A 230,686-nucleotide genomic window follows, 5' to 3' on the forward strand; every position below is an offset into this window, starting at 1 on the left:
GGCAGTGGCTGCGCGGCGTGCATGCGCACCGTGCACGCGCACCGCCGACGACGCACTAGGCCTTGCTGGTTGCCAGGCGCGGTGCGCCCTCTGCCGGCGCGCTGGTGACTGCCACGGCAGCGGCGCGCAGTTTGGGCAGCAGCCGCAGGGTCAGTGCCAGCTGGTCGCGCACCAGGCGCTGCTTGGGCGGCAGTTGCACGGCATGCTGCTCCAGCGCTTCGGCAGTGGCGATTTCCTGGCTTTCGTCGTGCGCCGGCAGCGGCTGGCGTTCGCGCAAGGCGGTGGCGATTTCGCCCAGCGCGCGCTGCAGGTAGTCGCCGGCCTGCGCGATGGCGGGATCGTGTTCGCCATCGAGTGCGGCGCGGTGCGCGCCGAGCGCAGACAGATAGCCGAGCAAGGTGTTGGACAGCGCCAGGAAGCGGAAGCCCGCATCCAGGTTGCGCCGATAGCGGCCGGGTTCGCGCAGCATGTTGGACAAGGCCACCGACAACGCGGCATCGGCGTTGTGCATGTCGCGGCGCGCGATGCGGTAGGGCAGGTCGTCGCGCATGCCGCTGGCGTATTGCTCCAGCACCTGGGCCAGATAGCGCGCGCAGCTGGCCAGCACCGTGGCCATCACCTGGTTGAGGCGGCGGCCCTGCCAGTCCGGCAGGATCAGGAACGAAGCGGCCGCGGCGATTGCGCAACCGATCAGCGTGTCGATCAGGCGTGGCCAGATCAGCACGAAACCATCGCCGAGCAGGTTGAAGCAGAACAGCGCCATCACGGTGATGCCGGCGGTGGCCAGCATGTAGCGATCGGTGCGGGTGATGAAGAAGATCAGCGCGGCGGCCAGCGCCAGCAGCAGCTGCACTTCGGTGCCGGGGAACAGCTGCATCAGCGCCCAGGTGGCGACCAGGCCGATCAGGGTGCCGGCGATGCGCTGCACCAGCCGCAGGCGGGTGGCGCCGTAATTGGGCCGGCACACGAAGGCGGTGGTGAGCAGGATCCAGTAGCCGTTGTCGGCATGAATGGACTGCATGATGGCGTAGCCGACCACCAGCGCGATGGCCATGCGCAGGCCGTGGCGGAACAGCACCGAGCCGGGAGTGAGTTGCTGCATCAGACGCGCGGCCATTTCGCGCAGGGTGTGCGGCGAGGAGTCGCGCAGGCGGGTGTCGAGGTTGTCGCTGGTGGAATCGGATTGCGCCGCTTCTGACAGCTTGCGCTCGATGCTCTGCAGGTTGGTCACCAGCAATTCCAGCGCGCCGAGCAGACGCGCCAGTGCGGGGTCGGCACGCGCGTGCAGATAGTCCAGCGATTGCCGCAGGTCTTCGGTGGCCAGGCGGCTGTTGTCGCCGTAATCGAACGGATGGCGCAGGCGGATCGCCTCGCCCAACGCGGCGCAGGCCTTGCCCTGCAGCGCGAGCAGGCGCTGGCAGCGGTACAGCACGTCGCTGTGGAAGAACGCGTCGGTCAGCGCTTCGTAGGGATAGTGCGAGGAGCTGGCGCGCTCGTGGAATTCCTGCGCCATGTAGTACAGGCGGAAATACAGGCCCGATTGCACGCCCGGCCGCCCCGAGCGGCCGAAGCGGCTCATGATCGCGGTCTTGGCGGCGTTGAGCGCGCCGACCACCTTGGCGTTCTGTTCGGCGAGCGCGAGCCGACGTGCGTGCAGGTCGCTCTGCCGCACCGGTTCGAACAGGTCGGCCTTGAGCTTGAGATACCGGCCCAGCTCGAAGAACAGCCGCGACAGCCGCTCGCGCACCGGGCGATTGGCGAACAGCAGGGTCCACAGGATCGACAGCACGCCGTACCAGGTGGCGCCGATCAGCAGCAGTGCGGCGCCATGCCAGGCGATCGACGGATCGTGGCTGCCGTGCTGGTCCATGCCGATCATGGCGTAGATCGACAAGGCCACGGTGGCCTGCGCGATCGAGGCGTAGCGCTCGCCCAGCGCGCCGAGCAGGGTCAACGAGAAGGTCGCAACCGCCATGCCGGTCACGAACGCCAGCGGATACGGAAACAGCAGCACCACCGACGCGGCAGCAGCGGCAAAACACAGCAGCGACAGTAGCACCGACTTGATGCGGCCCAGCCAGTTGTCGTCGGTCTCGGCGATGGCGCTGGCGATCGCGCCCAGGAACAGCGCCGGCACCGCGGTGAGCTGCTGCCAGTGCCAGCACACGCCCATTGCCACCGCCAGCGCGATGAACACACGCAGGCCATAGCTGGCCTTTTCATGGGCCCACAGGCGGCTCAGGCGGGTTTCGAAGGAAGAAGTGGCCACAGTCTCTGCAAGGCAAGGTGCCCGGGCATTATTGCCGCAGGCACGCGCCATCGGGGTGGAGGGCGGCTAGTTCTTTGTCAGTAGCCGCGTTGTCGCAAGTGCCTTAGGCAGGCCGCTCAGGCCTGTGCGCCCTGCTCGCGGGCGATCGCACGCCAGCCGATGTCGCTGCGCTGGAAGGCGCTGGCCCAGTGGATCGGCTGCAGGCCGGCATAGGCGTTGCGCTGCGCCTCCAGCACGCTGTCGCCCAATGCGGCCACGCAGAGCACGCGGCCACCGGCACTAACCACCTCACCGTTTGCATTCAACGCGGTGCCGGCATGGAAGACCTTGGCGGTGGCCGGCACCGCGTCCAGCCCGCTGATGACCTCGCCGGTGATCGGGGCTTCGGGATACGGCCTGGCGGCGATGACCACGCCCAGCGATGGGCGCGGGTCCCACTGCGCCTGCGCGGTGTCGAGCTTGCCGTCGATGGCGGCGTCCAGCAGATCCACCAGGTCCGACTGCAGGCGCAGCATCACCGGCTGGGTCTCCGGGTCGCCGAAGCGCACGTTGAACTCGATCACCTTGGGCGCGCCATGCGCATCGATCATCAGCCCGGCGTACAGGAAGCCGGTGAACGGCACGCCGTCGGCGATCATGCCTTGCACGGTCGGCTCGACCACCTCGCGCATCACCCGCGCGTGCACCTCGGGCGTGACCACCGGAGCCGGCGAGTACGCACCCATACCGCCGGTATTGGGGCCGGTGTCGCCATCGCCGACACGCTTGTGGTCCTGGCTGGTGGCCATCGGCAAGGCGTGGGTGCCGTCGACCATCGAGATGAAGCTGGCTTCTTCGCCATCGAGGAATTCCTCGATCACCACGCGCGCGCCGGCATCGCCGAACGCATTGCCCGAGAGCATGTCGCGCACCGCGTCTTCGGCCTCGCTCAGCGTCATCGCCACGATCACGCCCTTGCCGGCGGCCAGGCCGTCGGCCTTGACCACGATCGGCGCGCCTTTCTCACGCACGTAGGCCAGCGCGGCGTCTACCTCGGTGTGCACCGCGTAGTACGCGGTGGGGATTCCATGGCGCGCCAGAAAATCCTTGGCGAAGGCCTTGCTGCCCTCCAGCTGCGCGGCCTTGGCGGTGGGCCCGAAGATGCGCAGGCCCAGCGCGTGGAAACGGTCGACCACGCCCAGCACCAGCGGCACTTCCGGGCCGACCACCGTGAGCGCCACGGCTTCGCGCTGCGCCAGCGCGAGCAGGCCATCCAGGTCGTCGACCTTGATCGCGACATTGCGGCACTTGGCTTCGGTCGCAGTGCCGGCATTGCCGGGTGCCACCAGCACCTCGCTCACGCGCGCGGACTGCGCGATCTTCCAGGCCAGGGCGTGTTCACGGCCGCCGGAGCCGATGACGAGGATTTTCATTTGAGTGCCGAGATTGGGGAGTCGTGATTGGGGATTGGTTGAAGCAAGGCAGAGACCGGAAACAGGAGAGACCAGAGCGACGTTGCCACTCCCGAATCCCCACTCCCGAATCCCGGCACGTCAGTGCCTGAAATGCCGCACGCCGGTGAACACCATCGCGATGCCGTGTTCGTCGGCGGCGGCGATCACTTCGCCATCGCGCATCGAGCCGCCGGGCTGGATCACCGCCTTGATGCCGGCCGCAGCGGCGGCATCGATGCCGTCGCGGAACGGGAAGAACGCATCCGATGCCATCACCGAGCCGGCCACCGTGAGCTTGGCTTCTTCGGCCTTGAGCGCGGCGATCTTGGCGCTGACCACGCGGCTCATCTGCCCAGCGCCCACACCGATGGTGCGGTGGTCCTTGGCGTAGACAATCGCGTTGGATTTGACGTACTTGGCCACGCGCCAGGCGAACAGCAGGTCGCCCAGTTCGGCCTCGCTGGGCGCGCGCTGGGTGACCACGCTCAGTTCACCCAGCGACATGCCGCGGTTGTCGGACGACTGCATCAGCAGGCCCGAGCCGATCCGCTTGGTGTCGTAGTTGTTGAGGCCGTTACCGTGCGGGATCTTGAGCACGCGCACGTTGGCTTTCTTGGTCGCATAGTCGAGCGCGCCCGGCTCGTAGTCCGGTGCGATCAGCACCTCGACGAACTGGCGATCCAGGATGGCCTTGGCGGTCGCCGCGTCGAGGGTCTTGTTGAAGGCCAGGATGCCGCCGAAGGCGCTGGTCGGGTCGGTCGCATAGGCCAGCTCGTAGGCATCGCCGCAGGCCACGCCCACCGCCACACCGCAGGGGTTGGCGTGCTTGACGATCACGCAGGCCGGCGCATCGAACTGGCGCACGCATTCCCACGCCGCGTCGGCATCGGCCAGGTTGTTGTAGCTCAGTTCCTTGCCCTGCAATTGCTGGAAGGTGGCCAGCGTGCCCGGCACCGGATACAGGTCGCGGTAGAACGCGCCGGCCTGGTGCGGGTTCTCGCCGTAGCGCAGGTCCATCACCTTGACGAAGTTGGAATTGATCTGCGCCGGGAACGGGCTGCGCGTGGGTACGTTTTCAGTGCTGTCGGCCACCGCCGACAGATAATTGCTGATCGCCGCGTCGTACTGCGCCACGCGGTTGAACGCGGCCACCGACAGCGCAAAGCGCCTGGCCGCCGACAGCTGGCCGTCGTTGGCGTCGAGTTCGGCCAGCAGCTCGGCGTACTGCGCCGGGTCGGTGGCCACCGCCACGCGGGCGAAGTTCTTCGCCGCACTGCGCAGCATCGCCGGGCCGCCGATATCGATGTTTTCCACCGCATCGGCCAGCGTGCAGTCGGCCTTGGCGGTCACCGATTCGAACGGATACAGGTTCAGCACCAGCAGGTCGATCGGCACGATGCCGTGTTCGGCCATCACCGCTTCGTCTATGCCGGCGCGGCCGAGCAGGCCGCCGTGCACCAGCGGGTGCAGGGTCTTGACGCGGCCGTCCATCATCTCCGGGAAACCGGTCAGCTCGGCGACGTCGGTGACCGGCAGGCCCGCCTCGCGGATCGCCTTGGCGGTGCCGCCGGTGGACAGCAGCGCGACATTGCGCGCTGCCAGCGCGCGGGCCAGATCGATCAGGCCGGTCTTGTCGGAAACGGAGAGCAGGGCCCGGCGCACGGGCAGGAGATCAGAGGCCATCGGTGGGGGATATCAAAGCGGAGCAGCCCATATTGTAGGCCGCGCCGGCGCTTGAATGGACCCGAGCGCCCGCAATGGCGTCGATCCATGCGCCGAAAAGGCGCTGCCAGGCACTGCTGCGGCCGATGGCGCGCGCGCGGTCACGCGGCGGCACCAGCGCCGACCGGGCGTTCGCAGCAGCGGTGGCGTTGCTGGTGGCCGCCGCGGCACCCGCTGTGGCCGGGCATGTACGTGTGACCCACCTCGGCGCAAGACTTGCAGCGGCGCCGAGCACCGGGATGGCGAGGACGCCGCGGTGCGGGCAGAGGGTGACAGGGCTTTGATCGTGATGTCATGCGTCGCAACGCTCGATGCGTTCGATGCTGCGGCGGCGATTGCATCTGCCAGGCCGCCAATCGCAAAAGTTGCTGATGCCTGCGCGTTGCTGCGCGTGTTGCCTGACTGCAGTTATCGCTTCGGGCAATCCTCCGCAGGATGAAACTGCCAACGGTGCAGCGTCTGAACGCGACGATGGATCACTTGCAAGTAATAACGCAGTTCTCATTTAAAGCCCCGCACGGCATTGCCACGGTGCGTGGCTGCATGCCCGCGCGTGGCGATGGCATTCCATTGTCAGTCCGGAAATCTTTCGCGACGGGATTCGATGGCTGCGCAAAACTCTTTTTGGTTCCGGTCGTGCACTGACGAACACAATCCGGAGCCGGTCGCAGATTGATCAAAAAGACCTGTCTTCGGGCGTGGAATGCATGCCTGTTCTTCGGTCATGCGCACCTGTCTTCTGCTACGGCGACAGTTGCCAGCGACGGGCTGACCGACGATCTGTGCTCGCTGATTGATTCACTCAACCGGTTCACCAGCAACGACGCTTTCGGCGAGGCGTCCCGTCGCTACTTGCTGCAACGGCTGTCGCGCAGGAGCCAGCCTTGCCATCACTCCCCGCTGCGTCTTGCCGTCACGGCCGTCCATGACCCTGCGATTCAAGCAAGACACCGCAGCGCGCGTGCGCCTTGTGGCGTTCGTCGATGACCAACCGTCGCAGTGCCGGTACTGCCCTTGCCAATGGGCCGATCCGTCTCGCCCTCACGGCGGGACGCTCCGCACCCGTTCGTCGGCCAGGGCATGCATGCCGGTTTGCGCAGCTGCTCGGAACATTCCTATGAGATCACCCTTATGAATCGCGAAAAAGTCCTGGCATTACGCACCTGCACCAACAATATGTCCGATCACTGCGGGCTGATCTGGCCGCAGTCAGGCAGTGTCGAATGCCGGCATTGGCAACCCAGCATCAAGCAGGAAAACGGCCTGACCGGCCTGTTGTGGGGACAGGGAACCAATGCGCATCTGAACATGCATGCTGATGCGCACTGGGTGGTCTGCATGGTCGATACCGCCGACATCATCTGGCTGGGCGAGGAGGGCATGATCAAGTTTCCCCGGGCCGAGGTGGTCTACGCCGGCAGCCGTGCCGGTGCCATGCAGTGCATTGCCGCGGGCATTGCGCAGCACGCGCCGCCCCAGCCGGAGCCGCCGGTAACGCCGGTCATTGCCGCGGATTTCATTCCCAAGGCAGCGCAGGCGCAATTCACCGCACCGCTCGTCGAAAGCGCTGCGCATTCCACCGCGCCAATGCCGGTTGCGACCCACGGCATCGATCCGCAGGCCGCACAGGCTTCAGCTGCGATCCTGCGCACACGCGAAATCGCCACCTACGGCAGCACGCTCACCGGCGCCGATCAGAGCCAGCTGATCGCAGGCTATGGAAGTACCGAAACCGCGGGTAACGGCAGCGAGTTGATCGCCGGCTATGGCAGCACCGGCGTGGCCGGATCCGACAGCACCATCGTCGCCGGCTACGGCAGTTCCCAGACCGCAGGCGGCGGCAGCACACTGACGGCCGGCTATGGCAGCACCCAGACCGCGCGCCATGGCAGCGATCTGACTGCAGGTTACGGCAGCACGGAAACCGCGGGTGCAGACAGCTCGCTGATCGCCGGCTATGGCAGCACGCAAACCTCCGGCGGCGACAGCTCGTTGACTGCCGGTTACGGCAGCACCCAGACCGCACAGAACGGCAGCGACCTCACCGCAGGCTACGGCAGCACCAGCACTGCGGGCACCGACAGCTCGTTGATTGCCGGCTACGGCAGCACCCAGACTTCGGGCGGGGAAAGCTCGCTGACCGCCGGCTATGGCAGCACGCAGACCGCGCAAGACGGCAGTGACCTCACCGCCGGCTACGGCAGCACCGGCACCGCAGGTGCAGACAGCTCCCTGATTGCCGGTTATGGCAGCACGCAGACTTCGGGCAACGACAGCTCGCTGACGGCGGGCTACGGCAGCACGCAAACCGCCCGCACCGGCAGCGACCTCACCGCCGGTTATGGCAGTACCTCCACCGCCGGTGCGGACAGCACGCTGATCGCCGGTTATGGCAGTACCCAGACCTCCGGCGGCGACAGCTCGCTCACGGCCGGCTATGGCAGCACGCAGACCGCGCGCAAAGGCAGCGATCTGACCGCCGGCTACGGCAGCACCGCAACCGCCGGTGCAGACAGCACGCTGATCGCCGGCTATGGCAGTACGCAGACCTCTGGCGGCGAAAGCTCACTCACTGCCGGCTACGGCAGTACGCAGACCGCGCGCAAAGGCAGCGACCTGACCGCCGGCTATGGCAGCACCTCGACGGCCGGTGGCGACAGCACCTTGATTGCAGGGTACGGCAGCACGCAAACCTCTGGCGGTGACAGCTCACTCACCGCTGGCTATGGCAGTACGCAGACCGCGCGCAGCGGCAGCGACCTGACCACCGGTTACGGCAGTACCTCCACCGCCGGCGCCGACAGCACGCTGGTCGCCGGCTACGGCAGCACGCAAACCTCTGGCGGTGACAGCTCACTTACCGCTGGCTATGGCAGTACGCAGACCGCGCGCAGCGGCAGCGACCTGACCACCGGCTATGGCAGCACCTCCACCGCCGGCGCCGACAGCACGCTGATCGCCGGCTATGGCAGTACGCAGACATCGGGCGGCGACAGCTCGCTGACCGCCGGCTACGGCAGCACGCAAACGGCGCGCAAGGGCAGCGACCTGACCACCGGCTACGGCAGTACCTCCACCGCCGGCGCCGACAGCACGCTGATCGCCGGCTATGGCAGTACGCAGACCTCGGGCGGTGACAGTTCGCTCACTGCGGGCTACGGCAGCACGCAAACCGCGCGCAGCGGCAGCGACCTGACCACCGGCTACGGCAGTACGTCCACGGCCGGTGCCGACAGCACCTTGATTGCCGGTTACGGCAGCACCCAGACCTCGGGCGGGGAAAGCTCGCTCACCGCCGGCTATGGCAGCACGCAGACCGCGCGCAAGGGCAGCGACCTCACCACCGGTTACGGCAGCACGTCGACAGCTGGTGCCGACAGCACGCTGATTGCCGGTTATGGCAGTACGCAAACCTCCGGTGGCGACAGTTCCCTGACGGCGGGATACGGCAGCACGCAGACTGCCCGGAAAGGCAGTGACCTCACTGCCGGCTACGGCAGCACCTCCACCGCCGGTTCGGACAGTTCATTGATCGCCGGCTATGGCAGCACGCAGACGGCCGGCTTCAAGAGCATCCTGACCACCGGCTATGGCAGCACCCAGACCGCGCAAGAGGGCAGCATGCTCACTGCCGGCTATGGCAGTTCTTCCACCGCAGGCTCGGACAGCTCGCTGATCGCCGGCTACGGCAGCACCCAGACGGCCGGCTTCAAGAGCATCCTCACCGCCGGCTACGGCAGCACGCAGACCGCGCAGGAGCGCAGCACGCTCACCACCGGTTACGGCAGCACCTCGACGGCAGGGCATGACAGTACGCTGATTGCCGGCTACGGCAGTACGCAGACCGCCGGTTACAAGAGCATTCTCACCACCGGCTATGGCAGTACCCAGACCGCGCAGGAAGGCAGCTCGCTGATCGCCGGCTACGGCAGTTCCTCCATGGCCGGCCCGGACAGCTCGCTGATCGCAGGGTATGGCAGTACCCAGACCGCCGGTTACGACAGCACCCTGACTGCCGGTTACGGCAGCACCCAGACCGCGCAGAGCAGCAGCTGGCTGATCACCGGTTATGGCAGTACCTCCACCGCCAGCTTCCAGAGCTCGTTGATTGCCGGCTATGGCAGCACGCAGACGGCCGGTTACGAAAGCACGCTGACCGCCGGATACGGCAGCACCCAGACCGCGCAGGAAATCAGCTGGCTCACCACCGGTTACGGCAGTACGCAAACCGCCGGCCATGGCAGCATCCTGACTGCCGGTTACGGCAGCAATTCCACCGCCGGCTACGAAAGTACCCTGATTTCCGGCTATGGCAGCACGCAGACCGCCGGTTACGAAAGCACCCTGACGGCCGGTTACGGCAGCACGCTGACCGCGCTGGAAAACAGCTCGCTCACCGCCGGCTATGGCAGTACCGAAATCGCCGGGTTTTCCAGCACCCTGATCGCCGGTTACGGCAGCAGCCAGACCGCCGGTGGCGACAGCACGCTGACTGCCGGCTATGGCAGCACCCTGACCGCGCAGGACAACAGCTCGTTGACCGCAGGCTACGGCAGCACCGAAATCGCCGGGCAGGACAGCTCGCTGATTGCCGGTTATGGCAGCAGCTTGACCAGTGGCGTGCGCAGCTATCTGACCGCCGGCTACGGCAGCAACCAGATCGCCAGCTATGGCAGCTCGCTGATCGCAGGACACGAAAGTACCCAGATTGCCGGTCACCGCAGCATGCTGATTGCCGGCAAGCTGAGTTCGCAGACGGCCGGCTCGCGCAGCACATTGATCGCCGGCATGGGCAGCGTGCAGACCGCGGGTGACCGCAGCAAGCTGATCGCCGGCGCCGACAGCACCCAGATCGCTGGCGATCGCAGCAAGTTGCTGGCCGGCAGCAATAGCTTCCTCACCGCCGGGGACCGCAGCAGGCTCACCGCCGGCGATGACTGCACGCTGATGGCGGGCGACCGCAGCAAGTTGACCGCCGGCAAGAACAGCATCCTGACGGCGGGCGCCAACAGCAGATTGATTGGCAGCCTGGGCTCCACCCTGACCGGTGGCGAAGACTCGGTGCTGATCTTCCGCTGCTGGGACGGCAAGCGCTACACCAACATCATCGCCAAGACCGGGGAAGAGGGCGTCGAGGCCGACACCGCCTATCAGATCGATGACGACAAGAACGTGGTGGAGAAGTTCGACGATCCGTTCGACACGCTCGCCACCATCGTGCCGGACCATGGCAGCGGCCCGGCCCCGGCAGCGGATCAAGCAGCGGTGACGCAATTGCCGAACTGAGCAGGCAACTCGCCCAGGCAATCGGCATCGCCGATTGAGCACTGCAGCCAACCGCCGGATCCCCGGCGGTTGACCCGATCAGATGAAGAGCGCGCGCGAGCAGGGCACGCTGGGCGCGACGGAAGTCCTGCGCCAAGGCGTGGGATCAAGAGCGAACACTTTGGGCAGCCCGACCGGGCATCAACACGCAGAACATTCCACAACGTGCAACGAGATCGGCCATCGGCCGCGTCATCACCAAGCGTGCCAGCGCAGCGCACTGCCAGCCCGCAGCACACCCCAACGCTCTAACGATTCCCCAATCCCGATTCCCGATTCCCGTCCTACGTCAGCCCGTACTCTTTCAGCTTCTTGCGCAGCGTGGCGCGGTGAATGCCCAGCATCGCCGCCGCGCGGCTCTGGTTGCCTTCGCAGTGGTTGAGCACTTCCACGAACAACGGGATCTCCATCTCGCGCAGCACGATTTCGTACACGTCGTCGGCGTCGCTGCCGTCCAGGTCGCGCAGGTAACGGCGGACGGACTGGGCCACGTGTTCGCGCAGCGGCGACTTCGGGGCGCCACGACTGGTGTCAGGACGAGAGGGGGCTGCGTTCAAAGGAGGTTTCCCAGTGTCACGAAGCCGGGACGCGTGGCCGGCGAGGGGGAGTGAGTCTAGCGCGTGACCTCCCCGCTCGCCACGCCCGTGTGGCGGTGGGCGCAGGTCGGGTCCGCTCAGCGGAAGTCGAAACTGAAGGCGGCCGTGCTCGCGGCCGGTTCGCGCACGCGAAACGCCACCTGCACCGCCTGGCCCGGCGCGAGCGTGTCCTGCGCGGCCGGCGGCTGGCCCAGATACTCCTGCGGCGCCAGCACGCGCGTGCCGATCACCCGCCCGTCGGCGTCGGACAGCGACAGCTGCAGCCACGGCCAGGCCTGCGCCCAGCGCGCCTCGTTGCGGAAGCTGGCCTGGATCTGCAGCACGCCCGGCACCCCGGGCAGCGGGCGCACCTCGCGATTGAGCAAGGTCAGCGCGCCCGGCTCGCGCCAGGCCGGCAGGGTGCAGCGCGCTACTGCACAGGCGGCGCTGACCAGCGGGCGCCAGCGCGCATCGGCGGCCAGCTGCGCACGGTCGGCGATGACGATCTGCAAGGCCAGCAGGCCGACCAGCCCGACCAGCAACGCCCATTGGCGGCCGCTGGCGCGCAGCCGTGGCCGGCTCAGCCCGCGCCGTGCGAATGCAGGCGCGGCCTGGGCTGGCAGTGGATGGAACTGGGCGGGCGCCGCTGCGCCGGCAGCGTCCGCGTCGTTGTCGCTGGGCTCGGCGTCCGTGTCCGGAGCGGTGCCGGGTGCCGGCGGGGCGGCCAGGTCGGAGGCGGGAGCAGACGCGTTGCCGTGCTCACGCTGCCGGTCTGTGCCTGCCACGCCGGCGGCCGCCACGCTGCGCGGATGCGTGGTGGTCGGCTGTGCAGCGGCAGTGCCGGCGAGCGCGCTGGGGATGTCGCCGGGACCGGCCGCTGTGTCTTCGGCAGGATCGTCGGGCAGCTGGCGCGTGGTCGCCGTGGTCCACGCCAGCCGGTCCGGCTCGGCGGCATCTGCCGCGGCCTGGCCGGCATCGCCGGGTGGCAGCACGACGTCCACTGGCATCGAGTCGCTATGCGGCGTCGTCGCCGGTGGCGCAGACGGCGGCGGAACGAGCGGCGCCGCCGGGGCGGCCACCGGCTCGGCCAATGGTGCCGGCACCAGTGCGCCGGCCGGCACCGGCGGCGCGTGCAGCGGCGCGTCGGCGGCAGGCACCACCGGGGTCGGGATCAGCGACGGGGCAGCCGGCGTCGCACGCAGGAACGTGGCCAGGGGGCGGCGCGGTGGCGGAGTCTCGGACATCGGCAGGCGTGCAGCGGGAAGAACCCTATTCAACCACGCGCACGCCAATGGGCGAACCCGGGCGCGTCATGCGTGCGGCACGCAGCCGCAAGCGCAGATGCCGCTTCCATCGACTGCGGGGTACGCATCCCGTTGGTTGGCCAACCGCCGCAACGCTGTGACCACCCTGCCGCAGCCCAAGGCCGCATTCCAGCGCAGGCCGCACTTCAGCCAACGAGCAAACGCAACGACCGGCGCACGTCATCCACATCCGACTGAGCCAGCTACCAACAGCGAGCTTGCCTCACAAACGAAGCGCCCAGCAGCCTGCCCCCGATTCCCGATTCCCGATTCCCGATTCCCGAACTCAACGCCGACGCCGCGTCTTGCTCTCGGCCAGCAACAGATCGAGCAGGCCGCTGCGCTGACGCGGCGCCAACGTGTCGAAGCGGTTCAGCAGCACGCGTTGCTGCTCGTCCAGATGGCGGTACTGCGCGGGTTCTTCGGCGATCGTCGGCACCGGTGGGCCGAAGGTGCGCTCGCCGCGGCCGGTGGCCAGGTATTCGAACGCCATGCCGCTGCGCCTGGCCAAGCCGATCAGGTTGTCCACCGAGGGCGCGGTGCCTTCGGCCATCTCCCACTGCGCCACCGCGCTACGGGTTACGCCCAGCTCGCCGGCCAGGCCTTCCTGGGTCAGCTTGGTCAGGGCGCGGGCTTCGCGGACGCGTTCGTACAACTTGCTCACACGGCACCGTGAGTGGGGAACGGGCCGTGAGATATAGCCCTAGCAGCAATCAGGGATAGTTCGTATACCTTTCATATGCAGATATGTTTGCGATACTGTCCGGGCGTCAATGATGACGGGATCACAGCGAACTCAAGGAGGACATCCATGGTCGAGCCAGCCGCTCCCAAATCCGCTCGTTCCACCACGCCTTCAACGCCGCCCGCCGCGCCACCACCCGCGGCATGGCCGGCACATTCGCCGCTGGATCCGGCGATCACCCGCTTTCGGGGCGCGCCGTGTTACCAGGTCTGGCAGCGCCAGGACGCGTGGACCGCGGTGGCCGACGGCCCGCAGTGGTCGGCCGGGCTGGCGCCGCGGTGGTGGGCGCTGCGCCAGCGGCACTGGCGGCTGCTGGCGCTCAGTGTGGGTTTGCTGGCGCTGGCCGGCGGCCTGGCTAGCCTGGGCCCGCGCACGTGGTCGCTGCCGGCCTGGGTGGTGTTGCTGCTGGCCGAGCTGGGCCTGCGCGTGCAGCTGGCCCGGCAGGCCGGGCCGTGGCGCAACGCGGCGCTGCGGCGTGCCGGCTGGCAGGCGGTGACCCGCCTGCGCGCCATCAGCGTGGCCGATGCGGTGACCACCGCGCAGATCCGCGCCGGCCGGCCACACCGCTGACCCGAGGCGGCGTCAGTGGCGGCGCACGCCGTCGATGCGCATCCAGTCTTCGTCGCGTTCGCAGCGCAGTTGCTCGAACCAGGGCGCGTAGCGCTGCAGCAGTTCCTCTTCCTGACCATGCAGGATGCCCGACAGCGCAATCCGCCCGCCCGGTGCCACGCGTGCGGACAAGGTGTCGGCCAGCGCATCCAGCGCCGAGGCCAGGATGTTGGCGACCACCACCGGATAGGTCTGCACCGGCTCATCCTGCGGCAGGTACACCGCCAGCTGCGCCTGCAAGGCATTGCGCTCGGCATTGTCGGCAGTGGCCAGCAGCGCCTGCGGATCGTTGTCCACGCCCACCGCGCTGGCGGCGCCCAGCTTCAGCGCGGCGACGGCGAGAATGCCCGAGCCGCAGCCGAAATCCAGCACGCTGCGGCCCTGCAGCTCGCCACTGCCGGCCAGGCTGTCCAGCCAGCGCAGGCACAGCGCGGTGGTCTGGTGCGTGCCCGAGCCGAACGCCAGGCCCGGATCCAGACGGATCACTGCGGCGTCGGGCGCTTGCGCGGCCTCGGGCAGCGCGTGATTCCACGGCACGATGAAGGTGCGCGCGCCGAACTGCATCGGCTTGAACTGATCCATCCAGGCGCGTTCCCAGTCGCTGTCGTCGACCGTGCGGAACGCCACCTGGCTCCAGTCCAGCCCGGGGTCGAACGCTTCCAGCGCGGCGAGCAGCACCAGCGCATCGCTGTCGCCGTCGAACAGGGCGTTCAGCACCATGGTGTTCCACAGCGGCGTTTCGCCGACGCCGGGCTCGAGAATGGCGCGCTCGTTGCTGGTGTCGGCATTGGCGTCGAGCAACGTCACCGCCAGCGCGCCGATGTCGTCCAGCGCATTCTGGTAACGGGGCTGGGTGGCGTCGGAGCAGGGCAGGGTCAGTTCAAGAAACGGCATCGTGGCGGTCGGGCAATTCGAAAGCGTGCATCGTAGACCATTCATGCAGGCGGACTCCTGCGCGACGGGGGCCGGATAGGCAGGCGCACCGCGTGCGTGATACAGCGGATGCCGTCGCCTGATCGGTGCAATCCGCACATGCGGCGCGGTGGCGCCGGCCGCTGCCGGCGCAGCACGCGGGCGCGCCGGCAACCAGACGCCCGCTGCGCACCACGCACGCCACACCTGCGCAGATCACCGTCCTCATGCAATGCACCGTCCGCCGTTCGCATCGGCAGCGTCCGCTTGCGCGCCAGCGTGCGCGTGCGCGGGTGCTAGACTCCGCGCCGTCGCTGCGGGGCTTTCCGCAGCAGGGTCGCCGCTGTCCATGCCGCTTGCTCGTGCCCGCCATCTCTGGCTGTTGCTGGCTCCCGTCGCGCTCGCGGCGGCGGCCTGGTGGCATGTGCGCGCGCAACCGGGCGATTCGCCCACCGCCGCGCTGCCGGCGGTTGCCAGCAATGCCCGTACCGGCGCGCCGGCAGCGGGAGCGCACGCGCCCGCCGAACGCGGCACTGCCCTGCAACTGCCCTACCGCGATGCGGTGGACGCGCAGCCGGACCTGTACCGCTATGCGCAGCAATTGCAGCAGCAGGTGCGCGCCGGCAATGCGCAGGCGGGGTGGCGCCTGAGCCGCGTCTACGATTACTGCGCGCCGTATGCGTCCAGCCCGGCCGGTTACGCCGCCGACAGCGCCTGGATCGCCGCGCAACACACGCCCGGCGTGGCGGCGATGCACGCGGCGCGCACGCGCGTGGCGCAACGCTGCGCCGGCTTTGCGCCCGGCGATGGCCTAAGCCCACTACTAGTGGCGCAGCAACGGCAGGCAGCTGCGCGTGCAGGCAACCTGGCTGCCGAGGCGGCGTTGCTGGCGCTGGGCGAGCCGCTGCAGCGCTCGCCCAGCTACAAGCGCGCGCTGGTGCAACGCGTGCTGGCCTCGCGCGACCCGGAGGCCTACCTGGCGCTGGCGCCGGCAATGGGGGCGCGCGCCAGTGGCGATGACAGCCTCGACGGCTACGTGGCCGGCGATCAGTTCGCCGAGCTGGCCTGGCAGGTAGCTGCATGCCGGCTGGGGCTGGATTGCAGCGCAGACAGCACCCTGGTCACCAGTTATTGCGCCAATGCGGGCATCTGCTCGCGCAACAGCGCACAGGATTTCGTGTCGTTCGTATTCGATGCCGCGGTGCCGCGGCAGGGAGCAGACAGAGTGGATGAGATGGTCGATAGCTTGGTCTCCGAGCCGGGAGCGCAGTCATGAATTACCGTCGCCTGGCGCATGGCGCCAAGTTCTGGTTCTGGGTTGCACTGTTCGTGGCGTATTCGGCCGCGGCCGTGGGCATCGTGATGATCGACACCGCCGATCACCGCTACCAGCCGCTGTCGGTCAAGTCGACCACGGTCGCCGCCGACGAACAGCAGCGACGGCATGGCGCCAGCCAGGTGGCCGCGGTGTACCGCGCCAGCAGCGCGATGCCGTTTTCGACATTGCCGGCCGGCTCCACCTTCCAGGTGGTGTGGCCGGATGGCTCTACCGAAACCATGACCGTGGTCGACCCGGCCTCCTCCAGCGGCATCGTGCCGGTGCCGGGCAGCCAGCAGCCGGCACCGCGGATCCGCTAGCACCCAGGATCCCGTAGGAGCGCACCTGGGCGCGACGAGGTTCCACCGATAAAGCGCGGTCGCGCCCGGGTGCGCTCCTACGCATAGGTCGGCTGGCCTGCGCAATGCACCGGGCAACAACGCAACAAGCCCGGTTTCCCGGGCTTGTTGTGCGTTGCACTGACCAGTGCGATCAGACCAGCGCGATCGACTTGTTCTTGCGCTCGGCCAGGCGCTTTTCCAGATAGTGGATGTTCTGCCCACCGGCCTGGAAGCCCTTGTCGCGCATGATGCGCTGCTGCAGCGGGATGTTGGTCTTGATGCCGTCCACCACCATCTCGCTCAGCGCCACGCGCATGCGCGCGATCGCGGTCTCGCGATCGGGGCCATGCACGATCAGCTTGCCGATCATCGAGTCGTAGTTCGGCGGCACCTTGTAGCCGGCGTAGATGTGCGTATCCACACGCACGCCCGGGCCACCGGGCGGATGGAACGCGGTGATCAGGCCCGGATTGGGCATGAAGGTTTCCGGGTCCTCGGCATTGATGCGGCACTCGATCGCATGCCCGCGCAGCACGATGTCGCTCTGCTTGATGGTCAGCTTGCGGCCGGCGGCGATGCGCAACTGCTCGCAGACCAGGTCGATGCCGGTGATGCGCTCGGTGACCGGATGCTCCACCTGGATGCGCGTGTTCATTTCGATGAAGTAGAAACGCCCGTCTTCGAACAGGAACTCGAAGGTACCCGCGCCGCGATAGCCGATGCGGATACAGGCATCCACGCAGACCTTGCCGATCTCGTTGCGCAGTTCTTCGGTGATGCCCGGGGCCGGCGCTTCTTCCACCACCTTCTGGTGGCGGCGCTGCATCGAGCAATCGCGTTCGCCCAGATGGATCGCGCCGCCCTGGCCGTCGGCCAGCACCTGGATTTCCACGTGGCGCGGATTTTCCAGGAACTTCTCCATGTAGACCTGATCGTTGCTGAAGGCGGCCTTGGCTTCGGACTTGGTGGTTTCGATGGCGGCCTTCAACGCGGCCTCCGAATGCACCACGCGCATGCCGCGCCCGCCGCCGCCGCCGGCGGCCTTGATGATCACCGGGTAGCCGATCTCGCGCGCCACCTTGGTGTTGGCGACGATGTCGTCGCCCAGCGGGCCGCCCGAACCCGGCACGCACGGCACGCCGGCGGCCTTCATCGCGCGGATCGCCTCCACCTTGTCGCCCATCAGACGGATGGTGTCGGCCTTGGGGCCGATGAAGATGAAGCCGGACTCTTCCACGCGCTCGGCAAAGTCGGCGTTTTCCGACAGGAAGCCGTAGCCGGGATGGATGGCCTGCGCATCGGTCACCTCGGCCGCGGCGATCAACGCCGGGATGTTGAGGTAACTGTCGCTGGAGGCGGCCGGGCCGATACACACCGACTCGTCGGCCATGGCCACGTGCTTGAGGTTGCGGTCGACCGTGGAATGCACCGCGACCGTGCGGATGCCGAGCGTGTGGCACGCGCGCAGGATGCGCAGCGCGATTTCACCTCGGTTGGCGATGACGACTTTATCTAGCATGGGATTGGGGATTCGAGAGTGGTGATTCGTAGAGGGCGCCGGGCTCGCGCAGATGGCGCGATTCGTCCAGCGTGCGGATCAATGCATTGAGCCTGGCAAACGTGCGATTCAAAAGATCCAGGGTTGCCGTATCGGGCGAACCGAACTGCAGTCGTGCGGCAATCTGCAGTTGCGTATCCAGTTCCGCCAGCGAACCCCGCGCCATCGACAGATAACGCAGGTACTCGGCAGTGGAACGCCGCGCGGCGCCTTCGGCAATGTTGGAGGGCACGCTGATCGCAGCGCGCCGCATCTGTGCCGTCAGTCCGAAACGTTTGGAATCAGGAAAGTCGTGGCTCAGGCGGTAGATCGCTTCGACAAGCGACATCGCATCGCGCCAGACCATCAGGCGCTCATGCGGTCGCTCTTGCGAATCCCGAATCACGACTCTCCCATCCCCGCCGCTCAGCCAATCACAAACAACGGCTGATCGAATTCCACTGGCTGGCCGGTTTCGCCGAGGATGGCCACGATGGTGCCGGAGACGTCGGCTTCGATCGGGTTGAACATCTTCATCGCCTCGATGATCGCCAGCGTTTCGCCGGCCTTGACCTGCTGGCCGACGGTGACGAAGGCCGGCTTGTCCGGCGAGGGCGAGGTATAGAACGTGCCGACCATCGGCGCGCGCAGCACGTGGCCTTCCGGCAGGGCGGCAGCCTGCTTGGCGCCGCCGGTGGAGGCCTCGGTGGGCGACTGCATCGGCATGCTAGGGGCGGCCGGGGCCTGCGCGGGCGGGGCAGGTGCGTACTGCTGCACCGGCGCGCTCATCACGGTGGTGCCCTTGGGCACGCGTGCCAGGCGCACGCTTTCTTCGCCTTCCTTGATCTCGATTTCGGCGAGATTGGATTCTTCGAGCAGGTCGATCAGTTTCTTGATTTTGCGGAGATCCATACGGGCCTCATGAGGTGAATCGGTGGAGGTTGCCGGCGGCTGCCGGCGGAAGGGGGTCAGGCCGTCGGCGCGGACGCCGGCGTGGGTGAGCGGGATGTCATGCGTCGCGTTCCAGCCGCGCGATCACCGCTTCCAGCGCCAGCCGGTAGCTGTCGGCGCCAAAGCCGCAGATCACGCCGTCGGCCTTGTCGCTGAGATAGCTGTGGTGACGGAACGGCTCGCGCGCATGCGGGTTGGACAGATGGATTTCCACGAACGGCAAGCCCACGCCCAGCAGCGCGTCGCGCAGCGCCACCGAGGTATGGGTGAAGGCGGCCGGGTTGATCAGGATGTAGGCGGTGCCGTCCTCGCGCGCGGCGTGGATGCGCTCCACCAGCACGTGCTCGGCATTGGACTGCAGGCAGGCCAGGGTATGCCCGGCGGCCTGCGCACGATCCACCAGGGCCGCATCGATCTGCGCCAGCGTGGTGCGCCCGTAGACATCCGGCTCGCGGGTGCCGAGCAGGTTGAGGTTGGGGCCGTGCAACAGCAGCAGGTGGGCCATGACATCCGGGAGAGCGGAAAGGCCGGAAGTCTGCGCGATGTCGCCGATGCTGTCCAGATAGGCGAAGTTAGGTCTGTTTTAAACGGTTGTTTTAATTTCGTGGTGGCACGCTGCTGCGTTGGTGTGCCAGGCCCTGTGGGGCTGCGGTTTCGCGGCAGGCGCCCAGCCTTGCCGGTCTGTCGATCGCATGCCGACCATCTGCTGAATCGCCATGGTGCGTAGTGCAGCGCGTCCATTCGCGGAAGCGGTGCGTTCGCTGCCGTGCGTCCCGGCCCCTGCTATCTGTCGTGCTGTCGAGCGGCGTGCTCGGCAACGCCGGCTGGTGTTCGCCGGCATCCAGCCACTTCAGCGCCGATCGGCGCTCGCTCCCTTCATCATCGACCCATGCCGTCCATGCATCGGGCCGCCGTTCGAGCCGGCGTGCCGGCCCGCGGGTCTGACCGACCGGCTCACCTAGCCGCGCGCAGCAACGCATCCTCGGTGATCGCGTTGGTCAGCACGGTCGGCAGCACCGCCGGCGGCGCGCCGGGGCCGTAGACCACGTACAGCGGCACGCCGACGGCCTGGTGCTGGTCGAGGAAGGCGCTGATCCTGGGGTCGACATTGGTCCAGTCGCCTTTCATGTAGACCGCGTCGACGCGGCGCAGTGCGTCGCGGAAGTCGGCGCTGCTCAGCACGTTCTTCTCGTTGGCCTTGCAGGTCACGCACCAGTCGGCGGTCATGTTGACGAACACCACGCGGTTGTCGGCGCGCAGGCGGTCCAGCAACTGCGGCGAGAACGCCACCACGCCTTCGGCGGCAGTGGCGGCCGGCAGGCGCAGGCGGGTGACCCCGACCACCGGCACGACCGCCAGCACCAGCATCACCGCGGCCAGGCCCATGCCGATGCGATGGCTCTTCCAGCGGCTGCGCTCGAAGCAGAACAGGCCCAGTGCCAGCAGGGTGGCGCCAACCAGCATCAGCGCCAGCGCGTCCACGCCGCGCTGCTTGCCCAGCACCCACAGCAGCCAGATCGCAGTGAGATACATCGGGAACGCCAGCACCTGCTTGAGCGTTTCCATCCACGCGCCGGGCGTGGGCAGGCGCCGCGCCAGCGAGGGGATGAAACCGATCAGCAGGAACGGCAGCGCCAGGCCCAGGCCCAGCGCCAGGAACACCAGCATCGCCAGCAGCGCCGGGGCGGTGAAGGCATACGCCAGTGCGGTGCCCATGAACGGGGCGATGCAGGGGCTGGCCACCACGCAGGCCAGCACGCCGGTGAAGAAATCGCCCAGTGGGCCATTGCGCGCTGCCAGCGACTGGCCGATGCCGCCCAGATTGCTGCCCAGCGTGAACACGCCCGACAGGCTCAGGCCCACCGCAAACATCAGATAGGCCAGCGCCGCGACGAACCACGGCTGCTGCAGCTGGAAGCCCCAGCCGGCCGCCTGCCCGGCCGCGCGCAGGCCGATCACCAGCGCGCCGATCGCCGCAAACGACACCAGCACACCCAGCGAATACCAGATCGCATGGCTGCGCGCGTGGCTGCGGCTCTCGCCGCTGTGGGCCAGGCCCAGCACCTTCAGCGACAGGATCGGCAGCACGCAGGGCATCAGGTTCAGCACCAGCCCGCCGAGCAGGGCCAGCACCAGCATCGCCAGCAAGCCCTTGTCGGCGTGCGGCGGTTGGGTGCGCTGCGGATTGTCGGCCGAGGCATCTGCGGCCGGCGCTGCAGTCGCTGCGGGCGTCGGTGCCGGCGCCGGTTCCGCAGGCAGCTGCCCGGCCGGCAGCGGCGAGATCATCAGCGGCGCCGCCTGCGCCTGGTTCTGCGGCGACACCGTGCCGGCGGGCAACTCCAGCGCCACCCGACGGGTCATCGGCGGGTAGCAGATGCCATCGGTCTGGCAGCCCTGGAAGGTCGCCACCAGGGTCGCCTTGACCGGTTCGGCATGCTCGCGCAGCAGCGGCAAGGTGACTTCGGCCTGGTCGAAATACACCACCACATCGCCGAAGTGCTCATCGCGGTGCGCCTTGCCCTGCGGCCAGCGCGGCAGCCCGGGACGCACGCCGCCGGCGCCTTCCAGCGCCAGCGAGGTGCGGTCGCGGTAGATGTAATAGCCGGGCGCGGGGGTGAAGCGCAGCAGCAGGCTGTTGCCGTCGCCGACGATGGCTTCGAAGGTGAAGGCCTGCTCGGCCGGCAGCGGCAGTGCGTCCACGCCGGCGGCCTGGCCGGTGCTGCCGAACAGCCGCGGGCCTGCCGGTGCGCGCGGCACCAGTGCGCCCAGGTTTTCGCGTGGGGTGGCGGGCGTCGCGGCGGGAGCCGAGGCATCGGGCAGGCGCACGCGCAGCTCGCGGCGTTGCGGCGGGTAGCACACGCCGGCGTCGGCACAGCCCTGGTATTGCACCTGCAGCACGGCGGTCTGCAACCCGGCATCGGCCTTGCCGGCCAGTCTTGCCTGCAGCTGCTTGCGGTAGGTCTGCACCTGGCCAAAGAACTCGTCGTGCTTGCTCTCGCCTTCCGGCAGCGCCAGCTCGCCGGCGGCAAAGCCTTGCCCGGATTTGACGCTGATGCGGTGGCGGTACAGGTAATAGCCCGGCGCGATCTTCCAGCGCAGCGCGATGCTGTCACGGCTGTCGGCGGTGGCGCTCAGGGTGAAGGCCTGATCCACCGGCAGCAGGTCGGCCTCGGTGACCGCGGCCTGCGCGGGCAGGGGCGCCACCAGCGCCAGCGGCGCGGCGAGCAAGGGTACGGCCAGCAATGCGCAGCGGGCGATCCAGCGGGACAGAGACTTCATGGACGTCAGGATTCCTTGCGGGTTTCGGCCCGGACCCAATCGAGATACGCCGGCAGCCCGGCGCTGGCTTGGACCGCGATCGCCTCCGGCAGTTCATACGGATGCAGCGCCTGCAGCCGCGCGATGGCGTCCGGCAGGCGGTCCTCCCAGGTCTTGATCAACAGCTGCACTTCCTGGCTGCGCTCGATCGCCCCGTTCCAGCGATACAGCGACTGCACGCCGGGCAACTGGGTGACGCAGGCGGCCAGGCGCTCGTCCAGCAGCACGCGCGCAATGCGCTCGGCGCTGTCGGCATCCGGGCAGGTGCTGAACAACAGATGGAGGGAAGAGGCGCTCATGTGACCGCGCAGTGTAATCCCCTGTCTGCGGGGGATCGACCGCAGATTCCGGAACAGGGCGTCAAGTTCGCTGAGCCTGGCGGCTGGCCGGCGATACCGGTCCTGCGCCTGCCCGCTGATGTTGAATGACGCAGGCCGACGGCTCGCGCGCCTGCTGCGCGGTCGGGCACGTGGATTGCCGCTGCAGGCCGTCTCCCGGCCCGGCGCCTGGGGCACCGGGCCGGGCCGGATCAATTGGCCAGCTGGCAGCTGGCCGGCTTGGCCGAGGTGAACAGGCTCGAGGTCGCCCATTCGGGGTGATCCACGAACGGGTTGCGGTTGCCCTGGAAGCTGAAGATCACCTGGTTGCGCGCCCGCTCGGCATCGTCCGGCGGGTCGGCCTGGTGCCAGGCCAGCAGCGTGGACAACAGGCCCATATAGGCCGGCGAGGCCGAGGTCTGCACGATCTTGCTGCGGTCGTCGGTGAGTTCCAGGTCCGGCTCGGACTGCCCGGTGGCCGCGTCGGTGCCGCCTTCGTAGCGGATCGCCATGTACATCACCGCACGCGCCATGTCGCCCTTGCGCTTGCCCCACACCTCGAAGGTACCGCCGTTGCCGTCCGGGGTGCGCACCCAGTTGGAATTGCCCGGATAGCGCCCGCTGCCGCCGCCACTGCCGTCATTGACCTCGGTGACCCGCTCGCCGCAGCTGCTGGTGCAGGCCGCGTAGGGCTTGTTGCCGCGGTCGGCGTTGAAGGCGGTGTCGGTGAGATACAGCATGTGGGTGTCGGTATAGGGCGCATACGGCAGCCCCTTGTCGCCGCTGGCGCTGCCGAAGCCCAGCGAGTTGGGCCAGGTGTGCTCGCGGTTGTAGGTCAGCCCGCTCCCGGTGCCGGCACGGTCGCTGCCCTTGGCGTAGCTGCGGTTGCGGTAGGCGTCCAGGATCCGGCCGCTGTTGTTGGGATCCTCGTCGGCCATCTCCAGGATCGTCCAGGTGCTGGTGCCCGAGCCGCTGTACGGATAGACCGTGTGGCCCTTGATCACGGTGTGCAGCGAACAGCGCAACTGGCTGGCATTGGCGGTGTTGACCCGCGAGTAGTAACCGGTGCCACCGCCGCTGGCGGTGGCCACGGTGAAGGCGATCGACTGGTTGGCGGCCGGGCTCAGCCCGCTGGCATCGCGGATGGCGCTGGCGGTGATCGCCAGGGTGCAGCGCTCGCCACCGACCAAGGCGGTGTTGGTGGACAGGCTGAAGCGGGTGCCGCTGGTCGGGTAGCTCAGCGCCACCGTGCCGGAGCTGGCGCAGCTCAGTGCGAAGGCGCCGCTGCTCAGCGTCACCGCCTCGCTGAAGCCCACGCTCAGGTCGCCGGCGGCGGGAAAGCCGGTCGCGCCCTGGGTCGGGGTGGTGCTGGTGATCGTCGGTGCCGCGCCGGTCTCGCCGCCACCGCCGCTGCCGTTGAAGCTCTGGCCGCGGTTGCACGCGCCAAAGGTCTGCGCCGACGAGCCGGCCCAGCTGAAGTTGGCCGCGCTGCTGCCGGTGCCGGTCAGTTGCAGCGAACTGCCGACCGCGCTGCTGTTGCTCTCGCTGACCGGCAGGTTCTGGCTGGTGATGCCGGCGGCAGGGCCGCCGCTGGCGGTGATGGCGCCTTCGTAACTGAGGAACTGCACCAGCTGGCCGTTGGGGTCGACCAGCGCCACGCCGTCGTTGGGCCCGTTCTGCACGCCGTTGCTGGCGTAGCCGACCGTGGCCACGCGCACCTGGCTGCCGCAGCTGACCAGGCTGCCTGCCGGCACCGCCGTGTTGGCGTAGACCGTCGCCGCGCCCGGCGTGCTGCCGTTGTACAGATAGATGCGGTAGCCGCTCAGCGATTCGCCGGCGGTGGCCACCACTTCCACCCCTTCGCCGCTGTCGCCGGAGGCGCCTGCGTCGTCGTAATGCAGTTCGTTGATGAACACCGCCGCGTGGGCGGTGGGGACGGCCAGCGCAAGCGCACAGGCCAGCGGAAGCGTGCAACTGGGGGCCCAGCGCAAGGGGAAAGCACGGGCAGGGGACGGCAACCTCATCGACAGCTCCTTGTGATCGGGGAATGCGTGGCCGACTGTAAAACGTGTGCATGACAATCGGTGGAACCTGGTTCCATTTTTAGAGCGGCTGCTCCGGCGACTGCTCGGTGCGCACTGTCCGGCGTGCCAGTGGCTCGGTAGCCGGTCTCAGGCGCAGCTGGCGATCGCGCAGCCCGGTTCCCACCCGGCTGACCGTTGCCAGCGGGGCAATGCGCGCCAGGTCGTGTCGGCCGCGCCGTGGCCCTGGCACGGAACTGCCCGGCGAAAATTTTTTGCCCCCAGCCCTTGAAAGCTGGCCACACAGCACAATCTCTGGCCCGCACCCGCTCTGTCGGGTTTTTTCCGCGCGCTGTGCTGGCAGTCGTCACATACGAGTGCTAACATCGCCGATAATTTCCAGACCAATCAATCACTTAAGAGGGTCTTTCTCTATGAGCATCAAGCCGCTTCACGACCGCGTTGTAGTCAAGCCGATCGAAGCCGACGAAGTTTCCGCCGGCGGCATCGTGATCCCGGACTCCGCCAAGGAAAAGTCCACCAAGGGTGAAGTCGTCGCCATCGGCGCCGGCAAGCCCCTGGACAACGGCAGCCTGCGCGCGCCGGTGGTCAAGGTCGGCGACAAGGTCATCTACGGCCAGTACGCCGGCAGCAGCTACAAGTCCGAAGGCGTCGAGTACAAGGTGCTGCGCGAAGACGACATCCTGGCCGTCATCGGCTGATAGCCGTTGCCGGCGGGATTCGGGAGTGGGGATTCGGGATTGGCCACTGCGCTTGGCGCAGCTGATCCCGCATCTCCCCTGAACCCCGCTTTAGCCAATCCCCAATCCCCAATCTCAAATTCCGGAGTTACAACAAATGGCTGCTAAAGACATTCGTTTCGGTGAAGACGCACGTACCCGTATGGTTCGTGGCGTCAACGTGCTTGCCAATGCCGTCAAGGCCACCCTGGGCCCGAAGGGCCGCAACGTCGTGCTCGAGAAGAGCTTCGGCGCGCCGACCATCACCAAGGACGGCGTCTCCGTCGCCAAGGAAATCGAACTGGCTGACAAGTTCGAGAACATGGGCGCGCAGATGGTCAAGGAAGTCGCTTCCAAGACCAACGACAACGCCGGCGACGGCACCACCACCGCCACCGTGCTGGCCCAGGCCCTGATCCGCGAAGGCGCCAAGGCCGTGGCCGCCGGCATGAACCCGATGGACCTCAAGCGCGGTATCGACCAGGCCGTCAAGGCCGCCGTCGTCGAGCTGAAGAACATCTCCAAGCCCACCACCGACGACAAGGCGATTGCCCAGGTCGGCACCATCTCGGCCAACTCGGACGAATCGATCGGCAACATCATTGCCGAAGCGATGCAGAAGGTCGGCAAGGAAGGCGTGATCACCGTTGAAGAAGGCTCGGGCCTGGAAAACGAGCTGGACGTGGTCGAGGGCATGCAGTTCGATCGCGGCTACCTCTCCCCGTACTTCATCAACAACCAGCAGAGCCAGTCGGCCGACCTGGACGACCCGTTCATCCTGCTGCACGACAAGAAGATCTCCAACGTGCGCGACCTGCTGCCCGTGCTGGAAGGCGTGGCCAAGGCCGGCAAGCCGTTGCTGATCGTCGCTGAAGAAGTCGAAGGCGAAGCGCTGGCCACCCTGGTGGTCAACACCATCCGTGGCATCGTCAAGGTCGTGGCCGTCAAGGCACCGGGCTTCGGCGACCGTCGCAAGGCGATGCTGGAAGACATGGCCGTGCTGACCGGCGGCACCGTGATCTCCGAGGAAGTGGGTCTGGCGCTGGAGAAGGCCACGATCAAGGACCTGGGCCGCGCCAAGAAGGTGCAGGTCTCCAAGGAGAACACCACCATCATCGACGGCGCCGGCGACTCGGCCACGATCGAAGCCCGCGTTGGCCAGATCAAGACCCAGATCGAAGACACCTCGTCCGATTACGACCGCGAGAAGCTGCAGGAGCGCGTGGCCAAGCTGGCCGGTGGCGTTGCAGTGATCAAGGTCGGCGCGTCGACCGAAATCGAAATGAAGGAAAAGAAGGCCCGCGTCGAAGACGCCCTGCACGCCACCCGTGCAGCCGTCGAAGAAGGCGTGGTCCCGGGCGGCGGTGTGGCCCTGGTGCGTGCGCTGGTGGCCGTCGGTAACCTGACCGGTGCCAACGAAGACCAGACCCACGGCATCCAGATCGCCCTGCGCGCGATGGAAGCCCCGCTGCGCGAAATCGTGGCCAATGCCGGCGAAGAGCCGTCCGTGATCCTGAACAAGGTCAAGGAAGGCACCGGCAACTACGGTTACAACGCGGCCAACGGCGAGTTCGGCGACATGGTCGAGTTCGGCATCCTGGATCCGACCAAGGTCACCCGCTCGGCGCTGCAGAACGCAGCCTCGATCGCCGGCCTGATGATCACCACCGAAGCGATGGTGGCCGATGCACCGAAGAAGGACGAGCCGGCGATGCCGGCCGGCGGTGGCATGGGCGGCATGGGCGGCATGGATTTCTGATCCACGCCACTCGGCTGTTGCAGCAAAAAAGGACCCCGCCGAAAGGCGGGGTTTTTTGTGGGCGGTCGTGGATGCCGCAAGAGGTCGTGCGTGGCCACGCAGACCCCATCATGACCCGTAGGAGCGCCCCTGGGCGCGAAGAGGCTTTATCGGGAACGCCCCAATCGCGCCCGGGTGCGCTCCTACGCGGGGCCGATGCCATTGGCTTGCGCAATCGGTTCGCGGCCTCGACCTTGTCGAACTCGGCGCTTGCATGGCCACGCAAACCCCATGACCCCGTAGGAGCGCCCCAGGGCGCGAATGGGCTTCACCGGGAATGCCCCAATCGCGCCCGGGTGCGCTCCTACGCGGCGCAGATGCCACGGTTCGCGCAATCGGTTAGCGGCCTCGACCTTGTCGAACTCGGCGCTTGCATGGCCACGCAAACCCCATGACCCCGTAGGAGCGCCCCGGGGCGCGAAGGGGCTTCACCGGGAATGCCCCAATCGCGCCCGGGTGCGCTCCTACGCGGCGCAGATGCCACGGTTCGCGCAATCGGTTCGCGGCCCCAACCGTGTCGACGTGCGTGCCATCGCGTGGATCGCGAACCCCATCACACTTGCATGACAGTGTGTTGACATCGATGTCAGCGCCAACCTAGCGTCGCTGGGCAGGCGCTTGCGCCGAACGGTCGGGGGGCCATCGGACAGGGGGCGGCGATGCGGTGCATCGCTCGCAGGCGTCGTTGCAGTGGAACGCCACGCCGGCCATGCCGGCCTCTCCCGGGGATCTTATGAACTGCCGCAGTCATCGCCTTGCCTTGTCGATTTCCTTGTCCCTCGCCCTGACCGCTGCGGTCGCACCGTCGGCGGCTGCCCAGCAGGCCGAGCCGGAGCAACCGCGCACCACCTCCACCCTGGACGCGGTCAGCGTCACCGGCTCGCGCATCAAGCGCGCGCAGGTCGAGGGCGCGCAACCGGTGGTCACCATCTCTGCGCAGCAGATCCAGCAGGAGGGCTTTGCCACCGTCTACGACGTGCTCAACAGCATGAACCAGCAGGGCTCGGTGGAGGCCGATACGCAATGGGGCTCGCATACGCCCAACGCCTCGCCGATCAACCTGCGCGACCTGGGCCCGGGCCGCACCCTGCTGCTGGTCAACGGCCACCGCGTGGCCGACTACCCGCTGCCGTACGGCGGCGAGAGCAACTTTTCCAACTACAGCAACATCCCGTCCGCGGCAGTGGAGCGCATCGACATCCTGACCGGCGGCGCCTCGGCGATCTACGGCTCGGACGCGGTGGCCGGCGTGGTCAACGTGATCCTCAAGCGCGATTACCAGGGCGACCAGGTGCGGCTGCGCGGCGGCACTGCCACCGAAGGCGGCCGCGACAGCTTCGACGTGTCCTGGGCCGGCGGGCGCACCGGCGAGAACTGGAGCCTGACCTACGCGCTGCAGGCCACCCGGCGCGATCCGTTGAGCGGGCGCGATCGCCCCGAGATGGACGATTCCGACGACATGGCCTATTCCAACTGGACCGGGCAGAACCGCCGCTACGGCTTCAACCCGTTCACCGGCCTGAGCCTGGTCGATGCCAACACCAACGAACGCCTCGCACCGCCCGCCGGCACCTGCGCGCGCTTCGGCGGCGAGTTCATCGACGGGCAGCGGCTGAGCTACAACCAGAACACCGGGGTGGTCACCAACGCCGGCGACTACTGCGGCGTGGCCCGCGACTACGGCGACTGGGGGCTGGTCACCGGCAGCGAGGACTATTCGGCGTATCTCTACGGCACCTGGAAGTTCGGCGAGCACACCGAAGCCTGGGCCACGCTGTCGGCCAACCGCAGTATCGGCCGCTGGACCTACGACCCGCCGTACGTGTATCTGGGCCCGTTCCAGGACGCCGACACCGGCCGCTCGCTGTATGCGATCCGCCAGCTCACCCGGCGCGAGGCCGGTGGTTGGGACCGGCTGGCCAACTACAACAAGGAGCAGTCCTGGGACCTGAGCGCCGGCTTGCGTGGCGTGTGGGCCGACCGCTTCGACTGGGAGCTGAGCGTGGGCCGCTCGCGCTACACGGTGGACGAATACGTACGCACCGTGGACACCGCCCGCGCCACCGATTATTTCCTCGGCAGCCCCACCGGCACCGCCGCCGACGGCACGCCGATCTATGCGATCAACCAGGCGCGCCTGTATGCGCCGCTGTCCTCGAGCGAATACGACGAGCTGGTCGCCAAATCGCATAACTCGGCGTATTCGTGGGTGAACCAGGCCAGCTTCAGCCTGAGCGGCGATCTGGTGCAGGGCTGGGCCGGGCCGATCCGCTTCGCCACCGTGGCCGAAGTCGCCAAGCAGGGCTACCAGCTGTCGCCCGACCCCTGCGCCAACGAGTGCTATCCGGTCGATGTGGTGGACAGTGGCGGCGGCGAGCGCATGCGCAGTTCGGCCGGGCTGGAATTCCAGATTCCGCTGCTGTCGACGCTGAGCGCCAATGTCGCCGGCCGCTACGATCGCTACGGCAGTTACCGTTCTTCTGCGGCGATTCCGACCGATGTCGGCACCCAAAGCGACACCACCTGGAGCGCGGGTCTGGAATGGCGCCCGGTCGAGAGCCTGTTGTTGCGCAGCACGCTGGCCACCAGCTTCCGCGCGCCGGACATGCATTACGTGCTCGGCGAACCCAGCTCCACCAACCAGACCGTGATCGACCAGTACCGCTGCATCGCCACCGGTGCGTATCTCACTGGCGGCTGCAACGACGAAAACAGCAACATCTACTACACCGTGGACGTGAACCGTCGCGGCACGCCGGACCTGCGCTCGGAAACCGGCCGCTCGTTCACCGGCGGGGTGGTGTGGGACATCGTGCAGGGTCTGTCGCTGAGCGTGGATTACTACCGCATCGAGCTGGAGGAAATGATCAAGGATCTGGACCGCGACGAGATCCTCTCGGCCGAAGCCGGCTGCCGCACCGGCACCACCATCAGCGGCGGCGCCTGGAACAATCCCGGCGGCGCCGGCTATTGCGACACCATCACCTCGCGCGTGTTGCGCAATGCCGACGGCACCATTGCCAGCATCGAGCGCGGCCCGATCAACCTGGCGCAGATGGAAACCTCCGGCATCGATGCCTCGCTGAAATACCGGCTTGCCACGGCGGGTTGGGGCAACTTCCAGTTGTCGCTGGACTACAACAATCTGCTGGCCTATCGCGAGCAGATCTACCGCACCGACAGCGACGAAAACCGTCGCGACGAACGCGTGCGCAGCCGTGTGCGGGGCAGCGTGCATTGGGACAACGGCGGTGCCTGGGACTGGACGGTGTACTTCCGCCGGCTCGGCTCCATGCGCGCGGTCAACTGGGGCACCTGCGAGCGCTTCGACGACGGCTACCAACCCAGTGCCTCGGACGCATGCGTGGTCACCGACACCGCTAACGTGCATCTGGGCGAGAGCAGCAAGCGTTACTTCGGCCGCGTCGGCCCGGCGATCTACTGGAACCTCAGCACCGGCTACAGGATCACCGACCACGCCAAGGTCAACTTCTACGTCAACAACGTGTTCAACGAAGTGGGCTACGAGAACAAGGAGCGCTTCTACGGTTACGGCTTCTACAACACCACCTTGTTCAACCCGATCGGCCGCGAAGTGGCGGCGGAATATGTGTTTACGTTCTGATTGAAGGTGCTGGCCGCATCGCACGTCACGGCACAGCGCTGTGGCGTGCGATGCATGGTCGATGCCACCTGCGCAGGCAATCCGTACGCGATCCCGGCCTGCCAACGCGCGCGTGGTAATGCCGCGCATCGGTTCGCCCAGCTTGTCGTGCGGCGCGGTGGTCGGCGCGACACATGCGGCCTGCAGGCCCCCCGCATTGGCAGCGCTGCAACGTTCCGTTGCCGATGAAACAGTGGCAACGGCCAAACGTGCGTGGTATCAATGCACCCAATGAACGCACCCCGCAGCCAGTTTTACTTTTGGTACTACGGTTTTCCGATGCCGCTGGCGGAGGACGGATTGCGCTCACCCTGAAGAAATCTTCAGCAGCATTCCCGAAAAGCCGCCAGCGCACACTGGCGGCTTTTTTGTTGCCGCCGCGCCTGGCTCCCTGATGCAACACCGCCCACCGAGACACTGTTATGCCGCCTGTGACCGATGACCTGCGTATCCGCAAGATCGAAGCCCTTGCCCCGCCCTCGCAGCTGCTGTCGCTGCTGCCCTGCGACGAGCGCGCCTCCGAGACCGTGACCAATTCGCGTGCCGCGCTGCACGAGATCCTGCATGGCCGTGACGACCGCCTGGCGGTGGTGATCGGGCCCTGCTCGATCCACGATCCGGTCGCGGCGATGGACTACGCGCACCGCCTGCGCCCGCTGCGCGAGCAATTCGGCGACGCGCTGGAGATCGTGATGCGGGTGTACTTCGAAAAGCCGCGCACCACCATCGGCTGGAAGGGCCTGATCAACGATCCGGATCTGGATGGCAGCTTCCAGATCAACAAGGGCCTGCGGGTGGCGCGCGGTCTGCTGCGCGACATCAACAACCTCGGCCTGCCGGCCGGTGTGGAATTCCTCGACATCATCTCGCCGCAGTACATCGCTGACCTGGTGGCCTGGGGCGCGATTGGCGCGCGCACCACCGAAAGCCAGGTGCATCGCGAAATGGCCTCGGGCCTGTCGTGCCCGGTGGGCTTCAAGAACGGCACCGGCGGCGACGTCAAGATTGCGGTGGACGCGGTGGGTGCGGCCTCGCACCCGCATCATTTCTTGGCCGTGACCAAGGACGGCCACACTGCGGTGGCCGCGACCGCAGGCAACCCGGATTGCCACGTGATCCTGCGCGGCGGCAAGCAGCCCAACTTCGACGCGGCCAATGTGGAAGCGGCCAGCCAGGTGCTCACCACGTCCGGCTTGCCGGCGCGGCTGATGATCGACGCCAGCCACGCCAACAGCGGCAAGAATCCCGAGAACCAGCCCAAGGTCATCGACGATATCGCCACGCAACTGGAAGGCGGCGAGACCCGCATCGTCGGCGTCATGGTGGAAAGCCACCTGGTCGGCGGACGCCAGGAGCTGGTGCCGGGTTGCGCACTGACCTACGGCCAGAGCATCACCGACGGCTGCCTGGGGTGGGACGCCTCGGTGCAGGTGCTCGAGCGCCTGGCGACGGCCGTACGCGCACGTCGCGCAAGGCGGGTTGCCGAAGCTGCGTGATCGGCGAGGCGGTGGGGTGAGAGCACGAGGCTTCGCGCGGACCCTCATCCTGCGCTACGCGCCACCTTCTCCCGCCGGGAGAAGGGAGAAGCCCCTCTCGAGCAGCCTGGCAATGAGCACAAGCGCACGCGTGCTGATGGCCGCTCCAAAACGAGAACGCCGGGCCGGCGCAGGGAGCCGGCCCGACGGATTGGACACCACCCAGTGGTGACCCGTCGCGCCCAGCGGCAGGAGGGGGAGAGAGCCGTCCTGCCGCCGAATGCGAGCGGGCAGGAACGTTATCCGCCACATCCGTGACATCGCGATGTCGCAGCATGTCGATGCCAGCAATGAAGTTCGCGAAGCGTTAAACACCAGCACGACGACCGTGCTCCGATCTCTCTAGCAACACCGTCACGCTGCGCTAAACCGCCGATTCCCGATTCCCGATCCCGCTCACCCCAACATATCCCCCGTCTCCAACCAGCGCTGATGCCACGATAACGCCTCGGTCAGCAGATGCGGGGTGTGCTTGCCATAGCTGTCGCGATTGGCGCGCGCCACATAATCTTCCAGCGCATCGCGGTAGCGCGGGTGTACGCAGTGATCGAGCAACTGGCGTGCGCGTTGCTTGGGTGTGAGGCCGCGCAGATCGGCCAGGCCTTGTTCGGTGACGATCACCGAGACATCGTGTTCGGTGTGATCGACATGGCTGACCATCGGCACGATCGACGAGATGCTGCCGGCCTTGGCGATGCTGGGGCTCAGGAAGATCGACAGGAAGCCGTTGCGCGCAAAGTCGCCGGAGCCGCCGATGCCGTTCATGATGCGGCTGCCCATCACGTGGGTGGAATTGACGTTGCCGTACAGGTCGGCCTCGATCATGCCGTTCATGCCGATGCAGCCGAGCCGGCGCACCAGCTCCGGATGATTGGAAATCTCCTGCGTGCGCATGATGATGCGTTGCCGGTAGAAATCGATATTGCGCTTGAACTCCTCGTTGCCCTCCGGGCTGAGCGCAAAACCGGTGCACGAGGCATAGCGCAGCACGCCATCGCGCAGCAGCGCGAGCATGCCGTCCTGGATCACTTCGGTGAACGCTTCCAGGTCGCGGAAGCCGCTGCGTGCAAGCCCCGCCAGCACCGCATTGGGGATATTGCCCACGCCCGATTGCAGCGGCAGCAGGCTGGCCGGCAACCGGCCCTTGTCCACTTCGTGGCGCAGGAACGCGATCAGGTGCTCGGCGATGCGTTCGCTGCTGTCGTCGGCGGCAGCGAACGGGCTGTTGCGATCCGGGCCATGCGTGCGCACCACTGCCACGATCTTGTCCGGGTCGCAGCGCAGGCTGGGCTCGCCGATGCGGTCGTCGCCATGCACCAACGGGATCGGCTTGCGCTGCGGCGGCAGCGCAGTGCCGTAGTACACGTCGTGCATGCCATCCAGGCCGGCCGGCTGCCAATCGTTGACTTCGATGATCACCTTGCTGGCCAGGTCAAGCCAGGTCTTGTTGTTGCCGATCGAGGTGGACGGCACCAGGCTGCCGTCGGCGCGGATCGCCGAGACTTCCACCACGGCGGTGTCGATCTGGCCGTAGAAGCCGAACCACACGTGCTGGGCGACGTGGCTGAGATGGATGTCGATATAGTCCAGCGTGCCGGCGTTGATGCGTTGGCGCGCGTCCGGGTCGGACTGGAACGGCATGCGCATGGCGATGCCGTCGGCCTTGGCCAGCGCGCCGTCCAGTTCCGGCGCGGTGGATGCGCCGGTCATCAGCTTGATCTGGAATGGCTGGCCCTGCAGATGCGCCGCTTCGATACGCTGTGCCAACGCCATCGGCACCGCCTTGGGGTAACCGGAGCCGGTGAAGCCGCTCATCGCCACGGTCTCGCCGGGCTGGATCAATGCGGCAGCGGCCTCGGCAGAAACCAGGCGCTCGCGCAGCGGCGCGTACAGGATGCGTTCGTCGGACATGGCGGCACAGCGGGACAGGGGACTGCCATTATCGCCGCTGCATGCGCTGGCGGCGCTGCGACCATGGTGCAATGCACCGGTGCAGATGGCCGCAACTGCGTGCGAAGCGGACTGTTGCGTGCCAGGTCGGTTGGGGCAACACATTGACGCTGCGTCTGCTTTCGTTGCCGCATCTGCAGCCTGGCGTCGGCGTTGCCGCTGGCAGGCCGGCGGTCCTCTGGCGAGCGCGTACCGGTACGCCCTGTCACACTCCTGCACTGCAGCGCCAACCGTCAACGCATCCCGGCTGCCGTACAGCGCGGGTGGTGATGCGCTACCGGCCATGTTCACGCCTCGCCGCCAGCGCAACCGCGATAGTGGCGGCAGACTCGACTTCTGCCTGCGCCCATGTCCTCTCTTCGCGACCGCTTCCAGCGCTGGCCCCGGCCAGGGCGCATCGCAGTGGTCGTGCTGGTGGCGCTGTATGCGCTGTATCTGCTGGCCGGCAACCTGTTCCTCAACACGCCGCTGTTCGATGCCGTCACCAACCGGCAGCCGCATAAATTCACCATGCAGACCGGCCCGGCACTGACCGTGTTTCCGGGGCAGGTGATGGCCTGGAACGTGCGCATGCGCGGGCAGGCCAACCGCACCGTGTACGTGTTTCACGCCGACCGCGCCAATGCGCGTGTGGCCTTGCTTGCACTGTTGCGGCGCGAGGTGCGGCTGCCGTGGCTGCATGCCACCGGCCTGGAAGCGGAAGTGGAAACCTCCGACACGCCCATTCCGCCACCGCCGCGCGGCGATCAGGGCTGGACGCTGCGCTTCGATGCGATCACCAGCAACAGCATCCGCAGTGCGCGCCTGGGCAAGCTGCTGATCGCCGGGCAGGGCCACGGCAGCGTCGGCTTCCTCAAGCAGCTCAAGGGCGGGCCGTCGGAGCTGTTTCCCTCCGAAGCGGGCTTTCGCGATGCGGTGGTCAGCTATGACGGGGTGCAGGTGTTCAATGGCGCGCAGCTGGATGCGCAATTCCAGTTTCCGCGCCATTACCGCGACCAGGCCCCGGGCCTGCGCAAGCTCGGCATTACCCATGCGCGCCTGCAGCTGAAGGCGGCGACCGTGGCGTTGAAGATCGACACCGGCGCGCCGCATGTTGACATCCGCAGCGGGCCGTCCGCGGCGCGGGTGGAGGCCGACATCACGCTGGATCGCGGCACCCTGCAGGAGGGCAGCCATGCGGTCTGGCGTCTGCCGTTGATGGCCGGCGTCGGCGCGACCGACCGCGGCATGCTGGCGCTGCAGCTGGACGTGGCGCGCGACATCCGTGTGCAGGCACGCCTGCCGCGCGACGAGAAGACGGGCAGCGAACTGCAGGCCGATCTGCGCATCGCCGGGCGCAGCATTCCCTTCCAGGATCCTGCGCAGGTGCTGCCGCGCCTGTCAGGGCAGGTGCGTGGGCGCTGGCAGTTCGAATCGCTGAACTGGATTGCCGAGCTGTTCGTACGCAAGCCCTGGTTCCAGCTCGCAGGCGGCGGCCTGGTCGAGGCCGATCTGCGCTTGGCGCAAGGGCGGCTCGCCAGCGGCAGCAGCCTGGAGATTCCACGTGTGGAGGCGGTGGCGCAGGTGTTCGATACGCGGCTGGCCGGTATCGCCAAGGCGCATGGACGCATCGACGATGCCGCCACGCCGCAGGCGCATCTGGAGGTGAGCATCCCCACCTTCAAGGCCGCACCGCGCGATGCGCCCAGGCAGGTCCTGCTGGACGGCCGCGATCTGCAGCTGGCCATGCATGGCGATGCCGAACTGGCGCGCCTGCGCGACACGCTCAAGGCGCAGCTGCGTTTCAGCGATGCGCGCGTTCCCGATCTCACCGTCTACAACCGTTACCTGCCCGGCAAGAACGTGCGCCTGCTCGGCGGCAGCGGCAGCCTGACCGGCGATGTGGCGCTCAATGCCACCGGCGATGTGGGCAGCGGCCACGCCAACCTGCGCGGGCAGGGCGCGCACCTGGCGCTGGCCGGCGTGCAGATGCGTGGCGATGCCGAATTGCAGGCGCAGCTGCAGCGTGCCGATTTCAAGAACAAGTTCTTCGACCTCAGCGGCACGCGCGTGCGCCTGCGCAATATGCGTGTGGGCGACGACAGCAGCGACGCCAACTGGTGGGGGCAGATGCAGGTCGGTGCCGGCACCATCCAGGCCAGCGCACCGTTCCAGGTGGATGCCGATGCGGCGATCCGCATGCGCGATGTCGCGCCGCTGCTGGCGGTGTTTGCGCAACGTGCCGACTATCCGCGCTGGGTACTGGGCTTGCTGGATTCGGGCGAGCTCGACGCCACCGGCAGGGTACGTTGGCGCAAGCAGCAGTTGCTGATCGACGACCTGCATGCGGAGAATGCGCGGCTGTCGCTGCGTGCAAGGCTGGCCTTGAACGATGAGCAGCGGCGCGGCGATCTGTATCTGCGCTGGGGCGTGCTGGGCGCCGGGATCGAACTCGATGGCAAGCAGCGCCAGTGGCATCTGGCCGGCGCGCGCGAGTGGTACGACGCGCAGCCGGGGTTGTTGCCGGCGGTATCGAAGGCGAAGTAAGCGGCTCGTGGTTTGAGGCTTGCGTAATGCGGCCAGCTTTGCCGTCTTCGACGAGGCGTGCGCACACTGCCGGGCGTGTAGGACATCCACTGCACACCGGGCAGCCTGCCGGTGCCCAGCCGCAATCGCCGCTGCGCACCGCGCTCACGGTTTCCTTGGCACACTGCGCCACGCCGCGTGCGCGGTCTTCAGGAGCCTGCCGTCATGACGATGCCTGTTCGCGCCCGCTGGCAGACCTTGCCCCGCCCGGTGCGTTGGCCGTTGCTGGCGTTACTGGTGGTGTACGCAAGCTATCTGCTGCTCGGCAACCTGTTGCTCAACACGCCACTCGGGCCGGCCGCGCTCAATCGCAAGCCGGACCGGTTCACCATGCACTGGGGCCCGGCAGTGACCTGGTGGCCGGGCCGGCTGACGCTGTGGAAGGTGGAGTTGCAAGGGCGCTCGGCACGCACCCGCTGGAACGTCAGCGCGCAGCGCATGAGCGGGCAGGTGCGGCTGTTGCCGTTGCTGCATCGGCAGTTGCTGGTGCCGGAGCTGCATGCGCACGGGGTGCGCGGCGGCATGCAGGCGGCTGTACCCACAGCCGGTACCGTGGCGACGCCAGCACCGGCGACAGCGCCGAACACGCAGGCCGCTGCCGCAACGCCGGCTGACGCAGCCGGTATGCCGCCGCCAACGACCGCGCAGGACAAGCTACCCACACGCACCCCGGACGTCGCGGCGAGCACGCCGCCGCCCGCACGGACGACCGGCGCAGCCGCCCGCATGCCGCAATCCGCCGGGGGCGCCAATACCGCTGGCGCACCCGCAGGTCCCGCATCGACCGCTCCGGCCTGGACCCTGCAGTTCGACCGCATCGTCGCCGATCAGGTGCAGGCAGTGACGCTGCGTCAGCTGCGGATCGAAGGCGATGGTCAGCTGCAGCTCGGCCTGTTCAAGCAGTTGCGTGGCGGGCCGATGGAAGTGTTTCCCTCGCAGGCGCGCTTCGACAACGCACGCATGCGCTGGGGTGACAGCGAAGTGCTGCGCAACGGCCAGCTGCGCATCGAAGCCAGCATCGCGCGGCATGCGCCAGAGCAGGCACGTGGGCTGGCCATGCTGCAGCTTGCCGATGCACAGGTGAGCGTGCATGGCGACACCGCGGCACTGGATGTCGTACGTAATGCCCAGGGGCGCCATACGCTCGCCACACGCGCCGGCACGGGGCGTGCGGATGGGCAGTTGCGCTGGATACGTGGCGCCTTGCAGCCCGGCAGCCAGCTGCAATGGCGCGCACCCCTGCACGACAGCACGCGCACGCCGGCCGCCCTGCTGGGCGAGCTTGCAGCGCAACTGCAGGTGGAGCAGGACATGCGCCTGCAGGTGAGCATGCCCGAGCCGGCCGATGCCGGGCTGACCCTGGATGCGGATCTGCGCGTGCAGGGCCGGCAGCTGCCGCTGCAATCGATGCGCAGCCTGCTGCCGCGCACCTCCGGGCATGCGCGCCTGCACTGGCAGCTGTCTTCGCTGAGCTGGATTCCGGCGCTGTTCCCGGACGTGGACTGGCTGACGCTGGACGGCGACGGACTGGTGGATGCGGATCTGCGCATCGATCGCGGCCAGCTCGGTGCCGGCAGTCGTCTGCAGGTGCCGCACGTGCGTGCGCATGTCGGCGTGATGGGGCATGCGATCGATGGGCAGGCCAGCGCCGACCTGCGGGTGAGCGCCGATGCGAACGGGCAGCTGCTGCCGGCACTTGCCTTGCAGATGCAGCAGTTCTCCATTGCGCACAGCGATGCGCCCACGCGCCCGTTCGTGCAGGGCCGCGACCTGCGTCTGGACCTGCAGACGCGCGCCGATGCGCGCAACCTGGCCACGCTGCGCGACGCCACGCGTGCGCATCTGGTGTTCGCCAATGCGCGCGTGCCGGATCTGCGTGCCTACAACCGCTATCTGCCGCAGCAGCAACTGCGTTTCGATGGCGGCAACGGTGTGCTCAGTGGCGATCTGCAGATCGAACCCGGTGGGCGTATCGGCAAGGGCGGCCTGCGTATCGGTGCGCGTGCGGCGCGGCTGCAGTTTGCCGGCCTGGCACTGCGTGGCGATGTGGATGCCGATCTGCGCTTGCAGCGCGGCGATCTGCGTGCGGAAAACTTTCGCCTCGACGCCAGCACCATCCAGCTGCGCAATATCGGATTCACCGGGCCGGATGGTCAGCGCCGCGATGGCTGTTGGGCGCGCATCGTGCTGGAAGACACCCGCATGCAATGGCGCCAGCCGGTCGGTGTGGATGGACGCGTGCGCATCCAGGTGCGCGATCTGGCGTTCCTGATGGCGCTGTACGCGCGCGACCGTTCGATCCCGAACTGGATGCTGCGGCTGGTGGATGCAGGCCAGGCGCAGGTGACCGGGCGCGTGCATTGGCAGGGCGACACCGTCATCGTCGATCGCTTGCAGGCGCGCAACCAACGCTTCCAGGTGGATGCGCGCTTGCGTTTGCAGGGCAGCCAACGCAGCGGCAGTCTGCTCGCGCGCTGGGGCTTGTTGAGCGCAGCGGTGGGGTTGCGCGGCCAGACCCCGGAATGGCATCTGCTGCGTGCACCGGAGTGGTACCAGGCCCAGCCCGATCTGCTGCGCTGAGGCTGCCGCGCGCCAGTGCGGTGTGAAGGAAAAAGCGCCAGTTCTGTACTGCCTGGTGTTGTTTTGCAGTGCAGCGTGCAAGTGGCGTTCGGGGCGCGCACTATGATCCTGCATCCCGACGTGGGGGAGGGAGCAAAGCCCGCTGGCAGTTCGCTGCAAGCGGGCTTTTTTATTGCCTGAAACTTGGCCAGTCAAGCCACTTGGCCTCCGCTCAGCGCGCGAAACGCCTAGATGTTGAAGGCTTGCCCAGGCCACTGCCGGGTCGCTTTGAGCGTCAACCGCCTACATGTTCTCGATCCGCGTGATGGGGGGCCAGCGGCCGCGCCTGCATACGTCGCCGGCTTCCGATAGAATGAGATCAATTCTCATTTATCGCCGGGCGCCTTGCCGCCTGGGTCCAGCCGTCCAGGAGGTCATCGTGTCGGTCACGCAAGGCGCGCTTCATCAGCAGGTGGAGCGCCTGTACACCGACCACCATGGCTGGCTGCAGGGCTGGCTGCGGCGCAAGCTGGGCGATGCGTTCGTGGCTGCCGACCTGGCGCAGGACACCTTCATCAGCGTGATCAGCGCGGGCGCCGCCGACGAGATCCGCGAGCCGCGCCCGTTCCTGGCCACCATCGCGCGCCGGCTGATGGCGCACCGGCAGCGGCGCAAGTTGCTGGAAACCAGCTACCTGGAACTGCTGGCTGCGCTTCCAGAGGAATTGGCGCCGTCGCCGGAGCTGCAAGTGCTGGCGCTGGAAGCGGTGCAGCAGGTGGACCAGGCGCTGGATGGCCTGCCGCCCAAGGTGAAGGAAGCCTTTTTGCTGGCGCATCTGCAGGAGCTGAGCTACGCGCAGATCGCGCAGCGGCTGGGCGTGTCCAGCAGCTCGGTCAAGCAATACCTCACGCGTGCCAACCGGCATTGCCTGTTCGCCCTGTCGGCGTGAGCTGCACGGATGGCTGATGCCGCCTCACCTCGTGCGCGCACCGCTGCCGGCCAGCGCGCGCCGCTGGCCGGCGGGCAACCGATCAGCGCCGAGGTCGCCGACCAGGCCGCGCAGTGGCTGACGGTGCTGATGTCCGGCACTGCGAGCGAGGTGCAGCTGCAGTGCTGGCAACAGTGGCGCGATGCGCATCCGGACCACGCGCGGGCGTGGGCGCATATCGAGGCGGTGACCGGGCGGCTGAAGACGCTGACCCCGCAGGCGGCCTATCGCAGCCTGTCGCCGTATGCGGGCAGCAACGGCCAGGCATCGCCTGGCCGGCGTAAGGCGCTGAACCTGCTGCTGTGGGGCGGGGTGGCCGGGGCCACCGGCGTGCTGGCCTCGCGCACCGAACGCTGGCAGCGCGCCACCGCCGATTACGCCACCGCGACCGGCCAGCGCCGCGAGGTGCAGTTGCAGGACGGCAGCCGCATCACCCTCAACACGCGCAGCGCCATCGATGTGCGGTTCGATGCGCAGCAGCGGCTGCTGCAGTTGCTGGCCGGCGAGATCATGGTGACCACCGCGCACGCGCTGGGCGCGGGTCACGACGCGCGGCCGTTGCTGGTGCGCACCGCGCAGGGCGATATCCATGCATTGGGCACGCGCTTTTGCGTGCGCCAGGACGAACACGCCACCCGGCTGAGCGTGCTGGAAAGCGCGGTGGAGGTGCGGCCACATGCGGCCACGCAGGCCGTCGGGCGCGTGCAGGCAGGGGAGCAGTGTCGGTTTACCGCCGACGCGCTCGGTGCCATCGCGCCGGTCGATGCACAGGCCGCGGCCTGGGTACGCGGGCAGCTGATCGCCGACGAGTGGCGCCTGGATGCCTTCATCGCCGAACTCGACCGTTATCGCGCCGGGCTGCTGCGCTGCGACCCGCAGGTGGGCAGCCTGCGCGTCTCCGGCGTGTTCCCGCTGGACGACACCGACCGCATCCTGGCAATGCTGCCCAGCGTGCTGCCGGTGCGGGTGAGCCGGCGCAGCCGTTACTGGGTGACGGTGCAGGCGGCCGGGCAGGGCTGAGGCGCCGCCAGCCGGCACCTCGCCGAAAAAAGTTTGCATCCGGGCTGCCCGATCGCCGCAGTTGTGGCACCTCCCCAATGACGGTGTCAGTGCGACACCAAACCTTTGTGGGAACAGCATGTCGATCACTGCCCGCCGCCGCGGCCAACTTTCCTCTTCGTCGTTGCAGCGCAACGCCCTGGTGCAGGCCGTGCAGCGGCCGCTGGGCACGGCCGTGGCGGTTGCGCTCTGCAGCCTGGGCGTGTGTGCGGGCATGCCCGATGCCATCGCCCAGACCGCGCCTGCCACGCAGGATGCACGCCAGGCCTACCGCATCCCCGCCGGCCCGTTGGCGCCGGCGCTGCGTGAACTGGCCGGTTCGGCCAACCTGTTGCTGAGCTTCACCGCCGCGCAGACCGACGGCAAGACCACCGCCGGGCTGGATGGCAGCTACACCGCACCGGCGGCCCTGGCTGCGCTGCTGGCGGGCAGCGGCTTGCAGGCCGTGCCGTTGCAGACCGGCGGCTACGTGCTGCGCGCCGCGCCGCAGCTGAGTACGAGCAATAGCGAAGTGGACGCGTGGCTGCTGCCCACCGTCAAGGTCACCGCGCAGGCCAACCGCAGTGCGACCACTAGCGGCACCGGCAGCTACACCGCGCGCGCGGTCAGCATCGGCCGCGGCGAGCAGGCGCTCAAGGACATCCCGCAGTCGATCAGCGTGGTCACCCGTCAGTTGATGGACGAGCAGAACATCACCTCGGTCTACGACGCGCTGGCCAGCACCACCGGAATCACCATCGTGCAGAGCCCGCAGGGCGGCAAGTACATCTATTCGCGCGGGTTCGACATCACCACGGTGCAGTACGACGGCGTGCCGCTCAATCGCGGCATGTATGGCCGTGCGAGCAACTACAGCGCCAATATGGGCATCTACGATCGCGCCGAAGTGCTCCGCGGTGCGGCCGGCCTGCTGCAGGGGGCGGGCAATCCCGGTGGCGCGGTGAACCTGGTGCGCAAGCGCCCGCTGGATGTGCCGGGCGTCAGCGTGATGGTCCAGGGCGGCAGCTGGGATCGCTACGGCGCCTTGATCGATGGCAGCGCCAACCTCAGCGCCGATGGCGCATTGCGCGCGCGCGGAGTGATCGACTACCAGGAGCAGCGCTCGTTCGTCGATGGGGTCACGCGCCGCACGCCCACCTATTACGGCACGCTCGACTACACGTTCTCGCCGCAGACCCAGCTCAGCCTGGGCGTGAGCTACGAACAGGTGGAAGGCCGGCCGTTCTTCGGCGGTCTGCCCAGTTTCAGCGATGGCCGCGACATCGTCCTGCCACGGCAGACCAATCTGGGTGCGGCATGGAACCGGCAGTCCTCGTCCAATCGCGGGCTGTATCTGGACCTGGACCATCGCTTCAATGCCGACTGGGTGTTCAAGCTCAGCGCGGTGCAGGTGCGCGAGCTGCACGATCTGAAATATGCCAGCTCCAGCCGCGCGATCAATCCGGCCAACGGCACCGGCGCGCTGCTGGCCGCGCGCACCATTTCCGATGCGGACGCCTTCGGCTTCGACGCCAATGTGATCGGGCAGTTCAATGCACTGGGGCGCAGGCACGAGTTGGTGATCGGCAGCAACTTCGCCGAGACCACCGTGGATACGGTCTACGGCAACAAGAACAACTTCCAGACCTTCAATGTGTTCAATCTGCAGCGCAATGTGCGGGCGATCAGCGATGCGGAAATCTTCGCCAATGCACGCGAGGCCCGGCATGGCACCTCGCGCGAATTCGGCTTGTACGGCGCACTGCGCTGGCAGCTGACGGATCCGTTGAGGGCCATCGTCGGCACCCGCGTGAGCTGGCACGACACCCTGTGGAACACCACCACCACCGGGCTGTCACCGTCGCAATCGATCGAGCACACCCGCGAGACCGGGCAGGTCACGCCGTATGCCGGCCTGTTGTACGCCTTGAGCCCGACCTGGTCGGCCTACGCCAGTTATGCGGACATCTTCCAGCCGCAGAACGCGCAGACCGAAGCCGGCGAGATGCTCAAGCCGATGACCGGCGCCAACTACGAGCTGGGCATCAAGGGGGAGTGGCTGGACGGGCGCATCAACAGCGCGTTTGCGCTGTTCCAGATCGAGCAGAAAAACCGCGCCCAGGCCGACCTGACCACCAGCCCCACCTGCCGCAACAACGATTTCTGCTACATCGACAGCGGCAAGGTGCGCAGCCGCGGGTTCGATGCCGAAGTCAGCGGCGAGGTGCTGCGCGACTGGAACGTGTTTGCCGGTTACACCTTCAACCGCACCACCTACCTGCAGGATGTCAGCAGCCAGGGTCAGACCTTCAACAGCTACACGCCCAAGCATTTGCTGCGGGTATGGACCACCTACCGTCTGCCGGGCGTGCTGCAGGACGTCACCGTCGGTGGCGGTGTCAGCGCGCAGAGCGCGGCGTATCGGCAGATCGGCACTGCCACCGCGCCGATCCAGGGGCGTGCGGTCTGGAATGCATTGGCGCGGTACCAGCTCAACCGGCAATGGTCGGTGGCGGTCAATCTCAACAACGTGTTCGACAAGCACTACTACAACACCTTGTCGAGCTTCGTTAACGGGCGCTATTACGGCGAGCCACGCAATGTGATGGTGACCCTGCGCGGCGCGCTGTGATGCGGGCACCAGCGCTGCGGTGGCGCATGGCGCGTGCCGGATGAAAGAAGGCTTTCGCCAAAGCATGGCCTGGCTGCACACCTGGTGCGGCCTGAGCTGTGGCTGGTTGCTGTGCGCGATCTTCCTGACCGGCACGCTCAGCGTGTTTCGCGATCCGATCACCAGCTGGATGCAGGGCACACCGGCCTTGCCGAGTGCGAGCACGCAGACGGTCCTGTCGGAAGCAGCGCTGGTGCCGCGTGCACTGGCGCAGTTGCATCAGCTTGCGCCACAGGCACGCCTGTGGCGGATCACCTTGCCCGCGCAGCTGGGTGAGGCGCTCACGCTGTCCTGGCGGACACCAGACGGCCAGGATCAGGCAGCGCTGGACCCCGGGAGCGGCGAGCTGCTGCCGTCTCCGTGGGGCCGGCAGACCGAAGGCGGCCGGCATTTCATGAGCTTCCACTACACCTTGCATGGCGGCATTCCCGGCTATTGGCTGGTGGGCTGGGTGTCGCTGTGCGGGCTGATCGCGCTGGTATCCGGGGTGATCGTGCACAAGCGGATCTTTCTGGATTTCTTCACCTTCCGCCCGGGCAAGGGACAGCGCTCGTGGCTGGACGCGCACAACGCCACGGCGGTGCTGACGCTGCCCTTCCTGCTGATGATCGTCTACACCGGCCTGGCGTATTTCTACACCAGCTACATGCCCGCGCCATTGCACGCACTGTATGGCAGCGACAAGGACGCCTACACGCGTTACGCCGATGCTCTGTCGCCGGCAGTGCCTGCGGCCAGCACAGACGAAGCAGCAGTCAACAACGTGCCTGCCTATCTGCCGGAGCTGGTGCAGCGAGCAGACTCGCTCAACGCTGCGCCTGCGCAAACGCTGGTGATCGAGCGGCCCGATCAACCCGGCAGCAAGCTGCGCGTGATCGCGCGCGTGGCCGCGACCGGCAGCTCGCGGCGCCTGCTCAACCCAGCCAACAGCGTGGTATTCGACGCGAACAGTGGCGCGCTGCTGGAGCGGCACGCGGATGCCGCACGCACGGACCTGCACGCGCAGGATGTGGAAGAGGTCATCAAGACCTTGCACGTGGCCGGGTTCGGCGGCTGGACCAGCAAATGGCTGTATTTCATCTGCGGCCTGGCCGGCACCTTGATGATGGCCACCGGCACCTTGCTGTTTTCGATCAAGCGGCGTCGGCGTAGCGAGCAGGAGTTCGGCGCGGCCACCGCCGGCATCTATCGGGTAGTGGAAGCGCTCAATGCCGCCGCGCTTGCGGGAACCGCCTTGGCGAGCATTGCGTATTTTTACGCCAACCGCCTGGTGCCGATCGCGCAGGCCGGCCGCAGCCAGATCGAGATCCACGCATTCCTGTGGGTCTGGGCGGCCACGCTGCTGCATGCGCTGCTGCGCCCGCCCGCGCGCGCATGGGTGGAGCAACTGGCGATGACGGCGCTGCTATGTGTCGGCTTGCCGCTGCTCAATGCGGTCACCACCGGGCAGCATCTGGGCGTGTACCTGACTGCCGGCGACCTGCAGCGCGCCGGGGTCGAGTTGGTTTCGCTCGTCTTCGGCATTGCATTTGCTTACGCGGCATATCGGGCCCATCGCAGCGCGGTGCGACCGGTGCCGACACGCGCCAGGCGCGGCGCCGCTGCCGGGATGGATGTGTTGTGAAGCCTGCTTCGAGCACCGCATCGGTGACGCGCTACCGCTGGTCGGTTGCCGGTCGCGTGCTTGCTGCCAGTATCGGCGGCTATGCGCTGACCTCCACCGGCTGCAGCGTGCTGGCGCAGCTGCTGTCGCGGTTTGCCGGCGTGTCGCCTGCGGTCTCGGTGCTGAGCATGACCTTGCTGAGTTTCGCCAGCTACACCGTCGTCGTGCTGTGGATGTTTCGTGCGCGCAGTGCATTGCGCATGTGGGGCTGGATGAGTGTGGGCATCGCCGCGCTGGGCGGTGCGAGCTGGTTGCTGGGACATCCGCCATGGACGGGCTGATCACCGCGCTGCTGGGCACCGCGCTCTGCCATGCCGCAATGATGGCCCTGGCCGTGGCGATGCATCGCCATTATGAGCAGCTCACCGGCCGCCGCACTGCGCCGGTCATGCAGCGATGGTTGCTGCGTGCGATGGCTGTCTGTCTGTTGATCGCCGCGCTGGTGCTGTGCGTGCTCGCTTGGGGCGGAGCGGTGGGCACCTTGTTGTGGCTAGGGTTTGCCAGCGTGGCCGCGCTGTGGGTGGCGCTGGGCCTGGCGTACGCGCCGCGCTGGAGTGCGTGGCTGGCAGTGCTGCTGGGCTGCGTCGCATGCGGGGTGGTGGGCTGGCGTGTGCTGTAGCTGGCACGGCGTTCTTGTCAACGAGTGCCTGATGTCGGGGATGGCGGTGACATTGCCCGCATCGAAAGAGCTGATCGGATCGCAGCTCATCTGATCTCGTAGAGGGGTCTGGATGTGGTCGACAGCACCGCACCAGGGATTTTGTCGGTTGCTTGCTTAAAAGCTTGTCCATCGATCGTCTTGCATTGGGAACATGCCTGGACGCGCCGTGATCCGAGTAGCGGACGGTGTGCCTGCTCGCACCACACACACCGACCATCTTGACTGGCTCTTGCCCGCCCACCGTCGCGGGACCTTACGCGGCATGGATGCCGCGTAAGAGCCTACACGGACGTACTTGCGGCGTGTCCTGCGATGGTGGGCGGGCAAGGGCCTTGCAGCCAGGCTGCAGATCCGCCGCTCTACAAGTGATCCATCTGCACTTCCCAAGCCCCAGTACACAAGGCACAAGGCACTCGAGACCGGGAACGGTGGGCTTGTTCAGTCGCGATCGGATGCTTGAATCAAAAGCTCGGCGAGTCGAGTGCGCGGCGTCCTCACCGCTTGCGGGACACGCCGTGAACCCATCCCTGGCGGCTCGGTGGCGGCATCCATGCCGCCACACGGTCCCGCAACCGGCGAGGCCACCGCACCAGACAGTTGGTCGGCTGCTTTCCTGAAAGCGTGTGACTCGGACTGCGTCGCAGACGTGGCATTTTCAGGTTGCGTGTTGGAGGCTTGCCTGCCTCTCGGCTTGCGATGGAGAAATGATGAAAGTTAGGCGAATGCCGAGTGATCCAACCAGCGCACGTCGTGAACCGCATGCACCGCTTGCAACCATGCACACCGACCATCTCGCCAGGTCCTTGCCCGTTCACCGTCGCGGGACCTTACGCGGCATGGATGCCGCGTAAGAGCCTACATGGACGTACTTGCGGCGTGTCCTGCGATGGTGGGCGGACAAGGGCCCTGCAAGGAAGCCTCAGATCACATGCTTCGCCTCTGCTTGCCCGCCTCATCCGGCCTGAGCGCAAACAGCCGGCTTTCGAACTCTGACGCTGTTTCAACACGCGATACCTTCACCACTTCCGGGACACGTCGTAAATCATCCGTGGAGTTCCATGGCTGCATCCATACGGCCAAGGAGCCCGCAACCAGTGAGGACATCACGCCCGCCGACATGGCCGCGTGCCGATGGGGCCACACGCAGCGCGGCGGTAAACCCGGTAGTTGCATTGCTGACCCTAGACACCGCTGGATCAACCGTAGACACGTGCCGCCATCGCGCAGGGATGCCAGAATCGGCGCATGTCGCTGCCTATCTCATCCGTGTCTCCTGCGCTCACCGCCCTGATCGAGCGGGCTGTGGCGCGTGTCCGTCATGCCGTGCCGGCCGACCAGCCCTGGCCGGGCGATGACTTCGCTCGGCAGCTCGAACAGGTTGCGCTCGCCAGCGAGTTTGCGCTCGATACCTTGGCACGTCAGCCGGCATTGCTGCAGCACCTGGCGCAGCCGGGTCCACCGCCGTTGCCACTGCCGGTGCTCGACCCCGCACAGCCCCAGGCCTGGCCGGCGCAGTTGCGGCGCTACCGCAGTGCCGAATCCACGCGCCTGGTCTGGCGCGATGTGCTCGATCTGGACAGCGTCGATGCCACCCTGGCCGGTGCCACCCGCCTGGCCGAAACCTGCCTGCAATGTGGGCTGCAGGCGTTGGAGCAGCAATTCCGCGACCGCCACGGCCAGGTGATTGCCGAAGACGGCAGCGTGCAGCGGCTGGCGGTGTTCGGGCTGGGCAAGCTCGGTGGTGGCGAGCTGAATTTTTCCTCGGATGTGGATCTGGTTTATGCGTATCCGCAGGGCGGCCAGTCCGATGGTGCCCGCCCGTTGGCAGCGGAGGAATATTTTGCGCGGCTTGGCCAGCAGTTGGCCAAGCTGCTCGACGAGACCACCGCCGATGGATTCAGCCATCGCGTGGATCTGCGTCTGCGCCCGTTCGGCACGGCCGGGCGCGTGGCCTTGTCGTTCACCGGCATGGATCAGTACTTCCAGCGCGAAGGACGCGACTGGGAGCGCTATGCCTGGCTCAAGGCGCGCGCGGTGGCCGGCGATATCGACGCCGGCGAAGCCTGGCTGGAGACACTGCGCCCCTTCGTCTACCGGCGCTATCTGGACTTCACCGCACTGGACGGCCTGCGCGAGATGAAGGCGGCGATCACTGCCGAAGTCGCCCGGCACGATCGTCTGGACGACATCAAGCGCGGGCCTGGCGGCATCCGCGAGATCGAGTTCCTGGCGCAATCGCTGCAGCTGATTCGCGGTGGGCGCGAGCCGAGCCTGCGCGAGCGTCGCCTGTTGCCTGCCCTGCAGGCACTGGTGGAGGCCGGCCAGATCGATGCGGACAACGGGCATGCATTGACCGAGGCGTATCGCTTCTTGCGCCGGCTCGAAAATCGTCTGCAGATGTTGCGCGATGCACAGACCCATGCCTTGCCGCAGGCGCCGCTGGATCGCGAACGCATCGCGCTGGGCCTGGGTTATGCGGATTGGCCGGCACTGCTGCAGGCACTCACTCCGCAACGCGCGCGCGTTGCCGCCGAATTTGCCGAGCTGCTGGCACCGCGCGTGCGCGCCACCGCGCCCGACGCACTTGCCGATTACTGGCGCGCCTTGCCGGAGGGCGATGCCGCGCCGCTGGCCGGCATCGGATTGCACGATCCAGCCGGCGCGCATCAGGTGCTGGCCGATTTTGCGCAGTCCTCCGGCGTGCGTGCGCTCTCCGATACCGCAAGCGCGCGGCTGGACCGCGTCATGCCGGCGCTGCTGCATGCTGCCACCCGTGCCAGCCAGCCGGATGCCGCCGTGCGCCGCATGCTCGGCCTGCTGCAATCCACCTTGCGCCGCACCAGTTACCTGGCCTTGCTGGACGAACAACCCAGCGCGCTCGCACGCCTGGTCGATGTGCTCTCGCGCAGTGCCTTGCTGGCCGAGCGCCTGGCTGCGCATCCGCTGTTGCTGGACGAATTGCTCGACACCCGCATCAGCGGTCCGTTGCCCGACCGCGACGCGTTGCACGCTGCATGCCTGGACACCTTGCAGATCGAGGACACCGAAGCGGCGCTGCGCGAACTCAACGAGCGCCGGCTCGCCTTGAGCTTCCGCATCGCACTGGCTACGCTCGATGGCCGCCAGCAGGCCGTGGACAGCACCCAGCAACTGGCCTGGCTGGCCGAAGCGGTGGTGCAGACGGTGCTGCAGCTGGCGCGCCGCGAACTGATCGCCGCGCACGGGCAGGTGCCGGGCGGGGCGTTCGCCATCATCGGCTACGGCAGCCTGGGCGGCCTGGAGCTGGGCTTCGGCTCGGACCTGGATCTGGTGTTCCTCTACGACCATCCACGCGAGGTGGAAGCCTCCGATGGCAAGCGAGCGCTGGAAGCCGGGCGCTGGTTTGCGCGGCTGGCGCAGAAGGTGATGACACTGCTGGCCGCCGAAACCGGCGCCGGCCGTCTCTACGAGATCGATGTGCGGCTGCGCCCGGATGGTGGCAAGGGCGCGTTGGTGTCATCGCTGGCCAGTTACCGCGACTACCAGCGCGAGCGCGCCTGGACCTGGGAGCATCAGGCGCTGGTGCGTGCACGTGCGGTGGCCGGCGATGCGGCGCTGTGCGCGGCCTTCGCGCAGGTGCGTGCCGACACGCTGACACGCGTACGCGATACCGCCGTGCTGCACGAGGACGTGCGCAAGATGCGCGCGCGCATGCGCAGCGAACTGGATCGCAGCGATGCGGGGCGGCTGGATCTCAAGCAGGGCGCCGGCGGCCTGGTCGATCTGGAATTCGTCCTGCAGGCCGGCGTACTCGGCCAGGCCGCACAGCACCCTGAGTTGCTGCTGGCCTGCGCCACGCCCGCCTTGATCGATGCCTTGGTGCAGGCGCAGTGGCTGCCGGCCGAGCGTGCCGCACCGCTGCACCAGGCGCATGCCACCTTGGTGGAAGCGGGCCTGAGTTGCACCCTGGATCGCCGGCCGCGGCTGATCCCGCCAACGCCTGCCGTCGAGCAGGCACGGCACAGCATCTTCACTACCGCGCACGCGCAAGGGCTGGAGTTTCCGCTCGGCAAGGACGTGGCAACGCTACCGCCTTGAGTGGCCGGTAGCTGGCGTTGCAAGGTGAGACGAGTGCAGCGCGCAGGGTCGGCAGAAACGCGGGTGCGTTGCAGTGGCATCCCTCCACCGCGCCTGCTGTTGGCCTGATTGCCGGTGCGCAGGCGAGCCGGTCAGCCGTGCGGGCGCGGCGCACTGCGCCACAGCAGTGCGCGGAACGGGCCGAGCAGGAACACGCCCATGCCCAGCTTCACCGCCAGGTCGCCGGCCGCCCAGCTGATCCATGGCAGTCCAGCGCCGGCAAAGGCGATGCTCCAGAAGATCGTCGTATCCAGCGTGGCGCTGCAGGTGGTGGCCACGATCGGCGCACGCCACCAGTTGCCACTGCGCAGCCGGTCGAACACGCTGATATCCAGCAACTGCGCAGCGATGAAGGCGGTGCACGAGGCCGCCGCGATGCGCGGGGTGGCCAGCCAGAGCGACAACACCACCGCCAGCGCAAAGCCGCACCAGGCGACCTTGCGCGCCGCGCGCGGGCCGAAGCGGCGATTGATCAGGTTGCTCACCAGAAACGCCAACGGATACGAGAACGCGCCCCAGGTCAGCCAATCGTTGATCGGGTACTGCACCAGGATGTTGGACAACAGCACCACCGCGCCCATGGCCAGCACTGCCCACGCCAATGCGCGCGCGGTGAGTGGGGTGAACGGCGTCGGCGCGGTGCTGGACATGACGGTGCTGCAGTGACAGGGCAATGCGGATTATCCGCGCGTTGGCGCATGCGGGCCAGTGCGCCAATGCGCCAATGCGCATGCACGACACGGCCGCGAGCTGCTGGTTCAACCAGTGTGCCGGTCAACGCATGGCCGCCAGCATTGTTGAGTGACGCGGTGCGGATCGCTCGTGCTCGCGCAACCGCGTGATGCGTGAGCACTCCGGCGTGGCGCTGCGCTACCGTTTGAGCGCATGCCGGCGCGTCACCAGGTCAATCTGCGCCTACAGCGTTACCGATTACGGCGCGATCAGCACGCTGGCAATTACCTGCGTGCGTATATGCGTGCCACGCATCGGCGCGCCAAGGTTCTGCAACGGCACGTGGCCGTACGCGTCGGTGATCAACAAGCCATCGCGCAGGCAGTTCGGCAGACAGTGGAAAATGCCTCTGCGCGCACGGCACATAGCGCCGTATCCGCAACGGTGCGTCAGTGACGCGCCATCCTGGCCGACAGCGTCGGCAAGCGGCTTCCCTGCATCACCAGGTGGTGCTGCTGTTCTGCGCGGCGGATTCTGCGGTCGGCACGAATGCCAGCGCCTGGCCTTGGGGCGATTGCACCGTCCAGCCTGCACCAGCCGGGCTCGGCTGGAAGGTCACCGTCTCGCCAACGCGAAAGCCCGCAGTCGGATCGTCCTGGCGGGCCGGCCAGCGCAGCAGCGCGGTGTTCTCGGCGTTTGCCGGATCCTGCAACTGCACCTGGCAGCCGCCGTCAGTCTTTTTTTCCACCGACTTCACCCGCATTGGCGGCAATGGCCCGGCCGAGGCCTTGTGCGATGCGTCGCTCAAGGCTTCCGAGCCTGCTATCGCACTATGGCCCAGCGCCAACGACACGAAGTACGGTGCGGAGATCACCAGGATCGCCGACATCGCCGAGGCATCGCCACGGGTGATCGTGGTCAGGCCCGCATGGGCCTGCATCGGCTGGCCGAACGAGATGGCCAGCAGCAGCCCAAGGCCGGCAGATCGAAGAAGGATGTTCATGGAGATGCTCCGTGCGTGGCAACGCTGTGTGGAATGGATTGGTCCTGCTGCAGCATCTGTTGCTGCTGCAGGAAATCGAACACCGACTCGACCGTGATCACCGAATAATTGCCGGAGATGCGCTCGCCGGCGGGATGGTCGGTCACTGCGGCATTGGCGACGAAGAAACGTGCGCCGATGCGCTTGCTCAGATCCAGATGCAGGCGCGTAGGTTGGTAGCCATTGCGTTTGAGCCAGGCTTGCGCGCTGCGTCGATCGCTCACCGGTGCAGCTGTCGCATCTGCTGTGTGGGTCGCCGCCAGTGCCGCCGCCAGCACTTCGAGCACCCACTGGTTGGAATTCTGATAATCGGTGGAGAACGGGTAGGCGATCATGCTGTAGCGCGCCTCGTGCAGCGCATGTGCCAGCGTGGCCGGATCCTGCAGCAACGTGCGCAGCTGCTGCTGCAGCGCCGGTGCCGGCACGCCAACGCGCAGATCGGCAGTGAGGGCACTTTCGCCGATGAAGTTGCTCAGACCTTCGTGATACAGCGCGGAGTTGTCCGACTTGCAGTGATTGAGCAGGTGCTTCACCCGCCAGGTGCCGTCGTCCTCGCGCAGCGCGAAGGCCAGATGGCTGTGTTTCAAGCCATAGCGGCTCAGATCCTGACCGCCGCGTGCCAGCAGCACGACCTGCGCACCGTCCACTGCGTCCAGCGCCTGCTGGGTGGACCTGGCCATGTCGAACATCGCCGCCAGCGTGGCGGGCGTTGGATAGTGCGGAGTGCACACCGGCGCGGCGAAGGCGGGGAGTGCGCAGGTCAGGGAGACGAGCAACAGCGCCGTTGCAGGCCAACCGCGCCGTTTGTGTGCAAGTTGCATGGGGAGTACAGCGTCCTTGTGTCTGCCCGGTGGCATCGGCGGCGTCACCATCATACGTGCAGGCGCGCACGCACCAGTGCGGCGATGCGCTGGGTTTCGCGCAATGGATGCAGTTGCGGCGGCGTTGCGAAAACATCGCCGGCATCGCACAGACGGCCACGCGCCTGCAGTGCCCGCACATACGTCGCCACTCGTCCCTGCGCCTGTTCGGCAAACGCCGCTGCCACCGGGACCCGCGTGGCGCAGGCTTCGGAGAGTAGGTTGACCGAGTCGGCACTGGCCACGATCGCATCGGCCCAGCCCAGCAGGCCGGCGTACGGGTTGGGCCCGTCGCGCTCGTCGCACCACAGCAGGCCTGGCAGGCCTGCATGCATCTTGCGCAGCGTTGCGATCGCCTCGTGCGGCGTACGCCGGGAGGTGGTGACCAGCAGGCTGCCGCCGGCGGCGAGCACCTGCGCGCGCAGGTGCGTGCACAGTGCCGCAAGCGCTTCGGTGGTCCAGGGCAGTTGCGCGGTGGGGCCGCCGATCAACAGCGCCACGCGCGGGCCGGGCAGCGCGCCGAGCGCGGCGAAGGCGGCGCGCCCGGCGGCCAGCCAGGCATCGTCCACCGGGTGCAGGCTGCCGAGCAGGGTGAGCACGTTGGCGCCACGCAGCGCATCGTGCTCGGGCACGACCAGCAGATCCCAGTGGCGCGGGTCCAGGCGGGGGTCCAGCAGTTGCACCACCTGGCTGCCGCGCGTGCGCAGCAACCGGGTGGCCAGCGCGGCCTGGCGGCCGCAGCCGATCGCCAGCGCCGGCGGCTGCTGCAATTGCCGGGCGAAGCCGGATCCAAACGCCGCCTGCGCGCCCGGCAACAGGCGCGGTGCGGCCCAACGCCATGGCGCGCGGGCCTGCAGATGCAGCGCCGTGACCGGCGTGGAGTGCAGCGCCTGCGCCAAGGCCTCGGCCTGACGTGCATTGCCGGCGCGGCCGTCGCTGACCGCCCAGGTCAGCGCCATCGTTTCAGATCCGACATAGATTTGTTTCAGATTGAGCGTGTGTTGCCGCAATCGCGTCACTCTACACTGCGGGTCTTCACGCTGGCGCCGGTGCTGCACCCTACTGTCGCCCATTCCCTTGCTTCCCGGAGTCTCCATGTCCGACTTGCTCGACGCTGCCGCGCTGGATCAGCTGTTTCGCACCGCCCGCACGCAAAACGCCTTTCTAGACAAGCCGGTGAGCGAGGCGCAGCTGCGCGAGCTCTACGATCTGCTGAAGTGGGGCCCGACCGCCGCCAACGGGTCGCCGGCGCGTTTCGTGTTCGTGACCACGCCGGAGGGCAAGCAGAAGCTCAAGCCGGCACTGTCCGAGGCCAATGCCACCAAGACGCTGGCCGCGCCGGTCACGGTGATCATCGGCTCCGATGAAGAGTTCCACGAAAAGCTGCCGTATTTGTTCCCGCATGCCGACGCCAAGAGCTGGTTCGAAGGCTCGCGCGAGATGCGCGTGTCCGGCGCGTTCCGTAACAGCTCGCTGCAGGGCGCCTACCTGATCCTGGCCGCACGTGCGCTGGGTCTGGATGCCGGCCCGATGTCCGGCTTCGACAATGACAAGGTGGATGCGGCGTTCTTTGCCGGCACGCCGATCAAGTCCAACTTCCTGGTCAATCTGGGCTATGGCGATCCGGCCGGGCTGTTCCCGCGGCTGCCGCGGCTGAGCTTCGACGAAGCCGCACGCATCGAGTAACAGCGGCGGGCACCGCAGCTGCGCGCACCGTCGGGCGGGCGCAGCCGGCGCTCCGGCAGGCAGGAGCCACGTACACTCCGGCTTCGGGGCGCGCCACCCGCACCACCTGACGACCGCGCCTTGTGCAATCCGCCCCGGGCGCCCGTTTCGATTTTCCTGCAGTCCTCGTCCGTCTGCGTCTGTTCCATCCGCGTTGATCCAATGCGGTCCCTCATCTCAAGGAGTTTCAATGAAGACCACCCACAAACTGTTGCTGCCGCTCGCCCTGACCCTGGCCATCGCCGCCTGCTCCAAGCCGGCCGACAACGCCGCCGCGCCGGCCGCTGAAACCCCGGCCGCTACCGCACCGGCCGATGCCGCTGCCACCACCCCGGCCCCGGCCCCGGCTGCTGCGCCGGCCGCCTCGACCGCGCCGGCCGTGGAAGTGGCCTCCGGTACCTACACGCTGGATCCGAGCCATACCGACGTGATCGCGCAGTGGAGCCACTTCGGCTTCTCCAACCCGAGCGCGCATTTCGGCAATGTCGACGGCACCCTGGTGTACGACGCGGCCGACGTGACCAAGTCCACCGTGCAGGTCACCCTGCCGCTGTCGGGCCTGAACAGCTTCACCGCCAAGTTCGACGAGCACCTGAAGAGCGGTGACTTCTTCGACGCGGCCAAGTTCCCGACCGCCACCTTCAAGAGCACCAAGGTCGAAGCGGCCGGCCCCAACAAGCTGACCGTCACCGGCGATCTGACCATCAAGGATCAGACCAAGCCGGTCGTGCTGGACGTCACCCTCAACGGTGCCGGCGAGCACCCGATGAAGAAGGTGCCGGCTGCCGGTTTCGACGCCACCACCACCATCAAGCGCACCGACTTCGGCGTGGGCCAGTACGCCCCGAACGTCAGCGACGAAGTGAAGATCCGCATCACCACCGAAGCCCTGCAGGCCAAGGCCGGTGACGCTGCTGCTGCCAAGTAAGGCGCAGCGCAGTCGATGCATCGGTGCGAGCGATCGCACCGATGTGCGGAACGCAAAAGCCCGCCAATCGGCGGGCTTTTGCTTGAGCGTAACCGCCCGGCTTTTGTAGGAGCGGCCCAGGCCGCGACAGCTCCACCCTCCGCCCCGCCACGATGCGCACGCCAACGCCTCACTCCGCAGCAGGGTTCGCCTTCCAGTAGCCCTTCGCGCGCACCGAGTCCTTGTCCACGCCCATGTGCTCTTCGAGAAACTTGCGCATCGCACGCGCGCGCATGGATTCGGTACCGATCCAGTAGAACGTATCGCCGTCGTGCGGCTCGTAATCGCGCAGGCTGTCTTCCAGCAACGTGCTGCTGGCGGCATCGAAGCCGTTGCGTTCCAGCCAGTACACGTCCACCTCGGCGGCGCTGAGCAGTTCCTGGCGCTCGGCCGCATCGGCGATTTCGATAAAGACCTCTGCATGCATGTCGGCGGGCATCGCTTCCAGCCAGCGGCCGATCGCGGGCAGCGCGGTTTCATCGCCGATCAGTACGTAGTGGTCGTAGTCGTCGGCAACCAGGAACGAGCCGCGCGGGCCGCCGATCTTCAGCGTATCGCCGGGCTGTGCCTGCGCCGCCCAGCTGGAGGCCACGCCGTCGCCGTGCAGCACGAAGTCGATGCTCAGCTCGCCGCTTTGCGGATCGAATGCACGCGGGGTGTAATCGCGGCCGGGCGAGGGCAGCGCGCCTTCGGCGTAGCGCGGGCCTTCCGGCGTCATCGTCGGCAGCACGAAGGCGCCATCGGCATTGGGGAAGAACAGCTTGACGTGATCGTCCGGTGCCTCGCTCTGAAAGCCGGCAAGCTCGCTGCCGCCAAACACGATGCGGCGCATCTGCGGCGTCAGCGATTCGCAGCGCACCACCTGCACGGAGCGCAGGCGCGGATCGCGGCGGAGTTGGGTGTGGGTGTGGATGGCCATGTAGTGCGATTCCTGGATGTGACGCGCAGATGCGCGGCTGGGGAGTGACTGCAAACGGTGATGCGACGATCTGGCCAGCGAGCTGGCAAAGAACAGCGGGTGTTGCTCAGCCTTCTCCCATCGGGAGAAGATGCCCCGCAGGCGCGGATGCGGTTGTAGGCGAAGCTGCGTGCATCTGCCAACCAAGCAAGGTCGATGTCGTGCAGCGACACGCTGATCAAATCGCAGAACAGCGCAGGGACAGCAATGCATGCATGCCACATGCATGCCACTGAGGCCGCGCAACGCAACCACCGCGATGACGCGTCACTGCCGCAAGTCGCATTCAAACCGGTATCGGTTGGCTTCGGATCACGGCGATAGACGTACTCAGCCGTCGTCGCGCTCCATGCCGTCAGCGGCGGCGTTGAGTAGCGCGGCAATGCGTGTGGTTTCTGCATCCGTCCATTGCCCGTGCCGCGCAAACAGACCGTGCTTGATGCGGTGGATGGCCTCGCGAATCGGCGCCGGGGTCTGTGCCTTGATCAGCTCGCGCGCGCGGCGGTGGGTGCGGGCCAGTGCCGCATCCAGCGCGTCACGGTGCTGCGCCGCATACGTACGGCCAGAGGCGGTGACCTGATAGCGCTTGCGCCCTTCGTCCAGCGCGGTCTGCACCCAGCCATCGGCTTCGAGCTGCGCCAGTGCCGGATAGATGGCGCCCGCACTGGGCGTGTACAGGCCTTTGAACAGCGCAGTGATCTGCCGCATCAGCTCATAACCATGGCGTGGCTGTTGCTCGATCAGCGCCAGCAGCAGCAAGCGCAGGTCGCCATGTTCCAGCGGCCGTGCGCGCCCGGCGCCGCCGCGGCGCGTCGCACTGGGCGCTGCGGATGGATCGAGCTCGCTCGGCAGGTCGTCGTGGTGGGAGCGCATCGTCATTCGATATATCGAAGTATGGCTAAAAGATATATCGAAGTGTGCTGGTCCGCAAGCGCCTGCCTGTCGCCCGGCTGACCGGCCTGGCTATCCCTGCCGCCCATGCTGCGACGCGGCTAGACACAGCTGGCTTCCATAATTACGATGTAATTACTTCGACATTACGGGCCCGGCCCGGTGAGGCAGACGCATGAGTCGACAGTGGGACACCCAGGCCGAAAGCCGGCGCCAGCGCCTGCAGCGCGCCGCAGCCCTGGCGCCGCAGGGGCGCGTGGTGGCCGCCGACGACGTGGTGGCGCTGCTGGAGGCGGTGATCGAACCCGGCGACCGCGTCTGCCTGGAAGGCAACAACCAGAAGCAGGCCGACTTCCTGGCGCGCTGCCTCACCGAGGTGGATCCGGCGCGCGTGCACGACCTGCACATGGTGCAATCGGTGTTGTCGCTGCCCGCGCATCTGGACGTGTTCGAGCGCGGCATCGCCAAGCGGCTGGACTTCTCGTTCTCCGGCCCGCAGGCCGCGCGCCTGGCCGGGCTGGTCGGCGAGGGCCGCATCGAGATCGGCGCCATCCACACCTACCTGGAATTGTTCGGCCGTTACTTCATCGACCTGACCCCGCGCATCGCGCTGGTCACCGCGCAGGCCGCCGACCGCCACGGCAATCTCTACACCGGCCCGAACACCGAAGACACCCCGGTGATCGTGGAGGCCACCGCGTTCAAGGGCGGCATCGTGATTGCGCAGGTCAACGAGATCGTCGACACGCTGCCGCGCGTGGACATCCCGGCCGACTGGGTGGACTTCGTCACCCAGGCGCCCAGGCCCAACTACATCGAACCGCTGTTCACCCGCGACCCGGCGCAGATCTCCGAGATCCAGGTGCTGATGGCGATGATGGCGATCAAGGGCATCTACGCCGAATACGGCGTGGACCGGCTCAACCACGGCATCGGCTTCGACACCGCCGCGATCGAATTGCTGCTGCCCACCTATGCCGAATCGCTGGGGCTGAAGGGCAAGATCTGCCGGCACTGGGCGCTCAATCCGCATCCGGCGCTGATCCCGGCGATCGAATCGGGCTTCGTGCACTCGGTGCATTCGTTCGGTTCGGAACTGGGCATGGAGGCCTACATCGCCGCACGCCCGGACATCTTCTTTACCGGTGCCGACGGCAGCATGCGCTCCAATCGTGCGTTGTCGCAGACCGCCGGCTTGTATGCCTGCGACATGTTCATCGGCTCCACCCTGCAGATCGATCTGCAGGGCAACAGCTCCACCGCCACGCGCGACCGCATCGCCGGTTTCGGCGGCGCGCCCAACATGGGCTCGGACGCGCGCGGCCGCCGGCACGCCAGCGACGCCTGGCTCAAGGCCGGGCGCGAGGCGGCGCGCCCCGGCGAGATGCCGCGCGGACGCAAGCTGGTGGTGCAGATGGTGGAAACCTTCCGCGAACACATGGCGCCGGCCTTCGTCGACAGGCTCGATGCCTGGGAGCTGGCCGAGCGCGCCAACATGCCGCTGCCGCCGGTGATGATCTACGGCGACGACGTCAGCCACGTGCTGACCGAAGAAGGCATCGCCAACCTGTTGCTGTGCCGCAGCGCCGAAGAGCGCGAGCAGGCCATCCGTGGCGTGTCCGGTTACACCGCTGTCGGCCTGGGCCGCGACAAGCGCGCGGTGGAAAACCTGCGCGATCGCGGCGTCATCAAGCGGCCGGAAGACTTAGGGATTCGTCCACGCGATGCCACGCGCGACCTGCTCGCCGCGCGCACGGTCAAGGACCTGGTGCGCTGGTCCGGTGGGTTGTACGACCCGCCGAAACGTTTTCGCAACTGGTAGGGGCACAGCATGGAAACCCTGCGGTATCGCTTCGATGGTCAGCATGGCGCACGCGCCGGGCTGGACCATGCGCTGGTCGGCGTGGTCGCCTCCGGCAACCTGGAAGTGCTGGTCGAGCGCGTGCCGCTGGACGGCGCGATGGAGATCGAGATCCTCACCGCCGCGCGCGGGTTCGGCACCATCTGGCAGGCGGTGCTGGACGATTTCGCCGCGCGCCATCCGCTGCGCGATGTGCGCATCAGCATCAACGATGTCGGCGCCACGCCAGCGGTGGTGAGCCTGCGCCTGGAGCAGGCGCTGGACGTCCTGCAGGGAGCCGCCGCATGAGCCACCCCTCTCACCCCGTAGGAGCGCACCCGGGCGCGACGGGCTTTTCCGGTAACGCTGCAGTCGCGCCCGGGTGCGCTCCTACGCATGTCGTTGGGAGATACGTATGAGCACCACCATTCCCATGGCCGAGCGCAGCTATTACGAGGCCGATGCGCGCGAGCGCATCGATGGCGTGCTGGATGCCGGCAGCTTCCGCGAATTCGTCGGTCCGCGCCGTCGTCTGATCAGCCCGCATCTGGCCCAGCTGGACACGCCCGGCGCCTTCGATGACGGCATCGTCGTCGGTGAAGGCACGCTGCGTGGGCGCAACGTGCTGATCGCCGCGCAGCAAGGCGCCTTCATGGGCGGCGGCGTCGGCGAGGTGCACGGCGCCAAGCTCACCGGCCTGCTCGAGCGCGCCGCCGCCACGCAGCCGGCGGCGGTGCTGTTGCTGCTCGACACCGGCGGCGTGCGCCTGCATGAAGCCAACGCCGGCCTGATCGCCATCTCCGAAATCATGCGCGCCACCTTGAACACGCGCGCCGCCGGCGTGCCGGTGCTGGCCTTGATCGGCAGCGGCAACGGCGCCTTCGGTGGCATGGGCATCGTGGCGCGCTGCTGCAGCGCGGTGATCATGTCCGAAGAAGGCCGCCTGTCGCTGTCCGGCCCGGACGTGATCGAAACCGTGCGTGGTGTGGAGGAGTTCGACGCGCGCGATCGCGCCCTGGTGTGGCGCGTCACCGGCGGCAAGCACCGCTATCTGCTGGGCGAGGCGCAGACGCTGGTGGCCGACCGCATCGCCGCATTCGCCGATGCCGCCGTGCAGGCGCTGGACACGCTGGCAGAGCCGGAAGGCGAGGCCGCATTGCAGGCGCTGGAACTTGCACAGCAGCAGTTGGCCACGCGCATCGCCGCCTATGGCGATTGCCGCGACGGCCTGGAAATCTGGCAGCGGCAGGGCATTGTCGAGGCGCAGCGCCTGCCGCTGCTGGACACCGACGCCTTCCTCGCCGCCACCGCCGACCGGAGCACGCCATGGAACTGAGCCAACTGCTGGACCAGCTGTTTCCGCTCGGCCACGCGATCGCCCGCAACGACGATGTGCTTACCGGTAGTGCCACCACGGCCGCAGGCGAGGTCACCGTGATCGGCACCGCCAACAAGCTGGAAGTCGGCGTGGACCACGCGCTGGCACTGGCGGCGACCGTGTTGGCGAGCACGCGCGCGCATCCGCAGCGGCCGATCGTGATGCTGGCCGATACCGCCGGGCAACGGCTGGCGCGCCGCGACGAACTGCTCGGCATCAATGGCTATTTCGCGCATCTGGCACGCACGCTGGATCTGGCCCGCAAGCGCGGCGCGCGGCTGGTCACGCTGGTGTATGGCGAATCGGTCAGTGGCGGCTTTCTGTCGTTCGGTCTGATGGCCGACCATATCCACGCATTGCCGGATGCGCAGATCCGCGTGATGGATCTGCGCGCGATGGCGCGCGTCACCAAGCAGAGCGTGGACACCTTGCAGGCACTGAGCAAGAGCTCGCCGGTGTTTGCGCCCGGCGTGGAGAACTACGTGCGCATGGGCGCGGTGGAGTCGCTCTGGGACGGCGATCTGGCGCAGGCGCTGCTCGATGCCCTGGCCGCGCCCAGCGATGGCGATCAACGCCGGGCACGTGGCGCGCAGCGTGGCGGGCGCACCCTGGCGCGCGATGTCGCTGCGGCCGTGGCCGCGGGCGAGGCCTGAGCATGCCCGGCCGCCACGCACTGGTGTGGTTGCATCCCGGCGCGCGCTGGCAAGCGCTGACGCCGGGTGCGCAGCCACGGCTGCAGCAGTGGTTTGCTGCAGGTCTGCCGGCAGTGGTGGCGCGTGGCGATGGCAGCGAGGCGCCTGGCAGCCTGCGGCTGGGCGTGCCACTGCCGCCAGACGAAGGCAAGCAACGCCTGGCATTGAGCGCCGGCCTGGACGAGGTCGCGCGCAGCACCGCGCCATTGGCGCTGGACGCGGTGATCGCAGCCGCACCCGCCGCAACGCAGCCTGCACTGCAGGCCTTGTTGACCCAGTGCAATGCCAACGCCCTGCAGCCGCGCGTCTTCGGCAGCTTTGCATGGCAGGCCCTGACCGGGCTTGCGTATGTGCATGCGCAATCGGATCTGGACCTGTTGTGGTCCATCGCCACACCCGAGCAGGCGCAGGCCGTGGTGACAGTGCTGCAGCGCTGGGAACAGCGCCACGGGCTGCGCGCAGACGGCGAACTGCTGCTGCCCGACGACACCGCGGTGAACTGGCGCGAGTACGCCGGCAGCGCGCAACAGGTCTTGGTGAAGTCCACCAACGGCTGCCGCTTGCTGCCGCGCAGCGCGCTGTTTCCGGTATGGAGCGCGGCATGAGCACGCTGGTTGAACGCACTGCCGATGCCAGGCGCTCCGTGACGCCTGGCAACGTGGTGGAGCGGCAGCGGCCATTGACAAGATCGAAAGAGGCGGGCATCGCACCATCCCTGGTTGATGCGGCCAGCCAATCGACGCGCCAGGTGTGTGCCGATCACGAACCGACGCTCGCACCGACACCGGCAGCAACGCACGACGTACCGCCGCAGCCGCTACTGCACCTTGCCCCCGCAGGCGCTGGTTCGAACCGCGTGCATGCGCCATCGCGCGTTGCATGCACGCATGGCGAGCTGCAAGACAGTGCAGCCCGGCAACACGCATTGCATCCCGACGCCGGCACTGCCAGCGCGCTAGCGCACCGGCTGGGGCGGCTGGCGGTCGCCGCCCTGCATGCAGAACTCGGCTGCGCGCCCAAACCCGGCCTGGTCACGCCGTTCGACAGCGGCAGCCATGCCGATATGGACGCGTCGACATTCCTGCGCAGCCTGTTCGCCCTGCGCGGCTATTTCGTCGCGATTGCACAGGCCGGTATCGACAACGCGCCGTTCGAGCAATTGCGCCAGCTCGGCATCGCGGCCGAAGCGGCGATGCTGCGCGCCACCGGCGGCATCAACACCCATCGCGGTGCGATCTTCAGCCTGGGCTTGCTCACTGCGCAGGCGGCGCGCTTGCGTGCCGTGCACGGGCATGCCCCTAGCGGCGAAGCAGTCTGCAGCGCGGTAAAAGAGTGGCGCGATGCGTTGCGGGCCGCGCCGCTGGATCCATGCAGCAATGGCCAGCGCGTGCGCGCGGCGTTCCGGATCAGTGGCGTGCGCGAACAGGCCGCAGCCGGGTATCCATTGCTGCGCGAGCTCGCATTGCCGTCACTACGCAATGCATTGCGCAGCGGCGCCACGCGCGAGGCCGCACTGGCGCAGACCTTGATGCACCTGATTGCCGAGGTTGATGATCTCAACCTGCTGCATCGCGGCGGGCAGGAAGGGCTGGCTTACGCAAAGGCGCAGGCGCACGCGTTTCTGGCCGATGGCGGCATCGCGCATCCGCAGTGGCGCGCATGCCTGCACACCATCGGCAGGCAATTCGTCGCACGTCGCCTGAGCCCGGGCGGCAGCGCCGATCTGTTGGCCTGCGCCTGGTTCCTGCACTGTCAGGAGACGGCATGAGCCTGTGTCGAGCACTGGCAGCTGCCAGGGCGACGTCCATGCAGGCGTGTGGCGGCGCGGCCCTTCGCACTGTTTCAGTGAACGGCGTGCTTGTCCTGGTCACGGAACAAAATGCCCGCAGCGCGAATGAGGGCCACGCTCGCACAAGGCACAGCATTTTCTGCAAGCAGGCCACCGCATGAGCCTGGCCGTGCTCTGTCCCGGCCAGGGTGGGCAGCACGCCGCGATGTTCACGCGGGTTGCCGATGCGCCTGCCGCGGCCGAGGTAATCGCTGCTGCGAGCAAGGTGCTTGGCGCCTCGGCGCAAACGCTGGCCGCTGACAGCTCCCGCTACACCAATGCCATTGCACAGCCGCTGGTCTGCGCCGGCACGCTGGCGCACTGGCAGGTGCTGCGTGCGCAGCTGCCCAGGCCGGTGTTGGTGCTGGGCTACAGCGTCGGCGAGCTGGCCGCGCATGCGGTTGCCGGCAGCATGGAGATCGCCACCTGCTTGCAACTGGCTGCCACCCGCGCGCGCCTGATGGATGCGGCCAGCCCGCAACATGCCGGCTTGATGGCGGTGCTCGGCCTGCCGCTGCGTACGCTCGAGGTGCTGTGCCGGACGCATGGCGCGGCCATCGCCATCGTCAATGGCGACGACCACGCCGTGCTCGGTGGGCCGCAGGCGGCGCTGCAGGCACTGGGCGATGCAGCGCAGGCGCAGGGGGCACGCGTCACGCCGTTGCCGGTGAGCGTGCCGGCGCATACGCCGTGGTTGCGGGCGGCCGCCGACGCCTTCGCCGTCGAATTGAACAATGCGGCCGTGCAGGCGCCCAGGCTGCGTGTGCTGGCCGGCATCGATGCGCGTGCCGTCACCACGCAGGCCCTGGTGGTGGACACGCTGGCCGCACAGATCGCGCAGACCGTGCGCTGGTCCGAGGTGCTGGTGCAGGCCGCCGAGCGCGGCGCGCGGGTGTTTCTCGAACTGGGGCCCGGTAGCGCACTGGCGCGCATGGCGCGCGAGCGCGTGCCGGGCTGCGAAGCGCGATCGGTCGACGAATTTCAGAGCATCCACGGTGTGGTCGAGTGGGTCAACGCCGCATGCGAGCGCGCGGCATGACGGTCGAGGTGGTGCACACGGCGTAACCCTTGGGTGGCGGGTGGCCATCCGTGCTGTACGCGTATCAGGTGTCTGGGAGGGCGCATGACCCCGCAAATTGCAACGATTCTTGGCTTGGTGATCATGTTCATCGTCGCCACCGCATTGCCCATCAACATGGGCGCGGTGGCCTTCGCGCTGGCCTTCATCATCGGCGGCGTGTGGGTGGGGCTGGACGGCAAGGAGGTGCTGGCCGGCTTTCCGGGCGACCTGTTCCTGACCCTGGTCGGCATCACCTATCTGTTCGCCATCGCGCAGAAGAACGGCACCATCGATCTGCTGGTGCACTGGGCGGTGCGCGCGGTGCGCGGGCGCATCGTCGCCATTCCCTGGGTGATGTTCGTCATCACCGGCCTGCTCACCGCCTTCGGTGCGCTCGGGCCGGCGGCGGTGGCCATCATCGGCCCGGTGGCGCTGCGCTTTGCCAAGCAGTACCGCATCAATCCCTTGATGATGGGCCTGCTGGTGATCCATGGCGCGCAGGGCGGCGGCTTTTCGCCGATCAGCGTGTATGGCGGCATCACCAACAAGGTGGTGGAAAAGGCCGGGCTGGACGTCACCGAAATGGCGGTGTTCCTCACCAGCCTGGGCTTCAACCTGATGATGGCGATCATCTGCTTCTGCGCCTTCGGCGGGCTCAAGCTGATGCGTCGGCAGGAGGTGTCGCTGGCCGATGCGCAGTATGTGGCGGTGGCCGACGACCAGGCCTCCAAGCGCCCGTTCGCGATCGAAGGGCATGGTTCGCTGGTGGCTGCCGGTGGCGGCACCTTGTCGACCAATCCGCTGGCGCTGGAAGCGGTCGCCATCACGCGCGATCGGGTGATCACGCTGGTCGGCCTGCTCGGTCTGGGCATCGCCGCGCTGGTCTACAACCTCAACGTCGGCTTGGTCTCGATCACCGTGGCGGTGGCGCTGGCGCTGATCTCGCCCAGCGCGCAGAAGGGCGCGGTGGACGGCATCAGCTGGTCAACGGTGTTGTTGATCAGCGGCGTGGTCACCTATGTGGCGGTGCTTGAAAAGGCCGGCGCGGTGGACTACATCGGCACCGGCGTATCGCATATCGGCATGCCGCTGCTGGGGGCGCTGCTGGTCTGCTATGTCGGCGGCATCGTTTCCGCATTCGCCTCGTCGGCGGCGGTGCTGGGCGCCACCATCCCGCTGGCGGTGCCGTTCCTGATGCAGGGCCAGCTCGGCGCGGCCGGGGTGATCTGCGCGCTGGCGGTGTCGTCCACCATCGTCGATGTCAGCCCGTTCTCCACCAACGGTGCGTTGGTGGTGGCCTCGGCCGCCAAGGAAGAGCGCGACGCGCTGTTCCGCCGCTTCCTGGTCTACAGCGGGCTGGTGGTGTTGCTGGGGCCGCTGGTGGCCTGGCTGCTGTTCGTGGTGCCGGGCTGGCTGTGATCCGGCCCGCGTCCGGCAGGGCATTGGGGCGCCCCGGTAGAATGGGCGCCCCCACGCCAGCATCGACGACCCGCCTGCCATGACCCTCGCCCCTGATTCGCGCAACGCCAAGAAGCGCGTACCGCTGTACGAGGAAGTGGCCGAGCGCCTGCGCCAGAAGATCTATGACTACGCGCTGCCGCCGGGCGAATGGATCGACGAGCCGGCGCTGGCCGAGGAACTCGGCATCAGCCGCACCCCGCTGCGCGAGAGCCTCAAGCTGCTCGCCGCCGAAGGCCTGGTGCAGCTGGACGCCGGCCGCGGCAGCCGGGTCACGCGGCTGACGCTGGAAGACCTCAATCAGTTGTTCCCGGTGATGGCGATGCTGGAAGGCCGCTGCGCCCACGATGCGGTCAAGCGCATCGACGTGGCCGGCGTGCAACGCCTGGAAGAGCTGCACGCGGCAATGGAAGCCGCCGCCACCGCTGGCGACCTGGCCGAGTACTACCGCAACAATTACCTGATTCACGAGACCGTGCAGCAGTACGCCGGCAATCCGTGGTTGATCCGCGTCACCCACGATCTGCACCGCATCCTCAAGATGCACCGCGGCCGGCAGCTGTTGACGCCCGGGCGCATGGCGCAGTCGCTGGCCGAGCACCGCGAGCTGATGGCGTGCGTACGCCGCGGCGACGCCGAAGGCGCAGAGCGCACGATGCACGGCCATCTGTTGAGCCAGGGCCAGGCCTTGGCGGCGTATGTGGCAGCGGGTGGCATGTTGAACGTGCCGGCGCCATTACCGAGGGTGGGTGGGGTCTAGCAGTCGGCCCTGTCCGGGCGCATCCCCCCGCGCACCGAGATCGCACCTTCCTTCTCCCGTCGGGAGAAGGTGCCCGAAGGGCGGATGAGGGTACGTGCGCACGCAGCACCGGGAAGCTTCTCGCTCCTGCGAATCCCCAATCCCCAATCCCCGCCGCCTACTCCCCGCCCAACGCAAGCAAGTCATCCACGCGTTCGATCAACAGCGCCCCCGCCAAGCCGGCAAACACGTCCGGATGCGCATAGCCCCAGGCCACCGCGGCAAACGGCAGACCCACCGCTTGCGCCGCCTCCCAGTCGGCGACCTGGTCGCCCACGTACACCGCCTGCGCTGCGGTATGCCCGGTGCTGCGCAACACGCGACGCAAGGCGCGCTGCTTGCCCAGCAGATGCGCACCGCCGTCGATCACTGCGAACTTCGCGCCCAGCTCCTCGCCCAGCGCGCGCTGCACATTCTCCACCGAGTTGGACGACACCAGGGCCAGGCGGGTGCCACGGGCGTGCAGGGCCTGCAGCACCCCGGCAATGCCGTCGAACAAGGCCATCGGCGGGGCGGCGCGCATCAGGCGGATGAAGTCGGCGGCCACCAGCGGGATGCGCCAGCTGCTCAGCCCCGATTGCTTGAGCAGTTGGCGGGTGCTCAGGCGGCGTGCGGCGTCCACTTCATGCGCTTGCGCGGCGCGGAAGCCGTGCCGCGCGGCCAGTACGCGCTGCGTGCTCAGAAAGAAACCGAACGAGTCGGCCAGGGTGCCGTCGAAATCGAAGATGATCAGCTTGGGCATTGCAACGCAGGGATCAGGGCGTCATAGCCTAACCATTGCTGCACACGCGCCGTACGCAGACACGCCACCGATGTGCGCGCAGGCGAGGTGGCGCCGCAACGCGATCGGCACAACCACTGCAATCATCGCCAGACGGTGCGCGTCCGATGCCGGGGTCGGCATGTACCTCTCATGTCCTTCTGCCGAGCGCGCCGTCTACATCCAGCCGGCGCCGGTTCGCGGTGCGGCGCTGGCCGCGCTCAGGCCTCGGCAAAATGCGGCACGATCGGCGTATCGCCTTGCGCATGCTGTTCGATGACCTTGCGCTGCATCGCCGCCAGGTAGGCATCCAGCTCTTCGGTGGAGGCGAAGACATCGCTCAGCGGCACGGCCTTGACCATGTCGAAGACCTTGCGGATCTGCGGCTGCGGGTTGGTCACCAGCACCTTGCCCTGGCGCGTGGCCAGGGCCTTGCGCGCCTTGAAGATGCAGCGGATGCCGGCGCTGGAGATGTATTCCAGCGCGGTCAGGTCCAGCACCAGCGTGGTGATCAGGGTGCCCAGCAGCGGCGACAGCGCCGCGTCCAGATCCTGATAGGTGTGGGTGTCCAGGCGCCCGGTCAGGATGACGCGTTGACGGGTGTCCTGCGGCGGGTCGATCTGAATGGCGAGCGTGGTCATGACAGTGCCTCGGGGACGGGGGCGTACGGGTGGAGCAGGGTGACGCGCACCACGTTGTATGCACCATCGCGGCGGTAGTCGATGTGATCGGCGAACTGATGCACCAGGAACAGCCCCAGCCCGCCAATCGCGCGCTCGTCGAGCTCGGCACTCAGGTCCGGCATCGCGGCGGTGCTGGGGTCGAACGCACTGCCGGGGTCGTGCATTTCCAGCACCAGCGCCTGCGGGTCCAGCTGCAGCTGCAGGCGCAGCGGCTGCTCGGCGCACTGGCCGTGGGTGAGCGCATTGCAGCCGAGCTCTTCCACGATCAGCCGCACCTGGCCGATGCGCTCGGTGTGCAGGCCTTCCAGCGTGAGCGAGTGTTCCAGCACGTCGTTGGCGCCGGCCAGCTGGGCCAGCGAGGGCGCGATGGCCAGGTCGAGCTTCATCAGGTCGTTGCCTTTCCGGGTGCGTCCCGGCCAGCGTCTGCGACCCGCCCAGCATGCTCCTGGCGCAGCCGGATCGCCAGCAGGGTGATGTCGTCGTACGGGTCGGCCTGGCCGGTGAAGTGGGCGATGTTGGCGATCACCGCCTTGCACTGCGCCGCCGCGCTGCGGCGTGGCCGCAAGGCGCCGAGCAGGCGCTCCAGCCCATAGCTGGCCCCTTGCTCGTCCATCGCCTCGGTCACCCCGTCGGTATAGCCCAGCAGCGTCTGCCCGGCGCTCATGCGGCCCTGCAGCACCGGGTAGGCCACCTGCGGCTCGATCCCCAGCGGCGCGCCGGTGTCCAGCGGCAACGGCCGCGCGCTGCCGTCGATGTCGATCAGCACCGGCGGCTCGTGGCCGGCACTGGCCAGCCAGTAGTCGCCGCTCACCACGTTGATCACCCCGCACAGCACCGTGGCGAACATGCAGGTGTCGTTGTTTTCGGCCAGCCGCGTGGAGGCGGCGATCAGGATGCTGTCCGGGCGCGTATGCCGGCGCGCGGCGATTTCCAGCACGCTCACCGCGCGCGCCATGAACAAGGCGGCCGGCACGCCCTTGTCGGACACATCGCCCACCACGAACCACAGCAGCCCCGGCTCGGTCTCGACGAAGTGGTAGAAGTCGCCGCCCACCGCCTTGGCCGGCTCCAGCCAGGCGCAGGTTTCCAGATGCGAACTGGCGCGGTCGAAGGTGCGCCCGGAGGGCAGCATCGCCTGCTGGATCTCGCGCGCAATCTGCAGCTCGCTGTGCATGCGCTCGCGCGCGGCGGTCATCTCGCCGATCTGCGCGATGTGGTCGCGGATCGCATCGCGCGCGCTGTCGAACGCACGCGCCATCACGCCCACCTCGTCGCGGCGTTCGATGTGCTGCAGCGGGTATGCGAACTCGCCACGGCGAAAGTGCTCGGCGGTATCGGTCAATTCCTCGATCGGGCGCGTCAGCTTGCGGGTGATCCGCCCCATCAGCCACCACCACACCACCGCGCCCAGCAACGCCGCCAGCGCCACCCAAGCGGCCAGCCAGTTCAGGCCCGCCAGCACATAGCCTTCCGAGGCGGACAGCACAAAGGTCCAGCCGCTGCGCCCCACCGCTGCGCTATGGGTCAAAAAGCGCTCGCCATCGGGCGCGGTGTGCGCGAACGAGATCGGCTGGCCCGCCGCCACCGCGCGCTGCAACGGCAGCAGGTCGGGTCGCGAATGCGCCACGTAGCGCTCCAGGGTGTAACGCAGGTTGAGCGCCGGGTCGGGGCTGAACACCAGCATGCCTTCGGGCGACAGCAGCATCGGCTGGATGCCGATGTCGCGCGGCAGCTGGTCGATGATCTCGCGCAGGTGCTGCAGCGGCAGGTCCACGCTGACCATGCCCACCGGCGCGGCATCCACCGCATCGCCCGGCCGGCGCAACGGCAGGTTGTAGCTGGTGTACAGCGCGTTGCCGCCATTGGCGTTGATATACGGCTCGGACCACCACGCACGCCCTTCGCGCTGGGTGCGCAGATACCACGGCATCGCGCGGTAGTCGTAGCCCAGGTCCTGCACCGATTTCTCCAGCACGCGCGTGCCGTCGCGATGCACGTACCAGACAAACCCAGTGTCGCGCGCCTTCTGCGTGCGCGGCTCGATGATCAATCGCGCCGCACCGATATCCGGGTCGCCGCTGAGCGTGGCCAGCAGCAGCGCGCGCAGGTTGAACGGCTGCAGCCCCACCGCGCTGCTGCTGGCCGCCAGCGTGCGGCCGCTCACCTGCACCGAGTCCAGCATCGCCGCCAGGCTGCGTGCGGTCTGCTCGGTCAGGCCATCCACCTCGGTGCGCGCCGCCTCCACCAGCTCGGCGCGTGCGCCCAGGTAGAACACCGTGCCCAGCAACACCAGCAACACCACCAGCACCGCGGTGGCGGCCAGCAACACGCGCATGCGCAGGCTGTGCCGCCAGTGCACCCGCGGGGTGACGGCCACGCTGTCGGCTGGCGATGTGGGACCCGTGGCGATGGCGCGCTTCCGTGGTGGCGGATGGCCCGATCATGGCAGTTTTGCGGCCGCCGGCAACCGGCTCACGGCCGCCTCATCCTCAGCTGCCGTAAATTGACCCCAGCGGGTCAAGCAAACTAGATTGACTCCCCCTATCGCCATGGAGGCCGGCCTTGCGCCAGATTCTGACCCCGAGCCTGCTGGCCCTTTTGCTTACGGCCTGTAACGCCCCGGAGACCAGCATGACCCAGACCCAATCCCCCGCAACCGAGGCCGCCGCAGAAGCCGACGTCGAGGCCGGTGGCCGCGGCCTTGCCAAGTTGAATCCCAACCCGCGCAAGGCCTACGAGGTCACGCTGACGCTGGACAAGGCGCCCGGCGCCTTCGGCCTGGTGCAGGGCGCGGCGCAGTACGACGTCAGCAACGAAGCCGAATGCGGCAAGATCCAGCCCGAAACCGGCACCGCCGGGCGCATCACCAGCCAGGAAGACTTCGCACTCAAGAAGATTTCCGACACCGAGTACCGCGGCACCGTCTATCTGGACCTGATGCAGGACGAGGACTATTACGGTCGCGGCGTCTGCCATTGGGAATTCAGCGGTGCCAGCGTGCTGCTGAAGGCCACCGGTGCAGAGGAAGAGACCCGCTTCCTGTCGTTTATCGAAGGCAAGACGGTGACTGCGCAGCAGCCACAGACGAAGTACTACTGGAAGGAAGGGTATCCGCGCTCGGAGTCCAAGAGCTTTCCGGACACCGGTGAGCTGAGCCCGGACAAATTCAAGCCGGAAATCCGCGACAATCTCTTCACCATCACATTGGCTGCCAAGGAAGTTGCGCCATGAGCATCCCATCGCCGCACTATGCGGGCTTGTCGGAAGATGTCTACAAGGATCGCGCCGTCGGCCGACGCGCGCCAGGTCAGGAAGAAATCGTCGTGGTCGAGGGGCAGCGTTATGCGGTTCTCGACCACGTCAACAACAAGGCCACCGGCTATCAAGGCACCATCTACCGGCGTGAAGGCAGCGGCGACATCGTGGTCGCCCATCGCGGCACCGAGGGCGCGGTCAAGGACATTCTCACCGATGCGACCATGGTCACCTCGCGGACCAATCCGCAGGCAGCCGACGCGCTCGCGCTGACCAAAAACGCGATGGACATTGCCAAGGACGTCGGCAAGCGAACCGGGCACCAACCCGAAGTCACCGTCACCGGCCACTCCCTGGGCGGTGCGCTTGCGCAGGTTTCCGCGCACCATTACGACCTCAAGGGCGAAACCTTCAACGCCTACGGTGCAGCCAGCTTGAGTTACCGCATTCCCGAAGGCGGCAACAGCGTGATCAACCACGTGATGGCGTCGGACCCGGTCAGCGCGGCCTCGCCGCATTTCGGGCAGGTGCGCATCTACGCCAAGCCAGATGAAATCGCCACGTTGAGCGGCGCCGGCTACAGCAACAGCAAGGCCAATTTCCTGATTCCCGACTACCCGCTGGTGGCGGTCGGCGGTTCGCTGGGCGCGCACAAGCTGGGCAACTTCCTGGGCGAACATTCGGCGCTCACCGACCCCAACGCGCGTCCGCTTGCCGAAAAGAACGCGCGCATGATCGACGAATACCGCAGCGATGTGGACGGGCTGCGCACCGGCACCACTATCCTGACGCGCAGCGCGCGCGGCCTCGGCCAGGACGCCATCGACGCCATCCGCGGCCCGCTCGCGCCAGGCGAGCCTGCCAAGCGCGACGCACACGAGCACGGTAACGAGCACACCTCGCTGCGTATCGACCAACCGGGGCATGTGGGCAACGCCTTGTTCCAGGACGCGCAGCGTGGCGTGCACGCACAGGACGCACGTGCAGGGCGCGCGCCCGACCAGCAGAGCGCCCAGTTGTCCGGCTCGCTCGCCTCGGAAATGCACGCCGCCGGTGGCCAGCGCATCGACGCAGTGATGATGAGCCCCGATGCCGCACGCACCTTTGCCGTGCAGGGCCGCGTGGACGACCCCGCGCAGCTGCGCGTCAGCGTGGAAACCATGACCGCGATGAACACCCCGCTGGAGCAGAGCAGCCAGCGCGTGGCCGACAATGCCGCACGCCAAGCGGTGGCGCTGGAGCAGCAGCAAACCCAGACCCAGCAACAACAGCAGGGTGCACGCGCGCTGGGCTGAGTGCGCTCATGCATGCGTGGCGTTGGGCAGCCGACAAAACGGCTGCGCAGCCGTCAGGTGGGCGCGGCCGTCGCCCGGAATCGGCATTGACCAATGGTTCACTGCAGTGCCGGGCGCGCCATCCGCACCATCTGACGGCCGCTCACTACGCGCTGGTAGTCGCGCTTGATGCGGTGACTGCGCCCGACCCGCAGGCCTGACGCGGCGACGCTTCGATCTGCCAACTGCCGCCATCGCGTGGTGCACAGAAAAAACGCCGGCTTGCCCGGCGTTTTTCGTTTCGGTCGCTGCCCATCCATGGACGCGAGCGTATCGAGCCCAGGTCTGCTTGTGCTGCCCTGACAGTCGCGCCTGTCACCTCAGCGACCGATGTCCAATCGCAGACCCGCTGCGCACTATCGCGCCGGTTTTCTGTTGCACCCGCACAACAATGCGCTGGCGAAAATATCGCCAGTTCGCTGGCGCAAGGTGTTTGCCGCCGCGAGATATGTCGCAACCACGCAGCAGCTATAGCGAGCGCGACCGCATTGCGCCGCCGTGCTGCAATCGCCACCGTTTCGCGGCGTGTCTGGCCGCTGCGGGCAGCGCCGCATCGCCACAGGCACGCGGCGAGTTCAGGGGGGATCAGGCAGGGCGCCACGTGGCGCGACATCCATCGATCAAGGGAGAGGGTTCATGCACGTTTTTCGCAAGGGGTACCACCGTTTGCTGCTGGTGCTGTTACTGGGTGGCCTCAGCGCCGGCGCCGGCGCGCAGGGCATCGCCAAGGGCGCCGATGTCAGCTGGCTCAACCAGCAGGCCGCGGCCAACCCGCCGCAGGTGTTTCGCGATGCGGCCGGCAACACCACCGACTTCATCAAGCTGTTCAAGGATGTGGGCGGCAACGCCATCCGCCTGCGCGTGTGGGTCAACCCGTCCGGCGGCTGGAACGATGGCCGCGACACCCTGGACAAGGCCAAGCGCGCCGCCGCGCAGGGCATGCGCATCATGATCGACTTCCACTACAGCGACAGCTGGGCCGACCCCGGCAAGCAGACCAAGCCAGCCGCCTGGGCGGGCCACTCCGTCGCCCAGCTCAATACCGATGTCTACAGCCACACCCAGGGCATCCTCAAATACCTCAAGGACAACGGCATCACCGTCAGCTGGGTGCAGGTGGGCAACGAGATCAACAGCGGCATGCTGTGGAACGAGGGCAAGACGCCCAACTTCGCCACGCTGGGCCAGTTCATCAACAGCGGCTACAACGCCACCAAGGCGGTGTACCCCAACGCCAAGGTCATCGTGCACCTGGCCAACGGCTACGACAACGCCAACTTCCGCTGGTTCTTCGACAACCTGCGCTCGGCCGGCGGCAAGTGGGACGTCATCGGCATGTCGCATTACCCGCCGGTCGGCAGCTGGCAGGACTACAACAGCCGCCTGGACACCAACATGCGCGACATGATCTCCCGCTACGGCAGCGACGTGATCGTGGCCGAGGTCGGTATGGACTGGCAGCAGGCCGCCACTACCCGCGCCATGCTCACCAACCTGCTCAGCCGCAGCAGCGCCATCGGATCGCGCGTGCTCGGCATCTTCTACTGGGAGCCCAACGCCTACCCCGGCTGGCAGGGCTACACCATGGGCGCGGTCAACAACAACGGCCAGCTGACCGAAGCGCTACAAGCGTTCTGACCACCCCACCGCCGTAGGAGCGCACCCGGGCGCGACGGGCTTCACCGGTAACGCCCCTCGCGCCCAGGTGCGCTCCTACAGGGCGCCAGGCGCACCCCCTAGGCGTAGGAGCGCACCCGGGCGCGACCGGGCTTTGCCGGTAACGTCCCGTCGCGCCCAGGTGCGCTCCTACGGGTATGCGTGCCGGTCCATTCCGGCCGGTGGCCCTTATCCTTTGGTCGTATACCGGCAGCGCCCGCTGCACCGGATCGTCGTCCCAGCCGGCATCAGTACCCCACCCACGCACGACACCGTCCCATTCCATACGCACCCGTAGCGAGGAATGGCAACAGGTGCGTGCGGTACACTTGGGGGTTCACGAATTCACGATGTCGACACACCCGCGGGGTGTGTCCCCCCGGGAGCGCTAATGAACTGGTTGAACGAAGTGCTGCACAACGATCCGAACCCGCTTGAGACGCAGGAGTGGCTCGAATCGATCAAGGCCGTCATCGACGTCGAAGGCCCGGAGCGCGCCCATCAGCTGCTGGAAGGCATGGTCGAACAGACCCGCCGCGCCGGCGCTTACCTGCCGTTCTCGCCCACCACCGAGTACGTCAACACCATCGCACCGGCCAACGAGGCCAAGAACCCTGGCGACTCCGCGTTGGAGTGGAAGATCCGCTCGATCATCCGCTGGAACGCCATGGCCACCGTCGTGCGGGCCAACCGCAAGCCGGGCGACCTGGGCGGCCACATCGCCTCGTTCGCCTCCAGCGCCACGCTGTACGACGTGGGTTTCAACCACTTCTGGCGCGCGCCCAGCGACCAGCACCCGGGCGATCTGCTGTTCATCCAGGGCCATAGCGCCCCGGGCGTCTACGCCCGCGCCTTCCTGGAAGGCCGCATCAGCGAAGCCCAGCTGGACAACTTCCGTATGGAAGTGGACGGCCAGGGCATCTCCTCCTACCCGCACCCGTGGCTGATGCCCGAGTTCTGGCAGACCCCCACCGTGTCGATGGGCCTGGGCCCGCTGGCCGCCATCTACCAGGCGCAGTTCATGCGCTACCTGGAAAACCGCGGCCTGATCGAGAAGTCCGACCGCAAGGTGTGGTGCTTCATCGGCGACGGCGAGTCCGACGAGCCGGAAACCCTCGGCGCCATCGCGCTGGCCGGCCGCGAAGGCCTGGACAACCTGATCTTCGTGGTCAACTGCAACCTGCAGCGCCTGGACGGCCCGGTGCGCGGCAACGGCAAGATCATCCAGGAGCTGGAAGGCGTGTTCCGTGGCGGCGGCTGGAACGTCATCAAGCTGCTCTGGGGCGGCTACTGGGATGCCCTGCTGGCCAAGGACACCGACGGTGTGCTGCGCAAGCTGATGATGGAAACCGTCGACGGCGAATACCAGAACTGCAAGGCCTTCGGCGGCGCCTACACGCGCGCCAACTTCTTCGGCAAGTACCCGGAGACCGCGGCCATGGTCGCCGGCCTGTCCGACGACGACATCTGGCGCCTGAACCGTGGCGGCCACGATCCGCACAAGGTGTACGCCGCCTATCACCAGGCCGTGAACACCAAGGGCATGCCCACCGTGATCCTGGCCAAGACGGTCAAGGGCTACGGCATGGGCTCGGCCGGTGAGGCGCTCAACCCCACCCACCAGACCAAGAAGCTGGACGACGCGGCGGTCAAGCACTTCCGCGACCGCTTCAACATCCCGGTGACCGACGCCCAGCTGGAAGACGGCCAGGTGCCGTTCTACCACCCCGGCGAAGATTCCCCGGAAGTGCAGTACCTCAAAGAACGCCGCAACGTGCTGGGCGGCTTCCTGCCCTCGCGCCGTCCCAAGGCCAGCAAGTCGTTCGTGGCGCCCACGCTCGACAAGTTCGAGCGCCTGCTCAAGGACAGCGGCGAGCGCAGCTATTCCACCACCATGTCCTTCGTGCAGAGCCTCAACATCGCCCTGCGCGACAAGGAGCTGGGCCCGCGCATCGTGCCGATCGTGGCCGACGAGGCGCGCACCTTCGGTATGGAAGGCATGTTCCGCCAGATCGGCATCTATGCCCCGTTCGGCCAGAAGTACAAGCCGGTCGATGCCGACCAGCTGATGTACTACCGCGAAGACCAGACCGGCCAGGTGCTGCAGCAGGGCATCAGCGAGCCGGGCGCCATCGCCTCGTGGATGGCCGCCGGCACCAGCTACTCGGTGTCCGACGTGCCGATGCTGCCGTTCTACATCTACTACTCCATGTTCGGCTTCCAGCGCGTGGGCGACATCGCCTGGCAGGCAGCGGACATGCGCACGCGTGGCTTTCTGCTCGGTGGTACCGCCGGCCGCACCACGCTCAATGGCGAAGGCCTGCAGCACGAAGACGGCTTCAGCCAGGTCATTGCCGGCTCCATCCCGAACGTGCGTAGCTACGACCCGACCTTCGGCTTCGAAGTCACCGTCATCATGCAGCACGGCATGAAGGCGATGATGGAAGACCAGATCGACGAGTACTACTACATCACCCTGATGAACGAGAACTACGCCCACCCCGGCATGCCGGACGGCGCAGCCGAGGGCATCATCAAGGGCATGTACCTGCTCAAGGACGCCGGCAAGCCCAAGAAGGGCGAGCTGCGTGTGCAGCTGCTGGGCAGCGGCACCATCCTGCGCGAGGCCATTGCCGCCGCCGAGCTGCTGGACAAGGACTTCGGCGTCACCGCCGACATCTGGTCCTGCCCCAGCCTCAACGAAGTGCGCCGCGACGGCTACGCCGTGGAACGCTGGAACCGCCTGCACCCGGAGGCCGAACAGCGCAAGCCCTACGTCACCCAGCTGCTGGAAGGCCGCCAGGGCCCGGCCATCGCCGCAACCGACTACGTGCGCGCCTTCGCCGACCAGATCCGCGCCTTCGTCCCGATGACCTACACCGTCCTCGGCACGGATGGGTTCGGTCGCTCGGATACGCGTGCCAACCTGCGCCGGTTCTTCGAAGTGGACCGTTACTACATCGCACACGCGGCGATTGCCGCGCTGGCGAAGGATGGCAAGATGACCGGCAAGGATGTGGCCCGGGCGATCAAGCAGTACAAGATTGATCCTGAGAAGGCGAATCCGGTTGGGGTTTGATCTTCCCAGAGGTGAGTCAATCAAAAGGGCGGCCGCAAGGTCGCCCTTTTTTGTTATTGTCAGAAAGGATAGAACGAGAAGGGGGGGGGTATGGATTTAACTAGAAACCAGACTTGGCTAATTTCAGGCGATGTATCCACGTTGCATCCGGAGGGCGATCTCAGAGGCTCGCTTGAGTTTTTAGATGGAAATTTATGCCATATTCTCACTGAGCTAAATCGGCTGAGCTCGAGGGGGGCGATGGATATGCTAACTTACGGTCCCTTCTTGGCTAGGTCGTTGCTGGAAGTTTCCTTGACTGCATTAACTGGGCGGTTAGATCCTTTTCGTTTACTTTCTATACGGAGGATACAGAAATCACGCGACTACGATCGGCAGGTGCCATGGAAAGCTGCTATGCGCTGGAAGGGGGATGTGGTAGCAGACAAGCTAGCTAACGCATGGACAGAAAAAATGGACCCTAAAGAGATGTCGCGGGCAGCACTTGGGGATTTCTATGACATCTTGCTTTGGCAGCCTGCTCTGAAAAGGCTATCAGATCATTGCGAAAATGGGGTCAACGGAAGGTGGATTCCCGAGATTCTAGCTAAATCCGCTAATGGATTTTGTAGCGAAAAAAGGGGGTCATTAAATTCGCTGTACTCTGAGCTTTCAAAAGCTGTCCATTACGAGGCGGTAATCCCATTGGCCGTTTTGGATCGAGTTACCATCGTTGAGCGTATAAATAAGTGCGTTCGTGAGATATCAGAGCTTGCTCTAGTAATGGCTTTTATGGAGCACCCGGTTGGTAAATTGGATGTTGACAGGGCGCTTAGCGCGTTTAGCGATTTTGAAAATACTGAGGTAATTGCATGAGTGGCCAGGTGTTGCAAGAAGCTAGCTTAATTCTCGCGGCTGAAGACTGTGAGCCAAGTGCTTTTGATAGCCTGCATAAATTTCCATCTCAAAATGATCAAAGAATCATAAGAACACTCCTAGCTCATGGCCCGGTGCTTCTTCGAGGTGGGCGGGGCTCTGGAAAAAGCGCATTCATGATTGCTGCTGCAAAGAGGCTTTCATTGGGAGCTACTGACGCGCCGGCCATCGGTATATATATGAGTTTAAGGCATGCGCCACTTCTTAAAAGTAGTGGCGATGCATACGAAAAAATATTGTGTGAAATAATTATCAGATCTGTCAAAGATGCACTTGGTACGGCTGTAGGTGACTTTTCACCATCAAAGGATGTGGGTTCCTTACAGTATGAGCTTTCAAACTTGGCCGAACGCCTTGGCAAACGCCTAGTATTGTTCTTTGATGACGCTGCTCATCTTGGTCGTGAAGCATCTTTAGAAGATTTTTTTGATATATATAGAACGTTGTCTGGGAGCGCCGTTTCTTGCAAGGCTGCTATCTATCCAGGTGTTACTAAATTCGGTGTCAGGTTTGACGTTTATAATGATGCCACCGTCATTGATCTTCTGAGAAGCGAAGAGTTCCCGGAGTTCAATGAGACTTTTTTGGGTGTTATGGATGCTCGCTATCCCAGCGATTTTGATGGTGTATTTAGCGGTGGATTAGACAAAAAGTTGGTTGCTGGATTTCTCGCGCAGTCAGTGCTTGGTAACATGCGGGGTTTTGTTTTTGCATGCAATAAGTTAAAAGAAAGAGCCGCCGGTTCCTCTAAAGTAGGTCTTTCTGAGCTTAATGAGACGCTAATTGACTTGGCTGCTAACTACTATTGGCCGCTACTTCAAGAGATTAAGCCGAAGCTTGGTATGTACGAGCCAATGGTCTCTGTTGCGCAAGATGTTGCAGAGATATTGTTCTCCGAGGTCGGAGAAAAAACAGCAAATCCTAGAGACATGATTGTTCATAGAGACATAGATGAACGCTTGGCTAAGCCTCTGCAAATACTCGAGTACGCAGGATTTTTATCCAAGAGAGAGGCGTCTCGCGCAATGAAGTCAGGAGGGCGGGGTGCACGCTATGCACTCAATTTATGTTCGTTACTAGAGCAAACCTCAGGCTCACGATTAACACGAGAGCTTTTCGATAAATGGTGTCAGCGTTCTCGTGAGGAGGCGGTTCAGTTCGGGAGGTCCAGTCTTCTTGGGAATATAAAGGTTCCAGCAACACCTGATACGGAAGATTTGGCGATACTAAATGAACCGTTGGAAACCCTTCTCAAATCTAAGCTTTACCCTTATGGATTAAGCCAGCAGCGAATTGATGCTCTCAAGGATAGCGGATTTATCAGTGTAGGGGATTTGGCTATGGCTACTGATGACGAGTTGGATTCCATCCCATATTTTGGAGAGGTTTCTATTACACGGGTTAGAAATGTGGTGGGTCAAGCAATTTGGATGTAATTCCGTAACCGCGAACAAAAAAGCGCAGAAGGCGAAAAAATCGGGTCGGGCCCACTCATCGATCTTCGGTACTTGGCTTGTGTGGCCGATGAGCGGCCTGGCCCCCGCAAAGCGGCGGGTCTTGGCTTTGACAAGTGCGGGGAACGTGTGGTCGCCGAGCGCTCGCTGCTGTCGTAGATGAAGGCAGATGCTGACGAGCAGTTAGGGCAAAAGGAACCGAGGTAATTAAGCGAACCGGTCGTACAGGCCCGCGCGGCGATGCCATAGCGGGCCTGTGTCGCCGCCGTCAGGCTGAGGTCTTCTTCTTGAGCAGGAGACCAGGCCATGCCGCGTCAGCCGCGTCTGAAACTGCCCGGTATTCCGATGCATGCCATGCAGAGATACGTGAACTTCATATGGGTCATGACGAACATGCAATCTGCTTCCACCTCATGCAAGAGCGCCCGAGGGTGACTTGCGCTTCCAAGCAATGGTGAGGCGTTGTTGGGCAGACCAGCGACGTGCCGCTCGGGTGGCCGTCCTGCGGGAAGATTCAGTAGGTTTAATTGCCTCCGGTCCTTTAAGCTAAGCCTGACTCTATAAATCCTTGCACCATGCATATGGTGGATGGCATTGCGAAGAGGAAGGCCAAGGAGGCCTTCCTTGTTCGATCGGGGGGTACGTCATTTATCCAAGTCAACGTTTACAGACTCGACAACAACTTCAATCTCACGTATGCCGTTCTTCTTCGGTCCAATAGATACTTCGACAGTTGCGGTGACAAGGACGTCAGCAACCTCCTTCCGCTCCTCCTCATCCTCGATGCTGAAGATCGTGCCGTCACCCTTGGCCTTCACCACATAGCGGTCATTTCCCAAGTCCACATCATCAAGGTCGAACTCAGACTCGGTGATGTCAATGTCAATCAGTGCGCCCTCGCCGCTTTCGATCTTGACCCCATTCCATTCGCCGCTGCGAACTTCCTCTTCGATAGCTTCTTTGATTGCGTCCAGCAACGTTCCCATGACAAGACCTCATGTGTGGCGGAATTGATGAGGCTACTCACTTTCAAGTCAGTAGCTCAGAGAGCATATCGCTTCTTCGCCGCGCACATCGGACACTTTTAACAAAATGAAGGGAGGCGCTGAGTCTCAATGCGGCGGCGGTCAAACCGCCCGAACCCCGAGCCGGGCCCGGCCGACAAGGCAGGGCACAAGGGGACGGCGGAATAACGGGGTCAGGTTGAGCCACCCCTGATAACTCGGACACCTGAAAGCGAGGACAATCCTCGCACGGAGGTGTTCGATGCAGAAGCGGCAGCGGTTCACGGCGGAGTTCAAGCGGGAAGCAGTGCGGTTGCTCAAGGCGGGAGATCGGCCAGCGGCTGTGATCGCGCGGGAGTTAGGCATCCCGCGCAACCGTCTCTACAAGTGGGCCACAGATCTCGATGCGAAGGGCGCTGGCGCCTTTGGCGGCGGTGGCCGGGCCAAGGCCAACCCGGATGAACTGGCCAAGCTGCAGCGCGAGAACGAGCGGCTGCGCCAAGATAACGAGATCCTAAAAAAAAGCGGCGGCGTACTTTGCGCAGGAGCTACCGTGAAGTACGCCTGGATCCGAGACCAGCGGGGTTACCGGGTGCGCTGGCTCTGCCAATAAACGGGGTCAGGTTCACTTCTGGTTGTAGTGAACCTTTCCTCCGTTTTCTTGAGACTGAACGGAGGAGGTCGAGCTGAACCACAAGCGGGGACTCTCCAAGGCGCGCCGAGCGGGGTGCCTGTGTGTAAGCCCAGCAAACTTGGGCAGGGCATGAATATGAGGTCGGACACTATGAGCAGCGGGTCAGGCTTTTATTAGCGGGTTATTAGTTAACACAGTTGGTATATTGCGCGTGAAGTTGGGATAACTTGCTCTGTGTCTGTTCAGACCTTCTCAGCAATTCGTCGCGTTCAAGTTTTTGTTGTGGATAAATTCGAGTGCCATTAGCGTCGGTGATCCAAGCAAATGCCCTCATGTTAGCTTCTATCTGTGACGCAATTTGTTCTTCAGTCAATTTTGTAGCTTGGATTTGATTCCATATATTTGAGCATGCGGCAGAACGCTCTGTACTTTTGCTCTCAGCCAACATTCTCTGCTGGCGTTCATCTGAAAGAGTGCTGGTGAGAAGATTGTGATTTTTTAGAAGTTCATTGTTTTCTTCTTGGATTTTAGATATTTTTAAATTTAATTCATCGAAACTATCTTTTGAGACATACTTTGCAAGTAAATCGTTCCGGTCAATGTAATTGGTTGCCACATCTTCTCTGTCAATGAAATTTTCCTTTATTTCGCTGGTTGTGAAGGTTTGATTTCCAGTGATTTTATTGTATGTTGGGGCTGCGCAAATGCCGAGATAAAATACACCGATCGCAGCGCTGCCAACACTGACTAGGGGATGGTTTTTTGCTGCATTTATAATATCGCTTAAAAAGCTAAGCTGTGTCATTTTGACCTGCAAAATTTTGATTTTTATTTCGACCGACAGGTTGGATTGACTTATTAGTCTGCTGTGTTCGGTTTGTGCGATCGATGAGTATGCCTGAAGAATCCGATCGTTTGATCTCGTCTGCGAAGAGTGGGGCTAAAATCTCGTTTGCCCGGTACACAGCAGCATATGGCACGCGCGACTCGTCAAGCAACGCAGCGATCCGTTCCCCAATAGCACCTTTTCCTTGGTCGCCTCTTTAGTGAGTGCAATAACGGGGTTGCAATAACGGGGGTCAGGTTGAATTATCAGTCGGCGGTGTTCGGTTTGCGTGGCCGATGCGCGGGCCTGACGCCTGCAAAGCGGTTGGTCTTGGCTTCGACCATTGCGCGGAAGGCGTCGTGGCCCAGGGCTCGCTGCTGCTGTAGATGAAGATAAATGTTGGCGAGCAGTTCGTCGGAGAGGGCTTCACCGAGCAGGGCACGGTAGGCGTCGGATCGCTCGATCGGGTCGCTGCCAAGCGCAAGCGAACAGGGATGTGGTGTCAGTGCGGAGTGCTTGCGCTGGCCTAGATTGGCTGGGCAGCTGGACCAACGATACGCTGCCGGGTCGTCGGTCAGGCGAGCACGTACCGGGTTGAGTTCAATATAGCGATAGCCGCGAAGGACGTAGTCCGCGCTGTCCAAAAGGCAGGCTTTGTAGCGGCCTTCCCATGGTGTGCCGGTGCGCCCGTGGCCGCCACTGAACAGCGCCACGTACGTTGTGCCCAAGCCGCTGCATCAGTTGCCCGATCCATCCCGTTGCTGGAGGCGTGGCAAGCAAGTGCACATGGTTGTCCATCAACACATAGACATGCAGCTGGCAGCCTATGGCGTATAGGGCATCACGCAATAGATGCAGGTAGCGCAATCGGTCGCCATCATCCAGAAAGCACGGCAAGCGGTTGTTCCCGCGCTGCATGATGTGCTGCGGGATACCGGGAAGGTCGATATGCGGAAGTCTGGCCACCTAGCAAGACTCGCAGCAAGGTATTGGTTCTGACAGCGAGGGACACCCTCCCAAAGAGTAAGGCCGCAGCCTGAAATTTGCGTAGGAAGTGACCTTGCCGCTGTCAGCGGTGTATAAATAAGCAGAGCCATAGACGCGCGGCTCGCTAGTCTTGCTTAAAGTGAAGGGATACACATGCAACGATACGGGCAGCTTCTGCTGTGTGTTCTGGTCTGCTCAGGCATCTCGCTGCTGACAGGTTGCCAGGCACAGACAACCCAGACGCAGGACGTGCCAACGCGCGTTGCGGCTGATGGGCAGGTCCCCATCGTACGACCGCTGCAGTTGGCGGCGATGACCAGTCCGATGGTGGTCGAATTCAACGTGCAGCCTCCTGGCAAGAGCGCGACTAGCACACTGTTCCTGGGTATCCGCGTTGGCGACGAGGATGCTCTGAAGTCACTTGAAGCTGCCCAAGCGCTCCGCAGATCCGGCCTTCACGCTGAGCTTGTTCTGAAACGGCTTGAATCAAGCGGTGCAATCAACATGCCATTGGTGCGTGTTGAATCGCAGGCAGGCGTTCCCGCTCGGACCATCGCTGTGAGTACAGACGGGCGTGTTCCAGGCGTGTGGCTGGATGATGTGGATGACGCGTCCCTTCAATCTGCGGGTCTGGAATCTCCAGGACGTCGCTACACGCAGCTTGCCTTCGCCTGGGCGCAAGGAATTCAGCCTGGCAAGTATCAGTTGAGCATCAGGCTGCTTGGCCAGCCGCCGCAGTTGGCATCGATCCAATCCGAGTTGCTGGTCGCTTACCGACACAAATCAAAGTAGGAAAACCTCATGGACGATAAATACGCTGTCACCCTCTACGTTGCCGCGCCGGGGACACCGCTTCTTGACGGTGGAACATCGGCAGCAGGGCACATGTACTACACAGTCACGCACGGGAAGGAACAAGCCAGCTTCGGGTTTGCGCCCATCGAACACGGCGTGATGTCAGGGCCTGGAAAGGTCTACAACAATGACGCCGATCAATACCAAAAGCCTTTCTATCAACGCACGATGGAGATCAGCAAGGATCAGTACGAAAAATTGATGGAGTTTGGTGCAAAGCCCGGCGAACACGACTTCAACACGCAGTATCACGGCGCAATGAACAGTTGCATCGATTACACATGGGGCGCTGTCAATTACGCCGGCCTGCATCGTACCGACCTGAAGTTCATACAGGATAAGGACTTCGAGGGTGGCCTGAAACCGCTCAGCAACGTTGAGTACATCCGTAGTATCAAAGCCCCTGTTCCCGACAGCGAATTGAACACTGAGCAATACAACCCGATGCCGGAGCGGACACTCCTGCAGCGCGTGATCAGTGATGCGCAGTTGCCAGGCAAGGATCGTGAGATGCTCAACACGATTCGGGAACAGGTTGCAGGCATCGATCAGCAACATGGCAGGGCCTACGATGCCACTAGCGAGAAGATTTCCGTTAGTTTGCTGGTAACCGCGAAGGAGGGCGGACTGAGCCGCGTAGACCACGTGGTTCTCGGAAACACTCCCGGTGATGGAGCAGGCCAGCGCCTATTTGTAGTGCAAGGCGAGTTGGATAACCCTGCTCACCTCAGAGCATCGATAAAGGCCGAAGAAGCAGCAAAGACACCTGTCGAGCAGTCATTCGCAAAGGTCGAGCAAATCTCTAACACCCAACAAGAACGTGCGTTGGCAGCACAGCAGGAACCCGCACTTGAGCAAAGTCGGGCGTCGATGCAGATGGGTTGACCGCCGTTAATTTGGCTGGGAAAGGGAGCCGGTTGGTGAGGAAATGGCTGGGTCAATGTGCTTAGCCGATAAGTGAGCTTGACGCCGGCGAAGCAGCCGGTCCTTGCTTTGAGTATCAGGAAGAAGACGTCGTGGTTGCGCTGCTTCCATGGCTAATTGCGAGTTACGAGGCTGGACTATGGGGCGCATTGTCAAGGCAGTGTTGGTTTTGGGGCTTGTGCTTGTGGCCGCGCCTACGGGTTGGGGGTCTTTATTCTCTACCAACTGCCGCGGTGACGGCTGCCTTGGTGTTCTGGTGCTGTGGGCGGTAGGGTTACTTTTCGCGCTGTTAATGGTGCTTGGGTTGATTACTCGCGGCTTAGTAATCCGTTGGAAAGGTGGCAAGTTCCCTCAACAAACATGGCAATTGTGTGGGATCGCATTGGCCTTTTGGGGCGGGATCGTGGCTTTGGGATACTTCTTCGCCACCACGCGGTCCTAGGTCGGCAGGAGCATGACACTTGACATGAGCGATCTCGCAGAAGCCTTTCTATCACCCGACCAAAACTAGTCGCCGCTTCGTAAGTAGGTTGCTTAAAGTGCTGTCACCTGCTGGATAAAATTTTGTGCAATGTCTCAACTGCTTAGATCATGTGAGAATGCGCTTTCGGCAATAGCTTGAATTCAAGGAGTAGCAATGATGCGGTTATGCGGGGTCGCGTTGACCAGCTGCTTCTCATAGGCAAAAGCACCTGGTCTTTAATGTCTTGCTGAAAAATTCAGTGAGTAGAGTCTGCTGCGACCGTCGAAGCTCGCGTCTACTAGGATCTATCCGGCGCAGTTGATGATTGAGGTATGACAGGCGACTCTACGGGTCTGCTGGGATCTGTTAGGCCTGCACGCAGAGCTTGAGTGTCCTTGACCGCCTTCTCCTTGGCTTTTGCATAGGTTTCTCTAGCTTCGGAAACCAAGACGTCGAGGCGCGCCCGCTCGGTGTCTAGCTCCGTTGTATCGATACCCATTGAAGCAACCTCTTGCGAAGTCATATCCAGCGAACGCTTGGTCGCGATGAGCGCGTAGAGCATGTCTTCCGCGGAATCAGCTAGTGCTTGGGTTGCCGCGATCTGCGCGAGCACTTCGTGTCGCTTCATGTCGACCAGGTTGCCGAGCACCAGAGCTGGATCATAGGGTGTGGTAGATGGCACGGTGAAGGCTCCTGATGGTTGAGGTGTCTATGTGTCCGAGATTAGCTGGCTTCAACTAACGGGGCACTGGGGGCGGTTTCACAAGCAGTCAGGTCATTCGTAGCGTGGGGCAACCTGAGAGAGTCGTTGATGCGTTTGATCCAAATCTCGCCAACATTGGCCGCCGTTTTCTCTGCGTCGCAGTGCCACAGGTTGATGAATGCGCAAATTCCTAGCACTGCTGCCGCGACTGCATAGAGCCATTGCGAGAGTCCGCTAGCGTGGGCGGCGGCATAGGTTGCGCCCATTGCCATGGATGCAAGCAGGAAATAGCGCACCAACGACCAGCGGTGATTCAGCCATCTGCGAACTGCGCGCTTGTGCCGAGTGTGAGCCCAGCGCACCATTTGGGTGTCTGAGTCGTACTGGTAGAACTCCCAGATCTCCGAAAGGTCCATCAGTGCCTGGCTGCAGTGTGGGTGGCTCAGGGCGGTGCGGATGACATGAGCAGGTAGCGGTTGTCCATAGAGATGGCGAACGGTGACCTCAAGCCAGAGATCGTCATCTGCGCGCTTGGGGTCCCAGTGCTCAAGGAATTCGCGTCGATGTTGACTTCGCCTGCCATGAAGATCGAAGAGACCGCGCGTTGCATAAATGATGAGCGCGAACAACACGATTGGGATGAGTAGGCCAGGGCCACCGGCCGCGATCATATCCTTGAACATTCACCCGTCCTCAATGAGCGTGAAGACCACGATAGTCGGCGGAAGTGCGGACGCAAGATCGGAGGCTGACGTCGCGTCTGCAGATGCCGACTCCGCGTTCAGTTCGTGACCGGAAGGGCCGCGATCCTGGAGACACCGGGCAGCCGCTGTGTATAGAGCTTGGCCATGTCATCGGGGTTGACCACATGTGCAAAGTGCTCAAGGCCGATGGTCAGGAAATCACCATGGCGGCCATCGCGCTTGATTCCCACTTCAACGGCCTTGAGCGCGCTGATCCAATACCAGGAGACGTTGTCATTGTCCTCGCCTCTGTAGGCGTACCAGAGCGGGATACGGAACATGCGCTCGAACGCGACGGCTTTCAGCAGCTCTTTCTGCAGGCTTAGCGTGAAGCAGGGCGAGCCATCCCATTCCTTCAAGTCGAAGTTTTTGGCATCTACGGCAATCAGTCCGATGGAGTCGAGCAGGACCATGAAATCCGGTCGCTTGATCTCACCTGTGAAGAGTGGGGCGAAGCTTTCCCTTGCCTGGCAGACCGCAACGTAAGACAGGCCAGAGTCGCCAAGCCACTTGCAGAGATCCGTCTCCCCAATATCGCCTTTCTCCTTGATTGCCTCCTTGGTACCTACGATTGACTCAGAAATTCTTCGCAAGATTGACATGTCGTTCCTTCAAGTGGAGCGGAGCGCGGTATACCGAAAGCAGCAAACCATTGCATCGGTCGCAGTGCACAACTCCTTGAGAACGGATCTCCGGTTTTGCGATACGGATCACTGGCTGGGCGGTCGATGCCAAGCATTTGCGGCGGGCTTGCCCTATGGGCGCGGAGTCAGGCAAAGGCCTTATGTGGCTATTGACACGCCACACCTTGCACTTGCAATCTAAGTTCAAGGAGCGTCGAAACTCCTCACAGAGCGGTACCCACCTCCGTCAAACCGGTGGGTTTTTTGTGCCTGCATCCCGCAGGTACAAGCCGACGCAATGCCTGCGTCGGGAGGGCGGCTAATACAACACCCGCAAGGGGAATACGCCCGCCGGCTCTGTGCGGTTTCGAACCTCCCGACATCCCGTCGCCATTGGTGGCGGTTCTTGGGTTGTTCCAGGAGGGCGTTGCCATGTCTATCGCACCATCCATGCCGGCATTTGTGCCGGTTGATCTGTTGCCAACCTTCGCTCACCGCCTGCGGTGGGATGTGCGTGAGGTGCTGCGCCGGCTCGCCGCACGCGCAGCTCTTAAGCAGGTGAGCGAGCATCTCGCGCATCCGCTGAGTTGGCAGCCCGCTGTGTTGCCGCACACTTTGCGCCGCCGGTTCGTACGCAAGGCCGTGGCGTTGCAGCAGCGCGTTGCCGCATCCACCAACCACCACCCGGAGGCGCCATGACACGCCGCCGCCCACCCACGGCATCTGCCAGCGCACGGCCCACCCGCACGCGTGCGCGCCCCGCGCCACCCAAGCGGGTGCAGTGGGTTGTTGTGGAACCCGACCGCACCAAGCTGCCACCGATGCTGCCACCCGACCCGGACGCCCCCCCGCAAGGCCCTGGCACGCTGCGCGCACCCCGCCGCGCCCGCCGCCCGCGCCAATGCACCGTCAGCTACACCCATTACCCGGGCGCCCACGACCACGCGGGCGACCAGCACGTGCCCCACGTCCGCCTCAGCGGCCTATGGCTGGAACAACTGGGCTTTGCCATCGGCACCAAACTGCGCATCACCGCCAGCGCGGGGCAACTGCTGATGGAGGTGTTGCCGCCGGTGGAGGCGCCGGCCAGTGCGCGTAGCGTGCGGCGATGATGCTGCGGCTGCCAGACCCCTTGCGATTGACCTCGGTGCCGGATGCCACTAGCGTCGCAGCCACACCAGCGCACAACGGACGCTTCATGATCGCGCGCCCCCTCTACGCCTTGCTCGCCACCCTCGCTCTGGGCGCATGCGCCCACACGGCGGCCACCCCAACCCCGGCAACCGTCACGGAGACATCTGCCATGAGTTCCTCAGCCGATCACGTACCTGCAGATCCTTCCAAAGGTGGACCACGTACCGCGCAGGAAGCATTGGAGCGGGTACTGGAGCTGATTCGCACAAGCACCAGTATTGAATCGTTTACTGCCGACCATGTGTCTCGAGCAATGGGCCAGTCGGTACAGCATCGCGGTGATGGTTCCGGGCGGTTCGGTGCCAGTGGAGTGCTGACCCGAGACTGGAACTACGGGTTTGGTGTCAACAAAACCGAAATAAAAGGTGCATGGTTCGAGTTCCTGTTCCTGCCTAATCCGCCAGAAGCGTCTCCGTCTATGTCGGATATCTGCCAGATCGATTTCGAGGCATTTGCGGCGCACCTCGAAAAAATGGGTTTCTCGCGGCAGCGCAATCTTGTCGAGGATGGACGATGGATGAGCGATATTTTTCAACGTCCAGGGATGCGCGTAGAGCTCTTCCCGCGTGGCGAGGCTGACGAACCTTTAGCGCGCACCACGCATCAGTGCGTCGAGTGGGTTCAAATTCGCTAGTCCAAGGAGCGGACATGTTGAGCCAAGAAGCAAGTGCCGTGGTGGCGTCATTCGGTCAGCAACCAGGTGTCACACGTGAGCATCTGGACAACTTCAACCGGGTCCTGAACGATTCGCCCGAGTTGACCCGCCAGATCAACGAGGCGGTGCAGAAAAAAGTACTGAAAGGCTTCGCGCCGTTAAACGATCCGCATGCGGGAGGCACCTATGATCCACGCGGTCAGGAAATTCACCTGCCGCTTGCAGCGCTGGTGAATGATGCCAGCGGCAAGCATGCAGCAGCAGGCGATTTGACTTTCGTCTTGGGACATGAAATTCAGCATAGCCTTTACAGTCCCACTGCTGCGCTTGCGCGGGAACAGTTCAAAACAGAGGCAATAAAAATTGCCCGTAGCACGCACGATTACACTGCTGCTGGCGAGAAGGTGCTGGCCAGTAACCGTGCGGACGAAGCAACGGCCGAAATAGCCGGATGGAACGCTATCGTGAGCGCGGTCAAGAGTCGTAACCCTAACCCTACGCTTGAAGATGTGTACCTGTTTGCGGATGGTCGGGCCAGAGATTTCGTCACGCGCAGCGGTTATCCAAGCGTCTATACGCCCAAGGCAAACCTGGCGTTCAATAGCGACCTGACGTTGTCGCCCACGGCGGGTAATGTCGAGGCAATGGGAGTGAATTACTTCGACAAGTCGGTCAAGGACACCCGTATCGGTCATGCGGGCCAGTCCGACTACGTCAACCATTACGGTCCGTGGGTGGTCGGCACAGCCGCCATCTACGAGCGACACTACAACAAGCCAAAGCCCGGCGAGCCAGAGCAGCCAATGATCCTGGACATGCAGCGCCTGGGATTCAATGAAGAAATTTTGGAGCACAACGGCATTGACCTGGGTAGCGACACCCGTCCCATGCCATACCTGGACAGTAGTACGCAGCCGCCAACCCCTGGGCTCTTCCAGCACAGCAAGGACACTCACCTGCACGTCTCGCCGATTTCTGCCCAGGCGCTGGAGCAGGAGCTGCGAGAGCGCGACCCACAATCGCCACGTCCCCCGTCGCAGACGCCTTCACAGCCAGGCCACCCAGACCACGCGCTGTATCAGCAGATCAAAAGTGGTGTGATGCAGCTCGACGCCCAGCACGGCAAAGAGTGGGACGGGGCAAGCCAGCGCATGACTGCCAGCCTGCTTGCGCTGGCCAAAGAGGAAGGGTTGTCGCGGGTGGATCATGTGGTGCTCAACAACCCAACGGCTCAGCTGGCTGGCGGCGAGAAGGTCTTTGTCGTCCAGGGCGCCCTCAACGACCCGGCACACCAGCGCGCACACATGCCGACGGTGGACGCCGTGCAGGCACCAGAGAACCAGTCGTTCGATCGCGTGCAGGCAATCAACCAGACTCAGGCCCAGGCGCGTGAACAGCAGCAGGCGCTGGAGCAGTCGCAGCAAGCTGTTACTCAGGCCGGACCGTCAATGGTGCGCTGAGAAATTCCATGCTGTCGGTACCGGCTGTCACTGGGTGCGACGAAGGCTGAGAGGTGCCTGTGCAAAATTCGCTGATCTACGTCGTGTTCTGGTTGCTCGTTACAACGGGTTGCACCTGGAGATTTGCTCAATTTGGGATGGATAAGCCCTCCGGCCCGTCACTCTGTGCAGAGGTTCTGGACTGGGAGAGCGCAAGCGCGTCTCAGGCGCTGCGAATGACGCCGCAGATCGTGGAGGACGAGAACGGCCGGTCTTATCATTTTGATCTCGGTGGACGAAAGGGGCTGCGCTATCTGGCTGCGAGTTGTGGAATCGGTGTTTATGCTGAATGCAGCTTTGACGCAATTTATTCGAATGGGCATGTCCTTCGATTTTCTGAGCTGTCGACATTTAGCCTCTGGAAAAGTCGAGAGGAGTTCTATCTCGTCTATCATGTCGTCGCCCCTGAGGGGGAGTTGGAGAAGGGATTGCGAAGAGTCGTCAAGGTGGATGATCCGCCCTCAGAGATCTGCAATCAGATCGGTGACTACTCAAATTTGATGTAGTTGCCCGATCAGGATGTCAACGACTTGCTTAGTTGCCTGGGTCCGGAATTTATCAGGAGGGAAAGTCGCTACTCCTGCCAAGATGCGCGTGCATTGCGCTTCTGGTTAAACATCGCTCTACCTCAGGAAGGGGCCGCGCCGTATGTCATTCGCTATCTTCCGTTCTTACGTTTCGACATCGGTCGCAGTGGTCGTTGCCACCTTTGCAGGATGCGCCATGACCGAGCCACCGATCTCAAAAGAACAGTTCTCTGAGCATGTTGTGGCGCTGCTGGCCGGCAAGGACTCGGCGGTGGTCGAAGCCGGCAAGCTGACCGATTTCCCTTGGAAGACGCTGTGCTTCGAGCGCGATGACAGTCTGTTGCTGAAGTTCGATCGCGACGGAGAGACATCCGTGCTGCCGTTGCCCTATGAAGAGTTCTTCGTGGATGAGGCACATGTGAGCAATTCCCTTGAGGACAGCTGTGTCACGCCATCCGATCGCATCCTGATCAAGAAGAAGTCTCCGGGCTATCAAGGGCCTGTCGAGTTTCAGCGGGTGGCGCGCGCAGTTGGGTTGAGCCGCGGTCGAATCTGGGGGTCTGTGCAAGCCAGGTATGCGGTTGCGCAGGAGTATGTGGGCATCGGGACAAGCTGAGCCGCGCACCACGTGTGGCTGGTCGAATTTGATAGTGAATGCTCTAGTTCTTTTGCCTGGCCAGCGCTTTCCTGCATAACGCAAGATTGGTTCGCGCTGCGCGTACGATCGCCAGATAGCGATCCGCAAGGACCGGTGGCCAGTTCTCCATCACTGCGTCGTCGTCTGCCGCCGCGTCTTCGGCGTAGGCATTCAAGGTTTCCAGACACTGCGCATAAAGCGCGTTCTTGTACTGGGTGATCGCCAGATCATTGCGGATCTCTCCCTCTTCTTCCCATTCCAGTGTAGGCCCGCATTGCGCCAGGACCGGGGACAGGGTGGTCAATGCCATCTTGTAGTCCTTGCGGTCGTAGTGCTGCTGAAATGCCGCGCGCGTGCGCGCAAGGGCGTTGCGGCTGCAACCATCCTTGGCCCGCAGGTAGGGTGCTTCGAAACTGCTGTTGTAGCCGCACAAGGACTTGCACTCGACCGGCGTGGTGGTGGTCACGTCGATACCTTCGGCGGTGTCTGCGAACTGCACTTGACACTCAGTGGGGCCGGTCTCGCTTGTGGCAATGCCTTGTCTTCCGTCAATCACACCTTCCAGGAAGCACATGGCTTGGCCAGTGGTGCTTTCCAAAGAGAATCGTAGCGATTGCTTGTGCCTGGTCAGTAGTAGATGCCCCCATCCCTTTTCGGTGATGTATTCGCCGGGCACCAGGGCGACGCTTGCTGCGGGGTCGTCCAAGGTTGGTGCGAATTCGGGCGAGCCGGCAGGCGGCTGCGCGAGGCATAGCGTGGTGGCAAGTGCCATAGATGTCAGGCAGGCCAGCGTCAGAACGGGGATTTTGTGTTTCCTGTCCATGCGTCTGCTGTGGTGTCCCGGAGATGATGGAGCGATGGACATCGACATCACCCTTGATGCGCATCACCGCAATGCCGCCCGCACCGTCTGCAACGAGGCGGCAAACAGGTCGACGGCGCGCTTGCCATCGTTGTCCTTGATGGTTTTGTCGGCACCCCGGGCCAGGACGAGGGCGTAGTTGGGCGCGCTCTCATCGTTGCTTTCCTGTTCGGCGGCGTAGTGCAGCAGGGTGCGGCCCCTGGCGTCGCGCGCGTTGATGTCGATCCCCAGGCTCAGCAGAAAATCGAGAAAGGCCACTTCCTTCGGGAACGTGTGGCGCGGGAGCCAGTGACGGGCGGTGAGGTTATGCAGCAGGGTTTGCTGGCCCGGTTGCAGGGCCAGCGAGTCCAGCCCCTTGCTCATGATCAGGCGCACCAGGTCCGGCTGGAAGCAATAGGCCAGCGACGAACGGCCATCGGCGTCGGTGCGGGTGGCGTCCGCGCCCAGGTCCAGCAGCGCGGTGATGGGGCTGTCGCCATCGAGCGTGTGGGAGAGCAGCGCCGACTGCAGCGGTGTGTAGTGCTGCGAGTCGTCGGCGTTCTGTGCGATGGCCTGCGCGTTGATGTCGGCGCCGCCGGCGACCAGCACGCGCACCTTTTCGCCGGTGCTGGCGGTGTGCAGCGGCGTGGTGCCGTGGATGTCGCGTGCGTTGGGATCGGCGCCGTGTGCCAGCAGCACGCGTGCGGTGGCCACGCCGCCCCAGCCGAGCATGGTGGTGCCGTTGTCCCAGCGTGCGTCCGGGTCGGCGCCGGCGTCCAGCAGCGCTTCCAGCATGTCCAGATAGTCCTGCAGGCTGAGGTGGTTGCGCAGCTTGCTGTCGACGTCTTTCACCGCCTCCTCGCTGGCCTGCTGCAGGGCGCGCTTGGCAGCGCGATAGCGCGCGCGGGTCTGTGCGTCCTTGGCTTGGGCGATCATGTCATCCAGTGAGTCGAGGCTGCCGATGCTGATGCTGTCGATCAGGTGCTGGCGGTAGTGCGCGCGCGTCATTGCGGCGATCGGCCCGCGGGTGACCACCAGGTCGTGCAGCGGCCAGTACCGCTGATTGGCCCAGCCGTTGACGCGTGCGCCGTGCGCGATGAGCCAGCGCACGGTGGCCAGCGTGCCGTGTTTGACCGCGGTATTGAGCGGCAGCAGCCGTGTATTGAGCGTTGCGCCGGCCTTGAGCAGGCGCTCGATCATCGCCGTGTTGTCGTGCCGGGTGGCGTAATGGATGGCGGTGGAAAACTCCTGGTCGGATGCGGTGTGTTCCATCAGCCAGTCGCTGTCCGGCGTGCAGTCGGGGACGGCGCCTGCCAGCAATGCGGCCTCGACGCCGACGAGTGAATTGGCGCGTGCGGCGTCCAGCAATGCGCGATCGGCAGCGCTGCGCTCCACGATCGGCAGCGGCGGCGTATCGGGGCCGGGTTGCGCCGGGTCGCGTTGCAGCCAGGCCAGCCACGCCTTTGAGCCCTGGTTGCCGGCATCCAGGTAGAAGGTGTCGTCTTTCTGGCCGTTGCCGAAGCGCATCCACGAGGCCCATTCGGTGCCGGCCATGCCTAGCGCCGACATCTGGGTGATGAAGCTGAAGAAGTCCGGCGCCAGCGCTAGGCCGTGCAGCATCTCCAGTTCGTTCGAGAAATAGCGTACCGGTTGCCTGGCCGGATCCGCATGCGTGGTGTCGATGGTCAGCCAGTCGCCGTTGATGAGGTTGTAGAAAGCGAACTGGTGTTCCCACAGTGCAGGACTGTTGGGTGCCTCGGACAGATCGCGCGTGGCCAGCTCCTGCTTCCAGTCCAGGAAGACGGGCAGGGCCATCGTATCGATGTGCGTCAGGCTCCACACCGTGTCGCGATTGCAGCTCATCGACGGCAGGTCTTGCTGTTCCATCGCGCGCAGATGCGAGGGCACGTACCAGCCGAAGCTCACCTCCGCCGACAGCTCGCGCAGGACGCGACGCAGTTGGGCGGGGATCGGCAGGCGGTGACGGCGTTCGAGCGATAGCAGCTGGCGTTCTGTCGCAGGCGGGGCGAGCCGTAGCGGCGTCACCTGCCAACGGCGCTTGCGGGCGATGGCTTCCATCCAGCGCCATTTCGCCTGCCACTGGCTCCAGCGCGTGTGCAGGGCGCTGTCCTGCGTGGCGCAGGCGCCGAGCATGCCCGCTGTGCCCAGGACGACGATGCCGGCTTCGAGAAATTGACGACGGGTGACCTTGCTCAGGTGCGGTTCCTCGCAGAAGGCGGAAGAGACAGCTGCTTGCGGGGCGAAGGATAACGCGCGAGGCGATCGGTGCCCGGCAGCAGGCAACGTGTGCGCGACACACCAGGGCGCGACGCCGGAATGCCTGCAGCGCAGACCTTGCGCTCTGTTGCCCGGGCTCGATAATCGGCACGACACCGTGCGGCGGCTGCGATACGTGTTGCCTGCAGCCAGATGTGGCTGAACTGCATCGGTGCGGGAGCAGCGTCAATCCACGGAGGATGCAGATGCAATCGACATCGCAGATGGAAGACAGGTTCACCCCGGCCACACGGCTGTATGTCCTGCTGGCGCGGGACGCGCGTACCGGGGTGATCTTCCGGCGTGGGCCCAGCAAGCAGGTACAGCTGATCCGCTGGGACTTGCGCACGGATACGTTCGAGCACGGGCAGTGGTTCAAGGGCCGCATCTACGAGCGGCGTTGCGATCTGTCGCCGTCGGGGCGGCTGTTGGTGTATTTCGCGGCCAAGCACAAGGGCGATTTCGGAACCTGGACAGCGCTGTCGCGCCCACCGTTCTTCACCGCGCTGGCGCTCTGGCCCAAGGGGGATGCGTGGGGTGGCGGTGGTGCGTTTGAGGACGAGCAGACGCTGCTGTTGAATCATCGCCCGCAGGCAGGCCGCGAGCCGTTTCCGCTTCCGACCGGCTTCGGTCTGAAGCACGGGATGACGGTGCGGCCGTTCGGGCAATGGTCCGGCGGTGGCGAAGACGAGCCGATCGACAGCATGCTGCGGCAGCGCGCTGGCTGGCGAACGCTCGACGGCGGTGAGGGCGAACGCGGCGGTTTGCGAAGCGGCGTGCTCTACGGCTTCACGCGCCCACGCGTGTGGGAGAAGGACGGCAGTGGCGGGCGTCGGCTGCAATCGCTGTTGCGTGCCGTGGGGCGCCAGAACGATGCCTGGTATGCGCTGGGTCATCGCGTGCTGGATCGCGACGGCGCCGTGCTGGTGGACCTGCCCGGCACCGACTGGGCCGACTGGGATGGCGGCGACCTGGTGTTCGCGCGGGGCGGCTGCCTGTATCGATTGTGCAAAAGCGATTTCCGGCGCTATTCCGAGCAGGGTGAGCAGGCGGCTCGGCTGCTGCATGACTTCAGCAAGGCGCGGTTTGCGCCGGTGGCACCCACAGCGGAGGCGCTACGCTATTGAGGGGCTGTGCGTGATGCCTGTGCGCTGCCGGCATTGCAAGCGGACAAGGCCTTGGAATGCGGCACCGCGTTGCCTGCGCGGCGCCGCGGCTTGCGGCAGCAAGATGTCGACCTGCAAGGCCTCCGTACACACGCCTGAGTCGCGCCAGCCGCTTATCGGCGGCGTGGTGCGGCAATCAGGCGCCATCGTTTGCGCGCAGGTGATCGAGCAGCAGCGGGTGCAGCAGCGCTGGCATGGGAGCAGTACCTGCCCCGTGCTCCCACTGCTGCAGGAATGGCGCCAGCCATTGGCGATGCCAGACAGTTGGACGGGCGCGTGCGGCCAGCCGCTGGCGCAACTGTTCGACATGTGCGTTGGCACGTGTCTGTTCGCCGCACTCCAGGTGGAAGAACACGAATACCAGCAGCACGCTGTCCGGGCTGGCGAATATCACCTCGGGCGGCACCACGCCGTTGTCGTCGCCGTGTTCCAGCAGCTGCAGCCAGGTGTCGGCGGAGCGTTGGAACCAGGGGCCGGCCAGCTGATCGGTGATGTGGCTGAAGAAGTGCACATCCAGTGCGGGCAGTGCCGTCGCCAGACGGGCCAGGGCAGCGCTCAGCACGGCGTCGCTGTGGGCTGGATTCAGTGCCCAGCCGCCGTAGTCGCCCACGTCCGCGCTGTCCAGGACCTGCTTGCCCAGGAAGGTGGCCGCATCAGCCACGCAATGCAGGTCATGCAGCTGCGTGGTCGCCGCGCGCTGCTGCCAGGCCAGCAGGCGGGCATGCTGCAGCCCCGCCTGGACCATCAGCTCGCCCAGGGTCGGGTCATAGCTGGCCCACAGACACTGACGGCTGCCGTCGTGGTCGCGGATCCATTGCCAACGATGGCTCGCTTCAACCGTGACAGCAGACCAGCCAGCAGCGCGCAGCGATGTGCCCAGGTGTTGCTCCACCAGTTGCGGGAGCAGCTCGCGCAGACGCACCTGCTGACGTGTGGCCTTGTCACGCGCAGTGCGTAACGCCGCAGGCGTGCGCTTGGGCTGCAGGAAAAACCGCAGACCCATCTCGCGCTCGATCTCACTGGAGGTGCCGCTGTCGGCCAGCCGCGGCACGGCCAGGTCCTCGGGTGCGCCACGGCGAGGCTTGAGCGCGCGGAGTGCGGCCAGCGCACGGATGGCGCGCAAGGTGTCGGAAGCGAGCAGGCCGTCCAGGGTGGGGGCGATACCGTCGGCAGCGTCGAAGGTCTCGTCCAGCCAGCCGTTGACCAACAGGCCGTAGCAATCGGTGAACAACGCGCTGTCATCGGCCTGGTGGGCGAGGTCGAGAACGTCCCCGAACACTTCTGCCAGCGGTAGCGTGTGGCCGGTGTCTGGTTGGCGGTAGACCACGCGTGCCTGGTCTTGCCATTGCAGATAGACCTCGCCCTGTGCGTCCTCCAGCCAACCGGGCGCTTCGGCGGCCAGGGCCTGCGCGCGCAGGGTCGCATCGTCGATCTCCTCGACCGCCGTACGCACCAGCACGCCATTGCGCAGGAGCTCGGTGTGCACGCGGAACCAGGTCAGGCCGGTGTCGTAACGCGCCTGCAGCCCAAGCAGGCTACGCATGAGCGCTGCCTTGTGCGTGCGACTCAAGCTGCCGCGATCGACCAGCTGGACGCAGCGTTCGATGAACTCCTCGATAGCGTGTTGTGACATCCGTGCCTCCTGTACGTCAGTGGTCAACGTGCGGGCATCATCATGCCAGTGGTCCGGGCGACCGCGTGAGCGGGAAAGGCCGTGGGCGGGAGCCGTGCCGCCCGGCGCGGATCCGCTGCCTGTTCGTGCGCTGCTGCGCACGTTTCATCTCAAGCCAATAACGGGGTCAGGTTAACTTATCAGTCGGCGGTGTTCGGTCTGCGTGGGCGATGAGCGGACCTGACGCCCGCAAAGCGGTGGGTCTTGGCTTCGACCATTGCGCGGAAGGCGTCGTGGCCCAGGGCTCGCTGCTGCTGTAGGTGAAGGCGAATGCTGCGACGTAGTTTCGTCCAAGCCGCTGGATCAGTTGCCCGATCCGTCCCGCATCAGGTGGCGTCACTAGCAAGTGCACATGGTTGTCCATCAAGACGTAAGCGTGCAACTGGCAGCCTGTCGCGTGCAGGGCCTCATGCATCAGGTGCAAATAGCGCAATCGATCGCCATCATCCAGAAAGCAGGGCAACCGGTTGTTCCCGCGCTGCACGATGTGCTGCGGGATGCCGGGAAAGTCGATGCATGGAAGTCTGACCATGGCACAAGACTCGCAGCCCGGCGTTGGTGCTGATAGCGAGGAAACCCTCCCGAAAGCTGAGGCCGTAGCCTGAAATTTGGCTAGGAAATGAACCTGACCCCGTTAGCGCAGCGTTTCCAGGCATGGCGCGTACTGGGCAGTCTTGTCTTGGACGATTGCCACGTCGTTGCGCATATTTCCCTCCTCGTCCCATCCCGGCGCCTGTCCGCACTGCGTCAGGACGGGAGACAGTGTAGAGAACGCTGCTTGATAGTCCTTGCGGTCGTAGCGCTGCTGAAATACCGCGCGTGCGCAGGCCGGCAACGTGCGGTCTCCGCGCTCCTCCAAGCGGAAAAAGCCATGCGGTTTAATTGCCTCGGTTCCCTTAGCTAGTGCGAAGAGACGTACACCGCATCCGCAAATGCCTCGGGAATTGCAAACGTCTCCCGCATCCTCCGCGCCTCGGCCGCCGGCGTGGCACCAAACAACCGCCGGAACTCACGACTGAACTGCGATGGGCTGGTGTACCCCACCGCATGGCTCGCCGCTTCCGCCGTCAGCGATTGCCGCACCATCAACAACCGCGCCTGGTGCAGCCGCGTCGACTTCACGTACTGCATGGGCGAGACCTGCGTGATCGCCTTGAAGTGGCTCTGGAAGCTGGGCGCGCTCATGCCTGCTTCGCTCGCCAGTCGCGCCACGTCCAGGGGCTGCGGATATGAGGCGTGAATCAAACGTAGCGCCTGGCTGATGCGACCGAACTGGCCGCGCATGGCCAGTGCACTACGCATGGCGCTGCCCTGCGCGCCCGTCAATACGCGGAAATAGAGCTCGCGTAGCAGTCCCGGGCCGAGGACGGCGGCATCCAGTGGCTTCTGCATGGCCTCGAGGAAGCGCAGGACCGAATCGCGCATGGCGTCGTCCACGGGCGTGGACATCATGCTCTGCGGTGGCTGCAGAGTGTCGTCCTGGCCTTTGCGGTCGATCTGTTCCGCCACTTCCGCGGCGAGCGGGAAGTCGAGATGGAGGTAGAGGGCCAGCAGGGGGTGGGCCGGCGTGGCGTCCGTTTCCATCGTGAAAGGCACGGGCACCGAGACGGCGAGGTACTGGTCCGCGTCGTAAAGGTAGAGCTGGTCGCCGAAGTAGCCACGTTTGCGGCCCTGGCACACGATGACGATGCCGGGGTCGTAAAGCACGGGCGTGCGGGCAAGCGCCCGGTCGGAGCGGAGGATGCGGACGCTCGGCACCGCCGTGAGGTTATAGCCCTCGTCGGGTGCAAGTTCGCGCAGAAGTTTGAGCGTGCGAGCCTTCGGAGCATCCATAGGAATAGGCAAGAATAAAAGCCAATTGTGACTTATCGACCTGGCAATGGTGGCGGATTATGCATTCCAAGACCAACCAACGGAGCACCCATGGGCAACCCGAAGACCCTCCTCATCACCGGTGTCAGTAGCGGTTTGGGCCGTGCCCTGGCCCGGCAAGCCGTCGCCCAGGGCCACGTGGTCATCGGTACCGTTCGCAACGCGGCGGCGAAACGCGTCTTTGAAGACCTCGCTCCCGGGAAGGTTCATGGCCGCCTCCTCGACGTCACCGACTTCGCCGCCATCGACGGCGTCATCGCCGAAGTGGAGGAGAATGTCGGCCCGGTCGACGTCCTTGTAAACAACGCTGGCTACGGCCACGAAGGCATCATGGAGGAGTCGCCTCTCGAGGAGATGCGCCGCCAGTTCGATGTCAACGTATTCGGCGCCGTCGCCATGATGAAGGCCGTGTTGCCGTACATGCGCCAGCGCCGCCGCGGCCACATCCTCAACATCACCTCGATGGGCGGCCACATCACCATGCCCGGCATCGGATACTACTGCGGCAGCAAATTCGCGCTGGAAGGCATCTCCGAGACGCTGGGCAAGGAAGTTGGTCCGCTAGGCATCGCGGTGACAGCGGTGGCGCCGGGTTCGTTTCGCACCGATTGGGCGGGGCGTTCGATGCAGCGGGCGCCGCGATCCATCGCGGATTACGACGCCATCTTTGATCCCATCCGCCAGGCCCGCGAGGAAAAGAGTGGCAAGCAGCCAGGCGACCCGGTGAAGGCAGCACGCGCGATGCTGAAGGTGATTGCCGCGGAAAATCCGCCGGCGCATTTGCTTCTGGGGAGCGATGCGTTGACGCTGGTGCGAGCCAAGCTGGCTGCGTTCGCAGCGTCCATCGCCGATTGGGAAAAGGTGACCATTTCAACCGACGGCTGAAGATGCGTCTCTGGTGCAGCGCACTTGCTAGCGAGGAGGGGAGCGCGATGAGTCTTATCGCGAGCACCGATCGGCGCCCCTACAACACGGGGTAGCGGGGGTGGCACCGGGCAGGTAGTTCAGTTCATGAAGGGCAATGAACACCGATTCCGCGCTTCTGGCCCGTTTGCCAAAGGATGGAGTGACGGCTTTGGTGTTGATGAAACCAGACTTGGCGGACGATGCGTCGTACGAGTGCCGAACGACGTCGGTAGCAATCGGCCTTGTTGCTTACAAACCTCACGTCTGGATCGTGTCCGCCACGTCGGATCTCGCACCAGCCGGAAGAACGGATGACCCGTATCTGGAAAGGGCAAGCATCTGGTGATTTCTGACGGCGAATCGGTCATGCAGTATCGCCGGTGCAAGTAACAGGGTTGAGGTGTGCAGCACGTGTGTGTTGATGTGGACGGAGGCTGACTGACGCGCAAAACGTAGGGGGTTAGCATCGCTTGCCGTCATAGAGGAAGAGGTGGGGCTGCGGTTCGGGGTGCGGCGCCCACCACCCACTCTCCATCTTTCGGCTGCACTGCTCATGTTCAGATCCACTTGCATGACCCTCGCGCGCGCGTTGCGCTGGTGCGTCGTGTCGCAGGATGCGTGGGGAAGTTGGTGGGCAGCGGCACTTGGCCGAAGGCGCGGCGATCACGATGAGCTCGCGTGACGGGCCGCCCATGGCGCGCGGGCAGCCGTCGCTCGCCGAGAGGGACCGTCTCCGCGCCGAGTTCGACCAGGCATTGGCCGCACTGCATGCCGAGCTGTTGGTGTACCTGCGCCGCCGTACGCGCGATGCCGAGACCGCTGCAGACCTGGCGCAGGAGACCTTCTCGCGGATGATGGTGTACCGCGATGCGCCCAACATCGGCGACCGCCGGCTGCTGATGTACCGCATCGCGCACAACCTGGTGATCGAGCAGCGGCGCTCGCGTCAGCGGCGGCTGGCGGCGCAGCACGTGTCGCTGGACCAGGTTGCACCGATCAGCGCCGACGAGGCCGGCGTGGACGAGATTGCCGATGCGCGCCAGACACTCGATGTGCTGCTCAAGCGCACCTTGCTCGAGCTGCCGCCGAAGTGCCGGCTTGCGTTCAAGCTCAGCCGGTTCGACGGGCTCACCTATCCGCAGATCGCCGCGAAGATGGGGATCTCCACCAAGATGGTGGAGAAGCACATCAGCCGTGCGCTGCTCGCGTGCCGCGCGGCGGTGGGGGAGTTGCCGCAGTAACCGGGCTGCAAGGCGGCTGGCTGGCGTCGCCGGAAGATGCTGGTAGCATCGTGCGCGAGGCCGCAGCAGACGGCCCGTCGGGAGTCACCAGCCATGCGTGCAGAGTCCGGGCGCATCCACGCGCAGGCGGCCGCCTATCTCGTTCGACACGGCAGCGAGACTGCTGCCGAGCGCGCTGCGCGTGAGGCGTGGCTGGCTGCCGATCCGCGCCACCGTGAGGCCTATCAGCAATTGCTTGAGGTGGACGAACACGCGTCGGCAGTGCTGGATGACCCCGAGTTGCAGGCCGCCACTGCACGCGATCTGGAACTGCTGACGCCGGCCTCTGCCCGGCGTCGTCGCTGGCCCTGGCTGTTGCTGGCAGCGATGCTGGTTGCCGCGGTCGGCTACGCGGTGCATCACCTGCTGGTGCAGTAGCGCGCACTCAGCGCTCGGCACTCAGCAAACCGCACTGCGTGTTGCGGAAACCGTTGAATGTGCGCTCTGTTGCAGCGCTGCCTGCATATTGCACACGTTGCTGGTAGGGCATTGCGCTTGCGCAACATCACTTGTTGTCGGGGGACGCAATGGCGATGGTGCCGCGCCCAGGACGCGAAGGATGCACATGCAAGCACGACGGGCAGTATCGGGGAGCGGTGTCGGTTTTGATCATGCACGCAGCAGACTGGCCTTGGGGGTGGTCTCGCTGCTGTCGCTGCACAACCTTGCGGCGCAGGAACGCACTGCTGTGCAACGCGTGCAAACCCCAGCGGTGGAAGCGGATGCGCAGCTCGGTGATGCGCCTGTGCACGTAGCCACGGCCGGCATGCTCTGGTGATGGCGATGCAGGCGTAGTGGACGCGTAGCAGGTAGTGGGGAAAGGGCAATTGCATACACAGCGATGACGTGTCGGGCCCGGATGGGTGCCGAGCCATTTTGCGTGCGCAATGATTGCTCGAAAATCAAACAGTTAGTGATACTGGTCGCTGCCCGTCGCGCTGCGGTGCCCGCGTTTTCAGCAGTCGGGTGCAGGACCGATCTTGCTCAGCTGGCGATGCGCGCCGGGTCGACCCGGAGTGCGCCGTCGGCGGGCCAACCCAGGCAAGCCAAAGGACGCAGCATGAAGACACGCACGTTACGCAACGCCATTTCCATCGCCCTGCTAGCCGTGGCGAGCGGGGCGGCAGGTGCGGTGGGGGCACGGGCAGCGACAGCGCAGGGGGCGACGCAAGCTCCGGCAGCGGCGCAGAAAACGCCGGGAGCCGTGGCACCGAACGCAGGCGAGCCGCCCAGGCCCGGCTCGCCGGAGGCTGCGATTGCGGCGACCGCGCCGGCGCAAACCGCCGCGACCGAGTTGGAGTCCATCGAAGTCACCGGCACGCGCATCAAGGGCGGTGCAGTTCCGTCGCCGGTGATTTCGATCAGCGCGGCGCGTATCCAGGAAGAGGATTTCAGCGATCTGGGCGAGGTGATCCGCAGCGTGCCGCAGAACTTCTCCGGTGGGCAGAACCCGGGCGTGCTGAGCGGCAATCTGGCCGGGGCCGGCAATGCGAACCAGAACATGACCGGCGGCGCGAGCCTCAACCTGCGCGGGCTGGGCGCCGATGCCACGCTCACCCTGCTCAATGGGCGCCGGCTGGCCTATGGTGGATTCACCCAGGCGGTGGACCTCAGCGCGATCCCGGTGGAGGCAGTGGAGCGGCTGGAGATCGTGGCCGACGGTGCGTCGGCAATCTATGGGTCGGACGCGGTGGGTGGCGTCGGTAATGTGATCCTCAAGCGCGACTACGACGGGGTGAGCGTTGGCACGCGCTTCGGGCGGGCCACGCAAGGCGGGCTCACCTCGCGGCAATACAGCGTTACGGCCGGCACCGCCTGGCGCAGTGGTGGAGTGATCGCGACCTATCAGGACGCGTCCGCAGACCCCATCTACAGCCGTCAGCGTAGTTACACCACTCAACTCACCGACCCGTCCACGCTGTATCCGGGCAGCGACCTGCGCAGCGGGCTGCTGAGTGCCTACCAGGCGCTGGGCGACAACGCCGAATTGCGCCTGGATGCGTTACGCACTGAACGCGACCAACTGCACTTTTACGCTGTCAGTGGCCGCAACAGCCGGGTCACTCCGACCACCACCAGCCTGCTGCTGTCACCGAGCCTTGTGGTGTGGTTGCCCAACGACTGGACGCTGACATTGGGCGCCACCGACGGCAACAGCAAGCACGATCAATACCGCCAGGAGGCGGCGCTGGCTAGCGGTGCGGTGAGCGTGACCGACCTGTGTTATTGCAACGACAGCCGCAGTTACGAGCTGGGCGCCGAAGGGCCGCTGTTCGCGCTGCCGGCAGGCGATGCGCGCCTGGCCACCGGGGTGGGGTATCGCAGCAACACGTTCCGTAACGTCAACCACGTCAGTGGCGTGGAGACGATCGACGGCAGCGAAAGCGCGCGCTTTGCCTATGCGGAGCTGAACCTGCCAGTGGTGGGCCCGGCACAGGGCGTGCCCGGTGTGCAGCGACTGACGCTGACAGCGGCGGTGCGCGGGGAGGACTACGGCAGCTTCGGCGGGGTGACGACGCCCAAGTTCGGTGTGCTATATGCGCCTGGCAGCGATGTGACGCTCAAGGCCTCATGGGGCAAGTCGTTCAAGGCGCCCACGCTGTTCGAGCGCAACTACGCGCAGGAGGCGTGGCTGTTCCAGCCGGGCGCGTTCGGCGGGGTGGGCTTTCCCGCCGGGACGACGGTGCTGGTGGCCGATGGCGGCAACCAGGATCTGCAGCCGGAGCGCGCCATCACCCGCTCGGTCTCGCTGGCCTGGCACCCCGAGGCGTTGGATGGCCTGGAGGCGGAGCTGACCTGGTTCGGGGTGGACTACAGCAACCGCGTGTTGCAGCCGATCGCCAATGCCAGCCAGGCGTTGCGCAATCCGATCTACGCACCCTTCGTGGACCGCACGCCGACGCCGCAGGCGCAGGCCGATGTGATCGCGCTCGCCAGCCGGTTCTCCAACTTTGCCGGCGTCGCCTACGACCCAAGCCGGGTGGCGGCAATCATCTACACGCAGTACGCCAACGTGGCGCAGCAGGACATCGAGGGTCTGGACCTGAGCGGTAGCTACCAGGTGGCGTTGGCGCGCGGCACGCTGACCTTGCGCGGCTCGGCGAGCTGGCTGGACAGCACGCAGCAGACGTTGCCCGCGCAACCGACGTTCGATCTGTCCGGCACGCTATTCAACCCGCCCAAGCTGAGCAGCCGCGTGGGCGCGGTGTGGAAGCAGGGCGGGCTTACCGCCTCGCTGTTCGGCAACTACCGCGGCGGGGTGCGCAACCGCGCCGACGGGGTGGAGTCGGCATCGTTCACCACATTCGATATGGCGTTGCGCTACGCCACCGGCGCACGCCGCGATGCGTGGGCGGGGCTGGAGTTCGGTGCGTCGTTGGACAACGCCTTCGATCGCGATCCGCCGTTGTATCGGGTGACCTCGCCGCTGTACGTGGCGCCATACGACTCCACCAACTATTCGGCGATTGGTCGCTTCGTGAGCGTGTCGGTGTCCAAGCACTGGTGATGCGTGGGCTGCCTGCTGCAGCCGATGTATTGGCGATGGTCCTTGAGCGTTGCTGAGAGGAGTGTGTGTGTGAGGAATCACAAACCATGGCGCCTGCTGCTTGCAGGCGTGCTGATGGCGGCAGGTGCATGCGTGGGACACGCGCAAACGGTATCGTCCCAGCGATTGCTGGAGGTGGTGGATATCGGCAGCCCCACGCTGTCGCCGGATGGCCGCAGCGTGGCCTTTCGCACCGAGCAGGCAGCGGTGCAGCGCAATACCTACGACAGCGTCTGGTACGTGCAGGGCCTGCAGGACGCTGCGCCCAGACGCATTGCCGATGGCGGCGTGCCCTTGCGCGATTCGGCAGGCGGGTCCTTGCCTGCAAAGGTGCTGTGGTCGCCGGATGGGCGCTGGCTGTATTACCGCGCGTTGATCGATGACGTGATTGCGGTGTGGCGTGCGGCGGCGGACGGTTCCGGCGCGCAAGCGGTGACCCACGATGCGGCCGACGTGCAGGAGTTTTCGCTGGACGCGGATGGGCGGGTGCTGCGTTACCGCGTCGGCGCGACGCGCGCGCAGGTCATGGCGGCCGAACAGGACGAGTATGCGCAAGGCATCCGGATCGACGAGACGGTGCCGCTCGGGCAGGGCCTGTTCCGCTCGGGCAATGTGCAAGGACGCCTGGCGACGCAGCGCTTCGGCACGGTGTGGTTCGATCGCACCGGCTTGTCGGCGGATGTGCCGGAGCACTGGCTGGCGCTGGACCTGGCCACGGTAACCACGCGGCCACTCGCGGATGCGCCGGTGCCCGCGGAGGAATCGCCCGTCAGTACGCACGGTGTCGACGGTGACGTGTGGCAGTCCGTGCCTGCGCCCGGTGGTGCGGTGGCGGTGCTGTCGCGTGTGGGTGATGGCAAGGGCCAGCTATTCCGTCCGCAGGTGGCGCTGTCAGTCCTGCCCGGTGCACACGCCCGCAAGGCCGTGCGCTGCACCGCGGCGGCCTGCGTGGACAAGGCAATCAGTGCAGTGCAGTGGCGCCCGGGGAATGCGGAGGTGCTCTTCACCATCACCGATCCTGCATTGGGCCTGGCGCAATCCATCCAGCGCTGGAATCCGGCCACCGGGCAGGTGCGGTTGGTGGTGCAGGGGCGCGGTTTGATCAATGGCGGGCGTGACCCGGCGGCACGCTGCGGTGCCTCGGCCGTTGCGCTGGTGTGCGTGACAGCCGAAGCCGATCGCCCGCCGCGTCTGGAACGTATCGGCCTGGACGATGGCACGCGGCAGGTGCTGTTCGATCCAAACGCGGAGCTTGCAGCTGACATGGCGCATGCGACGCCTGCACGGCTGTTGCAGTGGAGCGACGCACGTGGGCGGCGCTACAGCGGGCAGTTCTTCGCGGCACACGGTACCGGCGCGGGCAAGCCGCCGTTGTTCGTCACCTACTACAGCTGCCCGGGCTTCGTGCGCGGTGGCGTGGGCGATGAGTGGCCGCTCGCCGCGTTGGCGCAGGTAGGCATCGCAGCGCTGTGCATCAATCAGCTGCCCGGCTACACCATGGATGCGGTGGAACGGCACGGCGAAGGGCTGGCGGCGGTGGAAAGCGCGGTGGCGTTGTTGTCGTCACAGGCCGGCATCGATCGCACGCGGGTGGGCATGGGCGGGCTGAGCTTCGGCGGTGCGGTGACCCTGTGGACGGCCACTGAGTCGAACCTGCTGGCCGCCGCTTCGGTAGCCAACCCGGTAGTGTCGCCGTCGTACTACCTGTTCGGCAGCATGAAGGGCGAGCCCTTCCTCAAGGGGCTGCGCGACATGTGGGGCCTGGGTGCACCGCAGCAGACACCCGAGCGATGGAAAGTGTTGTCGCCGGCGTTCAAGCTGGAGCGGATTCGCGCGCCGATCCTGTTCCAGCATTCCGAGCAGGAGTATCTGTACGCGCTGGATTACCTGATTCCCCTGCTGCGTGCGCAACGCGCCGAGTTGTACGTGTTTGCGAACGAGCCGCACCAGAAGTTCCAGCCGCAGCACAAGTTGGCCGTATATGCGCGCAACGTCGATTGGTTCCGCTTCTGGTTGCAGGACTACCAGGACGCTGCGCCGGAAAAGGCCGCGCAGTATGCGCGCTGGCGCGCAATCAAGGCGGCACTGCCGTCGCGTGGCGACTAGCGTGTGTGGCGCAGCTGACGCGTGGCACGTTGGCAGGCGGGCGCCACGCACCTACGCAGTGCAGGCAACCTCAGCGCTGATGACGGACCCAGTTCTCGACCGCACACAGGTCGAAGATGCGCATGACGTTGTGGTCGCCGTCGGCCACTGTGTGGTCGAAATGGTGGCGCAGGGCATCGGCGTCCAGCAGCCCCTGGCCTGCAAGCCGACCCTGCAGCAGATAATCGCGGATCTGCTGCCTGCCCCGACGATAGACCGCGCCGGAGTAGTTCATGAAGGTGCCTTTGCTGCGGCGATGCAGAATCTGCGCAGGCAGCACATCCGCAAACGCATCGCGTGCGACGGCGCGATTGCGGCCGCCAGCGATCCACATCCAGCTCGGCACTGTCAGGCAGGCCTCCACCACCGGTTGCGAGAGCAGCGGCATGCGCAGGTGCCAAGATGCACTGCGCGCCAGTCCATCACGGAACACCTGGGTGCCGGCCAGATCGACGATACGTTCGCGGTCGCCGGGCAGGCTGTCGGGTGGGGCATCGAACCAGGGATGCGATTGCAATGGAATTTCAGCCTGCGTGCCTGGCAGGAACGATCGCTCAGGCTTGCGTGGCGGTCCGGCCTTGGCGAGGAGTTTCTTGATCGTCAACCTGCCTGCTTTCCACAGCGTGCACTGGTGCAGTTCGGCAAGTGCATGGACTGCGCTGAAGCCGGCGCGCAGGCCGCCTGCACGGAAGGCGTCTGCGGCGGGCGCGGCGGTCCTGGTGTTGCAGAACACGGTGTCGCCACCGCCGCCGGAAAAGAAACTGGTGATGGCCAGCTGCGTGCCGATCGCTTCTTTCAGCGCATTGGAGGCATGCTGCAGAAACCAGGTGCTGGGCGCGACCGCATGTGCCGGCGGTGCGAAATCGACCGGTGCAGCGTCGAACCCCAGGGTGCGCACGATCAGCTCGGTGCCCAACAGATCGCTCATCTGCCGGGCATAGTGCCGCTCGTCGGCGCCAGGCACCGGCGTGACCAGATTGCAGCACGCCACGCGCGCGGTGGTGTCTTTCAGGCATGCAGCCAGGATGGAGGAGTCCAGGCCGCCAGAGAGTTCCAGCAGCACGGACACATCGGTCCGCGCCCAACACGTGACGCTGGAGGCGACCGCCTGACGCAGCTGTGCCTGTGCGTCGAGGGGGTCGTGCCGGCGCCGAGAGGCTGCGACGAAATCCCAGGGGTTCCAGACTTGCTCGACACTGCTGTGGTTGGACTGCAGACACAGCTGGCTGCCCGGCAGCAATTCGCGTACGCCGACAAGCCCGGTGCGCTCGGTCTTGAGGTGCGGGTAGTGCAGATGATGGGCGATGGAGTCCCAGTCGATCTCACGCGTGTACACACCCGCATGTGTGGCGATCGAAATGTCTGAAGTGATAAAGCCATGCTGTAGCGCGTAAACGCATGCCACGCCGCCGGAAGGCTCGCGCATGACGGTGATGGCACTGGGATCCGCGTGCGGTGCATGCAACAGCAGGTACTCGCCCCAGTGCGTCTCGATCAGGTGCCGCGTCCGCTGTGCTGCGGACAACGCATGCAGCGATGCGCCGTCCAGCAAGGGGGCGTTGTCGCGCTGCGAAAAGACATGGCCGATCAGTGCGCCACCACCAGGCAGGTCGAGCACGGGCGTGTCGTCTGAGGCATACAGGTCGATGTGCCCAGTGCGTTGCCGTAGCTGTAACCCGATCTGGCGCAACAACGCATCGATGCCGGCGCGTTCGCCATCGCGGTGCACCTGCGCATGGTTGAACAAGGCGATGTAGCGGTACATCAAACCACCCGGATGGGGGTATGCGCGTGGACGTTGCCGACCGTGTCGTTCAAGACCAGATCGCCCGTCTGTACCCAGCAATGGGCCGAAAAAGGATCGAGTGCGACCCCGAAGACAAGCTGGGCGTCGAGCTGGCGCCTATGCAGGAACCTTGCCAATGCGACTGAATCGAGCAGGCAGCGCATCTCGACCGGCACCCACACGCGTGCTCGCTGGAAGATGGACGCTGCATCGGTGAGCCGTTGCTCGAGTCCGGCGAGCGAGCGTTGCTGCATCCCCCGACCCTGTGCTCCAGCGGAGAGGCTGCCAAGTACCCTGCCAAGCGGGTTGCGCTTCAATGCCAGGCGTGTGGACAGCACAAGTGCCAGCACCTCGAGCTTTTCAAGCAGCTGTGGTCGTCGCGCCGGTACAGGCATTTCCATCGCGCTACGCACAACAGGTATGACGGGAAGCTGCGGGCCGGAGGTCGCTTGCGACCGCTCCATCAGCAAGCCCCGTTCGACAAGGTCGTTGATCTCCAGGTCCGACACCGGGTCATGTGCCAGGTAGGCGAGCAGGGAGTGCTCCAGTGCCTCGGGCAGACGGAAATAGCGGTCGTTGCCGACATCCAGGAACACCAGGCGATCGCCAATGCGACAGAACGCTAGGTCGTCGCGCAATGTGTAGCGGTGCATGGCGCTGTCCTTGAGAGGGAGAAGGGGCGCACCGTTGCAGTGCGCCCCGTGGCCTGGGAAGTTGCTCACCGGCATGTACAGCCGAGTGGCGACCGCCGCGCGTTGGCAGCGCCTAGTCCTGGCTGATGCCCAGCGTGGTGCTGCCACCCATTTCTTCGCCTGCCAGTGGCCCGCCCTGTGTGTCCAGGCTTGCGATCCCGAGTACGATGAGATCCTGACCAAACGTCGTGGTGTGCGCGTCGTTGTTGCTGGTATCCATGGTCTCTACTCCTGGTGGGAGAGGCGTGCACTCAGGCACGCCTCGGGTTCACTCTTCGGAAATGCCAGGTACGTTGAAGCCGCCGATTTCTTCGCCAGCGAGCGGGCCGCCTTTGGTATCGGTGCTGGCAACGCCAAGCACCGTGATCTCGCTGGATGCATCGCTGTAGGTGGTGTCATTGATGTTCATCGCTGTCTCCTGGTTGTGTCATGGGGATCCATGACACAAATACGTTAGGAAACGGGTGTATTGATTTTCAAATGATTAAGTCGTAACACCGTCATAATTAAATGCACTGTGTGACCGTCATCGAAGATGGCCGCGGAAACCTGGCCAGAGGTGTTCCATCGAGCCGTTTACGCCACATCAGGCGCGCGTTGCCGGCAGGGCGCCAGCGCAGCATGCAGATCCTGCATGTCTTGCGCTGACGATACTCAGTCGCCGAAGCTGGAAGCCTGATTGATGCGTTCATTCATCGCCGCCACGATGCGAGGCACGGCCTGGATGCGGCGTACGTGATAGGCATGCAACGCTGTCTGCAACGCGGCAAGGTCGCGCTGCTGCCAGTGCAGCGTGAGCTCTGCCAGTTCTTCTTCGAGAGAGTCGAGCAGGCCATGTTTGGCACGTCGCACCGGTGCCAACCGGTCGTTGGTCTGCCTGACGGCATGATGCAGCGACCAATGCGCCGTGGCGTGGGCAATGGCGTCGAAGAGCTTCCAGGTCTGCTTGACCACGTCCGCAGGCGCAGTGGTGGTCTCCAACTCGCCAGCGGCGTGCGGTGTCGATGCAACGCCGATATCGCAGGCCATCCGCAGCAGGCGGTCCATCCAGTCGTAAAGATCCCGCAGTGCGACCTCGGTGAGCAGCGGCACCTGCAAGCCATAGCGTGCGTGATCGATGACCAGGCCTTCGCCGACCAGGCGATGCAACGCAAGGCGTACCGGCGTGGGGCTGACCTTGAACTCGGCAGCCAACGTTGTCGGATCGATGCGCTGACCGGGTCGATACCGGCCGGATTGCAATGCGTGCCTGACCTGCGTATAGGCGATGGTAGTTTTGGAGCGGATCCCATGCATGGCGAACTCCTTGTCTGACCGCGACTCCTCCCCTGGCCGGATCGTACATGCAATGGCTGCGGCAGGAGTTGCTGCGGTAGTCCTTTTTTAGTCCCAGGCCTGTCGCATCGTGCTGCCTACGAGGCAGGCTCGGAGCCAATACCCTGTCCCGACAGTAATAGTTTTGATAACGCACAAACTAGGTATTAAAAAAAAAGGCCGCCTGGTATGCCAGGGCGGCCCTCGTGTGGACATTATCCGTTCCTGCTATCGCGTGGCACGCCCGTCGTGCCAGACGCTGTGCGTCTCTTAGCGGAACGACTCGCGTAGCCGCTTGCCTGCATATTCCTGTGCGGCCTTCGCCTTGGCAACGACGGCGGCGCAGCCGAAGAACTCGTGCGTCACGCCGGTGTAGACCTCACGCTCGACCGGTACGTTGGCGTCCTTCAGCGCGTCTTCCAGCTTAGCGCCATCGCTGCGCAGCGGGTCGATGGTGGCGTTGATGATCGTTACCGGTGCCAGGCCGCGCAGGTTGGCGTTGACCAGGTCCAGACGCGTATCCGCCTTGTCGGCGTCGCTGCGGATCAGGTGCCCCACGAACCATTCGATCATGGCCTTGTTCAGGGGCTTGGCGATGGCGTTTTCGATGTAGGACTCGGTGTGCAGGCTGCCGGTCTGCCCGACCGGGTAGACCGCCAGGATATGCGTCGGTGCCGGCAGCCCCTTGTCGCGTGCGGCCACGGCCGTGGCGATGGCGAGGTTGCCGCCGGCGCTCTCGCCTGCGAGGGCAACGCGCTGCGGGTTGCCGCCGATGCTTGCCGCGTTTGCCAGCACCCATTCGTAGGCGGCGAGCGCGTCGTCCCAGGCGGCGGGGAACTTGTGTTCGGGCGCCTGGCGATAGTCGACCGAGACCACGATGGCGCCGGTTTCCTTGGCGAGCCCGCGCGCGCCGCCGTCATAGACCTCGGCATTGGCGATCACCCAGCCACCGCCGTGGAAATAGACAATGACCGGCAGTGCGGTGCCGCCCTGTGGGGTATAGACGAAGGCCGGGAGATTGCCGGCGGGCGTTTCCAGGGTGTGGGAGGTGCGCTTGACGCCTGGCACCAGCGCCTCCGGGTCGGCGGACTTGCCCTGGTCGTGCAGGAGCTTCTTGACCGCATCGGCAATGGTCGGCTGCTGCCGGGCTTCGGCCGGCGTCAGCTTCTCGATGGCCTTGGGTTCGAGCGCATCGTGGGCCTGGGCCAGGTCGTGCATGTCGTCGTCGGCACGGATGGCGCCGATGACGTTGGAGAGGGTGTCGATGATCGGGTTGGGCTTGCCGTGCTCTGTCATGTGGGCGTCTCGGTTGATTGACCGTGACGTTAGCGGCGGTGCAGTCAATGAGGCGACAAGGGAGCTCGGCCGTTATGCACATGGCGGCAACATTTTGCGGCAGGCGCCGGTGCAGGCACCTGCCGATTGAGAGCCCTTACCAATCCGTCGGCGCATAGTCCTTGAGGAACTGCCCCCACACATGCTCGCCGGTGTTGGCGCCGTGGATGATGGGGTCGACGATGCGCGCGGCGCCGTCGACGATGTCCAGCGGCGGGTGGAAGCGTTCCTGCTGAACCTTGAGCGCGGCGATGTCCGCCGGATCCTCGTCGGTGACCCAGCCGGTGTCGACGCTGTTCATGTGGATGCCGTCGTTCTGGTAATCGGCCGCCGAGGTGCGCGTCATCATGTTCAACGCGGCCTTGGCCATGTTGGTATGCGGATGCCGGGTGGTCTTGAAGTTGCGGTAGAACTGCCCTTCCATCGCCGAGACGTTGACGATGTGCTTGTCGCGCTCGGGCGTGCGCAGCATCAGCGGCTTCAGCCGCGCGTTGATGATGAAGGGGGCGATGGCGTTGACCAGCTGGGTTTCCAGCAGTTCCACCGAGGGCACTTCGTCCATCAGCAGGCGCCAGGAGTTGCGCCCGCGCAAATCCACCTGCTGCAGGTCCTGATCCAGGCGTCCATCCGGGAACAGGTGCTGCTGGCCGACCAGTTCGTCGTCCAGCAACGCCACCTGCGACAGCTCGGCGGCGCGGGTGAGCCCATCGGCGCCGTCCAGGCCGCGGCCATGCACCGCCGGCAGCGCCATTGCCGAGGCATCGCGCAGCAGTTCGGGCGTGCGCAGGCCCTCGTAATGGCCGACCAGGTTGCGTACGGTTTCCGGCAACTCATGCAGCGCGGCGGTCTCGCCGGCCATCATGTGCGCGTAGAACTGCGGCGGGCGGCGCACCGTCTGGCAGGCGTTGTTGATGATGAAGTCCAGCCGGTCGCGGGTGGCCAGCAGCTGGCTGCAGAACGCTTCCACGCTGGGGGTGTGGCGCAGATCCAGGCCGAACACCTGCAGGCGATGGCCCCATTCGCTGAAGTCCGGCTCCTGCGCATAGCGCGCGGCCGAATCGCGCGGAAACCGCGTGGTGACGATCAGTTCGGCGCCGGCGCGCAGCAGCTTCAAACCGGCCTGATAGCCGATCTTGACCCGTCCGCCGGTCAGCAGCGCCACGCGTCCGCGCAGGTCGGCGGTTTCGGTGCGCTTGAAGTAGTTCAGCTCGGCGCAGGCCGGGCACATCTGGTCGTAGAAATGATGCAGCTGGGTGAACTTCTGCTTGCAGACGTAGCAGTGGCGCAACTCCGGCGAATGCGTGGGCTCCGGTGCGGCAGCGGCATTCTGGCCGTTGTGCGCGTCGTGCAGGCCGGCGGCATGCGGCGGGAAGAAGTTGGGCGTGCTGAATACCGGTTTGCGCCGCAGCGCGCGGATGCCGCGCTGCTCGAGCAGCGCTTCGGCCTTGCGCACCTTCTCCTGATGCCGCTCGCGCTCGCGCTGCTTGAGCAGCTGCCGCCGCGCCTTGGGCTCGGGGTGATAGACCCTGGCCACCACCTGGTGCAGCCGCACGCGGTCGGCCTCGGGCAGCGTGTCGAGCACGCTGCGGTCGGCCTCGATGGCCTCCAGCAGGTCCAGCGCCGCGCGCAGGCGGTCGGTCAGGGGCAGGTCGTCGGCGGGTGGGGGTGGGGCGTTGGTGTTCAAGATGGATCCGGAAAAGAGCGGCAGAAGGCGGAGCGCATGCAGCAGGCGGCGCGGTGGACGCGATGGATGGCGGCCAGCGGCCACGCTGGCCTGGACCGCTGCCGCCGCAGGCCGGCGCGTCCGGACCGCAGCTATTTTCGCCGATCCTTGGGTGCGCGCGCCAATGACAGGGCTGGATGGGCTGCGGCAGTGCGGGCGTCGCTGCCGGGGATGCATCCAATCGCCGCGCAGGGCGTGCGCCAGGTTCAGCTCTCAGCACGCGGCTGGAAGGCCTGCGTGCACGTGCTTGCATGCAGCGACGTGTTGCCGCCCGTCATGCGGGAGGCCTGGGTGCGATCGCATCCCGGATTGGATAATCTTTCCCCATACCGGAGGGGCCTCACGCCCGTCCACTCAAGGGGACATTGATGAAGAATTCCATGCTGGCTTTCGGGCTGGCCGGCTTGCTCTGTGCGTGTACGGTGGTCTCGCCCGATCCGGGACAACAGGCCGTGCTGGTGGATAAACCCCTGTTCTTTGGCAAGGGGGGCATCCGCCTGGACGATGTGCGTGATCCCGGGCGCACGTACACCTGGTTGACCACCTCTGCGTCGTATGTGGATGTCACCCCGCAAACCGTGCAGGTGGCCTTCGACGATTTCTCCTCCAGCGACAATATCCTGTTGGACTTCTCGACCCAGATCCAGTACCGGATCACCGCCCCGGCCTTGCTGCTGTCCGGGTTTGGGCAGGACTGGTTCAAGAACAATGTCGCCAGCCAGTACGCGTCCATCGTGCGCGATCAGGTCAAGCGCTACGACATGACCAAGATGATGAGCGATCCGGATACCGCCAGGAAGATCGACGATTCGGTTACCCAGAACGTCAGTGCGCTGGTCAAGCAACAAGGCTTGCCGATCCAGATCCAGAACATCACGCTCGGACGCGCGCGCCCCAATCCGGACGTGTTGCAGCAGATGAACCTCACCGCTGCGCAGCAACAGCGTGTCAAGACGCTGGTCGAGGCGACGACCGCAGAGCGGCAACGCGAGCAGGAACAGGTCGCCAAGGCCGATGCTGACAATGCATACCGCAACCGCATGGGCCTGACGCCCGAGCAGTACCTGGCCAGCCAGATCGCCGAACTCAATGCCGATGCCTGCAAGAAGGCGCAGGCCTGTTACATGGTGCCTTCCGGCACGTCGGTGATTGCCAAGTAGCGTGCGCTGCCGGCCGATGGCAACGCGGGGCTTCTGTTGCCTTGCAGCGTTGGGTCTTCGGTCTGCAAACGCTGCTGACTGCTCGCGTCCGCTCACGCCACCACGGCCGCTCACGCACTCTCCAGACCGGCTGGGCTAGGGTTGCGGCCTATTGTGGTAGCGGAGAAGGCAGCATGGGCCTGTTGGTCGATGGCAAGTGGCAGGACAGTTGGTACGACACCGACAAGAGCGGTGGGCGTTTCGAACGCTCGCAATCGCAGTTCCGCAATTGGGTGACGCGCGATGGCAGCCCCGGCCCGCATGGGGACGGTGGCTTTCAGGCCGCTCCCGGGCGTTATCACCTGTATGTGTCGCTGGCCTGCCCGTGGGCGCATCGCACATTGATCTTCCGGCGCCTGAAAGGCCTGGAGTCGATGATCGACGTGTCGGTGGTGCACTGGCTGATGGGCAAGCAGGGCTGGACGTTTGCGCCAGGGCCGGGCGTGGTGGGCGATGCGCTCCACCAGGCGCAGCATCTGTACGAGGTCTATCTGAAGGCGGATCCGCAGTATTCCGGGCGCGTGACCGTGCCGGTGCTATGGGATCGCGAGCGCAACACGGTGGTCAGCAACGAGTCGGCCGACATCATCCGTATGTTCAATAGCGCCTTCGACGCGGTCGGCGCTGCGCCCGGCGATTTCTATCCGGCGCCGCTGCGCGAGCAGATCGATGCGGTCAATGCGCGCGTGTACGACACCGTCAACAATGGCGTGTACAAGGCAGGCTTTGCCACCACGCAGGCTGCGTACGAGGAGGCGGTGGTGCCGCTATTCGAGAGCCTGGATTGGCTGGATGCGCGCCTGGGCCAGCAGCGCTACCTGTGCGGCGACCGGCTCACCGAAGCGGACTGGCGCCTGTTCACCACGCTGGTGCGTTTCGACGCGGTGTATGTCGGCCATTTCAAGTGCAACCTGCGGCGCATTGCCGATTATCCGCAGTTGTCCGGCTACCTGCGTGAGCTGTATCAGATGCCGGGTATCGCAGACACGGTGAATTTTCAGCACATCAAGCACCATTACTACCAGAGTCACGACATGATCAACCCCACCGGCATCGTGCCGCTGGGGCCGGTGCTGGATCTGCAGGCGCCGCACGGGCGTGGCGGCTGATGCAGCTGTTCGCCGAATGCTGCCGGATATCCACGTGCTGCCCTAAGCTGTGCGCCTTCGATACGAACAGGAGTGATGCGTGCTGAATCATGTGATGGTGGGATCGAACGATATCGCGCGATCCAGGCAGTTCTACGATGCAGTGCTCGGCGGCGTCCTCGGTGCCGCCGAACCGCTGGTCAATCCTGCCAACTCGGGTCATGTGCGCCTGTTCTATCGCCACGCCGGCAGTACGTTCGTTGTCAGCGAGCCGATCAACGATGCGCCCGCGACCAGCGGCAACGGCGCCACCGTGGGCTTCAGCTGCGGCTCGCCCGAGCAGGTGCAGGCCTTCCACGACGCTGCGGTGGCGGCAGGTGGTGTGTCCATCGAAGATCCACCGGGCGTGCGTGAGAGCCGCATGGGGCCGGTCTGGCTGGCCTACGTGCGCGACCCGGACGGCAACAAGCTGTGCGCGATCTATCGGCCTGCGTAGGCTGTAATCCCTGCACTGCTGCAACTGCCGCAGCGCGAGCGCGCACCGAGTCATCGCTTCGCTATGGCGACGGTGGAACGGCCGTCGCCATAGCGCGCCCTGTGGTTGCAGCGCACGACAGGCTTAGGTGAGTGACGTCGCGCTAGTGCTTGGCCGCGTCGCGCATGATCAACGTCGCTGCGCCCACCGTGATCGCGTCTTCGACCACGCCGGTGCTGGTCTGGCCGTAGCGGTCGATCGCACGCATGCGCAGGTTGAAGGTGAGATAGGCGGCCGCCACTGCGGTGGACGCGCCCAGCAGTGCGGCGACGCCGCGCTGGTGGCGCGGAGCCAGGGCCGCGCCGACGATCACGCCAGTGGCGATGCGCGCGATCATGCCGGGCAGCACGATGCGGTCGGGCGCGGTTTTCATCTTGTCGCCCGCCAGCTCGCCGCCAGCAAGCGCGAGCATGCCGGCCGACGCCAATGGATTGGCCAGCAGCGGCGGTGCGCCGTTGTCGGCAGGAAGCTTGCCGGTACGCGCAGCATTGGTCACCGCTGCCAGCGGCGTCATCGAGCGCATGCCGGCGACGGCGCCCATCAGGATGGAATGAATCAAAGCCATGTACACCTCTGCGTGTGCTCAACAATCGCAGGCGGAATGCACTGCGTGCGGCACGCTGTATGGATGTGCACACACTAGGCCGGCGCATGTATGGGCGTTGGCAAGAGCTTGTGCATGCCGTGCATTGGCGGCGCCCGCACGGCACTGGATGTGCTTGCGATGCGCCGCCGGGAATGTATCGGCTTGCGCCGTGCAACCAGGCGCGCGGCATTGCACTCAGGGAGCCTTGGTGCCCAACAGGAACTTCAGCCCATGGGTGATGCCGCGCGGCGCGACACTCAGGTGATCTTCGTCGTTGAGCACCTCCAGCTCCAGCTGCAGCGACGGATACTGTCTCGCGCGCAGCGTCTGCACCAGGTTCCTGGCATCGATCACCATGTCGTACTGCTTGTTGTAGCGCACCTGCTCGTACTCGCCGACGTACATGTAGACCCGCGCCGGCGCATCGGTGTGTACCGCGGCGAAGCGCTTTTCCTGCGCGGCCGTGGCGTGCTCGCCGTACCAATACGAGGGGCTGCCAAGCAGATAGCCGGAAAACATCTGCGGTGTGCTCAACAGGATCTGGGTGCCGAGCAGGCCACCGTAGGAATGCCCGAGAAACAGGCGCCTGCCTTCGTCGGTTCGGTAGCGGCCGGCAATGAAGGGCAGCACCTGCTGGCGCAGGTAGGACGCGTAGGCCGTACTGCCACCGTGGGTTGCATTGGGCGGTGCGGTGCCGCCATTTTCCAGCGTCGGGGTGTAATCGCGCCGCCGGCTGGGCATTGGCTCATCGCCCACCGCGTAGGACAGCCCGACCAGGATGAAGTCCTCGATTGCCGGCCCGTCGCCGTTCAAGCGGCGAGCGATCTGCCGCACCACCGGGAACGCATAGTCGCTATCGGTGACGTAAAGAACCGGATAGCGACGCTCCGGGTGGTCGGCGTAGCCGGCCGGCAAGCCGACAACGACCTGATAGCGGCGGCCTGATGCCGGATCCGGGACATCCCAAACCTGGCTGTCGACAATCTCGTACGGCTGGCCTTCGCCGCGTTGCCCAGCTAGCGCGGTGGCCATGGCCGCTTTGGCAGGTGCCGGTGCTTGCTGCGGCACAGCCGCCTTTTCCTGCGGTGCGGGTGGTGCATTGATGCAGCCAACCAGTGACAAGGCGAGCAGCCCTGCCGGCAATGCCTTGTTCAACGTTCTCTCCTGACCACGCGCGGCATTCCCGCGCATCAATTCAAACGACCGACATACGCCAGCACGTGAGCGGCCGCCATATCGTTCGGGTTGGTGCCGGGCAGGCCTTGCGGCACGTCCATGCCCTTGCTGCGGTAAAAGTCGGTCCAGTACTGCGAGATCTTGCCGGTCTGCAGGTTCTTGAAGTTCATCGGTTGCAGGACGAACACGTGTTGGGCGCGAAACGCGCGTTCGATGAAGTCCGAGCAGTAGTAGCTGTTGTCGTCCTGCACGTAGGTCTGGTTGTAAGGCTTGCCGAGCATGCGCCGTGCCTGCGCGATGGCGCCGGGGATCGCATTGCGCTGTTCTTCCGTCAGCCGGTACACATGGATCTGCCGATGCTTGGCATTGGCTTCTTCGACGAATGCCTGCAGCGGCTGCTGCCGCGAGCCTTGTTCGTCTGCGTGCAGCAGCACCTGTCCGGTAGCGTCATGGGCGAGCAGTGCCACATGATCGAAGCTGGGGGCATCCTGCCTGGCGGTGGCATCGTCGATGGCACCGCTCAGGCCGGTGCGGGCGGCGGTGACGAACAGCAAGTCGCCGTCCTGCAGCTGTACGGCGATGGAGGTGGTGGGCAGCAGTGCCAGTGCAAGCACGGCGAGCAAGAAGAGGGTGCGCATGGGAGGCCGGCAGGTGGTGCAAGGGCCACCATTATCGCCAGGAACGCGGGCCGGCTGCCGATGCGCGATGCGCTCTGTAGAATGCAACTGCCAGCGGGCGTCGCCGCCGCCATCGCGTCGCGGCAATCCCTGTCCGTCTGGAGTGCTGCATGCGTGCTTCTTCTGCGTTGTCGCCGATCGGCCGGCTGTTTGCGGTGGCCGCCTTTATCGAGGGGCTGACCTGGGCCGGGTTGTTGCTCGGCATGTTGCTCAAGTACGGCACGCACACCACCGAGCTTGTGGTGTGGCTGTTCGGGCGCCTGCATGGCGCGGCCTTCCTGTTCTATGTGGCGGTCAGCGTGCTTGCCGCGTTGCGCCTACGCTGGCCATGGTGGGCGTGGGCGTTGAGCCTGCTGGCCGCGTTGCCGCCGCTGGTGACGGTGCCGCTGGAAATGTGGTTCCGGCGTATCGGTCTGTTGGGCCCGCGCGCACGCGCCGGTACCTGAGCATGTCGGCGCAGGCCAAGCAACATTGATGCCACGTGCTTTGCATGGCACCGCGCGGTGCAACGCGCGCAACCCCATGCCAGGCGATGGACTCCACAAACCGCCTTTGCCACCATAGGCGGACCAAGGAAGAGGCGGAGTGTCGCAATGCATTATTGGATGAGGGTGGCGACTGCCGCGCTGGCAGTGGCAATGATCATCGCGGTGCCGGCTCGCGCGCAGACGCCGCCGCAACCGCTGGATCTGACGCCCTATCTCAAAAGCGACCAGTTCGAGCGGATCAAGATCTCGCCGACGGGTGAGTATTTCGCGCTCACCATGCCGCTGGAAGATCGCACCGTACTGGGCATCGTACGGCGGCAGGACAAGATGGCCACCGCGAAAGTCACCGGTGGCGCCAATAGCGTGGTGGACGATTTCTGGTGGGCCAGCGACGACCGCATCGTGGTGTCGATGGCGCAGCGGCTGGGGTCGCGCGACGAGCCGATGGCGATCGGCCAGCTGCATGCCATCGACGCCGATGGCAAGAATGGCCGCCTGTTGGCCAGCCCCTATGGCACCAATCCGGATATCAACGGCGTGCAGTTGAAGATGGACCTGGAGCCAGGCACGTTCATGCTCGATACCTTGCCGGGCGATCCGCGCAACATCCTGGTGTCGACGATCCCGTTCGTCGGCGACCCGAACATCCGCATCGACAAGCTGGACATCCAGACCGGCCGGCGCAGTACCGTGGCGACCTCGCCGGTGCGGCGCGCAAACTTCGTGACCGATCAGCAGGGACGCATCCGCTTCGCCAACGGCGCCGACGTGAGCAACGTCAGCAAGCTGTATTACCGCGACGACGATGCCGCACCGTGGCGGTTGGTCAATGATGCCGCCAGCAGCGGGCATCGCGAATTTCCGCTCGGTTTTGCGGCCGATGGCAGCCAGGCCTATCTGCAGGTGGAACAGGCGAGCGGCACCGATGTGCTGGTGGGATGGGACCCGGCCAGCGGCAAATCCACGCCGTTGTTGCACGACGACACCGTCGACCCCTACCGGATCCTGCGCGATCTGGACGGCACCACGCCGATCGGCGCGTCCTACATGAGCGACCGGGTGCGAAACCGCTTCTTCGACGAGAAGTCACCGACGGCCAGGCTCTATCGCAGCCTGGAAAAAGCCTTCGACGGCAACGCGGTCTACATCACCTCGGCCACCCGCGACCGTCGTCTGGTGCTGGTGTATGTGTGGAGCGATCGCAATAACGGCGACTATTACCTGTTCGATACGGTCAGCAAGCATGCCGACCGCGTGTTCAGTCGCCGCGAGTGGTTCCCGCCCGATGCCGTCCCGGCAAGCAGGCAGGTAAGTTTCCAGGCGCGCGATGGCCTGCAGTTGCACGGCTATCTGACCCAGCCGCTGCATGCCGAGGCAGGCACGCCGCTGCCGTTGATCGTGATGCCGCACGGCGGCCCGTTCGATGTCTTCGACAAATGGGAGTTCGATGACGAGGCGCAGCTGCTGGCCGCCGCGGGCTATGCGGTGCTGCGCGTCAATTACCGCGGTTCGGCCAATTACGGGCGCGCCTTCACCCAGGCCGGCGCCAGGGAGTGGGGCGGGCGCATGCAGGACGATCTCACCGACGCCACCCGCTGGGCGATCGTGCAAGGCGTGGCCGATGCCTCGCGCATCTGTCTCTACGGCGCCAGCTACGGGGGTTACGCTGCGCTGATGGGTGTTGCGAAGGAGCCGGCCCTGTATCGCTGCGCCGCCGGCTATGTCGGCGTCTACGATCTGGACATGATGGCGCGCGACACCGCGCGCTACGCGCGCTGGGCCAAGAACTGGACCGGCGACTGGCTGGGCGCCCGCGACACCCTGGCGGCACGCTCGCCGGTGATGCTGGCCAGGCAGATCAAGGTGCCGGTGTTTCTGGCGGCAGGCGGCAAGGACGAGCGTGCGCCGATCGAACACACCAAGCGCATGGAGCGCGCACTGAAAGGCGCCGGCGTGCCGGTGGAGGCGCTGTATTTCCCCAATGAGGGCCACGGCTTCTACACCGAGCCGCATCGTCGCGAATACTACACCCGCTTGCTGGCGTTCCTGAGCACGCAGTTGGGTGGCAGTACGGCGAAGTAGGCGGGTGGTGGTTCCATCCGGTGTTGTCCGGATGGAACGTGCGGTCAAGCTGCGCAGCGATCGGTGAGTGTCGCGGCCGGGGCCGCTCCTACGTGGCAGGGGCCTTCGGGTCGCCGGCTGCCATGCGTGCGTGCGCTCAGTTCTTGGGCATCGGCTTCATCTGGTAGTCGGCCGGTGGCGTGGCGCCGAGCAGGTGTTGCACGAAGTAGTCCCAGCGGCGGCGGCTGACATACGGGGTGAGCTCGCCATAGCCGTGCTTGGCATTGGGCAGCATCAGCATGTCGAAGGTCTTGTTGGCCTTGATCAGGGCATCGGCCACCAGCAGGGTGAGATACGGCGGCACGTTGTCGTCCAGGGTGCCGTGCACCAGCATCAGCTTGCCCTTGAGTTTGCTGGCGTGGGTGGCGTTGGCCTGGTCGTCGTAGTTGGAGCTGCCGTCCTTGTTGACGATGTGCTCGCCGTGATACTTCTCGGCCCAGTCGTCCTCGTAGCCGCGGTTGTCGTGGTTGCCGCTTTCCGACCAGGCCACCTTGAAGAAGTCCGGGTAGCGCAGCATCGCGGCGGTGGATGCATTGCCGCCGCCGGAGTGGCCCCAGATACCGACGCGGCCCAGGTCGATCCACGGATAGCGCTGGCCGAGTTCCTTCAGGCCGGCCACCTGGTCGGGCAGGGTGTTGTCGCCCATGTTGGCGTACCAGGTGTCGTGGAAGGTCTTGGAGCGCCACGGTGTGCCCATGCCGTCGATGGCGACCACGATGAAACCCAGCTCCGCCAGCGATTGATTGTCGCCATGGCCGGCAAGGAAACTGCGGCCGCGGACCGAACCGGTCTGCGGGCCGGGATAGACGTAATCGATGACCGGGTACTTGCGCGCCGGGTCGAAGTTGCTGGGCTTGAACATCAGGCCGTACAGCGTGGTCTTGCCATCGCGTGCCTTGACCGTGATCGGCTCCGGCGGCACCCAGCCGGCCGCCTTGAGGCGGCTGATGTCGGCAGTGGCAATGGTGCTGACCGTGCGTCCGTCGCCGGCGTCGCGCAGCAGCGTGACCGGTGGCGTGACCGAGGTGGAGTAGGTATCGACAAAGCGGACGCCATCGGGCGCCAGCGCGATGCTGTGATCGGCGACTTCTGGCGTGAGCAGCACCGGCTCACCACCGTCCAGGCTCACCTTCCACAGCTGCTGGTAATACGGGTCCACGCCCGTGCTGCGGCCGACGCCGACAAACCAGGCAGTGCGTGTCACCGGGTCCACGCGCAGCAGTTCGGTGACGTTGCCCTCGCCGCTGGTGATCGCGCGCTTGGGCTTGCCGGTGGCCAGGTCGTAGAGATACAGCTGGCCCCAATCGCTGCGCTCGGAAAACCACACCGCCTCGTTGCTGCCGGGCAGGTACGCCCAGTTCGCGGCGACCTGGCCGCTTTCGTAATAGGTCTTGGCGGTTTCGTCGAAGGCGGTGCGCACGTCGCCGGTGGCGACATCAGCAATGCGCAACCAGGCCTGCTTGTGGAAGCGCGAGGTGGACACGAAGGCCAGCGTCTTGCCGTCCGGCGCCCACTTCACGTCGTCCCACAGGCCCGGCGAGCAGCTGACGTCATCGCACAGGGTGGAGCGGTGCTGGTCGGGCGGCAGTTTCAGCCGCAGCACGCTGCGCGTGGGCACGTCGATGACCACGCGCTCGATCATGGTCACGTCCTTGTCGCCGGCCAGCGGATATTTCCACGACTGCAGTTCCGGATGCCCGAGCTTGGTGCTGACCAGGTACATGTCGCCGGTCTTGCGCTGGTCCTGCTGGAAGGTGGCGATCTTGCGCGAGTCCGGCGACCACGCAACGATGGCGTTGTCGCTGTGCTGCCAGCCGGCGTTGTCGGTGGCGTAGCCGAAGTTTTCCACGCCGTCGCGGGTGAGCTGGGTCTCCTGGCCGCTGGCGAGATCGCGCACCCACAGGTTCCAGTTGCGGATGAAGGCTTCGCTGCGCTTGTCCGGCGACAGCACGCCCGGCTCGGCCTTGTCCTTTGCATACAGCTTGCTGCAGCGCGCACGCGCATCGCAGACCACGGCGGTGTCGCGCACGTTGAGGCGGTAGCGGCCATCGGCGGTGCGCTTGACCGCTGGGGCGAAGGTGTCGGCCTTGAGCGGCTTGTCGCCGGTCTTGAGCAGCGTATTGAGCGAGGCGACCAATGCGGACTGCTTGAAGATCGGCGCGCTCTTGCCGGTGGCGGTGTCCAGCTGCAACAGCTGGTTGCCCTTGGCATCGTGGTCGACATAGACCACGTGGGTGGCGTCCAGCCAGTCGATGCGGGTGGCCTGGTGATCGACCAGCGGTTGCGCCAGATAGCTGGTGAGGCGCTCGGCGCGGGCGTAGTCGGCCTCGGTCACGGCAGGCGTCTGTGCGCTGGCGAGTGCCGGCAGGGTGGCCAGGGCGATGGCGGCGAACAGCTGCCGCAACGGCAACGGGGTGGGCATGAAAGACTCTCCGGGACGAAAGGAGCGCGCGACGCGGTCGGCGCGACCGTCCGATGCTACCCGCCAGATGGGCCGGGCGCCTCTGCCAGAAGTCGTGCTCGCGCCATTGTCGACCGGGGCGGGCCGCACGCGTTTCGGCGACCGAAGCGGGGCGGGCCTGTGGTGGAGCGGTTGCCGAGCGCATCGCCCGGTCCGGCATCGCCGCAGCGTGACCGATGAGGTTCGTCGAGCGCGATGCCCATCGAGGCAGATCACACCCGTGGACCGCACGCGCGCCGGTGATCGGCCAGCCACTGACTGCGGGAATGTCCCAGCATGAACTCCGCTTCTCGGCGTCCACACAGGGCCATGCGGCACGATTTGGGTTTACTGCACGCACGCAACGTTGACTGGAGGCCGTCTGATGTCATGGTTCCGCCGCTTGGCACTGTCCCCCTTTATCAAGGCACACCCGCCGCGCAAGACGCAGCCTGCCCCGGCGGACCTGATTGCCGCCTATGCGCCGGTGCTGCCTGCCAGCCTGCTTGAACTCTGGCGCCAAAAAGGACTGGGGCACTATGGCGACATGCAACTCGCGCTGATCGACCCCCGGCAATGGCAACCGGTGCTGGATCGCTGGATCGTCTCGCCACCCGATGCGGTGCGGCGTATTCCGATCGCGCTCACCCCCTTCGGCGCGCTGCTGTACTACCGCAAGCTGACCGCCACCGACGAAGACGTGGTCTACCTGGACCCGGTCTCCAAAGACGCCGCTGACCTGAGCTGGAGCCTGGACGACTTCTTCAACCAGTCCCTGTGCGAGGCGGAATTCTGCGACTCCCTGATCCCATCGGCCCTGCTCGCCGCCGCGCGCAAAGAGTGCGGCGCACTGGCTGCGGGCGAGGTCTACGAGATTGATCAGATGTTGTTTTCGATGCAGATGTTGCGGGTCAACAAGGTCGATGCGTTGGCGCTGCACACCCGGCTTCGCGATGCTGTCGACGGCCCTGCAACCGTTGCTGATGCAGCGACGACCAATGGTGAGGCACTACCCGCAGCGCAGCGCTCCATGTTCGAGGGCCTCTTCAACGCGCCACAGTCCGGCAACGACCTGCACGGCGTGTACCTGTCGTCGTATATCGATTGGCATCGCATGCTGGCGCTCGAGCCCAACGGCCAGTATCGCCTACTGTTTTGGAAAATCGATCATCGCAGCCTTGCACGCACCGATGTGCGTGCGTATGCGGGCCGCTACGAGGTAACGCAGACCGAGATTGGCGACGAACACGTGACGCTCGATATTCGGTTGCGCAGCGACTCCAGTGGTAGCGATGCCAACGATGCGCAGCTGGTGGTCATGCGCTCGGGTACCGACATGTTCCTGCTGCGCGCCGACGAGCTGGCAGACATGGCAACGGCCATGGATGGCTCGAAAACGCTGGGCCGCAGCGAGTACTACTTTCGCAAGGTGGGGTTGGGCGATGCATTTGTCGAGGAGCCATCCGGTGGACGCGCTGCGCCCCCGCTTGCCGATCTTCCACGCGCGTTACAGCAACGGGTGACTGCCGAAGCGATCATCGCCACCATCACCCATGTGGACGACGTCGACCTGGACGCTGAAGACGACGGCGCCGGCACCGTCATGTGCACACTGGACCGAGGCCAGGACGATGGGCTGCGCATGAACATGCCGCTGCGCTCGCCGCCAGACACCGGGCGCGCCCTGTATGGCTGGGTCTGGGAGATGCACCCTGCCGCGTGTCGGGTCGGCATCAACTATCAACGCGGCAGCGATGGCAAGGTGGAACATGGCCCTGTTGTCGGCGATGTGTTGACCAGTCGCCTGAGCGGGGAATGAGATGGCGGTGCGCAGCGCAGGCAGTGCTCGCAGCGCGGCAAGCCAGTCGCTTACTTGCCCATGCAGCGCTTCCAGCGCTCGTTCACGCGTTGCGCGAACCAGGCGGTGGTGAGGGTGCGGGTGATCTTGGGGCTTTCCAGCGTGATGCCGGGCAGCACCGCGCGCGGCAGCGGCTTGCCGGCACTGCGCTCGGCCAGCGCGAAGACCTGGCGATACAGCGCGGTGTCTTCGAAATCGGCAGAGTTGCCGGCTACCAGGGCGCGGCGTAGCTGCCGGTCGCTCATTGCCAGCTGGCTGCCCAGGGCGCGTGCGGCGCGTTCGGTGCCGCCGGGCGCATCCAGGCTGGCACCCGGTGTCAGCAGGTCGCCGTCCAGGATCAGCGCGATGCCGCTGGCCCTGCTCAGCGCCGCCTGGAAGGCGGCATTGCGGCTGGCGTACCAGCCGGCATTGAAGTCGGCAAAGCGGTACAGCAGGGCGTCGTAACTGGCCGGATACCCGAGCAGGTGCCTGGTGCCGAACCACAGCCCGCCGCGACGGCTGAACACCTCGTGGCGGATCGAGTCGCCGGGCGGATACGGGTAGCGCTCGGCATGCTGCTCGGCAAAGGCGATGCTGACCTGCATCGGCCCGGCGGTATGTACCGGGTTGAGCCCGTCGAACAAACGCGCGCCCAGCGGCACGCTGCCGGTGAAGTCTTCGAAGATGCGGCTCAGCTCCTGCTCGGTGCGCGCGCTCGCGATGCGCGTGGCATAGCTGCGGCCGTCGGGCGAGTCGATGCGCAGGGCGGCATCGACCATGAAGCCGGGGATGTGATGCGCGCTGGCGCGGCGGTCGATCTCGGCACGCGAAATCTTGCCGAGATTGGGTACCACCGGGTTGGCCTGGTAGGTCGACTCCTGCTCGGTCACCGCCAGCACCGCGCAGATGTGCTCGGCGCTGGTGTCCAGCCCCTGCGAGGACAGCGCCACGTAGACATCGTCGGCCCAGCCGTTGCGATCGCCCAGCGTGGCCGGCAGGCGCCGCGCGATGTCGGCCTTGACCGCGTCCGGGGAGCGCTGTGGCGCACGCGGCGCCTGGGTGGCGCAGGCCGACAGCAAGGCGACGGCGAGCAGCGTGAGCAGGCGGGGCAGGCGGGATGTCACGGCGTCTCCAGGATCCGGGGGGGGGGCGGCAGGTGCCGTGCCGCAGTTTACGTGGCTGTCGCGGGGTGGTTGCATGCGGCGATGTGCAGCAGCCGCGACGGCGCGGGTCGCCCGCCGGGGCGCAGCGCTTGCCAAGGAGCACGGCCGCAGGCCGCGGTCATGCGATCTGCAGGCCGATTCAAGCCCGCTGCATGCAAGCCGCTAACGATCTTGACGCATAGCGTGGCGATCACATGACCTGCCGTGTTCGCCGGTCATCATGACCGCGTGTTTTTGCATCGAAGTAGCGTCCGTCAGACGCCGACATCGCCCCGATTCCACTGCCAGCCAACCATGGGAGAGCTCGAGTGCCGCAGCAACCAGCAAACCCGATGCGGGCCGGGCGGCGCTTGCTGTGCACGGCAGCCATGCGGTGTGGCTCATCGTCGCCGTGAGGTGTCGATGAGCAGTGCGACGCCACGCTGGCGGCGCATGGCCGTGGGGATGGCTGCAATGCTGTTCAGCGCGGCGCTGTGGGCGCAGCCGCAGCCGTGGAAGAGCATCGAGACCGCCGCGATCGACGACCCCAGGGCCGCCTTGCAGGCCGCCCAGGCTGCGTTCGAGCGTGCCCGCAGCGATGGCGACGCCGATGCGCAGTTCTGGGCCTCGCTGGCGCAGGCGCGCGTGCTGATTTCGCTGGAAGAGACCGAGCGCCGCCAGACAGCCCTGGCCCAGGCGCATGCGCTGCTGGAACGTGTGCGCGGCAACGCGGCGCAGGCGCAGCTGTGGCTGGCGATCGTGCAGGCGCTCAGCGATGTGCGCGAGAGCCCCAACCGCGGCATGCTGGCGCGGCTGGAAGCGCTGCGTCAGCAGGCGCGCGCGCTGGGGCGCAACGATCTGCTGTGCGAGATCGAAGCGGTCGACATGTGGAGCATGCTCGCCTCCGGCAGCAGCGACGAGGCCTGGAACGCGGCGCAGGCCAGTTACCAGTGCGCAGTGCGCGAACACAACTTGAGCCTGGAGCTGGATGCCTTGACCCAGCTCGGCTCGCTGGCCAGCCGGGTAGGTGGCCGTTCGGCGGAAGACAACGATGCCGAGGACTATCTGCAGCGCGCCCTGGCGCGCCTGCGCGGCCAGCCGGCACGCTTCCAGCGCAGCCTGATTGAATACGAATACGGCACCTCGCTGGCAGCGCAGCAGCCGGACGCGTCGCTGCTGCATTTCAGGCGTGCGCTGGCGCTCAGCCGCGAGCTGGGCGATCAGGCCGGCGTGGCCGCGGCATTGACCAGCGCCAGCGAGGTGCTGATCGACGCCGGCGATGCCGCTGCAGCACTGGCAATGGCGCGCGAGGCGCTGCCGTTGATGCAACGCCAGGGCAACGTCGGCCGCGTGGCCGCCTGCCATGCGGTGTTGCTGCGGGCATTGACCGCGCTCAAGTCCGGCAGCCTCGGCATGGAGATCATCGCGGCCAGGGCAGCGGACGATCCCAATCTGCCGTTGGTGCGGCGCGCGCGACTGCTCGATGCCATCGCCCAGGCACTGGCAGCGGAGGGGCGGCATGCCGAGGCCTACCAGGAACTGCAGCGCGCCAACACGCTGCGCGCGCAGAGCCTGGATCGCCAGCGCGACACCGTGATGCTGCGCCTGCAGGCGCGTTACGAAGATGCACGCCGTGGCGCGGAAACCGCCGAGCTGCGCCGCCGCAGCGAGACCGCGCAACTGGCGTTGCAGGCCCGCGAAGCCGGTCAACGCGCCTTGTGGATTGCGCTCTGCGCGGCCTGCCTGCTGTTGCTGGGCGCGCTGGTGGTGCTGGCCTTCGGTGCGCGCCACCGGCGACAACTCTCGCGGCTGGCGATGCGCGACGAACTCACCGGCCTGTCCAATCGCCGCGCCATTCGCGCCGAGGCGCAGCAGCAGGTCGAGCAGGCGGTGCGCTCGCAGATCCCGTGCATGCTGGCATTGATCGATCTGGACCACTTCAAGCTGATCAACGACATGCATGGGCACGCCGCGGGCGATGCCGTGCTCAAGGCGCTTGCCAGCGCCTCCAGGCTGGCGCTGCGCACGCAGGATCGGCTGGGCCGGCTGGGCGGCGAAGAGTTCCTGCTGGTGCTGCCGGGTTGCAGCGCAGAGGAGATTCCGGCGGTGTTCGCACGGCTGCGCAACGCGGTGGCCGCGATCGAGATCGCCGGCCTGCCCGCCAACCAGCCGGTGCGCTTCTGCATGGGCGCGGTGAGCGTCACTGCGGGGAGCGGCCTGGATGTGCTGCTGGGGCAGGCCGATCTTGCGCTGTACGCCGCCAAGACCGCCGGGCGCGATCAATGGGCGGTGGTCTGAGTGCCGCATGCGCGGCTGCGCGGCGCCGGCTGCGACATCTGCGCGGGGCTGCGGCACAATCGTGCGGTGGCGCTGCCACGTTGCCTTCCGTCGATTGAGCGAACCGAGACCGCGTGCGAACCGATAGCCGCCTTTCCCGCATGCTGCATGTGCTGTTGCACATGGCCAGAAGCCAGCAGCCGATGACCTCCGAGCAGATCGCCGGCATGCTGTCGACCAATGCGGTGGTGGTGCGTCGGACCATGGCCGGCTTGCGCGCTGCCGGCTACGTGCAGTCGAGCAAGGGCCACAACGGTGGCTGGCATATCGCGTGCGACCTGACCCAGGTGACATTGCTGGACGTGCATCGCGCAGTGGGCGGCCCGCATCTGTTTGCGATCGGCGCCGATCACCCCAACCCGCAGTGTGGCGTGGAGCGCGTGGTCAACGCAGCCATCGCTGACGCGCTGGCCGAGGCGCAAGCCGTGTTGCTGCAGCGCCTGGGCACGGTGACGCTGGCAACGCTGGCGGACGAGTTCGATGCACTGTGCACGGCAGCCGCGCTGCCCGCCGGTTCGCCGACAGGCAAACGCAGGCGCTGACGCACACCAGCTGTGCATACGCCGTTGTACATGGCGTGCAGCCGGGATGGCAGGCGCGCGGTGTGCCTGTGCTTGCAGTCCCGTGCGGCGCGTATGCATGCGCTTTGCGGCAGCTGGTCGGCATCGATCGCAGACAGGGCGCGCTTAGCCAGGCACAGTTGCCAGGACGCTGTCGTTTCCTGACGTGGCGCGTATATGCGCACCCGCGCAGCACCGCCACGCCGCACTGCCCATTGCTTTCAGGCGATGACGCGAATCGCAGCCGATCACGGCAAGCGCGACAGCGGGCAGCGCATCACCCCTCGGTCGCACACGCAATCCTTCAACCATCGAGCGGGTAGCCACGTCAGCACAGCGCGGTTGAATCGCCGGTCTTTTCATGTAACATCGAAAAGTACATAAAGCGGATTTCAACCGGGAGCGGACATGCAGCACGACGTGATCATCATTGGCGGCAGCTATGCCGGGCTGTCGGCCGGGCTGCAGCTGGCGCGTGCCCGGCGTACGGTCCTGGTGATCGATAGCGGCCAGCGCCGCAATCGCTTTGCCACCACCTCGCACGGGTTTCTCAGCCGCGACGGTGCATCGCCTGCGCAGATTGCCGAGACCGGACGCGCGCAGCTGCTGGCCTATCCGAGCGTGCAATGGGCCGACGGCCAGGTGATACAGCTACGCGGCGAGGCGGAAGCCTTCGAGGTGACGCTGGCCGATGGCTCCACGCATACCGCGCGTCGCCTTGTTTTGGCGATGGGGGTGGTCGATCGTCTGCCGGCGTTGGCCGGCCTGGCAGAACGCTGGGGCACGCAGGTGTTCGCCTGCCCGTATTGTCACGGCTATGAGCTGGGCCAGGGCCGCATCGGCGTGCTTGCCACCTCCGCCTTTGCGGTGCATCAGGCGGCCATGCTGCCGGACTGGGGTGCAACACAGCTGTTCTTGAACGACGCGGTGGTGCTGGACGAGGCGCAGCACGCGCACTTGCAGGCACGTGGCGTGCAGGTGGTGGGCGGCACAGTGGCGGCGCTGCAAGGCGATGGCGACGTGCTGGAGCTGGTGTTGCGCGATGGGCAGGTCTGCGCGCTGGATGGCTTGTTCATCACCACCCAGACCGAACTCAGTGCCTTGGTCGCATCGCTTGGATGCAGCACCAGCGATGGGCCGCTGGGCCGTCATATCGCGGTGGATGCCATGCAGGCCACTTCGGTGCCGGGTATCGCTGCCTGCGGCGATGTGGCCAACCCGGCGGCATCGATCGTCTTTGCGGTTGCCAGCGGCGCAATGGCCGGCGTGGCAACGCATCGCTCGTTGATGTTCGGTCTGAGCAACTGAGCGGCGTGTTGCGATCGTCCCTGCAGACCAGGCCGGCCTGCAGGGGAGATCGTGGCTGCGCTGCTTACTGGCTGACTTCCTGCATCGCAATCTTGTGCTGCTTGGAATACGCGCGCTGCGCGGTATTCAGCGCTTCCATATCGGTGTTGAGCTGGGCGGACACGGTTTCCAGGTCCTTGGCCAACGGCGCCAGCTCGGCATTGCCGTAGCCGTTGGGCAGGGCCGCCACGCGTTCGAGCGCGGCCATCATCGCGTCGGCACGCTTGAGGTAGGCCGACAGCTTGCCGTCCAGGTCCTTGGCGTTGTCTGGCACGCCCGCGGCCATGGCGGTATTGGCCTGCGCGTTGGCGGCCAGTGCCTTGCGCTGGCTGCCCAGTGCGGTCTTGTAGCTGTCCAGCGGCTTGTGCGCGACGGCATCGGCCACCAGGCTCTGCCCGCGATCGCCCGACACCCACGGGTCGATGATGGTGACCGCGCCATTCCAGACCGAGATGTTGTGCAGCAGGTAGTCGCTGGAAGAGAGCTTGGAGGCGCCGGTGGTGGTGCCGCCACCGCAGGCAGCCAGCAGCAGACTGAAAGAGACAAGCAGGAACGTGGTGAACGTCTTCAAAGCGAAAGATCCTTGGTACGAGGCCGTTGTTGTCACTGCATGGCGAAGACGGCAAAAACCCCAAGGAAGCGCCCGGACAATCCATGTTGCACTGTTGCTGGCCATCTTCCCTGAGACGAATGCAGCGTGGAGCATTCCATTCACTCTGAGCGAGTGCGCTGCGCCATCAGTATAGCGGCCGCGCTCAGCCGGCAGGTGCGTGTCATGCGCTCGTTGCGCGACCACCAGGTGCTGCATGCGTGCGATGGATGGCCTCGGCCGGTTGCGCTGCGCGTACACTGCGCCGCCACCATCGAACCGATGCCTGCGTGAAAAAGAAGCGGCCCAAATCACCGCCACCTGCGCCAGCTCCCGCAGCGTCCCGGATCCACGAATGGATCATCGGCGGGGGAGCGGTTGTCGTGGCAATCGCCTGCTGCATGCGGCTGTGGCTGGTGCTGGAGGCGATCGTCACGGGGCGCTATATCAGCGTCATCCGCGGCCGGCCGACCAGGGTCTTCTACGCGGATGCAGACCCGCAGCGGTTCTGGATCGCCGTCGGCTGGGATGCGTTGCTGACCAGTGTGCCGTTGGCGCTCATCGCCTGGTTCACCTACGTTGCCTGGACCACGTACCGACGCGGCAGGCGGTGACCTGCGTGGTCGTTCCACAGCATGCGCAACTGCGGTGCCGCGGTGCCGCGCTGTCGACGACGCGGCTGCGCAGGCGTGCGGCAAGCCGCTGTTGAGTACACGGTGTTGATCAGCGGTCGGGTCACACGGCCGTGGCAACCGTTTGCGCCGATCGATGCCTGCGCATCATGCGGCCATCAGGGCTGTGTCTGCTTTTGCTTTTGCTTGCGTGATGGCGGCTGCGTCTCGCGCTTGGGCCAGGTGTCGTAGCTGTAGACGAACTGCTTCTGATCGGCTCCCATGGTCGGGTCGCAGTGCCAGGAAGTGGCGACGCTGCCGGGTTCCAGCACGCCATCGACTTCGCGCACGGCCTGCGCTTCGAACGCGCAGATCGCCCCGTACAGTTTGATATCCCAGTCCGGCGCAGAGGTGGGGTGGGCGTGTTGCACCAGCACGATGTCGCTGCCGTGGAAGTGGTGCACCTGGGCGCCGTATTCGCGATTGATGCTGAAGTAGCACGGTGCGCCGATGCCCAGCGGGAGCACTTCGTCATCGCGCAGGATCGCGCACTTGCCGGCGTGTTCGCCCAGGCGAATCGTACGCCCGGCAAGGACCGCGGTGATCACCGGATGGCGGGTGGTGACTTCGGACATGGGCTGCGGCGGCGGCGACGTCTGCGGAGCGGTCTGCGCGTGTGCGCCGGTCATCACCAACAGCGCGGCGAGCAACCAGGTCGGAAAGCGGATGCGCATGCAACGTCCTTGTCGTGGGCGCTGCAGTATCGCAGATCCGTTTGCTGGTCAGGCGCGGCTGGCACGCCGGCCGCACTTCAGTCAGACAGCGACGGCCAGCACCCGGGTCGGCATCTGTCTGCTGCATTGCGGTTTCGCGTGCAGCGTCGACAGGCAGCTGGCGGCGACTGACGGCGCGTTTTCGGTTGCGGCAAACATCCTGCAATCAGCGCCGTGCCGGCAGCGTCGCCAGCACACCATCCAGCGCCAGTTGCGTGCTGAAGCCGGCCTTGCTCAGGCGTTTGCTCACTTCGTTGGGCACATCGCGCCCGCTGGTGAGCCGGTTGGGCGCGCCGGTGTAGTGGAACAGGCGCCCGCCACGCCGCAACACCCGCGCCAGCTGGTCGTAGAACAGCTGCGAATACAGTTCGCCGGCAATGCCGAAGCGCGGCGGGTCGTGCAGGATGGCATCGACCGAATCGTCTGCCAGCGTGGCGATGTGCTGCGAGATATCGGCGTGGGTGAGCTGCAGGCGTCCACCGTAGGCGGCATCGTCCGGGTCCGGCGACCAGGGATTGAGCGTGCGCAACCACAGCACGTCGGCATTCTTTTCGAACGAGTGCAGCTGCGCCACCCAGGCTTCCAGGCAGCAGGCAGCGAAGTAGCCCAGCCCACCGCAGGTATCCAGCACGATCTTGCCGCGCGGGTCGACCAGCGCCACCTTGCGGCGCGCATCGTCGAACGGCGACAGCTGCGCCGACGGCAGCATCTTGATGCCATCGATCTCGAAGGTGGGCGCACCCCATTCGGTGGGAACGAGCTTGATCAGCGCACCGCTGAAACGCGAGATCGGGGCGAAATCGTCACCGTCCCAGAAGTACAGCGTGCGCTCCTTGAACTTGCCCGGATACGGGTAGCCCCTGCCGCGCCACTGCCAGGTCTGCGCATCCAGCTGCGCGGTGCCGGTACTGCGGCCCAGGTCCAGCGAGCCGGTCCATTGGGTCAGACCGCTGCCGCGCGCGGCAAGCAGCGCCTGGGCATCGGAGGAAATGAGGAGTGGGCCGGAGTAGTGGGGCACGAGTCGCTGGTCTGGGTGGGCAGGCGTCACGCGCGCTGCGGGTGCGAGGGATGGACTGGCATCGTAACCGACCCCATCACGCATGCGCATCCAGCGCACCGCGGGCACGATGGCGCGGCGGCGCAGCGGCGGTCTCTGCAGCGACATGGGGCGGCGGGCCGTCTGCAATGGTGTGCCGGTGGTGATGCATGAGCCGTCGTGCCCGGATGCATGCGCCGATTCCTCTGACGCACGCCGCACCGCATACTGCGCACTTGCCCCCATCGACATGTTGTCCGATTGGCGCCAACTGTGGAGGATCGGCAATGCTGAAGGGTGTGTTGTTGGGGTTTGCCTGTTATGCGGCCTATTCGATCAGCGATGCGTTCGTGAAGCTGCTGGAAGGCACGCTGCCGGTCTACGAAGTGCTGTTTCTCGGTGCGCTGCTGATGCTGGTGGCTGTGCCATTTTTGAAGAAGCCGGACGACCGGTTGCGCGAGCTGGTGATGGCCAAGCAACCCAGCCTGTGGCTGTTGCGTGCGCTCACCGGTGCCATCGGCAATCTGACCTCGGTGATTGCGTTCACCACCTTGCCGATGGCCGAGGCGTTTGCGCTGATCTTCCTGATGCCGATCTTCGTCACCGTGCTGTCGGTGGTGTTTCTCAAGGAAGAAGTGCACTGGCGGCGCTGGTCGGCGGTGATCGTCGGCTTCATCGGTGTATTGATCGTGCTGCGCCCGGGCTTTCGCCATCTCACCCACGGGCATGTGGCCGCGATCGTGTGTGGCCTGGTCGGTGCGATCTCGGTCATCACGCTGCGCATGGCCGGGCATAGCGAAAAACGCCTGACCTTGTACGGCGCCGGGGTGATCGGCCCGTTGGTGATGGGCGGGATCATGATGTTGCCGACCTTTGTCTGGCCCACGCTGTCTCAGTGGGGGCTGTTGGCCGGCTACGGCCTGCTTGCCGGCCTGGCGGCGATCTGCCTGATGTACGCCACGCGCATGGCGCCGGTGAGCGTGGTTGCGCCCACGCAATACAGCCAGATGCTGTGGGCGATCGCCTTCGGCTACCTGCTGTTCCATGACCACCTGGACTGGCCGATGGCGGTCGGCATCGCACTGATTCTGGGCGCAGGCCTGTTCACGCTGATCCGTGAGGAGCAGGTGTCGCGGTGGTGGCGGCGGACGAAGATTGTCTGAGAGCGGGGATTGGGGAGTCGGGATTGGGGATTGGTAACGGCGTTAAAGCGTGTTGTCGCTGGTGTCAATTGCCGCTGCCAATCCCGAATCCCGACTCCCCAATCCCGGTTTTACGGGGGCGCAGTGGATTCCTTGCGCGGTGCGCGCCAGGTTTCAACGATGCGCGCGTACTCGCCGCTGGCCTTGCTCAGGTGCAGCCACTGGTCGACGTACCCTTTCCAGGGCTGGTCGTTGCGCGGTAGCAGGAAGGCTTTTTCGCCGTATTGCAGCGGCTGCTCCGGTGCGATTGCGCACAGGCTGGGCAGGCGTGCCTGCTGGTGGAGCGCTTCGGAGGCGTCGGTGATCATCACGTCCGCGCGCTGCTGCAGCAGCTCCTGGAAGATGGTGGTGTTGTCGGCGAACAGGCGCAGGTGCGCGCGCGGCAATTGTTGGCGCGCGAAGGCCTCGTTGGTGCCGCCGGGCGGTTCGATCACACGCACCTCGGGTCGGTTGAGTTGCGCCAGGCTGCGGTAACGCGCCTGGTCGGCGCAGCGCACCAGCGGAATCTTGCCGTCCACATCCAGCACCGCACTGAAATTGGCCTGGCGTTGCCGTTGCAAGGTGACCGAAATGCCGCCGACCGCGATATCGCAGCGATCGGCGAGCAGGTCGGGCATCAGTTGCGGCCAGCTGGTGCGGACGAACGCCACGCGCGCGCCCAGGCTGCCGGCCAGCGACTGCGCCAGGGAGATATCGCTGCCCTCGAACTGCCCGTCGGCACGCAGCAGCGAATAGGGGCGATAGTCGCCGGTGGTGCAGACCCGCAGCACGCCGGATTGCAGCACCGCATCCAGGCGTGAGGCAGGCTCGGGCGCGGCTGCGTGCGCAAGGCCGCAGCTGAGCAGGAACGCAAGGCAGATGCGATGGCGCATGACGTGGCCTCGGAAAGATGCGGCCATGATAGTCGTGGCCAATGCGGTGTGGCCGACGTCAACGGCATGTCAGCACGATCCTGCCCGGGATCACGGTGCGGTAGCGCTGCAATGCGCACTGTCGGTGCTTCATTCGAACCGATCGGAGTCACCCTCATGCAGCTCAATCCACGCACTGCGCGTCCGATGACCACCGCCATTGCCGGGCTGTCGGCACACGGCACGCCCGATCCGGATACCAATGAAGACGAAATCCCGCTGGAAGAACAGACCCCGCAGCAAGGCGGTTTGCGCGAGGAGGTGGGCGATCTGGAAGAAGACGACGATCAGGCATTGCCCGGCCGCGTCGGTGGCGGGCTTGCGGGTGGTTGATGCGGGGGGTAAGAGCGGCTAACCAAGCACTTGAGTAGCCACCAGGCGTGTGCGGCCGACACTGAGATTCTTCAGCATCGTCTGGATGTTCCCAGGCCGGATGGTCGAGGGCGCGATGCCCTCGTCAAGGGAACTGCACATGCCCGGGTTCGAAGTACACCGGCGTGTTGCCGTCTTCGGGCAGCGCGGGGATCGTGTCCAGGATGGCCTTGCCGCGGATATCGGTGATCCGAATGGACAAGGGCTGGTTGCCGAGCTGCTCGCCGAGGAAGTGGTTGTAGTCCATCTTCTGCAGGCTCTTCCAGCTGCTGCCTTGTTTCACTTCGAACTTGACCACCGGGTAGGCGTGATTGCGCACCTGGATCGCCGCCCACCAGCGCGAGCTGCCTTCCTTGATGCGGTATTGCACGTTGCCGGTGGTGGGTGCGCGCACGATCTTCCAGCTGATCGGGATGCGCCCCTGCACGGTGTCGCCGATGGCCGCGAAGGCGTTGGGCGATAGATCCAGGCCGCCCGATGCGCCCTCCGGGTATAGGTCGGTGACGTAGACCACGGCCTTGCCCTTGGGCCCGGTCACTTCCAGATAGGCGCCGGCCAGTGCGGCCCTGACCCCGCCGAAGTTCATCTGGGTGGGGTTGAGCGCGGTGATGAAGGCATTGCTCGGAATGGGATCCAGCAGCACCGCGCCGCCGGAATAGCCGGAGCTGGTGTAGGTCGCGGTGCCGGTGAAGGTGCTGCTCCAGCCGGTGGCCTTGCTGGCATCTGCGGCAGCGGCCGTCTTTGCCGATGGCGGGGCGGCGCTGGCGCTCGTCAGCCCCCAGGCCTGATGCAGGACCTGCAGCTTGTCGGCACGCGGGTTGCCATCATTGGCGAGCAGGCCACCGTTGTTTGCATTGCCCACCTCCCAAATGCCGAGCACGGCACTGCGCATGCCGGTGTTGCGCAGATACCCGCTCAATGCGTGTTGCCATGCCCGGTCGCGTGGATCGCCATCGCCCAGGCCGCCGCCCAGGCTCACCGGCAGCACCGCGTGATCGGCCGAGAATTGTCCGAAGTCGCGCTGCCAGCTCGCCGGCAGGCTGCGCGGAAAGTCGGCCGCTGCAAACACCTCCGCCGCGTCGCGATCCGGCCCGGCCAGCTTCGGCATCAGCAGCAGATGTGCGCGCGGAATGCGCAGCGGCACGCAGGCGAGCGGCTGCAGATTGCTGCCGGCGGCCTTGCGTGCGGAGTCGCTGCAGAGCGCGTCGTTGCCCACGCCCTCCACTCCGATCACCCAGGCCGGCGCCTGCTTCAGCACCGCGGCCGCTGCTCGCGCGGCGATGCGGTTCCAGTCGGCGTCTGCCGCATTGCCCGCCCAGTTGGCATTGCGGTAGCCGCTGCTGCCCAGGTCGATCCCGAGCACGCCCGCGGTGCTGCCGTAGCGGCGCGCGAGCAGGCCCAGGCCCTCCATCCAGGCGTCGTGCTGCGTGCCCAGCTGCGGCGCCGCGTCATCGCAAGCGCCATCGGCGAAAGCGAGCAGCACCTGCATGCCACGCTGGGTGCTGGCGCGCACCACGGCGTCGAGCAACTGCAGGGAAGTGAGGCCAGCCAGCGCGGGGTCGCCGGCTACCTCGGCGGCTGCCACCGGCCTGGCTTGCAGGGTTGCCGCACAGATCGGCACGCGCACGGTATTGATGTCCGATGCCTGCATCTGATCCAGCAGTTGCTGCAGCGTATTGCTGCGCAGTCCGGTGGCCGCCAGCGCTGCGCGATCGAAGCCGGGCCAGGTCACGCCGCGTACCTGCAGCGCCTGGCCGCGCGCATCGGTGAGGTGTCCGCGTGCATCGACCTGCACCGCCAGTGCGGTCACGGGAGTCAGCAAGGCCAGGCCAAGCAGCAGATGGGCATGAGAGCGCATGGGAGTGTCCTGAGGGATGGCCCGCGCAGGAGACCAGCGATCGTCATCTGCGGTCCGTGCGCCGGGTCAAGGAAGCGGGCAGGAGTGTGGGAGCCGCGGCAGGCGAGCGGCCGCAATGCAACGGGGGTCGCGGTTTGTGCGGGATGCTTGATGCGCCGCCGCTGTCGGCGGTGTGTACTTGATGCATCGCCGACCAGCGGTGGCCGTGTTGCGCTGCGCGGGTGACGGACGTAACGGCAGGCATGCTGCGGACGTGGTCGACCGGCTGTGCTCGTGCCCTGGTAGTGCATGTGCGTGTGTGTCGCGAGAGCAGACAGCGCTGCAACGTGCATGCGGCAGAGGGGGACTGCTCCAGCGCCGCGTTGCGCGCGTTACCGATGGCTGCGCTTCCTCGATCAGGGCAGCCGCGAATGCGTGGATAAGCGGCGCACCACGATGGGGCAAGCCGACCATCCTTCGCCGGCACATGCTGCGGCCTACCCGGCGGCGCCGTGCAAACCGCTGGTGCGCGCTGCCGCGATCTCGTATTTTTGACGGCTTGTTCACTTGCCGGTGCCGTGCCCCATGTCCGATCCGTCCGCGCCCGATCATCTGCAACGCAGTCTCTCCAATCGCCACCTGCAGCTGATCGCCATCGGTGGCGCGATCGGCACCGGGCTGTTCATGGGCTCGGGCAAGACCATCAGCCTGGCTGGCCCGTCGATCCTGTTCGTCTATCTGATCATCGGCGCGATGCTGTTCTTCGTGATGCGCGCGATGGGCGAGCTGCTGCTGTCCAACCTGGAGTACAAGTCGTTCATCGACTTCTCCACCGATCTGCTCGGGCCGTGGGCCGGGTTCTTCTGCGGGTGGACGTACTGGTTCTGCTGGATCATCACCGCCATCGCCGACGTCATCGCGATCGCCGCCTATGCGCAGTTCTGGTTCCCCGGATTGGCGCCGTGGATTCCGGCCATCCTGTGCGTGCTGTTGCTGCTGAGCCTGAACCTGGTGACGGTCAGGTTGTTCGGCGAGATGGAGTTCTGGTTCGCGCTGATCAAGATCATCGCCATCTGCGCCTTGATCCTCACCGGCGCCGGGCTGGTGGCCTGGGGCTTCCGCTCGCCGTCGGGCAATGTGGCCTCGCTGTCGAACCTGTGGAACGACGGCGGCATGTTCCCGATGGGCATTGGCGGCTTCTTTGCCGGGTTCCAGATCGCGGTGTTCGCCTTCGTCGGCATCGAGCTGGTCGGCACCACCGCTGCGGAAACCGCCGACCCGCGCCGCAACCTGCCCAAGGCGATCAACTCGATCCCGGTGCGCATTTTGATTTTCTACGTGCTGGCGCTGATCGCGATCATGGCGGTGACGCCGTGGCGGCAGGTGGTGGCCGACAAGAGCCCGTTCGTGGAGCTGTTCGTGCTGGCCGGCGTGCCGGCGGCGGCGAGCCTGATCAACTTCGTGGTGCTGACCTCGGCCACCTCGTCGGCCAATAGTGGCATCTTCTCCACCAGCCGCATGCTCTACGGCCTGGCCGAGGAGCAGCACGCGCCCAAGGGCTTTGCCAAGCTCTCGCGTGCAGCGGTACCGGCACGCGGCCTGCTGTTCTCCTGCCTGTGCCTGTTGCTGGGCGCGATGCTGGTGTACCTGATCCCCAACCTGGTCACTGCGTTCACGCTGGTCACCACCTTGTCGGCGGTGCTCTTCATGTTCGTGTGGTCGCTGATCCTGTGCGCCTACATCGCGTACCGGCGCAAGCGGCCCGAGCAGCACGCGGCCTCGGCGTTCAAGATGCCCGGTGGCGTGTTGATGTGCTACGTGTGCCTGGCGTTCTTCGCCTTCGTCATCGTGCTGCTGACCTTGCAGGCCGACACGCGCCAGGCCTTGCTGGCCAGCCCGGTGTGGTTCCTGATCCTGGCGATCGGCTATGCGGTGAAGCGGCAGCAGACGCGCAGCGGCTGAGCGCGCGTATCAGCCAAGACATCCAGCGTAGACCTCATCAAGGCCCCGCACTGCGGGGCCTTGGCGTCTGTGGCTGCACGGCGCTGCGATAAAGGCCACTGGCAGCTAAGCGCGTTTTGCGCGCGACGTTGACGCGGGTCGGGTGGGACGGGATGCTCGCCGCCATCCATTGCCACGGCCCATCGCATGATCACGACGCACCCGATTGCCGGAACGCAGCACACGCAAGGTTGCTGGGTCGACCTGTGCCAGGCCAGCGCGCAGGAACTGGCGCAGGCCGCAGACAAGGTGGGCTTTGCGCTGCCGGATCGCGCGGCCATCGGCGAGATCGAATTCTCCAGCCGGGTGCGGCGCCAGGGCGAGGTGCTGTTTCTCAACGTGCCGCGCTTTCAGGACGACGATGGCCCGACTGCGCCGCTGGGCTTTGCGTTGTCGCCGACCATGCTGGTGACCCTGCGCGAGCAGCACATGGGCTCGCTGGATGCGGTGGCCGCGCGTCTTGCGCGTGAGCCCTGCCATAGCGCCGACGACCTGCTGTTGCGCATCTTCGACCAGTTGGTGGGGCGCCTGGCAGACCGGCTGGAATCGCTGGAAGCCGAGGTCACCGACACCACCCGGCAGGTGTTCGACAACCCGCACAAAACCAAGGACCTGGAGCGCATGCTGCATCAGGTCGGAGGCATGGGCCGGCGTCTGGGCGGGCTGCACAATGCCGGGCAAGGCCTGCTGCGCCTGGTCACCTATCTGGATGACGCCGCGCCGGACTGGTTCGGTGCCGATGCGGCCAAACGCATCGGCTTGCTGCACAAGGACCTGACCACCTTGAGCGAGTTCCAGCAGCACATGGACGACCGCATCGAATTCCTGCTCGACAGCGTGCTGGGCATGATCAACATGGACCAGAACAACGTGATGAAGGTGATGGCGGTGGCCTCGGTGGTCGGCATTCCGCCCACCGTGCTGGTCGGCATCTGGGGCATGAACTTCGCCTACATGCCCGAGCTCAAGTGGCACGACGCGTATTACTGGGCGCTGGGCGTGATCGTGCTGAGCATGCTGGTGCCGCTGGCCTGGTTCCGCAAGCGCGGCTGGGTGTGATGCATCAGAGCCGGAAACCGTAGGAGCGCACCTGGGCGCGATATGGCGTTACCGGGAAGGCCCTCGCGCCCAGGGGCGCTCCTACAGAGTGCCGTCAACGCAATCATCTGTTGCCTACGGTGGCGTGACTACGCAATGCCAGGCTAGGGCATCCCGGTAGCTGTGCAGCGCGCGGCAGACTGCAGGAAACCCCGTAGGAGCGCACCTGGGCGCGATGCGGCGTTACCGGGACGATGCGGCGTTACCGGGAAGGCCCTCGCGCCCGGGGGCGCTCCTACGAGGTGCCGTCAACGCAATCATGCTTTGCCTACGGTGGCGTGACTACGCAATGCCAAGCTAGGGCAGCTCAGTAGCTGTGCAACTCGCGGCAGACTGCAGGAAACCCGTAGGAGCGCACCTGGGCGCGATGCGGCGTTACCGGGACGACGCGGCGTTACCGGGAAGGCCCTCGCGCCCGGGGGCGCTCCTACAGGGTGGCTGGGATGCGCAGCTGTCACTGCGCACTGCGCCGAGACCGGAAAACTGCCCAGCTGCGTAGCGTGCGACCAGGCGAGACGCATTGTTGATTGCTGCCGGGCGGCCTGGATCAGCCCTTGGCCTGGAAGCTGGCTTCCTCGTACGGCTGCACCACCACCCAGCCTTCGCCGGCAAAACGCATCTGCAGGCTTTCACCCGAGCCTCGGCCAAACAGCGTGCCGATCGACACGTCGGTGACCAGCTCCGGGGACAGCGTGCCCGACCAGGCCACGGTGGCATTGGGGTCGGTGAACACCGGGCCGCTGGCGGCGGTGACCGGCAGAGTCAGCGGCTCGTAGTGCGAGGTGATCGCCACGATGCCGTGGCCGCTCAGGCGCACATTGAACAGGCCGCCGGACAGCATGCCCGCCACTTTGCGCATCATCGTGATCTTGTGCTCGACGCCGGATTCGAAGGCCAGCACGTCGTTGCCGTTGACGAAGATCGCTTCGCCATTCAAACGCAACAAGGTCACCAGCTTGCCGAGGTCGGCCAGATATACCCGGCCCTGGCCTTCGGCCTTCATCAGCTGCATGCCTTCGCCGCTGACCGCCTTCTTCAGCAGGTTGCCCAGGCCCTGTTCCAGCAGCCCCTCGCGGGTGAACTTGACGTTGCCGGTGCGCGCGACCATGGCGCCGGCCTTGGACCACACCATGCCGTCGAGGCGCACTTCCAGCAGGTGCGGGTTTTCCAGTTCGAACGGATCGGGGCTGACGTCCTTTTCCTTGGAATGGGCGAGAAATTCGTTGAGCGTGCGTACGGCCATGGATCCGTCCTGGAGGGTGAAAGAGTGCGCATGATACGCGGCAGGCTTGTATCTTCGAAGCGTACTGGTGTGCGCGTCGCTGTGCGTCTGCACAGATGGCGCGCCGATGTTGCGGCGCACATGGTGCTCAGTCAGCGCGTCGCGCGCGATGACAGCCACAACCAGGTGCCCATCCATCAAGATCTGTGCGTCGTGGCGAAGTAGTGCTGCAGCTTTTTGCAGCGTCATGGATGCGGGTTGGCATCGACGCACTGCACGGCGATAAAGAGATGACGCCGATACGCCACTGGTGCAGTGACTCTGTGCGCGCCACGTTCCGACGTATGCAATCCCAGCTACGTTACACAGTTCGGCACGAAGGCACGTCGCAAATAAAACAACCGCTCGGCCTGCACCGTGCTTCTGAGATCGGCGTCGGATTCGTGGCATTGTTGCCGGGCTAGATTGCGCCTACAGAAAACGTCTTTACGTTGTTCAAGGAGTGGGGCGATGCGCGTTGTGGGTGGCAGTCGAGTGGAAGGTGGCTGGTCTGGAATGTCTCTGCGTAGTCGCGCGATTGCGTCGCTGTTGGCCCTGGCTGCTGCTGCCACTGGCTTGCATGGCGCGCCCGCGCAAGCGGCAGTGGGGCCGGGTGTGGTGAGCGGCGACACCATCGTGCACGACCCGTCGATGCTCAAGCTGAGCGATGGGCGTTACTACATCTATGCCACCACCGGCGTGGTCACCAGTACCGACCGCACCAAGTTCAGCAATGCGGGCGCGATCTTCAGCAGCATGCCGAGCTGGGTGCGCAGCTACAACCCGGACAACCAGCTATGGGCGCCGGATGTGTCCTTCCATGGCGGCAAGTATCTGATGTATTACACCGCCTCCAAGTTCGCCACCAATACCTCGGCGATTGCGCTTGCCAGCAGCAGCACCGGCAAGCCTGGCTCGTGGAAGGATCAAGGCATCGTCTACACCTCCAAGAGCAGCGACGACTACAACGCCATCGACGGCAATCTGGTGGTGGACGGCAATGGCAAGTGGTGGTTGGCGTTCGGCTCGTTCTGGTCGGGGATCAAGCTGATCCAGCTCGACCCCGGCACCGGCAAGCAGCTGTCCGGCAACACGACGCGCTACAGCCTGGCGAGCCGGCCGTCCCCGGGCGCGGTGGAGGCGCCTTTCATCCAGCAGGCCAATGGCTGGTACTACCTGTTCGTGTCGTTCGATGCGTGCTGCAAGGGCGCCAGCAGCACCTACAAGATTGCGGTGGGGCGTGCGCGCTCGGTGACCGGGCCGTACCTGGATCGCGCCGGGGTGGACATGCGCAACGGCGGCGGCACGGTGATCCAGTCCGGGTTGGGCAGCATGCATGGGCCAGGCGGGCAATCGGTGTTCCGCGATGGCGATGGCGACATCCTGGTCTACCACTACTACGACGACCGCGGCGACGCGCGCCTGGGCATCAACCGGCTGGGTTACGACGGCAGTGCATGGCCGGTGGTGCAGTAGCAGCAACCAATCGAACACGCTGCTGCGCGCTGCACTGGCGCAGCGATCAGGCGATGCCTGATGCAGCGATCCGCCGGCGTTGCCGACTGCCAGAACCGCAAGGCCGCCAGCGCCGCCGGGCATGCCCGGCAGCGCTGGCGCACGCTCATCGCGTGGCCGCTTCGGGCTTGCGCACGCGTTTGACCGGCGCCGGCTTGCTCGCGGTGTCCGGGTACAGGTTCAACAGCATCAAGGTGACGCCGTTGGTCCAGCCGAAGCCGTCCTGCAGCGCGTATTCGCCACCGCCACCGCCGGCCGCATCGGCTTCCAGTCCGTATTTTTCGACCAGCTTGTGCTCGCGCGCGAACAGCGCCTGCACCTGGGTGAGGAAGCGCTCGCCGATGGTGCGCGCCAGCGCGTCTTCGCCGTAACGGCGCAGGCCGTCCACCGCCACCCATTGCAGTGGCGCCCAGCCATTGGGCTCGTCCCACTGCTGGCCGGTCTTCACTGCGGTGGTGGCCAGGCCACCGGGGCGCAGCAGGCGCGCACGCACGGTGCTGGCGGTGCGTTTGGCGTGCGCGTCGGTCGCCAGGCCGGTGAACAGCGGATACAGCGCCGCGGCAGTGACCTGGTCGCTGAGCTTGCGGGTCTGCCAGTCGTAGTCGGCGTAGTAACCGGCCGCGTTCCACAGGTGCGCATCGATGGCCTGCTTGCGGCGCAGTGCCAGCGCCGCATAGTCCTGCGTGCACTCGGCACCCGGCTTCGCACAGGCCTGGGCCAGGGTGCGCTCCAGGTGATACAGCAGGCTGTTCAGGTCGATCGGCACGATGGCGGTGGTGCGGATGGTGCGCAGGTTCTGCCCATCGGCCAGCCAGCGGCTGGTGTAGTCCCAGCCGCTCTCGGCGCCGGCGCGCAGGTCGCGGTAGACCTCGGCGGCCGGGCGGTCGCCGGCCTCGGCGGCGGTGCGGGTGTCGTGCAGCCAGGCTTCCGGGCGCGGGGTGTCGCGCTCGTCCCAGTAGCGGTTGAGCAGGCTGCCGTCGGCCAGACGCACCACATGGCGCGCGGCCTGGCCGGGCTGCAGGTCCTCGCTGCCCTGCATCCAGTAGGCGTATTCCTTCCGCAGCTGCGGCAGGTAGCGCTGGTAGACCGCTTCGCCTTCCACGCCGGCCTGCAGTTCCACCATGTAGGAGAAGAACGGCGGCTGCGAGCGGCTCAGGTAGTAGCTGCGATTGCCGTTGGGGATATGCCCGTAGGTGTCGATCAGGTAGGCGAAGTTGTCCAGCATCTGGCGGCTGAGCGTGGTCTCGCCGCTCTTCACCAGGCCCAGCATGGTGAAGTAGGAATCCCAGTAATACACCTCGCGGAAGCGTCCGCCCGGCACCACGTACGGATGCGGCAGCGCCAGCAGGCTGCTGTAGGGCGGCACGTGGGTCTGGCTGCGCACCAGCTTGGGCCACAGCTCGTCGATGTGTTCGCGCAGCGCGGTGTCCTGGCGGATCGCGTCGGTCTGCACCGGCGGCGACTCTTCGAAATTGGCGTCCACGAACTTGCGCAGGTCAAAGCCGGGGTGATCGTGCTGCGCCAGATAGTCGGCGTTGATCAGGGCCGGGTCGCGCAGCGGCAGAAAGTCGACGAAGTGCTTCTGGTCGTCGAACAGCTCGCCGCTCTGCACCGCCCGGAACAGTTCCGGGTAGGCCAGGTCGGGCGTGGGCGGTGTGGCCGCCGGTGCGTTGACGACCGAAGTGTCCATGGGCGCGGCGGTCAGCGTGCAGGGCGCCACGAACATGCTCAGCGACAGGCCAAGCAGCGACGTGCAGCACGGGGGCGCGGCAGAACTCATGGCATCTCCAGAACGGGCAGTGACGTGCGGCATGGTAAACGACCGAAGTGGCGGGCGGGGCCGGACGACGGTGTCGGCAGGCCGACAGGCTTCGCACGGAGACGACTGGATTCAGCAAGGTGATCCGGCGCGGGGCTGCAGGTGGTTGCGCGGGTTGCGTTGCCGATTCAGGCCTATCGGCCCGGATCGAGGCAGCTTGAGCCACGTGCGGACCGCGTCGGATTGCCGACATCGCTGCAAGATGCGCGCCACAGCGCGGCGGGCGGCACGTGGCGAACGGCGGGCGGCACTGCCAGTGCACGGCAGCCGGCGCGCGTGGGGACTGGCCGGCGGCAGCTCGGCCTTGCTCGCCTGACCGATTGCAGCGGCGTGGACGCACCGGTGGCACGCCGAACAAAGCCAGGCGGCTTGCTGTCCTTATGCGTCAGCCTTGGCGCGGCCGACCGGTCTGCAACAAACGCTGCAGCTGCAGCGCGTTGGGCACCGCCAGCCCGGCGGCGGTGTTGTCGAAGATCACCCAGCGTTCTGCCTGCGGATGCGTCGCGTCCTGCGCTGCGTTGCGCACCGCGTCGGCCAGTGTCTGCAGCGCACTGTCGTCGTAGCTGCTGTAGTAGATGCGCGGTGCGCCATGCCAGCGCCAGTACTGCGGGCCGGCTGTCGCACCCGGTGTGGCGGCGTCCGGCACCGGCGCCGGATCGGCGGCGCAGCGTGCGATGCGGTGGCGTGCCAGCAGCGCCTGTGCCTGCGGGAGAAACCAGCTGGCATGGCGCGGTTCGCAGACCACGCCGCCGTCCCAGCGCCGCCGCAGCATGGCGAAGAACCTGGCCGCCACCGGCGCATCGAACACAGCGCTGGGCGGCAGTTGCAGCAGCAGGCAGCCCAGTCGCGTGCCCAGCGCACCGGCCTGGGCCAGGAAGGCATCCAGCAATGCACCGGTACCTTGCAGGCGTGCATCGTGGCTGATGCTGCGCGGCAGCTTGACCGAAAAGCGGAAATCCTCCGGTACGCTGTCGGCCCAGCGTGCGTAGGTACTGGCACGGTGCGGACGATGGAACGAGGAGTTGATCTCCACTGCATCAAAACGTGTGGCATAGCGCTGCAGGACGCTGGCACCATCGCCGAATGCGGCGCGGTCGGCGGCCGGAATCGACCAGCCTGCGCAGCCACAGCGCACGCGCGGCAGGGCGATGGATGAACGAGCCTGCATGAGGTATACGCAAGACGGGTGGGCAGCACTCTATGCATGCGCGCATGTCAGCGTTGCGTGTGCACTGCGCTCACGGCCGACTCACCGACGACTTCGATACTGGGCGCATGCCAGAAGGTCCTTCCCTTGTCATCCTGCGCGAACAGACCGAAGCGTTTGTCGGCCGCAAGATCCTGCGCGTGTCCGGCAACGGCAAGCAGGACATCGCGCGGCTGGAGCAGCAAAAGGTGCTGGCGTTACGCAGCTGGGGCAAGCACTTCCTGATCGAGTGCGCGCAGTTCAGCGTGCGCATCCACTTTCTGCTGTTCGGCAGTTATCGCATCGACGAGGACAAGCCGAATGCGGTGCCGCGTCTGCGCCTGGAGTTTTCCAAGGGCCAGCGGTTGAATTTCTACGCCTGCTCGGTGCAGTTCATCGAGCGCCCGCTGGACGAGGTCTACGACTGGACGGCGGATGTCATGAACCCGCTCTGGGATGGCGCGCAGGCACGGCGCAAGTTACGCGCCGCACCCGGCATGTTGGCCGCCGATGCGTTGCTGGATCAGACCATCTTTGCCGGCGTCGGCAACATCATCAAGAACGAAGTGCTGCATCGCATCCGTGTGCACCCGGAAAGCACGGTGGGCGCATTGTCGGCGCGCAAGCTCGGCGAGCTGGTCACCCAGGCGCGCGACTATAGCTTCGACTTCTACACCTGGAAAAAGGCCTTCGTGCTGAAGAAGCATTATCAGGTGCATACCAAAACCAGCTGCCCGCGCGACGGCGCGCCGCTGCAGTATCGAAAGCACCTGGGCAAGGCCGGGCGGCGGGCGTTTTTCTGCGAGGTCTGCCAGCGGCTGTACCGTCCGGAGGATGACTGAGCATGTGCGGCCCGCACCCTGGCCAGTCGGCATCGACCGGATGTAGGGCGAACGACCGCCGCCACAGCATGCAGGATCCATGCCGCCGGGGCCGGGCAATGCCTGTCGGCAAGCAGCGGGCGTCGGCCGCCACGCTCGCTAATGTGAATGGCGGCTGGCGCCTGCGGCCCAAACAACGAATTTCAAACGCGCGCAAACGCCACGCCCGCTAGATTTGCGCGTCCTGCACCGGGTTCACGGTGCGGCGTGCGCATCTCTCATCTCATCGGTCTCCCGCATTGTGATTACCCGCAGGAAGGAAACGCTTGTCCCGCATGTCGCCGCTGTCGCATGCACGGGCGCCATCCTGTTCTTTCTTGCCTGTCTGTTGCTGTATATGCCGCCGCCACGCGACACCGCGCGACACGACGACAGTTTGCAGGTGTATTTCGTGCCGCGTCCGCAGTTGACGCTGCCGGCGCCGGCGACACCGCCGCAGCAACGCGACTCCACACCGCGCGCGGCTCCTGCCGCGACCTCATCCGCGCGCAGTGCGCCACCGCCGACACGTACCCCACCGCCGCAGCGGCAGGTGGCCGCCGCCAACGCGCCCGCTGGCGAATCGATGGCGGCCCAGCTCTACACCCGCGAAGGCCGCTTGCGCATGCCGCGCGATGCGCAGGTCGACCCGATGGCGCAGGCCGGCGCCGCGGTGCCACCGGGCATGGCCGACGAACGCGCGCAGGCCAAGGCGCGCAACGTGATGGAACGGGTCAATCCGGTGCAATACCAGGACACGCGCTTTGCCAAGGACTGGAAGAGCGACGGCACGCTGGGCGATGTGGCGATGCAGGAAATGAATCGCGGCATGAAGAAGTTCAACGACATGCTCAACGGGCCGCAGACGCAGGTGGCCAAGGCGCGACCACCGCCGGATGTGCGCTTCAACCCCGCGCTGGCGGGCAATCAGGCCGAGATGGGCAGCGAGGCGACCGGCGATGCCTATAAGGCCGCGCCGATCGCGCACGAGACACCGCCCGATCTCAAGGGCGAAGCCAGCCGCCGCATCCGCGAGGCGCTGGCCGCGCTGGAGCAGCGCAGCGCGCGTTGCGATGCGTCCAAACGCAAATCCCTGTTGTCGCCGGTGCGCACGCACCTGGGTGATCTGGAGCGTGCCGAGCACGCCTTGAACAACGGCGCCGACCCGGTGATGGCCGCACAGATGCTGCCGCGCCAGGCCGACAGCGCCTACGATCTGGCCCGTCGCGCGCTGTGGTACGCGGACCGCCAGTTGAAGCAGTGTGCGATCGGGTGAGTGGGGCAGTGGCTGCGGTTGGGTGCAGCTGACCAGCAGTGGCGGGCAAAACCTCTCTAAGGCTGTACCGATGGCGGCAACGTATCGATCACACTCGCAGCGTTGACGTGTGACCGCGACTGAGTCGAGTGCGCAGTGCCCTCACCGCTCGCGGACACGCCGTGAGTCCGTCCATGGAGGCTCCTTGGCTGCATCCATGCCGCCCAGGGTCCCGCAACCGGCAAGGACACCGCATTAGAAAGTTGGTCGGCGGCCAAGTGAAAACCTGATTGTTGCTCGGATTGCGATGGAAGATTTTCGGCCGCACGACAATCCGAATAACGCATAGCAAGCACTGCTCTTGCCGTGCACACCGACCATCCCGACAGGCCCTTGCCTGCCCACCGTCGCGGGACCTTACGCGGCATGGATGCCGCGTAAGAGCCTACATGGACGTACTTGCGGCGTGTCCTGCGATGGTGGGCGGGCAAGGGCCCTGCAGCCAAACCGCAGATCCGCAGCTCTGCACCCGACTCACCCACACCGCTCAATCACCTGGTAGCCGCGCGAAGTGGAAGTGGACGAGCGGCGCTGCGCTTCCCTTCTCCCGGTGGGAGAAGGGAAGCGTCCCGACAGGAATTGAAGAAGTAAGGCAGCTTCGTCCGATATCGGGACTAAAACCCCCTCCCGCCTGGGCGAGAAGGTACGGCTTTCGCGGCAAGCGCGCGCATGCCTTGGAGCGCCCGCGACGCAAGCGCGGCTGAAGGCGCGCAGCGGGAGTTGTGAGGGCACGTCTATGACACGGCGGATCAGCCGGCAGCCGGACTGTCGCCCCGCGCTACATCAGGCGCTGAGGCCGTCCTGCGCCCGACTCTGGCGGTAACGGTCTTTCTCGACACTCAGCGCGACTTCCGCGCGCAGGAACACTTGTCCGATCGGCTCGTCGCCACGGGTTGCCTGTGCCTGGCCGATCAGCACCGTCAGCCCGTGCGCGTGCTGCTGCTGGGCGATGTCGCGCAGGCGCTGCAGCTTCTGCTCGGCATTGGGATCGCGCAGTACGGCGATGAACTCGGCGCTGTCGGTCACGCGGTCCACGCTGTCACCGTTGGCTTGCGCCTGCGCGGCCAGGGCTTGGTCGAGCTGTTGCAAGGCGCGACCCAGGAGCCGCTCGCTCTGTTTTTCAGCCAGCGCGGCCAGTTCCTGCACTTCCAGAATCACCAGGTAATAACCGGCATCGGCGGCTGCCGGTGCCACCGGCTGCAGGATCGCCTCGCGCTCGAGCTGCAGCTCGCGCTTGCGCTCGTCCAGCAGGCGCATGGTGACGCGCGCCAATGCCTGCAGCCCGGTGCGTTGAGTGTCGGTGAGCGTGCGCGGCTCGGTGTCGAGCACACAGACGGTGCCCAACGCCACGCCGTCGGAGGTGACCAGCGGCATGCCGGCATAGAAGCGCGCGCCGGTCTCGCCGGTGACGACCGAGACATCGGCAAAGCGGCTGTCCTGGCTAAGGTCGCGTACTTCCATCAATTGCTCGGGGCTGCGGATGGCGTGATCGCACACGGCCTGGCTGCGATCGGTCTGCTGCATGCCCAGACCGAGCTGGGCCTTGAACCATTGGCGGTCGCGATCGACCAGCGACATCAGTGCGATCGGCGTGTCGCACAGCGAGGCCGCCACCTGCACGACGTCCTGGTAAGTGTCCTCGGGCAGGCTGTCGACGATGCGATAGCCGTCCAGGACCTGTTGGCGGGAGGCTTCGTCAGCCGGGGGCATTTGCTTCATCGGGTAAGTCGGACAAGCGCGAGCGAGAAAGAGGCCACGATACCGGCACCATCGATAACGCCGCGTGGATATCGGCCGCGTTCCCGGCGTGGCCTGCACAGCGTCTCCAAATTCGCATCTTCGCCGCACTGCGCATGCGAAGGACATGGACGCGGCGGGCTGAAGCGCTAATGCCAGTCTGCCAACCCGCGTGCGATGCCCGCGCAGTGCACGCAGGCACCGGCGACTCATCCGCGCACGCACCGTTGCGTACGCGGATCTGGAACCGGCGTGGCTCGAAAGCCGCGCCGTCGGTGTGCGACTGACCAGCCTCAGCGCTTGACCGGCTTGCCGTCCACGTCCAGCACCTGCACCTCACCGAGCTTGAGCGCACGCACCGGGGCTTCGATCTTCTTCAGGTCGCCCACGATCACCCAGGTCATCGCATTGGGCGCGATGATTTCCTTGATGGCCTTCTGCGCGGCCGGCTGGTCGATCGCTTCCAGTCGCGGCTTGAGCGTCTGCACATAATCGTCGGGGCGGTCGAACTGCACGATGCCTTCGATCGCACCCAGCACCGCGCCAGTGGTTTCGAAGCTGCCGGGCAGGGCGCGGATGCGCTGGTTCTTGATCTTCTCGATCTCGTCGGTGGTCAGCGGCTTGTCGCCGATGATCGCGGTGGCTTCCTTGAGGATCTCGTTGGCCGACTCGGCGGTCTTGTCGGTCTGTACCGGCGCGGAGAACATGTACGGCCGCTGGCCCTGCGCATCCAGCATGCGGGTACCGGCGCCGTAGGCCCAGCGCTTGTTCTCGCGCAGGTTCATGTTCAGGCGCGAGGTGAAGGTGCCGCCGAAGGCGCCGTTGGCCACGCCGATCGCCAGGTTGTCCGGCGCCTTGGTGGACGGTGCGAGCAGGCCGGCCAGAATCACCGACTGCGGCGCATCCGGGCGGTTGATCAGGTACACGCGCGGCTTGGGCTGCGCGGCGACCTGGACCAGGTTCTTCTTCGGCAACGGCGTGGCAGGCGCCTTCCAGTCACCGAAGGCGGCATCCAGCTGCGGGATGATCTGCGCCAGCGTGGTATCGCCGGCCACCAGGATGCGCAGGTTGTCCGGACGCAGCCACTGGCGGTGGAAGGCCTGCAGGTCCTGGGCGTTGAGGCTCTTGATCGCCGCCTCGGTGCCGCTGCCGGTGAGCGGGATGCCGTAGGGGTGGTTCTGGCCGAACAGCAAGGGCGGCAGCGCACGCAGCGCCAGGCTGTTGGGCTGGGTCTTCTCCTGCGCAATGCCGGCCAGCCACTGGCCACGGATGCGCTCGATGTCGGCAGCCTTGAAGGCCGGGTTGCGCACGATGTCGGAGAACAGCTGCAGCGACGGCTGCAACTGGTCGTTGAGCGCATCCAGCGAGGCGCTGCAGCTGTCCAGATCGCAGCCGACCGCCGTGATGGCGCCCAGGCGCTGGCGACGCTGCGCCACTTCCACCGAATCCAGCGCGTCGGTGCTCTCGTTCATCAGCGCCGCGCTGAAGCTGGCGGTACCGAGCTTGTTGCCCTGGTCGGCCGCATACCCGGCATCAAACAAAAGCTCCACCTGGGTGACCGGGATGGTGTGGCGCTCGGCCAGGATCACCTCGACGCCGTTCTTCAACTTGCCGCGCTGCAGCTGCGGGAAGCTCAGGTCGGGGAACTGGCTGGTCTGCGGCACGCCCTTGCTGCGGTCCAGCGTGGAGGCGGTGGTTTTGTACTTGCCGGCGGCCGGCAGCCTGGGCGCCGGCTTGCCGGGTTCTTCGCCACGCGCGACCACTGCCTTGTCTTCGGCGGCGGGGTCGAAATCCTTGCCGGCCGGCAGCACGGTGAGCAGATAGTCGCCCTTGCCGAACCAGGTGGCGGCGGTCTGCTTGACGCTGTCCACGGTGGCGGCCTGGCCGCGCTGCAGATCCTGCTTGTAGGCGCCCGGGTCGCCGCGGTAGACCTGGCCCTCGGCCAGGATCACCGCCTTGCCACCGAAGCCGCCGACCTTTTCCAGCCCGCGCACGAAGCCGGCGCGGTAGGCCACCTGCGCGCGCTGCAGTTCGTCGGCGGTCGGGCCCTGGGCGATGAACTTCTTGAGCTCCTCGTCGATGATCCCCTCGACCTTGGCCGGGTCGACGCCGTCCTTCACGTCGGCCTGGATCTGCACCTGGCTGGACAGCGCGAACGGCTGGATCGCCGCCGACACGTCATCGACCAGATTGTCCTGGTAGACCAGGCGCTGATACAGCCGCGAGGTCTTGCCGCCGCCGAGCACGGTGGTGGCCAGGTCCAGCTGGATCGCCGCATCGCTGCCCAGCTGCGGCGCGGCCCAGGTGCGGTAGATGCGCGGCTGCGAGACGTGGTCGTGCTGCACGCCACGCTTCTGCGCGGCCAGCGGGGTCACCCACGGCTGCTGGCGCGCCACCGGCTTGCCAGACGGGATGTCGCCGAAATACTGCAGCGCCTTGGCACGCGCCTGCGCCAAGGTGATGTCGCCGGCCAGCACCAGGGTGGTGTTGGCGGCGCCGTAGTTGTCGTTGAACCACTGTTTGACGTCGGCCAGCGAGGCCGCGTCCAGATCTTCCATCGAGCCGATGGTGTCGTGCTGGTACGGGTGGTTGGCCGGGAACAGGTTGGACAGGATGTTCTGGTCCACGCGGCCGTAGGGGCGGTTCTCGCCCTGGCGCTTCTCGTTCTGTACCACGCCGCGCTGGGTGTCGAGTTCTTCCTGGCCGATCGCGCCGAGCAGGTGACCCATGCGGTCCGATTCCAGCCACAGCGCGGTGTCCAGCGCAGTGGTCGGCACGGTCTCGAAATAATTGGTGCGGTCGAACCAGGTGGTGCCGTTCATGTCGGTGGTGCCGACCTTTTCCAGCGGCGCGAAGAAGCTGCCCTTGTTGTTCTCCGAGCCGGAGAACATCAGGTGCTCGAACAGGTGCGCAAAGCCGGTCTTGCCGGCCGGCTCGTCGCCGGAGCCGATGTGGTACCAGATGCTTACCGCCACCACCGGCGCCTTGTGGTCCTCGTGCACCACCACGGTCAGGCCGTTGGGCAGGGTGAAGCGGGTGTAGCCGATCTCGGGAATGGCACTGCTGGCCGCGGGCTTGGACAGGCTGGCCGGGGCGGCAGCGACGGCGGGAGCAACGGTACCGGCAGCGACGCCGAGCACACCGGCGATCAACAGGGACAGCGGACGCAGCATGTGACACTCCAGAGCAGGACAATCGGCCGAGGGTAGTGGCTGCCCGGCGGTGTCGCAAATGCTGTCCGGCAGGGGGGCAGGTGCGGCCACCGGCGGGGCGGCGTGCGACGGGACGCCCGGGCCGGCGCGGGTGGGGGTGCGGCAACCACCGGCCCGCCAGCAGGCCCGGCGCACGCGCTCAAGTTGATCATCGCCTCGCCGTTACCTGGGGCGACCTACCTTGCCCAGACGTTGCCCGCCGATCACGCCATGACCGTCCTGTTGCCGCCCGTACCCATTCCCGCCGACGACGCCCTGCGCGTGGAGGCGGTGCGTCGGTTGGGGGTGCTGGATACCGAGCCGGAGGCCGAATTCGACGATATCGCCTGGCTGGCGGCCCACATCACCGGCGCCCCGATGGCGCTGGTGTCGCTGCTGGACGCCGACCGCCAGTGGTTCAAGGCGCGTTGTGGCACCGATCTGGAAGGTACCCCGCGCGCGATGTCGTTCTGTTCCTACACGGTGATGGGGACCGAGCTGCTGGAAGTGCCCGATGCGGCGGCCGATCCGCGCTTCGCGCGCAACCCGCTGGTCACTGCCGCGCCAGGGGTGCGCTCGTATGCGGGCGTGCCGCTGGTCGGCCGTGAGGGCTATGCCTACGGCACCTTGTGCACGCTCAGCACCCAATCGCGGCTGCTCGACGAAAACCAGAAGCAAGGCCTGATCCGCCTGGCGCGGCAGGCCGTCGGTCAACTGGAGGCGCGTCGCGACCGGTTGGCTGCGCAGGCGCAGCGGCAGACCCTGAGCCGTTTGCTGGAAGCCATGCCCGACGGCGTGGTGTCCTGCGACAGCGACGGGCTGCTGCATGAGTTCAACCACGCCGCACGGCAATGGCACGGCACCGATCCGCGCCTGTTGCCGCCGACGCAATGGGCCCAGCACTTCGATCTCTATAACGCCGACGGCAGTGCGCTGCTGCCCACCGACGCCATCCCGCTGGTGCGCGCCTGGGCCGGCGAGCACGTGCGCAATGCCGAGATGGTGATCCGCGCCACCGGCCAGCCGGCACGCAGCGTGCTGTGCAATGCCGACCCGGTGGTCAGCGACCAGGGCGCGGCATTGGGTGCGGTCTGCGTGATGCACGACATCACCCAGTTGCGCGATGCCTCGGCTGCGCTGGCGGGCGAGCGCGCACGCCTGCAGTCGCTGGTGGACGCCTCGCAGGATGTGGCGATCATCGCGTTCGATCCGAACGGGCGCATCGAATTGTTCAACCCCGGCGCCGAGCGCCTGTTGGGCTACGCGGCCGACGAGGTGTTGGGCCGCTGCCCGGCGCAGTTCCACCTGCCGGCCGAGCTGGAGCGGCACATGGCCACGCTGGCGTTGTCGCCGCCGTCGTACATCAAGCTGGCCGCCGCCGCTGCAGGCGACTTGCTCGAAGAAGAAATCTGGACCCTGGTGCGCAAGGACGGCGGACTGCGGCGCGTCCGGCTGTGCTTCAACATCATCCACGACGCGCAGCAGGGACTGTCCGGCTATCTGGCAATGGCCATCGACGTCACCGCCGAGCTGCAGGCGCAGGCCGCCGCGCAGCTGGCGGCCGAGCACTTCCGCGGTGCGTTCGAAACCGCCCCGCAGGGCATGGCGATCGTCTCGCTGGATGGCGACTGGCGCGACGTCAACCCGTCGCTGTGCAGCATCCTGGGATATCCGCGCGAGCAGCTGTTGCGCACCACCTTCCAGACCATCACTCACCCCGACGATCTGGACATGGACCTGCGCCTGGTGCAGGAACTGATCGACGGCAAGCGCGACAATTACAGCCTGGCCAAGCGCTACATCAGCCAGCAGGGCGCGGTGATCTGGGCGCAGCTGTCGGTGTCGCTGGTGCGCGACAGCAGCGGCGCGCCGGTGCATTTCGTCTCGCAGATCCAGGACGTCACCGAACGCCATGTCGCCGCCGAGCGTCTGGCCGAAAGCGAAGCGCGGCTGCGTGCGATCAGCGATGCCACCCCCACCCTGGTGGGACATTACGATGCCGCGCAGCGCTGCCTGTTCGCCAACCAGGCGCATCGCGACTGGCTCGGCGTGGAGCCGGCCAGTCTGGTCGGCTGCGCGATCACCCAGGTACTGGGCGAGGAGCTCGGTGCGGAGGCGCGCGCTGCGCTGGCGCAGGTGAGCGCCGGGCAACGGGCCCACTTCGAACACGTTCTGCGTGGTGGCGCGACACCGCGCGATGTGGAAATCACCCTGGTGCCGGAAATGCAGGGCGCAGCGGCGCAGGCGCAGGGATTCTTCCTGATGGCGCAGGATGTCACCGCGCACAAGACCCTGCATCGGCTGATGCACGAGCGTGCGACCCGCGACGCCCTGACCGGCCTGCCCAATCGCCACGCCTGGTCCGAGGCGCTGCAGGTTGCGGTGACCCAGGCGCAACAGCGGCAGTGCGCGGTCGCGGTGATGTTCCTGGATCTGGACGGCTTCAAACGCATCAACGATGTCCACGGCCACCGCGCCGGCGACGCAGTGCTGGTCGCCTTCGGCCGCTGCCTGCAGCAGGCGGCCGAAGGCCGCTATCTGGTAGCACGCCTGGCCGGCGATGAATTCGTGGTGCTGCTGGACAACCTGCAGGATCCGCAGACCGAATGCGCCGCCGTGGCAGACCGGATCCGCGCCGCATCGGCGGCGGGTGCCATGTTCGGTGAGCAACATCTGCCGATACGGTCCAGCATCGGCGTCGCCTGGCAACACGGCCAGCAGGCCGACGCTGCCAGCCTGATGCACGCGGCAGACGAAGCGATGTACGCCGTCAAACGCACCCGCCACGGCAACGACAGCGCCTGCCGCGACGCCGCGCGCTGACGCAGCGCATGCAGCAACATGCCTTTCTCCCGCCGGGAAAAGGCGCCCGCAGGCGGAACAAGGCTACGACTTGCCCATAAAACCGCATCAACCAGACCACTCCCTTCTCCCTCCGGGAGAAGGTGCCCGCAGGGCGGATGAGGGTACGGCCTATCCAACACCCACTGAGCGTTTGAATTAGGCATCATGCCTCAACGCCGCCACGAGTCTAAGTCTTGGTTGCTCTAGGCAGTGCGCTTCGATCGACGTGGGTAATACGGATAGCTCAGTTGTAAGCGACGGATCTGCAGCGTGGCTGCAAGGCCCTTGCCCGCCCACCATCGCAGGACACGCCGCAAGTACGTCCGTGTAGGCTCTTACGCGGCATCCATGCCGCGTAAGGTCCCGCGACGGTGGGCGGACAAGGACCAGTTGAGATGGTCGGTGCGCATGACGCAAGCGATGTGCTGTAAGCGCTGTTCGGATAATTGCGCGTCGGGTCATCTTCCCAGCGCAAGTCGGCGAGCTTTTCAAGAAAGCAGCCGACCAGCTCTCTCGCGCGGTGTCCTTGCCGATTGCGGGACCCTTGGCGGCATGGATGCCGCCAAGGAGCCTCCATGGACGGATTCACGGCGTGTCCCGCGAGCGGTGAGGGCGCCGCGCGCTCAACTCACCGAACGTTTGACCTAGCACCTAATCAAGTCTCAACGCCGCCGCGAGTCGAAGTCTTGGTTGCTCTAGAGCATTGCACTTCGACCGACTTGCAATGCGGATAGCTCAGTTGCAGCGCGGAGGATCTGTGACGTCGCTGCAGGGCCCTTGCCCGCCTACCATCGCAGGACACGCCGCAAGTACGTCCTTGTAGGCTCTTACGCGGCATCCATGCCGCGTAAGCTCCCGCGACGGTAGGCGCGCAAGGACCCATCGAGATGGTCGGTGTGCATGGTTGCGAGCCGTGTGCCTTGCACGGTTGTCCGATGAACTGCGGTCTGGTCAGCTTCTTTGGATTCGATGACGTGCTTGTTCTGATGCAGATGCGGCTTTCGGGGCATCCTTCCCCGGACCGCCGCTTCGCGCCCCCAGCCCGCGTTTGCGTCACGCGCGTCAGTGGCGCGTAAGCGGTGTCTTCTCGCTCCGCAGATAGAGGGGCTTTGCATCCATCAAGCCGCCTGCACCACCGAGCGCCGTTGCGTCAGCGCAGCCTGCTCCGGCACCAACCGGAACACTGCCACTGCGCGGGTCAAATCCGCCGCCTGGTCTTCCATGCTGCGTGCCGCAGCGGTGGCTTCTTCCACCAGCGCCGCGTTCTGCTGGGTCATTTCATCCAGCTGCATCACCGTGGTGCTGACCTGCTCGATGCCTGCGCTTTGCTCGGTGCTGGCGGCGGTGATCTCGGCCATGATGTCGGTCACCCGCTGCACCGAGCTGACCACCTCGGTCATCGTGCTGCCGGCCTGTTGCACCAGGTCCGAGCCCTGCGCCACCTTTTCCACCGAATCGGAGATCAGCTGCTTGATCTCCTTGGCCGCGCCGGCCGAACGCTGCGCCAGCGCGCGCACTTCGGTGGCCACCACCGCAAATCCGCGACCCTGCTCGCCAGCGCGTGCCGCTTCCACCGCCGCGTTCAAGGCCAGGATGTTGGTCTGGAACGCGATGCCGTCAATCACTCCGATGATGTCGGAAATCCGCGCAGACGATTGCGTGATCGCCTGCATGGTGCTGACCACTTCCTGCACCACGCGGCCGCCACTTTCTGCCACTTCGCCGGTGCCCTTGACCAGCTGATTGGCCTGGCGCGCGTTGTCGGCGTTCTGGCGCACGGTGGAGGTGAGTTCTTCCATCGACGCGGCGGTTTCTTCCAGGTTCGCCGCCTGGTGCTCGGTGCGTGTGGACAGGTCGGCATTGCCGCTGGCGATCTCGCCGGCGGCGGTGTTGATCATCTCGGCCGAGTGCTGGATGCCCTGCACGATGGTGGTCAGCTGGATCGCCGTACGGTTGGCCGCATTGGCCAGGCGGCCGAATGCGCCCTCGTAATGCGATTCCACCCGCTGCGACAGATCGCCATCGGCAATCGCGGCCATGATGCGGCCGACGTCGTCCAGGCCTGCATCGGCCTGCTGCATCAGGCGGTTCAATGCCTGCACCATTTCAGCGAATGCGAACTGGTAGCGCGCCTGCTCGCCGCGTGCGGAGAAGTCGCCGCGTGCGGCCGCGTCGGCCAGGCGCGCGATATCGCTGTTGATCGCCGACAGATTGCTCTTCACCGTGTCCAGCGCTTCGTGCAGCGCCGCACGCTGGCCGGGCAGGCGACGCATGTCGCGGCGCAGATCGCCGCGGCCGTACTCGCCCATCAGGTCCATCGCCTCGTTGATGGCATCCAGATGCTCGAACACCACCGTGTTCACGCCATGCGCCAGGGTGCCGTAATCGCCGGGAAAATCCTCCGGAATACGGTGCGCGATGTTCTCGCCCTGCTGCAGGCGGATCATGGTCTGCATCTCGCCGTTGAAGCGCTGCAACTGGGTCTGCATCTGCTGCATGCTGTGCATCAGCTGGCCGGTTTCGTCGCGCGATTCAACCCGGATATCGTTGTCGAAGCGGCCCGAGGCGATCGCCTCTGCGGTGCGCGATGCTGCCCGCAGCGGTGCGGCCATCGCCGAGGCGATCAACCAGCACAGGCCGATCACCATCGCCACCAAGGCGCCGCCGATCAGGGTCAGGGTGCGGGTGAAGCCCCAGGCCTGCACCTGGATGTCCTCGGCGTACACGCCCATCACCAATACCCAGTCCCAGGCCGGGAAGGTCTTGGCGTAGCTGATCTTGGGCAGCTGTTCCTGCTTGCCCGGTTTGGGCGCGTCGTAGTAACTGAAGCCGTCGCCGCGCTCGATCGCCGTCTTGATGTCGCGATAGACGTATTGCCCGGCATCGCTCTTGTAGTCGCTCATGTCGGTGCCAACGGCGCGCTTGGGATGCATCAGGATGCGCATCTGCGGGTCGACGATGAAGAAGTAATCCACCCCGTCGTTGGTGCGCATGTCCGCCAGCGTGGTGCGCGCAGCTTCCTTGGCCTGTTCGACCGTCAGCTCGCCGGCCTTGGCCTTGTCTGCGTAGTGCTGCATCACGGTCAGGCCCATCTCCACCTCGGTCTTGACGCTGAGCTTGCGCGCCTCGATCAGGTCCAGGTATTGCAGGCGGGCCGCGGCCACTGCCAGCAGGATCACGCCCACCGTCAACAAGCTGCACAACAGCACGAACTTGCGGGTAAGCGGGAGATTGGCAACGTGACGACGCAACAGGGAGACAACAGGCATGGCAACGGCATCCAGAACGCGCGTAGGGCGCTATGTCATGAATAGCGGCTGATTCACATGCGGGTTGAATGCTAATTGCGGCAGCGTCCGCTTGCGGCAGCTGCAATGTAGGAGCGCCCCCGGGCGCGATGGGGCGTTACCGATAACGCCCCATCGCGCCCGGGGGCGCTCCTACAAGGTCATGGGCATCGATCCAGCGATCGATGGGTGACGCGACATTGGTGACTTGCAGACTGTCGGCAGCTTGCAAGGTAATGGCGGACACGCACTGCGTGCCCGCCGTATTGCATCAGCCTGCCGCGCAGAAGCCGAATTCGGCCGTCGCACCGGCGGCCAGGGTGCGGTTGAAATCCACCCCGCTGGCCTTGAGCGTGCTGCCGCTCTGCGACCAGGTGACGTTCCAGGCGTTGTTGACGGTGCCGGTGACCGGTAGCGAGATCGCCCAGGTGCCGCTGGCGGTGCCGGTGTTGGTGACCTGCACGCGATTGCAGTAGCCACCGTTCCACTGGCTGTCCACGCTCACCTTGGTGCTGAAGCTGCCGCTGGGTGTCGGCGTCGGCGTCGGAGTGGGAGTGGGAGTAGGTGTGGGCGTCGGCGTGGTGCTGCTCACCGTGCCCCACAGCGTCCGTAGCAGCGCCATCTTGTCTTCGCGCACGCTGGTCCAGTCGTCGCGCAGGATGCCGCCGGTGTCGCCGCTGTTGGGATTCCACGACCAGTAGAAGCCCTCGTTGATGCCCTTGCTGCGCAGGTACTTCACCAGCGCGTCCTGCCAGACCTTGTCGCGTGCGTCGCCTTCGCCGTACTTGCCGCCGAATTCGCCCAGCAGCAGCGCATATGTGCCGGCGAACTGGCCGAAGTGACGGTCCCAGATCGCCGGCATGTTGTTGGGGAAGTTGCTGTCGTTGAAGTACGCCTGCGCGTACACGTCCGGCCCGTACACATGCGGTGCCAGCAGCAGCCGGTTGGCCGGAATGTTCAGTGGCGTGCAGGCCAGCGGCTGCAGGTTGCCGCCCCAGAAGATGCCGCCATTGGTCGAGCAGACCGGATTGTCGGTGATGCCTTCCACCGCGATGATCCACTTCGGCGCCACCGCCAGCACCGCGGCCGAGCCGCGCTCGGCGGCCTTGTTCCAGTCGGTGGCCGCGTTGCCGGTGCCCCAGGTGGCGGCACCGTGCGGCTCGTTCTTCAGGTCCAGGCCGATCACGCTGGGCACGTTCTTGTAGCGGTTGGCGACAAAGCGCAGATCGTCCAGCCACTGCGCTTCGGAATACGAGCCGGTGTACCAGAGCTCGGAGATGGCGGCGCAATCGGGGGTGTGGTGATCCAGCAGCACATACATGCCGCGCGCGTTGAATTCGTTGATCACCTTGTCCAGGATCTGCAGCGAGCTCAGACCCTGCAGATCGGCATTGAGGCTGTAATCGATGCTGGTCGGCATCGTGCTGCTGCGCAGGGTGGCCGGGCAGAACGGCAGACGAACGGCGTTGAAGCCCAGGCCCTGCATCTGGTTGATCATGTCCTTCCAGTTGCGTGCCCACAGACCGTGCATGACATGGTTGCCGGTCTCGAAGCCGAACACGTTGACGCCCTTGAGCTGGACCACCTTGCCGCTGTCGTCGACAATCTTGTTGTTGCTGATGGAGTAGCTGAAGGCCGGTGCGGCGGCGAGCGCCAGCGCGGTGGCCAGTGCGAGCGTACTGGCAGTCCTGAAAATGGACATGGTGGTCTCCCTAGCGAACCCGGCTCGACACCCGAACCCGGTGAGGGGGGCATCTTGGTCCGCGGCCGCATCGTTTGGCGTGATCCGGACCACAGAAAGGCGCATTGCCGCACCGGTCACACGCAGGCTGCGGGCCGGGTCGCTTTCGCGCACACTATCGCCGCTGTCGCCTGTCCGCAGGCTGTCCTTTCTGTCCCCGGAGTGTCTTCCAATGTCCTTTCTGCGTGCCGAACTGGCGCAATGGCGCGCCTCGCCTGCGCGCGAACTGATGGCCGGTGCGGTCGCTACCTTTGCGCTGATTCCCGAAGTGATCGCTTTTGCGTTCGTGGCTGGCGTCGACCCGCAAGTGGGGTTGTTCGCGTCGTTCGTGATCGGCATTGTCATCGCGTTCTTCGGCGGCCGCCCGGCGATGATTTCCGCTGCGGCCGGGTCGGTGGCCCTGGTGGCCGCACCGCTGGTGGCCGCGCACGGCTTGCCCTATCTGCTGGCGGCCGGGCTGCTGGCCGGTGCGGTGCAGATCCTGTTCGGTCTGTTGCGGCTGGGCGTGCTGATGCGCTTTGTCAGCAGCTCGGTGCGCACCGGCTTCGTCAACGCGCTGGCGGTGCTGATCTTCGCCGCGCAGCTGCCGCATCTGCAGCACGCCAACCTGGCCACCTGGGGCATGTTGGCGTTGGGCCTGCTCATCATCTACGGCCTGCCGCGGCTGCCGTTGCCGGGCGTGTCGGCAATCCCTTCGCCGCTGCTGTGCATCCTGGTGCTGACGGGGCTGGGCTCAGCGTTGCACCTGCCGCTGGAGACGGTGGCCGATCTGGGCAAGCTGCCCAACGCGCTGCCGGTCCTGCAATGGCCGGCGGTGCCGCTGACGCTGGAGACCTTGCGCATCATCGCCCTGCCGGCGCTGGCCATCGCGATGGTGGGGCTGCTCGAATCGCTGATGACTGCACGCGTGGTCGACGAACTCACCGACACCCCGAGCAACAAGAACCGCGAGTGCACCGGGCTGGGTCTGGCCAACACCGCTGCCAGCCTGTTCGGCGGCATCGCCGGCTGCGGCATGATCGGGCAGACCGTGGGCAACGTGAAATACGGCGGGCGCGGCCGTCTCTCCACCCTGTTCGCCGGGGTGTTCCTGCTGATCCTGATGGTGCTGCTCAAGCCGTGGGTCTCGCAGGTACCGGTGATCGCGCTGGTGGCGATCATGGTGATGGTCTCGGCCGAGACTTTCGACTGGCGTTCGCTGCGCACCGTGGTCACCCATCCGCGCACCTCCAGCGTGGTGATGCTGGCCACCGTGGCGGTGACCCTGGTCACCCGCAACCTGGCCGCCGGGGTGGCGGTGGGCGTGGTGTTGAGCGGGGTGTTCTTCACCTTCAAGGTGGCCGGGCTGCTGCAGATCACGCACAGCGACGGCGACGACGGCGTGCGTACCTACCACGTGCGCGGGCAGGTGTTCTTCGCCTCGGCCGACGTGTTCATCGACGCCTTCGACGCGCGCCAGGTGCCTGGCCGCGCAGTGGTGATCGACGTCGGCCGCGCGCATTTCTGGGACATCACCGCGGTGGCGGCGCTGGACAAGGTGGTGCAGCGGCTGCGTCATCATGGGCTGGACGTCCAGGTCAAAGGGCTGAATGCCGGTAGCCGGCGTCTGATGCAGGCGCACGCGCTGGGCGACGATGCGCTGGAGTCCGCACTGCCGTAAGCGCGCTGGTGCGCCGGCCGGTTGTGCGCCTGCACATCCGTGTACGCCGGCTGGCCGTGCGCTGCGCCGGCCGGCGGGCGGACTCAAGTTCGCGCGTTCAGCGCCGATGAACCGGCATCGAGACTGCCGGTAACCCGTCGTGATGCCAGTGCGTTCCAGCCCGAGAGGTGTGCCCGCGTGCCGTGACCGGCGCTGCGGGCCTGCGTCTGCCCGCGGGATGGTGCGGCAATGACCACGGCACCGTTGCTGGAACGCATGGTGGACCTGACCGCCATCCGCGATGCCGATCTGCTCGACCTGAGTCTGCTGCGCACCATGCGCGAGGTCTGCGCGTCCGAGGAATTGTCGTTGCTGCGCATCGCGCCGGATGGCCGCACCATGGCCGAAACGCGGCTGCGCGAGGATGGCCGGCTGTCGCTGACGGTGGCCGACATCCACGACGCGCAGATGCGCGCGCAACTGGCCGACCTGCACGGGCCGGGCGATGTGGTGCAGTTGCAGCAGGACGGCCGCGCGCTGCTGGTGTACCCGATGATGGAGGCACGCGGCATCCGCACCTGCCTGCGCGTGGGCGGCTCGCGCGCACCCGGCGCCGCCGAACAGGTGATGCTGCAGGGCTTTGCGCGCTTTTTCCAGAATTACCGCAGCCTGCTCGACGATGCCCAGCGCGATGCGTTGACCGGCCTGCGCAACCGCAAGACCTTCGACGATGTGATCCTGCGCCTGTTCGCCGGTGGTGCGGACGCGGCGGCCAGCGAAGGCGTGTGGCTGGGGATCGTGGACATCGATCACTTCAAGCGCGTCAACGACAGCTTCGGCCACCTGTACGGCGACGAGGTGCTGTTGCTGGTGGCGCAGTTGATGCAGCGCTGCTTCCGCCAGGACGATCTGCTGTTCCGCTTCGGCGGCGAGGAGTTCGTGATCGTGTTGCGCGGCGTGGACCGCGACATCGCGGTGAGCCTGTTCGAGCGTTTCCGTATGGCGGTGGCCGAGCAGGTGTTTCCGCAGGTCGGCAAGGTCACGCTCAGTACCGGCATCGTCGAGCTCACCGACGGCCAGTTGATCAGCCAGTTGCTCGACGAGGCCGACAAGGCGCTGTACTGGGCAAAGCAGCACGGCCGCAATCGCACCGAGGTGTACGCCGAACTGGTGGCCAGCGGAAAGATGCAGCAGGTCGCCCAGCAGGTCGGCAGCGTCGATCTGTTCTGAGCGGCAGTGGCGCTGGCGCGACGGCGGGCATCGCCTGTCGTCGTGCATAGCCGATCGAACGTCGCAGTGGCTACACTCCAGGGCTGTTCGGACACTACCTGGGTGCTGCAGTGAAGCGAGTTGTTACCAAACGCGTTGCAATGGGAATGCTGGCGATGGCGGTCTCGACCGCGCTGATGGCGGCGACGCCGAGCTTCGATGGCGCGCGCATCTCGCGCGACGTCAAGGAGCTGTCCTCCGATGCCTATGAAGGCCGTGGCCCGGCCACCGCCGGCGAGGAAAAGACCATTGCCTACCTGAGCAAGCAGTTCGCAGACGCCGGCCTGCAGCCGGGCGGTGATCTGACCGACGGCAAGCGCGCCTGGACCCAGGCGGTGCCGCTGCGCCGCGCCGATATCGTCGGCACGCCGACCATCGCCCTGCAGCATGCCGGCAAGCCGCAGGCGCTGACCCAGGGCAAGCAGATCGCCATCCGCGCCGCGCTGGATGGCTCGTCCAAGGTCGACATCGCCAACGCACCGCTGGTGTTCGTCGGCTACGGCGTCAAGGCACCGGAGCGCGACTGGGACGACTTCAAGGGTGTGGACCTGAAGGGCAAGATCGCGGTGGTGCTGATCAACGACCCGGATTTCGAAACCGGCAAGGGCGCCTTCGACGGTGCCGGCATGACCTACTACGGCCGCTGGACCTACAAGTACGAAGAAGGCGCCCGCCAGGGCGCGCTCGGCGTGCTGGTGGTGCACGAAACCGCGCCCGCCTCCTATGGCTGGGACACCGTGGCCAGCTCCAACACCAACACCATGTTCGACGTGGTGCGCGACAACCCGCGCGCCGCGCATCCCACCCTGGAAGGCTGGATCCAGCGCGATCTGGCCGCCGACCTGTTCAAGCAGGCCGGGCTGGATTTCGACACCTTGAAGAAGCAGGCACAGACGCGCGGCTTCAAGCCGGTGGAACTCAAGGGCCAGGGGCTGAGCGCCAGCTACCAGGTCAAATCCGACGTGATCACCTCGCACAACGTGGTCGCACGGCTGCCAGGCAGCACGCATCCGGATGAAACGCTGATCTACAGCGCGCATTGGGACCACATCGGCGTCGGCAAGCCGGACGCACGCGGTGACACCATCTTCAACGGCGCGCTGGACAACGCCAGCGGCACCGCCGCACTGCTGGAGCTGGCGCGCGGCTTTGCCGCCGGCCCCAAGCCGCAGCGCTCGGTGGTGTTCCTGGCGGTCACCGCCGAAGAAAAGGGCCTGCTGGGCTCGGAGTTCTACGCCTCCAAGCCGCTGTATCCGCTGGACACCACCGTGGCGGTGATCAACATGGACGGCATGAGCCCGTTCGTACCATCGCGCGATTTTGGCATCTACGGCACCGCAAAACTCGAATTGCTCGATCAGCTCAAGACCGTCGCCGGCCAGTGGAAGCTGCGCTACACGCCCGATCCCAAGCCGCAGGCGGGGTACTTCTTCCGCTCGGACCATTTCTCCTTCGCCAAGCGTGGCGTGCCGGCGCTGTCCTACGCGGCCGGGCAGGATTGGGAAGTGGGCGGCGTGGCCGCGGGCAAGGCGGCCTCCGACGACTACACCGCCAAGCGCTATCACCAGCAGGGTGATGAGTGGAAGCCGGACTGGACCTTCGCCGGCGCCGCGCGCGATCTGGGCGTGCTGTATGCGCTGGGCCAGCAACTGGCCGATTCGCGCCAGTGGCCGAACTGGAGCAACGATTCGGAGTTCCGCGCCACCCGCGACGCCAGCGAGGCTGCGCGTAAGTAACACCGGCCGATACAGCGGCAGCGCTTCCGTCAGGCGGCGCTGCTGTTGTTCGATGCGGCATGTGCGCATGCCGCGTCCTGCCTACAGCCATGTGCCCGGTGCTTGCAGGTCTGGTCGACTAGTTCAAGGCCGAGGCCGCGGGCGTCTGCGCGCGCTCGGGTGCCACGCATGCGTCGCTCGCAGAGCGGCTGATAGCAGGGTTGATCCCTTGGGCCAGTGCTCACTCACGGGCGAGAGACGAAGGCGCAGAGCAGTTGATCTGCGCCTTGGCTGCAAGGCCCTTGCCCGCCCACCATCGCGGAACACTCGCTCGCGAGAGGGGAGGGGAAGTATCCCTCCGCCGCAGGTACGTCCCTGCAGGCTCTTACGCGGCATCCATGCAGCGTAAAAGCCCGCGACGGTGGGCGTGCAAGGACCACCGGAGATGGTCGGTGGGCACGGTGCAAGCAATGCACGATGCATTCAACGACGCGGCTCAACGTCTGATGTCCATCGCTCGACCAACAGCTTTTCACCTGGCCACCGACCAACTCCCCGGTGCGGTGTCCTTGCCGGCGATTACAGGCGCAACGCAGCCTTCGTGCACTGCGCCGACGTGGGCCAGACCCCACATCGCTTGTTCCGATCCACCATGACGCGCGGCAGAATGCCTTAGATCCGCTCAGCCCATCGCCGTGATCGCGCGCGCCGGCAGGCTGGCGCTGCAACCGATTGCAGGTCCTGGCACATCACTTGCACTTGTCTGACATGACAGTGCGGTTTGCCGCCCGTGACAGCACGCGTGCCAGGCTGCAATCTGTTGGGGTAGCGTTCGGTCGCTGCGGCGTAGTCTGCCGCGCGGTCCTCGTCGGGTGGGGCGAAGACTGCAGCGCGGCCTTCGTTTCCTTTAACGGTCGATTCTTTAAGATGAGCCGCGACGTCATCGTCGCAGCCAGGAGAGCTTGTGCATCGGAGTGGTCTTAGAGCTGCTAATTCTGCGACGTGGTCCCGCACTGCCGGGCTCGCCCGGACCGCGGTGCATGCGGCGACGTCGCCACGCGTAGCGGGTAGGGATCTCCCGCGTCAGCCCACACTGCCGCGATCGTGCGGCGGGCAGCCTTGATGGACGGCACTGTGACTCTTTCCCCCGCACCAACCGATCTTCCCCCCGTTTCCGCCCTCGACGCCGGCCAGCCCACGCTGCCACCGGAAGCGCCGCTGGCCATGCCCGAGCAATCCCTGCGCGAAGGCCGTCTGCAGGTGCCGCATCAGCGCACCGCGCCGGTCGGCATCGGCGTGCGGCGCTTCTATCTGATCGGCGGTACCTTCGCCACCACCGCCGTGGCGGTGTGGGTGATGCTCAGCGTGCTGTGGCCCGATGGCCTCAGCGTGCTGGAAGGCTGCCTGCTCGGCCTGTTCGTGCTGCTGTTTGCCTGGATCGCGATGTCCTTCGCCAGCGCGGTGGCCGGTTTCGTCACCGTGGTGGCGCGCGCCGGACGCAAGCTCGGCATCGACCCGGAAGCGCCGCTGCCGACCCTGCACACGCGCACCGCGTTGCTGATGCCCACCTATAACGAAGACCCGCGCCGACTGCTGGCCGGCCTGCAGGCAATCTACGAATCGGTGGCCGAAACCGGCCAGCTGGAGCATTTCGATTTCTTCGTGCTCAGCGATACCACCCGCGAACACATCGGCCGTGCCGAAGAACTGGTGTACAACGAGCTGTGCGACCGCGTCGACGGACACGGGCGCATCTTCTACCGCCGCCGCGCCGACAATGCCGCGCGCAAGGCCGGCAATGTCGCCGACTGGGTGCGCCGTTTCGGCGGCAACTACCCGCAGATGCTGATCCTGGACGCCGACAGCGTGATGACCGGCGACACCATCGTGCGGCTGGTCGCCGGCATGGAGAACAATCCGGACGTGGGCCTGATCCAGACCCTGCCGGCGGTGGTCAACGGGCAGACGCTGTTTGCCCGCATGCAGCAGTTCGGCGGGCGCGTGTACGGGCCGATCATCGCCTTCGGCGTGGCCTGGTGGCATGGCGCCGAGAGCAACTACTGGGGCCACAACGCCATCATCCGCACCCAGGCCTTCGCCGACCACGCCGGCCTGCCGTCGCTGCGCGGGCGCAAGCCGTTCGGCGGGCATGTGCTCAGCCACGACTTCGTCGAGGCGGCGCTGATGCGGCGTGGCGGCTGGGCCATGCACATGGTGCCCTACCTGCAGGGCAGCTATGAGGAAGGCCCGCCCACGCTGACCGACCTGCTGATCCGCGACCGTCGCTGGTGCCAGGGCAACCTGCAGCACGCCAAGGTTGTCGGCGCCAAGGGCCTGCACTGGATCAGCCGCATGCACATGCTGATCGGCATCGGGCATTACTTCACTGCGCCGATGTGGGGCCTGCTGATGCTGATTGGCATCGGCATTCCGCTGGCCGGCGGCGGGATCGATCTGGCCGGCGACCTGCCGTTCTCGCCCGCCCGTTACTGGCATGGCAGCAGCCAGGGCAACGCGATCTGGATCTTCGTCTGCACCATGTTCGTGCTGCTGGCGCCCAAGCTGCTGGGCTACATCGCGCTGCTGCTCAACCCGCGCGAGTTGCGTGCCTGCGGTGGTGCCATCCGCGCGCTGCTGAGCATCCTGCTGGAAACCGTGCTGGCGGCGCTGATGGCGCCGGTGGTGATGTACCTGCAGTCGCGCGGCGTGTTCGAGGTGCTGGCCGGCAAGGATTCGGGTTGGGATGCGCAGGTGCGCGACGACGGCAAGCTGTCGTGGCCGGCACTGTTGCGCAGCTATGGCGGGCTGACCGTGTTCGGCCTGTTCATGGGCGCGGTCGCCTATACGGTGTCGCCATCGCTGGCGGCCTGGATGGCGCCGGTGATCGTGGGCATGGCGGTGTCGATCCCGGTCGTGGCTGTGACCTCGTTGCGCCGCACCGGCCTGGCCCTGCGCCGCGCCGGCATCTTCTGCATTCCCGAAGAGCTCGATCCGCCCAAGGTGCTGGTGCGTGCAGCCGAGCTGCGCCGCGCCGCCGCGCTGGAGCCGTCGCTGATCTGAGCGTGCGAGCGGCGCATGGCGGGATCGGTGCATGTTGCGACCTCCGCGCCTGTCACGCCAGGCAAAGCGCCCACGACGGGCGCCGAGACCGGTCGACGCATCTGGCTCGACCGGCCCGTGATCGGCCCGGCCGATGGCGACATGCATAATGCCCAGCCCGCAAGCGGAGCTGGATGATGCTGGAAGTGATCGAACGCGAGACCGGACCGAACCCGCAATGGACCGTGCTGTGGCTGCACGGCCTGGGCGCCGATGGCAGCGACTTCGCCCCGATGGTGCCGGAACTGGTGCGCCCGGACTGGCCGGCGCTGCGCTTCGTGTTTCCGCATGCGCCGATCCGCCCGATCACCATCAACAACGGCGTGCGCATGCGCGGCTGGTACGACATCGTCGGCATGGATTTCGCCACGCGCGCCGACAAGGCCGGCATCGCCGAATCGGTGGCCCAGGTCGAGGCATTGATCGCCCATGAGCAATCCCGCGGCATCGCCCCCGAGCGCATGTTGCTGGCCGGGTTCTCGCAAGGCGGCGCGGTGACCCTGGCGGTCGGACTGCAGCGCAGCGTACCGCTGGCCGGGTTGATCGCCCTGTCCACCTATCTGCCCGAGCCGGCGGCGGCCGCCAGCCAGCTGCAGCCGGTCGCTGCCCGCCAACCTGTGTTCATGGCCCACGGCACCGCCGATCCGGTGGTGCCGTTCGGTGCCGGCCAGGCCAGCATGCAGACCCTGCGCACGCTCGGTTTCGAACTGGACTGGCACACCTACCCGATGGGCCACCAGGTCTGCCTGGAAGAAATCGAGGCCTTGCGCACCTGGATGCAGGCGCGCTTCACCGCCGCCTGAGGCCATGGCCCAGCACGCGCCCCAGACCGCCTGGATGCCGGACCTGTGCCGGCTGCCGCGGTTGGGCGCCATGCTGGGCCTGGCCGAACTGGTGGTGCTGGTGGTGACCCTGGTGCCCGACGCCGGTGCGGCGCGCAGTATCACCCTGTCGCGCTTTGTCTCTGCCAGCGGCCTGGCGCTATGGCTGGCGCTGGCGGTCAGCGTGCTGCTGTGCGTCCTGCGGCCGGCGTTGTCGCGGCTGCCGCCACGGGTGGGCGGGCTGGCCGCGCTGTCGATCGCCGCGGTGGTGGCGATGCTCGGCGCCGGAATCGTGCACGCCCTGTACGCGGCGCTCGACCAGGCCCCGCTCGGTCCCCTGGTCGGCTTCTGGCGCTTCACCCTGGGCAGCGCGGCGACGGTGGTGCTGATCACCGCGCTGGCATTGCGCTACTTCTACGTCAGCGACCGCTGGGAAGCGCAGGTGCAGGCCAATGCGCGTGCCCAGGCCGATGCCTTGCAGGCACGCATCCGTCCGCATTTCCTGTTCAACAGCATGAATCTCATCGCCAGCCTGCTGCGCCGCGACCCGGTGGTAGCCGAGCAGGCGGTGCTGGACCTGTCGGATCTGTTCCGCGCCGCGCTCGGTGCCGGCGAAGGCATGTCCAGCCTGCGTGCCGAATGCGAACTGGCCGAACGCTACCTGGCGATCGAATCGCTGCGCCTGGGCGAGCGCCTGCAGGTGCGCTGGCACCGGCAGGAGCCGTTGCCGTGGGAGCTGCCGATGCCGCGCCTGGTGCTGCAGCCGCTGGTGGAAAACGCCGTGCTGCACGGCGTCTCGCGCATGCCCGAGGGCGGCACGCTGTACCTGTCGCTGCGCCAGCGCGGCAACCAGTTGCAGATCCGTATCGTCAATCCGGCCCCGCAGCCGGGCACCCAGTTGCCGCTGGTGGCCGGGGCCGGGCATGCCCAGGCCAGCATCTCGCACCGGCTGGCGTTCCAGTTCGGGGCCGGGGCACGGATGGCGGCCAGCTGGGCCGAGGGCTACTATGCCTGTGAGATCACATTGCCGCTGTCGTGACGGGGGAGTCGCTGCAGCGAAGGGGGATGTCCATGACGGCCACGCAAGTGCGGGTGCTGATCGCCGATGACGAGCCGCTGGCGCGCGAGCGCCTGCGCCTGCTGCTGGGCGAACATCCGCATGTCGAAGTGATCGGCGAGGCCGAAAACGGCCAGCAGGTGCTGCAGCAGTGCCATCACCTGCATCCGGACCTGGTGTTGCTGGACATCGCCATGCCCGGCGTCGACGGCCTGGAAACCGCGCGCCTGCTGCGCCAGAGCCAGCCGCAACCGGCGGTGGTGTTCTGCACCGCCTACGACCAGCACGCATTGTCGGCCTTCGATGCCGCCGCGCTGGACTACCTGATGAAACCGGTGCGCCCCGAACGCCTGGCCGCCGCGCTGGAAAAGGTGGCCACCTTCCTGGCCGGGCGCGCGCCCAGCGCCACGCCGCCGCCGTTGCGCACGCATCTGTGCGCACGCCTGCGTGGCAGCCTGCGGCTGATCGCCATCGGCGACATCCGCTACCTGCAGGCCGAGGAAAAGTACGTCATCGTCCACCACGCCCGCGGCGAGGACCTGATCGAAGAGTCGCTCAAATCGCTGGAAGACGAATTCGCCGACCGCCTGGTGCGCATCCACCGCAATTGCCTGGTCGCGCGCGCCGAGCTGGTGGAACTGCGCCGCAGCGGCGATGGCCAGGTGCACGCGGTGCTGCGCAACGTGCCGCACCCGCTGGAAGTGAGCCGCCGCTGCGTGGCCAGCCTGCGCGAGCAATTGCGTTAGGGCGTGACCTGTCACGTGTGCTGAGGTGCGTTGCTCGGTCGTGGCACTGTGCTGCGGGCGCCGGCGTGCGCCCCAGGTAGGAGTTACGCGCCCGGTCCGTGATAATGGCCCGATGACCACGCTCCGCATCGCTACCCGTAAGAGCCCGCTCGCCCTCTGGCAGAGCGAACACGTCGCCGCCGCGCTGCGCCAGCACCACCCCGGCCTGGAGGTCGCGCTGGTGCCGATGAGCACCCGCGGCGACGAGGTGCTGGACCGTTCGCTGGCCGCGATCGGCGGCAAGGGCCTGTTCCTGAAGGAGCTGGAGCTGGCGATGCTGCGCGGCGAGGCCGATTGCGCGGTGCATTCGCTCAAGGATGTGCCGATGGAGCTGGACGCGCCCTTCGTGCTGCCGGCGATCATGGAGCGCGGCGATGCCGCCGACGCATTGGTGTCCAATCTCTATGCCAACCTGCAGGCGCTGCCGCTGGGCGCACGCGTGGGTACCTCCTCCTTGCGACGTCAGGCGCAGCTGCGCGCGGCCCGCCCGGATCTGGAATTGATCGACCTGCGCGGCAACGTCAACACCCGCCTGGCCAGGCTCGATAACGGCGGTTACGACGCCATCGTACTGGCCTGCGCCGGCCTGCAGCGGCTGGGCCTGGATGCGCGCATCACTGCGCGTCTGGACGTCCCTGACTGGCTGCCGGCACCGGCCCAGGGCGCGGTGGCGGTGGAATGCCGTGGCGACGATGCGCGTATCCATGGCCTGCTGGCAGTGCTGGATGCCGGCCGCACGCGCGCCTGCGTGGAAGCGGAGCGGGCGATGAATCGCGCGCTGCACGGCAGCTGCCATGTGCCGGTGGCGGCATTCGCGCGTTGGGAAGGGCAGGGCCTGTTCCTGCAGGGCATGGTGGGCAGCGCCAGCGATGGACGCCTGATCCACGCCGAGGCGCACGGCAGCGCTGACGACACCGAGGCCCTCGGCCGCCTGGTCGCGCAAGGCCTGTTCGACAAGGGCGCCGCGCAGCTGCTGGCCGAGCTGTAACGCGCCGTCGCGTCAGCCGGTAACACGACCGGTATCGACGCCAGCGCCCAGGCGCAAGCTCCAGACCTGGCCGCGACGCACGCAATGCCCGCCCGCACGCAACCCCCGCTCTTCGTAGGAGCGGCCCCGGCCGCGAGAGGCTTTATCGGGAACGCCCTCGCGGCCAGGTCCGCTCCTACCGCTCGCGGTTGCGTAGTCGAATGTCTGGGCCCATTGACCACCGCGTCGCGCAGGGGCCTCTTCGGCAAGCTGCGCTCTTCGTAGGAGCGGCCCCGGCCGCGAGAGGCTTTACCGGGAAAGCCTGTCGCGGCCAGGTCCGCTCCTACCGATCGCGGGTGTTTACTTGAACGTATAGACCAGGTTGACCGTGGTCAGGGTGTCGGTCTTCTTGTCGCCGTCGCTGACCTCGCTGTTGTGGCGCATCTGCCAGGCGGCCTTGAGCGCGAAGTGCGAGTTCATGCTGACCTGCACGCCGAAATCGTTCTGCGCGTAGGTGTTGTATTCGCCCGATTCCACCAGCAGCGTGTTGATCAGGTCGGTGTTGTCGGTGACGGTGTACTTGAGGTCGAACAGCCCGCGCCCGATCAGCCCGGTCTCGTTGCGGTCTTCGTCACTGTTGTGCGCGCGCCGGATACCCGGGCCGATCTGCGCATCCAGGTAGAAGCGCTCGGCATCGATCAGGCGCGTGCCGTAACCGATACCGAAGGTGGCCAGGCGGTCGTAGGTGGCAAAGTCGTCGTGTTCGTAACGGCCGGTAGCGGTGAGCTGGCGGTGCTCGCCCAACTGCAGCGCGCTGCCGGCGCTGCCGGTGTAACGCTCAGCAGTAGTCTGGCGCTCGCGCGAGGTGCTGCCGTCGTCGTTGGTGTTGGTGTATTCGGAACTGGAGCGCAGCGCGGTGGCATCCAGGCTGTGGATCCAGTCACCGTCGGTATAGCGCAGGCGGATCCGGCCATTGAGGCTGTCGGTGGTGCTGTTGCCGTGGGCGGCGGCATAGCCGAGCTCGCCACTGCTCCCACCCCACGGCGACGGCATCACGGCTGCGGCAGGGTCCGCCGGGGCCGGTGCGACTGCCTGGGCCCAGACGGTGGGCGTGATCAACAACAGCGGCAGCAGGGCAGACAACGGGGCACGGCGGGACATGGGCGGCTCGCTTTGGAGGACAGGGGGCGAAAGAGGGTGGAAGCGATTTCATGATAACGGACTGAGCGGCTGCGTCATGAGTAAGTGAACGCCGCGCTTCAGAAGGGGTTCGGGCGTCGGCTTGCGCAACGGCAGCGGCTGGCATCGCAACCAGGCCCGGCCTTCGCGCGCCGCAGGCCCGCGGCCCGCCCGCCCGCGCGCAGTGGCGGCGCCGATCCAGGCATGATTGCCGGTGTACAGCGACGCTCACCCTGCCACGCAAAGACTCGGACATAATCGACGCATGGACCGCTACGAACGCATCAACTCCCTGCATCGCTTGCTCAAATCGGCACGCTACCCGGTCACGGTGGCGCGGCTGCAGGATGAGCTGAGCTGTTCCCGCGCAACCGTGTACCGCGACCTGGCGTTTCTGCGCGATGCGCTGATGGCACCGGTGGAAGGCGACGGCGAATCGGGGTTCCGCTATCTCTCCGGCGAAAGCGACCGCTTCGAACTGCCCGGCCTGTGGCTGAGTTCGGAAGAGCTGCATGCGCTGCTGGCCTCCCAGCAACTGCTGGCGCGCACCGGTGGCGGAGTGTTGTCCTCGATGCTGGCGCCGCTGCAGCAACGCATCGAAGGGCTGCTGGCCGCTCAGGCCGGCGTGTCGCAATGGCCGGTGGACCGGGTGCGGGTGATTCCGCACCGCGGCCGCAAGCTGGACGAAGCCAGCTTCCGCACCGTGGCCTCCGGCGTGCTGGAGCGCAAGCAGCTGAGCTTCGACTACCGCGCCCGTTCCACCGACGAATCGACCAAGCGCACGGTGTCCCCGCAGCGTATCACCCACTACCGCGACAACTGGTACCTGGACGCCTGGGACCACGGCCGCGATGGCGTGCGCAGCTTTGCGGTGGACCGCATCAATCACGCACGCCTGCTCGAGAGCGTGCCGCGCGATGTGCCCGACAGCGAGCTGGACGAGCAGCTGGCAGCCAGCTACGGCATTTTTTCCGGCGCGCCCAAGGGCTGGGCGACCATCGTGTTCAGTGCCAAGGCCGCGCGCTGGGTCGCCGACGAGCACTGGCACTCCAAGCAGCAGGGCCGCTTTCTGGCCGATGGCCGTTACGAGCTCAAAGTGCCGTACAGCAACTCGCGCGAACTGCTGATGGACGTGCTGCATTACGGCTCGGATGCGGAAATCGTCGAGCCGGTCTCGCTGCGCGAGCAGGCCAAGGCACTGCTGTCGTTGGCCTTGAGCAATTACGACTGAGCATGGCCAGGCCGTGGCGCGGGGTGCGAGTCGTCATGCGACAGGTGCCCGCGCGCAGTGAGGTGCTGATTCGGCGCCCCCACGGCGTGCTGACATGGCCATCGCCGGTTGCGCGCGTCGGTGTTGTGCGCTGCGTCCGGAAACCGCGCCAGGAGGCTGGCACATGAAGTGGAGATCGGTGCCGGCCGCGACGCCGCGCGCCTGGTTTGCTCGACCGGCGCATCCAGTCGGCTGACGGCTGGAACAATCGACGCCGGCCGGGTAACCGACCGGCCCGCCAATGTCAGCGCTTGTTGGGCACTTCAAAGCCCAGGCGGTCCACCTGCTCGCGCAGCTGCGGCACGCGCTTGAGCTTGTCGGTGTAGATGGAATAGTCGTCGCGCATCTTGTCGACCAGCTTGCGGTACTGGTCGCGGCTCATGTCCGGCTTGCGCGCGAAGATCCAGGCCAGGTCACGACCGGGGTAGGAGATCAGCATCCACGAGCCGTCCGGTGCGATTTCCAGGATGCGCTGCTTGGCCGGGATGACCTTATAGAACCATACCCGCCAGTCGCGGTTGCCGCTCTCGGCATCCACCGAGGCACGCGCGTTGACCTCTTTCTCCGGCTCGCCGAAGCCCTCGCGGTACACATAGCGCACCGCCACCTTGCCGTCTTCGACCAGGGTGTATTCGTCGCGGCTGGTGACGTGGCCGCGCTCGACCGGGTTGGGCATGCGTGCGATCACATACCAGGTGCCCATGATCTTGGACAGATCGACCGCCGGCTCGCTGGCAGGCGTGTCCTTGGCGGATGCCACGGGCAGGCCGAGGACGAACAGAAAAGCGAGGGCGATCGTAACGGTCAGGCGCATCGCAACATCACAAAGGGGCAGTTGGAGCAGCACACTACCGCATGCAGGGGGCAAGTTCGCGTCAACGGTCGGGTCTGGCGCACCCGGCTGCCTCGGACGCGGCAACCGTAGGCCTGGGTCCGGGCGCGGAAGAGGGCGCCATCGGCGGCTTGGCACTGGTTATCGCACCGCGGCGCCGGCACCCGGCAAGGCGGTCTCTCCGGTTTTCGCCGCCAGGTCGCAGTCGGTGAGATGGGCGCAGGCAATCCTGCCGGCCTGTCCTGATCCTTCCTGCCACGGAGTGCCGCCATGTCGATTCGTCCTTCCCGTCGTTCCGAACGTCCCGACCCGCGCGTGCTGCGCCCGGTCCGGCAGATCGCCCTGGCCGGCCTGGCCCTGGTGCTGGTGTGGCCAGCCGCGCGCGGCCACAGCGAGTGGATCGGCTGGCTGCCGCTATGGCTGGTCGGCATGCCGATGCTGGCCTGGTGGAGCCTGCACCGGTTCGCCTTGCCGGCCCTGGTACGGCCAGGTGCGCGGCGCGGTGCGCCACGTCGGCGCGGGCCGCAGGCGCAACGCCGACGTGGCACGTCGCGCGCGGCAACACAGGCGCGCGCGGCCTGACCTTCGGCAGGGTCGGGCGGCGGAGGGCTATGCTACGTTCCCGGCGTTCGTTCTCCCGGAAACATTCATGTCCAAACTCGCCTCGATCTGCCTGGTTGCCGGTCTGATCACCGCTGGCGCCGTCTCTGCAGAGGAAACCGCCGTGTCCAACGATCCCTACGCCTGGCTGGAAGATGTTTCCGGCGCCAAGTCGCTGGACTGGGTCAAGGCCCAGAACGCCAAGACCGAGGCGCGCCTGGCCGCCACGCCGGCCTTCAAGCAGATGGAGACCAGCATCCGCGAAGTGCTGGATTCGGACGCGAAGATTCCCGGCGTGCAGAAGATCGGCGAGTACTACTACAACTTCTGGAAGGACAAGCAGCACGAGCGCGGCCTGTGGCGGCGCACCACGCTGGACGAATACCGCAAGCCGGCGCCCAAGTGGGAAACGGTGCTGGACCTGGATGCGCTCAACAAGGCCGAAGGCGAGAACTGGGTCTGGCACGGCGCCGACTGCCTGCGCCCGAATTACCAGCGCTGCCTGATCGCGCTGTCGCGCGGCGGCGCCGATGCCGATGTCACCCGCGAGTTCGACCTGGCCGGCAAGCAGTGGGTCAAGGACGGCTTCTTCCGCCCCGAATCCAAGGGCGGGCTGGGCTGGATCGACCAGGACACCGTCTACGTGTTCACCGATTTCGGTGCCGGCACAATGACCAGCTCCGGCTATCCGCGCATCGCCAAGCAGTGGAAGCGCGGCACTCCGCTCAGCGCCGCCACGCTGGTGTACGAGGGCAAGCCGACCGACATGTACATCGCCGCGATGCACGACGACACGCCCGGATTCGAGCGCGATTTCGTCAGCCGCACGCTGGCCTTCTACAACGAGGAGCTGTATCTCAAGGGTGCCGACGGCAAGCTGGTCAAGGTGGATGCGCCCAACTCGGCCAGCAAGTCGGTCAAGCGGCAATGGCTGACCCTGGAACTGCGCGAACCCTGGACCGTGGCCGGCAAGACCTACAAGGCCGGCTCGCTGCTGGCGACGCGCTTTGACGACTTCATGGCCGGCAAGCGCAGCTTCGATGTGCTGTTCGAGCCCACCGACAGCACCTCGCTGGCAGGTATCGCCTGGACGCGTTCGCACCTGGTGTTGAACGTGCTGGAAGACGTCAAGAACCGCCTGAGCGTGATCACGCCTGGGCAGGATGGCTGGAAGAAGAGCGCCTTCGTCGGTGCGCCGGCGTTCGGCACCGTCGACGTCAGCGCGGTGGACAGCGACGACAGCGACGCGCTGTGGTTGACCGTTACCGACTACCTGACCCCGACCACCTTGTCGTGGGTGGAGGTGGGTACCGCGCCGCAGCCGCTCAAGGCCATGCCGGCGTTCTTCGATGCCGGCAAGGACAGTATCGAGCAGCACTTTGCCACCAGCAAGGACGGTACCCGCGTGCCGTATTTCCTGGTGCGCCCCAAGGCGTTGAAGCTCGATGGCAGCGCGCCGACCCTGCTGTACGGCTATGGTGGTTTCGAGATTTCGATGACGCCCAATTATTCCGGCGGACTGGGCCGCGCCTGGCTGGAGAAGGGCGGCGTCTACGTGGTGGCCAACATCCGCGGCGGTGGCGAATACGGCCCGCGCTGGCACCAGGCCGCGCTCAAGCAGAACCGCCACAAGGCCTATGAAGACATGGCTGCGGTGGCCAAGGACCTGGTCGCGCGCAAGATCACCTCGACTAGGCATCTGGGTGTGCAGGGCGGCAGCAACGGCGGGCTGATGACCGGCAACATGCTGACCCAGTATCCGGAGCTGTTCGGCGCGGTGGTGGTGCAGGTGCCGCTGCTGGACATGAAGCGCTACAGCCATCTGCTGGCCGGCGCCTCGTGGATGGCCGAATACGGCAACCCGGATACCGACGACTGGAAGTTCATCCAGACCTTCTCGCCGTACCACCTGTTCGACCCGGGCAAGACCTATCCGCCGGTGATCTTCCTGACCTCCACGCGCGACGACCGCGTGCATCCGGGCCACGCGCGCAAGATGGCCGCCAAGATGATCGAGGCCGGCAAGGACGTGACCTATTACGAGAACATCGAAGGCGGCCACGGCGGCGCGGCCAACAACGCACAGGCCGCACACATGGCGGCGCTGGCCTACAGCTTCCTGTGGGAGCGGCTGGCGGATTGAGTTGTCGACTCAAGGCAACTCCGTAGTTCGAGTTGTCTTGATCAGGTGCTGCGTTGAAGAAAGCCCTGGGCCGAATGGTCCAGGGCTTTTTGTTGGTTCCGTCTCCCATCGGCAGAAGGTGCCCGAAGGGTGGATGAGGGTACGCGCGCACGCCACGGGCTACGCCGAGCAGGGTGCCCTTGCGGCCACGCATGGCTGCGGCGCTGGCCTCGCTTTAAGTCGAGCCAAGCCACAAACAGCAGTGCAAAAGCAGCGGCAAATCACAGTCATGGCTGTTTACATCGAGGCAGTGAACCTGCGGCCACGTCCAGGCGCTGTTCGACGAGAGGCGCCGTGCGCACTGGCGCTGGTTCGATCAAAGACGTTGCAAACCACGCGCAATCCGCTCCACCGCCTGCTCGAGGCGCGGCAGGCTTTGCGTATAGGCGATGCGGACGTGCTGACTGGCGCGGTGGTGGCCGAAGTCGATACCGGGTGTGAAGGCGACATGCTCGGTTTCCAGGAAATGCGCGCAGAAGGCCTGGGCATCGTCCGAGAATGCGCTGATATCGGCATACAGGTAGAACGCACCCTGCGGTTCGACGGCGATGTTCAAGCCCAGTGCACGCAGCGCGGGCAGCAGGTAATCGCGGCGTTGCTGGAACTCGGCGCGGCGGGCTTCGAAGATGGCGATGCTCTCTGGCGTGAAGCAGGCCAGCGCGGCGTGCTGGGCGATCGTGGAGGCGCTGATGTAAAGATTCTGCGCGAGTTTCTCCAGCTCCGGCACCGCTGCGGGCGGAGCGACCAGCCAACCCAGGCGCCAGCCGGTCATGCCGAAGTACTTGGAAAAACTGTTCAGCACGAAGGCGCTGTCGTCCACTTCCAGCACGCTGTGCGCATCCATGCCGTAGGTCAGGCCGTGGTAGATCTCGTCCACCACCAGGTGGCCGCCGTGCGCATGCAGCGCCTGCGACAAGCCGGCCAGTTGCGCGCGCGACAGCACGCTGCCGGTGGGATTTGCCGGCGAGGCGACCAGTGCGCCGACGCTGTCGGCGTTCCAGCAGGCGTCGACCAGGCCTGGCGTCAGTTGGTAATCGGTGTCTGCGCCGACCGGCACCAGTTGCGCGGCGCCTTCGACCAGGCGCAGGAAATGCCGGTTGCAGGGATAGCCGGGGTCGGCGAGCAGCCAGTGTTTGTCCGGGTCGACCAACAGGCTGCTGGCCAGCAGCAATGCGCCGGAGCCGCCAGGAGTGACCAGGATGCGTTCCGGATCGATAACGCAGCCGTACCGCTGCGCGTAAAACCCGGCGATGGCGGCGCGCAGCGCGGGCAGGCCGCGGGCGGCGGTGTAGCGGGTGTGTCCGGCCGCCAGTGCGGCCTGTCCGGCCGCGACGATCGGTGCGGCGGTGGTGAAATCCGGTTCGCCGATCTCCAGGTGGATCACATCGTGGCCGGCCTGTTCCAGCGCATTGGCGCGCGCCAATAGCGCCATCACATGAAACGGCGCGATGTCCTGGCTGCGGCGGCTGTAGCGGGGGGCATGCGAATGTAGGGAGTCCATACCGAAGAGGATAGAGCAGCATGACCTCGGGCACATGACGCTCCCGGCCGGGCTCTTCCACACTCGGGTGCTGGGATGGCATTGCGTTCATCCAACGGACCCCAATCTGATGAAGCCTGTCCTCGCCCTTCTGATCGCCAGCCTGATGACCACATCTGTTCCTTCCGCCTTCGCAGCTCTCCCGCCGCCACCGGACGTGGCCAAGCGTCCGCATGTGGTCAAGGCCCCGTTCGGCGCCACCCGCAACGACGACTACTACTGGCTGCGCGACGACAAGCGTGAGGACAAGGCGATGCTGGCCTATCTCAACGCCGAGAACGCCTACACCGACACGGTGATGGCGCCGCTCAAGCCGCTGGAAGACACGCTGTATACCGAGATCGTCGGGCGCATCAAGCAGGACGACGCCAGCGTGCCGTATCGCGAGCGTGGCTACTGGTATTACACGCGCTTCGAGGCCGGCAAGGACTACCCGATCCAGGCGCGCCGCAAGGGCAGCATGGACGCGCCGGAACAGATCCTGCTCGACGTCAACCAGATGGCGCAGGGCAAGGGCTACTTCAGCGTCGGCGATGCGGAAGTCAGCCAGGACAATCGCATCCTGGCCTGGGCCGACGATGCGGTGGGCCGTCGCCAGTACACGATCCGCTTCAAGAACCTGGACACCGGCGAGATCTACCCCGATACGGTGGAAGGCGTGTCGGCCAACGTGGTCTGGGCCGACGACAACAAGACCCTGTTCTATGTCGAGAACGATCCGGAAACGCTGCTCACCGTGCGGGTGAAGAAACACGTGCTGGGCACGCCCTCCAAGGACGACGTGCTGGTGTACGAGGAGAAGGACGACAGCTTCTACATGGGCATCGGCCGTACCCGCGACGACAAGTACATCACCATCGGCGTGGAAAGCACGGTGTCGTCGGAGACGCGTTATGCGCCGGCCGACAATCCCGAGCGGTTCACTCTGCTGGCCAAGCGCGAGCGCGATGTCGAATATCACCCCGAGCATTTCGATGGCCGTTGGGTGATCCGCACCAATGCCGATGGCGCCAAGAATTTCAAGCTGGTGACCGCACCCACCGATGCGACCACGCGCAAGCAGTGGACCGACTGGGTGGCGCACGATGACAAGGTCTATATCGAAAACTTCGAGCTGTTCGACGGGTTTACCGCGATCGAAGAGCGCTCCGGCGGGCTGGAACGCGTACGCCTGCTCAAGGGTGATGGCAGTCATGAGTACGTCAAGGCGGACGAGCCTGCGTATTCGATGGGCCTGGCGGTCAATTCCGAGCCGGACACCGAGTGGTTGCGCTACAGCTATACCTCGCTGACCACGCCGGCGACCACCTACGAACTCAATACGCGGACCGGCGAGCGCAAGCTGCTCAAGCAGCAGCCGGTGATCGGTTACGACGCCGGCAAGTACGTCACCGAGCGCGTCTGGGTGAGCGCGCGTGACGGCGTCAAGGTGCCGGTGTCGCTGGTGTACAGGCGCGGCTTCAAGAAGGACGGCACTGCGGCGTTGTTCCAGTACGCCTACGGCAGCTACGGCATGTCGATGGACCCGGCCTTCAATCTGCCGGCGATCAGCCTGCTGGACCGTGGCGTGGTGTATGCCATCGCGCACATCCGCGGCGGCCAGGAAATGGGCCGCCAGTGGTACGACGACGGCAAGCTGCTGCACAAGAAGAACACCTTCACCGACTTCATCGACGTCACCCGCGGCCTGGTGGAACAGGGCTATGCCGCCAAGGACCGCGTCGCCGCTTCCGGCGGCAGCGCCGGTGGGTTGCTGATGGGTGCGGTGGCCAACATGGCCCCGCAGGACTATCGCGTGATGGTCGCGCAGGTGCCGTTCGTCGACGTGGTCACCACCATGCTCGATGCCAGCATCCCGCTCACCACCAACGAATACGACGAGTGGGGCAACCCGGAAAAGAAGGCCTATTACGATTACATGCTGTCTTACTCCCCGTACGACAACGTGACCAGGCAGGCCTACCCGGCCCTGTTCGTCGGCACCGGTCTGTGGGATTCGCAGGTGCAGTACTGGGAGCCGGCCAAGTGGGTGGCCAAGCTGCGCGACGACAACACCGGTACCCAGCCGATCGTGTTCCGCACCAACATGGAGGCCGGTCATGGCGGCAAGTCCGGCCGCTTCCGCCGTTACCGCGAACTCGCCGAGTCGTATGCGTTTGTGCTGGATCAGCTCGGGGTCAAGTAGTTGAGGGGCGGGGATTGGGGAGTCGGGATTGGGGATTGGTAAGCAAAACCCGCCCAATCCTGCGTGCAGACGTCCCCTTATCCGCCGTTTGGGGCCCCTTCTCCCGGTGCGAGAAGGGGGATGCCCGGACCATCTCGGCGCCCGCTGGCCGTATCATTTACCCATGACGCGACCGACTCGATTCCGCTGGGCCTGGTGGTTGCTGGCCTACGCCAGCCTGGCGACCGGCATCGTCGGTATCTTCGTGCCCGGCCTGCCGACGACCGTGTTCATCCTCATTTCCGCCTGGGCGGCCTCGCACGGCTCCGAGCGCCTGCACAACTGGCTGCTCTCGCACCCGCGCTTCGGCCCGGCGATCGTCGAGTGGCAGACCTATCGCGCGGTCAGCCGCAAGGCCAAGTGGATGGCCACGCTCACCATGACCGTTTGCGCCGGCATCATGCTGTGGTGCGTGCCGGTGTTCTGGGTCAAATGCCTGTCGATCGGCAGCATGGCGGTGGTGGCGATCTGGCTGTGGCTGCGCCCCGAGCCGCCACCGCGCGCGCTGCCCGCTGCGCATTGAGCGCACGGCAGTCAGGGTGTTCTGGCTATACTTCGGCCATGAGCATCATGTCCCGACCGTCTGTTCGTCTCGCACTGGTTGGTGCGACCTTTGTCCTGCTTGCCGCCTGCGGCAACAAGGGCCCGCTGGTGATGCCGCAGAAGCCGGTGCCGGTGGAAGCCCAGCCGGTGCTGCAGCCGCCGGATGCGCCGCAACCGCTGGATGAGTCCTCGCCTGCGCCTGCGCCGGTGAACACCGATACGCAGCCCGCGCCCACCACCGACCAGCCCGCTAGCAGCGGCAATGAGCGCTGACGGCCGCAGCGGGCGTCTGCGTTTCACCAAAATGCATGGCGCCGGCAACGATTTCGTGCTGCTGGACCTGCGCGACGGCACGCCGCCGCCGGATGCCGCGCTGGCCGCACGCCTGGCCGACCGCCATTTCGGGGTGGGCTGCGACCAGATCCTGACCATCGAACCCCCGCGCAGCAGCGAGGCGGTGGCCGCGTACGGCATCTGGAATTCCAACGGCTCGGCCGCGCGCCAATGCGGCAACGGCGCGCGCTGTGTGGCGGCCTGGCTGGTGCGCGACGGCACCGCGCAGGGCGATGACTTCGTCATCGATAGCCCGTTCACCTCCCACCGCGTGCAGCGTCTGGACGCCGGCACCTATGCGGTGGCGATGGGCGTGCCGCAGTTCGAGCCCACGCAGATCCCGCTGGCCGGCTTTGCGCATGCGCGCGAGGAATACGCGCTGCCGGTGCATGGCGAAACCGTGCGCTTTGGCGCGGTGTCGATGGGCAACCCGCATGCCGTGGTGGAAGTGGGGCGGGTGGACGCGGCGCCGGTGGAGCGCGTCGGCGGCCTGTTGCAGCAGAACGCCGCGTTCCCCGATTCGGTCAACGTCGGCTTTGTGCAGGTGGTCGACCCGACGCATGTGCGCCTGCGCGTGTTCGAGCGCGGCGTCGGCGAAACCCTGGCCTGCGGCAGCGGTGCCTGCGCGGCGGCGGTGGTGCTGATGCAGCGTGGCCGTGTCGAGCGCGACGTGCAGGTGTCCTTGCCCGGCGGCGAGCTGCGCATCCGTTGGGCCGGCGAACAACAGGACGTCGTGATGTCAGGCCCGGCCGTGTTCGTCTTCGATGGAGAGTGGAACTGATGAGCGAGAACACGGACAAATTCAGCGCGCACGAAGTGGCAACCTGGTTGCGGCGCCACCCGACCTTCCTCAAGCAGTTCCCGGATCTGGCGGTGAGTCTGCTGGTGCCGCGCGACGACGGCCCCACCGCCTCGCTGGCCACCTATCAGCTGGAAGTGCTGCGCGACAAGAACCGCGAGCTGTCGCGGCGCCTGCACGAGCTTGGCCACAATGCGCAGGACAACGAGCGCCTGGCGGTACGCACGCATCAACTGACCCTGGCGCTGATGCGCCAGACCAGCGCGGCCGACACGCTCAAGGCGATGGCCGCCTCGCTGGCGGAAGATTTCAATGGCGAACTGGTGCGGCTGGTGTTGCTCAAGCCGGTCACCGGCCTGGAGGCCGACTGGCTGCAGGTCATCGCCGCCGACGATGCGCGGCTTGCCCCGTTCCGCGATTGCCTGAGCGATGGCGAGCCGATCTGCGGCCGCCTGCAGGCGGAAAAACACGCGCTGCTGTACGCCGACCAGGCTGCCAACGTGCAATCCACCGCGCTGCTGCCGTTGCCCGGCATCGGCCTGATTGCGGTCGGCAGCAGCGACGCCAACCGCTTTTATCCCGGCATGGGCACCTTGTTCCTGCGCATGATGGGCGAGTCCCTGGGCGTGGCCTTGCAGCGCTTCGACACATGATGCGCCGTGCAGGGTGCGCCGATGCGTGCAGCCTGCGCTGGATGGCCGCGCCGATGGTGCGGCAGCGGGGAGTCTGAGGTGGCGTCGGTCGACGATTTCCTGGGATACCTGCAGGTCGAGCGGCAGGTGTCTGCGCATACGCTGGATGCCTACCAGCGCGATCTTGCTGCGTTGGTGAGCTGGGCCGGCGAACAGGCCATCGACGATGTGGCGCAGCTCGATAGCGCACAGTTGCGGCAGTTCGTTGCGGCCGAGCACCGGCGCGGGTTGTCGCCCAAGAGCCTGCAGCGTCGCCTGTCGGCATGCCGCAGTTATTACGCCTGGTTGCTCAAGCATGGCCGCATTGCCGCAAGTCCGGCGGCGGCGCTGCGTGCACCCAAGGCGCCACGTAAATTGCCGCAGGTACTGGATGCCGATGAAGCGGTGCGTCTGGTCGAGGTGCCGACCGACGCGCCGTTGGGCCTGCGCGATCGCGCCTTGCTGGAGCTGTTCTATTCGTCCGGGCTGCGCCTGAGCGAGCTCTGCGCGCTGCGCTGGCGCGACCTGGATATGGACAGCGGCTTGGTGATGGTGCTCGGCAAGGGCGGCAAGCAGCGCCTGGTGCCGGTAGGCTCGCATGCGATCGGCGCGTTGCGCGACTGGCTGCGCGACAGCGGCGGACGTGCCGACACCCATGTATTCCCCGGCCGCGCCGGCGGTGCGATTTCGCAGCGTGCAGTACAGATCCGCATCAAGCAACTGGCGGTGCGCCAGGGCATGTTCAAGGACGTGCATCCGCATATGCTGCGGCACAGCTTTGCCAGCCACATCCTCGAATCTTCCGGCGACCTGCGCGGCGTGCAGGAATTGCTTGGCCATTCGGATATCGCCACCACGCAGATCTATACGCATCTGGATTTCCAGCACCTGGCCAAGGTTTACGACGCCGCGCATCCGCGCGCCAGGCGCAAGAAAGCTGCTGAGTGAGTGGCGCGGCGTGTGTTGCGCGTAGCGGTTAAGCACTTCTCTGAAGTACCGCCGCGTGCGAATCGCCGCTCTAGAGCCGCTCTCCCATTCGGAGAGGGGCTAGAGCGCAGGCATCGGCGCTAGTACGCGGATCCATGCGCGGGCCTGCGTGGTTATTCGGGCCGGAGCGTTTGTTGCAGTGATGCGCATATGACGGCCGCATACTGCGGTGACAGGCTTGCGCAGCAGCGTCTCCGCGCCGGCGACGATCGCCCGGTTCATCCCGAAGCGCACACCACGCTCCCAATCGTTCTCGTGTGCGGCTGCTCGATGCCTGCGTGCCGGGAGCACACACGCATGCTGTCTGCCGTCTGAGCGCGCTGCATCAGCCGCCCGCGCCGCATGCGCGCAGCATGCTTGAACCCGGCAGGGGCGTCCCCACCTCATTGGAAACCCCCGGAGGACCCATGGACCCCAGCCAGAACCCCAACATCGTTCACGCCACCACCATCATCTCGGTTCGGCGTGGTGGGCATGTCGCCGTTGCCGGCGATGGCCAGGTCACCCTCGGCCACACCGTCATGAAGGGCAATGCGCGCAAGGTGCGCCGGCTCGGCCGCGAGGGGCAGGTGCTGGCCGGTTTTGCCGGCGCCGCCGCCGATGCGTTCACCCTGTTCGAGCTGTTCGAAGCCAAGCTCGACAAGCATGGGCAACTGACCCGTGCCGCCGTGGAGCTGGCCAAGGATTGGCGCACCGAGCGCCGCCTGGGCAAGCTCGAAGCGCTGCTTGCGGTCGCCGACAAGGAAACCTCGTTGATCATCAGCGGGACCGGCGATGTGATCGAACCGGAAGACGGCATCATCGCCATCGGTTCGGGCGGTTCGTACGCCCTGTCGGCTGCCCGCGCGCTGCTGGCGCACACCGAGCTCGATGCCAAGACCATCGCCACCGAAGCGATCAACATCGCCGGCGATATCTGCATTTATACCAATCGCAATGTGGTGGTCGAAGAGCTGTGAGTCGGGATTTGGGATTGGGGATTCGCAAAAGCACTCCTTTCCCTGCGCCCGGACACGCATCGATCGTTCCTACTCCGCTTTTACGAATCCCCAATCCCCAATGCCAAATTCCGATACTTCAACCATGACTCCGCGCGAAATCGTGCAGGAGCTCGACCGTCATATCGTTGGCCAGCACGATGCCAAGCGTGCGGTTGCCATCGCGCTGCGTAATCGCTGGCGTCGCATGCAGCTGCCCGAAGAGCTGCGCAACGAGGTGATGCCCAAGAACATCCTGATGATCGGCCCGACCGGCGTCGGCAAGACCGAGATCGCGCGGCGCCTGGCCACCTTGGCCAATGCGCCGTTCGTCAAGGTCGAAGCCACGCGCTTTACCGAAGTCGGCTATGTCGGCAAGGATGTGGAACAGATCATTCGCGACCTGGCCGACACCTCGGTCAAGCTGTATCGCGAACAGGCCAAGGTGCGCGTGCGCAACCAGGCCGAAGAACGCGCCGAAGACTGCCTCCTGGATGCGCTGCTGCCGCGCCGTGCGGCCGGGATCGGGTTCGATCCGGAAGCGGCGCGCAACGAGCCCTCGGCGCAGGACAACGACACCCGCATCAAGTTCCGCCGCATGCTGCGCAACGGCGAGCTGGACGAGCGCGAGATCGAGCTGGAAGTGGCGGTCAACGCCAGCATGGACATCATGACCCCACCGGGCATGGAAGAAATGGGCCAGCAGCTGCGGCAGATGTTTTCCAACCTGGGCAGCGGCAAGTCGCAGAAGCGCAAGCTCACCATCAAGGCCGCGCGCCCGCTGCTGATCGAAGAAGAAGCCGGCAAGCTGGTCAACGAAGACGACGTACGTGCGGCGGCGATCGAAGCCTGCGAGCAGCACGGCATCGTGTTCATCGATGAAATCGACAAGGTCGCCAAGCGTGGCGAAGCCGGCTCCAACGGCGGCGATGTCAGTCGCGAGGGCGTGCAGCGCGATCTGCTGCCGCTGGTGGAAGGTTCCAACGTGTCGACCAAGTACGGCACGGTCAAGACCGACCATATCCTGTTCATCGCCTCCGGCGCGTTCCATCTGGCCAAGCCAAGCGATCTGATTCCCGAATTGCAGGGCCGTTTCCCGATCCGTGTCGAATTGACCGCGCTGACCAAGGCCGATTTCGTGCGCATCCTCACCGAGCCCAAGGCGGCGTTGATCAAGCAGTACGAAGCCCTGCTGCAGACCGAGGGCGTGCGCCTGACCTTTGGCGCCGATGCAGTGGAGCGCCTTGCCGAGATCGCCGCGCAGGTCAACGAGCGGCAGGAAAACATCGGCGCGCGCCGCCTGCATACAGTGCTGGAGCGTCTGCTCGATGTGCTGAGTTATGAGGCGCCGGATCGCGACGGCCAGAGCGTCACGGTCGATGCGGCCTACGTCGATGCGCAGCTCGGCGAACTGGTGCAGGACCCGGACCTTAGCCGCTATATCCTCTGACGGCGAGGGCACCGCACTAGAGAGTTGGTCGGTGGCCGCGTGAAAAAATGTTTGCCGAACGTGCGTCGGACTTCGAGCCGGCGCATCAGGGTCACGGCGCGCATCACGCACTGCCCTTGCTGCTCTTAAGCAAGCACACCGACCATCTCGACTTGGTCCTTGCCCGCCCACCGTCGCGGGACCTTACGCGGCATGGATGCCGCGTAAGAGCCTACATGGACGTACTTGCGGCGTGTCCTGCGATGGTGGGCGGGCAAGGGCCTCGCAGCCAAGCCGCAGATCAAGCGCTCTGCACCCAAACCGCTCAGTCCTCGCCGATATCCTCGTTCCACACGTCGGGGTTGGCCGAGATATAGCCGCCCAGCAGGTCGATGCATTCCTGGCTCTGCAGGTCGATGACAGTGACGCCGTGCTCGCGCAGCCAGGACACGCCGCCCTGGAAGGTGACCGACTCACCGACCACCACGGTGCCGATATTGAACTGGCGCACCAGCCCGCTGCAGTACCAGCACGGCGCCAGCGTGGTGACCATGATGGTGTCCTTGTAGCGACGCTGCCGGCCGGCCTTGCGGAAGGCATCGGTTTCGCCATGCACGGAGGGATCGTTTTCCTGCACGCGGCGGTTGTGGCCGCAACCGAGCAGACGTCCGTCGTTGTGGTACAGCGCCGCGCCGATCGGGATGCCGCCTTCGGCCAGGCCCTGGCGGGCTTCGGCAATGGCGGTGTCGAGCAGTGCGCGGTAGTCGGGGGTGGTGATCATGCAGGCTCCTGGGTGGCGGCGTCGGCGCGACGCAGCATGTCGATGTGGGGAATGCCGTCTTCCAGATACGGTGCGGACGAGGGCGTGAAACCGTGTGCGGCGTAGAACGCCTGCAGGTGCGCCTGCGCGCCGAGTTGCACGGCGCTGGCGGGCCACTGCCGGTGCACCAGCCGCAAGCCTTCCTGTAGTAATGCGTGTGCGAAGCCGTGGCCGCGCTGCGTGGCGGCAATCACTACCCGGCCGATGCTCGGCTCGGGGTAACTCACACCGGGCGGTAGCACGCGCAGATAGGCGGCCAACGCACCGTCGTCGGTGCTACCGAGCAGATGCAGCACACCCGGCAGGCTGTCCTTGCCATCCAGCTCCGGATACGCGCACTGCTGCTCCACCACGAACACATCCGAGCGCAGCCGCAGCAGCGTGTACAACTGCGTGGTGCTCAGTTGGTCGAAGCGCAGGCATTGCCAGTGCAGCGAGGATGGGGACAGGGACGACATCACCGCATGATAGCGGCTGTGTCGCGTCAGTCGACCGCGCTGTCGGTGTCGATCGCCACCACCACCGACATGCCCGGGCGTAGCCGCGGTGCCAGCGCCTGGTCCGGATCGACGCTGATGCGCAGCGGAATGCGCTGGGCGATCTTGACGAAGTTGCCGGTGGCGTTGTCGGCCGGCAATACGCTGAATTCCGAGCCGGCGGCGGGGGAGATTTCCTGCACACGGCCGTGCAGGCGCGCATTGTCCAGCGCATCCACGGTGAAGCTGGCGCGCTGCCCGATGCGGATCTTGGCCATCTGGGTTTCCTTGAAATTGGCCACGATCCATAGCGTGTCCGGCACCAGCGACATCAGCTGCGTGCCATTGGTGACGTAGGCGCCCTGGCGCACGCCGAGCTGGCCGAGCTGGCCATCGCGCGGGGCCAGGATGCGCGTGTTGTCCAGATTGATCTGCGCCAGTTGCACGGCCGCTTGCGCATTGGCCACCGCCGCTTCCAGGGCGGCGCGATTGACGGTGACGCTGCGTGCATTCTCCTCGGCGGCCTGCACGGCGGCGCGCGCCTGTGCCACGCCGGCATCGGCCTGCGCACGTGCGGCGAAGGCGGTGTCGCGATCCTGTTCGGATACCAGTTTCTGCTCGGCCAGCTGCTGCGCGCGCGCATACGCCGAGCGGGTGCGGTCGCGCTGGGCCTGATTGCTGCTCAGTGCGGCGCGTTGTTCGGCGATGGTGGCATCGGCGCTATGCCGCTGCTGGTCCCAGTTGGACAGGTTGGCCTGGGCGGTCTGCAGCTGCGCCCTGGCCTGTTCGAGCTGCTGGGCATAGATGCGGTCGTCGATCCTGGCCAGCAACTGACCGTGTTTGACGTGGGCGAAGTCCTGCACCGGCACCTCGGTGACATAGCCGCTGACCTGCGGCGCGATCACCGTGATCTGGCCATGCACCATTGCGTTCTCGGTGCGCTCGACGGCGCTGACGAACGGCGGCAGGCGCCATGCATACAGCACCAGCAATACGCCGATGAGCGCAAGCCCGCCGAAGCCGATCACGCCACCGATGCGGCGGCGCCTGCGACGTTGCAGATCGGCAGGAGAGGTTGAAGCTGCAGGTGTATTCATGGGCGCGCGGTGGAAGCAGGAGAGGGGGACGAAGCGGGTGGGCGCAGATAACGCCGCCACACCAGCACGGACAGGATCCACAGCCCGGTAGCGATGGCGATGCAGCCGATCAACAGGAACACGTCGTTATAGGCGAGCACATTGGCTTCGCGCGTGGCCACGCTGCCCAGGGCGCGCACGCCCTGGGCCTGGCGCAGGGCCGGGTCGCCGATGCTGCGGCCGTACAGCGCGGCATAGGCCTGCACACGCGCGGCCACTTGCGGGTCGGTCAATGCCAGATGTTCGACCAGCTGGCTGGAATGGTATTTCTCGCGCACGACCTGCACGGTGCCGAGCAGCGCGCTGCCGAGCAGGCCGCCCATGTTCTGTGCCATGCCGAACAGCACGATGAAGCTGATCAGGTTGCCGGGCTGGGCGATGACCCGACCCAGCCCGGCCACCATCGCCGGGCCGATGAAGAAGGTACTGCCAAACGCGAGCAGGAACTGGCTGACGTACATCTGCTCCGGGCGGGTGAGGCTGGTGGCATCGGCATCCATGAAACAGCCGATGCAGATCGCCGCCACCGCAATGATCAGATGTTCGGCCACCCGCGCCGGATTGATCAGCCACGCGCTGGCGGCAACGCCGACCACTGCGCCCAGCAACATCAGCGCGAACAGGGTCTGCAGCTGCGTGTTGGCCAGTCCCAGGGTCTGGAAGAAGCCGATCGCGCCGGTGCTCTGCTCGGACAGCACCAGCCGGATCAGCAGGATCGCCAGGCCCAGCCGCAGCATGTCGCCGCTGGCCAGCCAGCGCGTGTTGATCATCGGGTTGCGGCGGTTGTGCTCGATCCACGCCGCCATGCACAGCAGCACGATGGAGGCCGCCAGTACCACGCCCAGCCACGGCGTGCTGGTCCACCACAGCAGCCGCCCCAGCGACAGCACCGCCGCCAGCCCGGCCGAACCGGCCGCGAACAGGCTGAAGGTGAGGAAATCCAGCGGCTCGAATACACGATAGCGGTCGCTGGGCGGCAGCTTGAGCGCCAGCACGCAGGCCAGCGCGAACACCGCCAGGCCCAGTTCGAACAGGTACAGGCCCTGCCACTGCGCAAATTCCAGCAGATCGGTGGAGAACACCCGCGCCAATGGCAGCGCCAGCTGGGTCACCCCCAGCCCGGTCACCACCGCCTTGAGCCGGTATTTGGCCGGGAACGCCTGGATCACGTAATACAGACCCAGCGAGCTGAGCGCGGCGCCCACCAATCCGTGCGCGGCACGCACGGTGATCGCCGAGCTCAGGCTGTGCACGAACAGATGCGCGAAGGCGATGACCGCATACAGCGCCAGGAAGATCTCGGTGAAGCGCCGCAGCCCGAACTGCTGGCGGAACTTCACCAGCAGCAGGTTGGCCGACATGTTGGTCATCACGTAGGCGGCCGGCAGCCAGGCCATTTCAGTGGCGTAGGCGCCCAGCGTGCCCTGCAGATAGGTCAGGTTGGCGGTGACCAGCGCATTGCTCAGCCCGCCGGTCAGCGCTACCACCACGCCCACCAGCCCGTACTGGATGCGCCGCCGGGTGGAGTGCAGGGGGGTGGAGGCCGACCCGGGCAGGGTGGGCTTCTCGTGGGGCTGCCAGTCGCGCTGGACGTACTTGTCGTGCACGCAGGGCTCGCAGGGCCGGTCGCAGGGAAGGCAGCGATTGTGGTCCGGTTGCGGTCATGGCGGCGTCAGCAGTGCGATAATCCGCCCATGAGCGAATCCCCCTATACCTCCGGTACCACCCATTTCGGCTTCCGCGACGTCGCTGCCAAGGACAAGCAGAAGCTGGTCGGCGAAGTGTTCACCTCGGTCGCGCGCAACTACGACCTGATGAACGATCTGATGAGTCTGGGCGTGCACCGCGCATGGAAACGCTACTTCGTGGCGACCGCGCAGGTGAAGCCGGGCGACCGTGTGCTGGACCTGGCCGGCGGTACCGGCGACATCGCCGTGCTGCTCAAGGAGCGCGTCGGCAACGAGGGCGCGGTGGTGCTGGGCGACATCAATGCCGGCATGCTGTCGGTGGGCCGCGACCGGCTCACCAACCGCGGCCTGGTGGCCGGCTTCGATTACGTGCAATGCAATGCCGAGGCGCTGCCGTTCCCGGATCAGAGCTTCGATCTGGTGACCATTTCCTTCGGCCTGCGCAATGTCACCGACAAGGACGCCGCGCTGCGCGAGATGTACCGCGTGTTGAAGGTGGGCGGGCAGGCGCGCGTGCTGGAGTTTTCCGAAGTCACCGCCGACTGGTTCAAGCCGATCTACGACTTCCACTCGTTCAAGATCCTGCCCAGGCTGGGCCAGCTGTTCGCACGCGACGCCGACAGCTACCAGTACCTGGCAGAAAGCATCCGCAAGCACCCACCGCAGGAATCGCTCAAGGGCATGATGGGCGAGGCCGGATTTGCGCGTTGCCACTACAAGAACCTGACCGGCGGCATCGTGGCGATCCACTCCGGCTACAAGATCTGACCCGGATCCGACCCAGCGTGATCTGAGCGTCCGGTCCGGCGCGCAGCATGCGCCGGACATCGCGCGTCGGACATCGCACGAGTACGCCATGCTCGTGTTCGCTTGCCGCACGATTGCACTGTGCGCAGGTGCGTTTGCCGACAAACTTTTGAGACTCCCGTCGCGTTGGCTCCACTGACGGTCGGCGACACTAGGCGCTCTTTTGCCGGAGACGTGGATGCGCTTGTACGCAGGGTTGTCGCGCGTGTTTCCCCGCTCCTTCAGCGCCAAGCTGCTGGCGGTGACCTTTGTCGGCATCCACCTGCCGTTGCTGTTGTTGATCGCCTGGCTGGCCGCGCAAAGCGAGTTGAGCGGGCGTCCGCTGTGGTCGGTGGTGATCGTGGCGCTGCTGGCCACGCTGGCTGGCACTGCGGCGACTCTGTCGGCCCTGTATCGTCTGCTCGCACCGCTGCGCATCGCCGCCGACGCACTGGATGCGTATTACGCCGATCAACGTCTGCCCAGCCTGCCCGAACATGGCGACGACGAACTGGGGCGGTTGTTGCGCGGAATCAATCGCAGCCTGCGCGGCATCGATGCCGGCATGCGCGATCTGAAGAAGCACGCCTTGTTCGACCCGCTGACCGAAGCCTTGAACCGGCGCGGCTGCGAACAGGCGATGCGCGACTCGGTCACCGCCGCGCAGCGCGAAGGCTGGCCGTTCGTGCTGTTCGTGCTGGACATGGACAACCTCAAGCCGATCAACGACCGCTTTGGCCATCTGGCCGGCGATCGCGTGCTGGTGCGGCTGGTGGAGTCGGCCTACGGCTGGCTGGGCGCGCAGGACTGGATCGGGCGCTGGGGCGGCGACGAGTTCCTGATCGGCGTGCATGCCAGCGAGGACGACGCCACGCTCAAGCTCAATCAATGGCTGTCGATGCTCGAACGCGAGGATGCCGACGAGGCGCCGCTGCATGTGAGCGCCGGCAGCGCGGTGTGCGAGCGTGGCCTGGATGCCACCGAGCTGTATCGCCGCGCCGATGCGGCGATGTATCGCGCCAAGTTTTCCGGTGGCCGGCGTCTGGTACGCGACGGGCATGACAGCCCGCGCAGCCATCCGGTGGTCTAGGCGATCCGGCAATCGCCTGGCGGCCGGGCCGCAGGCGGGTGCACGCCGCGCATGGGCGGCATGCGTCACGCCATCACTGCGGTTGCTGCGCCAGGCCCGCGCCGACGCGGCCAGCGACATGCACGGTGTCCCCAGCCGGCGCGGGTTGAGTAGCCGGCAAGCGCTCGCCATCGGCCGCACGGGCAGGCAACCGCCCGGGGCGTTAAAATGCCCAATTCCCTTGCTGCGGTGCCGTCGATGCGCTTCCCGTTCCTGTCGCTGTCCCTGGCCGTGTCCATTGCGCTGGCCGGCTGTTCCAACGAGTCCACGCCGCCGGCCGCCAGCACCGCTGCGCCGGCCACCACTGCCAAGGCCCCCGTGAAAGCAGACGCCCGCAACCACGACGAAAGCTCCTACGCCCAGCCGCAGCTGGTGGTGATCAAGGATCTGGCGCTGGACCTGAAGCTGGATTTCGACGCCAAGCAGATCGGCGGCACCGCCACCTACACGCTGGAATGGAAGGACAAGGCCGCCAAGCAGCTGGTGCTGGACACGCGCGAACTGAGCATTGCGCAGGTGCAGGCCGACGACGGCAAGGGCACGCTGGCGCCGCTGCAGTTCGCGCTGGCGCCGGCCGACAAGACCTTCGGCAGCAAGCTCACCATCGAGGCGCCGAATCAGCCGGCCAAGGTCGTGATCACCTATCACACCGCACCGACCGCCTCCGGCCTGCAGTGGCTGGAGCCGTCGATGACCGAAGGCAAGCAGTTGCCTTTCATGTTCAGCCAGTCGCAGGCGATCCACGCGCGTAGCTGGGTGCCGTTGCAGGACACCCCAAGCGTGCGCTTCACCTATAGCGCGCACGTGACCTCGCGCCCGGACGTGATGGTGCTGATGAGCGCCGACAACGACCCCAAGGCCGCGCGCGACGGCGACTACAGCTTCAAGATGCCCGAGCCGATTCCGTCCTATCTGCTGGCGATCGCCGCCGGCGATGTGGTGTTCAAGCCGATTTCCGCGCGCTCGGGCGTGTGGGCCGAGCCGGCCATGGCCGACAAGGCCGCCAAGGAATTCGAAGACACCGAAAAGATGATCGGTGCGGCCGAAAAACTCTATGGCCCGTATCGCTGGGGCCGTTACGACATGCTGGTGCTGCCGCCGTCGTTCCCGTTCGGCGGCATGGAGAATCCGCGCCTGACCTTCGCCACGCCCACCGTGATCGTCGGCGACAAGTCGCTGGTCTCGCTGGTCGCGCACGAACTGGCGCATAGCTGGTCCGGCAACCTGGTGACCAATGCCAGCTGGAAGGACATCTGGCTCAACGAAGGCTTCACCACCTACGTGCAGGCCCGCATCACCGAGGCGCTGTATGGCGTGGAGATGGCCGAGATGGAGCGCGAGATCGACCAGGGCGACCTGCTGGCCGAAGTGAAGGACATGGCGCCGGCCGACCAGGCGCTGGCGCTGCCGCCGCTGGCCGAGCGCGACCCCGACGAAGCCCTGAGCCAGGTGGCCTACGTCAAGGGCGCGTGGTTCCTGCAGTTCCTGGAGCAGCGCTTCGGCCGCGAGGTGTTCGACCCGTTCCTGCGCGGCTGGTTCGACGATCATGCGTTCCAGAGCGCCACCACCGACCAGTTCGTCGATTACCTCAACAAGAACCTGCTGGACAAGCATCCCAACACGGTCAGCGCGGCCGAGGTGGATGCGTGGCTGAAGCAGCCGGGCATCCCGGCCTTCGCCGCCAAGGCACGCTCGCGCAGCTTCTCGATCGTGGACACCGCACGCATCGCCTGGAGCGGCAGCGGCACGCTGCCGAGCAAGCAGGTCACCGGCGAATGGGGCACGCAGGAATGGGTGCACTTCCTCAGCGGTATGGGCGCCACGCTCAAGCCCGAGCAGCTCAAGCAGCTGGATGAGACCTACCACTTCACCGGCACCCCGAACGGCGAAATCGCCATGCGCTGGTATCCGCTGGCGATCCGCAGCGGCTACACCGATGCGCGCCCCGCTGCAGGCGAGTTCATCGAACGCGTCGGCCGCCGCAAGCTGGTGCTGCCGATCTACGCCGAATTGTTGAAGACCCCGGACGGCATCGCCTTCGCCGAGCAGGCCTTCGAAAAGGCCAAGCCCAGCTACCACCCGATCACCACCGCATCGGTGGCCGAGATGATCGCCAAGGCCAAGGCGGCACCGCCGGCGCAGCCGCAGCCGCAGCCGTAATGGCAGGGGAGGGCGTTGCCGACGCCCTCCCGCCGCTTTCATTGCTGCATCGTGCCGGCAGCACCGTGTCGTTTCTAGCATCGTGCCTGGCAATCGTGGTCGTAGGAGCGCACCCGGGCGCGACGTGGCGTTACCGGGAATGCTCCATCGCGCCCGGGTGCGCTCCTACGCTGTGTGGCCGTTTGATCGCGGCTGTCGCGAGCAGGCTGGTATCGTTGCCGCTGCCTTTCATGCCTTCCGGAGTCGACGATGAAGTATCTGCTGAGCGCGGCCTTGTGCGTCGCTGCAGTGAGTGGCTGTACCGACCGCGAGGCGCAGCGTCAGGCGCAGGCAAGCGCGCAGGCGCAGGCCAAGCAACAACAGGCCGATGCACTCGCCAAGCAATACGACGAGGCGGTGAAGGCCGGTAACTGGGACATGGCGCGTGCGCATGGCGCCGCACTGCTGGAAGGCTACGCCGGTACCGCGGCGGCCACACGCATCGAACCCGGCTATGCCGACATCAAGGCCAAGGGCGACCAGGCGCGCGAACTGCGCCGCATGCAGGCGTTGTGGCAGTACTCGCAGGTGCCGGCCAAGGGCGGCACGCAGCGCTCGGCGATGATCGATGCCAAGAGCCGCGTGGATGTCGACGGCAGCGGCCCCAAGCCGGTGAGCCTGGTGTTCCGTGATCACCCGCAATGGAAGCGTCACAGCTATCTCGTGCTCAAGGCCGGCGACTTCAACTGCTATGGCGGCTGCAAGGTGCAGGTCTCGGCCGATGGTGGCGCAGCACGCCCGATGGCCGCGCACCGCCCCGACACCGATGAAGCGATCGCGATGTTCATCGACGACGACAAGGCGCTGTGGAAGCTGGTGCGCAATGCCAAGCGCATCAGCATCGCGTTCCCGGTGAAAGCCGGCGGCACGCGCACGGCAGAGTTCGACGTGGGTGGCCTGGACACCACCCAGATGCCGGGCTGGAAGTAGGCGCACCGCCCTTGCACGGCACCAGCTGCGCAGTCGGCGTACGGCATCGGCATGAGGTGCCGGTCCATTCGGGTGAGTGCGCGATGTGCGTTCCCTGACGGCTTGCGGCGTTGCCTCAACCATCTCTGGAGTCTCCTCACGTATGGACGCCATGGCCATCACACAGATCTCGCCCGCGTTGTCCGGCTACCGCCATTGGGTGTTCGACATGGACGGCACGCTGACCGAAGCGGTGCATGATTTCGCGTTGATCCGACGCGCGTTGGAGATCCCGCCCGAGGCGGACATCCTGCACCACCTGGCATCACTGCCGGCCGAGCAGGCCACAGCCAAACACGCCTGGTTGCTTGAGCACGAGCGTGAACTCGCACAGGCCGCACAGCCCGCACCCGGTGCAGTGGCCCTGGTGCGTGCGTTGCAGACAGCCGGATGCCGGCTCGGCATGCTCACCCGCAATGCGCGCGCATTGGCTCAGGTGACATTGCAGGCGATCGGCCTGCAGGATGCATTCGCCTGGGACGACATCGTCGGCCGCGATGAGGCCGCCCCCAAACCCGCACCCGATGGCTTGCAGTATTTTGCGCAACGCTGGGCGGTGGAGGGCACAGCACTGGTCATGGTCGGCGATCACCAAAACGACCTGGCTTGCGGCCGTGCAGTCGGTGCCTGCACCGTGCTGGTCAACACGCCCGGCGATCCATGGCCCGGCCTTGCCGACTGGCGATTGCAGGATTGCACGCAGTTGCTGGCGCAGTGGAACCGCTAGCGTGAGCTTTGGCGAGTAGGCCAGGCGCGCGAAGCATGGAGTGCGATGCGTGGCTGGCCGCGTGTCGCTGGATGACGATCAGGACACCGTCATCGCATTGGAAGTGACATGCGCTCGAAGGGGCGTGGACGCTGCTGAATCCTGCAATGCGTCATCAGCAAGCCGGACAGCACACGGCTGTCTGCGCCGTACCCTCATCCGCCCTTCGGGCACCTTCTCCCGATGGGAGAAGGGAAACGCGGCAGCACCCCGTTCGACGACGTAGCTGGCCTTCGGTGAGGTGTTGCCTTGCGCAAGCCACAGCAAGCTATGTCGCCTCAAGCGTGCAAGGTGCGCAGCACTGACCGACAGGCAGTCCCACCCCCGCTGCACCATCCATGTCACAGCACGCCCGGCGCAAACTGTGCCAGAACCGTGACAGTGCGCTTTGCGCAAGCGACTGCCATCACATCAAACCTTGCTGCTCCAACATGGTGCGTCGCACCAGTGCGCTGGCATGGCGTTTGCTCTTTCCCTCTCGACGTTTCCGACGTCCGCGGTGCAACTGGCGGGTGCAACGCCTGCGCTGCGGGATGTTTCAACCGACTGGTTGTTCAATCGAGAGGGGTAGACGCATATGCATCAATCTTCCTGTCGCAGCCTGCGCAGCAGTGTGCTGCTCATGCTTGCGCTGAGCGCCGCGTTGGCCGGCTGCAAGAAAGACGCCGCCACGGAAACGACGACAACGCCCGCACCGGCCGCCAAACCCGCCGCGCCGGCGGCCGCCGCCGTGGTCGATACCGACAGCGAGTTCAGCACCAATGCCAGCAACCCGGATAACTGGGGCGGCATCGGGCGCGACTTCGCGCTCACCCGGCACAGTCCGCTGGCCGAGATCAATCGCGACAACGTCAAGAACCTGAAGATGTCGTGGGAAATGAAGACCGATGCCACGCGCGGCCACGAAGGTCAGCCGCTGGTGATCGGCAGCGTCATGTACATGGTCAGCGCGTATCCGAACAACGTATTCGCCATCGACCTGGCAGCGCAGGACGACGGCGGCAAGGTGTTGTGGAAGTACACCCCGCAGCAGGACGAACGCTCGGTGGCGGTGGCGTGCTGCGATACGGTCAACCGTGGCGCCTCCTATGCCGATGGCAAGCTGGTGTTCGGCAGCCTGAGCGGCGATGTGATCGCACTCGATGCCAAGACCGGCAAGGAAGTGTGGAAGCAGAAACTTGCGCACCCGGACAAGGGCGAAACCATCACCATGGCGCCGATCATCGCCGACGGCAAGGTGGTGGCCGGTATCAGCGGCAACGAGTTCGGCGTGCTTGGGCGTGTCGCTGCCTACAACCTGGCCGATGGCAAGCAGGCCTGGTCCTGCGATGCGGCCGGTACCGACAAATCGATCTGCCTGGGTGCGGATTTCAACAAGGCCAACCCGCAGCATGGCCAGCTCGGCGACCTGGGCGTCAAGACCTTTCCCAACGACGAATGGAAGCGTGGTGGCGGTGCGGCCTGGGGCTGGTACAGCTACGACCCGAAGTTGAAGCTGCTCTACTACGGCACCGGCAATCCCGGCCTGTGGAGCCCGTCGTATCGCTGCGGCAAGACCTCGCAGGAGGAATGCAACAACGGCGAGCATGACAACAAGTGGTCGATGACCCTGTTCGCGCGCAAGATCGATACCGGCGAAGCGGTGTGGGGCTACCAGAAGACGCCGTTCGATCAGTGGGATTACGACGGCATCAACGAGCCGATCCTGGTGGACCTGAGCATCGACGGCAAGCAGGTGCCATCGGTGGTGCAGTTCGATCGCAACGGCTTTGCCTATGTGCTCGATCGCCGCGACGGCACCTTGCTGCGCGCGCACAAGTTCGTGCCGGCCAACTGGGCCGAACGCATCGACATGAAGACCGGTCGCCCGGTCAAGGTGGCCGCGCATTCGCCGCTTGAACGCGGCAAGAAGGTGCAGGCCTTCCCCTCGGCGATGGGTGGCAAGGACCAGCAGCCGTGCTCGGTGGATCCGGCCAATGCGGCGGTGTTCTTCTGCGGCACCAACAATTGGCATATGGAGCTGGAGCCGCAGGAACGCGGCAACACCATGATGGGCCTGCCATACGTGTTCGCCAACGTGATGATGAAGCCCAACGAGCCGGGTGCGCTGGGCATCGTCAAGGCGTTCGATGTGGTGGAAGGCAAGTCCAAGTGGGAGATCAAGGAGAAGTTCCCGGTGTGGAGCGGCACCCTGGTCACCGACGGCGGGCTGGTGTTCTACGGCACGCTGGATGGCTGGTTCCGTGCGGTGGACAAGGACACCGGCAAGAAGCTGTGGGAGATGAAACTGCCCTCTGGCATCATCGGCAACCCGATCGCCTACAAGGCCAATGGGCACCAGTACGTGGCGGTGTTCTCCGGCATCGGTGGCTGGATCGGCCTGCCGGTGGCCGCAGGTCTGGATCCGTCCGATCCGTATGGCGCGCTGGGCGCAGCCGGTCTGGCATTTGGTGCCGGCTTCGACAAGATCCCACTCGGCGGCATGGTGCACAGCTTCCGGATCGATGGTGCCGGCAAGACCGTGACCGCCAGTGCAACCGCCACGGCGGCTGCAGGCGGCGGCACCGCCAACACCGCAGCGAAGACCGCACGATGAGTTCCACGCAAGGCGTTGGACGCGCGCACCGGCAGTTCGCTGCCGGTGCGCGTGGCATGCACCGGCAGCTGTGTCGGCTGCTGGTGCTTTGCAGCCTCGGACTCGTCGCCGCAGGCTGCACCCGCGAGCCGTCCTCACCGGCGGCTCGCGCTTCTGCTTCCGCTGCGGCGCCCGCCACGGCGGCTGCCTCCACTGTGGCACCGGTCGCGACAAATACTCCACCGCCAACGCCCGATCCGCGTGTGCTGCGGGTCTGCGCCGACCCGGGCAACATGCCGCTGTCCAACAAGGCCGGCGAGGGCTTCCAGAACAAGATCGCGCAGGTCGTGGCCGATGCCATGGGCCGGCGCCTGGAATACGAGTGGCGCACCTATTACCAACGCGGGCTGGCACGCAGCACGATCACTGCCGGCCGCTGCGATGTGTTGATGGACCTCAACAGCGATTTCGAGCAGGGCCTGACCACGCGCCCGCTGTATCGCTCGGCCTATGTGCTGGTGACGCGCAAGGGCCTGGATCTGGTGCCGACATCGCTGGACGATCCGGCGCTGAAAACACTGCGGCTGGGCGTGTTCCAGAGCTCGCCCGCACGCCAGGCCCTGTACGAGCACGGCATCAGCGGCCAGGTGCAATACCTGTTCTACGACTCGGCCACGGCGCCGGAGGAACATCCCGGCAAGCTGGTCGAACGCGTCGCTGCCAATGAACTGGATGCGGCCGAATCCTGGGGGCCGGTGGCCGGTTATTACGCGCAACGCAGCGGCCTGGGCATGGTGCCACTCAATACCATCGACGATGCGGTGCTGGAGTATTCGATGGCGTGGGCGGTGTCGCGCAAGAACGCGGACCTGCGCGATGCCTTGAACACGGCCATGCAACAGAGTTCAGCAAAGATCGCCGAGATCCTGCGCAGCTATCACGTGCCACTGGTGCGCTGTGGCGACTGCGTGGTAGCCGGCGATCTGGCCGCGCACGGGCCGTATGCCACGCCGACGCCAGTATCCAAGGCGCCAAGCCCGGCCGCGTCCTCGCAGGAGCTGGCGCAGCTGCAACTGCGCATCGCCGACGGTGCCGACCCGAACCAGGAACTGGCGCATGCGCTGGATGCCGGCGACGCGGTGCGTGCGGCGTGGCTGTTGCGGCATGGCGCCGATGCCAACCGTCCCAACCTGCTCGGCGAGCCGCCGTTGCATCAGGCCATCCGCAACCAGGAACCGGATCTGGTCGGCTTGCTGCTCGATGCCGGCGCACGCCTGGATGCGCGCGATGGCAGCGGCTGGACCGCCTTGATGAAGGCGGCCTGGGCCAACGATGCCGGCAGCGTGACCAGGTTGCTCGGCAAGCGCGCGCCGGTGGACACCGTCTCCAGCGATGGCTGGAGCGCGCTGGACCTGGCGGTGTCCTACGCCGATGTCGGCGTGGTGCAGGCCTTGCTCAAGGCGGGCGCGGATGTACGGCGTGCCAATGCCACCGGCTTCACGCCGGTGATGTTCGCGGTGGCGCGCGACGACCCGGCGATGCTCGATGCGGTACTGGCCGGCGGTGCCGACGTCGGCCACGCCAACCAGGCCGGCGTCACCGCATTGATGCTGGCCGCCGCGGCCGGGCGCGACGCGGCGGCCAAGCGCCTGCTGGCGGCCGGCGCCGACCCTGCCGCACGCAATCGCGACGGCAAGACCGCCGCTGCATTAGCGCAGGCACGCGGCGATAACGCGCTGGCCACGCTGCTTACCGAGGCCAGGCGCCCCTCCCGGCAATGACCGTGTCACCCGCCGCGCGCACGGGGTGCGCGGTGCTCCCTCCGATCAGAAAGGTTCGTTCATGCGCAAGTCCACCGTGGGTTGTTTCGATCATTCCATGCGCGCACCGCTGTGCGCGGTGATGCTCAGCGTCGTGCTGGCGGCCTGCGGCAAGGACGCACCGCCGCCCGCGCCCGCGCCTGAGGCGGCCACCGCACCGGCTGCCAGCCCGCCGGCGCCGGCCACCGGCACTGCCGCGCCTGCGCCTGCGGCGGCGAGCGCCGCGGTGCCCAACCCGGCCGCCGGGCCTGCGCCGGATCCGGCCACGCCGCCCGCAGCGCCGGCCACCGTGGTGCCGATCCCGAAGGGGCCGGAGGTCAAGGTCACGTCCGAGCTGATCGCCGAGGGCAAGAAGATCTATTTCTCCGCCGGCTGCAATGCCTGCCATGGCGGCACCGGTGGCGGCGGCATGTGCCCGCCGTTGACCAACGACATCTGGGTGTATGGCAGCGACGACGACACCTTGCGTACGCTGATCAGCGAAGGCACCGCCGCGATGATCACCCACGGCAAGACGCGGGTCGGGCATGAAAAGGTGGTCGGGCAGATGCCGCCGTTCGCGCCGGTGCTCAAGCCGGGCGACACCGAAAAACTGCTCGCCTTCATCCATTCGATCAACAAGACCGCGGGCAAGGCGCAATGAGGCCAGCGGCGACCGGTTGGCGGTGCCTGCTTGCGGCAACTGCGCTGGGCGCGCTGCTGGCCTTGGCCGGTTGCCGGCGCGATGCGGAGCCGTCGGCGTCCAACGCGGCGCCGACGGCTGCGTTGCCTGCAACGAAGGCCGCGGCACCGGTGCCCGCAACGCCGCCGGTATTTGCCTATGTGCCCAACCAGCGCAGCGGCACGGTGTCGGTGATCGATACGCACACCGACACGGTGGTGCGTACGCTCAGTGCGCAGGGGCAACTGGGCAAGCGCCTGCAGCAGGTATTGCCGGGCCCGCAGGGGCATCTGTACCTGATCGATGCCGAACATCACCGCCTGATCGAACTCGATACCGACAAGGACGCGGTGCTGCGCAGCGTGGCGATCGGCGAGAACGCCGAAGGCATTGCGCTGTCGCCGGACGGCAAGCAGTTTGCGGTGTGCGTGGAAGGCCAGAACCAGGTGATGTTGATCGATACGGCGCAGTTCAGCGTGCAACAGGTGATCGCCACGCGCGGGCAGGCGCCCGAGCACTGCGCCTACACGCCGGACGGGCAGTGGCTGCTCACCAGCAACGAGGGCTCCAACGACATGGACATGATCGAGCTGGCCACCGGTCGCTCGCGTGGCGTGGTCGCCACCAGCGGCCATCCGCGCGGCATGGCGTTCGCGCCCGACGGGCACAGCGTCTACATCGCGCAGGAAACCGCCAACGTGGTCGACGTGATCGACCTGCAGGCGCGCCAACGCCGCGCCAGCCTGCCGGCCGGCGTGCGCACGGCGGGCGTGGCGTTGTCGGCCGACGGCACGCGGCTGTATGCGTCCAACGGCGGTGCCGGCACGCTCAGCGTGATCGATACCAACACTGCGCGCAGTCTCGCCGAAATCGCGGTGGGGCTGCGGCCGTGGAATCCGGCGCTGACCCCGGCCGGCGACAAGCTGTATGTCGCCAACGGGCGCTCGAACACGGTGAGCGTGATCGACACCGTCGCGTTGCGCGAGATCAAACAGATCCCCGTCGGCGAACTGCCGTGGGGCGTGGTCATCGCGCGCTGAGCGGCGGGCATGCCGCAGCGCGCCAGGGAGGCCGGATGAAGACACGCGCTGCGGTGGCATGGGGTCCGCACCAGCCGCTGACCATCGAAGAGGTGGACCTGCAGCCGCCGCGGCCCGGCGAGGTGCTGGTGCGCCTGGTCGCCACCGGGATCTGCCATGGCGATGCGCATGCATTGGCGCATGCGCAGGCGGGCAGCTTCCCGGTGATCCTGGGGCAGGAAGGCGCGGGCATCGTCGAGGCGGTCGGTATCGGCGTCACCAGCGTGCAGCCCGGCGATCACGTCATCCCGCTGTACATGCCCGAATGCGGCGTGTGCAAGTTCTGCCGCTCCGGCCGCACCAACCTGTGCCAGGCGATCCGCAGCAGCCAGGAGCGCGGGCTGATGCCCGATGGCAGCAGCCGGTTCTCGCTGCACGGCCGGCCGATCCTGCACCACATGGGCATCAGCACGTTTTCCGAATACACCGTGGTGCCGGAGATCGCGGTCGCGCGGATCCAGCCGGAGGCAGCGCTGGATCAGGTCTGCCTGCTCGGCTGCACGGTCACCACCGGCGTCGGTGCGGTGCTCAACAGCACGCATGTGCGGCCCGGCGACTGCATGGCGGTGTTCGGCCTGGGCGGCATCGGCTTGTCGGTGGTGCAGGGCGCGGTGCTGGCGCAGGCCGGGCGCATCATCGCGGTGGATATCGACCCGGCCAAGTTCGCGCTGGCGCGCGCGTTGGGCGCCACCGATTGCCTGGATCCGCGCGACTACGGCGCACCAATCCAGCAGGTGATCGTGGACCTCACCGATGGCGGCGCCGACCACAGCTTCGAATGCGTGGGCGATGTCGGCGCGATGCGCGCGGCGCTGGAGTGCTGCCACAAGGGCTGGGGCGAGAGCGTCATCCTCGGCGTGGCCGACGACGCGCAGGAAATCAGCACGCGCCCGTTTCAACTGGTGACCGGGCGGGTGTGGCGCGGCAGCGCCTTCGGCGGAGTGAAAGGGCGCAGCGAATTGCCCGGCTATGTCGCGCGCTATCTGCACGGCGACATCCGGCTGGCACCGCTGATCACCCGCACGCTGGCGCTGGACGACATCAATCAGGCGCTGGCGGACTTGCGTGCGGCGCGCGGCATCAAATCGATCGTGCTCTATTGAGGAGACGCAGATGGCAGCAGGCACACGCAGCACGGCAAGGTTGCACCATCACGCACTGGCAGGCGCCTGCGCCAGCGCCTTGCTCGCAAGCAGCGCGCTGGCAGTGGCGGCCGAGGCGCCGCAGGTGACCTGGCTGGACCGCATCGAGGTCACCGCCACGCCGATTCCCGGCACCACCATCGATGCGGCGCAACTGCCGTACATGGTGCAATCGGCCACCAACAGCGAGCTGTCGCGCGCGCGCAGCAACAACCTCGGCGATCTGTTGCAGCGGCGCTTCGTCGGCGTGGATGGCAACGATGTGCAGGGCAGCGCGTTCCAGAACGATCTCACCTTCCACGGGTTTCGCGCCTCCGCCTTGCCCGGCGCCTCGCAAGGCGTGTCGGTGTATCTGGATGGCGTGCGTTTCAACGAACCGTTCGCCGACATCGTCAGCTGGGACATGCTGCCCGAGTCGGCAATCAACGCAGTCACCCTGATGCCCGGCTCCAATCCCTTGTTCGGGCCGAACACGCTCGGTGGCGCGGTGGTGCTGTCCACTGCATCCGGCCTCACCTCGCCGGGAGTGCAGGGCGAGCTGAGCATCGGCAGCGGTGCGCGCAAGCGGCTGGATGCCAGTTACGGGCTCGCCAGTCAGGACGGTTGGCATGGCTTCGTCGCGGTCACCGGTTTCAACGAGAACGGCTGGCGCGATGCCTCCGAGGGCCGTCTAGGAACCGTGTTCGGCAAGGTCGGCAAGCAGGGCGAGCAGACCGACTGGAGCCTGTCGGTGCTGCACGGGCGCAGCCGCCTGATCGGCAATGGCCTGCTGCCGGATACGCGCTACACCGACGATGGCCCCGAGCCCGGCCTGTATCGTGCCGACCGCCGCGCGGTGTACACCTCGCCCGATCTCACCCGCAATCGCAATACGCTGTTCACCGCGCAACTGGACCATCGCTTTGATGCGGACACCGCATTGCATGCACTGGCCTACGCGCGCGTGGGCCGCCGCGACACCGTCAATGGCGATATCGGCGAGGACTACGAAGAATTCGTCGAAGAATGCGCCTCCGGCTACGCCGCCGACGGCAGCGCGCTGGATGCCGATTGCGATGTCGCGCGCGCCGATGCCGATGCATTGCCCACCGGCGCGCTCAACACCACCCAGATGCGCCAGGAGGCGCAAGGCCTGGCAGTCAACCTGAGCAGTCAGTGGGGTGCGCATGCGCTCAGCACCGGCGTCACCTTCGATCGTGGCCATGTGCGCTATCAGCAATTCGCGCGCGACGGCTGGGTGCAACCGGACCGCTCGGTCGCTGCCGATCCGGATGCCGAGCGTGCGTTCTTTTCCGGCGTGCGCGGCAGCACAAAGACGCTGGGCGTATTCGTCGCCGACACCTGGGCGCTGGACGCTGCCACCCATCTCAGCGCTGCAGTGCGCTGGAATCGCGTGGTGGTGGACAACATCCTTTCCACCGCCGACGACGGCGACCGCCCACGCGAGCGCTTCGTCTATGCCAAGGCCAATCCGTCCCTGGGTCTGACCCATCGGCTCGATTCGGGGCTGACGCTGTACGGTTCGGTCGCGCAAAACAGCCGCGCACCGACCGCGATCGAATTGGGTTGCGCCGATCCCACCCAGCCGTGTCGGTTGCCGACCGGCCTGCAGGCCGACCCGCGTCTGGAGCAGATCGTCTCGCGCACGTACGAGCTCGGCGCGCGCTGGGCGCCGTCGGCCAACAGCAACGCCAGCCTGTCGGTGTACCGCGCCGACAATCGCGACGACATCCTGTTCCTGCGTGCACCGGACACCCAGCTGGGTTACTTCGACAACGTCGGCCGCACCCGCTACCAAGGCGCGGATCTGGCGCTGCGTTTGCGCAGCGGCGACTGGCAATGGTCGGCCGGCTACAGCTTCCTGGATGCGACCTACCGCAGCGATGGCGAGCTGCTGTCCGGCGAGCGCGTGATCGCCTTGCGTCCAGGCCTGCGCATCGCCGCATTGCCGCGCCACAACCTCAAGCTCGGCGTGGAATGGCAGCGCGATGCGCTGACCCTGGGCGCCGGGGTGCGTGCGGTGTCCGGGCGCGTGGCCAGCGGCAACGAGGATGGCCAGGTCGACAATGCCGACGACGACGAGCCCGCACCCGAGCGCATCGACATCGGCACCGCCGGCTACGCGCTGGTGGATCTGCAGGCGCGTTGGCAACTCGGCGCGCGGCTGTCGCTGTTCGCCCGCATCGACAACGTCTTCAACCGCCGCTATGCGACCTATGCAGCAGTGGCCGAAGACGTGTTTCCGGACGGAGCACTAGCGCGCCCGCAGGATGCGCCGGTGGAAACCGGCCCGGCGCGGTTTCTCGCGCCGGGTGTGCCGCGGCAGTATCTGATCGGGTTGCGTTGGGCGTTATGAGGCTGGGGATTCGGGATTGGAGATTAGGGATTCGCAAGGCGCAAGGTGCAATCGCCAGTCGCCCGCAGCGTTATCTGGATGGTGCCGAGCTGCGCTAGCCGAGGGCGCGGTGCCCTCACCGCTCGCGGGACACGCCGTAAACCCATCCCTGGGGGCTCGGTGGCGGCATCCATGCCGCCACACGGTTCCGCAAGCGGTGAGGACACCGCACCAGACAGTTGATTGGTTGCCTTGTTTAAAACCATGCATACCAACCATCTCGACTGGCCCTTGCCCGCCCACCGTCGCGGGACCTTGCGCGGCATGGATGCAGCGTAACAGCCTACAGGGACGTACTTGCAGCGTGTCCTGCGATGGTGGGCGGTCAAGGGCCCTGCAACCAAGCTCCAAATCATCCGCTCCACAATCGCGGCATCAACACGGGGTGCATGCCACCTCAAGCAACAGCGGTACCCGCCTAGTGGTCAAGAAGTGCCCTTGATAAATCGCTCCAAATACCAGCGCCAAGACCCCGCCTTGGCTCTGACGAATCCCCAATTCCGAATCCCGAATCCCTGCCCCTCAATTCCCCAATTCCGAATCCCCAATCCCCGCCCCTCAATCACCCGGTATCCAGGCCATGCTTGCGCAGCTTGCGATACAGCGTATTGCGACTGATGCCCAGGGCATCGGCGGTGCGGCTGACATTCCAGCGGTGGCGTTCGAGTTGTTGCTGCAACACCAGGCGTTCGGCCTGGTCGAGTGCGACGCGGCCGGGCATGTCGTCGGCGGCCACCGCGCCGCCATCGACCAGGCACGGTGCGCTGCCGGCATCGACGATTTCCTGCGGCAGATTCGGCAGGCGGATCACTCCGTCGCTGCACAATACCGCCGCCGTGCGCAGCACATTGCGCAGTTGGCGCAGGTTGCCCGGCCATGCGTAGCTCAGCAGCTTGTGCATCGCTTCCTCGCTGATGCGCACGCTGTGCTCGCTGGTTTCCTCGCGCAGCAGGGTGCGGATCAGCTCGGCCTTGTCGCTGCGCTCGCGCAGCGGTGGCAGGTGCAGCACCACGCCATTGAGCCGGTAATACAAATCCTCGCGAAACTCGCCGGCCGCCACTCGCTGCGCCAGATCGCGATGGCTGGCGCTGATCACGTGCAGCTCCAGCGGTACCGCGCGTTCGCTGCCCAGCGGGGTGACGCATTGTTCTTCCAGCACGCGTAGCAGGCGGCTCTGCAAGGGCAGCGGCATGTCGCCGATTTCATCCAGAAACAGGGTGCCGCCGCTGGCCTGCAGCAATTTGCCATGGCGGCCTTCGCGCGCGGCATCGGTGAACGCGCCGCGCGCATACCCGAACAATTCGCTCTCGATCAATGCCTCGGGAATCGCCGCGCAGTTGATCGCCACGAACGCGCCGCCGGCCCATGGCGAGCCGCGGTGCACCGCCTTGGCGAATTCCTCCTTGCCGGTGCCGGTGTCGCCGCACAGCAGAATCGACACCCGATGCGCAGCCAGCTTCAAGGCATTGGCCAGGTTGTGGCGCATGCGCGAATCCGAGCCGACATGCTCACCGGGTTGCAGCTCGGTATCCGGTGCCAGCTGCGCCGGCCCACCCACCGCCGGCAGCGCAGCGCGCGCGCGCGGCGGGCGCACCAGTGCGTAGAACCGCCGCCCATGGCAGGCGCAGCGGATCGACCACAAGGTGCCGGCATCGCTGCCGGCGCGGTGCTCGAGGGTGTCGAAATCCAGCTGCATCACCTGTGCGATGTTGCGGCCCACCAGCTGGCTGCGATCGATCTTGCCCAGTTGCTCCAGCACCGCCTCGTTGACTGCCAGCACGCGGCCATCGGTATCGATCGCGATCAGTGCCTCGTGCAGCAGGCCGGCGAACTCGGGCCGGCTATGGAAGCGCAGGATGAAGGCATGGCCGAACTGGTTGAGGAAATGCGAGCGCGAGATCTGCGCCGCCGACATGCTCACCAGGGCCACGGTGTGGCGCTGGATCTGCTTGCCGTCCTGCGCGTTGGGGGTGGACGCATCCAGCACCGCCAGCAGCCCGCCATGCGGGTCCAGGATCGGCGCGCCGCTGCACGACAGCGGCAGATGGCGGGTCAGGTAATGTTCGCCGCGGTGCACGCTGACTGCGGTGCGCTCGGCGGCGCAGGTGCCCAGGCCGTTGGTGCCCTGGTGACACTCGGCCCAGCTGGCGCCGCAGAACAGACCGGCCTGGCGGAATTCGCGCAGCAGGGTCGGGTCGTGCACGCTGTGCAGCACGGTCGCCTCGGCATCGGCAAAGATCACGGCGTAGCCGCTGCCGGCGATCTGCTCGTAGAGGTTTTCCATCTCCACCTTGGCAATGCGCAGCACATCGCCCAGACGTTGCTGGCGCTCGCGCACGTGCAGCGCATCGTGCACCAGCGGCTCTGGGGCTGCCTCGGGCAACAACGCGTAATCGTCCAGGCAGCGCCGCCACGAGCGCGACAGTGGTGCGGCAAGCGGCGCGATGTCGCGCAACCGGCGGATCTGCCGGAGCGCATCCGGCTCGATCTCCGGCAGGGCGATGGACGTGGCGGCGACAACGCTTGGCTCGGACATGGGCCAGCGTTCCTCAGTGGGCGCGAAACGTCAGTAGAGGCACAGATCGGGCTGATGCTCAAACTGCATTGCAGCAATTGCGGTGCCGACGCGCCCCTTTCCTGCGGGAGCGGGGTTGCGGTGAGGGGGCGGTGCGAAGCCCGAAGCTGTTCAACTTGCACGGGGCTTCGCCCGTCCCCTCATCCGCCCCTGCGGGGCACCTTCTCCCGAGAGGAGAAGGGCAAGCGCTGATCAGCGGCGGTGCGCGTCAGAGCGCGTAGCCGAACTGCTGCTTGAACTGGTCGTTGAACTCGGCAAAGTCGAACCGCTGGTTCTGCGTGCCCGGGTGCTCCACCTTCAGCGCGCCCATCAGGTTGCCCATCCGCCCGATCGTCAGCCAGTCGTAACCGCCCTGGATGCCGTAGATCAGGCCGGCGCGGAAGGCGTCACCGCAGCCGGTCGGGTCGACCACGCGGCGCTCGTGCGCCGGCGGGATGTCGTAGGTCTTTTCCGGCGTATGCACCAGCGCGCCCTTGGGGCCCTGCGTGGTGATGTAGGCCTGCACGCGCGAGACGATGTCCTTCTCGTCCCAGCCGGTGCGTTCCTGCAGCAGGTTGGATTCGTAGTCGTTGACCACCACGTACTGGGCCTGCTCGATGAACTGGCGCAGTTCCGGGCCATTGAACAAGGGCATCGCCTGGCCGGGATCGAAGATGAAGGGAATGCCGGCGGCAGCGAACTCTTCCGCATTCTGGATCATGCCCTCGCGCCCATCCGGGCCGACCAGGCCCAGGGTCACGCCCGGCACATCCTTCACGTGGTTCTCGTAGCTGCGCATCATCGCGCCCGGATGGAAGGCGGTGATCTGGTTGTTGTCGTGGTCGGTGGTGATGAAGGCCTGCGGGGTGAACAGATCGTCGATGATCTTCACCCGCGACAGGTCGATCCCCAGCGTTTCGAAATGCTCGCGATACGGGCCGAAGTCCTGGCCCACGGTGCCCATCGGGATCGGCGCGCCGCCGAGCAAATGCAGGTTGTAGGCGATATTGCCGGCGCAACCGCCGAACTCGCGGCGCATGCGCGGGACCAGGAACGACACATTCAGGATGTGCACCTTGTCCGGCAGGATGTGGTTCTTGAACTGGTCCGGAAACACCATGATGGTGTCGTAGGCGAGGGAACCACAGATCAGTGCGGACATCGAGTCAGGCCTTTGCGTTGGGAAATACCCGCCAGTTGCCGGGCATGGCAGCGGGACGGCGCGCGCGCCGCGGCGCAAAGGGTAACGGCTGCGACCGATCAGGGCCACAACCGCATGCCATGCCCGGCGTGACCGGCACATGAAAACGACGCCGCAACGGCCGATTTTTCCTTGCCCGCACCGGGGGGGATTGCTAGGCTAGTGGACTTCGTTTTCTGCCCAAAATTTCGCCAGTCTGGCGGCGGGCACGCGACTTACCCAGGAACAACTCCCTCGATGTTCAAGAAACTCCGCGGCATGTTCTCCAACGACCTGTCCATCGACCTGGGCACGGCCAATACGCTGATCTACGTACGCGGGCAGGGCATCGTACTGAACGAACCTTCGGTGGTGGCGGTGCGTCAGGACCGCGCAATCGGCGGCACGCGCTCGGTGGCCGCCGTCGGCGCCGAGGCCAAGCAGATGCTCGGCCGCACCCCGGGTCACATCACCACGATCCGCCCGATGAAGGACGGCGTCATCGCCGACTTCACCTACACCGAGGCAATGCTGAAGCACTTCATCAAGAAGGTGCACAAGTCGCGCTTCCTGCGCCCGAGCCCGCGCGTGCTGGTATGCGTGCCGGCCGGTTCCACCCAGGTCGAGCGCCGCGCCATCAAGGAATCGGCGGAAGAAGCCGGTGCGCGCGATGTGTATCTGATCGAGGAACCCATGGCCGCGGCGATCGGTGCCGGCATGCCGGTGACCGAGGCGCGCGGTTCGATGGTCATCGACATCGGCGGCGGCACCACCGAAGTGGCGGTCATCTCGCTCAACGGCATCGTCTACTCGCAGTCGGTGCGCGTGGGCGGCGACCGCTTCGACGAGTCGATCACCAACTACGTGCGCCGCAACCACGGCATGCTGATCGGCGAAGCCACCGCCGAGCGCATCAAGCTGCAGATCGGCTGCGCCTACCCGCAGGACGAGGTGCAGGAGATGGAAATCTCCGGCCGCAATCTTGCCGAAGGCGTGCCGAAGATGATCAAGATCAACTCCAACGAAGTGCTCGAGGCATTGCACGAGCCGCTGTCGGGCATCGTCTCGGCGGTCAAGCTGGCGCTGGAACAGACCCCGCCGGAACTGTGTGCCGACGTGGCCGAGCGCGGCATCGTGCTTACCGGCGGCGGCGCACTGCTGCGCGACCTGGACCGCCTGATCTCCGAAGAAACTGGCCTGCACGTACAGGTCGCCGACGACCCGCTCACCTGCGTGGCCCGCGGCGGCGGTCGCGCGCTGGAGCTGGTGGACATGCACGGCAACGAGTTCTTCGCGCCGGAGTGAAGCGTTCGGGATTGGGGAGTCGGCATTCGGGATTCGCAAAAGCGGTTCCTGCCTACGGCCCGGTAGGACTGCTCCGCAGTTCCGCGAGTTCACGTTTTAGCCGCATCCGTATCGGGGGCAGCCAACCGCTCCCCGAATCCCCAATTCCGAATCTCCAATCCCGGCCCTGACAGTGCCCTCCTACGCCGGTCCTCCCGTCGCCTCCCGTCCGGGCGAAGTCACCTCCACGCTGCGGCTGCTGGTCTATCTGGTGCTGGCGATCGTGCTGATCGCGCTCGATAGCCGGGGGGGCTGGCTGAGCCAGGTGCGTCTGCAGGCCAACCTGCTGATCCAGCCGATCTGGGCGGTGGCCGGGTTGCCGGGGCGGATCGGCTCGCAGGTACGCGACAACGCCGCCACCCATGCGCAGCTGGTGGAAGAAACCCGTACCCTGCGCAATCAGCTGCTGGTGGCAAACGCGCGGCTGACCCGGCTACAGACCGCCGCGCTGGACAATGCGCAGCTGCGCGAGCTGCTCAACGTGGCCGAGCGCCGCGGGCTGGACGTGCAGCTGGCGCCGATCCTGGATATCGACCTGGACCCGACCCGGCAACGCCTGCTGCTGGACGCCGGCAGCCGTGATGGCGTGCTGCTGGGCCAGGCGGTGATCGATGCCGGCGGGCTGATGGGCCAGGTGATCGAAGTGACCCCGCTGCATTCGACCGTGCTGCTGCTGACCGACCCCGACCATGCGGTGCCGGTCAGCGTGGCGCGCAACGGCGTGCGCCTGATCGTCTACGGCCGCGGCGACCGGCTGGAACTGCGCGACATCCCGCTCAGCGCCGGCGTGCAGGTGGGCGACGAAATCGTCACCTCTGGCCTCGGTGGCCGCTTCCCGGCCGGTTTCCCGGTCGGCAAGGTCTCCGAACTGCATCCGGACGACACCCACGCCTTCCTGGTCGGCGAACTGACCCCGGCCGCCAAGCTCGATCGCGGCCGCGATGTGCTGCTGCTGCGCGCGGGCAAGCCGTTGCGGGTGGTGCCTGGGGCCGGGATTGGGGATTCGGGAGTTGGGATTGGTAACAGCAACAGCAACAGCAACGGCGTCGCGGCGGCGGCCGGCGCGCCGGTGACTGCAACACCGCGCACGCCTGCGTTCAGTGTTTCCAACGCAGCGACTGATACCGCGCGCCCGACGGCCGCCGCGGCATCGGGCGCCGGTACCTCGGCGCCTGCACGGTCCGCAGCGACACCTGCCGCGCCCGGCGCGCAGCCGTCCAGTGCGCCAGCGTCCGGCCGCCCGGCCAGCACGTCCGCCCGGCGTCCCGCATCGACCGCATCCAACGGCCCGAATCCCGATTCCCGTTCGTCCCTGCCACAGGGCGCTGCTTCCAGCCAATCCCCAATCCCCACTCCCCAATCCCGTCCCGCTCCGCAGGAGACGGACCAATGACCCGCATGCGCAACACCTGGATCCTGCCGGCGAGCATCGTCATCGCGCTGGTGCTGGGCCTGCTGCCGCTGCCGGTAGTGGTGCAGCCGCTGCGTCCGTACTGGCTGGCGCTGGTGCTGGCGTACTGGGTGATCGAGGAGCCGGATCGGGTCGGGCTGGGCATCGCCTTCGTGGCCGGCGTGCTGGCCGACCTGCTGTATGGCGGGCTGCTCGGCGAGCAGGCGCTGCGGCTGGTGATCATGACCTTCATCCTGCAGCGCTTTCGCGCGCGGATGCGCTTCTTCCCGGTCTCGCAGCAGGCGCTGGCGATCGGCGGGCTGCTGCTCAACGACCGCATCGTCTCCTCGGCCGTGCATCTGGCGGTGGGCGAGCCGACCCTGCCGTGGAGCTACTGGTGGGCGCCGCTGCTGGGCATGGCGCTGTGGCCGCCGCTGTTCGTGTTGCTGGATGCGGTGCGGCTGGGCAAGCGGAGCAAGAAGTAAGCCATGCACGGGCGCCGTCATCCCAAGAACCCGCACGCGGAGGCCGAGCAGTTCCGCCGGCGTGCGGTGCTGGGCTTCGTGATGGTGCTGATCTGCCTGGTCGGGCTGGGCGGCTGGTATTTCAAGCTGCAGGTGCTCGACCACGAGGTCTATGCCACGCGCTCGGAAGCCAACCGCATCAAGCCCAAGCCGGTGGTGCCCGGGCGCGGCATGATCTACGACCGCACCGGCCGGCTGCTGGCCGAGAACGTGCCGGCCTTCCGCCTGGACGTGACCCCGGACAAGGTCGCCGACATGGACGCCATGCTGGCCGCGCTGGGCAAGGTGATCCCGATCGCGCCGGAGGATCTGGAGCGCTTCAACCGCGAGCGGCGCGCGCGCCGCAGCTTCCTGCCGGTCACCCTCAAGCTGCGCATGAGCGATGAGGAAATGGCGCGCTTTGCGGTGGAGCGCTGGCGCTTCCCCGGGGTGGAGCTGGAACCCTACCTGACCCGGCGCTACCCGTACGGGCCGCTGTTCGCGCACATCATCGGCTACGTCGGCCGTATCGACGAGAAGGACCTGGCGGTGCTGGGCGAGGGCAATGCCGCGCTCACCCACATGGGCAAGTCCGGGCTGGAGCGCTACTACGAGCAGGACCTGCGCGGCCAGGTCGGTTACGAGCAGGTCGAAACCAACGTGCAGGGGCGGGCGATCCGCACCGTCGGCCGGGTCGCGCCGCAGTCGGGCGCGGACCTGCGGCTGTCGGTGGATGCCGACCTGCAGCGCGCGATGGTGGCCGCGTTCGGCGAGCACGAAGGCGCGGCGATCGCGATGGACCCGCGCACCGGCGAGATCCTGGGCATGGTCAGCCTGCCCAGCTACGACCCCAACCTGTTCGTCAACGGCATCTCGCATACCGATTTCCGCATGCTCAACGATAACCCGTCGCGGCCGCAGTTCAACCGGCTGGTGCTGGGTGGCGTGGCGCCGGGCTCCACGCTCAAGCCGCTGATCGCGCTGGCCGGCCTGGACAGCGGCCTGCGCCGGCCGGAAGACCGGGTGCTGTCCACCGGCATGTTCTACCTGCCCGGGGTCAGCCGCGGCTGGGGCGACTCGCACCGCGGCGGCCATGGCTGGACCGATCTGCGCAAGTCCATCGCCCAGTCGGTCAATACCTATTACTACCGGCTGGCGGTGGACATGGGCATCGAGCGCTTCGACCACTACCTGGGCGAGTACGGCTTCGGCCAGCCGACCGGGGTGGACCTGCTCGGCGAGATCGGCGGCATCCTGCCGTCGCCGGCCTACAAGTACAAAACCCGCAAGGAGCGCTGGTATCCCGGCGACACCGTCAACATCGCCATCGGCCAGGGCGACTGGAAGGTGACTCCGCTGCAACTGGTGCGCGGGGTGTCGGCGATCGCCAGCGGGCTGCTGCTGCGCCCGCACCTGGTGCTGGAGCAGCGCACCGGCTTCGATCACCCCTGGCAGCCGATGATCCAGCCGCCGGGCAAGCCGATCAGCCCGAGCGCGGCGCACCTGCAGGTAGTGCGCGAGGGCATGATGGACACCATGCGCCCGGGCGGCACCGGCTATGCGATCACGCCGGGCGCGCCGTATCAGATGGCCGGCAAGACCGGCACCGCGCAGGTGGTCAGCCGCAAGGGCGTGGCCGCGGTGGACCCACGCAGCCTGCCGCTGCACCTGCGCCACCGTGGCCTGTTCGTCGGCTTCGCGCCGGCCGACAACCCGGTCATCGCGGTGGCGGTGGCGGTGGAGGGCGGTGGTTTCGGTACCAGCTCGGCAGCGCCGATCGCACGCAAGATCTTCGACGCCTGGCTGCTCGGCAAGCTGCCCGCCGGCCTGGAGCCGCTGGACAGCGAGCTCGGCATGACCGCGGTGGGCGTCAACCAGTTCGAAGCCGGCGCCACCGATGCGCGCCAGGCCGGCGATACGGCCGCGGCCACGCTGGACGAGCTGCCGGTGGTGATCGGCCAGACTGCGGTGGCGTTGGACCCCAACACGCCGGCGCAGCCGGTGGTGCCGGATGTGCCCGATGCGGTCCAGGAGACCGACCATTGAGTGACATCCTGCGCTGGCTGGTTGACATGGTTGCGCGTTTCACGCGCAGCCTGGACTGGGTGCTGTGCCTGGCGCTGGGTGCGCTGATGGTGATCGGCCTGTCGGTGCTCAAGAGCGCGGGCGGCGCCGCCAACGGCGATCATCTGGTGATGGCGCAAGCCGTGCGCTTCGTCATCGGCCTGGCTGCGATGTGGGGCATTTCGCGCATGTCGGTGCTGCGCCTGCGCGCCTGGACGCCGTGGGTGTACGGCCTGTCGATGCTGCCGCTGCTGGCGGTGTTCGCGCTGGGCACCGGCAAGTACGGACGCCAGTGGCTGGACCTGAAACTGTTCTACCTGCAGCCGGCCGAACTGCTCAAGATCAGCCTGCCGATGATGGCCGCCTGGTATCTGCACCGCATGCCGTTGCCGCCGCGCATCTCCACCGTGCTGGTGACCGGCGTGATCATCGGCGTGCCGACCGCACTGATCATGCTGCAGCCGGACTTCGGCACCGGCGTGCTGATCGCCGCCAGCGGTGTGTTCGTGCTGCTGCTGGCCGGCCTGCCGTGGTGGTGGGTGGCGGTGGGCGTGGGCGGCGTCTCGGCGGCCGCGCCGGTGGCCTGGTTCTGGCTGCTGCGGCCGTACCAGAAGGACCGCATCATGATGTTCCTCAACCCGGAAAACGATGCGCTGGGCGCCGGCTGGAACATCATCCAGTCCAAGATCGCGATTGGCTCGGGCGGTTTCGACGGCAAAGGGTGGGGGCTGGGCTCGCAGTCGCATCTGAACTTCATTCCCGAACAGACCACCGACTTTGCGTTCTCGGTGCTCAGCGAGGAGTTCGGCTGGATCGGCGTGGCGACCGTGCTCAGCCTGTACCTGATCGTGATCGCGCGCTGCCTGTGGATCGCCGCGCAGGCGCGCGACACCTATTCGCGCCTGGTCGCCGGTGCCACCGGCCTGGCCTTCTTCGTCTACGTGCTGGTCAACGGCGGCATGATTTCCGGCCTGCTGCCGGTGGTGGGCGTGCCGATGCCGCTGATGAGTTACGGCGGTACCTCGGCGGTGTCGCTGTTGGCCGGGCTGGGCCTGGTGATGGCGGTCAAGGCGCACCGCCCGGTGCACGGCTACTGAGCAGGCACGTTCTGCAGCCGACGCTGACAGGCACTCACCCATGTCGAAAGAGCCAATCAAACCCGGCCAGGCGGACTATGCCGCTGGCGACAGGGGTATGACACGCAGCTGACGCTGCGCAAGGCGCGCGGTTCTGCGCGCTGCGTTGCAATGACGACCTCCCGGCACGGGGCCGCTTCGCGCATGCGGTATCGGGTTCGCGCGGCGTCTGTGAATGGGCACGTCGCTCCGTAGAGTCGGATGCGCCGCCGTCCTGCGCGCGGCCGGGTCGCGTTGCAGCTGCAGGCGCGCGCCATTCCTCTTCCAGGTGACCTCTTCCATGAAACTGCCAACCGCCGCGATCGGCGGTGTCTGTCTTACGTTCGCCGCTCACGCCGGCGCCATCAACCTTGCCACCGGCGATACGCGCGCGGTCTCCGAGCCGGCGATTCCCGCCACCTGCCAGCCGGTGAGCGCCAGCCATACGCCAAGCGGACGGCTGTTCGACGCCGCGCTGGAAAGCGCACCGCCCGACACCAAAGCCATCCAGGCCGCACTGACTGCCTGCACCGGCAAGAACGGCAGCGTGCTGCTCAAGGCCGGCACCGGCAACGCGTTTCTCAGCGGCCCGCTGACCATTCCCACCGGCGTCACCCTGGTCGTCGATCAGGGCGTGACCCTGTACGGCTCGCGCAATCCGGCCGACTACGGCAGCGGTTGCGGTGCCGCAGGCGCCAAGAGCGGCGGCTGCCTGCCGCTGATCAGCGTCAAGGGCACCAGGTCGGGCGTGATGGGCGTACGCACCGGCGGGCGTCAGGGCACGATCGACGGACGCGGCGACCTGCCCATGCTCGGCAAGAGCACCACCTGGTGGGAGTTCGGCGAAAACGCCAAGGCTGCCGGCCAGGTGCAGAACAGCCCGGACCTGATCAAGGTACAGAACTCCAGCACGTTCACCCTCTACAACATCAATCTGATCAACGCGGCGTACTTCCATTTCTTCGCGCATGTCGTCGATGGCCTGACCATCTGGGGCGTGCGGGTGAAGTCGCCGGCGACCAGCCCCAACACCGATGGCCTGGACCTGGACAGCGTGGTCAACGCCAGCCTGGTCGACAACGATGTAATGTGCGGCGACGACTGCGTGGCGATCAAGACCATTGCGTCCAAGTCCGGCAACATCAGCGTGCGCGACAACCGCTGCTACGGCACCCACGGCATCTCGATCGGCAGCGAGGTGATGTCCGGGGTCAACAACGTGCTGGTCGACAACAACGCCATCACCGCCACCGACGATGCCGGCAACCGCAGTACCGACAACGCCGGGCTGCGCATCAAGACCAGCCTCGCCAAGGGCGGCCCGGTCAGCCTGGTCACCTATCGCAATACCTGCCTGTACGGGGTGACCAGCCCGCTGGTGATCAACCCGTTCTATTCGGTGGGCGGCAGCGGCACCAAGCCCAGCTTCGCCGGGATCGTCGTCAACGGCCTGCGTACCACCGGCGATGTCGGCCTCAAGGGCAAGGGCTGGATCCTGAAAGGCTTCGATGCGCAGACGCCGCTGGACCTGACGCTGGCTAATGTGGCCACCGGCAATACCGCGGTCTCCGCCAGCGATGCGCAGATCGGGCTGAGCAACAGCGCGCTCACCCCGACCGGCAGCAACGTCACCACCTCCAGCGTGCAACTTGGCGGCAGCGTACCCACCTGCTCGACTGCGCCACGCTTCCCGGCCCTGTGATCGACCAGGCGCGGCCACCCGGCCGCGCCTGACGGCCGGAGTGACATCAAAGGAAGCAAAACCTGCCACTCATGCGGTCAGATGAAGAGGCCAGAAGCAGGCCCACGGCATGCCGCAAAAACGCAACGCCTCGCCACGGTCCACCAGACAACCCCGGTCGGCACACGAGCACCCCGCACCCCGCACCCCGCACCCCGCACCCCACACCCCACACCCCACACCCCACACCCCACACCCCACAATTTCCGAATCCCGAATCCCGAATCCCGAATCCCGAATCCCGAATCCCCATTCCCCATTCCCCATTCCCCATTCCCCATTCCCCATTCCCCATTCCCCATTCCCGCGCAGCACCCAAACCAATCCCCAATCCCCCTCCCAAATCCCCGCCGCTCAGAGCGGCAAGCTAAAGCTCTTTCCTTTCATGGTCTTATTGCCAGAAGTTCATCTGTTCTCTGTTACCCTCGGCCGATGATTCGACGCACTCTGACCTGCCTGCTCACCCTCGGCCTTGTCGCCTGCGCGACTCAGCCCAGCCCTCCGACCCCGCCGCCGGCCGCCAGCGCGCCCCCGGCCAAGCCGCCGAGCGCCCCGGTCGCGCCCGTCAGTGCCGCTGCCGAAGCGCCCGCGCTGCCGCCGGTGGACCTGACCCCGGTGCCGTTCGAGATCGCCCGCGCCAACTTCGTGCGCGACACCGCCGCCAAGTACGGCATCGACGTCGCACAGATCGAAGCAGTGCTGGCGCAGGCGCAATTCAAGGACGCCATCGTCACCGCGATGTCGCGCCCGGCCGAGCGGGTCAAACCGTGGAACGAATACCGCCCGATGTTCATCACCCAGGCGCGGATCGATGGCGGCCGCAAGTTCCTGGCCGAGCATCGTGCCGAGCTGAGCAAGGTCGAAGCGGCCACCGGCGTGCCGGCGCAGGTGATCGTGGCCATCATCGGGGTGGAGACCAGTTACGGCAGCAACGCCGGCAAGTACCGCGTGCTGGACGCGCTGTACACGCTGGCGTTCCGCTATCCGCGCAGCGGCGACCCGGCCAAGCTCGAACGCGAAGTGCGTCGCGAGCTGTTCTTCCGCGATGAACTCGGCCAGCTGTTCGCGCTCGGCAAGGAAGAGCAGCTCGATGTCACCACGCTCATCGGCAGCTATGCCGGCGCGATGGGCATGGGCCAGTTCATGCCGTCCAGCTACCGCCAGTTCGCCGTCGACGGCGATGCCGACGGCAAGCGCAACCTGTTCACCGACCACAACGACGTGTTCGCCTCGGTCGCCAACTACTTCGTCAAGAAGGGCGGTTGGGTGCGCGGTGGCCAGGTCGCGGTGCCGGCCACGCTGGCCGCCGGCCACGAGGAATTCAATCCCACCGACTGGTCGCCGGTGTACACGCTGGCCGACCTGTCTGCGCGCGGCTATCACCCGAATGCGCCGGTGGTGGCTGGCAGCACCGCCACCCCGATCACCCTGGACGATGCCAACGGCAAGCAGTACTGGCTGGGCTTCCAGAATTTCTACGCGATCACCCGTTACAACATTTCCAAGATGTACGCGATGGCCGTGTTCCAGCTGTCCGAGGCGATCGCCGGCAAGGAGTTACCCCCGGCATGAACAGCATGACAGGCCCCAAGTGGTTGATCCCGATGGCGCTGATGCTCGGCCTGGCGGCCTGTAGCAGTGCACCGAAGAAAAGCGCCGGCACCGGCGGCAGCGGCGCGATCAAGGGCGTCAAGGTCGACGGCAAGGGGCCGGCGTATGTGGCCACCGGTTGCCCCTCGACCTCGCCCTACGCACCCGCCAAGGAAGACCCGTCCACGCGCGGCGACTACACCGCCGGCGGCCTGTACAAGCCCGGCGTCAAGGACACCACGCCGGACCACGTGCCCAACGTGGCCTGCATCCCCGAACCGCTGGTCACCAACGAGCCGCGCTCGGCGGTGGGCAACCGCTCGCCGTATGAGGTGCTGGGCAAACGCTACGTGGTGATGGACAACCCCGGCGACTATGTCGAACGCGGGACCGCCTCGTACTACGGCAGCAAATTCCACGGCCGGCTGACCTCCAACAAGGAGGTCTACGACATGTACGCCTTCACTGCCGCCCACAAGACCTTGCCGTTGCCCAGCTTCGCCCTGGTGACCAACACCGACACCGGCGACTCGGTGGTGGTGCGCGTCAACGACCGCGGCCCGTTCCACGATGGCCGCGTGATCGATCTGAGCTACGCCGCTGCGGTCAAGCTGGGCATCACCGGCAAGGGCACCGGCAACGTCGAGGTGCGCGGCCTGACCGAAGCCGACAACGGCAATCTGCTGGCCAAGCGCCGCAGCGGCCGCGCGCCGGTCAGCACTGCGGTGGCCGCCGCACGGCCGGCCGCCAGCGCCAGCCAGATCGATGGGTTGGTGCAGCGCCTGCCCACCCGCACCGTGCCGGCCGCCGCCCCGCGCGCAGTGGCCGCCAGTGCCGCCGCTCCAGTAGCCGCCGCAGCGGCAGGCAGTGTAGGGGCCGCTGCGATTCCCGCGGGCGAGCGTTGGCGCTACCGCGTGGCCGATTCGCGCCAGCCCGGCAACGCCGACAACTTCGATGCCTGGATGAAGTCGCAGGGCGTGCGCGTGGCCACCGGCAAGCCGGCTGCCGCCGCGCCGCGGCCTGCCTCGGCTGCCCCGGTCGCGGTCGCGCCAGCCGCCCCGGTCGCGGTGGCGGCGATCAAGCCCGCCGACAGCGCGCCGGCACGTCCGCTCAGGAGCGAACCGGTCCCGGTCAAGGCGCCGAGCGTGGCCGAGGCGGCACTGGGCGACATCCTGTTGCAGGTGGCCAGTTTCGCCAGCCGCGAGAACGCCAACCGCGCGCTGTCGCAGCTTGCCTCGGCCGGGATCGCCGGTGCCAGCGTCAGCGACATCGTCAGCGGCGGTCGCACCTTGTGGCGGCTGCGCGTCAATGCGCGCGATCACGCCAATGCCTCGGAAATCGCGCAGCGCATCGCCGGCCTGGGCTTCGGGCGCCCGCAGATCGTCGCCAACTAGCCACGATCGATCCGGCAGCCAAGGCGTCGGTGGGTAGGCCGGCGCCCGCTATCGACAGCTAGCGTCGGGCAGCCGCAATCACCACGCGCCCCATGCAGCTTGCTCGATCGCCCAGTGCGTCAGCCACGTTCGGCGCGTCGTCTGCCCCCATCGCTGAACTGCGCAGGCGCGCGCAGCATCGCGTGCGTCGCCCTGATCGCCGTGGCGCCTTACAATTTCGCATTATCCAGCCTTCGGGCCCGTCAGGAGTCGTTCTTCAATGAAATTCCGCTTCGCCGCCGCTGCGGTGGCCACGTTCGCCTTTGGCCTGGTCTGCGCGCAGACCCCTGCGCCGCAGCCGACGCCTGCCGTTGCCGCTGCGCCGGCCGCCGTCCCGGTTCCGCCCGCACCCGCGCCGGCGGTGTCCAAGTCCTGGATCCTGATGGATTACGCCACCGGGCAGGTGCTGGCCGGTGAAAACATCCATCAGCAGCTGGCCCCGGCCAGCATCACCAAGGTGATGACGTCCTACGTGGTCGCTGCCGAAATCAAGAATGGCAAGGTCAAGCGCGACGACCAGGTCATGATGAGCGAGCGCGCCTGGCGCGAGGGCGGTGCCGGCACCGACGGCAGCTACAGCGGCTTCCCGGTCAACCAGACCGCGCGTCTGGAAGACATGGAAAAGGGCATGGCGATCCAGTCCGGCAACGATGCCGCGATCGCACTGGCCGAGCATGTGGCCGGCAGCGAAGAAGCCTTCGCCTCACTGATGAACAGCTACGCCGCCAAGATCGGCATGAAGGACTCCTACTTCGTCAACGCGCACGGCCTCAGCGCCGAAGGTCACCATTCCACCGCCTACGACCTGGCGATGCTGGGCCGCGCGATGGTGCGCGATTACCCGGAGACCTATGCCTACAACAAGATCAAGGAATTCCAGGTCGGCAGCATCAAGCAGAACAACCGCAACCTGCTGTTGTGGCGCGACCCGGCGGTGGACGGCATCAAGACCGGCCACACCTCCGAGGCCGGCTACTGCCTGCTGAGCTCGGCCAAGCGCGGCGACCAGCGCCTGGTGGCGGTGGTGATGGGCGATTCGTCCGAGCGCCAGCGCGCCGACGACAGCCTGGCCCTGCTCAACTGGGGCTTCCGCTTCTTCGAAACCCACAGCCTGTACGCGCCCGGCAAGGTCGTGACCAAGCAGAAGGTCTGGAAGGGCCAGCAGGACGAAGTGCAGCTCGGCGTGGCCCAGCCATTGCTGGTCAGCCTGCAGCGCGGCCGCTACAACGACCTCAAGCCCAGCATGGAAGTGGCCAAGAACCTGCAGGCCCCGATCAAGCAGGGCCAGCAGATCGGCACCGTCAAGGTCAGCCTGGACGGCAAGATCATCGCCCAGGCCCCGCTGGTCGCCATCAACGCAGTCGAGGAGGGCGGCTTCTTCAAGCGCCTCTGGGATGCGTTCTGGATGTGGTGGGAATCGGAGTGATCCAAAGAAAAAGCCGGCTTTCGCCGGCTTTTTCTTTGCGGGGATTGGGAATTGGAGATTCGGGATTGGCAAAGGCGAGAGCAGGAGCGAAGCATCAGCAGCCCGCTGTTGCGAATCCCCAATCCCGACTCCCCAATCCCAGCCCTCAAAGCATCCGGCTGATCGTGAAACTGCCATACACCGGCGTTTCGCGCTGGGTGTCGAATTCGCGGGTGCGGTGGTAGCGGGCGATGGCGAACTTCCAGCGGCCGTACATCACCGCCAGGCCGTAGCCGACGTCGCCCACGAACGGGCGCTTGTCCACGCTGTGGCTGTTGCGGAAGGTGTTGCCATCCAGGGTGATGTCGCGCAGCACCCAGCGCGCATCGGTGGTCAGGAACAGATGGCCCGACCAGCCGCTGGCGCGTCCGAGCCGGCTAGGGGCGGTGTTCTCGCCGGCCGGGCGGGTCGGGGTGCTGCCGAAGTCGTCCGGCAGCTTCCAGCCGAAGCGCACCTCGCCACCGGCATTCAGATGCGTGGCCATGTTGCCGACCGCGCCGCCCCAATGCGAGATGAAATCCCAGCCGAAGCCGTCCGCATTGACTGCCGCATCGCCCGGCCAGCGGCGCATGCGCTCGTGCACCAGGTTGATCAGCGGCTCGTTGTGCAGCTGGTTGTCCCAGCCCTGGAATTTTTCGTCGCCCAGCACATCGTGGATCGCATCCTGCGCTTCCTGCGCAAATGCCCACGGGCCGACCACGCCGACCTGCAGCTGGGTGGTGCGCAGATGCGCATCGTTGCGCGCGTTGTAGCCGAAGCTCGCCAGCAGGATGCCCGCATACGGGCGATCGTCCGGGATCACATCGCGGCGGGTGGGATCGGTGGGAGTGAAAATCGCCTGGCCGATCGAGAACACCATGTTCTGCTGATCGAACTCGCCCGGATGCAGACGCTCCAGATAGCCGTTGACCCAGCGCGCGGTGCGCGGCAGGCAGGGGTCGTCGGTGTAGTCGACCAGGTTGGGCGACACCAGCGTCAGCACCGCGCCGTTGGAATAGCCCTGGTCCTGATCCTCTCCGCCGAACAGGTCGTTGTCGACCCGGAAGTTCACCGCCGGCGGCGTCCGGCTCATTCTGCTGGAATCGCACTGGTCGGCAGCCACGGCCGGCATCGACAGTGCGGAAAGAGAGAGCAGCAGGGCAGCGGACAAGGCGCGCGGTCGAAGCATGGAGGGCCTGGAAGGTAAGGAGGGGCGATGTTCAGCAAAGGTGCCTGCGGCCGCTGCTGCGCCGCGTGAATGTGCTCCGGGATCATGCCCGAGCCGCCCGGATGCAGCGGCAGAGCCTGGAACACCAGTCCGTTCCATTTGCGGTACGGCGGCCATGAAAAGCCCGCGCGAATCGCATATGATCCGCCTCCGGGGGAACTAGCCCCAAGGAACGGCGGCCTTTCTCAGGCCGTTTCATCACCAACGGATCGCGTTTGCCGACGGCAGCGCAGGTGTCAGGGGAACAAATATGAGCAAGACGATTTCTGTGAGCGCAGCGCTGTTGTCCAGCGTGTTGGGTGTTGCACTGGTCAGTGTCAGCGCGCCGGCCTCGGCCGGACTGAAGGATGCCTTCAAGGGGTCTGCACAGGATCAGCGCAAGGAGGCCGTCGCGCAGATCCCGGTGTGCGCCAAACCGCTGGGCAGCCTGTCGGTGCTCGAGCCGGAGGATGCAGTCAACTGGTGGTCGGGTCAGCAGTTGCCGGCGCCGTCCAAGCTGATCAAGGTATTCGTCAACCGTTCGCGCTGCTTCACCCTGGTAGACCGTGGCGCGGGCATGGCGGCATCGCAGCGCGAGCGCGACATGGCGGCAAACGGCGACCTGCGCGCCCGCTCCAACGTCGGCAAGGGCCAGATCCGCGCAGCCGACTATGTGATGACGCCGGACCTCATTTCGCAGAACCACAATGCCGGCGGCAGCGCCATTGCCGGCATGCTGGGCGGCCTGATGGGCGGCAATGCCGGCAACCTGGTCGGTGGCCTGAACCTCAACAAGAAGACCGCCGACGTGGTGCTGACCATCACCGATGTGCGTTCCTCCGAACAGGTCGCCATGGCCGAAGGCAACGCCAAGAAGACCGACCTGGGCTGGGGCGCGCGTGGCAACGTCTTCAGCGGCGGCGACTACGGCGCCGCCGGTGCCGGCGGTTATGCCAATACCGAGATCGGACAGGTGATTACCCTGGCCTATCTGCAGGCTTACACCGACGTCGTCACCCAGCTCGGCGGTCTGTCCGGCAATGCGGCTGCATCCAATGTGCAGCAGGCTGTGACCGTGACCCGCGCGGGGCGTCTGTTGGGCAATGCCAAGGGCACTGGCGCGGCCGTGCGTACGCTGGAGCCGGGCATGATGCTGTACCCGACCGGCACCAAGGAAGGCGTCATGTGGGAAGTCGAAGACGAAATGGGCAACCGCGGCTGGGTGTCGTCGGCCATGCTGGAACTGTCCAAGTAAGCAGTGGGCCAGACCCGCGCTGGGCGTGACGCGTACGGCGTGAAACAACGGGGCCCCTGCGGCCCCGTTGTGCTGTCCCGCGCACGGCGGGCTTGGGTTTGTCTGGCATCGTCCCGATAATGGGCGGATGGAAATCAGCACCGACAACCCCGATCACGGCTTCCAGTTTCCCGGTACCTTCGAGCTCAGCGCCATGGGCGCGGCCGAACGCGGGCTGGAAAGCGAACTTCCGCGCCTGCTCGCCGCCACCGGTGTAGAGCTGCTGGAGGAAAGCATCAGCTGGAAGCATTCGTCCAGCGGCAAATATGTCTCGGTCAAGATCGGCTTCCGCGCCGAGAGCCGCGAGCAGTTCGACGCTGCGCACCAGGCGCTGCGCGACCACCCGGAAGTGAAGTGGACGCTGTAGCGGTCCAGGCGGCGGAAAGCGCTGTTCCCGTCCTGCCGGCGCAGTTGCGCGATCTCGGCCGACAGGCGTACGCGCCAGTGTGGCGTGCGATGCAGCGTTTCACCGATGCGCGTGATGAGGCCACGGCCGACGAAGTGTGGGTGGTCGAGCATGCGCCGGTGTTTACGCTGGGCCAGGCCGGCAAGCCCGAGCATGTGCTGGCACCGGGCGAGATTCCGGTGCTGCAGGTCGATCGCGGCGGCCAGGTCACCTATCACGGCCCCGGCCAGCTGGTGGTGTATCCGCTGCTGGACCTGCGGCGGCTCAAGATCGGCGTGCGCGATTACGTGTGCAAGATCGAGCAGGCGCTGATCGACACGCTGGACGAGTGGAATATCGTCGCCGAGCGCCGCGAGGGCGCGCCGGGCGTGTACGTGGGCGGGGCCAAGATCGCCGCGCTCGGGATCCGGGTGCGGCGCGGCTGCACCTTCCACGGCCTGTCGTTCAATGTGGCGATGGATCTGGAGCCGTTCCACCGCATCAACCCCTGTGGATACCAGGGCCTGCAGGTGACCTCGGTGCTAGACTTGGGCGGCCCCTCCGGGATGGACGCCGTCAAGGCGGTGCTGCTCGATCAGCTGGCGCGCCAGTTCGGTCTCGTCTTGCAGCCTGTCTCCGCGTTGCCCGACCTTTCGCTTCCGGCCTGAGCGCCCGTTACTGCCATGACCCAGCCTATCGCCCGTTCCATCCCCTTGCAGGTCGTCTCCGGCGACACCGCCGCACCTGCGCCGCTGCAGACCGGCGTCAAGCAGATCGGTGGCGACAAGATCAACCGCTCGCCAGTGCAGTTCGTCGATGCGCCGGTGTTGCGCAAGCCGTCGTGGATCCGGGTGCGGATTCCGTCCGGCAATGCAGTGCAGAACCTCAAGGCCAAGCTGCGCGAAAACCGCCTGGTCACGGTCTGCGAGGAAGCCAGCTGCCCGAACATCCACGAGTGCTTCAGCCACGGCACCGCCACCTTCATGATCCTGGGCGAGGTCTGCACGCGGCGCTGCTCGTTCTGCGATGTGGCGCATGGCCGGCCCAAGCCGCCGGATGCAAACGAGCCGGCCAGCCTGGCCACCACCGTGGCCGACATGGGCCTGAAGTATGTGGTGGTGACCAGCGTGGATCGCGATGACCTGCGCGACGGCGGTGCCCAGCATTTCGTCGACTGCATTTCGGCCATCCGGGTCAGCTCACCCAAGACCCGCATCGAGATCCTGACCCCGGACTTCCGCGGCAAGGGCCGCATGGACCGCGCGCTGGAGATCCTGGCGCTCAGCCCGCCGGACGTGTTCAACCACAACATCGAAACCGTGCCGGATCTGTACCCGAACGTGCGTCCGGGTGCCGACTACCAGTGGTCGCTGACCCTGCTGC

The 230,686-nt window shown here is 66.1% G+C and carries 184 protein-coding genes (1 of these 184 only partly in view); 113 read left to right on the forward strand and 71 right to left on the reverse strand.

The genetic code is table 11. The features are described 5' to 3' along the window. Positions 1–55: 55 nt before the first annotated feature. The 3 genes from yccS to purH form a co-directional block, all read right to left on the reverse strand. On the reverse strand, positions 56–2,269 hold the full coding sequence (yccS, locus tag ABQ039_RS02460) for a YccS family putative transporter (RefSeq protein WP_349778108.1): 2,214 nt from the start codon (positions 2,267–2,269) through the stop codon (positions 56–58). 116 nt (positions 2,270–2,385) lie between these two features. Then, a complete protein-coding gene (purD, locus tag ABQ039_RS02465; RefSeq protein ID WP_104569176.1) occupies positions 2,386–3,681 on the reverse strand; it encodes a phosphoribosylamine--glycine ligase in 1,296 nt (431 codons plus the stop codon). Positions 3,682–3,801: 120 nt separating this feature from the next. After that, positions 3,802–5,385: a bifunctional phosphoribosylaminoimidazolecarboxamide formyltransferase/IMP cyclohydrolase gene (gene purH, locus ABQ039_RS02470; protein WP_184615871.1), complete on the reverse strand. Its 1,584-nt coding sequence runs from the start codon at positions 5,383–5,385 to the stop codon at positions 3,802–3,804. 711 nt (positions 5,386–6,096) lie between these two features. On the opposite strand from purH, the gene ABQ039_RS02475 reads away from it, so the two are divergent. Together ABQ039_RS02475 and ABQ039_RS02480 are read left to right on the forward strand one after the other, a co-directional pair. Next, positions 6,097–6,411, forward strand: coding sequence for a hypothetical protein (locus ABQ039_RS02475; RefSeq protein ID WP_126962403.1), 315 nt, complete (start codon positions 6,097–6,099; stop codon positions 6,409–6,411). 321 nt (positions 6,412–6,732) lie between these two features. Beyond that, positions 6,733–10,710 (forward strand): beta strand repeat-containing protein, encoded by a 3,978-nt coding sequence (locus tag ABQ039_RS02480; protein WP_374057854.1) that lies wholly within the window; start codon positions 6,733–6,735, stop codon positions 10,708–10,710. Positions 10,711–11,033: 323 nt separating this feature from the next. Here ABQ039_RS02480 and fis read toward each other — a convergent pair whose 3' ends face one another. The 3 genes from fis to ABQ039_RS02495 all read right to left on the reverse strand — a co-directional run bounded on the left by fis (position 11,034) and on the right by ABQ039_RS02495 (position 13,292). Beyond that, positions 11,034–11,306 carry a DNA-binding transcriptional regulator Fis gene (gene fis, locus ABQ039_RS02485; RefSeq protein WP_002804983.1) on the reverse strand — a complete coding sequence of 91 codons (273 nt, stop codon included), beginning with the start codon at positions 11,304–11,306 and terminating at the stop codon, positions 11,034–11,036. A gap of 116 nt (positions 11,307–11,422) precedes the next feature. After that, the gene (locus ABQ039_RS02490) at positions 11,423–12,568 is read right to left on the reverse strand and encodes a DUF3426 domain-containing protein (protein WP_349778110.1); all 1,146 of its coding nucleotides are present in this window, start codon (positions 12,566–12,568) and stop codon (positions 11,423–11,425) included. 346 nt (positions 12,569–12,914) lie between these two features. Then, positions 12,915–13,292, reverse strand: coding sequence for a helix-turn-helix domain-containing protein (locus tag ABQ039_RS02495; protein ID WP_016903361.1), 378 nt, complete (start codon positions 13,290–13,292; stop codon positions 12,915–12,917). A gap of 147 nt (positions 13,293–13,439) precedes the next feature. Here ABQ039_RS02495 and ABQ039_RS02500 point away from each other — a divergent pair, with 147 nt between their 5' ends. Next, the gene (locus tag ABQ039_RS02500; RefSeq protein WP_349778111.1) at positions 13,440–13,943 is read left to right on the forward strand and encodes a hypothetical protein; all 504 of its coding nucleotides are present in this window, start codon (positions 13,440–13,442) and stop codon (positions 13,941–13,943) included. Between the two features lie 12 nt (positions 13,944–13,955). Here ABQ039_RS02500 and prmA read toward each other — a convergent pair whose 3' ends face one another. Next, positions 13,956–14,876: a 50S ribosomal protein L11 methyltransferase gene (gene prmA / locus ABQ039_RS02505; protein WP_039509979.1), complete on the reverse strand. Its 921-nt coding sequence runs from the start codon at positions 14,874–14,876 to the stop codon at positions 13,956–13,958. A 367-nt stretch (positions 14,877–15,243) separates the two neighbouring features. On the opposite strand from prmA, the gene ABQ039_RS02510 reads away from it, so the two are divergent. Together ABQ039_RS02510 and ABQ039_RS02515 are read left to right on the forward strand one after the other, a co-directional pair. Further along, complete coding sequence (locus ABQ039_RS02510) at positions 15,244–16,170, forward strand: hypothetical protein (RefSeq protein ID WP_349778112.1); 927 nt, start codon at positions 15,244–15,246, stop codon at positions 16,168–16,170. Next, entirely contained in the window at positions 16,167–16,532 is a 366-nt protein-coding gene (locus ABQ039_RS02515) for a hypothetical protein (protein WP_016903365.1), read from the forward strand. The genes ABQ039_RS02510 and ABQ039_RS02515 overlap by 4 nt, the downstream gene beginning before the upstream one ends. Positions 16,533–16,704: 172 nt before the next feature. Here ABQ039_RS02515 and accC read toward each other — a convergent pair whose 3' ends face one another. The 7 genes from accC to ABQ039_RS02550 all read right to left on the reverse strand — a co-directional run bounded on the left by accC (position 16,705) and on the right by ABQ039_RS02550 (position 24,700). Next, positions 16,705–18,072 (reverse strand): acetyl-CoA carboxylase biotin carboxylase subunit, encoded by a 1,368-nt coding sequence (gene accC, locus ABQ039_RS02520; protein WP_016903366.1) that lies wholly within the window; start codon positions 18,070–18,072, stop codon positions 16,705–16,707. Next, on the reverse strand, positions 18,062–18,439 hold the full coding sequence (locus ABQ039_RS02525; protein WP_374057840.1) for a four helix bundle protein: 378 nt from the start codon (positions 18,437–18,439) through the stop codon (positions 18,062–18,064). Before ABQ039_RS02525 ends, accC begins: the two co-directional genes overlap by 11 nt. Before the next feature lie 77 nt (positions 18,440–18,516). Next, positions 18,517–19,002 carry an acetyl-CoA carboxylase biotin carboxyl carrier protein gene (gene accB / locus ABQ039_RS02530; protein ID WP_016903367.1) on the reverse strand — a complete coding sequence of 162 codons (486 nt, stop codon included), beginning with the start codon at positions 19,000–19,002 and terminating at the stop codon, positions 18,517–18,519. Between the two features lie 97 nt (positions 19,003–19,099). Continuing rightward, on the reverse strand, positions 19,100–19,546 hold the full coding sequence (gene aroQ, locus ABQ039_RS02535; protein WP_024940552.1) for a type II 3-dehydroquinate dehydratase: 447 nt from the start codon (positions 19,544–19,546) through the stop codon (positions 19,100–19,102). Positions 19,547–19,995: 449 nt separating this feature from the next. Further along, positions 19,996–22,320, reverse strand: a complete 2,325-nt coding sequence (locus tag ABQ039_RS02540; RefSeq protein ID WP_349778114.1) for a protein-disulfide reductase DsbD — start codon at positions 22,318–22,320, stop codon at positions 19,996–19,998. Positions 22,321–22,325: 5 nt separating this feature from the next. After that, positions 22,326–22,658 (reverse strand): divalent-cation tolerance protein CutA, encoded by a 333-nt coding sequence (gene cutA / locus ABQ039_RS02545; RefSeq protein WP_024940554.1) that lies wholly within the window; start codon positions 22,656–22,658, stop codon positions 22,326–22,328. Between the two features lie 230 nt (positions 22,659–22,888). After that, a complete protein-coding gene (locus ABQ039_RS02550; RefSeq protein WP_349778115.1) occupies positions 22,889–24,700 on the reverse strand; it encodes an endonuclease in 1,812 nt (603 codons plus the stop codon). A gap of 431 nt (positions 24,701–25,131) precedes the next feature. Here ABQ039_RS02550 and ABQ039_RS02555 point away from each other — a divergent pair, with 431 nt between their 5' ends. From ABQ039_RS02555 to ABQ039_RS02575, 5 genes are all read left to right on the forward strand, one after another. Further along, entirely contained in the window at positions 25,132–25,419 is a 288-nt protein-coding gene (locus ABQ039_RS02555) for a co-chaperone GroES (RefSeq protein WP_003483210.1), read from the forward strand. A gap of 136 nt (positions 25,420–25,555) precedes the next feature. Then, positions 25,556–27,196 (forward strand): chaperonin GroEL, encoded by a 1,641-nt coding sequence (gene groL / locus ABQ039_RS02560; protein ID WP_039523170.1) that lies wholly within the window; start codon positions 25,556–25,558, stop codon positions 27,194–27,196. Between the two features lie 772 nt (positions 27,197–27,968). Further along, positions 27,969–30,860, forward strand: a complete 2,892-nt coding sequence (locus tag ABQ039_RS02565) for a TonB-dependent receptor domain-containing protein (RefSeq protein WP_349778116.1) — start codon at positions 27,969–27,971, stop codon at positions 30,858–30,860. 224 nt (positions 30,861–31,084) lie between these two features. After that, a complete protein-coding gene (locus ABQ039_RS02570) occupies positions 31,085–31,294 on the forward strand; it encodes a hypothetical protein (RefSeq protein ID WP_146011412.1) in 210 nt (69 codons plus the stop codon). 27 nt (positions 31,295–31,321) lie between these two features. After that, complete coding sequence (locus ABQ039_RS02575) at positions 31,322–32,395, forward strand: 3-deoxy-7-phosphoheptulonate synthase (RefSeq protein WP_126965244.1); 1,074 nt, start codon at positions 31,322–31,324, stop codon at positions 32,393–32,395. Positions 32,396–32,830: 435 nt separating this feature from the next. Here the strand turns inward: ABQ039_RS02575 and ABQ039_RS02580 are convergent, their stop codons facing one another. After that, positions 32,831–34,345, reverse strand: a complete 1,515-nt coding sequence (locus ABQ039_RS02580; RefSeq protein WP_104543436.1) for an acetyl-CoA hydrolase/transferase family protein — start codon at positions 34,343–34,345, stop codon at positions 32,831–32,833. Positions 34,346–34,732: 387 nt separating this feature from the next. On the opposite strand from ABQ039_RS02580, the gene ABQ039_RS02585 reads away from it, so the two are divergent. From ABQ039_RS02585 to glnE, 9 genes are all read left to right on the forward strand, one after another. After that, a complete protein-coding gene (locus tag ABQ039_RS02585) occupies positions 34,733–36,910 on the forward strand; it encodes a hypothetical protein (RefSeq protein WP_184610035.1) in 2,178 nt (725 codons plus the stop codon). Between the two features lie 204 nt (positions 36,911–37,114). Beyond that, positions 37,115–39,529 (forward strand): hypothetical protein, encoded by a 2,415-nt coding sequence (locus tag ABQ039_RS02590; RefSeq protein ID WP_184610037.1) that lies wholly within the window; start codon positions 37,115–37,117, stop codon positions 39,527–39,529. A 418-nt stretch (positions 39,530–39,947) separates the two neighbouring features. Further along, positions 39,948–40,457, forward strand: coding sequence for a sigma-70 family RNA polymerase sigma factor (locus ABQ039_RS02595; RefSeq protein ID WP_065032200.1), 510 nt, complete (start codon positions 39,948–39,950; stop codon positions 40,455–40,457). Positions 40,458–40,466: 9 nt separating this feature from the next. Beyond that, positions 40,467–41,516 carry a FecR domain-containing protein gene (locus tag ABQ039_RS02600; protein WP_184610039.1) on the forward strand — a complete coding sequence of 350 codons (1,050 nt, stop codon included), beginning with the start codon at positions 40,467–40,469 and terminating at the stop codon, positions 41,514–41,516. A 118-nt stretch (positions 41,517–41,634) separates the two neighbouring features. Then, a complete protein-coding gene (locus ABQ039_RS02605; protein WP_184610042.1) occupies positions 41,635–44,166 on the forward strand; it encodes a TonB-dependent siderophore receptor in 2,532 nt (843 codons plus the stop codon). 64 nt (positions 44,167–44,230) lie between these two features. Beyond that, complete coding sequence (locus tag ABQ039_RS02610) at positions 44,231–45,829, forward strand: PepSY domain-containing protein (protein ID WP_260297471.1); 1,599 nt, start codon at positions 44,231–44,233, stop codon at positions 45,827–45,829. Beyond that, complete coding sequence (locus ABQ039_RS02615) at positions 45,826–46,149, forward strand: hypothetical protein (RefSeq protein ID WP_184610046.1); 324 nt, start codon at positions 45,826–45,828, stop codon at positions 46,147–46,149. The genes ABQ039_RS02610 and ABQ039_RS02615 overlap by 4 nt, the downstream gene beginning before the upstream one ends. Next, positions 46,137–46,487: a DUF3325 domain-containing protein gene (locus ABQ039_RS02620; RefSeq protein ID WP_184610048.1), complete on the forward strand. Its 351-nt coding sequence runs from the start codon at positions 46,137–46,139 to the stop codon at positions 46,485–46,487. Before ABQ039_RS02615 ends, ABQ039_RS02620 begins: the two co-directional genes overlap by 13 nt. A 1,287-nt stretch (positions 46,488–47,774) precedes the next feature. After that, positions 47,775–50,606: a bifunctional [glutamate--ammonia ligase]-adenylyl-L-tyrosine phosphorylase/[glutamate--ammonia-ligase] adenylyltransferase gene (gene glnE / locus ABQ039_RS02625; RefSeq protein WP_349778117.1), complete on the forward strand. Its 2,832-nt coding sequence runs from the start codon at positions 47,775–47,777 to the stop codon at positions 50,604–50,606. A gap of 131 nt (positions 50,607–50,737) precedes the next feature. Here the strand turns inward: glnE and ABQ039_RS02630 are convergent, their stop codons facing one another. The 4 genes from ABQ039_RS02630 to ABQ039_RS02645 all read right to left on the reverse strand — a co-directional run bounded on the left by ABQ039_RS02630 (position 50,738) and on the right by ABQ039_RS02645 (position 54,178). Further along, positions 50,738–51,295 carry a VUT family protein gene (locus ABQ039_RS02630; protein WP_184610053.1) on the reverse strand — a complete coding sequence of 186 codons (558 nt, stop codon included), beginning with the start codon at positions 51,293–51,295 and terminating at the stop codon, positions 50,738–50,740. Between the two features lie 521 nt (positions 51,296–51,816). Further along, positions 51,817–52,320 (reverse strand): hypothetical protein, encoded by a 504-nt coding sequence (locus ABQ039_RS02635; protein WP_349778118.1) that lies wholly within the window; start codon positions 52,318–52,320, stop codon positions 51,817–51,819. Next, on the reverse strand, positions 52,317–53,180 hold the full coding sequence (locus ABQ039_RS02640) for a DUF2145 domain-containing protein (RefSeq protein ID WP_349778119.1): 864 nt from the start codon (positions 53,178–53,180) through the stop codon (positions 52,317–52,319). The genes ABQ039_RS02635 and ABQ039_RS02640 overlap by 4 nt, the downstream gene beginning before the upstream one ends. A gap of 50 nt (positions 53,181–53,230) precedes the next feature. Further along, positions 53,231–54,178 carry an ELM1/GtrOC1 family putative glycosyltransferase gene (locus tag ABQ039_RS02645; protein WP_349778120.1) on the reverse strand — a complete coding sequence of 316 codons (948 nt, stop codon included), beginning with the start codon at positions 54,176–54,178 and terminating at the stop codon, positions 53,231–53,233. A gap of 136 nt (positions 54,179–54,314) precedes the next feature. Here ABQ039_RS02645 and ABQ039_RS02650 point away from each other — a divergent pair, with 136 nt between their 5' ends. Then, the gene (locus ABQ039_RS02650; protein ID WP_039523198.1) at positions 54,315–54,905 is read left to right on the forward strand and encodes a malonic semialdehyde reductase; all 591 of its coding nucleotides are present in this window, start codon (positions 54,315–54,317) and stop codon (positions 54,903–54,905) included. 229 nt (positions 54,906–55,134) lie between these two features. Continuing rightward, a complete protein-coding gene (locus ABQ039_RS02655; protein ID WP_184610059.1) occupies positions 55,135–55,872 on the forward strand; it encodes a YceI family protein in 738 nt (245 codons plus the stop codon). Between the two features lie 169 nt (positions 55,873–56,041). Here the strand turns inward: ABQ039_RS02655 and ABQ039_RS02660 are convergent, their stop codons facing one another. After that, positions 56,042–56,830: a siderophore-interacting protein gene (locus ABQ039_RS02660; protein WP_039515618.1), complete on the reverse strand. Its 789-nt coding sequence runs from the start codon at positions 56,828–56,830 to the stop codon at positions 56,042–56,044. Between the two features lie 369 nt (positions 56,831–57,199). After that, the gene (locus ABQ039_RS02665) at positions 57,200–57,742 is read right to left on the reverse strand and encodes a PadR family transcriptional regulator (RefSeq protein ID WP_102580392.1); all 543 of its coding nucleotides are present in this window, start codon (positions 57,740–57,742) and stop codon (positions 57,200–57,202) included. 193 nt (positions 57,743–57,935) lie between these two features. Between ABQ039_RS02665 and mdcA the strand changes: the two genes are divergently transcribed. The 9 genes from mdcA (at position 57,936) to ABQ039_RS02710 (ending at position 66,776) form a co-directional block, all read left to right on the forward strand. Then, positions 57,936–59,582, forward strand: coding sequence for a malonate decarboxylase subunit alpha (gene mdcA / locus ABQ039_RS02670; protein WP_024937871.1), 1,647 nt, complete (start codon positions 57,936–57,938; stop codon positions 59,580–59,582). Positions 59,583–59,591: 9 nt separating this feature from the next. Next, on the forward strand, positions 59,592–59,909 hold the full coding sequence (mdcC, locus tag ABQ039_RS02675; RefSeq protein ID WP_016902872.1) for a malonate decarboxylase acyl carrier protein: 318 nt from the start codon (positions 59,592–59,594) through the stop codon (positions 59,907–59,909). A 124-nt stretch (positions 59,910–60,033) separates the two neighbouring features. Next, a complete protein-coding gene (locus tag ABQ039_RS02680) occupies positions 60,034–60,936 on the forward strand; it encodes a biotin-independent malonate decarboxylase subunit beta (RefSeq protein WP_184610453.1) in 903 nt (300 codons plus the stop codon). Next, the gene (gene mdcE / locus ABQ039_RS02685) at positions 60,927–61,631 is read left to right on the forward strand and encodes a biotin-independent malonate decarboxylase subunit gamma (protein ID WP_102254926.1); all 705 of its coding nucleotides are present in this window, start codon (positions 60,927–60,929) and stop codon (positions 61,629–61,631) included. The genes ABQ039_RS02680 and mdcE overlap by 10 nt, the downstream gene beginning before the upstream one ends. Before the next feature lie 2 nt (positions 61,632–61,633). Beyond that, the gene (mdcG, locus tag ABQ039_RS02690) at positions 61,634–62,275 is read left to right on the forward strand and encodes a malonate decarboxylase holo-[acyl-carrier-protein] synthase (RefSeq protein ID WP_047128013.1); all 642 of its coding nucleotides are present in this window, start codon (positions 61,634–61,636) and stop codon (positions 62,273–62,275) included. Positions 62,276–62,595: 320 nt separating this feature from the next. After that, on the forward strand, positions 62,596–63,438 hold the full coding sequence (gene mdcB, locus ABQ039_RS02695; RefSeq protein WP_184610061.1) for a triphosphoribosyl-dephospho-CoA synthase MdcB: 843 nt from the start codon (positions 62,596–62,598) through the stop codon (positions 63,436–63,438). A gap of 178 nt (positions 63,439–63,616) precedes the next feature. Continuing rightward, positions 63,617–64,537 (forward strand): malonate decarboxylase subunit epsilon, encoded by a 921-nt coding sequence (gene mdcH / locus ABQ039_RS02700; RefSeq protein ID WP_184610063.1) that lies wholly within the window; start codon positions 63,617–63,619, stop codon positions 64,535–64,537. Positions 64,538–64,621: 84 nt separating this feature from the next. Next, entirely contained in the window at positions 64,622–65,977 is a 1,356-nt protein-coding gene (locus tag ABQ039_RS02705; protein WP_024937865.1) for an SLC13 family permease, read from the forward strand. 79 nt (positions 65,978–66,056) lie between these two features. Beyond that, on the forward strand, positions 66,057–66,776 hold the full coding sequence (locus tag ABQ039_RS02710; protein ID WP_065032179.1) for a GntR family transcriptional regulator: 720 nt from the start codon (positions 66,057–66,059) through the stop codon (positions 66,774–66,776). Positions 66,777–66,933: 157 nt separating this feature from the next. Here the strand turns inward: ABQ039_RS02710 and ABQ039_RS02715 are convergent, their stop codons facing one another. The 4 genes from ABQ039_RS02715 to ABQ039_RS02730 all read right to left on the reverse strand — a co-directional run bounded on the left by ABQ039_RS02715 (position 66,934) and on the right by ABQ039_RS02730 (position 70,593). Then, positions 66,934–67,557, reverse strand: a complete 624-nt coding sequence (locus ABQ039_RS02715; RefSeq protein WP_184610065.1) for an HAD hydrolase-like protein — start codon at positions 67,555–67,557, stop codon at positions 66,934–66,936. A 239-nt stretch (positions 67,558–67,796) separates the two neighbouring features. After that, positions 67,797–68,216 (reverse strand): STAS domain-containing protein, encoded by a 420-nt coding sequence (locus tag ABQ039_RS02720; protein WP_005923815.1) that lies wholly within the window; start codon positions 68,214–68,216, stop codon positions 67,797–67,799. After that, on the reverse strand, positions 68,213–68,644 hold the full coding sequence (locus tag ABQ039_RS02725; RefSeq protein WP_184610067.1) for an ATP-binding protein: 432 nt from the start codon (positions 68,642–68,644) through the stop codon (positions 68,213–68,215). Before ABQ039_RS02725 ends, ABQ039_RS02720 begins: the two co-directional genes overlap by 4 nt. Continuing rightward, positions 68,644–70,593: a SpoIIE family protein phosphatase gene (locus tag ABQ039_RS02730; RefSeq protein WP_221232391.1), complete on the reverse strand. Its 1,950-nt coding sequence runs from the start codon at positions 70,591–70,593 to the stop codon at positions 68,644–68,646. Before ABQ039_RS02730 ends, ABQ039_RS02725 begins: the two co-directional genes overlap by 1 nt. A 296-nt stretch (positions 70,594–70,889) precedes the next feature. Here ABQ039_RS02730 and ABQ039_RS02735 point away from each other — a divergent pair, with 296 nt between their 5' ends. The 6 genes from ABQ039_RS02735 to ABQ039_RS02760 all read left to right on the forward strand — a co-directional run bounded on the left by ABQ039_RS02735 (position 70,890) and on the right by ABQ039_RS02760 (position 79,933). Beyond that, positions 70,890–71,489, forward strand: a complete 600-nt coding sequence (locus ABQ039_RS02735) for a hypothetical protein (RefSeq protein WP_047126145.1) — start codon at positions 70,890–70,892, stop codon at positions 71,487–71,489. Beyond that, positions 71,486–72,808 (forward strand): XVIPCD domain-containing protein, encoded by a 1,323-nt coding sequence (locus tag ABQ039_RS02740; RefSeq protein WP_349778121.1) that lies wholly within the window; start codon positions 71,486–71,488, stop codon positions 72,806–72,808. The genes ABQ039_RS02735 and ABQ039_RS02740 overlap by 4 nt, the downstream gene beginning before the upstream one ends. Positions 72,809–73,483: 675 nt before the next feature. Beyond that, positions 73,484–74,485 (forward strand): arabinogalactan endo-1,4-beta-galactosidase, encoded by a 1,002-nt coding sequence (locus tag ABQ039_RS02745; RefSeq protein WP_104544275.1) that lies wholly within the window; start codon positions 73,484–73,486, stop codon positions 74,483–74,485. Positions 74,486–74,894: 409 nt separating this feature from the next. Next, complete coding sequence (gene aceE, locus ABQ039_RS02750) at positions 74,895–77,582, forward strand: pyruvate dehydrogenase (acetyl-transferring), homodimeric type (RefSeq protein WP_024937855.1); 2,688 nt, start codon at positions 74,895–74,897, stop codon at positions 77,580–77,582. 279 nt (positions 77,583–77,861) lie between these two features. Continuing rightward, positions 77,862–78,437, forward strand: coding sequence for a hypothetical protein (locus ABQ039_RS02755; protein ID WP_147295412.1), 576 nt, complete (start codon positions 77,862–77,864; stop codon positions 78,435–78,437). After that, positions 78,434–79,933 carry an ATP-binding protein gene (locus tag ABQ039_RS02760; RefSeq protein WP_184610071.1) on the forward strand — a complete coding sequence of 500 codons (1,500 nt, stop codon included), beginning with the start codon at positions 78,434–78,436 and terminating at the stop codon, positions 79,931–79,933. The genes ABQ039_RS02755 and ABQ039_RS02760 overlap by 4 nt, the downstream gene beginning before the upstream one ends. A 662-nt stretch (positions 79,934–80,595) precedes the next feature. Here the strand turns inward: ABQ039_RS02760 and ABQ039_RS02765 are convergent. Then, positions 80,596–80,937, reverse strand: a complete 342-nt coding sequence (locus ABQ039_RS02765) for a hypothetical protein (RefSeq protein ID WP_104579226.1) — start codon at positions 80,935–80,937, stop codon at positions 80,596–80,598. 280 nt (positions 80,938–81,217) lie between these two features. Here ABQ039_RS02765 and ABQ039_RS02770 point away from each other — a divergent pair, with 280 nt between their 5' ends. Continuing rightward, positions 81,218–81,568 (forward strand): transposase, encoded by a 351-nt coding sequence (locus ABQ039_RS02770; RefSeq protein WP_349778122.1) that lies wholly within the window; start codon positions 81,218–81,220, stop codon positions 81,566–81,568. 205 nt (positions 81,569–81,773) lie between these two features. Here the strand turns inward: ABQ039_RS02770 and ABQ039_RS02775 are convergent, their stop codons facing one another. The 3 genes from ABQ039_RS02775 to ABQ039_RS02785 all read right to left on the reverse strand — a co-directional run bounded on the left by ABQ039_RS02775 (position 81,774) and on the right by ABQ039_RS02785 (position 83,333). After that, positions 81,774–82,394, reverse strand: coding sequence for a hypothetical protein (locus tag ABQ039_RS02775; RefSeq protein WP_184610073.1), 621 nt, complete (start codon positions 82,392–82,394; stop codon positions 81,774–81,776). A gap of 287 nt (positions 82,395–82,681) precedes the next feature. After that, positions 82,682–83,128 (reverse strand): transposase, encoded by a 447-nt coding sequence (locus ABQ039_RS02780; protein WP_311548032.1) that lies wholly within the window; start codon positions 83,126–83,128, stop codon positions 82,682–82,684. Further along, positions 83,016–83,333 carry a transposase gene (locus tag ABQ039_RS02785; protein ID WP_260297588.1) on the reverse strand — a complete coding sequence of 106 codons (318 nt, stop codon included), beginning with the start codon at positions 83,331–83,333 and terminating at the stop codon, positions 83,016–83,018. The genes ABQ039_RS02780 and ABQ039_RS02785 overlap by 113 nt, the downstream gene beginning before the upstream one ends. 222 nt (positions 83,334–83,555) lie before the next feature. Between ABQ039_RS02785 and ABQ039_RS02790 the strand changes: the two genes are divergently transcribed. After that, positions 83,556–84,194 (forward strand): hypothetical protein, encoded by a 639-nt coding sequence (locus tag ABQ039_RS02790; protein WP_184610075.1) that lies wholly within the window; start codon positions 83,556–83,558, stop codon positions 84,192–84,194. Positions 84,195–84,203: 9 nt separating this feature from the next. Continuing rightward, entirely contained in the window at positions 84,204–85,142 is a 939-nt protein-coding gene (locus ABQ039_RS02795) for an XVIPCD domain-containing protein (RefSeq protein ID WP_184610077.1), read from the forward strand. Positions 85,143–85,942: 800 nt separating this feature from the next. On the opposite strand, the gene ABQ039_RS02800 is transcribed toward ABQ039_RS02795, so the two are convergent. The 3 genes from ABQ039_RS02800 to ABQ039_RS02810 form a co-directional block, all read right to left on the reverse strand. Further along, positions 85,943–86,326 carry a hypothetical protein gene (locus ABQ039_RS02800; RefSeq protein WP_184610079.1) on the reverse strand — a complete coding sequence of 128 codons (384 nt, stop codon included), beginning with the start codon at positions 86,324–86,326 and terminating at the stop codon, positions 85,943–85,945. Between the two features lie 41 nt (positions 86,327–86,367). Next, complete coding sequence (locus ABQ039_RS02805; protein WP_349778123.1) at positions 86,368–87,030, reverse strand: hypothetical protein; 663 nt, start codon at positions 87,028–87,030, stop codon at positions 86,368–86,370. Positions 87,031–87,128: 98 nt separating this feature from the next. Then, positions 87,129–87,692, reverse strand: coding sequence for a hypothetical protein (locus tag ABQ039_RS02810; protein ID WP_047128025.1), 564 nt, complete (start codon positions 87,690–87,692; stop codon positions 87,129–87,131). A gap of 453 nt (positions 87,693–88,145) precedes the next feature. Here ABQ039_RS02810 and ABQ039_RS02815 point away from each other — a divergent pair, with 453 nt between their 5' ends. From ABQ039_RS02815 to ABQ039_RS02840, 6 genes are all read left to right on the forward strand, one after another. Next, positions 88,146–88,412 (forward strand): hypothetical protein, encoded by a 267-nt coding sequence (locus tag ABQ039_RS02815; RefSeq protein WP_349778124.1) that lies wholly within the window; start codon positions 88,146–88,148, stop codon positions 88,410–88,412. Then, the gene (locus ABQ039_RS02820) at positions 88,409–88,825 is read left to right on the forward strand and encodes a SymE family type I addiction module toxin (RefSeq protein ID WP_349778125.1); all 417 of its coding nucleotides are present in this window, start codon (positions 88,409–88,411) and stop codon (positions 88,823–88,825) included. The genes ABQ039_RS02815 and ABQ039_RS02820 overlap by 4 nt, the downstream gene beginning before the upstream one ends. A gap of 86 nt (positions 88,826–88,911) precedes the next feature. After that, positions 88,912–89,541, forward strand: a complete 630-nt coding sequence (locus tag ABQ039_RS02825; protein ID WP_349778126.1) for a hypothetical protein — start codon at positions 88,912–88,914, stop codon at positions 89,539–89,541. A gap of 14 nt (positions 89,542–89,555) precedes the next feature. Continuing rightward, entirely contained in the window at positions 89,556–91,022 is a 1,467-nt protein-coding gene (locus tag ABQ039_RS02830; protein ID WP_349778127.1) for an XVIPCD domain-containing protein, read from the forward strand. Between the two features lie 137 nt (positions 91,023–91,159). Then, positions 91,160–91,567, forward strand: coding sequence for a hypothetical protein (locus ABQ039_RS02835; protein ID WP_349778128.1), 408 nt, complete (start codon positions 91,160–91,162; stop codon positions 91,565–91,567). A 217-nt stretch (positions 91,568–91,784) separates the two neighbouring features. After that, a complete protein-coding gene (locus tag ABQ039_RS02840; RefSeq protein ID WP_349778129.1) occupies positions 91,785–92,204 on the forward strand; it encodes a hypothetical protein in 420 nt (139 codons plus the stop codon). A 43-nt stretch (positions 92,205–92,247) separates the two neighbouring features. Here ABQ039_RS02840 and ABQ039_RS02845 read toward each other — a convergent pair whose 3' ends face one another. Together ABQ039_RS02845 and ABQ039_RS02850 are read right to left on the reverse strand one after the other, a co-directional pair. Continuing rightward, positions 92,248–93,048 (reverse strand): hypothetical protein, encoded by an 801-nt coding sequence (locus ABQ039_RS02845; protein ID WP_349778130.1) that lies wholly within the window; start codon positions 93,046–93,048, stop codon positions 92,248–92,250. Positions 93,049–93,111: 63 nt separating this feature from the next. Next, entirely contained in the window at positions 93,112–95,220 is a 2,109-nt protein-coding gene (locus ABQ039_RS02850; RefSeq protein ID WP_349778131.1) for an ankyrin repeat domain-containing protein, read from the reverse strand. Between the two features lie 329 nt (positions 95,221–95,549). Between ABQ039_RS02850 and ABQ039_RS02855 the strand changes: the two genes are divergently transcribed. Continuing rightward, positions 95,550–96,470, forward strand: a complete 921-nt coding sequence (locus tag ABQ039_RS02855) for a hypothetical protein (protein ID WP_349778132.1) — start codon at positions 95,550–95,552, stop codon at positions 96,468–96,470. 175 nt (positions 96,471–96,645) lie between these two features. Here ABQ039_RS02855 and ABQ039_RS02860 read toward each other — a convergent pair whose 3' ends face one another. The 3 genes from ABQ039_RS02860 to ABQ039_RS02870 all read right to left on the reverse strand — a co-directional run bounded on the left by ABQ039_RS02860 (position 96,646) and on the right by ABQ039_RS02870 (position 100,014). Continuing rightward, positions 96,646–98,142, reverse strand: coding sequence for a hypothetical protein (locus tag ABQ039_RS02860; RefSeq protein ID WP_349778133.1), 1,497 nt, complete (start codon positions 98,140–98,142; stop codon positions 96,646–96,648). Positions 98,143–98,308: 166 nt separating this feature from the next. After that, a complete protein-coding gene (locus tag ABQ039_RS02865; RefSeq protein ID WP_349778134.1) occupies positions 98,309–98,713 on the reverse strand; it encodes a transposase in 405 nt (134 codons plus the stop codon). Between the two features lie 368 nt (positions 98,714–99,081). After that, on the reverse strand, positions 99,082–100,014 hold the full coding sequence (locus tag ABQ039_RS02870; RefSeq protein ID WP_349778135.1) for an AraC family transcriptional regulator: 933 nt from the start codon (positions 100,012–100,014) through the stop codon (positions 99,082–99,084). A 90-nt stretch (positions 100,015–100,104) separates the two neighbouring features. On the opposite strand from ABQ039_RS02870, the gene ABQ039_RS02875 reads away from it, so the two are divergent. The 6 genes from ABQ039_RS02875 to ABQ039_RS02900 all read left to right on the forward strand — a co-directional run bounded on the left by ABQ039_RS02875 (position 100,105) and on the right by ABQ039_RS02900 (position 107,892). Further along, positions 100,105–100,938, forward strand: a complete 834-nt coding sequence (locus ABQ039_RS02875; RefSeq protein WP_104569134.1) for an oxidoreductase — start codon at positions 100,105–100,107, stop codon at positions 100,936–100,938. A gap of 136 nt (positions 100,939–101,074) precedes the next feature. Next, positions 101,075–101,305, forward strand: a complete 231-nt coding sequence (locus ABQ039_RS02880; RefSeq protein WP_126965214.1) for a hypothetical protein — start codon at positions 101,075–101,077, stop codon at positions 101,303–101,305. Between the two features lie 322 nt (positions 101,306–101,627). Further along, positions 101,628–102,200, forward strand: coding sequence for an RNA polymerase sigma factor (locus ABQ039_RS02885; RefSeq protein ID WP_226426886.1), 573 nt, complete (start codon positions 101,628–101,630; stop codon positions 102,198–102,200). A gap of 93 nt (positions 102,201–102,293) precedes the next feature. Continuing rightward, entirely contained in the window at positions 102,294–102,617 is a 324-nt protein-coding gene (locus ABQ039_RS02890) for a DUF4880 domain-containing protein (protein ID WP_184610097.1), read from the forward strand. A 682-nt stretch (positions 102,618–103,299) separates the two neighbouring features. Then, complete coding sequence (locus ABQ039_RS02895; RefSeq protein WP_349778136.1) at positions 103,300–105,747, forward strand: TonB-dependent receptor; 2,448 nt, start codon at positions 103,300–103,302, stop codon at positions 105,745–105,747. Between the two features lie 69 nt (positions 105,748–105,816). Beyond that, positions 105,817–107,892, forward strand: a complete 2,076-nt coding sequence (locus tag ABQ039_RS02900) for an Atxe2 family lasso peptide isopeptidase (protein ID WP_311548035.1) — start codon at positions 105,817–105,819, stop codon at positions 107,890–107,892. 70 nt (positions 107,893–107,962) lie between these two features. Here the strand turns inward: ABQ039_RS02900 and ABQ039_RS02905 are convergent, their stop codons facing one another. From ABQ039_RS02905 to ABQ039_RS02935, 7 genes are all read right to left on the reverse strand, one after another. Beyond that, positions 107,963–109,696 (reverse strand): lasso peptide isopeptide bond-forming cyclase, encoded by a 1,734-nt coding sequence (locus tag ABQ039_RS02905; RefSeq protein ID WP_349778137.1) that lies wholly within the window; start codon positions 109,694–109,696, stop codon positions 107,963–107,965. Next, a complete protein-coding gene (locus ABQ039_RS02910; protein WP_184515927.1) occupies positions 109,696–110,370 on the reverse strand; it encodes a lasso peptide biosynthesis B2 protein in 675 nt (224 codons plus the stop codon). The genes ABQ039_RS02905 and ABQ039_RS02910 overlap by 1 nt, the downstream gene beginning before the upstream one ends. Before the next feature lie 112 nt (positions 110,371–110,482). After that, positions 110,483–110,629 carry a benenodin family lasso peptide gene (locus tag ABQ039_RS02915; protein ID WP_016903880.1) on the reverse strand — a complete coding sequence of 49 codons (147 nt, stop codon included), beginning with the start codon at positions 110,627–110,629 and terminating at the stop codon, positions 110,483–110,485. Positions 110,630–110,677: 48 nt separating this feature from the next. Next, entirely contained in the window at positions 110,678–110,818 is a 141-nt protein-coding gene (locus ABQ039_RS02920) for a lasso peptide xanthomonin 1 (protein ID WP_104538648.1), read from the reverse strand. A 245-nt stretch (positions 110,819–111,063) separates the two neighbouring features. After that, positions 111,064–111,705: a GntR family transcriptional regulator gene (locus ABQ039_RS02925; protein WP_184610103.1), complete on the reverse strand. Its 642-nt coding sequence runs from the start codon at positions 111,703–111,705 to the stop codon at positions 111,064–111,066. 288 nt (positions 111,706–111,993) lie between these two features. After that, a complete protein-coding gene (locus ABQ039_RS02930; protein WP_065032158.1) occupies positions 111,994–113,019 on the reverse strand; it encodes an alpha/beta hydrolase in 1,026 nt (341 codons plus the stop codon). 136 nt (positions 113,020–113,155) lie between these two features. Next, a complete protein-coding gene (locus tag ABQ039_RS02935) occupies positions 113,156–114,742 on the reverse strand; it encodes an SDR family NAD(P)-dependent oxidoreductase (protein WP_127159407.1) in 1,587 nt (528 codons plus the stop codon). Between the two features lie 419 nt (positions 114,743–115,161). Here ABQ039_RS02935 and ABQ039_RS02940 point away from each other — a divergent pair, with 419 nt between their 5' ends. The 3 genes from ABQ039_RS02940 to ABQ039_RS02950 all read left to right on the forward strand — a co-directional run bounded on the left by ABQ039_RS02940 (position 115,162) and on the right by ABQ039_RS02950 (position 117,564). Next, positions 115,162–115,941 (forward strand): SPFH domain-containing protein, encoded by a 780-nt coding sequence (locus ABQ039_RS02940; RefSeq protein ID WP_047129562.1) that lies wholly within the window; start codon positions 115,162–115,164, stop codon positions 115,939–115,941. 173 nt (positions 115,942–116,114) lie between these two features. Next, a complete protein-coding gene (locus tag ABQ039_RS02945; protein ID WP_184610105.1) occupies positions 116,115–117,089 on the forward strand; it encodes a glutathione S-transferase family protein in 975 nt (324 codons plus the stop codon). Positions 117,090–117,168: 79 nt separating this feature from the next. Further along, entirely contained in the window at positions 117,169–117,564 is a 396-nt protein-coding gene (locus tag ABQ039_RS02950; protein WP_104646905.1) for a VOC family protein, read from the forward strand. Between the two features lie 142 nt (positions 117,565–117,706). Here the strand turns inward: ABQ039_RS02950 and ABQ039_RS02955 are convergent, their stop codons facing one another. The 3 genes from ABQ039_RS02955 to ABQ039_RS02965 all read right to left on the reverse strand — a co-directional run bounded on the left by ABQ039_RS02955 (position 117,707) and on the right by ABQ039_RS02965 (position 120,003). Further along, entirely contained in the window at positions 117,707–118,168 is a 462-nt protein-coding gene (locus tag ABQ039_RS02955) for a membrane protein (protein WP_024937826.1), read from the reverse strand. Between the two features lie 216 nt (positions 118,169–118,384). Continuing rightward, positions 118,385–119,380 carry an alpha/beta hydrolase-fold protein gene (locus tag ABQ039_RS02960; RefSeq protein WP_184610107.1) on the reverse strand — a complete coding sequence of 332 codons (996 nt, stop codon included), beginning with the start codon at positions 119,378–119,380 and terminating at the stop codon, positions 118,385–118,387. Next, positions 119,380–120,003, reverse strand: coding sequence for a YiiX/YebB-like N1pC/P60 family cysteine hydrolase (locus tag ABQ039_RS02965; protein ID WP_184610109.1), 624 nt, complete (start codon positions 120,001–120,003; stop codon positions 119,380–119,382). The genes ABQ039_RS02960 and ABQ039_RS02965 overlap by 1 nt, the downstream gene beginning before the upstream one ends. A gap of 149 nt (positions 120,004–120,152) precedes the next feature. Here ABQ039_RS02965 and ABQ039_RS02970 point away from each other — a divergent pair, with 149 nt between their 5' ends. Continuing rightward, positions 120,153–120,488 (forward strand): DUF3817 domain-containing protein, encoded by a 336-nt coding sequence (locus ABQ039_RS02970; protein ID WP_024937823.1) that lies wholly within the window; start codon positions 120,153–120,155, stop codon positions 120,486–120,488. A gap of 147 nt (positions 120,489–120,635) precedes the next feature. Next, positions 120,636–122,612, forward strand: a complete 1,977-nt coding sequence (locus ABQ039_RS02975) for a S9 family peptidase (RefSeq protein ID WP_184610112.1) — start codon at positions 120,636–120,638, stop codon at positions 122,610–122,612. A 136-nt stretch (positions 122,613–122,748) separates the two neighbouring features. Here ABQ039_RS02975 and ABQ039_RS02980 read toward each other — a convergent pair whose 3' ends face one another. Then, on the reverse strand, positions 122,749–125,073 hold the full coding sequence (locus tag ABQ039_RS02980; RefSeq protein WP_184610114.1) for a S9 family peptidase: 2,325 nt from the start codon (positions 125,071–125,073) through the stop codon (positions 122,749–122,751). 403 nt (positions 125,074–125,476) lie between these two features. Between ABQ039_RS02980 and ABQ039_RS02985 the strand changes: the two genes are divergently transcribed. After that, positions 125,477–126,910, forward strand: a complete 1,434-nt coding sequence (locus ABQ039_RS02985; RefSeq protein ID WP_184610117.1) for a GAD-like domain-containing protein — start codon at positions 125,477–125,479, stop codon at positions 126,908–126,910. Positions 126,911–126,960: 50 nt separating this feature from the next. Here the strand turns inward: ABQ039_RS02985 and ABQ039_RS02990 are convergent, their stop codons facing one another. After that, positions 126,961–128,052: a DUF1615 domain-containing protein gene (locus ABQ039_RS02990; protein ID WP_349778139.1), complete on the reverse strand. Its 1,092-nt coding sequence runs from the start codon at positions 128,050–128,052 to the stop codon at positions 126,961–126,963. Between the two features lie 441 nt (positions 128,053–128,493). Between ABQ039_RS02990 and ABQ039_RS02995 the strand changes: the two genes are divergently transcribed. From ABQ039_RS02995 to ABQ039_RS03005, 3 genes are all read left to right on the forward strand, one after another. Beyond that, entirely contained in the window at positions 128,494–130,368 is a 1,875-nt protein-coding gene (locus ABQ039_RS02995) for a diguanylate cyclase (RefSeq protein WP_184610123.1), read from the forward strand. 140 nt (positions 130,369–130,508) lie between these two features. Continuing rightward, entirely contained in the window at positions 130,509–130,949 is a 441-nt protein-coding gene (locus ABQ039_RS03000; RefSeq protein ID WP_221232394.1) for an Rrf2 family transcriptional regulator, read from the forward strand. A gap of 426 nt (positions 130,950–131,375) precedes the next feature. Continuing rightward, positions 131,376–132,275: an NAD(P)/FAD-dependent oxidoreductase gene (locus ABQ039_RS03005; protein ID WP_349778140.1), complete on the forward strand. Its 900-nt coding sequence runs from the start codon at positions 131,376–131,378 to the stop codon at positions 132,273–132,275. A 64-nt stretch (positions 132,276–132,339) separates the two neighbouring features. Here the strand turns inward: ABQ039_RS03005 and ABQ039_RS03010 are convergent, their stop codons facing one another. Then, entirely contained in the window at positions 132,340–132,885 is a 546-nt protein-coding gene (locus ABQ039_RS03010; protein WP_184515963.1) for a hypothetical protein, read from the reverse strand. 419 nt (positions 132,886–133,304) lie between these two features. On the opposite strand from ABQ039_RS03010, the gene ABQ039_RS03015 reads away from it, so the two are divergent. Next, positions 133,305–133,517, forward strand: coding sequence for a hypothetical protein (locus tag ABQ039_RS03015; protein WP_184610462.1), 213 nt, complete (start codon positions 133,305–133,307; stop codon positions 133,515–133,517). Positions 133,518–133,693: 176 nt separating this feature from the next. Here the strand turns inward: ABQ039_RS03015 and ABQ039_RS03020 are convergent, their stop codons facing one another. Both ABQ039_RS03020 and ABQ039_RS03025 read right to left on the reverse strand, forming a co-directional pair. Next, entirely contained in the window at positions 133,694–134,248 is a 555-nt protein-coding gene (locus tag ABQ039_RS03020) for a hypothetical protein (protein ID WP_252513637.1), read from the reverse strand. 205 nt (positions 134,249–134,453) lie between these two features. Continuing rightward, positions 134,454–135,395 carry an SAM-dependent methyltransferase gene (locus ABQ039_RS03025; protein ID WP_260297593.1) on the reverse strand — a complete coding sequence of 314 codons (942 nt, stop codon included), beginning with the start codon at positions 135,393–135,395 and terminating at the stop codon, positions 134,454–134,456. Between the two features lie 215 nt (positions 135,396–135,610). On the opposite strand from ABQ039_RS03025, the gene ABQ039_RS03030 reads away from it, so the two are divergent. Next, positions 135,611–136,486, forward strand: a complete 876-nt coding sequence (locus tag ABQ039_RS03030; RefSeq protein ID WP_046345616.1) for a DMT family transporter — start codon at positions 135,611–135,613, stop codon at positions 136,484–136,486. Between the two features lie 110 nt (positions 136,487–136,596). Here the strand turns inward: ABQ039_RS03030 and ABQ039_RS03035 are convergent, their stop codons facing one another. Further along, on the reverse strand, positions 136,597–137,397 hold the full coding sequence (locus ABQ039_RS03035) for a transporter substrate-binding domain-containing protein (protein WP_184610129.1): 801 nt from the start codon (positions 137,395–137,397) through the stop codon (positions 136,597–136,599). Between the two features lie 156 nt (positions 137,398–137,553). On the opposite strand from ABQ039_RS03035, the gene ABQ039_RS03040 reads away from it, so the two are divergent. After that, a complete protein-coding gene (locus ABQ039_RS03040; protein WP_024937810.1) occupies positions 137,554–137,769 on the forward strand; it encodes a hypothetical protein in 216 nt (71 codons plus the stop codon). A 124-nt stretch (positions 137,770–137,893) separates the two neighbouring features. Here ABQ039_RS03040 and ABQ039_RS03045 read toward each other — a convergent pair whose 3' ends face one another. Continuing rightward, a complete protein-coding gene (locus ABQ039_RS03045; RefSeq protein ID WP_184610131.1) occupies positions 137,894–139,666 on the reverse strand; it encodes an expansin EXLX1 family cellulose-binding protein in 1,773 nt (590 codons plus the stop codon). Between the two features lie 564 nt (positions 139,667–140,230). Between ABQ039_RS03045 and cycA the strand changes: the two genes are divergently transcribed. Together cycA and ABQ039_RS03055 are read left to right on the forward strand one after the other, a co-directional pair. Next, entirely contained in the window at positions 140,231–141,607 is a 1,377-nt protein-coding gene (cycA, locus tag ABQ039_RS03050) for a D-serine/D-alanine/glycine transporter (protein ID WP_039523314.1), read from the forward strand. Between the two features lie 186 nt (positions 141,608–141,793). Then, a complete protein-coding gene (locus ABQ039_RS03055) occupies positions 141,794–142,705 on the forward strand; it encodes a CorA family divalent cation transporter (protein WP_184610133.1) in 912 nt (303 codons plus the stop codon). A 586-nt stretch (positions 142,706–143,291) separates the two neighbouring features. Here ABQ039_RS03055 and ABQ039_RS03060 read toward each other — a convergent pair. Next, on the reverse strand, positions 143,292–143,987 hold the full coding sequence (locus ABQ039_RS03060) for an AIM24 family protein (protein WP_039523320.1): 696 nt from the start codon (positions 143,985–143,987) through the stop codon (positions 143,292–143,294). 534 nt (positions 143,988–144,521) lie between these two features. Between ABQ039_RS03060 and ABQ039_RS03065 the strand changes: the two genes are divergently transcribed. Continuing rightward, positions 144,522–145,481 carry an arabinan endo-1,5-alpha-L-arabinosidase gene (locus tag ABQ039_RS03065; protein WP_184515978.1) on the forward strand — a complete coding sequence of 320 codons (960 nt, stop codon included), beginning with the start codon at positions 144,522–144,524 and terminating at the stop codon, positions 145,479–145,481. Between the two features lie 145 nt (positions 145,482–145,626). On the opposite strand, the gene treA is transcribed toward ABQ039_RS03065, so the two are convergent. Together treA and ABQ039_RS03075 are read right to left on the reverse strand one after the other, a co-directional pair. Continuing rightward, entirely contained in the window at positions 145,627–147,300 is a 1,674-nt protein-coding gene (gene treA / locus ABQ039_RS03070; RefSeq protein WP_349778141.1) for an alpha,alpha-trehalase TreA, read from the reverse strand. Positions 147,301–147,724: 424 nt separating this feature from the next. Then, positions 147,725–148,507, reverse strand: a complete 783-nt coding sequence (locus ABQ039_RS03075; protein ID WP_024937802.1) for a DUF72 domain-containing protein — start codon at positions 148,505–148,507, stop codon at positions 147,725–147,727. Positions 148,508–148,614: 107 nt separating this feature from the next. Between ABQ039_RS03075 and ABQ039_RS03080 the strand changes: the two genes are divergently transcribed. Both ABQ039_RS03080 and ABQ039_RS03085 read left to right on the forward strand, forming a co-directional pair. Beyond that, positions 148,615–149,367 (forward strand): DNA-formamidopyrimidine glycosylase family protein, encoded by a 753-nt coding sequence (locus ABQ039_RS03080; protein ID WP_184515984.1) that lies wholly within the window; start codon positions 148,615–148,617, stop codon positions 149,365–149,367. Between the two features lie 280 nt (positions 149,368–149,647). Beyond that, entirely contained in the window at positions 149,648–150,661 is a 1,014-nt protein-coding gene (locus ABQ039_RS03085; RefSeq protein WP_164738870.1) for a hypothetical protein, read from the forward strand. Between the two features lie 822 nt (positions 150,662–151,483). On the opposite strand, the gene ABQ039_RS03090 is transcribed toward ABQ039_RS03085, so the two are convergent. Both ABQ039_RS03090 and ABQ039_RS03095 read right to left on the reverse strand, forming a co-directional pair. Then, entirely contained in the window at positions 151,484–152,419 is a 936-nt protein-coding gene (locus ABQ039_RS03090) for a GAF domain-containing protein (RefSeq protein ID WP_349778142.1), read from the reverse strand. Between the two features lie 311 nt (positions 152,420–152,730). Further along, positions 152,731–155,610, reverse strand: a complete 2,880-nt coding sequence (locus ABQ039_RS03095; RefSeq protein ID WP_349778143.1) for a pitrilysin family protein — start codon at positions 155,608–155,610, stop codon at positions 152,731–152,733. Between the two features lie 102 nt (positions 155,611–155,712). Here ABQ039_RS03095 and ABQ039_RS03100 point away from each other — a divergent pair, with 102 nt between their 5' ends. Further along, the gene (locus ABQ039_RS03100; protein ID WP_374057841.1) at positions 155,713–158,451 is read left to right on the forward strand and encodes a PAS domain S-box protein; all 2,739 of its coding nucleotides are present in this window, start codon (positions 155,713–155,715) and stop codon (positions 158,449–158,451) included. A 1,139-nt stretch (positions 158,452–159,590) separates the two neighbouring features. On the opposite strand, the gene ABQ039_RS03105 is transcribed toward ABQ039_RS03100, so the two are convergent. Beyond that, entirely contained in the window at positions 159,591–161,723 is a 2,133-nt protein-coding gene (locus ABQ039_RS03105) for a methyl-accepting chemotaxis protein (protein ID WP_184610465.1), read from the reverse strand. A 307-nt stretch (positions 161,724–162,030) separates the two neighbouring features. Then, on the reverse strand, positions 162,031–163,461 hold the full coding sequence (locus ABQ039_RS03110; protein ID WP_115043074.1) for a glycoside hydrolase family 5 protein: 1,431 nt from the start codon (positions 163,459–163,461) through the stop codon (positions 162,031–162,033). Positions 163,462–163,672: 211 nt separating this feature from the next. On the opposite strand from ABQ039_RS03110, the gene ABQ039_RS03115 reads away from it, so the two are divergent. The 8 genes from ABQ039_RS03115 (at position 163,673) to hemC (ending at position 174,873) form a co-directional block, all read left to right on the forward strand. Beyond that, positions 163,673–165,160, forward strand: coding sequence for a SulP family inorganic anion transporter (locus tag ABQ039_RS03115; protein ID WP_184610144.1), 1,488 nt, complete (start codon positions 163,673–163,675; stop codon positions 165,158–165,160). A 228-nt stretch (positions 165,161–165,388) separates the two neighbouring features. Continuing rightward, on the forward strand, positions 165,389–166,369 hold the full coding sequence (locus ABQ039_RS03120; RefSeq protein ID WP_039523346.1) for a diguanylate cyclase: 981 nt from the start codon (positions 165,389–165,391) through the stop codon (positions 166,367–166,369). A 146-nt stretch (positions 166,370–166,515) separates the two neighbouring features. Then, entirely contained in the window at positions 166,516–168,144 is a 1,629-nt protein-coding gene (locus ABQ039_RS03125; RefSeq protein WP_179465001.1) for a M28 family metallopeptidase, read from the forward strand. A gap of 1,101 nt (positions 168,145–169,245) precedes the next feature. After that, on the forward strand, positions 169,246–171,183 hold the full coding sequence (mdoH, locus tag ABQ039_RS03130; protein ID WP_039811277.1) for a glucans biosynthesis glucosyltransferase MdoH: 1,938 nt from the start codon (positions 169,246–169,248) through the stop codon (positions 171,181–171,183). Positions 171,184–171,356: 173 nt separating this feature from the next. After that, positions 171,357–172,025, forward strand: coding sequence for an alpha/beta hydrolase (locus ABQ039_RS03135; RefSeq protein ID WP_167708383.1), 669 nt, complete (start codon positions 171,357–171,359; stop codon positions 172,023–172,025). A 4-nt stretch (positions 172,026–172,029) separates the two neighbouring features. Beyond that, positions 172,030–173,082, forward strand: a complete 1,053-nt coding sequence (locus ABQ039_RS03140; protein WP_024937790.1) for a sensor histidine kinase — start codon at positions 172,030–172,032, stop codon at positions 173,080–173,082. Positions 173,083–173,114: 32 nt separating this feature from the next. Beyond that, positions 173,115–173,846: a LytTR family DNA-binding domain-containing protein gene (locus ABQ039_RS03145; RefSeq protein WP_016903806.1), complete on the forward strand. Its 732-nt coding sequence runs from the start codon at positions 173,115–173,117 to the stop codon at positions 173,844–173,846. 112 nt (positions 173,847–173,958) lie between these two features. After that, complete coding sequence (gene hemC / locus ABQ039_RS03150) at positions 173,959–174,873, forward strand: hydroxymethylbilane synthase (RefSeq protein WP_065032133.1); 915 nt, start codon at positions 173,959–173,961, stop codon at positions 174,871–174,873. 339 nt (positions 174,874–175,212) lie between these two features. Here the strand turns inward: hemC and ABQ039_RS03155 are convergent, their stop codons facing one another. Next, complete coding sequence (locus ABQ039_RS03155; protein ID WP_024940220.1) at positions 175,213–176,013, reverse strand: YdiY family protein; 801 nt, start codon at positions 176,011–176,013, stop codon at positions 175,213–175,215. A gap of 283 nt (positions 176,014–176,296) precedes the next feature. Between ABQ039_RS03155 and ABQ039_RS03160 the strand changes: the two genes are divergently transcribed. Further along, on the forward strand, positions 176,297–177,262 hold the full coding sequence (locus ABQ039_RS03160; RefSeq protein ID WP_024940221.1) for a YafY family protein: 966 nt from the start codon (positions 176,297–176,299) through the stop codon (positions 177,260–177,262). Positions 177,263–177,545: 283 nt separating this feature from the next. On the opposite strand, the gene ABQ039_RS03165 is transcribed toward ABQ039_RS03160, so the two are convergent. After that, complete coding sequence (locus tag ABQ039_RS03165) at positions 177,546–178,115, reverse strand: lipocalin family protein (RefSeq protein ID WP_039523352.1); 570 nt, start codon at positions 178,113–178,115, stop codon at positions 177,546–177,548. A gap of 288 nt (positions 178,116–178,403) precedes the next feature. On the opposite strand from ABQ039_RS03165, the gene ABQ039_RS03170 reads away from it, so the two are divergent. Continuing rightward, positions 178,404–178,715 (forward strand): hypothetical protein, encoded by a 312-nt coding sequence (locus tag ABQ039_RS03170; protein WP_184610146.1) that lies wholly within the window; start codon positions 178,404–178,406, stop codon positions 178,713–178,715. Positions 178,716–178,782: 67 nt separating this feature from the next. Further along, complete coding sequence (locus tag ABQ039_RS03175) at positions 178,783–180,876, forward strand: prolyl oligopeptidase family serine peptidase (RefSeq protein ID WP_349778144.1); 2,094 nt, start codon at positions 178,783–178,785, stop codon at positions 180,874–180,876. A 355-nt stretch (positions 180,877–181,231) separates the two neighbouring features. On the opposite strand, the gene ABQ039_RS03180 is transcribed toward ABQ039_RS03175, so the two are convergent. Continuing rightward, on the reverse strand, positions 181,232–182,416 hold the full coding sequence (locus ABQ039_RS03180) for a pyridoxal phosphate-dependent aminotransferase (RefSeq protein ID WP_349778145.1): 1,185 nt from the start codon (positions 182,414–182,416) through the stop codon (positions 181,232–181,234). 109 nt (positions 182,417–182,525) lie between these two features. Here ABQ039_RS03180 and ABQ039_RS03185 point away from each other — a divergent pair, with 109 nt between their 5' ends. From ABQ039_RS03185 to hslU, 8 genes are all read left to right on the forward strand, one after another. Continuing rightward, complete coding sequence (locus ABQ039_RS03185) at positions 182,526–184,640, forward strand: S9 family peptidase (RefSeq protein ID WP_349778146.1); 2,115 nt, start codon at positions 182,526–182,528, stop codon at positions 184,638–184,640. 163 nt (positions 184,641–184,803) lie between these two features. Next, positions 184,804–185,202, forward strand: coding sequence for a YbaN family protein (locus ABQ039_RS03190; protein ID WP_046345683.1), 399 nt, complete (start codon positions 184,804–184,806; stop codon positions 185,200–185,202). Positions 185,203–185,240: 38 nt separating this feature from the next. Next, the gene (locus ABQ039_RS03195) at positions 185,241–185,495 is read left to right on the forward strand and encodes a lipoprotein (RefSeq protein WP_016903632.1); all 255 of its coding nucleotides are present in this window, start codon (positions 185,241–185,243) and stop codon (positions 185,493–185,495) included. Further along, positions 185,485–186,336, forward strand: coding sequence for a diaminopimelate epimerase (gene dapF, locus ABQ039_RS03200; protein WP_349778147.1), 852 nt, complete (start codon positions 185,485–185,487; stop codon positions 186,334–186,336). Before ABQ039_RS03195 ends, dapF begins: the two co-directional genes overlap by 11 nt. Beyond that, a complete protein-coding gene (locus tag ABQ039_RS03205; protein ID WP_160955229.1) occupies positions 186,336–187,007 on the forward strand; it encodes a DUF484 family protein in 672 nt (223 codons plus the stop codon). The genes dapF and ABQ039_RS03205 overlap by 1 nt, the downstream gene beginning before the upstream one ends. 78 nt (positions 187,008–187,085) lie before the next feature. Next, entirely contained in the window at positions 187,086–187,973 is an 888-nt protein-coding gene (xerC, locus tag ABQ039_RS03210) for a tyrosine recombinase XerC (protein ID WP_349778148.1), read from the forward strand. Between the two features lie 446 nt (positions 187,974–188,419). Then, positions 188,420–188,971: an ATP-dependent protease subunit HslV gene (hslV, locus tag ABQ039_RS03215; protein ID WP_005997221.1), complete on the forward strand. Its 552-nt coding sequence runs from the start codon at positions 188,420–188,422 to the stop codon at positions 188,969–188,971. A 100-nt stretch (positions 188,972–189,071) separates the two neighbouring features. Next, positions 189,072–190,439: an ATP-dependent protease ATPase subunit HslU gene (gene hslU / locus ABQ039_RS03220; RefSeq protein ID WP_349778149.1), complete on the forward strand. Its 1,368-nt coding sequence runs from the start codon at positions 189,072–189,074 to the stop codon at positions 190,437–190,439. A gap of 304 nt (positions 190,440–190,743) precedes the next feature. Here the strand turns inward: hslU and ABQ039_RS03225 are convergent, their stop codons facing one another. From ABQ039_RS03225 to ABQ039_RS03240, 4 genes are read right to left on the reverse strand one after another with little or no spacing between them, the layout of a single operon-like run. Next, positions 190,744–191,199 (reverse strand): nucleoside deaminase, encoded by a 456-nt coding sequence (locus tag ABQ039_RS03225; RefSeq protein ID WP_016903626.1) that lies wholly within the window; start codon positions 191,197–191,199, stop codon positions 190,744–190,746. After that, on the reverse strand, positions 191,196–191,696 hold the full coding sequence (locus ABQ039_RS03230; protein WP_065032124.1) for a GNAT family N-acetyltransferase: 501 nt from the start codon (positions 191,694–191,696) through the stop codon (positions 191,196–191,198). The genes ABQ039_RS03225 and ABQ039_RS03230 overlap by 4 nt, the downstream gene beginning before the upstream one ends. A 26-nt stretch (positions 191,697–191,722) precedes the next feature. Next, a complete protein-coding gene (locus ABQ039_RS03235; RefSeq protein ID WP_104571068.1) occupies positions 191,723–192,811 on the reverse strand; it encodes an HlyD family secretion protein in 1,089 nt (362 codons plus the stop codon). Next, positions 192,808–194,457 carry an MFS transporter gene (locus ABQ039_RS03240; protein ID WP_184381255.1) on the reverse strand — a complete coding sequence of 550 codons (1,650 nt, stop codon included), beginning with the start codon at positions 194,455–194,457 and terminating at the stop codon, positions 192,808–192,810. Before ABQ039_RS03240 ends, ABQ039_RS03235 begins: the two co-directional genes overlap by 4 nt. An 87-nt stretch (positions 194,458–194,544) precedes the next feature. Here ABQ039_RS03240 and ubiE point away from each other — a divergent pair, with 87 nt between their 5' ends. The 11 genes from ubiE to ABQ039_RS03295 all read left to right on the forward strand — a co-directional run bounded on the left by ubiE (position 194,545) and on the right by ABQ039_RS03295 (position 210,020). Continuing rightward, positions 194,545–195,306: a bifunctional demethylmenaquinone methyltransferase/2-methoxy-6-polyprenyl-1,4-benzoquinol methylase UbiE gene (ubiE, locus tag ABQ039_RS03245; protein WP_016903622.1), complete on the forward strand. Its 762-nt coding sequence runs from the start codon at positions 194,545–194,547 to the stop codon at positions 195,304–195,306. Positions 195,307–195,523: 217 nt separating this feature from the next. Beyond that, positions 195,524–196,414 carry a GGDEF domain-containing protein gene (locus tag ABQ039_RS03250; protein ID WP_024940237.1) on the forward strand — a complete coding sequence of 297 codons (891 nt, stop codon included), beginning with the start codon at positions 195,524–195,526 and terminating at the stop codon, positions 196,412–196,414. A 237-nt stretch (positions 196,415–196,651) separates the two neighbouring features. Then, positions 196,652–198,613 (forward strand): M1 family metallopeptidase, encoded by a 1,962-nt coding sequence (locus ABQ039_RS03255; RefSeq protein ID WP_181097828.1) that lies wholly within the window; start codon positions 196,652–196,654, stop codon positions 198,611–198,613. 249 nt (positions 198,614–198,862) lie between these two features. Next, positions 198,863–199,582, forward strand: coding sequence for a hypothetical protein (locus ABQ039_RS03260; RefSeq protein ID WP_102580431.1), 720 nt, complete (start codon positions 198,863–198,865; stop codon positions 199,580–199,582). 142 nt (positions 199,583–199,724) lie between these two features. Further along, positions 199,725–200,348: an HAD family hydrolase gene (locus tag ABQ039_RS03265; RefSeq protein WP_349778150.1), complete on the forward strand. Its 624-nt coding sequence runs from the start codon at positions 199,725–199,727 to the stop codon at positions 200,346–200,348. A gap of 616 nt (positions 200,349–200,964) precedes the next feature. Beyond that, a complete protein-coding gene (locus tag ABQ039_RS03270; RefSeq protein WP_349778151.1) occupies positions 200,965–202,983 on the forward strand; it encodes a methanol/ethanol family PQQ-dependent dehydrogenase in 2,019 nt (672 codons plus the stop codon). After that, complete coding sequence (locus tag ABQ039_RS03275; protein ID WP_349778152.1) at positions 202,980–204,743, forward strand: quinoprotein dehydrogenase-associated putative ABC transporter substrate-binding protein; 1,764 nt, start codon at positions 202,980–202,982, stop codon at positions 204,741–204,743. The genes ABQ039_RS03270 and ABQ039_RS03275 overlap by 4 nt, the downstream gene beginning before the upstream one ends. A gap of 25 nt (positions 204,744–204,768) precedes the next feature. Beyond that, positions 204,769–205,425: a c-type cytochrome gene (locus ABQ039_RS03280; protein ID WP_349778153.1), complete on the forward strand. Its 657-nt coding sequence runs from the start codon at positions 204,769–204,771 to the stop codon at positions 205,423–205,425. Continuing rightward, positions 205,422–206,483 (forward strand): beta-propeller fold lactonase family protein, encoded by a 1,062-nt coding sequence (locus tag ABQ039_RS03285; RefSeq protein ID WP_349778154.1) that lies wholly within the window; start codon positions 205,422–205,424, stop codon positions 206,481–206,483. The genes ABQ039_RS03280 and ABQ039_RS03285 overlap by 4 nt, the downstream gene beginning before the upstream one ends. 35 nt (positions 206,484–206,518) lie before the next feature. Continuing rightward, positions 206,519–207,625: an S-(hydroxymethyl)glutathione dehydrogenase/class III alcohol dehydrogenase gene (locus ABQ039_RS03290; RefSeq protein WP_349778155.1), complete on the forward strand. Its 1,107-nt coding sequence runs from the start codon at positions 206,519–206,521 to the stop codon at positions 207,623–207,625. Between the two features lie 10 nt (positions 207,626–207,635). Continuing rightward, the gene (locus ABQ039_RS03295) at positions 207,636–210,020 is read left to right on the forward strand and encodes a TonB-dependent receptor domain-containing protein (protein WP_349778156.1); all 2,385 of its coding nucleotides are present in this window, start codon (positions 207,636–207,638) and stop codon (positions 210,018–210,020) included. Positions 210,021–210,621: 601 nt separating this feature from the next. On the opposite strand, the gene ABQ039_RS03300 is transcribed toward ABQ039_RS03295, so the two are convergent. Both ABQ039_RS03300 and ABQ039_RS03305 read right to left on the reverse strand, forming a co-directional pair. After that, positions 210,622–212,595 (reverse strand): sigma-54-dependent Fis family transcriptional regulator, encoded by a 1,974-nt coding sequence (locus tag ABQ039_RS03300; RefSeq protein WP_065032118.1) that lies wholly within the window; start codon positions 212,593–212,595, stop codon positions 210,622–210,624. 247 nt (positions 212,596–212,842) lie between these two features. Then, complete coding sequence (locus ABQ039_RS03305; protein WP_003482735.1) at positions 212,843–213,775, reverse strand: carbohydrate kinase family protein; 933 nt, start codon at positions 213,773–213,775, stop codon at positions 212,843–212,845. Positions 213,776–214,051: 276 nt separating this feature from the next. Here ABQ039_RS03305 and ABQ039_RS03310 point away from each other — a divergent pair, with 276 nt between their 5' ends. The 9 genes from ABQ039_RS03310 (at position 214,052) to ABQ039_RS03350 (ending at position 226,399) form a co-directional block, all read left to right on the forward strand. Then, the gene (locus ABQ039_RS03310) at positions 214,052–215,098 is read left to right on the forward strand and encodes a rod shape-determining protein (protein ID WP_003482734.1); all 1,047 of its coding nucleotides are present in this window, start codon (positions 214,052–214,054) and stop codon (positions 215,096–215,098) included. Between the two features lie 172 nt (positions 215,099–215,270). Beyond that, on the forward strand, positions 215,271–216,530 hold the full coding sequence (mreC, locus tag ABQ039_RS03315) for a rod shape-determining protein MreC (protein ID WP_349778157.1): 1,260 nt from the start codon (positions 215,271–215,273) through the stop codon (positions 216,528–216,530). Then, a complete protein-coding gene (gene mreD, locus ABQ039_RS03320) occupies positions 216,527–217,012 on the forward strand; it encodes a rod shape-determining protein MreD (protein ID WP_016900812.1) in 486 nt (161 codons plus the stop codon). The genes mreC and mreD overlap by 4 nt, the downstream gene beginning before the upstream one ends. Positions 217,013–217,015: 3 nt before the next feature. Further along, complete coding sequence (mrdA, locus tag ABQ039_RS03325; RefSeq protein WP_349778158.1) at positions 217,016–219,076, forward strand: penicillin-binding protein 2; 2,061 nt, start codon at positions 217,016–217,018, stop codon at positions 219,074–219,076. Further along, positions 219,073–220,191 carry a rod shape-determining protein RodA gene (rodA, locus tag ABQ039_RS03330; RefSeq protein ID WP_054591925.1) on the forward strand — a complete coding sequence of 373 codons (1,119 nt, stop codon included), beginning with the start codon at positions 219,073–219,075 and terminating at the stop codon, positions 220,189–220,191. Before mrdA ends, rodA begins: the two co-directional genes overlap by 4 nt. A 319-nt stretch (positions 220,192–220,510) precedes the next feature. Beyond that, a complete protein-coding gene (locus tag ABQ039_RS03335; RefSeq protein ID WP_349778159.1) occupies positions 220,511–221,911 on the forward strand; it encodes a glycosyl hydrolase family 28 protein in 1,401 nt (466 codons plus the stop codon). 471 nt (positions 221,912–222,382) lie between these two features. Next, positions 222,383–223,522, forward strand: a complete 1,140-nt coding sequence (gene mltB / locus ABQ039_RS03340) for a lytic murein transglycosylase B (protein ID WP_349778160.1) — start codon at positions 222,383–222,385, stop codon at positions 223,520–223,522. Continuing rightward, complete coding sequence (locus ABQ039_RS03345; protein WP_349778161.1) at positions 223,519–224,934, forward strand: septal ring lytic transglycosylase RlpA family protein; 1,416 nt, start codon at positions 223,519–223,521, stop codon at positions 224,932–224,934. The genes mltB and ABQ039_RS03345 overlap by 4 nt, the downstream gene beginning before the upstream one ends. Before the next feature lie 259 nt (positions 224,935–225,193). After that, on the forward strand, positions 225,194–226,399 hold the full coding sequence (locus ABQ039_RS03350; protein ID WP_016900824.1) for a D-alanyl-D-alanine carboxypeptidase family protein: 1,206 nt from the start codon (positions 225,194–225,196) through the stop codon (positions 226,397–226,399). Positions 226,400–226,544: 145 nt separating this feature from the next. On the opposite strand, the gene ABQ039_RS03355 is transcribed toward ABQ039_RS03350, so the two are convergent. Next, positions 226,545–227,606, reverse strand: coding sequence for a lipid A deacylase LpxR family protein (locus tag ABQ039_RS03355; RefSeq protein ID WP_024939686.1), 1,062 nt, complete (start codon positions 227,604–227,606; stop codon positions 226,545–226,547). 289 nt (positions 227,607–227,895) lie between these two features. On the opposite strand from ABQ039_RS03355, the gene ABQ039_RS03360 reads away from it, so the two are divergent. The 4 genes from ABQ039_RS03360 to lipA form a co-directional block, all read left to right on the forward strand. Next, positions 227,896–228,879 carry a CsgG/HfaB family protein gene (locus ABQ039_RS03360; protein WP_024939685.1) on the forward strand — a complete coding sequence of 328 codons (984 nt, stop codon included), beginning with the start codon at positions 227,896–227,898 and terminating at the stop codon, positions 228,877–228,879. A gap of 127 nt (positions 228,880–229,006) precedes the next feature. Continuing rightward, entirely contained in the window at positions 229,007–229,285 is a 279-nt protein-coding gene (locus tag ABQ039_RS03365) for a YbeD family protein (protein ID WP_016900827.1), read from the forward strand. Between the two features lie 89 nt (positions 229,286–229,374). Then, positions 229,375–229,971 carry a lipoyl(octanoyl) transferase LipB gene (gene lipB, locus ABQ039_RS03370; RefSeq protein ID WP_228960144.1) on the forward strand — a complete coding sequence of 199 codons (597 nt, stop codon included), beginning with the start codon at positions 229,375–229,377 and terminating at the stop codon, positions 229,969–229,971. Positions 229,972–229,986: 15 nt separating this feature from the next. Next, positions 229,987–230,686, forward strand: the 5' portion of a protein-coding gene (lipA, locus tag ABQ039_RS03375; RefSeq protein WP_024939683.1) for a lipoyl synthase. Its footprint extends 314 nt past the window's final position; the window shows 700 of its 1,014 coding nt (coding positions 1–700); its start codon is at positions 229,987–229,989; its stop codon lies off the right edge, out of view.

Origin of the sequence: Xanthomonas sp. WHRI 6108, from assembly GCF_040202385.2 — a bacterium.
Taxonomy (GTDB): domain Bacteria; phylum Pseudomonadota; class Gammaproteobacteria; order Xanthomonadales; family Xanthomonadaceae; genus Xanthomonas; species Xanthomonas arboricola.

Coding starts and splice junctions, on each gene's coding strand:
- purD (WP_104569176.1), bottom strand. CDS start 3,681: ATGAAAATCCTCGTCATCGGCTCCGGCGGCCGTGAACACGCCCTGGCC.
- purH (WP_184615871.1), bottom strand. CDS start 5,385: ATGGCCTCTGATCTCCTGCCCGTGCGCCGGGCCCTGCTCTCCGTTTCC.
- ABQ039_RS02480 (WP_374057854.1), top strand. CDS start 6,733: ATGCATGCTGATGCGCACTGGGTGGTCTGCATGGTCGATACCGCCGAC.
- ABQ039_RS02490 (WP_349778110.1), bottom strand. CDS start 12,568: ATGTCCGAGACTCCGCCACCGCGCCGCCCCCTGGCCACGTTCCTGCGT.
- ABQ039_RS02500 (WP_349778111.1), top strand. CDS start 13,440: ATGGTCGAGCCAGCCGCTCCCAAATCCGCTCGTTCCACCACGCCTTCA.
- prmA (WP_039509979.1), bottom strand. CDS start 14,876: ATGCCGTTTCTTGAACTGACCCTGCCCTGCTCCGACGCCACCCAGCCC.
- ABQ039_RS02510 (WP_349778112.1), top strand. CDS start 15,244: ATGCCGCTTGCTCGTGCCCGCCATCTCTGGCTGTTGCTGGCTCCCGTC.
- ABQ039_RS02515 (WP_016903365.1), top strand. CDS start 16,167: ATGAATTACCGTCGCCTGGCGCATGGCGCCAAGTTCTGGTTCTGGGTT.
- accC (WP_016903366.1), bottom strand. CDS start 18,072: ATGCTAGATAAAGTCGTCATCGCCAACCGAGGTGAAATCGCGCTGCGC.
- ABQ039_RS02525 (WP_374057840.1), bottom strand. CDS start 18,439: ATGTCGCTTGTCGAAGCGATCTACCGCCTGAGCCACGACTTTCCTGAT.
- accB (WP_016903367.1), bottom strand. CDS start 19,002: ATGGATCTCCGCAAAATCAAGAAACTGATCGACCTGCTCGAAGAATCC.
- aroQ (WP_024940552.1), bottom strand. CDS start 19,546: ATGGCCCACCTGCTGCTGTTGCACGGCCCCAACCTCAACCTGCTCGGC.
- ABQ039_RS02540 (WP_349778114.1), bottom strand. CDS start 22,320: ATGAAGTCTCTGTCCCGCTGGATCGCCCGCTGCGCATTGCTGGCCGTA.
- cutA (WP_024940554.1), bottom strand. CDS start 22,658: ATGAGCGCCTCTTCCCTCCATCTGTTGTTCAGCACCTGCCCGGATGCC.
- ABQ039_RS02550 (WP_349778115.1), bottom strand. CDS start 24,700: ATGAGGTTGCCGTCCCCTGCCCGTGCTTTCCCCTTGCGCTGGGCCCCC.
- ABQ039_RS02555 (WP_003483210.1), top strand. CDS start 25,132: ATGAGCATCAAGCCGCTTCACGACCGCGTTGTAGTCAAGCCGATCGAA.
- groL (WP_039523170.1), top strand. CDS start 25,556: ATGGCTGCTAAAGACATTCGTTTCGGTGAAGACGCACGTACCCGTATG.
- ABQ039_RS02565 (WP_349778116.1), top strand. CDS start 27,969: ATGAACTGCCGCAGTCATCGCCTTGCCTTGTCGATTTCCTTGTCCCTC.
- ABQ039_RS02570 (WP_146011412.1), top strand. CDS start 31,085: ATGAAACAGTGGCAACGGCCAAACGTGCGTGGTATCAATGCACCCAAT.
- ABQ039_RS02575 (WP_126965244.1), top strand. CDS start 31,322: ATGCCGCCTGTGACCGATGACCTGCGTATCCGCAAGATCGAAGCCCTT.
- ABQ039_RS02580 (WP_104543436.1), bottom strand. CDS start 34,345: ATGTCCGACGAACGCATCCTGTACGCGCCGCTGCGCGAGCGCCTGGTT.
- ABQ039_RS02585 (WP_184610035.1), top strand. CDS start 34,733: ATGTCCTCTCTTCGCGACCGCTTCCAGCGCTGGCCCCGGCCAGGGCGC.
- ABQ039_RS02590 (WP_184610037.1), top strand. CDS start 37,115: ATGACGATGCCTGTTCGCGCCCGCTGGCAGACCTTGCCCCGCCCGGTG.
- ABQ039_RS02600 (WP_184610039.1), top strand. CDS start 40,467: ATGGCTGATGCCGCCTCACCTCGTGCGCGCACCGCTGCCGGCCAGCGC.
- ABQ039_RS02605 (WP_184610042.1), top strand. CDS start 41,635: ATGTCGATCACTGCCCGCCGCCGCGGCCAACTTTCCTCTTCGTCGTTG.
- ABQ039_RS02610 (WP_260297471.1), top strand. CDS start 44,231: ATGGCCTGGCTGCACACCTGGTGCGGCCTGAGCTGTGGCTGGTTGCTG.
- ABQ039_RS02620 (WP_184610048.1), top strand. CDS start 46,137: ATGGACGGGCTGATCACCGCGCTGCTGGGCACCGCGCTCTGCCATGCC.
- glnE (WP_349778117.1), top strand. CDS start 47,775: ATGTCGCTGCCTATCTCATCCGTGTCTCCTGCGCTCACCGCCCTGATC.
- ABQ039_RS02630 (WP_184610053.1), bottom strand. CDS start 51,295: ATGTCCAGCACCGCGCCGACGCCGTTCACCCCACTCACCGCGCGCGCA.
- ABQ039_RS02635 (WP_349778118.1), bottom strand. CDS start 52,320: ATGAACATCCTTCTTCGATCTGCCGGCCTTGGGCTGCTGCTGGCCATC.
- ABQ039_RS02640 (WP_349778119.1), bottom strand. CDS start 53,180: ATGCAACTTGCACACAAACGGCGCGGTTGGCCTGCAACGGCGCTGTTG.
- ABQ039_RS02645 (WP_349778120.1), bottom strand. CDS start 54,178: ATGGCGCTGACCTGGGCGGTCAGCGACGGCCGCGCCGGCAATGCACGT.
- ABQ039_RS02650 (WP_039523198.1), top strand. CDS start 54,315: ATGTCCGACTTGCTCGACGCTGCCGCGCTGGATCAGCTGTTTCGCACC.
- ABQ039_RS02655 (WP_184610059.1), top strand. CDS start 55,135: ATGAAGACCACCCACAAACTGTTGCTGCCGCTCGCCCTGACCCTGGCC.
- ABQ039_RS02660 (WP_039515618.1), bottom strand. CDS start 56,830: ATGGCCATCCACACCCACACCCAACTCCGCCGCGATCCGCGCCTGCGC.
- ABQ039_RS02665 (WP_102580392.1), bottom strand. CDS start 57,742: ATGCGCTCCCACCACGACGACCTGCCGAGCGAGCTCGATCCATCCGCA.
- mdcA (WP_024937871.1), top strand. CDS start 57,936: ATGAGTCGACAGTGGGACACCCAGGCCGAAAGCCGGCGCCAGCGCCTG.
- mdcC (WP_016902872.1), top strand. CDS start 59,592: ATGGAAACCCTGCGGTATCGCTTCGATGGTCAGCATGGCGCACGCGCC.
- ABQ039_RS02680 (WP_184610453.1), top strand. CDS start 60,034: ATGGCCGAGCGCAGCTATTACGAGGCCGATGCGCGCGAGCGCATCGAT.
- mdcE (WP_102254926.1), top strand. CDS start 60,927: ATGGAACTGAGCCAACTGCTGGACCAGCTGTTTCCGCTCGGCCACGCG.
- mdcG (WP_047128013.1), top strand. CDS start 61,634: ATGCCCGGCCGCCACGCACTGGTGTGGTTGCATCCCGGCGCGCGCTGG.
- mdcH (WP_184610063.1), top strand. CDS start 63,617: ATGAGCCTGGCCGTGCTCTGTCCCGGCCAGGGTGGGCAGCACGCCGCG.
- ABQ039_RS02705 (WP_024937865.1), top strand. CDS start 64,622: ATGACCCCGCAAATTGCAACGATTCTTGGCTTGGTGATCATGTTCATC.
- ABQ039_RS02710 (WP_065032179.1), top strand. CDS start 66,057: ATGACCCTCGCCCCTGATTCGCGCAACGCCAAGAAGCGCGTACCGCTG.
- ABQ039_RS02715 (WP_184610065.1), bottom strand. CDS start 67,557: ATGCCCAAGCTGATCATCTTCGATTTCGACGGCACCCTGGCCGACTCG.
- ABQ039_RS02720 (WP_005923815.1), bottom strand. CDS start 68,216: ATGACCACGCTCGCCATTCAGATCGACCCGCCGCAGGACACCCGTCAA.
- ABQ039_RS02725 (WP_184610067.1), bottom strand. CDS start 68,644: ATGAAGCTCGACCTGGCCATCGCGCCCTCGCTGGCCCAGCTGGCCGGC.
- ABQ039_RS02730 (WP_221232391.1), bottom strand. CDS start 70,593: ATGCGCGTGTTGCTGGCCGCCACCGCGGTGCTGGTGGTGTTGCTGGTG.
- ABQ039_RS02735 (WP_047126145.1), top strand. CDS start 70,890: ATGACCCAGACCCAATCCCCCGCAACCGAGGCCGCCGCAGAAGCCGAC.
- ABQ039_RS02740 (WP_349778121.1), top strand. CDS start 71,486: ATGAGCATCCCATCGCCGCACTATGCGGGCTTGTCGGAAGATGTCTAC.
- ABQ039_RS02745 (WP_104544275.1), top strand. CDS start 73,484: ATGCACGTTTTTCGCAAGGGGTACCACCGTTTGCTGCTGGTGCTGTTA.
- aceE (WP_024937855.1), top strand. CDS start 74,895: ATGAACTGGTTGAACGAAGTGCTGCACAACGATCCGAACCCGCTTGAG.
- ABQ039_RS02760 (WP_184610071.1), top strand. CDS start 78,434: ATGAGTGGCCAGGTGTTGCAAGAAGCTAGCTTAATTCTCGCGGCTGAA.
- ABQ039_RS02765 (WP_104579226.1), bottom strand. CDS start 80,937: ATGGGAACGTTGCTGGACGCAATCAAAGAAGCTATCGAAGAGGAAGTT.
- ABQ039_RS02770 (WP_349778122.1), top strand. CDS start 81,218: ATGCAGAAGCGGCAGCGGTTCACGGCGGAGTTCAAGCGGGAAGCAGTG.
- ABQ039_RS02775 (WP_184610073.1), bottom strand. CDS start 82,394: ATGACACAGCTTAGCTTTTTAAGCGATATTATAAATGCAGCAAAAAAC.
- ABQ039_RS02785 (WP_260297588.1), bottom strand. CDS start 83,333: ATGCAGCGCGGGAACAACCGCTTGCCGTGCTTTCTGGATGATGGCGAC.
- ABQ039_RS02790 (WP_184610075.1), top strand. CDS start 83,556: ATGCAACGATACGGGCAGCTTCTGCTGTGTGTTCTGGTCTGCTCAGGC.
- ABQ039_RS02795 (WP_184610077.1), top strand. CDS start 84,204: ATGGACGATAAATACGCTGTCACCCTCTACGTTGCCGCGCCGGGGACA.
- ABQ039_RS02805 (WP_349778123.1), bottom strand. CDS start 87,030: ATGTTCAAGGATATGATCGCGGCCGGTGGCCCTGGCCTACTCATCCCA.
- ABQ039_RS02810 (WP_047128025.1), bottom strand. CDS start 87,692: ATGTCAATCTTGCGAAGAATTTCTGAGTCAATCGTAGGTACCAAGGAG.
- ABQ039_RS02815 (WP_349778124.1), top strand. CDS start 88,146: ATGTCTATCGCACCATCCATGCCGGCATTTGTGCCGGTTGATCTGTTG.
- ABQ039_RS02820 (WP_349778125.1), top strand. CDS start 88,409: ATGACACGCCGCCGCCCACCCACGGCATCTGCCAGCGCACGGCCCACC.
- ABQ039_RS02825 (WP_349778126.1), top strand. CDS start 88,912: ATGATCGCGCGCCCCCTCTACGCCTTGCTCGCCACCCTCGCTCTGGGC.
- ABQ039_RS02830 (WP_349778127.1), top strand. CDS start 89,556: ATGTTGAGCCAAGAAGCAAGTGCCGTGGTGGCGTCATTCGGTCAGCAA.
- ABQ039_RS02835 (WP_349778128.1), top strand. CDS start 91,160: ATGGATAAGCCCTCCGGCCCGTCACTCTGTGCAGAGGTTCTGGACTGG.
- ABQ039_RS02840 (WP_349778129.1), top strand. CDS start 91,785: ATGACCGAGCCACCGATCTCAAAAGAACAGTTCTCTGAGCATGTTGTG.
- ABQ039_RS02845 (WP_349778130.1), bottom strand. CDS start 93,048: ATGGACAGGAAACACAAAATCCCCGTTCTGACGCTGGCCTGCCTGACA.
- ABQ039_RS02850 (WP_349778131.1), bottom strand. CDS start 95,220: ATGCTCGGCGCCTGCGCCACGCAGGACAGCGCCCTGCACACGCGCTGG.
- ABQ039_RS02855 (WP_349778132.1), top strand. CDS start 95,550: ATGCAATCGACATCGCAGATGGAAGACAGGTTCACCCCGGCCACACGG.
- ABQ039_RS02860 (WP_349778133.1), bottom strand. CDS start 98,142: ATGTCACAACACGCTATCGAGGAGTTCATCGAACGCTGCGTCCAGCTG.
- ABQ039_RS02865 (WP_349778134.1), bottom strand. CDS start 98,713: ATGGTCAGACTTCCATGCATCGACTTTCCCGGCATCCCGCAGCACATC.
- ABQ039_RS02870 (WP_349778135.1), bottom strand. CDS start 100,014: ATGGATGCTCCGAAGGCTCGCACGCTCAAACTTCTGCGCGAACTTGCA.
- ABQ039_RS02875 (WP_104569134.1), top strand. CDS start 100,105: ATGGGCAACCCGAAGACCCTCCTCATCACCGGTGTCAGTAGCGGTTTG.
- ABQ039_RS02880 (WP_126965214.1), top strand. CDS start 101,075: ATGAACACCGATTCCGCGCTTCTGGCCCGTTTGCCAAAGGATGGAGTG.
- ABQ039_RS02885 (WP_226426886.1), top strand. CDS start 101,628: ATGAGCTCGCGTGACGGGCCGCCCATGGCGCGCGGGCAGCCGTCGCTC.
- ABQ039_RS02890 (WP_184610097.1), top strand. CDS start 102,294: ATGCGTGCAGAGTCCGGGCGCATCCACGCGCAGGCGGCCGCCTATCTC.
- ABQ039_RS02895 (WP_349778136.1), top strand. CDS start 103,300: ATGAAGACACGCACGTTACGCAACGCCATTTCCATCGCCCTGCTAGCC.
- ABQ039_RS02905 (WP_349778137.1), bottom strand. CDS start 109,696: ATGTACCGCTACATCGCCTTGTTCAACCATGCGCAGGTGCACCGCGAT.
- ABQ039_RS02910 (WP_184515927.1), bottom strand. CDS start 110,370: ATGCACCGCTACACATTGCGCGACGACCTAGCGTTCTGTCGCATTGGC.
- ABQ039_RS02915 (WP_016903880.1), bottom strand. CDS start 110,629: ATGGATACCAGCAACAACGACGCGCACACCACGACGTTTGGTCAGGAT.
- ABQ039_RS02920 (WP_104538648.1), bottom strand. CDS start 110,818: ATGAACATCAATGACACCACCTACAGCGATGCATCCAGCGAGATCACG.
- ABQ039_RS02925 (WP_184610103.1), bottom strand. CDS start 111,705: ATGCATGGGATCCGCTCCAAAACTACCATCGCCTATACGCAGGTCAGG.
- ABQ039_RS02930 (WP_065032158.1), bottom strand. CDS start 113,019: ATGACAGAGCACGGCAAGCCCAACCCGATCATCGACACCCTCTCCAAC.
- ABQ039_RS02940 (WP_047129562.1), top strand. CDS start 115,162: ATGCTGGCTTTCGGGCTGGCCGGCTTGCTCTGTGCGTGTACGGTGGTC.
- ABQ039_RS02945 (WP_184610105.1), top strand. CDS start 116,115: ATGGGCCTGTTGGTCGATGGCAAGTGGCAGGACAGTTGGTACGACACC.
- ABQ039_RS02955 (WP_024937826.1), bottom strand. CDS start 118,168: ATGGCTTTGATTCATTCCATCCTGATGGGCGCCGTCGCCGGCATGCGC.
- ABQ039_RS02960 (WP_184610107.1), bottom strand. CDS start 119,380: ATGCGCGGGAATGCCGCGCGTGGTCAGGAGAGAACGTTGAACAAGGCA.
- ABQ039_RS02965 (WP_184610109.1), bottom strand. CDS start 120,003: ATGCGCACCCTCTTCTTGCTCGCCGTGCTTGCACTGGCACTGCTGCCC.
- ABQ039_RS02970 (WP_024937823.1), top strand. CDS start 120,153: ATGCGTGCTTCTTCTGCGTTGTCGCCGATCGGCCGGCTGTTTGCGGTG.
- ABQ039_RS02975 (WP_184610112.1), top strand. CDS start 120,636: ATGCATTATTGGATGAGGGTGGCGACTGCCGCGCTGGCAGTGGCAATG.
- ABQ039_RS02980 (WP_184610114.1), bottom strand. CDS start 125,073: ATGCCCACCCCGTTGCCGTTGCGGCAGCTGTTCGCCGCCATCGCCCTG.
- ABQ039_RS02985 (WP_184610117.1), top strand. CDS start 125,477: ATGTCATGGTTCCGCCGCTTGGCACTGTCCCCCTTTATCAAGGCACAC.
- ABQ039_RS02995 (WP_184610123.1), top strand. CDS start 128,494: ATGAGCAGTGCGACGCCACGCTGGCGGCGCATGGCCGTGGGGATGGCT.
- ABQ039_RS03000 (WP_221232394.1), top strand. CDS start 130,509: ATGCTGCATGTGCTGTTGCACATGGCCAGAAGCCAGCAGCCGATGACC.
- ABQ039_RS03005 (WP_349778140.1), top strand. CDS start 131,376: ATGCAGCACGACGTGATCATCATTGGCGGCAGCTATGCCGGGCTGTCG.
- ABQ039_RS03015 (WP_184610462.1), top strand. CDS start 133,305: ATGCGGCTGTGGCTGGTGCTGGAGGCGATCGTCACGGGGCGCTATATC.
- ABQ039_RS03020 (WP_252513637.1), bottom strand. CDS start 134,248: ATGCGCATCCGCTTTCCGACCTGGTTGCTCGCCGCGCTGTTGGTGATG.
- ABQ039_RS03025 (WP_260297593.1), bottom strand. CDS start 135,395: ATGCGCATGCGTGATGGGGTCGGTTACGATGCCAGTCCATCCCTCGCA.
- ABQ039_RS03030 (WP_046345616.1), top strand. CDS start 135,611: ATGCTGAAGGGTGTGTTGTTGGGGTTTGCCTGTTATGCGGCCTATTCG.
- ABQ039_RS03035 (WP_184610129.1), bottom strand. CDS start 137,397: ATGCGCCATCGCATCTGCCTTGCGTTCCTGCTCAGCTGCGGCCTTGCG.
- ABQ039_RS03040 (WP_024937810.1), top strand. CDS start 137,554: ATGCAGCTCAATCCACGCACTGCGCGTCCGATGACCACCGCCATTGCC.
- ABQ039_RS03045 (WP_184610131.1), bottom strand. CDS start 139,666: ATGCGCTCTCATGCCCATCTGCTGCTTGGCCTGGCCTTGCTGACTCCC.
- cycA (WP_039523314.1), top strand. CDS start 140,231: ATGTCCGATCCGTCCGCGCCCGATCATCTGCAACGCAGTCTCTCCAAT.
- ABQ039_RS03055 (WP_184610133.1), top strand. CDS start 141,794: ATGATCACGACGCACCCGATTGCCGGAACGCAGCACACGCAAGGTTGC.
- ABQ039_RS03060 (WP_039523320.1), bottom strand. CDS start 143,987: ATGGCCGTACGCACGCTCAACGAATTTCTCGCCCATTCCAAGGAAAAG.
- ABQ039_RS03065 (WP_184515978.1), top strand. CDS start 144,522: ATGTCTCTGCGTAGTCGCGCGATTGCGTCGCTGTTGGCCCTGGCTGCT.
- treA (WP_349778141.1), bottom strand. CDS start 147,300: ATGAGTTCTGCCGCGCCCCCGTGCTGCACGTCGCTGCTTGGCCTGTCG.
- ABQ039_RS03075 (WP_024937802.1), bottom strand. CDS start 148,507: ATGCAGGCTCGTTCATCCATCGCCCTGCCGCGCGTGCGCTGTGGCTGC.
- ABQ039_RS03080 (WP_184515984.1), top strand. CDS start 148,615: ATGCCAGAAGGTCCTTCCCTTGTCATCCTGCGCGAACAGACCGAAGCG.
- ABQ039_RS03090 (WP_349778142.1), bottom strand. CDS start 152,419: ATGAAGCAAATGCCCCCGGCTGACGAAGCCTCCCGCCAACAGGTCCTG.
- ABQ039_RS03095 (WP_349778143.1), bottom strand. CDS start 155,610: ATGCTGCGTCCGCTGTCCCTGTTGATCGCCGGTGTGCTCGGCGTCGCT.
- ABQ039_RS03110 (WP_115043074.1), bottom strand. CDS start 163,461: ATGTCCATTTTCAGGACTGCCAGTACGCTCGCACTGGCCACCGCGCTG.
- ABQ039_RS03115 (WP_184610144.1), top strand. CDS start 163,673: ATGTCCTTTCTGCGTGCCGAACTGGCGCAATGGCGCGCCTCGCCTGCG.
- ABQ039_RS03120 (WP_039523346.1), top strand. CDS start 165,389: ATGACCACGGCACCGTTGCTGGAACGCATGGTGGACCTGACCGCCATC.
- ABQ039_RS03125 (WP_179465001.1), top strand. CDS start 166,516: ATGCTGGCGATGGCGGTCTCGACCGCGCTGATGGCGGCGACGCCGAGC.
- mdoH (WP_039811277.1), top strand. CDS start 169,246: ATGGACGGCACTGTGACTCTTTCCCCCGCACCAACCGATCTTCCCCCC.
- ABQ039_RS03135 (WP_167708383.1), top strand. CDS start 171,357: ATGATGCTGGAAGTGATCGAACGCGAGACCGGACCGAACCCGCAATGG.
- ABQ039_RS03140 (WP_024937790.1), top strand. CDS start 172,030: ATGGCCCAGCACGCGCCCCAGACCGCCTGGATGCCGGACCTGTGCCGG.
- ABQ039_RS03145 (WP_016903806.1), top strand. CDS start 173,115: ATGACGGCCACGCAAGTGCGGGTGCTGATCGCCGATGACGAGCCGCTG.
- hemC (WP_065032133.1), top strand. CDS start 173,959: ATGACCACGCTCCGCATCGCTACCCGTAAGAGCCCGCTCGCCCTCTGG.
- ABQ039_RS03155 (WP_024940220.1), bottom strand. CDS start 176,013: ATGTCCCGCCGTGCCCCGTTGTCTGCCCTGCTGCCGCTGTTGTTGATC.
- ABQ039_RS03160 (WP_024940221.1), top strand. CDS start 176,297: ATGGACCGCTACGAACGCATCAACTCCCTGCATCGCTTGCTCAAATCG.
- ABQ039_RS03165 (WP_039523352.1), bottom strand. CDS start 178,115: ATGCGCCTGACCGTTACGATCGCCCTCGCTTTTCTGTTCGTCCTCGGC.
- ABQ039_RS03170 (WP_184610146.1), top strand. CDS start 178,404: ATGTCGATTCGTCCTTCCCGTCGTTCCGAACGTCCCGACCCGCGCGTG.
- ABQ039_RS03175 (WP_349778144.1), top strand. CDS start 178,783: ATGTCCAAACTCGCCTCGATCTGCCTGGTTGCCGGTCTGATCACCGCT.
- ABQ039_RS03180 (WP_349778145.1), bottom strand. CDS start 182,416: ATGGACTCCCTACATTCGCATGCCCCCCGCTACAGCCGCCGCAGCCAG.
- ABQ039_RS03185 (WP_349778146.1), top strand. CDS start 182,526: ATGAAGCCTGTCCTCGCCCTTCTGATCGCCAGCCTGATGACCACATCT.
- ABQ039_RS03190 (WP_046345683.1), top strand. CDS start 184,804: ATGACGCGACCGACTCGATTCCGCTGGGCCTGGTGGTTGCTGGCCTAC.
- ABQ039_RS03195 (WP_016903632.1), top strand. CDS start 185,241: ATGAGCATCATGTCCCGACCGTCTGTTCGTCTCGCACTGGTTGGTGCG.
- dapF (WP_349778147.1), top strand. CDS start 185,485: ATGAGCGCTGACGGCCGCAGCGGGCGTCTGCGTTTCACCAAAATGCAT.
- ABQ039_RS03205 (WP_160955229.1), top strand. CDS start 186,336: ATGAGCGAGAACACGGACAAATTCAGCGCGCACGAAGTGGCAACCTGG.
- hslV (WP_005997221.1), top strand. CDS start 188,420: ATGGACCCCAGCCAGAACCCCAACATCGTTCACGCCACCACCATCATC.
- hslU (WP_349778149.1), top strand. CDS start 189,072: ATGCCAAATTCCGATACTTCAACCATGACTCCGCGCGAAATCGTGCAG.
- ABQ039_RS03225 (WP_016903626.1), bottom strand. CDS start 191,199: ATGATCACCACCCCCGACTACCGCGCACTGCTCGACACCGCCATTGCC.
- ABQ039_RS03230 (WP_065032124.1), bottom strand. CDS start 191,696: ATGTCGTCCCTGTCCCCATCCTCGCTGCACTGGCAATGCCTGCGCTTC.
- ABQ039_RS03235 (WP_104571068.1), bottom strand. CDS start 192,811: ATGAATACACCTGCAGCTTCAACCTCTCCTGCCGATCTGCAACGTCGC.
- ubiE (WP_016903622.1), top strand. CDS start 194,545: ATGAGCGAATCCCCCTATACCTCCGGTACCACCCATTTCGGCTTCCGC.
- ABQ039_RS03250 (WP_024940237.1), top strand. CDS start 195,524: ATGCGCTTGTACGCAGGGTTGTCGCGCGTGTTTCCCCGCTCCTTCAGC.
- ABQ039_RS03255 (WP_181097828.1), top strand. CDS start 196,652: ATGCGCTTCCCGTTCCTGTCGCTGTCCCTGGCCGTGTCCATTGCGCTG.
- ABQ039_RS03260 (WP_102580431.1), top strand. CDS start 198,863: ATGAAGTATCTGCTGAGCGCGGCCTTGTGCGTCGCTGCAGTGAGTGGC.
- ABQ039_RS03265 (WP_349778150.1), top strand. CDS start 199,725: ATGGACGCCATGGCCATCACACAGATCTCGCCCGCGTTGTCCGGCTAC.
- ABQ039_RS03270 (WP_349778151.1), top strand. CDS start 200,965: ATGCATCAATCTTCCTGTCGCAGCCTGCGCAGCAGTGTGCTGCTCATG.
- ABQ039_RS03275 (WP_349778152.1), top strand. CDS start 202,980: ATGAGTTCCACGCAAGGCGTTGGACGCGCGCACCGGCAGTTCGCTGCC.
- ABQ039_RS03285 (WP_349778154.1), top strand. CDS start 205,422: ATGAGGCCAGCGGCGACCGGTTGGCGGTGCCTGCTTGCGGCAACTGCG.
- ABQ039_RS03290 (WP_349778155.1), top strand. CDS start 206,519: ATGAAGACACGCGCTGCGGTGGCATGGGGTCCGCACCAGCCGCTGACC.
- ABQ039_RS03295 (WP_349778156.1), top strand. CDS start 207,636: ATGGCAGCAGGCACACGCAGCACGGCAAGGTTGCACCATCACGCACTG.
- ABQ039_RS03300 (WP_065032118.1), bottom strand. CDS start 212,595: ATGTCCGAGCCAAGCGTTGTCGCCGCCACGTCCATCGCCCTGCCGGAG.
- ABQ039_RS03305 (WP_003482735.1), bottom strand. CDS start 213,775: ATGTCCGCACTGATCTGTGGTTCCCTCGCCTACGACACCATCATGGTG.
- ABQ039_RS03310 (WP_003482734.1), top strand. CDS start 214,052: ATGTTCAAGAAACTCCGCGGCATGTTCTCCAACGACCTGTCCATCGAC.
- mreD (WP_016900812.1), top strand. CDS start 216,527: ATGACCCGCATGCGCAACACCTGGATCCTGCCGGCGAGCATCGTCATC.
- mrdA (WP_349778158.1), top strand. CDS start 217,016: ATGCACGGGCGCCGTCATCCCAAGAACCCGCACGCGGAGGCCGAGCAG.
- ABQ039_RS03335 (WP_349778159.1), top strand. CDS start 220,511: ATGAAACTGCCAACCGCCGCGATCGGCGGTGTCTGTCTTACGTTCGCC.
- mltB (WP_349778160.1), top strand. CDS start 222,383: ATGATTCGACGCACTCTGACCTGCCTGCTCACCCTCGGCCTTGTCGCC.
- ABQ039_RS03345 (WP_349778161.1), top strand. CDS start 223,519: ATGAACAGCATGACAGGCCCCAAGTGGTTGATCCCGATGGCGCTGATG.
- ABQ039_RS03350 (WP_016900824.1), top strand. CDS start 225,194: ATGAAATTCCGCTTCGCCGCCGCTGCGGTGGCCACGTTCGCCTTTGGC.
- ABQ039_RS03355 (WP_024939686.1), bottom strand. CDS start 227,606: ATGCTTCGACCGCGCGCCTTGTCCGCTGCCCTGCTGCTCTCTCTTTCC.
- ABQ039_RS03360 (WP_024939685.1), top strand. CDS start 227,896: ATGAGCAAGACGATTTCTGTGAGCGCAGCGCTGTTGTCCAGCGTGTTG.
- ABQ039_RS03365 (WP_016900827.1), top strand. CDS start 229,007: ATGGAAATCAGCACCGACAACCCCGATCACGGCTTCCAGTTTCCCGGT.
- lipB (WP_228960144.1), top strand. CDS start 229,375: ATGCAGCGTTTCACCGATGCGCGTGATGAGGCCACGGCCGACGAAGTG.